This window comes from Kineosporia babensis, from assembly GCF_021129305.1.
GTDB classification, from domain to species: Bacteria; Actinomycetota; Actinomycetes; order Actinomycetales; family Kineosporiaceae; genus Kineosporia; species Kineosporia babensis.
Genome location: NZ_JAJOMB010000010.1, coordinates 1 through 229,804 on the forward strand (window position 1 = coordinate 1; position 229,804 = coordinate 229,804).

Here is a 229,804-nt window from a genome sequence, read left to right on the forward strand (position 1 = left end):
GCGTTCGCTCCGGCCTTCTCCTGCAGGGTGGCCATGGCCAATGCCTTGGCCCCAGCAGTCACGTTCTCGATCTGCGATGAGGACGCCGATTCGCTCCGCAGTAGCACAGCCGCCAAGGGCACGAACTCGCCATCGGGCTGCCGTAGCGAGAGCTCGGCGTCGAACCGGGCGATCTCGGTCAGGGCGTCTGTTGCTTCGGCCACGACCGCGTTGGGCAGCCTGATGTCCAGGTCAGCGATGCTTACCGGTAGCGCCGCACGGTAGGGGCCGCAGGAGGCCAGCCGGGCACGACGGGACATTGGCAGCACCTGCTCGACAGGCTGCTCCCAGGGGCGTTCTTCGTAGCTCACCGCAAGATCGTTGTGGCCGGTCATGAGCTGCCAGCTCCTCGTCTTATGCAAGGCTATGGTCTTATCCTTGCATAAGCAGCTCGGTTCCGGACCGTTCTAGACCGTGCCCAGGCGCTCGTTCACCAGCGCTTTCAGGGCCCGGTCCGGAAACGTGTGGCTCTTGTACAAGGGACTACATGGCGTGTGCCCGAGTCTGCGAGCCGTCTCGAGCAGATCGATCTCGTCGCCGGAGGCACGGCGGTGCTCCATCAGAGCGATGAAGTCGACCAGGATGCCCGTGACGCTCCGGTTCACCGTCTTGGCCAGATGCGCCTCGTCCATCTCCCGCAACTCTGCCGCGACAAATCGCTCGTCGGTTCCGTGCATGCGCAGGACCTCGGCCAATGCTTCGGGAAAGCGCGCCGTCAATGTCGCCGCAGGCGCCAGCGGCATGAGAACGGGAAGGAGCGTGGTCTCATTCACCAGCAGAACCAGTGGGCGACGCCAGGGAACGAGGTTGGCGTACCAGCCACCCAATGCCGTCGAGCTGAGGACGGCGGGCGCGGCCTTCCTGCCCATGCGATCCAGCAACTTCTTGGTGGCGTGAACGGTGAACGGCATGCTGTCCATCCTTGTCCACGGGCGGACGGCATGAGGGCGCTTGCAACGCAGAGTCTGCGCAGTCCACAGGATGGCGCTTCCGCGAACGAGGATCCCTCCTGAGCCTCGCCGCAGTGCGCACGTCCCGGCGGGTGCCCTGGCCAACTGGCTGATCGAGCTGGGGCTGGAGGACGCCAAGGACGAGGATCCGGAGATGCCGGCGACTGAGCCTGCGGGCGAGGCGCAGAAGATCACGCCCACGCCTTGACGGATCGTGCACCAAATTCCTGACCCCACGGTGGGCCTACCGTAGGCCCACTGTGGGGCAATTAGTGCTCTTGAAGGGCTGGTCACGGGGCTTCTCCGTGATGAACAGTTTCCCCAGAAGCGCCGCGACGCCGTTTCCCGAATTCCGCCTCGTCGGCCAGTTGCCATTCCCGAAGAACGTTTTCCCAGAGAACCCGTCCCGCTCTCCACGCCCCGTTCCGGGTGGTTGAGCGCGCTCAGCCCTGCCCGACCGGCGCGTCCAGCGTCGCTGGATGGGTCAGAACGTCCCTGGTCAGAGCCCAGTGGAACAAGGCGTGGAACGTCACCCTGCTCTGCTGGATCAGTCACCAGCCCTCCGGAAAGGAAGCCGTGGGAAACCCCAACGAACGCGCTCATCCGGTCCTGATCCCGAACCGGCTGTCATGAGAGCGGGCGAGGACACATCGTCGCGGCCAGGCCCGTCGCCTGCGCCCACGACGGGCAGGGTCATGACCTGGCTGCGGGAGTCCATCCACCAGGTCGTGGCCGCGATCGTCATCGCCGCTCTGGGCGCCGTCTCCCTGGCCGGCTCGGCCAATCACATCGTGCACGTGGGCGCCTACAGCGCCGTAAGGGTCACCGACTGGATGGTGTGGACGGTGGCCGGGAGCATGGAGGTGCTGGCCGCCTTCGCGACCTGGGAGATGCGCAGCCGCTCGGGATGGGACCGGCTGGTGCCGTCCGTGGTCGCCCTGCTCTCCATCGCGTTCATCATCCTGGCGAACCTGGCGGCGGCAGGCGAAGGGTCGTGGGCGGGACAGCTGCCGTGGGCGCAGGCGTTCATGGTGACCCCGCCGGTGTCGTTCCTGTCGGTCGTCCTGATCGCCGAGACCAGTTCCTGGCGTAACCCCCGGCGGCGGGTCATGACCCGGGCGAGCCGACCAGGCAGGCAGGTCTCGGCGGGTGATAGCGGTGAACGATCTCGGAGCAGAAGGATCCGGACGCAGGACGTCAGCGACCCGTTGCCGCCACCGGCAGCCGACGTTCCTCCTGGTCAGATGACCCGGGAACCCAACCAGCGGCCCGGTCCCGACCCGGCCGAAGGGATCACCGGCCCTGGCGATGACCGTTCCTCCGTGAACCCTGCGCCGGGATCTGATGACCCCTCGGGTGAACCCGGTCTGCCCCCTCACCCCGGCGAGGACCGGGCTGCGGCGGTGACCCGTTGGGTTCACGAGGGTCACCGCTGGAGCGTCATCGTCCAGGCCGGCATGCACCATTTCGGGGTCAGCGTGTTCGACGCCGCTGAGCGTGCCGATGTCAACGTCGTTCAGGATGCCGAGGATCGAGGTGTGAAGAACCCCGCCGCGAGACGCGGCGGGGTTCTTTGGTCGGCCTGGTGACGGCTTGGTCGGCGTGGTGGTGAAGCCGACCAAGCCGCCCTGTTTAGTCGGCGGTGGTTTCGGTGACGGCGGCGCGGACGGCGTTTTCGTCCACGATGGCTTTGCCGGCGGCGTAGGTCGCAGTGAGGGCCTGGACGGCGAGGTTGTTCACGGCACGGGGGTAGCCACGGCTGGTCTGGTGGATCAGGGCTGCGGCGTCGTCGGAGAAGAGGGTGTCCTTGCGGCCGGCGAGGGCAGTGTGGTGGGCGAGGTAGGCGCCGGTTTCGGTGCTGGTCATGGGTGGCATGCAGTAGCGCAGGCTGATGCGCTGGTCGAGGGCTGCGAGGACACCGAGTTTCATGCGCCGGCGCAGGGTGGGCTGGCCGACCAGGAGTGCCGCGAAGGGGCTGGTGGAGTCCATGTCGTGGTTGGTGAGCATCCGCACTGATTCGAGTTGGGCGTGTTCGAGGAGGTGGGCTTCGTCGATCACCAGGACGGGAGTCTTTCCTCGTTCGGCGGTTTCAGCGGCCAGGGCTTCGGCTGCTTGCGGGATCAGGGTGGCGGCGTGGAAGCGGGGTTCGCCACCGAGGGTGGTGACGATGTGCTGATGGATGCCCCGTACTCCGACGGTCGGGTTCCCGAGATAGATGATGGTGTGTCGGGCCTGGTCCAGAGAAGCCAGAGCTGACCGGACGGCAACGGTTTTCCCGGCGCCGACCTCTCCGGTGATGACGCCCAGGGCGCGTTGGGTGATGCACCAGGTGATCCGGGCGACGGCCTCTGCATAGGAGGCGTGGCGGTGCAGCATCCCGGGAGCCAAGTCCCGACCGAACGGCATCCGCGTGAATCCGTAGTGAGCCTGCAATCTTTCGATACTCACGCTTCCTCCTTCATCCCCGAGGCCGCCGGGTCCTGCGCGAGCAAAACGACCAGGTCCAGCTGGCCAGGAATCTGTTCCGTTGTCTCGGCGGAGATCTTTTCGGCGCCTGAGGATTCGCTCGTCGGCGCCTGGGTGTTGGTCATGGCGGCGTAGTTGACGCCGGTGGCGAGGGCTTCTTCGTGGGCCGTGACGACGAGGCTGAGGTAGTTGATCCCGGTTGCTGTTGCGGGGGTGGCTGGTTGGGTTTCGGGTCGCGCTCGGGGATGGGAGTGGCGGGCGATGCGAAAGGGAATGGCCAAACCCATCGGCCGGCCTTGGTAGCGGACCTCGATCCGGGTCAGATCGAACGGGTCGAACACCAGCTCGACCCGCCGCCCGGCGAGGATGTCCTCGACTTGATACGTGTTGGAGTGCAACGAAACGGTGGCGTTCTTGCGGACGGTCCTGGTGGTTTCCCAGAGGAAGGCCTCACCCAGCTCGGCCGGGCGGGGCAGCGCGGGCTGGCCGGGGTGGCCGTGCTCGGCGGCGGCTTGCCAGCCGGTTTCCCAGCGCCGCAGGGGGCTCTGGCCGGTCTCGGAGTGCCAGGCTCGGTGATAGACCTGCTCGACCCACGCCCCGAACAGCCGGTTGAGCTCCAGCAGCCCAGCAGCGGCCGCATCGTCGCCGTCCTGGCCCTCGGGCGGGGTGAGTTGGTCTGCGGTGTTTCCGATCTCGACGAGGAACTGGTCGTTCACGGTCCGGAAGAATCGTTCGATCTTGCCCCGGCCCTGAGGGCGGCCGGGGGTGGAGTGGGTCAGGCGGATACCGAGTTTCGCGCAGGCCCGCAACAGCCAGGCATCGACGAACGCGCTGCCGTTATCGACATACACGCTTGCCGGGACGCCCCGGGCGGCCAGGGCCGGACGCAACGCGGCGGCCAAACGGACGGTGTCCTCGGCGAAGCCCCACCGGTGACCGACGATCATGCGGGTGTGGTCGTCGATGAACGCGAACAAGTAGGTCTTGTGCCCGCCGATCCGGGGGCCGTGCAGGGCATCACCGGTCCATAACTCGTTCGGACGGTCCGCCTCGAACCGGCCGAACACCGTCGAGGACTCGCCCGGATCGACGGCCCCGCCCGGGATGGACACCCCGGCGCGGCGGAAGTGCCGCAGCAGCGTCGTTTCCGAAGGCGTCCATCCGGACTGGGCCTGAAGGATCCGGGTGATCTGCGCGACCGTCCGGCCCGGTCGTTCACGTTTCAACGCGATCGCCAACTCCAGGACGGCCGGGTCGGTGCGGGCATGCGGTTGCCGTTCAGCCGGGATCAGCGCATCGAAACCTCCACGCCGCCAACGGCGGATCCACCGGTCCAGATGATCACGCGAATACCGCACCATCTGCCCGGAGGGATGCCGGTGATCCTTCTCGGCCAGCGCCCGCACGAGCCGCCCCCGCTGCTTCGAGGACAGGCCCGGGTCGGCGGCATCGCGGATCAGCCCGTAACGGAACATCGCCACCGCCCGGGACCGTTCCCTGCGCACGTTCTCGGACTCGCTGCCCTCGGGCCCCGTCAAGCCGGTCATGTCGTTCGTCCCATCAGCCCCCAGAGCGACTCCGGCCCCGGTAATGCCCCCAGCAGAAACAGTTTTCTCATGCCTACCCCCGTCTGATCGCTCGACCCGAACCGGGCCACCGACGCTCAACGAGCGCAGAGCATTCACGCCCAGAACAGCTGGAGAAAGGGGCAGTTCGTGTTGATCACCTCACGGCGATCCGCGCACTCCATCGCGGTGACAGCAGACGCCCCGACGTCGCTGCGCAGGCCGACCGCCACAGGGTCACCTCGCCGACGATCTCCCGCGGTTCGAAACGCCTCCAGATCGCCTTACGGACCGAGGAAATCGCGGCGATCGCATCCGACCAAGCGTTTTCGCCAGGGCCAGGCACTACGGGATCGGACTCGACGCGGACCGCCAGGACGGTGAAGAACGCGCGGACCACTTCCAACCGGGACGCGAACCGGCGCAACCATCCCCGCACCGTGGCCGGCGCCCGCCGGAACTCGTGGGCGATCGAGCGGTGACCAGCACCGGCGGCCTTGGCGGCCAGCGCCGCCCCGATCACCTCAACCGTATCCGCGCGCCTCAGTAGACACGAAACAGGCAGCAGCACATGCGTGATCAGACACACCGAGCAGCGCGCCCGCCGCGGCCGCACGCGCACGACACCGTCTCGCTCGCGCACCGAACGGGCCCTGGCATGGCCCCATGGACCCAGCCGGCCGCCGCAATCGGGGCAGGTCAACAGGCCCGCGTTCAGTCGTCGCTCGACGCCGTGAACATCAACCTCTACCGTGACCATGGGTGCCTCCACGCACCTATGGACGGCCCTCCCGACACCGCCAAGTGTTAGCGGGAGGGCCGTCACTTCGTCCAGACATCGTCACGGTGACGGTGCCGACGAAGAAGATCAACCCCACCCACCCAGCCCGTCGAGATCGGCATCCTCAACGACGCCGCAGCGCTCGTTCATCGGCTTCCTGAGCGACGCCTGACAGGTCAGCGAGGCGACCGTCAAGCGGGACATCAGGCGGGCCAGGGAGGAAACCGATCCGCCCTGACCTTGGCTCGTTGGCCTACGGCAGGCCTACAGCAGGCCCACCGGAGGCTTGCCAGCAACATCCAGAACGTCCAAGGATCAGAACCGTTCGTCGGCAGCAACATTCGAGACAGCTGCCCTCAGGCACACGGAGAGCGTCCTTCCAGCCTCCGCACCCTCGCCGATCCCCGTCGATCTCACCCTCTCGCGAGAGGCCGCCCGGTGTTCGCCAATCCGTTTTCGCCACACCTGTCCGTGCAGAACCTGGCCCCGAACCCACGATCTGACTCGTTGGAGGCACCCATGCCACTCCTCATCCCTGAACTCAGGGCAGACAGCGCCGGCACCCAGTTCGACATGCCTGACCCACCGGCGTCCCCCATCGATCTGGTCGCGATCGTCGAATGGCTCATGGACCGAGGTCCGTCGGATCTGCTGCTCATTCTGCCGACCGTATTCGCCATCGGAGCTGCTCTTCTCGGTTTCCGCTGGGCCTGGGAGAACAGCGCGGTCGTGCCGGGGCCGCGCTGGCGAGAGCAGAGGATGGCCGAGAACGCGCACGAGATCCTGGTCCGTTCTCCCAGAATCGTCGGGCCCGGCGACGCTTCACGGCTGTGGGCGAACCTAGCTGGACTGCTGCGACGTTCGGAGTGGAGACGTCTGCTCTACGGGGGTCCTCACGTGAGCCTGGAGTACCGCTGGCACGCCCGAGAGCTGCAGATCGTGCTGTGGGTTCCCGGCAACGTTCCCGTGGAGGATGTGGCTGCCGCGGTCAGAGCGACCTGGCGGGGGGCCACCACGGACATCCGCCCGGCAACCGCTCCCCTGCCTGCAACGGCTTCTTCTGGACGTGTCCAGGCCTCCGGGGTCTGGCTGCAACCGACCATGTCGCAGTGGTTCCCGGTCGCTTCCGCCGACGATCAGCAGTCCGATCCGTTGCGCGCCCTCATCGAGGCCGGTGCGAGGCTGCGGCCGGAAGAACATGCCTGTCTGCAGGTCCTCGCGCAGCCGGCTAGCGCCCGTCAGAGCCGGCAGGTGCGCGATGGCGCCACCGGCCGGTCCACCGGAGGGTTCGGCGCCATCGATGGCGGTCGGGTCTGGGGCATCGTGGGCAGGGGGATCACGACGGTCGGGCTGGCGGCGGTCGACTTTTTCGCCGACATGGTCAGGTCGCTGGTAGACGGCGGACGCTCGTCCTCACGTTCGAGCACCCCGCGAACGGCCACGTCCAGCCGCAGCGGCGCCTACAACCGCAGTGCCGGCAGGTTTCTCGACCCGATCCGGGACCGGGCTTCGCGCCAGGCGGTGGAGAAAGTGGCCGGGCCGCAATGGTTCGTCGCCGTTCAGGTCGGCGTCGCCAGCACCGGCGGCAGAGCCCCGACCCCAGCGGCCGAGAAGGGACGCCTGGCCGGGCGGGTCCGCGCGCTGGTGGCCGCGCTGGGCGTCCTCGATCCGCAGTCCGTGCCCAACCGCCTGCAGGCCAGACCGCTGGCCCGCCCCTCCGCCGCCCTCGCGGCCCGTCGCATGCGTCACGGATTCGCTGCCTCCACCGCCGAGCTCGCCACGTTGGCCGGACTGCCCACCGATCTGGCCGTGCCCGGGTTGGACCGGGCCCGTGCCCGGTCGGTCCCCGCGCCGGTGAAAGTGGTTTCTGGCGGGCGCAACACGAAGGTTCTGGGGCGCTCCACCGACGACGGCCGCGCGGTCGCTCTGAAGATGGAGGACGCACGTCAGCACCTGCACGTCATGGGCAGCACCGGGACCGGCAAGACCACGCTGCTGTCGCATCTGATCCTGGACGACATTCGCGCCGGACGCGGCGTGGTCCTCATCGATCCCAAAGGCGATCTCGCCCTGGACGTCCTGGAACGCTTCCCCGCCCAGCACGTCCACCGTCTCCAGGTCATCGACCCGAGCATGGAGCAGGCCAGTGCGTTCTTCAACCCGCTGCAGGTGGGCGAGGGATCGAATCCCGATGTGGTGGTGGACAACATTGTCTCCACGTTCGCGTCCATCTACAGCAAGAACTGGGGAACGCGGATGGACGACAACCTGCGCGTGGCGTGCCTGACCCTGATGCGCCAGCCCGGACCAGCCCTGGAGAAGGTGATACCCCTGCTGACCGACCGGGAATTCCGTAAGCGCTACACCCGTAGCCTGAACGATCCGGCGCTGACGGGGTTCTGGAGGCCGTTCGAGGCCACACCGGATGCGCAGCAGGTCCAGAACACCGTGCCGGTGCTGTCGCGGATGCGGGCGCTGATGCTGCGCCCCTTCGTCCGGAGCACGCTGGCCGGTGGCACCTCGTCCTTCGACATGCGGCAGGTTCTGGACGGCGGTGTCCTGATCGCCCGCCTGCCCAAGGGTGAACTCGGTGAGGACGGCGCGCGTCTGCTGGGTTCCCTGCTGCTGGCCTCGGTTTGGCAGACGGCGCTGAGCCGGTCCAACATCCCGGAGCCGCGTCGCCGAGACGCAACCTGTTACGTCGACGAAGCCCACGGCGTCCTCAATTTGAGCGGGAACGTCGGCGACATGCTCGCCGAGGCCCGCGGCTACCACCTCTCGTTCGTGCTGGCCCATCAGCATCTGGACCAGATGCCGCCGGAACTGCGCAGGGGCCTGTCGGCCAACACCCGAAACAAGGCGTTCTTCACCATGTCGCCCGAGGACGCCCGGGAGCTGTCCCGGCACACCGAGCCAGAACTGGAGGCCGAGGACCTCAGCCGATTGGAGACGTACACCGCGGCCGTGCGGTTGATGGTGGACGGCGGTGAGACGCCGGCGTTCACCATCCGCACCCGGGCACCCGTTGCTCCCGGCGCCGGCGGTATCGAACTGCGGACGTTGCGGGCGGCCCTCGTGGCGAAGGCTCCACCCCGAACTCCGGAGCCTGCGTACGGCAACGGATCCGAGGATCCGGCGCTGTCGGCCTACTACCGCGACGTCGAGCAGGTACAGGCCGAGTACGGCATGGAGAGCGAAACGTGGGCCGGGTCGTCAACGGGCGGGGGCCGGGCCGAGTCGGGGCCGACCCCGGGCTTTCCCGGCCGGTCCGGCGACGACCCTGACGACGAGAACCCGCAGTTCAGGAGACGTCGATGAGCGGCGAGCAGCGCGGGTTCAGAACCCGACTATCCCCTCTGGGGGATGTTCTCTTGAAGGGGGAGGACCGTTCGCTCCTGTCCGTGGACCCGACGGCACCGCTTCACGGGCGCCGTGTCTGGGGTGCCGACCGGGCCCGGCACGTCGCGTCGGTGTACCTACGGCACGCCCACCACTTGCAGCCGCGCGACCAGGTGATCCTCGATCTGCTGGGTGAGCACCAGACCCTGACCACGCCGCAGATCGCGGCGATCCTGTTCCGCTCGGTCAAGCGCGCCAAGAACCGCCTGTACCAACTGCGTGAGGACGGGTGGCTGGAGAATTTCGGTCGGCTCACCTCAGCGGGCCGACTGCCCATGCACTGGATCCTGGGCTCACTCGGCGAACGCTGGGTGGCCGCGGGCCAGGAACGCCCGCCCCTGTCCCCCGCCGCCCTGAAACGGCGCATGGAGGCTCTGGGCGCAACCCCGAACATCGTGCACGACGACGGGCAACGCCAGGTGTTCGTGGACCTTATGCGGATCGCCCGAGACCGTCCCGCGCACCTGCCTGGCCCTCACAGCAACGCCGGCGAGGACCCCACCACGATCAGACGCCTGGCACGCTGGTGGTCCCCCGCCCACACCGCCTCGTTCTTCGCCGGGGTCATCCACCCGGACGGACACGGCGTCTGGCAGGAGCAAGCCGGGCTGGGCGAGCCGATCCGGCAGGTGGGCTTCTTCCTGGAGTACGACCGGGGCACCGAGACTCTGGGTGTCCTGCTGGCCAAGCTCGAGGCGTACGCGCACCTGCTGCGGATGGGCGAGCAGCCCACCGTGCTGTTCTGGCTGGAGTCCGCGCTGCGGGAGCGGCATCTGCACCAGCGCCTGGCCGAGGCGCACCTGGCGGCAGGGCTGACCGTCGCCTCTACCTGTACCGATGTCGCCCAGGCCGATCCGTTGGGACCGGCCGGGCGGGTCTGGCAGATCGCTGATCAGGCGCCGCCTGAGGTAGCGCGGCGGTGGCTTCGTGACCTGCCGGCGTTGAGGGCCTCGCCCGGTCAGACGTTGCCTCCACCGACCGCCGTTGACGATCCCCTGCGGTCGCTGCGGTGAGCACCACCTCCGTCCCTCGACCATCGCAAAGGCAGGCGGTTCGTGAACGGCCAACCCCACCAGTCAGGTCTTACCAATTCGAGTTCTACTCCAAAACCGGAGGTGTCAGTGTCCACGACCACAACGCGCCGAGGCCGAGAGCAGCGAGGCCGCCTGATGGATCTCCTCTTCTACTCCTGGCTCCTCGCCACCTATTTCGCACCCGTGACCCTCATCCCACCGCGAGAAACCATGACTGAGGTCGCTGTCGGTAAGACCAGCATCTGGATCACCGCCGCGCTCCTGCAAGTCCTGGCCATGTCGACGGTATGGCACGCGATGCGCAGTACCGGATGGGCCCGCCGATGGGCACATCTGTTCCTACCGTTGCCCATCATCTTCGTGCTCATGCTGCACATGGCATCTTCCGATCCGAAGGCCTGGAACGCCTCGATGCCCTGGTCCGCTGTCACCATCCTGGTCTGGTTGGCAGCGCTCTTGGGGATCGTGATTCCCATGGTGAGCAACCGCTGGCCCACGAGGCTGGCCTCGGACGGCCCGGAACGGGCGGCACCTTTGACTCCGCTGTCCGAACACTTCGAGATTCCCACGATTGCTCTCCGCGACTTCGCCGCCTACGTCGCTGCCACCGACTCTCGCGAACCAGTCGTCGCCAAGGTGCGAGCTGAGGACGGGTTTGAGGTCATGGTTCGGTGGCAGGACAAGAAGCGACTCCTGGCCGAGACCTACTGGGAAGGGGACCAGCCCGAGGGAGACCACGTCATGCAGGACATCGCCGCGGTCCTCGATGCCCGCGATCCGGATGAGGAGGTCGACTTCGTTTGGCGGTGGACGCCTTTGGTTCAGTGACGCGCGAGCGGCTGGGGTGAGACAACTCGATCGGTTCAGGCCCGCGGCACCAGGCGTGGGCGCCCAGGCCGGCGCGTCCATCCCAGCCCTTCCACGAACTCCACCGCCTCCAAGAGATGACGGGCGATCTCCCGGGCGTGCGCGTCATTCAATTCGTAGTCCCCCAGCGTGATGCGCGGCGGGTACGGGAGAACGTCCACCGGCTCGGACAGCAGGTTGAAGTCAACCCGCTGCGCGACCCGGATCAGGATCGACTCGGTCTCGAGCGCGACCCGCGCGATCGGGCGCTCGTGGTCGATGGCCTCGGTGTCGACCACCGTGGTGGTCGTCCAGAGGTGACTGGCATCGTGCTGGATCTGCCGCATGGGCGCTCGCCTTTCGCGGTGGTCACTTCCAATGGATGACGTTTGACCGCCAGATTGGTCGGTCAGCGTCGCGTTCAGGTTCGGTGCACCAACGTGGTCACCGTGGCCTCGTCGAGGATGTACGTCCGGTGTCCGTCGATGGTCAGCAGGATCCTGCCGCCCTGAGCAGGTCGTCCACGGCCAGGCGAGCAGTAGCCCCTTCCAGGATTTCCGCCTGGGCCAGATGCGGTTCGAAAATCACTGAAAAAACGCCCTTCCGAAGCAGCCTGGCCTCATGAACCGGAACCCCGCAGCGACGCAGGTAGACCAGGAGCACGCCGACCCAGACCGTGTTCCATTGTGGTTGTTTCATTTCGGACGTCTTCATTTTCGTCCTCGGAAAGTGTTCGGTTACAGTCTTTGTCAGCGAACGCCCTAGAGCCACCCCATCGCGTCCGCAGGTCAACGGTTCACCGAATCCACAAACGCGGGCAAGGCTTGGTTTCCAAGCACGGTCCGCCGGTCGATTGCACACGGGACACGGGGGTGTCAGACGTGCCGGGATCACAACTGGCTCGCAGCGAGCTCGGGCTCCGCCTGGAGGCCGCGCGGAAGCGGGCGAAGAAGACGCAGGCAGACGTGGCCGAGGCGAAGATCTTCGGGCTGTCGAAGCTGCGGGAGATCGAACGAGGGATCCAGGCGGATCCTGGGGACGTATTCACGCTGTGCCGGTTCTACGAACTGGACAAGGCCGAGACCGATGAGCTGATCGGGCTGGCCGACATGGCCAAGTCGGAGGCGTTCTGGGAGGACAGCAAGCACGCTGTGCCCGGGTGGTTCGAGCTGTATCTCGCCTGTGAGCATCGGTGTTCGAAGTTGTCGTACTGGCATCCGGAGCTCGTGCCCGGCGTCTTTCAGACTCCGGACTACGCCGAATCGGTCATTAACACCATCGGCACGGCTGACCCGGCAGCCATCCGTACGCGCATGAGAGTTCGAGCAGAACGACAGCAGTCCATGTTGGAGCGGGGCGATCGAACGGTAGAGATCGTCCTTGGACCAGGGGCCTTCGAAATGGAACTGGGTTCAGCCCAGGTGATGACCGCCCAGAGGGCGGCCCTGTGCGAGCTCAGCCAGCGCCCAGGGATCGCCATCCGCGTCGTTCCCCGGCGAGCAGGTGCACACCCCGGTCTCGCGGCCCGATTCTCGCTCCTCGACTTCGCCGATGATCACCGCCCCTCTGTCGTTTACCTGGAGGCACTCACGGGCGCTCGGTACCTGGAGGGCCGTCGGCATGTCACCGCCTACAGACAGGCCTTCGCTAAAATTTGGGAGCTCAGTGTTCCCATAGAGGAGTTCAAATGACGTCCCCTGCTGACACCGGTTGGATCAAGGCGACTGCGAGCAACGACGGCGGCGACTGTGTAGAGATGCGCTCCGCCGAAGGGTATGTCCAGGTCCGGGACAGCAAGCTCGGCACCACGAGCCCCATCCACACTCTCACCCGCAGTGGCTTCGCCACCTGGCTCGAAGGCGCCAAGAACGGCGAGTTCGACTCAATCGCCTAACCCAGCCACTCCCCTAGACCGAAGTTTTAGTCAGGCGCCCGGCAATCCCGCTGCCCCATCCCCACCCCAGCACCAGCTGATGTCAGAACAGCAACCCTGGGGCCATGCAGGAGCGCCGGGCACCTGAACCGCATGCCGGCCCACCGACGTCCTCAGGTCCCGGCCCCGCTCTGTCGGGGGCCCGGTCGTGACCATCTCCGACCTCGAGACCGGCGAGCTCCACCGCTTCGCGAACTTCGCCGCCGCGGCCGTACCCAAGAACATCGCCGGCGTCTACACGATCTGGGACGCCGACCAGTTCATCTACGTTGGGATCGGCGGCACGCGCATCCGCTACACCGAGCCCGACTATGCAAACAGCTCACTGCCCACAATCCCTTAATCACCGCACTATCCGAAGGTGAGGTAGCTCGAGTGGACTCAGAACTGTCGCCCGACACGATCCCGGCTCAGGCGGGCGCGTACAACCGTGCCGAGGAGGTCGATCGTCTGCTCGCGATAGATGGGAGCCTTCTGGGCCGGATCCACGAATACGATCGCGCCGGTCTCACACCGCAGGAGATGGCCGAGCGGGAGGGAAACGCCACTCCCGGTTTCGTCTTCAACTACCGCGCCCAGATTGCCGCCCTGCGCGACGGCAAGGTGCCCAATAGCCCCACGCTGAGCATTCAAGCAGCGCGGAAGCTCAGGGCTTGGCTCAAGAACCCTCGCATCGACCTGAGCAACGAACTCAGGCGCGAGCTCCAGGCCCTCGAAGCGGAACTCACTGAGGCCGGCGAGAATTCGAAAGCTCAGACCAGGGAAGTCGAGGAAGCAGTCGATCGCTCACGCGCAGCTGAGAGCTCCGGTACTCCCGGGATCTACGTCTACACGTTGCCGCACTACCTGCGATACCCGTTCGATCCAGAGTCCGGCCGCACCCTTCTCAAGGTCGGGCATTCTGGAAAGGATGCATATTACCGAGCCACTTCTCAGGGAAGGCTGACTGCCCTACCCGAGGAGCCGATACTGCTGCGGATCTATCCAACCGAAGGGGATTCAGCAGCCGTGGAGAAAGACTTCCACAGTTGGCTCGCCGACGCCGACCATGCTGGCCAGCGCACGCAACGCGCGGGTTCCGAGTGGTTCATCACATCGACAAAGTTCCTTGATCGAGTTGCGAAGACCCAAGGGCTTGAGGTCAAGGTGGTCACCGACTTTGAAGCAGGCGATCTCTGAAGGCTGTTGAGCCCTTTCAGATGAACCGATCAGACCGCCCGAGTTCGCTCACTTGGTTCACCGATCCATGCAATCGGCTTTGAACTGCAGTAATGCTGGTCGGCGAGACTGTTTGCGCACTACCGATCCCCGCGGGCACTGGGGCATCGAGGTCCATCACCACGTCCGTAACGTCACCTTCCGCGAAGACCATTCGGCCAGCTGCACCGGCCACGGCCCGGCCCACCTGGCCACCATCCGCGCCGCCGTCATCAACACCGTCAAGGACGCCGGCTACCTCTACATCACCGACGGCCGCCGAGATCAGACCAAACCCAACGAAACCCTCAACCTCCACGGATTCCCATAACCAGACAACTCATTGGTACGCCGGAGCCCTGCCGACAGGCGACGACAACACGCTGTTCACGACGAAGGCCGCGATGGCCCGCCGGGCATGCGGCACCTGCGGCACCGACCTGACGGGCCACCCGGCAGGACGATGCCAGCGACTCTCGGGCACTGCCGAATTACTCTCTTCTGGATCAACCAGTTCTACGAACTGAGCGTTTGAGTTGACCCTGAAGATTGAGACAGGACTACCTGAACCGCTTCATCAATACGCGAATTGATTCCCTGCGTCGCCAAATGATCCCGGACCAGTCGCCTAGCTTTCTTGAAGTCTGCGATCTCCGACGTATCGACTGACGCAGCCTCTTTTTCTGCCAGTTGCACTAGGTTCACCAGCTCCCGATGCGAACTATTGGCGGATTCAAAGAGAGGGAAGGGGACTCGAAAGAGGTTCTTGTCAAGATCACGTTCGGCGAATAAGCCCACAGCCATAAGTGGCTTGACAAGCTCAAGAATAACCTGCGAGTTGAGGATCCCTACAAGGAATTGCGCTTCAGCCACGGTCGTCGTAGCAGCCCAGTAGAGTTTGTGATCAATCACCGCCCGTGGATCAGATACACGGGCGGCCGCCAATACTCCCGCTTTGCTATAGACAACCCGATTGCTCGTTCCGGGAAGCTGTCCAGAAAGTTGTCCGTGATAATCAAGCCTCTTCAAGAGTGATGAAGATTCGCGCGGAACGCGATTTTCTTCCCAGAGACTCTCCGCTGTCTCCCACCACCGAGCGAAACCCTCTGGATCATCGAGATCGGATTCATCCATGATTCGATCTTCGTGGATCGGCAGGACTGCACGCAGAGGTTCACGTAGTCGGTAGGGAAGAACAGTCTCACCTAGATGAACATTGCGAATTCGAGAGCGTTCAACCGGAATTCGCTCGATATTGACGGTATTCCAGGGCTTCTTGTCGTCGGGCGTAGTTCTGGACGAAACGAAGACGCGACCACCCCCAGGCGAGATTGGCCCGCTTGGGACTTCGTTGACGAAAATGAGCCTACGCGGATATAGGATGGCTCCGTTTCGGAACCGCTTCAGGTATGGAGACATCTGAGTCTCACTTTGGGCCGAAAGCGAAACAACGCTTCCCGAAGTAACCTTTAGCTTCTTTTCAACAGCTTTCCAGTCGCCTGCGGCTTGTGGGAGCCTGCCCGCGAAAGATAAAGTCTCTTGGGGTACTCTGCGGGGGGACTTCGCAGATTTCCCCCGCACAACGCAGGCAGCCATAGGGAAACCAATGGGTTGCACGCGACTTAGATCCCAGCAGGTGTCAAATTCCACGAAAACCGAAATAGATTGGGAATTCCAACTGCCGGACCTGAATCCGTCGTGCGGTTTTCGAGAAAGGGTACCGTGGGGCATCACGAAACTAAACCGCCCAGCTTCCTTAAGGTAAAGCTCGATCGCCCGAGCGACGAACAAGGTGGATAAATCCCTTGCGGAGGCCCCTAGGCCACCGCTCAACAATTGCCGTTCCTTTGCCAAGCTTTTGTAGCGATCTTGCATAGATTCGGTCATCTTGTTGTATCTGAGCCAAGGCGGGTTTCCCACGAGCACGTCGAAGCGATTCCTAGGATCCGCTGCCCATAGTGGCCTAATCAAATTCTTCACATAGTAGCCCCAGATGTGATTGCGCTCATCCCTGTGAAGCCGTCGCAATGTTTCAAAAGTCTCAACTAGCTGATTGCGGTCGCTTTCTGGAACGCCAAACCTTTGAAAAAGGGATTGCATAACTTTGGCGCCCGATTTGGTGCCCTCTTGAACAGCGCGGTCCGCCATGGCCGAAACTAGCCGGTCAAAATCCGTTGCATCATTCAAGACAGAGCGGGGAAAAATTAGATCATCGCCGAAGAGTGCGCCACTTCCTGTGTCTACAATATCAGTTCCATGCGTGGCAATAGTGACTGTATCTACGCCGCCCAGCAAATCAGCTTTTTGTTCCCATTGCAGGCTGTCGCCCAGATAGATCGGAATGCTGAATGCTGGTCGATCAATTGCATTCAGGCGATCTTGCCCAATCGCTAGCAAGTAGGTAACTCGCGCCAAAGTGACAGCGACAGGATGAACATCAATCCCTAACACATGTGTCGTGACACCACTCACCGCTTCCGCGTCGCTTAGTCCGGCCGCTGCCGCAGCCGCTAGGTAGGCACGAATAGCGTGGAAAATAAATGTGCCGGATCCACAGGCTGGATCCAACACGCGGCTCTGCAACGGATCGGCTATCGAATCTGCGACCATATGCTCGGCAAGCCAGTCGGGGGTGTAATACTCGCCCAACGCTGAGCGTGACGGTTGATCTATGATCGATTCGTAGAGAACCTTCAAAACATCATGCTCGACATGCGACCAGTCGAATCGACCAACTCTCCGTGCGAGAGACTGGACGTACTCGTCTCCGCCCGGCGCATGGAGAACCCAGTCAAAAAGTCGGACTCCACGACGCCATGAATGTACACGTCGTTGAAGGCCGAACCGGAGACCAGTCGCTTGGGTGAAATCTCTCCCGTACTGACGTTGAACCCGATGACGGCGTGGGCAATGACCTCTGCCGTTAACACAAGAAGAGTATGAGAAATGAACAGATCCTCATTGTCTTCAAATGCTTTTCCGAAAGCCGTTCTTAGAAGTTTTCCCCACAGGCCCCTTTTCAGGGCAACTTCCTTGTTGGACTGTGCCGTCTCAAAGAGAGCAGCGAGGGTGGCCATATCGAGCTGATGTGACGGCGATTCAAAGCCTAGGCGCCGTCTAATTTCATTGGGAGATGGTTTTACATCCCGGTCCGTCGCCATAATGGCTTCGAGCCAGTAGCCAAGACGCTCCTGATCATGCTCGCTCCCCGTCAACTGAAATTCACTGGTCAGCTCTAGGTTTGTCTCATTAGCGCGATAAAGCCGCCACTCGTAACCATCGGTAAGAATGCCGACATAGCGAGACTGGAGCGCATCGGCTTGTGAGCGTATATACCCTGCTAGTTGCTCTTCGGCGTCCGGTAAAGTTCCAGACTTAGAAAGATTTTTTTTAACTTCAATAACCGCATTACCTATCTGAACATCGAGGCGCCGCCGTGTTCCGTCCTTGGTTGGGACCTCGAGCCGGGCCACGTGATCAGGGCTGAGAGAAAGTCCGCCGACGGTCAGTAGCGTGTAGATATCCGCTTGAATGTCAGCTTCGGTTCGCGTTGTTTCTCGCGCATAAAGTCGCTTCACGACTTGTTCGGAAACCAAAGACACTTAATACTCCCGGCAATGCGAACTGGACTCCTGCTCCCTAGGGCGAAGCCAAGGGCCGTGAATGGTGCGGGCCCGCGGCACGGCGACAGACAGGCCAGCCGCCGTGCTGCGGGTACTTCCATCCCAGCGCGTTCCATCCATGGACAACGCACCTTACAACCTACGGGGTCTGTCCACTCCTGCGTAAGCCAACTCGCTGTAGAGCTGCTTGCATGCTGGTGTGCGTAACTCACCTTCCGATACCCCACCCTGACTCACGAACAACCTCGCAGTCCCAGTCCGGTCCAGGTCTGCACTCCGTGCAGGTGGGTGGCTGGCGCCCGTAGGCGGGGCGGGGTTGTTCGCGAGCCTCGCAGGTTGGGGTCTCTCGTGCCCACGGCGGCGCCCGGTGAGAACGGCCGGGAACTATCGCGACATCACCGATGGAGGGCGAGAGCATGGCGAAGCGACGGGTACGGCACTTCTGGTACCGGTCATGTTGCTGCGGGATGCGCTCGGGCGGTTCGCACGGGCCCGCCGGCCGATTGCTCCGAGGCGGTCGAGGCCGACGACGCAGAGGCGTACGCTGCCGGTGTTCGTGCAATTGGAGCTCGACCTGGGATAAGGGCAGGGAGGGTTGATTTACGGAGGATTAACAACCCGAGCCAACCGCAACCGACGCTGAACGATGGCAGCGTTGGCGGGACATCGACACAGGTCAGGAGCAGTATCCACAAGTGTCCGAGACAACCGTCCCAGAGTCAGCGGGTTCGAGGTTCACAACCGGCACGCGGGTAGCCTGAGAGCGGCCTTGCGCTAGGTCTGCTGTTCGCCCCGGTGGCGGGTCCGCAGTCGGAGACGGAGCCAGCCCGTTCGAGCCGGGCCAGGTGGGGATTCATCAGACTTGGCTTGTCGGATGCGTGTCGTCGACAGCCTCCCGCAGTGCAAATATCCAGCTCAAGTGGTTACCTCATGCGGTCTTGAAACCAATCTCGTCCTGACCAGTGGCAGCTCGCGTTCGATCGGGCCCACTCGTCCAGCACTTCGGCAGGCAGAGACCCGATTCAGTCCAACTGCTTCTAACGTGCAACGCGGGTCGCCCCAGCAACGTAGACGGGCCCCGACAGACCCGGGTCACGGCCGTTGCCATCCGCTCTTGGTCACTACAAGCAAGGCTATACGGCAGTTCGCACCACCGGGAGGGACTCCTCAGATACTGTCACCCTCTGCAGTCTTCCATCACCAAGAGGAGTCATGCGGGGTGTCTTCGCCTGCCGTAAACACCGTCTACAGCGCCGCCCTTACCCGCCTGAGCCAGGTCGTCGCTCAGATCAAGCAGACAGATCCCATGGCCACGGCCACCGTCGTCGTGCCGAACCACCTCGCCGGCATCCTCGCCCAACGCCATCTGACGGTCAGCGCCAACGGCATCGCAGCCCTACAAGTCACCACGCTGCCCCGTCTGGCCGAACGCGTCGCGGCAGCCAAACTGTCACCGCGGCGCCCATTGACCCGCGCAGTCCTAACCGCAGCCTGGCGCGCCGTCTTAGACACCGACGGCGGCGTGTTCACCGAGGTCAAGGAGCATCCTGCAACCACCGAGGCCCTAGCCCGAGCACACCGCCAGCTGCGAGATCTCGACGAGCCAGCCCTCGACCTCGTAGCAACGCACAGCAGCCTCAGCGCAGAAGTCACCCGGCTTCACCGCACTGTCGCGGCGAAACTCAGCGAGCACTGGTACGACGAGACCGACCTTATGCGCGAGGCCGCCAGAAGCAAAAGCCCGCAAATCAGTGGGCACGTTGTTCTTCACCTGCCGCAGGCTCTTTCGAATGCTGAAACTGCCTTTGCGCAAAGCTTGACTGTATTTACCGTGGTGGCCGGTCTAACCGGCCACCACGACGCCGACCGAGCCATCCACGACACGCTGCAGCGGCTTGGCCTTCGAGTCCCAACAGAGTCAGCCAAGCCAGCTCTGGCGCAGAAAGTCCTCCACGCTTCAGACGCCGACGACGAGGTGCGCTGCGTAGTCCGACAGGTCACGAGGACGCTCAAGACCACCCCGGCCCACCGCATCGCCATCTTGTACTCGGACGAAACCCCTTATGCCCGGCTTTTGAACGAGCATCTGACCGCAGCGAAGCTCACCGTGAACGGTCCCGGTGTTCGCCCAGTACGCGACCGCGCGGTCTCCCGCGGGTTCCTGCAGATCCTCCAACTCCCCCGCTTCGATGTGAGCCGGGCCGCCCTATTCACGGCCCTGGCCCAAGCGCCCATCCGTTACCAAAACACCCAGATCATCCCCGTAGCCCGCTGGGACCGCCTCTCCCGAACCGCCGGCATCGTCGCCGGGCAAGACTGGCAGCAGCGCCTCGACACCTTCATTGATGACCAGCACAAGATCACGCAGAACGACGAGGACTGGCGAGCAGAGCGCGCGCAGGGATCCATCCAGGACGCCACCGAGCTCCGCGAGTTCGTCACCAACCTGCAAACGCGCCTGAACGAGGGCTCTCAGCTCACCGCGTGGCCAGAGCTGGGCATCTGGGCCACGCAGCTGTTCAACGACTTGTACGGCACCGTCGACGACGAGGCGCGCCGCCCACGTGAGGAGCAGTACGCCGTAGCCGCAATCACCCAGTCTCTGACCTCTCTGCAGAGCCTGGAGACGGTCAGCGCACAAGCAAGCCTCCCCCTGCTGCTGGAAGTGCTGGACCAGGACCTTGAGTCGGCCCGTCCCTCCGTAGGCAGGTTCGGGGACGGTGTACTGGTTGCGCCCCTGGAAGCGGCGGTCGGCCTGGACCTGGACGCCGTGTTCGTCCTCGGCCTCAGCGAAGACATGTATCCCGGCCGCCAGTCGGAAGACCCGCTGCTCCCCCAGTCATTACGCCAGGCCACGGGCGGAGCGCTACCCGATCAACGCGAACGCATCGACGCCATGCACCGCCACCTGGCGGCCGCGTTCGCCAGCGCGACGACCGTTTGGGCGAGCTTTCCTCGGGGCGATCTACGCCGCAGCGTGTCCCGTCTCCCCAGCCGGTGGCTGCTCCCGACGCTGCGCGCTCTGACGAACACCCCGAATCTGAGTGCCACGAAGTGGGATACGGCCAAGGGGGACGCCGTCATTGGCTCGCACTCGTTCTGGGACGAGATCCGCCGCAGCACCGATCTGGCCACCGAGCACGAATGGCGCGTCCGCGAAGTCTCGAGCGGAGCCGAACTGCAGGACGACGTCATCGCCGCAGCCACAGACCTCCAGAAGCATCGTTCGTCGACTGCGTTCACCAGGTTCGACGGCAATCTCCGAGACGTCGAAGGCCTTCCAGATTACGCCCGCTCCGGCCGAACAATCTCCCCGACGACGCTAGAGGCCTACGCCACTTGCCCCCACACGTTCTTCGTCTCCCGATTGCTGGGTGTGCGTCCGCTGAGCAACCCTGATGAGATCATCAAGATCAGTCCCGCGGACATCGGCACGCTCATGCACACCTGCATCGACCGCCTCGTCCAGACGTTCGCCGACAACCTCCCTGATCATGGACGGCCTTGGGTACCAGCCCAGCGATACCGTTTACGTGAGATCGCAGAACAAACTAGTGACGAGTTCGAACAGCGCGGCCTAACCGGTCACCGGTTGCTGTGGGAACACGAAAGAGCACAGATCCTGGTGGATCTGGATGCCATGCTCGACGCCGACAACGAACACCGCGCCAAACGGGACGCCCGGGTACTGGGGAGCGAGCTGCGCTTCGGCATGAACGGGCTCGACCCCGTGCGCATCAACGTATCCGCCGGCGTCGTACACATGAGCGGAAGCGCGGACAAGGTCGACCAGACCCGCGACGGGGTCCTGTTGGTGTGCGACATCAAGACCGGCAGCAACACCTCGTTCAAGGAGATTGAGACCGACCCGATCGTGCGCGGCACCAAGCTCCAGCTGCCGGTGTACGCGCACGCCGCCCGGGCCCGCTACGGCAGCGATGACGTCGAGGCGTCCTTCTGGTTCGTGCGCAAGGACCGCCGTCGCATCCGGCTACCGCTGGACGATGACCTGAACGACGTGTACTCGCAGGCCATCGGCACGCTGGTCCAGTCGATCGCGGACGGACTGTTCCCAGCCAAAGCACCGGAGGAGGCGGACTTCGGCTGGACTCGGTGCGAGTACTGCAACCCTGACGGCCTCGGACACTCTGAGGCCCGCTCCCGCTACGAAACCAAGCGTCACGACGAGCGCCTGAGGTCCCTGATGAGCCTGATCGACCCCACCGCCGTGCAGGGGCAGCCATGACCGCGACAGCTCTGGGCCTGGGCGATCAGAAAGCCCGTCAGCGAATCGCGCAGGAAACCGCCACCACGCTTTTCGTTGAGGCGGGTGCCGGATCCGGCAAGACCACTGCCTTGGTCAACCGGCTTCTGACCCTCGTTCTGGACGACAACATCCCCCTCTCGCGCATCGCCGCTGTCACCTTCACCGAGAAGGCCGGCGCCGAACTCCGCGACCGGCTTCGCGAGCGCTTAGACGGGCACCGCGAGGACGTGAGCAAGCTACGCCGTGAGCGCGCACATCAGGCCGCCGAGGATCTGGATGCGGCTGCCATCGGCACGCTGCACTCCTTCGCTCAACGCATCCTCACCATGTTCCCCATTCAGGCTGGCTTACCTCCGCTGGTCGAAGTGCTGGACGAAGTCGCATCGTCAGTCGCGTTCGAAGCCCGGTGGGCCGTTCTGCAGACCGACCTGCTCGACAACCCCGATCTCGCCGAGCCTCTGCTGCTGGCTCTGTCCACTGGCATCAAGCTGGAACACCTGCGATCTCTCGCCAAGGCGTTCGGTAGTGATTGGGACCTGATCGCCGACCGCGTCCTTCCGCACCAACCCTCACGCGCCGTTCTTCCCGACTTGTCCAGCCTTGCTCGCCTGGCTGGCGAACTGGCGGCACGCGTCAGCGAATGCACCGACCAAAACGACAAGTTCATCCCCAAGCTGACCGCCTTGCAGATTTGGGGCGAGTCCTTGAGCGCCGCAACGTCCGACAGCGAGCGCTTCGCCCTGCTCACCGCTGGAAGAGACCAGAAGTGGGGACGGCTTGGCCGCGCGGCCAACTGGGCGGACCTTGCCGGCCTGCGTCTGCAATGCGGATCCCTGACCGAGGACATTGCCCGGGCCGCCAACGCCTTCGCCGACGCAACCCTGCGTCCCCTGGCCTACTGGATCGCCGAGCAGGTGCAGCACTCGGCCGCTGAACGGATGGCCGAGGGAAGGCTCGAGTTCCACGACCTGCTGGTGCTCTCCCGCAACCTACTGCGCCGTGACGCTGAGGTTAGAGCAGCTCTGCAAAGGCAGTTCCCACGTCTGCTGCTGGACGAGTTCCAGGACACCGACCCGATCCAGATCGAGCTCGCCCTGCGGATCGCCGCCGGAGCCGATGCCACCCAGTCCAACTGGCGCGACATCGTCATCCCGCCCGGATCGGTGTTCGTCGTCGGCGACCCCAAGCAGTCGATTTACCGCTTCCGCCGCGCCGACATCGCCACCTACCTGCAGACCCAGCGCCACCTCGGTTCCTCGGTCACCCTCGACACCAACTTCCGCACCGTAGAGCCGATCTTGAACTGGATCAATGCGGTATACGGCAACCTCATCCAGGCCGAGCCTGATGCCCAGCCGCCTTATATCCCTCTGCGTGCGAACCGGTTCCAGGCGCCCGAGAGCCCAAGCGTTTTGCTCCTGGGCGCCCAAGAACACGCCGACAAGCCCAACGCCGCCCTCCTACGCGAACGCGAAGCCCGCGACGTCGCAGCGGCGATTCAAACCGCTCTGAACCAACAGTGGACGACTCAGGAACAGGACCGTTCCTGGCGGCCCTTACGAGCGTCCGACATTGTTGTTCTCATCCCGGCCCGAACCTCCCTGCCGGTGCTCGAGAACGCTCTGGACGCGGCGGGCCTGCCCTACCGCGCCGAATCCAGCTCGCTGGTCTACCAGGCCAGCGAGATCCGCAACCTCATGGCAGCGGCCCGCGCCGTGGCCAATCCCAGCGACCTGCTCTCATGCGTCACCGCCCTGCGCTCAGCCCTGTTCGGCTGCGGGGACGACGACCTGTTCACCTGGAAGCGCGACGGCGGCTCCTTCAACCTGCTGGCTCCGCGAGATCCCGAGCGTGCGGACCATCCTGTCGGCGCGGCCCTGGCCTACCTGTACCGCCTGCACAAGGCCGCCCGCTGGCAGACCCCGAGTGAGGTCCTGACCGCCCTGGTCGTGGACCGGCGGATGATGGAGGTCTCCGCCTACGGCTCCCACACCCGCGACGAGTGGCGCCGCCTGCGCTTCGTCATCGACCAGGCCCGAGCCTGGGCAGACGTCGAACACGGAAGCCTCGGCGAGTACCTGGCCTGGGCAGCCCGGCAGGCCGACGAAACCTCTCGGGTCGCCGAAGCAGTGCTGCCGGAGACCGACGTCAACGCCATCCGGATCATGACCGTCCACGCCGCCAAGGGCCTGGAATTCCCTATGGTCGTCCTCTCCGGCATGACCTCGCAGCCCAGGACCCAGAGCGGCGTCCGACTGCTGTGGACGCCCGACGGCTACGCCGTCAGCCTCAGCAAGCGTATGCAAACCAACGACTTCCAGACCGTGCAGCCCATCGACGAACAGATGGACAGCTACGAACGCCGCCGCCTGCTCTACGTCGCTGCCACCCGGGCCAAGGACCACCTCGTGGTGTCCGTGCACCGCAGCAGCGGTGCCACCAAGACCAACGCCAGGCTCTTGGCCGACGCCGGCGCCACCGACCAAGGTGCCGATACGTTCACTGCCACCCCGCCCACGTCCCCCATTCCTGCCCCACGAAGATTTGCCGAGCCTGCCCCCGAGCTGAACGCCTGGCAGCAGCGCATCGAGGCGGCCCGCGAACGAACCCGATACTCCCCTGCCCAGACCGCCTCGGGTCTGGAAGGAACAGAGCCTGAGATCGTCCTACCGGAAATACCCATCCTGGCCGGCGAGGCCAAAGGTGCCCGCAACCTCGAACTGCCGCCGTGGGCCAAGGGCCGCTACGGGGACAAGGTCGGCCGAGCTGTCCACGGTGTTCTGCAGACCGTGGACCTCACAGCGGATCGGGACGGCATTGCTGCTATCGCCCGAGCTCAGGCCCTGGCCGAGGGCGTAACCGAGCACACGGACGCCGTCATCGACTTGGTCGTCTCTGCCCTCGACGCTCCGCTCGTACGCAGGGCTGCCGAGCGCGAGCACTGGCGTGAGTCATATGTGGGGGCTCCGCGCGAGGACGGGGTCATCGTCGAAGGGTTCGTCGACCTGATTTTCCGTGAGGACGACGGCAGTCTCGTGATCATCGACTACAAGACCGACAGTATTCCGGATGCCGCGATCCCGGCTCGTTCCGTCTATTACGCACCACAGATTTTGGCTTACCAGTACGCCCTGACGGCAGCCACGGGGGCACTGGCCAGCGGCCATCTGCTGTTTGTGCGTTCCGGCGGTCTGGGCACGAAAGCGGTGAAGGTGGTGTAGCCGAGACCCGAGCCGCTAGTTTCAGAGGTCCTTTCGCACCATGGGAGAACTCGCCGTGACTGATACCGAAGATGAAGAACGCTGGCCGGACTGGATGCTGCGCTGGCCCGGCTTGAAGCTACGTAAGACCGAAATCATTGAAGGTACAATGATTTTCCAACTTGGCGGAATCGGTTCAGAGGAACTCTGGACCGATCAAGATCTACGCAACGCACACCTGGTGTACCCAGATCAGCCCGTGGCCAGATCTCACGACCGGTTCGTCATCTACGTAGGTCCGCATGCCGAAGCCTGGGCCTTGAAGTAGAACTCCTACGTTGAACTCAGCGTGGTTGTTCGGGACGCTCACCGCATTGATTCCACTTTCAGCGCCGCCCTTTTCACGATGAAACCGAAGGGGTAATCCGGCGCTCAATCTCCTCGACTATGGACACCAGGTACTCGACCTCGCCCACCGATGGTGCCAACTCGTACGAGTGGTGATGGCTAGCGCTGGACAACGCGCTCCACGCCCAGGCTGTTCGGTCTGTGATGGAACCTTCCAAGGCGCGAAGGCAGACGAGTTTCACACGCCCGCTGGCTTCAGCACTCGGAGCCGTAGCTCCTTGCCGAGAGCCTGCTAATGCAAGCCTGTGATCAATCAACTCCTCCAGCGCAGTGCGCGCCAGAACTGCAGCGCCTCGAGCACGACTGCTACTCGGCAGCGCCGTTGTACCTGCCAGCGCTGCCCTTGCAGCCACCAAAAGCTCAGCCGGAGTGGCTGCTCGGCTAATTGCCACGATGCTTCTCCAGGTCCCTCAGCATCTCCTCGACTTGGCTGATCGCCCGATGAGGGTCTCCTTCGAGCCCTCGATGCACCGCACTCGTGCAGACGCCCAGCGCAATTCGACGATGGCCACGCTGATTCAGCCACGGAGTCAGTTGATCAGGAGCCAGATCGACAGCGAGAGCCAAGCGCGGCGACGTCTCCCGGGCATCGCTCCAAACGTCCTCAACCTCAACCCGCGACCTGCCTGCCTTGAAGCAACGGGTGAAATAGACCTCCCGACAACGCGCTTCGAGGCTCATTCGGCAAAGCTCCGGGATCACCCTCCGCCGCACAACTTCGTCCAGGTTGTTGTCGCTGGCCACCGCCCGGGCATCGGCCAGGTGGTACAGCGCGGGATCCGTGACCTCTCGCACTGCGACCACGGAGTTGGCCTCGCGATGAACCTGCAGCAGGGTCGCCTCGATGTCCAGCCGCCGAACAGCCTCAGGCAGCCGATCATCGTGCGTCAGCACGACAACTTGCCGCTTCTCGGCCGCGGCCTGCAACACCCGGGCCAGCCCATCCACCTTAGCCGGATCCATCGCCTGCACCGGATCGTCAATCACGACGAACCCGAACGGGCTGTCTGCCATCGTGGCCTTGGGCAAGAAGACCGCCAAAGCAAGGGCATTCAGCTCCCCCTGGCTCATCACCGCCAGGCCGGCGGTCTTCTCACCATCAACTGACGCGGGAAACTCCACCTTGCGCTGGTTGCCTGATCCCTTGAGCACCACGTTGTCGATATCGACGTTGCTCTCGTGCCGCAGCTGCGCCCAGATCTCCTTGGTACGAGTAGCCATCGGCTGCATCCGACGCTCGCGCAGCTCCTTCTCGTGCCCATCCAGCCAGTCCCGGGCAGCGACGACTTCTGCCAGCTTGGGCTGCACCTCCTCAGCCTTCCGGGCTTCGGCCAGCCAGGCACCAAGCTCGACCGCCAGCGGCTGCCAGATATCCTGCCGGCTCTCGATCTCCGCCAAGCTCTGCGAGCGCAGAACATCGAGCGCAGCGGAAAGCTCCTCCAGGAGAAGCGGACCGGCAGCCGCAATGTCCTCGGGCGTCTTCAGTTCCACCCAGGAGCGCCAGGCCTTTTGAGCTCGAATTTGGGACGCTTGGAGCCCTGATGGGACGTCGGATGAGAGTTCAGCAGGCGGTTGCGTGATCAAACCGTTCAGCTGCCTGATCGCCGCCGCGTACTGCGCCTTCGTCTGGTTGATGCGACGCGTCAGCTCCGTCTCTTGCTCCAGCTCGGTCCGGACCTTCGCGGCCCATGAATCATCAATCCGCCCAGACCCGCAGACCGGGCAGTCACCGTCGCCGTCCTCTGCGTGGATGTCCAGGGCGCTCTGCAGCAGCGCCAGTCGGCGAGCTCCGATACCAGCGGCTTCCTTTTGGATTTCCGCCTGAGTAGCGACCGCCCGTTTGAAGTCCGCAACTGCCTGGGCCAACGCCTGTGGCTCAGGGCTGGTGAGGCGGGACAGCCGGCCGAGCAAGGACAGGACGCCCTGGTCATCCGGTGGCGTAGCACCCGTGATCAGGGCGCTGACGGCTTCGAGGTCGATCGCTCTCTTCCGGACCAATGCGAACGCCTGCTGCGCCCGTTCGTCAGGGTGGCCGTCCAGCTGCGGCTTGATGACCTTCAGTCGATCAGCGGCGAGCGTCTTAGATGTCGAGAGCGCCTTCGCCCGGTCCTTGAGCCGCTGGATTGCATCGGCGATCTGCTGCAGTCCGAGAATCGGAGCCAGCGCCTTGTACAGATCGCTCGGCTTGGACAGGAGCGCGCTGAGCTCGTCGTACGACAGGAAGGGCCGGAACGACTCGAGCTCGTCCACCCATCCGAGGGAGGTCAACCCTGCTTCCTTCTGGCCCAGCGTTCCGCCAGGCCCACGGCGCTGCACCCACGAGGTGAGCCCACTCAGCGAAGCATCAGGCGTCCAATCCGCCCCAACCGTGGTGACACCCTGGCCCTCGATCGCGAGCTGGACCCGGATGCCGGTGGTCTGCTTCTGGTGCAGGTTGCGCCAGGACTCGGTCCAGACCGCACCGGTGCGGTTCTTCCAGCGGTAACTTCCGCTGGTCAGCGCCACTTCCAATGCCTCGGCGAAAGTGGACTTGCCGCAGCCGTTGCGCCCAGAAATCACCGTGAGCCCGGGACCGGGCATCAGGTCAAGACGGGCCTTCGCCCCAACTCCGCGGAATCCCTCGACATCGATCCTGGACAGGAAGGCGCGCACTGCCGGCACCGAAGCAGCGGCCTCTGGGCGAGCCGGGCGTTCGTGGGTCTCGCTGTCCAGTTCCTGGTCAAGCTCGTCGTCCCCCTGGAGAGCACCGAAGACCAGGTATGAGGCCTTCTCCGGCAGATCTGGGTCGGCGTCCATGGCTATCAGGACGTCGGACATGAGTTCCTCAGACATCAAGCTCCTGTCTTCGCCAGACCAACCAGGTTAGGCCCCCATCGCGGAAGCGTCAGAGCAATTCTCGGATGGACCATTACCAGCTAGTTTCCGCGCCCCCCGATCACCGGAGGCACCCGATTAGCCTGACTTCCAGAAGGCTCTGCATCTCGGTCTTGATGTCGATCGGTAACTGCGACCAACGCGGCCGTGAATCGAACAAGGGACAGCCGCCGCGTCGACCTGCAGGCTCCTGGCTATCGCGTTCACCGGATCGGCCTCCACCGTGGCTTGGGGTGCATCCGTTCAGGTCGTGCTCTGGGGAGAGACTCATGGGAAACGGCACCGAGCCGTAAATTCAGAGCACAACCGCGATCGGCTGAGCCGCAAATGGTCAAGGGTCCAAGCCGAGGGACGGTCTCTGCGTGTACCGCTCTGGGGGTAGATCCGATGAGCAGATATGCCCAGAACTTCTGGAAATCGCCTGCTTCCCCGGGCGCGGAACATCGTGCTCCTTGGTGGACTACCAACTCCGCGAAGACCACCACACGCGAGACGCCTGCCTACCTGAGCTCTACCGCAAGACTCGCGAAGCTCCTCCTGCCGGGCGAGGCGGTCGAGGCGTGTCCAGGCGCTGTAGCCGCCGAGGGGGTAGCTCCGGCTTCAGGCCTTGACGCTGGGGAGGTCATCGAGAACCTGGTCTCCGGCGCCGCGAGCATCGGCGCAGCAGCACTGGCTCAAGTGCAGAACCTAGGCGCCGGAGCCACCGATCTCGGGATTACGCCCGCATCCGTTGCAGAAGGTGCGATGTCTCTGGGCGTCCACGCGGGCGAGGCGATTGGGACGCTGATTTCCGGCACTGTCGGCGCAGGCGAGGTGATCCTGGGCCAACTGCCCAGCATCAGCGGCGCAGCAACCAGCCTTTGGGTCAGCCCCGTAGGCATCGCAATGGAAGCCCTAGCTCTGGGCGCTGACGCCGCAGAGATGATGGAGGACAAGGTCTCCAGCACCGCAGAGGCGCTGGGAGCGCTCCTGAGCCTTTGATCCGCCAACGTACCCGCGGATCCGCATCGAAGCATTCAAACGGCGCCATCCGTGATCATTCGATCTACAGACTCTTGCAACGTGGGGCGAGGAGAGCACTCAGAAGTCTGCCTGCCCCCTCACGAACGTCACATGCTCGTCCACCACATTCACCCCAGCCGCCCGCCAGCCCGCATCCGCGATCGCACCACGAATACCGCCACCCTCGCGCCCTATCCAGAAGGCCGGATAGTTCCGAGCCGATGCCGGCAGCTTGAAGTTCAGTACCTCTTCTACGTCTTCGAAACTGACCGTGACCAGGTCCAGGTGCTGACGCTGCAGCCAGTCCCAGAGCGCCCGATAGCGCCCGGTGTGCTGCACCACTGGCGAAGGCACCGGTTCGCCGCCGGCGTCCGCTCCAGCAAGCGTCACTATCCGTGGGGAGACTAGCGGCGCGTTCTGCTCCAGCCCACCCGGCCGCGACCAGATTTCAGTGGCTCGTGTGGCCATGTCCAGCCCTCGTGAGCGGATGTCGTCATCCGTCCACTTCTTGGGGTGGTCCACGATCAGGTAGGCGTTGAGCTTCAGCGTGCTGTGCCGCAGCAGCGCAGCACGCTTGCCGACGTCCTCAAGAACGTTCCCGGACGCGTCCACCATCGTCCAGGGGCCGTTGGAGACCGATGAGTTCAGCTTCCCAGTGAGCAGCGTCAGGTTTCCCAGCGTCTGCACCAACTGATCTCGCTGTGCGGCTTCAATCAGGTCCCGCCCGTCGTCCCAGTGTGCCTTCCACTCCTGCGGCATCACGTGTTCCACGGTCAGGTTGCGTGGACAGCGCCCGGCTTCGCTCTTTTCCGAGCGAACGTCGTCCTCCAGAGCCTCGATGATCATCCGCAGCCGTCCCCGGGTGAGCATCTTGTACAGCGGCTCCTCCGACAGCGAGCGGATGAACCATTCGTCATCCGGCCACAGCCGTGAGTCAGCGGTCTGCGCTCCGAGGAACTCCTCGGTCAATGCGCCCGCGTTGCTGGGGCTTCCGGATCGGACCAGCGTTCGAAGCAGCTCGACGACGACACGGTTGACGCCTTGGTTGGTCAGCCGGCACAGCGTGCGCCGAACGATCCAGCTCTCGACGGCGTTCAGGGCACGGTCACGCTCGGAGATGCGCAACGCATCCTGATTCCAGCGCAGCAGCCACAGCAAGAACGGGGTGACCGCTGCCGAGTCCAGAGCCTTGACCACGCGGTAGTGGAAGCGGGCGGGAACGGACGACTCCGGCAGCTTGTCGAGGCTCTCGTAGATGGAGGCCGCTTCAGCCAGCTCGTTCATGATCTCGGCGACCGGTGACTGCTCCCGGCGCACCAGATCTCGGAACTCCACGAAGATCCGGTCGGTGGCAACTTCTTTGAGCAGCTTGACGGTCAGCCAGTAGTTCAGGAACACGTCAATCCGAGGACGGTAGAGGCGTCCTTGGGCAACCGGAGCACGCCAGTACTCGTTGTCGAACTGCGCCCAGAACTGCGCGTACAGCTTCTCCAGATCGGCATTCTGTGCGGTGGCGACCTGGAAGAGGTAGTTCTTGATCAGGTCTGCCGCCAGCAGCGGCGTGCCCCGATGGTTGAGTGTCTCGAAGATGACCTGGGCGTTGTCCCCGGGCTCCAGATCGATGACGACCATTCGCAGGTGATGCGCCAACGTCTGCGCGAGCGCACCGAGCCGTTCCGCCGCCTGTTCGGGCTCTGTCGCGACGCCCGACCACTCCAACGTTTTGGTCCGGAAGAACCTGTGGGCCTGGGCGATCGCGTTCTCGGCCAGTTCCGGCGGCACCTGTTGATCGTTGTCCATGACCAGCCGGAACACCTGCTGGTCACGGCTGGTCGGCCAGACCTTGAAGGTCTCTTCCGGCGCCTGGGTGACGGCCGGGTTGTTGGTCACCATCGAATGCAGTGCCTGGGCGTCGACTGAGCGGCCGTGCGCCTCGACCACCTCCTGCACCGCGTCGAGCAGGATCTGCAGGGTCGTCAGTCGCTGCTGCCCATCGATGACATGACGCACCGCGATGTAGCCGGCCAGAGTCGCCTGCTGTTCCAGCACGATGGCGCCGAGGAAGTGCGGGGCCACGGTCGGGCCGCCATAACCCATTGGCGCGGGGGCTTGCAGGACAGCATCCGCGACCGAACAGACGTCCTCCCAGAGAGGCGCCCACTGCTCACCTTCGCTCCAGACGTACGGCCGCTGGAACAGCGGGACCACGTAGCGGATCTGGTTACCGAAGATCCCGGTCGGACTGTGGGTCTGCGCCTGCATCGTGCGCCCTCCATGGCCGCGGCGAACGTGTTCAAGGACCCTACTGGCTCACATGCACCCTTTGTGTGAATTAATCGCTCTGCTGTTCAGCTCGCTGCGGCGCCTTCACCGAAGACCCTCGCCCTCCCAATGCACTGACTTCCGGATAAGCCGATTCGGATCCGGATAGTTCGTAGGCTATGCCCTGTGGAGCCCCATCCAAACAAGGAACGGCCTGCGGCCCAGGTCCTGACTGGGGTGCAGGCAGAACCGGCCGCGCATCCATCGCACCGCCTACGCCAGCTTGGGACCGAAAGACAGAATCCTGCTCGTCCGACTCGTAGTTGTCGTTTACATACCGACCTCCTTCACGACCGGACCGCGGTCTGCCCCGACCACGTCGATCTTCACGTCGTTCGATCTAGTCCAGTGCGCGCCCACGACCCGTGCGGCCGGAGGACCCTGGCTGGACAGAAACCGGCCCAGAGATTCCCGAAAGAGCAGCTCGATCAGCCACTCTCGCCCCACCTGGTAGGCAGATTCGCCTTCATAATCACCGAACGGGCAACAGGGACATCACGGCCTGAATGGATCGTGGCCTGCCCTCCAACCCGCTCTGAGCAGTCTTGTGAGCGGCCTGCGCCTGGACCGGGACGCCGCCACAGCCGCTTTGAGCCTGCTCTACAGCAACGGCCAACCGAGGGAACCAACACGAAATTCAAGCTCCAGAGCCGCTACACCGGACAGCCCCGAGCACTCCCTCGGACACGACCCGACCCGGTTGCATCTGCCGACGAACCGACTGGTCGGATCCGCTGTGCTCGCGCGCGTCGAGACCGCTCCGATCACCTGGGGATGTGATCGATCTAGCGTTAATGGATGGTCATGATTCCATCAAGGGCCGACCCGTATGTTGGCCTGCCAGTCTAGTATCCGAACCATGGATGATGGAGTGAAGGACAGCGCGGTGGAAGCCGAAAGGCTTTACCGGAGTGGGAATCATCCCGGAGAGCTCTTTCCTCCCATCATCTATGTGCCGTGTGGCCCAGCCCGAAATGACAACGAGCTTGAGGTCGACCTGCGATTGATGAGTGATGGTCGGCTAGCCTTGCCGGTCTACTCAGCCATGGATCGGCTGGTGGCCAAGTGTGGCCCGGGGCAGCCATGGCGGGTCTTTTTCAGCACGGATCTGGAGCGCATTCGACTGGCAACCGGTTTCGACATGATCGTGCTGGATGTTGATATTCCAGAGGAGCTTCGCCGCACCGGGGTGAACAGCTGATGGCCGACGAGTTGCAGGTAGAACTGTCCACTCTGGAGATGATCGCCGAGCACCTGAGCAAGGGCGCCGGTGAACTTGACGCGATAGGCAGTGGGATGCCGGGTCCGCCCGAAGCAGGCGATCTCTCAGCTCTGATCGGTCAGATTGTCGGCCACTTTGCCGACAACGCTGGGAATTTCGTTGTCGGTATGAAGGCATCAAGTTCGGCAGTTTCCAAGGCACAGCTTAAGTACAGCGCCACGGACGAGGCCTCGGCCGGCGCCTACCAGGAGAAGTAATGCCCATCGACACCGCCGTTCAGGGCGACCCTGAAAGCATCCGGGAAACGTCCACCTGGCTGGCCGATTCGCTGTCTCCCGCGGTGGATACCGCAGTCACGGATGTGTTCAAGGCTCGTGACGATGCTGAGTCGGACTGGCAGGGCGACGCGGCCACCCTGTTCCGTAGCCGGATGGATACCGGCGGACGCGACGCCTTCAAACTCGCACAGACCATCGACAAGTTCGCTGAGGCGCTCAAGGTTCTGGCTGATGACCTCGCTACTGCCCAAAGGCGTATGACGCGGATCCGCGACGACGCCCGCGAGGGTGGCCTCGACATCGATGGCAAGATTATTCTGGAACCAGGCTCAGGACCTGCACTTCCCGCTGAACCTTACGGAGCGATCACCGATCAAGAAGCTCAGGCCTACACCGATGAACTGAAGACGTACAACGCTCACCAAGACCTCCTCTTGCTCTATGTAGAGAAAGAGGAGGCCGTCGACGTGGTCCGCCAGAGCATCGCCCTGCTCAACGAGACGTTCCAGAATGCCTGGGGCGATGTGGTGGGCAAATGGTTCATCCTGGCAGCATCCTTCGGCAACGACGCAGCCGTCGGCCTGCTCGCTGGTCAGTATGTGAGCAACCTGAAGAACAAGGCTACGCTGGCTCGAGAGCTCTCCCAGAGCGCCGAGTACTGGGCCACCAAAGTCCCGGATGGCAGCGGATATGCCTTGTCCCTCAGAGCTAAAGCTATGAACGAGGCCCTGGAGTTTCAGAAGCTCCAGAAGACCATCCAGGCCGGTGAAAGGATCACGGCCAAACTTCCTGTCGTTGGCTGGGGACTGACCGGGTTCGACGTCTGGTACGACGTCACCCAGAAGGAGAAGCCCGTAGGCAAGGCTGTCATCGGCGGTGCTGCTGGTGTGGGCGGAGCGATTGCCGGTGGCGCTGCGGCCGGGGCTGTTCTCGGTTCCGTCGTGCCCGGCGCCGGCACTGCGGTGGGGGCGGTTGTGGGTGCCGGTGGAGGCTTGGTCGGCGGTCTGGCCGCCAGCGCTGTGTCGGACACTGTGTACGACCATCTGCCGGAAGGCACTCGCAACGCGATCGAAGAGGGCTTCAAGGCCACCGGAGGCTGGGTCAAGGACACCGCCGATAGCGTAGGCAGCGACATCACCGATGCGCCCCGAGAAATCTCTGAGGAATTTCAGAATGCCCGCGAGTTCATCCGAAGGCTTGGTTAGGACATGAACATCTCCCCGGAGAGAACTCCGCCACGCGACTGGCCGAACCCGCCACGCTCCTTCAGGGGTGCTGCCCTCGCCTTCGTGTGTGCTCTGGTCGCCCTTCTCGGGTGGTTCATGGTGGTCCTGCTGGCCGTCGGCGGTGAGCTCATGGCCTCGCTGCCGATCGTCTTCACCGCTGCCTTCTTCAGCCTCGCTGCAGGGCTGGCCATCAGCAGGACGCGCAAGCTACGGCCCAACACCGAAAACCCGCCAACAGCAATGACACCGCACGGGGAGACGGGACTAGCTTTCGCCTACTCGCGGCGGAGATACGTCTGGAACCTGTCATTCGTCGGGCTCATCGCGGTCGGCTTGGCCGGCTACGCCATCACAGGCGCTTGGGCGGGTGGAACCGACGGACTGGTTCGGGCCGTGGTGTGCGGGGCCCTGGCTGTCGGGTCAGCCTGGATCGTGCTGTCCGCGGTCCGGAAAAGTCCTGGCGGCATCGTGGTGACAGCCGCGGGCATCTATCACCACACACCAGCCCTTGAACAGTATGTGCCGTGGGATGCGGTCCGCGAGGTGGTACCGGAGACGCTCCCGGCCGCCTGGATCGGGGTGCCTTTCGAGTCAATGCCGGGGGTCCGCGAACGCACTCGCGGCGGGATCCTGGGGAAAGGGGCCGGGGGCCGTCCCTACTTGATGTTGGAGGCTGCCTGGCTCGGTGAAAATGCCATGCCTGCCTACCAATGTCTTCGGTACTACTTCGAGAACCCGGACCGAAGATCAGAGCTCGGATGATGAAGGGCCCAGGCGCGAGGTGGTCCCCTGTCCAGTTCAGGTGAGGGCGGGACCTGCCGGTGAGGCGCTCACCCCCGTTTGCCGCCGCTCTTCACCTTGGACGGCCGCACGAGCGAGCACGTCGTAGGTGTGCGCATCGATCTGGCCCATGCTGAAGGCGACCGCCACCTCCATGAACGAGCCTTCCGGGTCAGCCTCTGCGTCCTCGCCGTCGACGACGCGCGGGCGACTGGGGAAGGTGCGCCGTCGGAAATCTTCGGCGATCTCGTCGAGCGTCACCTCGCCGGCGGCCAGCCGGGCGATGAGTTGCTTCAGGGGTTCTTGCCCGGCCGTCTCGAGTTCGTCGTTCTGCATCCGGATCCTCGTTTGCGTCGTGGTGCTCTCTACGGTCCGGACGGTAGCTGCCACCACCGACAAGATGACGACCCGCCAGCGCCTGAGCGGGTCCGGTCAAGGCCTCGATCATGACCTGCACCCGCTTGTTCAGGCGCAACGGCAGAGCCTCCGCACTGCATCTCTTCCGCATCGTCCAAAAACCACTAATGCCATCAAAGCACTCAAACTGATCGCTCGATGCCTCTCCCGGAAACGACTTTTCCGGCCTTCGCTCCCCACCCGAGCACTCAGCCCTCTCCAGCTACGGGAAAATGGGGCCCTACAAGCATCAGACGGGAGTACAGGTTGGCGTCCATCGAGTTGACCGCGATCGAGATCGCTGTCCACGAGCAGTCCGGCACCGCCATGCTCCTCGAAGCCCGCGACCTGGTCAGCTCCAACCGGGTGAGCGTGGTCCGGCGCGACGACGACCCGACCACCGTTCTGGGAACCGTTCACACGGATCAGGGCGAGTTCACCGCGTGGGTCAGGCTCAGCCCGGAACGGCCCGGCAATCCTGATGTCCGGCAGTGCAGTTGCGGCAAGCGCAAGTACTGTGTCCATGTCGCTGCCCTCGTCCTCAGCACCGAAGCCCGCACCCGGCCAAAGCTTCCGACCGCACCCGAACCAAGCCTGTGGGAAGCCGCCCTTACCCAAGTGCTCAAGCCTGCTACCAAGGCTTCTGAGGTCAGCCCGGCCCCGCAGAACGCACAGATTGCCCTGCAGTTTGAGCTGCGAGCCGATGCCGAACCTGCCGCTATCGATGTTCGTCTGGTCATTCCTGGCACGAACGGCGGCTGGGTTCGCTCGACGGCCTCGTGGACCTGGCTCAACTACACGGATCACCACCTTCGGCGGGTACCCCGGGAGCACGTCCGGCTGCTCAAGGAGTTCGCCGGGCTTGCCACCGGCTACGCCCCACACATCAACGACCGGCATTTCACCCTCACTTCCATTACCAGCAGCCGAATTTGGCCGGTCCTTCAGGAGATGAAGGCGTCCGGCCTGCCCTTGGTGATGTCCGGACGCACGGCCATGCCCGTGCGGGTACTCGCCGAACCCTTGACTCCGCGGATCGCTCTACGCCGCAGCAGTGCGGGGATACACATGGAAGCGGTTCTTGCGGGCGACGGTACAGATGTGGAAGCGCCATTTCTTCCCATCGCCGATCCTGCCCACGGCGTGGCCTGGCACCCCGATCACAGCAGCGATCAGCTCAGTCTGGCTGCCCTTGCCGTTACCCCGCCCGAGGTCTTCCGGCGACTGGCCCACAACGGTTTTCCGGTTATCCCCGCGGCCGGCGAAGAGCGATTCCTGACCGAGTTCTTCCCGCGACTGGCCGAGCAGATCGAGGTCGTGAGCCCGGACGGGTCCGTCGAAACTCCCCAACCGCTGCCTCCAGTCATCGAATTCACCATCACCGTGATCGGCGAGCACCGCGTCCGGCTGGAGTCGTCGTGGATCTACCGATTGGGCAAGGCCAGTCGCCGGGAGCCGGTCCGGTTGCCCTACGGCAAGACCCCCGCCAAGCGGAACGTTGCCGGGGAGTCCGCTGTACTGGAGCAGCTCAGGCCGATTCTCGGCGAGGTTCCAGGTCTGCTGGAGCCGACCACGCGCGGCCTGGCACCCGTACCCTCCTGCACGGTCGAGGGCATGGGTACGGCCCATCTTCTGAGCCAGGTCGTGCCCGCTCTCCGGGATCGCGACGACGTTCTGATCACCCTCGTGACCGGCGAATCCGAGCTTCCCGAATACCACGAGTCCCACGACGCCCCCGTCTTCTCGTTCGCTCCTTCCAAGGCCGACGGCGGCGACTCCCAGGACTGGTTCGACCTGGCCGTGACGATCACCGTGGACGGCCGCAAGATCCCGTTCCAGGAGCTCTTTCTGGCGCTCGCCCAGGGCGAGATGCACCTCCTACTTGAGGACGGCCTCTGGTTCAGTCTGGACCGGGACGAGTTCCACCGGCTCGCCGCCCTGATCGCTGAGTCCAGAGAAATTATGGACGCACCTGAGGGCTCGGTGCGGATCGGCCGCTTCCACAGTGGCATCTGGTCCGAGATCGATGATCTCGGTGAGATCAAGGGCCGGGCCGCTGGCTGGCGCAAGTCTGTCCAGACGCTGAGCCAGCTGGCCGATCTGCCAGAGCACAAGTTGCCGGCCGGGGTCGAGGCCTCGCTGCGCAGCTACCAGGAAGACGGGTTCCGCTGGCTGGCAACGCTTCTCCAGCATCGGCTGGGCGGGGTTCTGGCCGACGACATGGGCCTGGGCAAAACCCTGCAGACCTTGACCCTGCTGCAGCACGCCCAGGAACGAAAGATCTCGCATCTGCCTTTCCTAGTGGTCGCCCCCACCAGCGTCATCGGTAACTGGGCGCACGAGGCGCAGCAGTTCACCCCGGATCTCCGGGTGGCCGTGCTCGATGCGACGAGTAGCCGCCGAGGATACGAGCTTTCGGAGACCATCGAGCAAGTGGACGTGGTGGTCACCTCGTACACGCTGTTCCGGCTCGAGTTCGCGGACTACCGGAAGTTCGAGTGGGCCGGCCTGATCCTTGACGAGGCGCAGACGGTCAAGAACCACCAGAGCGCCGGTTATCGTTGCGCCCGCGACCTTTCCGCCGAGTTCAAGCTCGCCGTCACAGGCACCCCGATCGAGAACAACCTGATGGAGCTCTGGGCCCTGTTCTCGATCACCGCTCCAGGCCTGTTCCCGCGAGCGGAACGGTTCACCGACTACTACCGCAAGCCGATCGAACGCGAGCAGAACCCCGAGCGGCTGGCCCAGCTGCGCCGCCGGATCGGCCCACTCATGTTGCGTCGCAACAAGGAACAGGTAGCCAGCGACCTTCCCGAGCGGCGCGAGCAGGTGATCGAACTCGACCTGGCACCGAAACAGCGCACCATCTACCAGAAGTATCTGCAGCGGGAACGCCAGCGAGTGCTCGGCCTGCTCGGCGATCTGACCCGCAACCGCTTCGAGATCTTCCGGTCGCTCACCCTGCTGCGTCAGGCCAGCCTCGACGTCTCTCTGATCGACCCGGTCCACGCGAACGTCCCGAGTACCAAGCTTGACGCCCTTCTCGAGCATCTGGCCGAGATTGCTGCGCAGGGCCACCGGGTACTGGTTTTCAGCCAGTTCACCCGGTTCCTGACTCGCGCGGCCCAGCGTTTGGACGAGGCCGGCCTGGAGTACTGCTATCTCGACGGCAAGACCCGTAAGCGGGCTGAGGTGATCTCCCGGTTCCGCGAGGGCGACGCACCGGTCTTCCTAATCAGCCTCAAGGCTGGCGGCACCGGCCTCACCCTGACCGAGGCCGACTACGTCTTTCTTCTCGACCCGTGGTGGAACCCCGCGGTCGAGGCCCAGGCCGTCGACCGTGCGCACCGGATCGGCCAGACCCGCAACGTCATGGTCTACCGACTGGTGGCCAAGGACACGATCGAGGCCAAGGTGATGGCGCTCAAGGCCCGCAAGAGTGCGCTGACCAACAGCGTTCTGGAGGGCGACGAGATCGGCTCAGCGGCCCTGACCGCCGACGACATCCGCGGCCTGCTGGACTGAGAACCGCTGCCGGTCATTCAGGATTCGTGGGCTTCAGCCCAACCCTGCCGCGTCGAACCGCCGAAGCAACGCCGTCCGATTCGCATACCTGGCTCCGAGCGCGTCCAGACGTTCAGTCACTGCCGCTTCGGCGCCTTCACGTACGCCCAGATCACGCAGGTCGACCAGCAGCGCCACAGCCTCGTCGTACTGCCTGGGTTTCGAGGTGGCGATCAGCTCGTCCACCTGCTTCCAGGGCCGCTCGCCTTGCTTCTTCAGGGCGTCAAGGCGCTTCCCTCGGGCGACAGCAGCTTTCCGCTGACGTTCCTCCTCGGCCCGCCGGCTGGCCTCCGCCGCGGCACGTTCCCCTTCTCCGCGTAGCTGAGCGGCGCGGAACAGCAGGTCGCCCACGGTGCGTGAGGCTGGCCCGGCCGGTGCATCGGCTTTGCGGGCTTCCTGGAACTGGCGCATCAGGGTCTGCCCAAGGAACTGGTCTTCCATCCGCATGAGGCGAACCAGCATCTTGTCCTTCGTCTTGGCCGGGAGATTGGCCACCCAATCGGCCAATTCCTCGTCCCCGGGAGCGTCTGGAGCCTCCTCGCTGCCCTCCGCCGCGGCCGCCACCAGGTACGGATCGATCCGCAGGAAGCTGATCAAGGATTCCAACGACCCCGGCAGCTCGCCCAAGCCGGGTGGAACCGGGGGCTCCAGCTCGTCGTCCTCCAGTTCACCCACGTCGGCGGAGAAGAGCCAGGCGATGTAGAGCAGTCTCAGGTCTCCTCGGGCCAGGTCCGTCCGGGCCGCCACGATGGAACCGAGGATGCCTTCTTCCTGGTCGTCCTCGTTCCAGTACTCGTCTGCCCCGTCTTCCGGGTGAATGCTGAGATCCAGGACGACGCTGGAACCATGGCTCCAGGCAGAAGCCACATCGGTGTCGCAGTACTGCTCCGCAACTTTGAGGCTGAGTTGGCGTTTCGGCACCTTCAGCATCACCTGCCGACTGCCCCAGCCGGCGGTGTACAGGTGAGCGTCGAACATCCGCTCCACCAAGCGCTTTGGGTCGCCCTTGAGATCACCCCAGTGGTAGACGTTCACGAAACTGGTCGGGGTGATGGTGACCCGGGTCGACATGTCCCGCAGCTGCCGCATCTGGTCCTCGGTCAGCCGGCGGTCGATCGCCTGGAACTCGTAGTACTGGTACTCGCTCACTTCGTACAGCCTGTCACGACAGCCTTGCCCCGCGGACCCGGGCTCAGCCGTGTGCGCCTGTTGATAGCGAAAGCGTAGGCTGCGGAGTGGCGATCGGGATCAGAATCTCAGGATCGGCAATCATCGCGGCCAGGGATCGCATAATCGTGGCTGCGAAATCGTACATCGTATGCCGATAGAGGCCGTCGAGTGCTTCCAGCAAGTCTTCGGCCGAGGGGATCTTGAGCTCGTCCGACCCAGACAAGACACCGTAGACCGTGACACCGACCAAGTACCCGGACTGGATGATTGAGACGTCCGCCCCCAACAGCTGAGGGCCTGGCGTCTGAATCAGGTTGAGAGAGAAGGTGACTTCGTTCTCAACCTCTCCAGTTTCAGCCGCGCTAGCTGCCTTTTCTTCGTCCATAGGTTCGGCGTAGGGCATCACGGCTGCCCGGACGACATGTAAGCCGGTTATGGAGGGAAGCTCGAAAGAATTCGGCGCTGCTTCGTCAGGCACAGGTGATCAGGCCCCCTCCTTCGCCTGCTGCACATGAGCGACACGGGCTACCAAGGTGGAGAGTTCGGAGGTCTGGCTCGTCCAAGTCGTTGTGATCTTCGTGGACGCCCCACCTGCCCACACGGCCTCAGCCGTCGTCGCCGTGTCCTGAAACTTGCCAACGGTGTGCTGAACGGTGGCACCCACCGCCATTGCGTATCGCCGCAACGTCGACAAGTGAGGATCGCGCTCTCCGCTCTCTATCCGGGAGACGGAGCTGGGAGAGATGCCCATGAGCCGGCCGACGTCGGTCTGCGACAGACCTTGCTCTTCGCGGATGCGAATAAGGTCGTCGAGGAGCTTGGAGTCCGCCTCCACAAGTGCACGGGCATGGCGATCTTTCGGATCCTGCGGGTTGATGCCCAACATCTCGTCGAGATCCATGGCTCAACTCCTAGGTCAGTCAACGCGCCGATGGGGCGCGCTGCGGTTTCACTACCGAACCCGCGGCACAGGATTGCCGTGGCCGCCTATGCGCTCAACGACATAGTTGCACATCAACTTGAGCGCGAGGGCTGTCCTCCAGGAGCACCCAACGCGACGTGCACCCGATAGTCGGCCTGTCGTGCGTGGCCGTTCTGCTCCTCCAGCCCCATGGGCCCCGGAGCCTTGCTGGCCAAGAGTGCAGCGTAGAGACAGTCCGGAATATCAGCGGGCTCTGTGAAGTACAGCCGGACCAGATTCGACCGTTCGTCCTCGCCGCCCGGATGCCAGCTCATGCGAAGCTCCAGAATCGTGGGCGCCACGGCCATCTGCGTAACATCGCACCCGGCGGAAGCGGTACCAAACCGACAATTGTCGGCTTCAGCCCGCTTCAGCAGATCGCGTATCTCGTGCCTGATCAGACGCTGAGTCAGTTCCGTGTGCCCGCTGAGGAGTTGCTCAAGCTCAACCATCCAGTGATTGCGACCGGTGACCCCATCCCTGCAACTGGACCAAGAGCCGCCCTCGCGACAGGATCTCCGCCCCGGAGGTTCCGCTAGCCGAACCATACGGAGATACCGAAAGAAAAGGTGCTGGGCACAGACCGAGCCGGGGCCAAAGTGGCGTGCAACATCCGTCCCCTCAAGAAACCAGCGAAACCAGCACCATTGAGCTTAGCGTGTCATAGCGTGACTCACTGTGCCGATAGGGGCAGGTCGGGATCAGGCTGTCTGCTGCGGAGACGTCTCCGGTCCCGTTCTCAGGCCTGCACCAGCGTGATCGGCATCGAACTGTCGGCCGGCAGCGTCAGGTCGGAGGGGGTACGGCCGGTCTGCACCATGCGAGCACCCAGCGCAGCCACCATGGCGCCGTTGTCGGTGCACAGCTTGGGCCGCGGCACCCGCAGCTGAATACCCGCCTTGTCACAGCGTTCTTGGGCCATGGCGCGCAGCCGCGAGTTGGCTGCCACTCCCCCGCCGATCAGCAAGTGTTCAGCGCCGTTCTCCTGGCAGGCCAGCACGGCCTTACGGGTGAGCACGTCCACCACGGCCTCCTGGAACGAGGCCGAGACGTCGTTGATGGGAACCGGCTCGCCGTTGGCCTCACGCTGCTCGACCCAGCGGGCCACAGCGGTTTTCAGGCCGGAGAAGGAGAAGTCGAAGCGGTGGTCGCGCATGTCGTGGGCAGCGCTCAGGCCTCGGGGGAAGCGGATCGCGGCAGGGTCACCCTCGCGAGCGGCCTTGTCCACCAGCGGGCCGCCGGGGAAGCCGAGTCCAAGGAGGCGGGCGACCTTGTCGAAGGCCTCGCCGGCGGCGTCGTCGATGGTGCGGCCCAGGGGCTGCACGTCGTAGGTGACGTCCGGAACCATCAGGAGGGAAGAGTGGCCGCCGGAGACCAGCATGGCCACGGCGGGTTGCGGCAGGGGGCCGTGCTCGAGGATGTCTACGGCCACGTGGGCGGCCAGGTGGTTCACGCCGTACAGCGGTTTGCCCAGGGCCAGGGCGAGGGCCTTGGCGGCGGCGACGCCGACCATCAGGGCGCCGGACAGGCCCGGGCCGGAGGTGACGGCGATGGCGTCCAGGTCGTTCAGGGTGACCCCGGCGTCGGCACAGGCCCGGCGCAGGGTGGGGACCATCGCCTCGAGGTGGGCCCGGCTGGCGACCTCGGGCACCACCCCGCCGAAGCGGGCGTGCTGGTCGACCGACGAGGCCACCGCGTCGGCCAGCAGCGTGCCGCCGCGGACGATGCCGACGCCGGTCTCGTCGCAGGAGGTCTCCAGGCCGAGGACGAGGGGTTCTTCAGTCACGGCGATCAGCTTAAGGGCCGTAGCCGCATGACCCAGGCGTCGATGTCGCCGGGCTGGTAGTAGCGTCGCCGGATCGCGATCCGCTCGAAGCCGCGCCCGGAGTACAGCTTGATCGCCGGCTCGTTGTCGGCCCGGACCTCCAGCAGCAGCGACGTGGCGGCGCGCTCGCGGGCCTGGTCGATCAGCGCGTCCAGCAGCACCCGGCCGATGCCTTGGCCTTGGGCGCGCGAGGACACCGCAATGGTCTGCACGTCCGCCTCCGAACCAGGAGCCAACAACCCTGCGTAACCCAGAACGTCCTTTGTTTCGGGGTTTTCGGCCACCACGTACCAGCGGGTCTCCGGGTGGGACAGCTCGGACCAGAACATCTCCGGGGTCCATGCGGTGGCGCCGAACAGCTCGCGTTCCATCGGCATCAGCGCCTCGATGTCCCACCAGCGCATCGGCCGCAGGTTCACTTGAGAACGCGTTTGCGGTTGATGTTGGCCTGGGCGTCGGGGCGCCTGAGGTACAGCGGCTCGGGCTCGAGTACGAAGCGTTTGTCCAGCGCGGCCAGGGTGGCCAGATCGCCCGCGGACGGGTCGAGCGGGCCTTCCAGGGGTAAACCAAGGACGTCGGGGTAGAGCTGGGCGCCTCGGCCCGCCACGCGTAGGCCCTCCAGGTCGAGTTCGGCCGGGACGCTGACCTCGGGCAGCGCAGCGCGCACTGGCACCCGTACCCCGTCGATCTCGAGGACCTCGTAGCGGGCCCAGTAGACCTCGCGCCGGCGTGCGTCCATCGCGGCGATGAAACTACCCTCGGCGCCTGCCTTTACGGCGCCCATCGCGACCGCGTCCAGGCTGCACACGCCCTGCAGTTCCAGGTCCAGCGCGTAGGCCAGCACGCCCGCGGTGACCAGTCCGACCCGCAGGCCGGTGAACGGCCCGGGGCCGACCCCGGCGACGACCGTGGTGAGCTCTTCGCGGGTGCGCCCGGCCTCGGCCAGTACTGCCTCGACCAAGGGAGTGAGTTGCTCGGCGTGCTTGCCGGACTGCTGCCCGGCCCGTTCGGCGATCACCTGGGCACCGTCGTGCACGGCGACCGAGACCGTGCCGGACGCGGTGTCGAGGGCCAGGGTGAGCTGGTCGGTCATGGTTGGTGGTCTCTCAGATCGAGGGTAGGTCGACACCGGCCCAGCGCGGGCCGAAGCCACGCAGCCGCACGGTGCGGGTTTCGTCGGCGAGGGTTTCCGGGTCGTCCGGGCCGGAGGCTCCGCGGGGGCGTTCCAGCCGGACCTCCAGGCGGTCGTCGGCCAGGCCCTCGACCAGGCCCTCGCCCCACTCCACCACGGTGACCGACTCGGACAGTTCGGCGTCCAGATCGAGGTCGTCCACCTCGGAGAGGGTGTCCAGCCGGTAGGCGTCCACGTGCACCAGCGGCGGGCCCTCGACCAGAGAGGGGTGCACCCGGGCGATCACGAAGGTCGGGCTGGTGATGTCGCCGCGCACCTGCAGACCTGCGCCGATGCCCTGGGTCATGGTGGTCTTGCCGGCCCCCAGGTCGCCGGTCAGGACCAGCAGGTCGCCGGGGCCGAGCAGGCCGGCGACCAGGCCGCCGAGCTCTCTCATGGCGGCCGCGGAGGGCACGGTGGATGTCACGGTCACGGCCGGCCGGCCGACGGATCCGGCCGGATCGGCCCGATGCGCCCCACTCACCTGTGACCGCCTCCTCGTTCTGTGCGCTGTCGGCTTTTCAGATGTACGGGGGTCACGGTACGACGTCCCCAGCCCCGCCGACGACTTGACGGCTGTTGCCGGGCCACCTCGGCGGCGTCCGCGAGCAGCTCGGCCAGGTAGGTGCTGACCAGATCGGGGTGCTCCAACGGCAGCAGGTGCCCGGCCTCGCGCACCACCACGTACTCCGCGTCGGGCAGCGCGGCGAAGATCTCGTCGCTGTGCGAGCGCGGGATCAGCAGGTCGTTCTCACCGGCCATGACCAGCAGCTCATGACCGTTCAGGGTGGCCAGGGCGACGCGTTTGTCGTGGCTGCCGAGGGTGGGCAGGAAGTCGGAGATTACCTCCATCCGGGTCTGCGCGATCATTCCGGCGCAGAACCGGGCCAGTTCGGCCGGTACCGGGGAGGCGAACGAGTAGCGGCGCACCAGATGGCTTTCCAGGTCGCTGCCCAGGCGCCGGCCGTGCGCCACCAGGGTGGGCTGGCGGGCCAGCAGCCGGGCCGCGGTGGGGGCGACGGTCATCATCGCCCGGCCCAGACCGGACAGGCCGAAGTCGATCGCGCCCAGGCCGCCGGCGCTGGTGCAGAACAGGCCGACCCCGGCGACCCGCTCGGCGAACAGCTCGGGACGCTGCTCGGCCAGGGACATCACCGTCATCCCGCCCATCGAGTGCCCGAGCAGCACCAGCGGGCCCTCCGGGGCGATCGCGTCGATCACCGCGGACAGATCCCGGCCGATCTGCTCGATCGTGGACGAGCCGGGCGCGCCGGTGCCGGAACGGCCGTGCCCGCGCTGGTCCCAGAACACCAGGCGGTAGTGCCCGCGCAGGGCCAGCCGCTGGTAGTGCCAGGCGTCCAGGCTGAGCGAGTAGCCGTGGGTGAACACCACGGTCAGCGCCGGCTTACGGCGTGGTTCGGGAACCTGGTCGAGCTGCCGGTTCGTGACCGGATCGGCCACCCAGTCCGGATCGGCCTCGTCCACCTCGACGTGCAGCGGGACGTCTTCGCTCATCACCACTCGGGAACGGCCACGCAGCGAGCCCAAAGGCGGCCCGCCGCGTCCGTCGGTGGGCACTTGTTCTTCTTCGAGCGTTCCCCGCAGCTTCCGGGCCACCGCCACCCGCTCGGCGGCCAGACCGATCACCGCGCCGACTCCGGTGGCGGCCAGGCCGACGCCGAAGGCCAGCGCGGTGCGTTCCGGGCGCCAGAAGTTGGGCCGCACCGGAGTGGGGGCGGGAGTGACGATCTTCGGCGGCTTCGCCGGTCCTTTGTCGGCCATGGTCCGCCGTCCTAGCGCTGATCGCTTACGTAGAGCCGGGGTACCCGGGCTGCCACGCGGGTGACGATCTCGTAGTTGATCGTTCCGGCGGCGTCGGCCCAGTCCTGCGCACTCGGTTGTCCGGCGGCACTGCCGAAAAGCACTGCAGTGTCACCGGCCTCGATCTTGTCGAGGCCGGCGGGCCCGAGGTCGAGCACGAACTGGTCCATGCAGACCCGCCCGGCGATCCGGTATTGCTGCCCGGCGATCTGCACCGGGCCGGAACTGCTGGCGTGCCGGGGAATTCCGTCGCCGTAGCCGAGCGGGATCACCGCCACCGAGGTGTCTTCACCGGTGGTGTAGGTGTGGCCGTACGAAATGCCCTGCCCGGCAGCCACCTTCTTGACGTTGGTCACCCGGCCGAGCAGGTTCATCGCTGGGCGCAGGCCGAACTCTGCGGGCTCCCGGCCGGCCAGTGGGCTCAGGCCGTAGACCGCCAGGCCGGGCCGGACCAGGTCGAAGTGCGCGGCCGGATTGGTCAGTGTGGCCGGGGAATTGGCCATGTGCCGGACCTCGAACCGGGCGCCTGCGGTGTGCGCCTGGTCCAGCGCGGCAACGAAGTTGGCCAGCTGCTCGACGTTGACCGGATCGCCCGGGGCATCGGCCGAGACGAAGTGCGAGAACGCACCGACCACCGAGATCAGGCCCTCGGCCTGGAGTTTCAGCGCGTCCTCGATCAGCTGGGGCCAGTCGTCCAGGGTGCAGCCGTTGCGGTTGAGCCCGGTGTCCACCTTGAGCTGGACCCGCGCCGGGGTGCCGGCCTCGCGGGCTGCGGCGGCGATCTCGGTGAGCGCCCAGCCCGCGCTGACTCCCAGGTCGATGTTCTGCTGGATAGCCTGCTGGAAGCGGTCTCCGGGCACGGTCAGCCAGGACAGCACCGGCGCCTGGATGCCTGCCGCGCGCAGGGCCAGGGCTTCGGTGATCTGCGCGGTGCCGAGCCAGGCCGCTCCACCGGCGAGCGCCGCCCGGGCGCTGGGGACCAGCCCGTGACCGTAGGCGTCGGCTTTGACCACGGCCATGAGCTGGGCCTTGGGGGCGTGCGAGCGTAGGGCCCGGACGTTGTCCGCGATGGCGTCCAGGTCGATGACGGCAGCCGAGGGCAGACCCGGCGGCAGTTCGATCCGGGGCATCGGGATGGGCTCGCTCATAACCGCCAATTGTCGCAGCCAACGCTCCTCTATGCCGCCGCAGGACCGCCGCCGGGACCCAAAGGTGCCCGCCGACGTCCTTTGATGGGCCGTTCTAGTGTCGGAGCAGAGCCCCGACTGTCGCAGGGACCTCCTGCGCCACGTCCATGCTGACGATCGGTCCCCCGCCCGAAGCCCGCGCGGCCGCTTTTCCGTGGACGTAAGCCGCCACGCTGCCCGCGTCGAACGGGCTCAGCCCACTGGCCAGCAGCGCTCCCGCAATGCCGGCGAGCACGTCCCCGGCCCCGGCGGTGGCCAGCCAGGAAGGTGCCTCGGCCTGGCTGCGGGCGTGTCCGTCGGGCCGGACCACCAGCGTGGTCGAGCCCTTGAGCAGTACGGTCGCGCCGGTCAGCCGGGCCGCGGTGTGGGTGTGCTTGTACGGCTGCGCCTCGATGTCCTCGCGGTGCACGTCCTCGCCCAGATCGGTCAGCAGCCGGGCCAGTTCCCCGGCGTGCGGGGTGAGCAGCAGCTTGTCGGAACGGTCGGGGACGGCGCCGCTGGAGTCGGTGTGAGCGCGCAGTTCGTCCGGGAACAGGCCGAGCGCACCGGCGTCCAGCACGCAGGGGTGCCCGGACTCCAGTGCGTTGTGGATCGCCTCGGGTTGGTCGTCCCCGGCGTCCGGCACGACACCTGAGCCCAGTAGCCAGGCCTGCACCCGGCCGTTGCCGGCCACGATCTCGGGCCAGGCGGAGCGCACGGCCGCCGTGGCGTCTTTCGGCCCGACGTAACGCACCATGCCCACGCCGGTGCGCAGAGCCCCCGCCACGGCAAGCACGGCTGCTCCGGGGTACCCGGCCGAGCCCGCCACTACGCCGAGGACGCCCCGGCGGTACTTGTCGGCGCTAGGGGTAGGCACCGGCCACAGCCGCGCCACGTCCCCGGCGGCCAGACGCTTCACCAGGGGCTCACCGTGCAGGTGCGGTGCCAGGCCGAGGTCGATGATCTCCAGGTCGCCCACGGCCGCGCTGGCCGGGGGCATCAGCAGGCAGGCTTTGGCCGCCCCGAAGGTCACGGTGACGTCTGCCCAAATGTGCGAGGGACCAGTGCCGCCGGTGTCCGGGTCTACCCCGCTGGGCAGATCCACCGCCACCACGGCCGCGTGATCGGGGATGCGATCGATCAGCCCGGCGGCGGGCTCTCGCAGCCCGGGACGCCCGCCTAGCCCGAGCAGGCCGTCCACCACCAGGTCGGCGGCTTCCAGGTGGGTCCAGGCTTCTACGGCCGTGTCCGGGCTGACCTGGACGCAGCGCCCGCCTACGGCAGCCAGGGCTCGTACCCCGGCGCTGTGCACCTTCTCGGAGGTCAGCAGCGCCACCACGGCCACACCCCGCCGGGCCAGCCGTTCTCCGGCGTAGAGCGCGTCGCCCCCGTTGTCGCCCGGGCCCACCAGGAGCACGGTGCGTCTGCCCGAGATCTTGCCCGTGCGCTCACGCAGTACTCGCGCGCAGCTCACCGCGAGACCCGCAGCTGCCCGCTGCATCAGCGCACCCTCGGGGAGGGTGGCCATCACTTGCTGCTCGGCCTTGCGCAGGTCGTCCACGCGGTAGGCCACCGGGCCCTTCTGATGGCGGCCCGCCTTTGGGTTCGCACTCATCCGCACATCTAAGCAACAGACGGCGGGTACGCACCTCTCCACGCGGGCCGCCCGGCGCGTACCTGCACCGCACGTGATCACCACCTGCGATGCAGTCGCACGACGAACGGAACTACTCGACGGTCACGGATTTCGCCAGGTTACGGGGCTGATCCACGTCCAGGCCCTTGGCCGTGGCCAGCTCACAGGCGAACACCTGCAGCGGGACGACAGTGACCAGGGGGGCCAGCAGAGTGGGCGTCTGAGGGACGTAGATCACCTCACTGGCGTACGGCACCACGTCGGTGTCGCCCTCCTCGGCGATCACGATGGTGCGCGCGCCGCGGGCGTTGATCTCCTGGATGTTGGAGACCACCTTGGCGTGCAGCGAGTCCCGCCCGCGCGGCGAGGGGACGATCACGAACACCGCCTGGCCGGGCTCGATCAGCGCGATCGGGCCGTGCTTGAGCTCACCGGCGGCGAAGCCCTCGGCGTGGATGTAGGCCAGCTCCTTGAGCTTGAGCGCACCCTCCATGGCCACCGGGAAGCCGACGTGCCGGCCGAGGAACAGCACCGAGCGGGTGTCGGCCATCCAGCGGGCCATGGTGCGCACCTGCTCCAGGCCGTCCAGCACCTTCTGGATCTTCTCCGGCATCGCCTGCAGCTGGCCGAGGATCTCGCGCAGCTCGTCCGGGAACTTGTTGCCGCGGACCCGGGCCAGGTACAGCCCGAGCAGGTAGCAGGCGGTGATCTGGGCCAGGAAGGCCTTGGTCGAGGCGACCGCGATCTCCGGGCCGGCGTGGGTGTAGAGCACCGCGTCGGACTCGCGCGGGATGGTCGAGCCGTGGGTGTTGCAGATCGCGACCACCTTGGCGCCCTGCTCGCGGGCGTGCCGGATCGCCATGATCGTGTCCATCGTCTCGCCGGACTGCGAGATCGCCACCACCAGGGTGCGGGCGTTCACCACCGGGTCGCGGTAGCGGAACTCGTGCGAGAGCTCGACCTCGGTCGGGATCCGGCACCAGTGCTCGATCGCGTACTTCGCCACCATCCCCGCGTACGAGGAGGTGCCGCAGGCCAGCACCACGATCTTGTCGATCGTGCGCAGCACCGACTCGTCGATCCGCAGCTCGTCGAGCACCAGGTTGCCGGCCGCGTCGGTGCGCCCGAGCAGGGTGTCGGCCACCGCCTGCGGCTGGTCCATGATCTCCTTCGCCATGAACGACGGGTGCCCGCCCTTCTCGGCGGCGGCCGCGTCCCAGTCCACGTGGAAGGCCTTGCCCTCGACCGCGACCCCGTCGAAGCCGATGATCGAGACCGCGGCCGGGGTGATCGTGACGATCTGGTCCTGGCCGAGCTCGATCGCCTCGCGGGTGTGGCCGATGAAGGCCGCCACGTCCGAGCCCAGGTAGTTCGCGTTCTCGCCGACCCCGACCACCAGCGGCGAGTTGCGGCGCGCGCCGACCACCGTGCTGGGCACGTCGGCGTGCACGGCCAGCAGCGTGAAGGCGCCCTCCAGCCGGTTCGCCACCAGGCGCATCGCCTCGGTCAGGTCGCTGCAGGTGGCGTAGGCCGCGTTCAGCAGGTGCGCGGCCACCTCGGTGTCGGTCTGGCTGAGGAACTTCACGCCCTCGGCGGCCAGCTCGGCCTTCAGCGCGGCGAAGTTCTCGATGATGCCGTTGTGGATCACCGCGATCCGGCCCTCGCCGGACAGGTGCGGGTGCGCGTTCTCGTCGGTCGGGCCGCCGTGGGTGGCCCACCGGGTGTGCCCGATACCGGTGCTGGCAGCCGCCGGAGGAGCAGCCTGCAGTGCCTCCTCGAGCCGGGCCAGCTTGCCCGAGCGCTTTTCCGTCCACAGTTGGCCGTCGATCTGGAGGGCGACCCCGGCGGAGTCGTAACCCCGGTACTCGAGGCGCCGAAGGCCTTCCAGGACGACGTCCAGCGCCCCGGGGGTCGCCGAGGCCGGATCCGTCACGTAGCCCACGATTCCGCACATGGTGGCTGAGCCTAGTCGGCCCGCACGGGCCTCCGGCCGCAGTTCGGTGCGGGTTCCCCCGATCTCCCACCGGCCCAGGCTTTCGGCGACCGTTCGATTACTCTCGGTAACTCTTTCCGAGCTGGGCGAACGTCCGGTGAATCCGGCGGGCAGAATGGCCCGCGTGCAGAGGCGCATCGACCCCCTGAGCGCACCGGAACGCCACGAAGGCAACGGTGCCGGGACCACTCGACCTGAGCGGGCCAACAGCACGCCCTACGTGGAACTGGACCGCGAGGCCTGGCAGGCGCTGCGGGCGAACACCCCGCTGACCCTGACCGAGGACGACGTGGACCGGCTGCGCGGCCTGGGCGACCGGCTGGACCTGCGGGAGGTGGAGGAGATCTACCTGCCGATGAGCCGGCTGCTGAACCTCTACGTGGCCGGCGCCGCGCAACTGCACCAGGCCACCTCGACCTTCCTGCAGGAGACCCCGGCGCGCACCCCGTTCGTGATCGGGATCGCCGGTTCGGTCGCGGTCGGCAAGTCCACCACCGCGCGGATCCTGCGCGAGCTGCTGACCCGCTGGCCCGGCACCCCGAGTGTGGAACTGGTCACCACCGACGGCTTCCTGCACCCCAACGCCGAGCTGGACCGGCTCGGCCTGATGAGCCGCAAGGGCTTCCCCGAGTCCTACGACGTGCGCCGGCTGCTGCGCTTCGTGGCCGACGTGAAGTCGGGCAAGCCGGAGGTCAAGGCGCCGGTCTACTCGCACCTGACCTACGACATCGTGCCCGGCGAGCAGGTCGTGGTGCGGCGGCCGGACGTGCTGATCGTGGAGGGCCTGAACGTGCTGCAGCCGGCCCGGGTGCGGGCCGACGGCAAGCAGGGCCTGGCGGTCAGCGACTTCTTCGACTTCTCGATCTACGTGGACGCGCACACCGACCAGGTGCGCAAGTGGTACGTGAACCGGTTCCTGCGGCTGCGCGAGACCGCGTTCACCCGGCCCGAGTCGTACTTCCACCGCTACGCCGTGCTCTCCGACGCCGAGGCGGTGGCCACCGCCGAGCGGATCTGGCGCGAGATCAACGAGAAGAACCTGGTCGAGAACGTGCTGCCGACCCGCGGCCGGGCCACCCTGGTGCTGACCAAGGGCGCCGACCACGCGGCCCGGCGGATCCGGCTGCGCAAGCTCTAGCAACCTTCCCGGCACCCGACGGCGTGTGATTCAGCAGATCACCGTTGCTGGGCGATGAGGGAGGGAACGCGATGAACGACGAAGCCGGCTTCCGGCAGTTCGTCAACGCGCGCTGGCCGGCCCTGGTGCAGAGCGCCTATCTGATCACGCTGGACCGCGGTATCGCCGAGGACTGCGTGCAGGAGGCTCTGACCCGGGTGCACCGGCGCTGGAAACGCGTGGCGGTCGACAACCCCGAGGGGTACGTGCGCAAGGCCGTGGTGAACGCGGCGCTGTCGTGGCGCCGCAAGCGCCGCCTGCGGGAGGTTCCGCTGGAGCACGCGGGCTCGCCCACGGCCGGGGAGCAGGTGTCGCTGTCGCTCGCCGAGGCCGACCAAGAACTCGTCCGGGCGCTGCGATCGCTGCCGCCGCAGATGCGCGCGGCGGTGGTGCTGCGTTATCTGGAAGACCGTTCCGAGGCCGAGACCGCCCATCTGCTGGGCTGTTCGGTGGGTGCGGTGAAGAGCGCCACCAGCCGGGGCGTGAGCCGGTTGCGGGCTGCGCTGGGCGAGCAGGGGCAGAACGAACCGCCGCCTTCGTCGATGACGTTCAGGTTCGTGGAGGAAGCGCGATGACCGGACTACCCAGCGAAACCGTCGCCCGGATGCAGCGTCTGGCCGAACAGCGAACCGTGGACAGCCGACCGTTCCCGGCGCTGGACCGCTCGATCCGGCGCGACCGCAGGATCCGGGCCGGTGCGGTGGCGGTGGCGCTCGCCGTGGTACTCGCGACCGGCACGGTCATCGGAACGGGCACCTTCAGCGATCCCGGCGTGGTGGTCCCGGCCGGCGTGGAGGAACTGCCTCAGACGCCAGAGGACGCGGGGTACCCGGCGAAGACGGTGGGTTCCCTGAGCGCCGATCAGGACTGGCTGGCCGGGCTGCGCAAGAAGGTCGCCAAGGCGTCTGACCACGGCATCGCCTCCGCCGACGACGTGCGCGTGGTGGCTGCCGGTGACATCGAGGACAAAGCTCGCTACGCCGTCGTGCTCTACCCCTCCGCCGAGTACGCATGGTCACGCGAGATCCTGACCGGGCCATACCAAGCAGAACCCACGGCGATGCAGTCCGACGGCTCGGAGTCGAGCGAGGACTCGGTCCCGGCGAGCGCGACCGCCGTCTTCAGCGTGGCCGGTGACCGGATCCACGACACCGCAAACATGCAGGACCCGACGGTGCTCATCGCCGCACCGGGGGCCCGCTCGGTCTCGGTCCTGACTTCGAACCGGCTGGCGGCCGACGGGGAGTACGACGAGGAATGGCGCGGTCTCGGCTCGCCGGTGGCTGACGGGATCTGGGCCACCTCGGTCTCGCCGCAGGAGCACCTGCTCAGCACGGTAAAGGCCGACGGGAAGCTGACCGACGTCAGCTCCGGGAACAGCTTTGCCGACCAGTTGGGCAACGAACCGGACCTCTTCTCGGTGGCCTCGGAGGGCTCGGACCCCGAGCGCTTGCGCGACCTGAAGAACAGCATCGCCGTCTTCGGGCCGAAGCCGGTGTCCCCGGACGATGAACCGGTCTACGCAGCCACCGCCGAACTCGGCGAGTTCAAGGTCGCGGCCAGTCTGTTGCGCTCGCCCAATGGGGCCTACATCACCGGGTTCTCGACCAGCGATCCGGACGGGTTCAAGGCCGGAACCTTGCCGGCCGGCCCAGCACCGGCCGAAGTGATGGCCGGTGTACGGGCCACCGGCCAGAACAAGACCTACGCCGTGGTGCTCGCCCCAGAGAGCGCCTCCAAGGTGGAGGTGGCCGGGGCCGGGGCCCCGGTGTACAACCGGATCGCCGTCGTCGAGGTGTCGGCGCCACGGGACGCCACCCTGGACGTCAAGGCGCTCGACGAGCACGGTGGCGAGGTCGGCCGCATCACTCTGCCGACAGCAATGCCGTAACCCGTATGGAAGTGGGCGGACCAAGGCCTGGTTCGCCCACTTCACAATTTTCCGGATGACTCGAGCAACCTCCCGGCACCGGTTCGCGAAGGACGAGATCGTGCCGGAGCAGTGGGACAGCAGCACCGAGTTCGTCGGTACGGAGAGCGATTACGAGGGGAACGGTACGTCGGTGCGACCCTGATTGAGGACGTGGGTGCGCACCGCACACACAGAAAGCCCGGTTTCCGTCGGAGGGGACGGAAACCTGGCTTTCTCCTTAGTCTTTCGGCTACAGCGCGAGCCGGGCGCGGACCACTTCGGCCAGCGCGTCAGCCTCGCCGCGGGCCTGGCCGGCTTCCTTCGCCTCGACCATCACCCGGACGAGCGCCTCGGTGCCGGAGGGGCGCAGCAGCACCCGGCCGGTGTCGCCCAGACGTGCCTCGGCGGCGGCCACTGCGGCCTGCAATTCCTCGTCGGCGTGGCAGCGGGACTTGTCCACGCCCTTCACGTTGACCAGGACCTGCGGCAGGCGTTCCATCACCGAGGCGAGCTCGGCCAGCGACTTGCCGGTCTGGGCCATCCGGGCCAGCAGATGCAGCCCGGTCAGCAGGCCGTCGCCGGTGGTGCTGTGGTCGAGCATGACCACGTGCCCGGACTGCTCGCCGCCCAGGGAGTAGCCCCCGGCCCGCATCTCCTCCAGCACGTAGCGGTCGCCCACCGCGGTCTGGATCAGCCGGATGCCCTCGCGCTCCATCGCCAGGCGCAGCCCCAGGTTGCTCATCACCGTGGTGACCAGCGTCTTGTGGGCCAGCACGCCGCGGTCGGCGAAGGCCAGCGCGAGCACGGCCATGATCTGGTCGCCGTCGATCTCGTTGCCCTGGGCGTCGACCGCCAGGCAGCGGTCGGCGTCACCGTCGTGCGCGATGCCGACGTCGGCGCCGTGCTCCAGCACCGCCGCCTTCAGCGGGCCCAGGTGAGTGGAGCCGTAGCCGTCGTTGATGTTCAGCCCGTCGGGCTCGGCCCCGATCACCACGACCTCGGCCCCGGCCGCGCGGAACGCCAGCGGGGAGACCACGCTGGCCGCGCCGTGGGCGCAGTCCAGCACGACCTTGATCCCGTCCAGCTGGCAGGGCAGGGTCTCGACCAGGTGGGCCACGTAACGGTCGCCGGCCTTGGCCAGCCGGCGGGTGCGGCCGACCTCGGCGCCGGTGGGCCGGTCCCACGGCTCCTTCATCCGCCGCTCGATCTGGTCCTCCACCTCGTCCGGCAGCTTGTAGCCGCCGCTGGCGAAGAACTTGATGCCGTTGTCGGGCATCGGGTTGTGCGAGGCCGACAGCACGACGCCGAGATCGGCCTCGCTGTCGTCGACCAGGAACGCCACCGCGGGGGTGGGCACCACGCCGGCGTCCTCCACGTCCACGCCCGCGCTGGCCAGACCGGCCATCACCGCGGCGCTGAGGAACTCGCCCGAGGCGCGCGGGTCGCGACCGACCACGGCCCGGGGCCGGCGGCCCTTGACGACCTCACCGAGCACGTGAGCCGCCGCGACCGAAAGGTCGAGGGCGAGTTCAGCGGTGACGTCCCGATTGGCCAGCCCCCGGACTCCGTCCGTGCCGAATAGTCGCGCCAACGCGTTCCTCCTAGCGGGAATGTCCCAACCCTACGCGCACCCGGGCCGGATCCGGCGGGTACGCAGATTCACATGCGCGTCGGGGGCACTGCCCGCGCGGCGCGAGAACCCTGAGCTGCGGACCGGCGGCGCCGCCTCGGACAGCGGGCGCCGGTACTGCGGCCAGGTCGAGCACCGGCCCGTGCCCGGGCCGGGAACGCACGACGGCCCCGGAGCCGAATGAATCACCCCGGGGCCGTGCGTGCGCAGCTGGAACTGCCTAAGAGCAGATCAGCGCTTGCTGTACTGAGGAGCCTTACGCGCCTTCTTCAGACCGGCCTTCTTGCGCTCCTTGGCCCGCGGGTCGCGGGTCATGAAACCGGCCTTCTTCATCGCCGGGCGGTTGGCCTCGGCGTCGATCTCGTTCAGCGTCCGGGCCACGCCCAGGCGCAGCGCGCCGGCCTGGCCGGAGGAACCGCCACCGTGCAGCAGCGCGATGACGTCGAAGCGGCCCTCGGTCTCGGTGACCCGGAAGGGCTCGTTGACCAGCTGCTGGTGCACCTTGTTGGGGAAGTAGTCCTCGAGGGTGCGGCCGTTGATCTTCCACTGGCCGGTACCGGGAACCAGACGAACGCGGGCCACGGCCTCCTTGCGACGGCCGGTGGCCGAGCCGGGGGCGGTGATGCTCGAGCCGCCACCCTTGGCCGCCGGCGTGGCGGAGGTGTAGCTGCTGGGCGCGTCCTCTTCGAATTCCTCGGTGGCGTCGTCGACGACCACGTCGGTGGTGGACTCGGTCACGTTTCTCCTTGGCGTGCTTGGCTACGGGATCGCAGGTCCGCGGGCGCCCGGCGAGGGGCGCAGGCGCGAACTACTGGGCGATCTGGGTGATCTCGAAGGGAACGGGCTGCTGCGCGGCGTGCGGGTGCTCCGGGCCGGCGTAGACCTTGAGCTTGCCGAGCACCTCGCGGCCGAGGGAGTTCTTCGGCAGCATGCCGCGGATCGCCTTCTCGACGGCCCGCTCCGGGTTCTTCTCCAGCAGTTCGGTGTAGGTGACCGAACGCAGACCACCCGGGTAGCCGGAGTGCCGGTAGGCCTTCTTCTGCGCGGCCTTGTTGCCGGTCAGGGCGACCTTGTCGGCGTTGATGATGATGACGAAATCGCCGGTGTCGACGTGCGGCGCGAAGGTCGGCTTGTGCTTGCCGCGCAGCAGCGTGGCTGCCTGCGTGGCCAGACGACCGAGAACGACGTCGCTCGCGTCGATGACATGCCAGCGACGGTCGATGTCACCGGGCTTGGGGGTAAACGTACGCACTGGTCGCAGCCTCGTTCTGGTCAGAGCATTCGGGTCGACATTTTCATGTGCCACGGGCAGCAGTCAGCCTGAATGCCTTCGGGAAGACTGTCCGCGCCGCGCCCGACGTGCCACGTGCCAGCAGGCTCGACATGACGGACGGGTCACACAACGAGGAGCCAGATTACCGGCCCGCTTCCAGGGGGTCAAAACGTGGAGTCGGCACGCCCGACTTCAACCTCGGCCGGGACCCGGCCGATGAAGCCCGGGAACACTGGCAGGCAAGCGTCGCACGCGGATCCCGGGGGACCTTCATCATGGCCGAGCAGAGCGAGTTCGACTACGACCTTCTGGTCATCGGTTCCGGCCCGGGCGGGCAGAAGGCGGCCATCGCCGCGGCCAAGCTGGGCAAGCGGGCCGCCGTGGTGGAGCGCGGCGACATGGTCGGCGGGGTGTGCATCAACACCGGCACGATCCCGTCCAAGACCCTGCGAGAGGCTGTGCTCTACCTCACCGGGACGTACCAGCGGGACATGTACGGCCAGAACTACCGGGTCAAGCAGGACATCACCCTGGAGGACCTGCTGGCCCGCACCACCCACGTGATCGGCCGCGAGATCGAGGTGATCCGCAGCCAGCTCAACCGCAACGGGGTGGACCTGCTGCACGGCACCGGCCGGTTCACCGACCCGCACACCGTGCTGATCGAGGGCGGCCCGGGCGGCAGCCGCACCGCCACGTCCGAGTTCGTGGTGATCGCCACCGGCACCACCCCGGCCCGGCCGGCCACGGTGGAGTTCGACGGCAAGAAGGTGATCGACTCCGACGGGATCCTGCACCTGGACCAGCTGCCGCGCTCGATGGTGGTGGTCGGGGCCGGGGTGATCGGGATCGAGTACGCCTCGATGTTCGCCGCGGTCGGCTGCAAGGTCACCGTGGTCGAGCAGCAGGACCGGATGCTCGGCTTCTGCGACGACGAGATCGTCGAGTCGCTGAAGTTCCACCTGCGCGATCTGTCGGTCACCTTCCGGTTCGGCGAGAAGGTCTCCTCGGTCGAGCACAACGCCCTGGGCACGGTCACCCACCTGGCCTCGGGCAAGAAGATCCCGGCCGACGCGGTGATGTACTCGGCCGGCCGGCAGGGGGCCACCGAGACCCTCGACCTGGCCGCGGCCGGGCTGGAGGCGGACCCGCGCGGGCGGATCACCGTGGACGAGAAGTACCGCACCAGCGTGCCGCACATCTACGCGGTGGGCGACGTGATCGGCTTCCCCGCGCTGGCCGCCACCTCGATGGAACAGGGCCGGCTGGCTGCTTACCACGCCTTCGACGAGCGGGTGAACAGCCTGATCGGGATGCAGCCGATCGGCATCTACACGATCCCGGAGATCAGCTACTGCGGGTACACCGAGGACGAGCTCACCCAGTCCTCGGTGCCCTACGAGGTGGGCATCTCGCGGTACCGGGAGCTGGCCCGCGGACAGATCGCCGGTGACTCCTACGGCATGCTCAAGCTGCTGGTCAGCACCCGGACGCGAAAGCTGCTGGGGATCCACATCTTCGGCTCCCAGGCCACCGAGCTGGTGCACCTGGGGCAGGCGATCATGACCTGTGAGGGCACGGTGGACCACCTGGTGGACACGGTGTTCAACTACCCCACGCTGTCCGAGGCCTACAAGGTGGCGGCGCTGGACGCGGTGAACAAAATTCGGGCCGTTGAGCGGTTTTTCGCGCCCGAAATGAAACAACGCACCCATGACGACGAGGAGACGCTCGGCGCCCCCAACGTCCTCAATCCGGCTGCCGGTTAATGCGAGCGGGCCCGTTGACGGGCCCCCACATCCGCTACCCCGACCGAGGCGTCCACAGGTACCACCACCCGCAGCCCACCCTCCACGATGCCGAAAACCTCTGGCGTGCGCGCGGAAAGCTCCCCGTCCACGTTGATCGCCTGCCCCGGCTCGGTACTCACCCGGACGTTGCGGGTGGTGACGTGGTAGACGTGATCGCTCTCGGTGAAGACCCCGCTGACAAAGTGCCGGGCCACCTGCCAGCGCTGCCACGGCGTACCCCGCGGAATCGCGTACACGTCGAGCAGATGGTCGTCGATACCCGCGTTGGGAGCCACCACCGCTCCCCCGCCGTAGAACCGTCCGTTGGCCACCGCGAGCTGCAGCAGGTCGTCCAGTTCGACGTCGTCGTGGTCTCCGTCGGGGAACTCCAGCCGGGCCGAGAAGGTCTGGAACCGGCGGTAGGCCTTGATCGTGGCGACCGGGTAGGCGAGCGCGCCCAGCCGCTTCTTCAGCTTGGGGTTGAGCTGCTTGGTCACCCCCACGGCCAGGCCGATCGAGCTGACGTTGAGGAACTTGTCGTCGCCGACCACGCCCAGGTCCACGTCGACCACCTTGCCCTGGGCCACGTTCTCGCAGGCCTTGATCAGGTCGGTGGGCAGGCCGAGGGTGCGGGCCAGGTCGTTCGCGGTGCCGGTGGGCAGCAGGCCGAGTACCACGCCGGTCTCGCAGAGGTACGGCGCGACCGAGCTGACCGTGCCGTCGCCGCCGCCCAGCACGATGGTCCGGGCGCCGGCGTCGATCGCGTCCTTCACCACCGAGGGCAGCGTGCTCGGGTCCTCCACCGCGTGCGCGGCCCGCAGGTCGACGCCCAGACCGGTCAGGCTCTCACGCGCTCGGTCGAAGTCCTCCCGGCCCCGGCGCGAGGCCGTGTTGACGATGAGGACGGCCGGAGACTCGATCACGACCCAAGGCTACGGCCCGAACATGATTGTTTCGTGAGAGGTACCTGGATGCTGTCAGCGCGTGCGTCGCACCCGGGTCTCGTCCCAGACCGGCTCGTCCGACTCGTACACCTGCCCGTCCGAGCCGAACACCAGGAACCGGTCGAACTCGCGGGCGAACCAGCGGTCGTGGGTCACCGCCACCACCGTGCCCTCGAACGCCGACAGGCCCTTCTCCAGCGCCTCGGCCGAGTGCAGGTCCAGGTTGTCGGTGGGCTCGTCGAGCAGCAGCAGGGTGGCGCCGGACAGCTCCAGCAGCAGGATCTGGAACCGGGCCTGCTGACCGCCGGAGAGCGACTCGAACTTCTGCTCGGCCTGCACGCTCAGGCCGTAGCGGTCCAGCACCCGGCTGGCCGCCTCGCGGGGCAGGCCGGAGCGGTGCCCGTCGCCGCGGTGCAGGATCTCCAGCAGGGTGCGCCCGGCCAGCTCCGGATGCTGGTGGGTCTGGGCGAACCAGCCTGGCCGCACCCGGGCCCCGAGCTTGACGTTGCCGGTGTGCTCGACCGTGCCGGGCCGGGCGGTCGGTGAGTCGTCGACCGGCTGGTGCTCCAGGTCCGGGTCGCTGCCGCCGATCGCCAGCAGCCGCAGGAAGTGCGATTTGCCGGAGCCGTTGGAGCCCAGCACCGCGACCCGGTCGCCGAACCACAGCTCGGTGCTGAACGGCTTCATCAGCCCGGTCAGTTCCAGGTCGGTGGCCACCACCGCGCGCTTGCCGGTGCGGCCGCCCTTCAGCCGCATGTGTACGTTCTGGTCGTTCGCCACCAGTTCGGGCGGGCCGACCTCCTCGAACTTGGCCAGCCGGGTCTGCGCCGCGTGGTACTGCGCGGCCAGCGTGTCCATGTACGCGGCCTTGTTCTTCAGCATCAGGACCAGGGCCTTGAGTTTGGCGTGCTCCTCGTCCCAGCGCCGGCGCAGCTCCTCCAGCCGCGAGTTACGGTCGGTGCGGGCCTGCGCGTAGGTGCCGAACCCGGCGCCGTGGATCCAGGCGCTGGCGCCCGCCGCGTGCGGTTCCAGGGTGACGATCCGGGTGGCGGCGTGGCTGAGCAGCTCGCGGTCGTGGCTGACCAGCAGAACCGTCTTCTTGGTCTCGGCCAGCTGGGCTTCCAGCCAGCGCTTGCCCGGCACGTCCAGATAGTTGTCCGGCTCGTCCAGCAGCAGCATGTCGTCGGGGCCACGCAGCAGGGCCTCCAGCACGAGACGCTTCTGCTCACCTCCGGAGAGCGTGTTGGCGTTGCGGAACTGGGCCTTCTCGAACGGCATCCCGAGCGCGGACATCGTCACGACGTCCCAGCCGGTCTCGGCCTCGTAGCCGCCCACGTCGGCCCAGTCGGCCAGTGCCTGGGCGTAGGCCATCTGGGTGGGCTCGTCCTCGCGCTCCATCATCGCCAGCTCGGCCTTGTCCAGGGCCTGTCCGGCCTTGCGGATCGGGGCCGGGGCGACCGAGACGAGCAGGTCGCGCACGCTGGTCTCGTCGCGGACGCTGCCGATGAACTGGCGCATCACGCCCAGCGAGCCGGTCAGGACCGCGGCGCCGGACTGGGCCGCGAGGTCGCCGGCGATGATCCGCAGCAGCGTGGTCTTGCCGGTGCCGTTCGGGCCGATCAGAGCGGCGACCGCGCCGTCCGGGACCTTGAACGTCACCTCGTCCAGCAGCGGGCGCCCGTCCGGGAGCGTGAAGGAGACCTGATTGACGTCGATACCGGACACCTGGCCAGTCTGCCCTGCCCCGGCTCCCCCGGTCGCCTGCATTTCCCCGGGCGACCCGTCATCGGGAAGACAAAAGCCGCCATAACGTCGCAAAGTCTTCCCGATGACGGGGTACCGCTCAGTCGATGATGTGGACCGCGGCCTCTTCGGCGCTGGCAGCGCCCTGGTCGATGCCGACGTCCGAGCCGACCAGGTCCTTCTCCTCGTCGGCGCCGAGCCCTTCGTCCGGGTCGACCAGCCGGCCGGCCCGGTTGCCGCCGACCTCCGAGTAGGACAGGTCCTCGTCCTCGATCCGGTTGTTGTCCACCGAGTCCACGTTCTCGTCGGTCGGCGAGGCTTCCAGGTCCGAGGCCAGGTTGGGGTCGGGGACCTCCTGAGAAAGCCGCTGGTCCAGGCTCTCGCCCTGCAACTCCTCCTCGGCGGTGGTGCCGAACCGGGTCATCCCGCGCGGCTTCTCCGGCGGGGAGTAGCTGGCGTCGTAAACCTGCTCGTCCACGTTGTCGTCGCCGAAGGCCTGGTCGAGGTCGTAGGTCTCGTCCGAACCGTCGTCGCCCGGCTGGTAGACCTCGTCCGAGTCCCCGGGCTCAATCGTCGAGTTGCTCATGCAAGTGACCCTGGCACCACCCGCGGCGGCCCGCCATTCGTAAGTTCGCACCTGCTGTCAAAGTCCAAACTAGGGACGGTGTGGTCGCCTCACGGAGGCGACCACACCGTCCCTAGTTGGTGGGTTTGCTCGAACTACTTGCGCAGCTTCAGCCCGATCAGCACCGGGTCGTGGTCCGAGGCCCGGAAGCGGTCCGGGGCGTAGAGCGAGGTGATCTGCCCGGCCGACTTGAAGTTGGTGTTGTAGTCCAGCACCGAGGGCTCGTCGGCGTTGATGTGCACGTCCTCGACGTCCTTGACCTGCGACTTCAGCGAGGAGCTGGCCAACGCGGTGTCGAGGTAGCCGGACTGGCCGTCGAACACGTACGAGTAGGCCTTCTTGCTGCCGATCTCGCGGTCCACCATGTCGGTGTAGCCCTTGGCCACCAGGGCCTGGATCGGGTCTTCCTTGGCGTAGGAGTTCAGGTCACCGATGACCAGCACGTCCTTGTCCTGGGCGGCCGGCACGACGGTGTCGCTGATCCAGCCGGCCAGAGCGTTCGCCTGACCGGTGCGGCGGGCGTTGAAGCAGCTCTGCCCGTCGTTCTGGTCGGCGTCGGCCCCGGTGGCGCCGTCGCAGCCCTTGGACTTGAAGTGGTTGACCACCACGCTGAGCCGGGCGCCCCCCTTCTTCTGCTCGAAGGTCACCGACAACGGGTGACGCTCGAACGTCTCGTCCTGCTGCACCAGGGTTTTCACCGGCTTCACCGCGGCGGGCTTGTACAGCATGCCCACCTTGATCGCGTCATCCCCGGCCGCGTTGGTGGTGCCGACAGCCGCGTCGACGTCCACGTAGGCGTAGGTACCGGGCTTGGTCGCCGCGTTCAGCGCGGAGGTGAGGTCGGCGATCGCGCTGTCGGCGCCGTAGCCGTCGTTCTCGATCTCCATCAGCCCGACCACGTCGGCGTCCAGCGACTTCAGGGCGGCGACTTCCTTGGCCTTCTGCCGCTCGAACTCGGCGGCGCTCTCGGCACCCCGGCAGTCGGCCGCCGCGCCCCCTACGCCGAAGCTGCAGCCGGTGAAGGTGTTGAAGTAGTTCAGTACGTTGCTGCTGGCCACCGTCAGATCGCCGCTGACCTTGCTGCTCTTGGGCCGGTCGTTGTCGGCCTTGAACTTGGCCTCACCGTTCAGCGCGCCGACCGGACGCAGGCGCCAGGCGTTGGGGCTGGCCGCGTTACCGGCCCAGGTGTAGGTGAGCACGCCGGTCGCGTTCTTCACGGTGTCGCCGGTGCGCAGGGTGTTGGTGGCGCTCAGCGGCTTGCCGTCCCGGCCGAAGACGATCGGGTCGGGGTTCTGGTTGTTGGCGGCGTCGTCGATGATCAGCTGGTTCAGGTCGTTGGCGGCCTGCAGCTCGGCCCGGCGCGGGTCGCTGGGGGCGTAGACGTTGGTCGGCTGCATCAGCCGACCGCCGGAGGAGACGGTGACCTGGCCGAACCGGCCGAGCAGGTAGTGCTCGGTGACGGTGAGCTTCTGCGACAGCTTGACCAGCATGCCCTCGTACCGCTCGAGTTCGTCGGCGCTCTTCAGCGGCAGCTTCACCGTGGTCGGCTTGACCTTCTTGCCGGTGGCGCAGACGTCGATCGCGGTGGTCGAGCCGATCTGGGTTTGGCCCTGGTATTCGCTGACCGTGCCACTTACCTGAACCTCGTCGCCTGCCTTGACCCGATCGGCGCCGGGCGCGTAGACGAAGATGCCGTCCGAGGTGGACTTGTCCTTGTCGCCGCCGTCCTGGACGTAGAAGCCCTGGAGCGTGGGAGACGAGCCCTCGTTGTCACTGACCACGACCCCGCGCACGGTGACCGGGCCAGTGACCGCGGCGGTGTCGGTGCTCCCCTGGATCTGGCCGATCTTGGTGGTTGTGCCTTCGCAGGCCGCGGCCTGGGCGGACTGGGCGGTGAGCAGGCTCAGGCCGGTCAGGGAGGTAGCCGCGGCGAGCACGGCGGCGCCGGTCCGGAGGAGCTTCTGTTCACTCTGGGTGGCGGCTTCGCGCCGTTTCGTCGTCACGGTCTCGGATCCTAGGGCGATCGATCCGGGTTTGACGTAAACAGAACATGACGCCGGGGCACCGAAACGCTCGGCGGTCGGGCGGTGCGGCTTACGGCCTCAGGCTTCGGGGAGGGTTCGCACGGCGCGGGACTCTTTGGCCCGGGCGGCGAGCTCGTCGTCGGCGGGGTAGCCCACTTCTTCCAGTACCAGGCCGTGCGGCGCCACCACCGCGACGTGCGGATCCCTGCGGCGGGCGGTGAGCACCTCGGCCGGCCACTCGACCGGGCGGCGGCCCTCCCCCACCGGCAGGATCGCGCCGACCAGAGCCCGGACCATGGAATGGCAGAACGCGTCGGCGAGCACGGTGGCCTCCAGGAGACCGGCTTCCGTGCGGCGCCACTCGTAGTTCAGCAGGGTGCGGATGGTGGTGGCGCCCTCGCGGAACTTGCAGAAGGCGGCGAAGTCGTTCAGCCCGGTCAGCAGGTTCGCGGCCGCGGTCATGGCTTCGTGGTCCAGCGGACGCCGGTGGCTGAGGACGTCGCGGCGGCGCAGCGGAGGCGCGCCTGCGGGATGGTCACTGATCCGGTAGGCGTAGCGGCGGTGGATCGCCGAGAAGCGGGCGTCGAATCCCTCGGGCGCGATCTGGGCACCGTGGACCCTGACGTCGCCGGGGAGGACTCCGGCCAGCCTGGTCAGCAGGGCTGCGGCCGGGGGGCGATCGCTGCGGCCGGGGATGCCCAGCCAGGTGTCCTCAGGGGCCTCGAAGTGGGCTACCTGGCCGGTGGCGTGTACCCCAGCGTCGGTGCGGCCGGCGACGGTGAGCTTGGGCGGTTCGATGCGCAGAATCGTGCCGAGGCCGGTGGAGATGGTCTCCTCCACCGTGCGGCGCCCGGGCTGGGCGGCCCAGCCGCTGAACTCGGTGCCGTCGTACCCGAGGTCGAGGCGGATCCGGACCTGGGGTGTTTCAGACAACGCGGCTCATCCTTCTTCGTCTGGTGCGTGCCGACGTCGGTGCGCACCCCCGTCCCCCATTTGCTCTTGAAACAACGCGAGCCCGCCACCCCCGCGAAGGGGATGACGGGCTCGGCGCGCAGAACTACTTCTTGCCGTCGACCGCGTCGCCGGCGGCCTCTTCGGCAACCTCGGCCGCAGCCTTGGCGTCCGCGGTGCCTTCGGCCTCCGCAGCAGCTTCGGCCTCGGCGGCGGCGTCGACCGCAGCTTCGGCGTCGCCAGCAGCCTTGGCGTCTTCGGCCTTCTCGGCCGCAGCCTCGGCGGCGGACTGGTTGTCGCGCGAGGCGCGGGCCGTGGCGGCCTCGGCCTCACGGACCGTGGCCTGACCGGCGGTCAGCGGCTCGAGCACCAGCTCGATGACAACCATGGCGGCGTTGTCGCCCTTGCGGTTGCCGATCTTCGTGATGCGGGTGTAGCCGCCCTTGCGCTCGGCCACCACCGGGGCGATCTCGGTGAAGAGCGTGTGCACCACGCCCTTGTCCGTGATCGTCTGCAGGACCCGGCGACGCGAGGCGAGGTCGCCGCGCTTCGCGAAGGTGATCATGCGCTCAGCCAGCGGCTGCATGCGCTTGGCGCGGGTCTGCGTGGTGGTGATGCTCTTGTGCGTGAACAGCTGGGCCGCGAGGTTGGCGAGCAGCAGCCGCTCGTGGGCGGGACCACCCCCGAGCCGGGGACCCTTGGTGGGCGTGGGCATGTCGGTGAACTCCTATTGATGCGCACCCGGCGCGGGGTTCGCCTCCCGCGCCGGGTTAGGGGAATGTCAGAGCTGCTCGTCCTCGGCGAACGACATGTCGTCGTCCGCCCCGAAGCTGTCGACGACGAGGGAGGGGTCGAATCCGGGCGGGCTGTCCTTCAGCGCGAGGCTCATGCCGTGGAGCTTGGCCTTCACCTCGTCGATGGACTTGGCACCGAAGTTCCGGATGTCCAGCAGGTCGGCCTCGCTGCGTCCGACGAGCTCACCCACGGTGTGGATGCCCTCACGCTTGAGGCAGTTGTACGACCGGACCGTCAGGTCGAGCTCCTCGATCGGCAGAGCGAGGTCCGCCGCCAGGGCGGCGTCCGACGGGGACGGGCCCATGTCGATGCCCTCGGCCTCGAGGTTGAGCTCACGAGCCAGGCCGAACAGCTCGACCAGGGTCTTGCCGGCGCTCGCCATGGCGTCGCGCGGCTGCATCGACGGCTTGGTCTCGACGTCGACGATCAGCCGGTCGAAGTCGGTGCGCTGCTCGACCCGGGTCGCCTCGACCTTGTAGGTGACCTTGAGCACCGGGGAGTAGATGGAGTCGATCGGGATGCGCCCGATCTCCTGCTCACCGGTCTTGTTCTGGTTGGCCGACACGTAGCCACGACCGCGCTCGACGGTCAGCTCGAGCTCGAGCTTGCCCTTGCCGTTCAGGGTGGCGATGTGCAGGTCGGGGTTGTGCACCTCGACACCGGCGGGCGGAGCGATGTCCGCCGCGGTGACCGTGCCCGGACCCTGCTTGCGCAGGTACATCACGATCGGCTCGTCGTGCTCCGAGGAGACGACCAGCCGCTTGATGTTGAGGATGAGCTCGGTGACGTCTTCCTTGACACCGGGCACGGTGGTGAACTCGTGCAGCACGCCGTCGATCCGGATGCTGGTGACCGACGCACCCGGGATGCTCGAGAGCAGGGTGCGGCGGAGCGAGTTACCCAGGGTGTACCCGAAGCCCGGCTCCAGCGGTTCGATGACGAACCGGGAACGGTGCTCGGAGACCGCTTCCTCGGCGAGGATGGGGCGCTGTGCAATCAGCACGGGTGGTTTCCCTTTCGCTACAGGCGACCGCTATATGACGCCTGCTGGGGGTGAGCCCGCCGGCCCTCTGTCCGGCCGGCGGGCTGTTTCACGAATTAGACGCGGCGACGCTTGGGCGGGCGGCAGCCGTTGTGCGGGGTCGGCGTGACGTCCTGGATCGAGCCGACCTCCAGGCCGGTGGCCTGGAGCGAGCGGATCGCGGTCTCGCGGCCCGAGCCCGGGCCCTTGACGAAGACGTCGACCTTGCGCATGCCGTGCTCCTGGGCGCGGCGGGCGGCGGCCTCGGCAGCCATCTGCGCGGCGAACGGCGTGGACTTACGCGAGCCCTTGAAGCCGACCTGACCGGCGGAGGCCCACGAGATCACGTTGCCGACCGGGTCGGTGATCGACACGATCGTGTTGTTGAACGTGCTCTTGATGTGAGCGTGGCCGTGGGCGACGTTCTTCTTTTCCTTGCGGCGCGGCTTGCGCGACGCAGCTGCCTGGCGTGACTTGGGAGGCATCTGAAAGCTACTTCCTGGGAGGTCGTCGGTCCGTGCTCCGGACCCTTGGTCAGAGGGTGGAGCGGACTACTTCTTGCCGGCCTTCTTCTTGCCGGCCACGGTGCGCTTCGGGCCCTTGCGGGTACGAGCGTTGGTCTTGGTGCGCTGACCGCGGACCGGCAGGCCACGGCGGTGGCGCAGGCCCTCGTAGCAGCCGATCTCGACCTTGCGGCGGATGTCGGCGGCGACCTCGCGGCGCAGGTCACCCTCGAGCTTGAAGTTGCCCTCGAGGTAGTCGCGCAGGCTGACGAGGTCTTCTTCGCTGAGCTCGCGCACCCGCAGGTCGGCGCTCAGGCCGGTGGCCGTCAGGGTTTCCTTCGCGCGGGTCTTCCCGACGCCGAAGATGTAGGTGAGGGCGACCTCGAGCCGCTTTTCGCGGGGCAGGTCGACTCCGACGAGACGTGCCATTGCAGGAGTTCTCTTCTCTGCTTCGTACCGGGTGTGGAGCAGGACCTGATCCGGCTCACCTAGGAGCTCGGTCCCCGGCCCGGTAGTCCGGGGGTGTCGCCCCACGAGGTCGGGCGTGTCGCCCTGGTCCGTGGAACGGGTCCTGCTGTTTTCTCAGGAGATCCGTGCAGTGGTGCGAAGTGGGGTGATCAGCCCTGGCGCTGCTTGTGGCGCACGTTGTCGCAGATCACCATGACCCGGCCGTTACGGCGGATCACTCGGCACTTGTCGCAGATCTTCTTGACGCTCGGCTTGACCTTCATCGTGGCTTCCGCTAGTGGGTCATGTTGCTGGATGGTGGCAGTGGTGCGTATGTCACTTGTAGCGGTAGACGATGCGCCCACGGGAAAGGTCGTACGGGCTGAGCTCGACCACGACCCGGTCTTCCGGAAGGATCCGGATGTAGTGCTGGCGCATCTTGCCGGAGATGTGCGCGAGTACCTTGTGCCCGTTGGAAAGCTCCACGCGGAACATGGCGTTCGGCAGCGCCTCCACCACGGTGCCCTCGATCTCGATGACGCCGTCTTTCTTCGGCATGTCCTCCGCTTTTCCTGTTGATCGTTCGTTTGCGGCGCCCGGCCGCATACCGGCTCCCCGTACGGAGAGGCGGAAACGAGCAGGCGTTTCACCGGACGGCTCGGACGGGTGCAGCGATCTTTCGGTGCACTCTCCGGCGCTGTCTCGGGCCGTCGCCACCATCGAGGGGGCAACGAAGCAATTCAGCACATGAGCCGACGCAGAAGTCTACGTGATACCACGCCGGACGGCGAAATCGAGGCCTCAGAGGGCCAGCTTCGACACCTTCGCGCCGAGTTCGGTCAACTTCGCCACCCCGCCGTCCCGGGCGGTGAGCACCCACAGGCCGTCGTCGAGCAGGGCCACCGAGTGCTCCCAGTGCGCAGCGTTGCCGCCGTCCACGGTGGCGACGGTCCAGTCGTCCGCCAGCACCTTGGTGTCGGGGTTGCTCACCGTCAGCATCGGCTCGATGGCCAGGCAGATCCCGGGCTTGAGTTTCGGGCCGCGCTCGCGGGTGCGGTAGTTCAGCACGTGCGGTTCCTGATGCATCTCGGTGCCGATGCCGTGGCCGCCGTAGTCCTCGACCAGACCGAAACGATCCTCGACGAAGTCCTCGACCGCGATCCCGATCTTGTTCAGCCGCTCCCCCGCGACGATCGCCGCGATCCCGCGCCACATCGCCTCTTCGGTGGTGTCGATCAGGTCCTGGTCGACCTTGACCTGATCGGGTGAGAGGTCGTGATCGCCCGGGACGACCGCGGTGAAGGCCGAGTCTCCGTGCCAGCCCTCGAGAATCGCGCCGCAGTCCACGCTCACCACGTCGCCGGCCCGCAGCACCCGGCTGCCCGGGATGCCGTGGACGACCTCCTCGTTCACCGACACGCAGAGCGTGGCCGGGTAGGGCGGGTGCCCGTAGTTCAGGAACGAGGGGGTGGCGCCCCGGCCGACGATCAGCTCGTTGGCCACCCGGTCCAGGTCGGCGGTGGTGAGGCCGGGGGCCAGCGCGGCGCGAACCGCATCCAGCGCGTCGGCGACGATCAGGCCGGCCGCTCGCATGAGCTTGACCTGTTCGGCGGTCTTGTACTGGATCCGGTCGCGACCGAGCATTGCGATGTCTTTTCTGTTGATCAGGCGGCGAAGTCGTCGCAGGCGGCGAGCAGGCGGCTGGTGACGTCGCCGATCTCGCCCATCCCGTCGACCCGCTGCAGCAGGTTGCGGTCCGAGTACAGGTGCACCAGCGGCGCGGTCTGCTCGGTGTAGACCTCCAGGCGGTGCCGGATGACGTCCTCGGTGTCGTCCGGGCGGCCCTCGATCTCGGCCCGCTTGAGCAGCCGGCTGACCACCTCGTCCAGGTCCACGGTCAGCTCGAGTACCGCATCGAGCTGGTGGCCGGCGGTGGACAGCATGCTGTCCAGCTCGTCGACCTGAGCCGCGGTCCGCGGGTAGCCGTCGAGCAGGAACCCGACCGCGGCGTCCTCCTCGAGCAGGCGGTTGCGCACCATCTCGTTGGTGACCTCGTCCGGCACGTACTTGCCGGAGCTGATGATCGCCTCGACCTGCTGGCCCAGCGGGGTCTTGTCGGCGATGTTCTGCCGGAAGATGTCGCCGGTGGAGATGGCCGGGATACCGAAGTGCGCGGCCACCTTCTTGGCCTGCGTGCCCTTACCGGCTCCGGGAGGACCGAGGATCACAAGCCTCATGAACGCACCGCTCTCATCGCAGGAACCCTTCGTAGTGACGCTGCTGCAACTGGGATTCGATCTGCTTGACCGTCTCCAACCCCACCCCGACCACGATCAGGATCGATGTACCGCCGAAGGGGAAGTTCTGATTCGCATTGACCAGAATCAGCGCGATCAGCGGGATCAATGCCACCATGCCCAGGTACAGAGCACCAGCAAGAGTAATGCGACTCAGAACATATTCCAGGTAGTCGGCAGTCGGCCGCCCGGCGCGTATACCCGGGATGAAGCCGCCGTACTTCTTCATGTTCTCGGCGACCTCGTCCGGGTTGAAGGTGATCGCCACGTAGAAGTACGTGAAGAACACGATCAGGAAGAAGTACGCCGCGATGTAGTACGGGTGGTCACCGCGGACCAGGTGGTCATTGATCCAGGTCACCCATCCGGCCGTGCTGTTGCGCTGGAACTGGGCCACCAGGGCCGGCAGGTACAGCAGCGACGACGCGAAGATCACCGGGATCACACCGGCCATGTTGACCTTGATCGGGATGTACGTGGTGGTGCCGCCGTACGCCCGGCGGCCGACCTGCCGCTTGGCGTACTGCACCGGGATCCGGCGCTGGCTCTGCTCGACGAAGATGACCGCGGCCATGATCAGCAGGCCGATCCCGACCACCAGGAAGAACGTGTTGTAGCCGCGCTCGGACTTGATCGCCCACAGCGAGGACGGGAAGGCGGCGGCGATCGAGGTGAAGATCAGCAGCGACATGCCGTTGCCGATCCCCTTCTCGGTGACCAGCTCGCCCAGCCACATGATGAAACCGGTACCCGCGGTCATGGTCAGGACCATGACGCCGAGGGTGAACAGGTCGTCGTTGGGGATCAGGATCTCGTTGCAGTTCTGGAAGAGACCGCCCTGCTGGCGCGAGATCGCCACGAAGGTGGTCGACTGCAGCACCGCCAGGCCGATGGTCAGATAGCGCGTGTACTGCGTGAGTTTCGCGGTACCGGACTGGCCCTCTTCCTTCAGCGCTTCGAACCGCGGGATGACCACGGTGAGCAGCTGGATGATGATCGAGGCCGTGATGTACGGCATGATCCCGAGCGCGAAGATCGACAACTGCAGCAGCGCACCGCCGCTGAACAGGTTGACCAGCTCGTACAGCCCCTGTGAGCTCGAGCTGCTGGCCAGGTCGACGCACCGGCGCACCGCGGCGTAGTCGACGCCCGGGGTGGGGATGTAGGACCCGAGACGGAACAGCGCCATGATCGCCAGCGAGAAGAAGATCTTGCGCCGCAGATCGGGGGTGCGAAACGCCCGGAAGAACGCGGTGAGCACGCAAAACCTCCAGCGTGCTGCCCTGGCCGGGCAGCTCGTCGTTACGGGCCGTGGAAGAGGCCGATGATGCGCCCGCAGGCCTGGCTGTGCCGCGATCTGCAAGACGCCGGTCGAGTGACCCTAACACCCCGGCGACTCCCTTATCGGGGAGTCACCGGGGTGCTGAGGGATTGTGCTCTGGATCTAGGAGTTACTACAGCTCGGTGGCGCTGCCGCCGGCGGCCGCGAGCTTCTCCTTGGCGCTGGCCGAGAACTTGTTCGCGCTGACGTTCAGCGCGATCGAGATCTCGCCGTCGCCCAGGACCTTCACCAGGTGGCCCTCACGGACCGCGCCCTTGGCGACCAGGTCCTCGACGGTGACGGTGCCACCCTCGGGGAACAGGCTGGTGAGCTTGTCCAGGTTGACGACCTGGTACTCGGTCCGGAACGGGTTCTTGAACCCACGGAGCTTGGGCAGCCGCATGTGCAGCGGCATCTGCCCACCCTCGAACCGGGCCGGAACCTGGTAACGGGCCTTCGTACCCTTGGTACCGCGACCGGCCGTCTTACCCTTGGAACCCTCACCACGACCCACGCGGGTCTTGGCGGTCTTGGCTCCGGGGGCCGGACGCAGGTGATGCACCTTCAGCGCGTGCTCACGCTGGCCTTCTGCCATCTCAGTCCACCTCCTCGACGGTGACGAGATGCCGCACCGTGTTGACCATCCCGCGGATCTCGGGACGGTCCTCCTTGACGACGGAGTCGCCGATCCGCTTCAGGCCGAGCGAACGCAGCGAGTCGCGCTGGTTCTGCTTGCCGCCGATCTTCGACTTGATCTGGGTGACCTTGATCTGAGCCATCAGGAGGCCACCCCCGCCGCACGAGCGCGCAGCAGAGCAACCGGGGCGACGTCCTCGAGGGGCAGGCCACGGCGGGCCGCAACCTCTTCGGGACGCTCGAGGCCACGCAGCGCGGCAACGGTCGCGTGCACGACGTTGATCGCGTTGTCCGAACCGAGCGACTTGCTCAGCACGTCGTGGATACCGGCGCACTCCAGCACGGCGCGGACCGGGCCACCGGCGATAACACCGGTACCGGGCGACGCCGGGCGCAGCAGCACGATGCCGGCCGCTTCCTCACCCTGGCTCGGGTGCGGGATGGTGCCCTGGATACGCGGGACCTTGAAGAAGGCCTTCTTCGCCTCTTCGACGCCCTTCGCGATGGCCGCGGGCACTTCCTTGGCCTTGCCGTAGCCGACACCGACCGTGCCGTCGCCGTCGCCGACGACGACCAGGGCGGTGAAGCTGAAGCGACGACCACCCTTCACGACCTTGGCGACCCGGTTGATCGTGACGACGCGCTCGACGAACTGGTTCTTGTCCTGGCCGCCGTCACGACCGCCACGGTTGTCGCGGTCCCGGCCGCCCCGGCGACCGCCGCCGCCGCTGTTCTCGCCGCCGCTGTTCGGGCCGCCGGAGTTGTTGTTACCCCCGGGCCCGCGACGCTGAGGTCCAGCCATCAGACGTTCCTTCTCTCTGTCTTCGAAATGGTCAGCGTGCGCATCGGCTAGAGAACCAGCCCGGCCTCACGGGCGCCGTCCGCAATGGCGGCGACACGTCCGGCGTAGCGGTTCCCGCCACGGTCGAAGACCACGGCCGAGACGCCGGCGGCCTTCGCGCGCTCCGCGACCAGTTCGCCGACCTTCTTGGCCTTGGCGGTCTTGTCGCCGTCCAGGCCACGCAGGTCGGCCTCCATGGTGGAGGCGGAAGCCAGGGTCTTGCCCACCGTGTCGTCCACGACCTGCACGAAAACGTGCCGGGCGGAACGGTTCACGACCAGGCGCGGGCGCTCGGTCGAGCCCCGCAGCTGCTTGCGCACACGCAGGTGGCGGCGGGTACGGGAGGCCGACTTGCTCTTGGCCGCGCCCCCACCGCTGCGCTTCAAACCGATCGCCATTACTTCTTACCCGCCTTTCCGACCTTGCGCTTGATCACTTCGTCGGCGTAGCGGACGCCCTTGCCCTTGTACGGGTCGGGCTTACGCAGCTTGCGCAGGTTCGCCGCGACCTCGCCGACGGCCTGCTTGTCGATCCCGGAGACCGAGAACCGCACCGGGCCGTCCGTCGCGAAGGTGATGCCGGCGGGCGGCTCCACGACGATCGGGTGGCTGTAGCCGAGCGCGAACTCGAGGTTCCCGCCCTTCGCCTGGACCCGGTAACCGGTGCCGACGATCTCGAGCTTCTTCTCGTAGCCCTGGGTCACACCGACCACCATGTTGGCGATCAGGGTGCGGGTCAGGCCGTGCAGTGCGCGCGACGAACGCTCGTCGTCCGGGCGTGCAACCTTCACCGTGCCGTCGTCCTCGCGGGCGACGGTGATCGGGGCAGCGACGGTGTGCGTGAGGGTGCCCTTGGGGCCCTTCACGGTCACCTGCGCGCCGTCGAGGTTCACGTCGACGCCGGCGGGAACGGTGATCGGCAGTCTTCCGATTCGGGACATGCTCTCTCTCCCTTCCCGTTACCAGACGTAGGCGAGGACTTCCCCACCCACGCCCTTCTGCTTGGCCTGTCGGTCGGTCATCAGACCGGACGAGGTCGAAAGAATCGCCACGCCGAGTCCGCCGAGGACGCGGGGCAGGTTCGTCGACTTCGCGTAGACGCGCAGACCGGGCTTGCTGATCCGGCGCAGGCCGGCGATCGAGCGCTCCCGGTTCGGGCCGAACTTCAGCTTGACGGTCAGCGTCTTACCGACTTCGGCGTCCGCGACCTCCCAGCTGGAGATGTAGCCCTCGGCCTGCAGCAGCTCGGCAACCTTCTGCTTGAGCTTGCTGTAGGGCATCTGAGTCTGGTCGTGGTACGCGGAGTTCGCGTTCCGTACGCGGGTCAGCATGTCCGCGATCGGATCGGTCATCACCATTGGGCTTGTCCGCCCTTTCCCACCACGGTTTCGGCACCCTCATCGGAGGCGTCGACCTGTGGCGTAGTTGCTTCTTCGAGAAACGCGGGGAGGTATTCCGGTACGTCGTGCCGCAGCGTCACCAATCCGGTCGGAAGGCTGGAGCGCAGCGAAACCATGCGATTGTTGCGCACCGTCCGACGGCGGGCCGCCCCCAGGGCCACCGCAGTGGCACCCGGGGTCTGGATCGTCAGCTGGGACACGGCCGGCCTACCAGCTGCTCTTGGTGACGCCGGGGAGCTCGCCCCGGTGAGCCATCTCGCGCAGGCAGATCCGGCACAGGCCGAACTTGCGGTAGACCGAGTGCGGCCGGCCACAGCGCTGGCAGCGCGTGTAGGCCCGGACGGCGAACTTCTGCTTGCCCGCCGCCTTGTTGATCAGCGCAGTCTTCGCCACGATCAGTTCTCCTTGAACGGGAAACCGAGGAGCTTCAGGAAAGCGCGCCCCTCATCGTCAGTGGTCGCCGTGGTGACGACCGTGATGTCCATGCCCCGAACGCGGTCGATCTTGTCCTGATCGATCTCGTGGAACATCGACTGCTCGTTCAGGCCGAACGTGTAGTTGCCACGCCCGTCGAACTGCTTGCCGCTGAGGCCGCGGAAGTCGCGGATACGCGGCAGGGCGATGCTCACCAGGCGGTCGGTGAACTCCCACATCCGGTCGCCGCGCAGCGTGACGTGCGCACCGATCGGCATGCCCTCACGCAGCTTGAACTGCGCGATGGACTTGCGGGCCTTGGTGACCTGCGGCTTCTGGCCGGTGATGGCGCTCAGGTCGCGGATCGCGCCGTCGATCAGCTTGGAGTCGCGGGCGGCCTCGCCCACACCCATGTTCACGACGACCTTGACCAGACGCGGGGTCTGCATCACGTTGGCGTACTTGAACTGCTCGCGCAGCGCGGGGGCGATCTCGGCGTCGTACCGAGCGCGCAGCCGCGGCTGCACCTTGGCTTCGGTCACAGTCATGCTCACAGGTCCTTACCGGAACGCTTGGCGTAGCGAACCCGGACGTTCTTCGTCTTGCCGTCACGCTCGACGGTCTCGACGCGAACGCCCACCCGGGTCGCGGTCTTGGTCTCGGGGTCGACCACCATCACGTTGCTGATGTGGACCGGAGCTTCCTGAGTGATGATCCCGCCGGTCTTGGAGCCACGACCGGTGGCGCCTTCCTTGACGTGACGCTTCACCCGGTTGATGCCCTCGACCAGGACCCGCTGGGTCTCCGGGTAGACGGCGATGACCTTGCCGGTCTTGTTCCGGTCCCCGCCGTTCTTCTGCGAACGGCCGGTGATCAGCTGGACGGTGTCGCCCTTCTTGATCTTGAGCTTCGCCATCTCAGAGCACCTCCGGAGCCAGCGAAATGATCTTCATGAACTTCTTGTCCCGCAGCTCACGGCCGACCGGCCCGAAGATACGGGTACCGCGCGGGTCCCCGTCGTTCTTCAGGATGACCGCCGCGTTCTCGTCGAAGCGGATGTACGAGCCGTCCGGCCGGCGGCGCTCCTTGACGGTGCGCACGATGACGGCCTTGACGACGTCGCCCTTCTTGACGTTGCCACCGGGGATCGCGTCCTTGACGGTCGCGACGATGACGTCACCGATGCCGGCGTACCGGCGGCCGGAGCCGCCGAGCACGCGGATGCAAAGGATCTCCTTGGCACCGGTGTTGTCGGCGACGCGCAGCCGCGACTCCTGCTGAATCACTTGGCCTTCTCCAGAATCTCGACCAGGCGCCAGCGCTTGGTCGCCGACAGCGGACGGGTCTCCGAGATCGACACCAGGTCGCCGATGCCAGCGGTGTTGGCCTCGTCGTGCACCTTCACCTTGGTCGTGCGGCGGATGACCTTGCCGTAGAGCGGGTGCTTGACCCGGTCCTCGACCTCGACCACCACGGTCTTGTCCATCTTGTCGCTGACGACGTAGCCGCGGCGCGCCTTGCGGTTGCCACGCACCGGGGCGTCAGCCTGGGTGTTCTCACTCATCTCAGGCCTCCGGGGTGGCAGTGATGCCGAGCTCGCGCTCGCGCATGATCGTGTAGATGCGAGCGATGTCACGCTTCACCGCGCGCAGCCGCATGTTGTTCTCCAGCTGACCGGTGGCGGACTGGAAGCGAAGGTTGAACAGCTCTTCCTTCGCCTTCTTCAGCTCCTCGGCCAGGCGCTCGGAATCGAAGCCCCGCAGGTTCGCCGGGTTCAGGTCCTTGGAACCGATGGCCATCAGCTTTCACCGCCTTCGCGCCGGACGATCCGGCACTTCATCGGCAGCTTGTGGATCGCCCGGGTGAGGGCTTCCTTCGCCACCTTCTCAGTCGGGAACGAGAGTTCGAACATCACGCGACCAGGCTTGACGTTCGCAACCCACCACTCCGGGGAACCCTTACCGGAACCCATGCGGGTCTCGGCGGGCTTCTTGGTCAGCGGGCGGTCCGGGTAGATGTTGATCCAGACCTTGCCGCCACGACGGATGTGACGCGTGATGGCGATACGAGCGGACTCGATCTGCCGGTTCGTCACGTACGCCGGCTCCAGGGCCTGAATGCCCCACTCGCCGAAGGTGACGGCGTTGCCGCCCTTCGACATGCCGGAACGGCTGGGGTGGTGCTGCTTGCGGTACTTGACCCGACGGGGGATCAGCATGGTGCTCAGGCCTCCGATCCGGAACCAGCAGCACCCGAGTCAGCGGCCGGCGCGGCGGGCGCTTCGGCAGCGGGGGCGCTGTCGGCGTTCTGCTGCTGCGGGCGACGACGCTGCGGGCGCTGCGCGCGACCGCCACCGGGACCGTCACGACGCGGGCCCCGCGGCGGAGCCGCAGCCTGCTCGCGAGCCAGCTCACGGCTGGTGATGTCGCCCTTGTAGATCCACACCTTCACGCCGATCCGGCCGAACGTGGTGCGGGCCTCGTACAGGCCGTAGTCGATGTTCGCGCGGAGCGTGTGCAGCGGCACCCGGCCCTCGCGGTAGAACTCCGACCGGCTCATCTCGGCGCCGCCGAGACGGCCCGAGCACTGCACCCGGATGCCCTTGGCGCCGGCGCGCAGCGAGGACTGCATGCCCTTGCGCATCGCGCGGCGGAAGGAGACCCGGCTGGCCAGCTGCTCGGCGATGCCCTGGGCCACCAGCTGAGCGTCGACCTCGGGGTTCTTCACCTCGAGGATGTTCAGCTGGACCTGCTTGCCGGTCAGCTTCTCGAGCTCGCCCCGGATCCGGTCGGCCTCGGCGCCACGGCGACCGATGACGATGCCCGGACGGGCGGTGTGGATGTCGACGCGGACCCGGTCACGGGTGCGCTCGATCTCGACGCGGCTGATGCCGGCCCGCTCCATGCCCTTGGACATGAGCTTGCGGATCGCGACGTCTTCCTTCACGTAGTCCCGGTACCGCTGACCACCCTTGGTGCTGTCGGCGAACCACCGGCTCTTGTGCTCAGTGGTGATGCCCAGGCGGAACCCGTGCGGGTTGACCTTCTGTCCCACTAGCGGGTCCCTCCCTTAGCGGCGGCCTGCGAGCCGTCCTTCTTCTCAGCCGGACCCACCACAACCGTGATGTGAGCGGTCCGCTTACGGATCCGGTACGCCCGGCCCTGCGCCCGCGGCCGGAACCGCTTGAGCGTCGGGCCCTCGTCCACGTACGCCTCCTGGATGACCAGGGTGCGCTCGTCGAACGCCTCAGACGCGGCGGCGGCCTTCACCCGGGCGTTCGCGATCGCGCTCTGCACGACCTTGAGCACCGGCTCGCTGGCGGCCTGCGGAGCGAACTCCAGCGTGGCGATCGCCTGCGGTGCCTGCTTCCCGCGGATGAGGTCGACGACGCGGCGGGCCTTCATGGGCGTGACACGGACGTACCGCGCCTGCGCCTTGGCTTCCATCGCTGCTTCCTACCTTCTGTCGCTACTGACTGCTCGGGTGGGCGCGATCAGCGCCGACGGCCCTTGCGGTCGTCCTTCTCGTGTCCGCGGAACGTGCGGGTGGGGGCGAACTCGCCCAGCTTGTGACCGATCATCGACTCGGTGACGAACACCGGGACGTGCTTGCGGCCGTCGTGCACGGCGATCGTGTGACCGAGCATGTCGGGCACGATCATCGAGCGCCGGGACCAGGTCCGGATGACGTTCTTGGTCCCCTTCTCGTTCTGTACGTCCACCTTCTTCTGCAGGTGGTCGTCGACGAAGGGACCCTTCTTCAGACTGCGAGGCATTCTCGAAGGCTCCTATCAGCGCTTCTTGCCGGTACGGCGGCGGCGAACGATCATCTTGTCGCTGTCCTTGTTGGGGCGACGGGTACGGCCCTCGGCCTGGCCCCAGGGGCTGACCGGGTGGCGACCACCGGAGGTCTTACCCTCACCACCACCGTGCGGGTGGTCGATCGGGTTCATGGCGACACCACGGACGGTCGGGCGCTTGCCCTTCCAGCGCATGCGGCCGGCCTTACCCCAGTTGATGTTCGACTGCTCGGCGTTACCGACCTCGCCGATCGTGGCGCGGCAGCGCACGTCGACGTTGCGGATCTCGCCGGAGGGCATGCGCAGCTGCGCGAAGCGGCCCTCACGCGCGACCAGCTGCACCGAGGCGCCGGCCGAGCGGGCGATCTTGGCGCCGCCACCGGGCCGCAGCTCGATCGCGTGGATGACCGTACCGACCGGGATGTTGCGCAGCTCGAGGCTGTTACCCGGCTTGATGTCGGCCGTGGGGCCGTTCTCGATGCGGTCACCCTGCTTGAGCTTGGTCGGGGCGACGATGTAGCGCTTCTCGCCGTCCGCGTAGTGCAGAAGGGCGATACGCGCGGTGCGGTTGGGGTCGTACTCGATGTGAGCGACCGTGGCCGGGATGCCGTCCTTGTCGTGACGACGGAAGTCGATCACCCGGTAGGCGCGCTTGTGGCCGCCACCCTTGTGCCGGGTGGTGATCCGGCCGGTGTTGTTCCGGCCGCCGCTCTTGGTCAGCGGGCGCACCAGGGACTTCTCCGGCTCCGACCGGGTGATCTCCACGAAGTCGGCGACGGACGAACCACGGCGGCCCGGCGTCGTCGGCTTGTACTTGCGGATTCCCATGTGAGTCAGTCCTCTTGCTGTTTCTCGGATGTCGGTCTTCTGACGCCCTCAATCCGGTCGTTACCGGCCGGATCGGAACGTGTGGGGCCTCAGGAGACCGGCCCGCCGAAGATGTCGATGGTGCCTTCGCTCAGCGTGATGATCGCGCGCTTGGTGTCCTTGCGCCGGCCGATGCCGGTCCGCGTCCGGCGGGTCTTGCCCTGCCGGTTGGCGGTGTTCACCGCGGAGACCTTGACCCCGAAAACCGTCTCGACGGCGTTCTTGATCTCGGTCTTGTTGGCGCTCGGGTCGACCAGGAACGTGTACTTGCCCTCGTCGAGGAGGCTGTAGCTCTTCTCCGAGACGACCGGCGCCAGCAGGATGTCGCGCGGGTCCTTGTGGACGCCTCCGATGGTGCTCACTTGGCGGCCTCCTTCGCGGTGATCTTGGTGACGACCGGGCTCTCGAGGAACGAGTCCAGCGCGGCCTTGGTGAACACCACGTCGTCGGCGCACAGCACGTCGTAGGCGTTCAGCTGGTCGAAGGGCAGCACGTGCACGCTGTCCAGGTTGGACAGGCTGCGCTTGCCGACCTCGTCCGTGCGGGTCACGACGACCAGGACGTTCGGCCGCTCGGTGATCCCGGTCAGGGCCTTGGCAACCGCCTTGGTCGACGGGGCGTCGCCCTTGACCAGCTCGGAGAGCACGTGGATGCGACCGTGACGGTTGCGGTCCGAGAGCGATCCCCGCAGCGCGGCGGCGATCATCTTCTTCGGCGTGCGCTGCGCGTAGCTGCGCGGCGTCGGGCCGTGGACCACGCCACCGCCGGCGAACTGCGGCGCGCGGGTCGAGCCCTGGCGGGCGCGACCGGTGCCCTTCTGGCGGTACGGCTTCTTGCCGCCGCCGCGGACCTCGCCCCGGGTCTTGGTGTCGTGCGTGCCCTGGCGGGCCGCGGCCAGCTGGGCCACGACGACCTGGTGGATCAGCGGCACGTTGGTCTGGGCGTCGAAGATCGCCGCGGGCAGATCGACGGAGCCGACCTTCTCACCCACGCCGTCCACAACGTCCAGGCTCAGCTTGGTGGTGGTTTCGGTGGCCATTGCCTCAGCCCTTCTTCGCCGCGGTGCGAACCAGGACGATGCCGCCGCGCGGCCCCGGAACGGCACCCTTGATCAGGAGCAGACCGCGCTCGGCGTCCACGGCGTACACGCTCAGGTTCTGCGTGGTCTGACGCTCGCCACCCATGCGGCCCGCCATCCGCGTGCCCTTGAAGACACGGCCCGGGGTGGCGCAACCGCCGATGGAACCCGGGGAACGGTGCTTGCGCTGCGTACCGTGCGAGGCGCCGAGGCCCTTGAACCCGTGGCGCTTCATGCCACCGGCCCAGCCCTTGCCCTTGGTGGTGCCCGAGACGTCGACCGACTGGCCGGCCTCGAAGGTCTCCACCGTGAGCTCCTGGCCCAGGCTGTACTCGGACGCGTCGGCCGTGCGCAGTTCGGTCACGTGACGGCGCGGCGTGACGCCGGCCTTCGCGAAGTGGCCGGCCAGCGGCTTGGTCACCTTGCGGGGGTCGATCGCGCCGTACGCGATCTGAACGCCCGGGTAGCCCTCGCCCTCGGCGCTGCGCACCTGAGTGACGACGCACGGACCAACCTGGATGACGGTGACCGGGACGAGCCGGTTGTTGGCGTCCCAGACCTGGGTCATCCCGAGCTTTTCACCGAGCAAGCCCTTGACGGCTCGCACCGTCGGCTTGCTGATCGTCTTGAAAGTCATCTTGAGGAGGTCCTTCTAGAGCTTGATCTCGATGTCCACGCCGGCGGGCAGATCGAGCCGCATCAGCGAGTCCACCGTCTTCGGCGTCGGGTTGATGATGTCGATCAACCGCTTGTGCGTGCGCATCTCGAAGTGCTCGCGGCTGTCCTTGTACTTGTGCGGCGAACGGATGACGCAGAACACGTTCTTCTCCGTCGGCAGCGGCACCGGCCCTGCGACCGTCGCGCCCGTGCGAACGACCGTGTCGACGATCTTGCGGGCCGAGCTGTCGATGACCTCGTGGTCGTAGGCCTTCAGCCGGATGCGGATCTTTTGTCCCGCCATGGCGTCGTTGCGCTCTCTTTCGCTTGGTCGACAGGCGTTCAACGGCCGTGGTGCTGCCGATCGGCACTGTCTGTGGTCCACCCGGTCCGTGGAGTGCGGCCCGGGCCTTCTCGCAACTGCTGGTCGTGCTGGTGTTTCACGTCTTCTGCGACGCTGACACCCCGTTCTGGGTCAGGCTGGCGAACACCGACCCCCGAGGTCGGGCGTGTCGCGTTCGCGGCCCAGACTCGTCCGACGTCTTCGACGAGGACCAGGGGGCTGGGCCGGTGGTGCAAGTGGCGGTGATCGCGACCGGTGTTACCGGGCCCACCGAGGGGCGCAACGGACACGTCGGAGCGCGAGCAACCTGTCCAGTGTGCCAGACGGAGCACACCATTGACCAATCGGTGAACATCCAAGAACCTCAGGATGCGTCACCAGACCCGACATCCCCTGGCGCTCCCCCGCTTTCGCGTTTCGCGAGTTCGGGTTTGGTGGAGCTGCTGCCTCCGGACCCCGCAGGGCCGGGAGGACTCCCGGGAGATGGCCGGCCCGGAAACGCGGAAGAACCGCGGCCCGGACGTGCGCCAGCGGCGGCCGCCCGAAGGCTGCCGCCGCTGGTGGTTACTACTTGAGGATCTTGGTGACGCGGCCCGAGCCGACCGTCCGGCCACCCTCACGGATGGCGAACAGCAGACCGTCCTCCATCGCGATGGGCTGGATCAGCGTGACGGACATCTCGGTGTTGTCACCGGGCATGACCATCTCGGTGCCCTCGGGGAGCTTCACGACACCGGTGACGTCCGTGGTCCGGAAGTAGAACTGCGGACGGTAGGAGTCGTAGAACGGCGTGTGACGGCCACCCTCGTCCTTGGACAGGATGTAGACGTTCGCCTCGAACTCGGTGTGCGGGGTGATCGAGCCCGGCTTGACGACGACCTGGCCACGCTCGACGTCCTCGCGCTTGATACCACGCAGGAGCAGACCGCAGTTCTCGCCGGCCATCGCCTCGTCGAGAGTCTTGCGGAACATCTCGATGGCGGTGACCGTCGTGGTGGTCGACTTGTCCTTGATACCAACGATTTCAACGGTCTCGTTGGTCTTCAGGATGCCACGCTCGACCTTGCCGGTGACGACGGTGCCACGACCGGTGATCGTGAAGACGTCCTCGATCGGCATCAGGAACGGCTTGTCCGTGTCGCGCGTCGGCTCCGGGATCGACTCGTCGACCGCGGCCATCAGCTCGAGGACCTTGCCCTGCCACTCGGCGTCGCCCTCGAGAGCCTTCAGCGCGGAGACCCGCACGATCGGCAGGTCGTCGCCCGGGAACTCGTAGGCGGACAGGAGCTCACGGACCTCGAGCTCGACGAGCTCCATGATCTCTTCGTCGTCCACCATGTCGGACTTGTTCAGGGCCACGACGATGTAGGGCACACCGACCTGACGCGCGAGCAGCACGTGCTCACGGGTCTGCGGCATCGGGCCGTCGGTCGCCGCGACCACCAGGATGGCGCCGTCCATCTGCGCCGCACCGGTGATCATGTTCTTGATGTAGTCGGCGTGACCGGGGCAGTCGACGTGCGCGTAGTGGCGCGTCTCGGTCTGGTACTCGATGTGAGCGATCGAGATCGTGATACCACGCTGGCGCTCTTCCGGCGCCTTGTCGATCTGGTCGAACGCCTGCGTGTCCGGGTTGAGCTCCGGCCACTTGGTGTGCAGCGTCTTACTGATCGCAGCCGTCAGCGTCGTCTTACCGTGGTCGATGTGACCAATGGTACCGATGTTGACGTGCGGCTTAGTCCGCTCGAACTTCGCCTTCGCCACGGGGTCCTCCTGTCGGACGGGTTGTTATTTGTCTTGGTTCGACGGGATGCTGGTGGCGCGATTACTCGCCGCGAACCTTCTTGATGATCTCTTCCGCAACGTTCCGGGGAACCTCTGCGTAGGAGTCGAACTGCATGGTGTAGACGGCGCGGCCCTGCGTCTTGCTGCGCAGGTCACCGACGTAACCGAACATCTCCGACAGCGGGACCGCGGCCTTGACGACCTTGGCACCGCTGACGTCCTCCATGGCCTGGATCTGGCCACGGCGGGAGTTCAGGTCGCCGATCACGTCACCCATGTACTCCATGGGCGTACGGACCTCGACGGCCATCATCGGCTCGAGGAGCACGGGGCTGGCCTTGCGAGCCGCCTCCTTCAGCACCATCGAACCGGCGATCTTGAACGCCATCTCCGAGGAGTCGACGTCGTGCGCCGCACCGTCGAGCAGGATGGCCTTGATGCCGACCAGCGGGTAGCCGGCCAGGATGCCGAACTGCATGGCGTCCTGGATACCCGCGTCCACGCTCGGGATGTACTCGCGCGGCACGCGACCACCGGTGACCTTGTTCTCGAACTCGTAGAACACGCCCTCGGACGTGTCCAGCGGCTCGATGGTCACCTGCACCTTGGCGTACTGGCCCGACCCACCGGTCTGCTTCTTGTGGGTGTAGTCCAGCTTGACCACGGCCTTGCGGATGGTCTCGCGGTACGCGACCTGCGGCTTGCCGACGTTGGCCTCGACCTTGAACTCACGGCGCATCCGGTCGACCAGGATGTCGAGGTGGAGCTCGCCCATCCCGGCGATGATCGTCTGGCCGGTCTCCTCGTCCTGGCGGACCTGGAAGGTCGGGTCCTCCTCGGCGAGCTTCTGGATCGCGGTGCCCAGCTTCTCCTGGTCGCCCTTGGTCTTCGGCTCGATGGCGACCGAGATGACCGGCTCCGGGAAGGTCATCGACTCCAGGACGATCGGGTCGGTCGGGTCCGAGAGGGTCTCACCGGTGGTGGTGTCCTTCAGACCGATGACCGCGTAGATGTGGCCGGCCGCGGCCTCCTCGACCGGGTTCTCCTTGTTGGAGTGCATCTGGAAGATCTTCCCGATGCGCTCCTTCTTGCCCTTGGTGGAGTTCACGACCTGGGCGCCGCTGGAGACCTTGCCGGAGTAGACCCGGATGTAGGTCAGCTTCCCGAAGAACGGGTGCGCCGCGATCTTGAACGCCAGAGCGGAGAACGGAGCCTCGTTGTTGGCCGCCCGGGTGAGGGTCTTCTCCTCGTCCTTCGGGTCGGTGCCCTCGACGTCCGGCACGTCCAGCGGGGTCGGCAGGTAGTCGATCACGGCGTCGAGCATGGGCTGGACGCCCTTGTTCTTGAACGCCGAGCCGCACAGGACCGGGTTGACCTCACTGGCGATCGTGAGCTTACGGATCGCGCCCTTGATCTCCGCGGTGGTGAGCTCCTCGCCACCGAAGAACTTCTCGAGCAGCGCCTCGTCGGACTCGGCCACGGTCTCGAGCAGCTTCTGACGCCACTCGGCAGCCTTCTCGGCGAGGTCGGCCGGGATCTCCTCGACCTCGTAGGCCTCACCCTTACCGGTGGTGCCCCGCCAGGTCAGCGCCCGCATCTCGATCAGGTCGATGACGCCGGTGAAGTCCGACTCCGCACCGATCGGCAGCTGCACGACCAGCGGCTTGGCGCCGAGGCGGTCGACGATGGTCTGGACTGTGAAGTAGAAGTCGGCGCCCAGCTTGTCCATCTTGTTGACGAAGCAGATGCGGGGGACGTCGTACTTGTCCGCCTGCCGCCACACCGTCTCGGACTGCGGCTCGACACCCTCCTTGCCGTCGAACACCGCGACCGCGCCGTCGAGGACGCGCAGGTTGCGCTCGACCTCGACGGTGAAGTCGACGTGCCCGGGGGTGTCGATCAGGTTGATCTGGTTGCCTTCCCAGAAGCAGGTGGTGGCGGCGGAGGTGATGGTGATACCCCGCTCCTGCTCCTGCTCCATCCAGTCCATCGTGGCCGCGCCGTCGTGGACCTCACCGATCTTGTAGTTGATCCCGGTGTAGAACAGGATCCGCTCAGTGGTGGTGGTCTTGCCGGCGTCGATGTGAGCCATGATGCCGATGTTGCGGACCTTGTTGAGGTCCGTCAGCACGTCTTGTGCCACGTCGATCGCCTCTCTCATGAGGTTGGTGTTTCAGGGGGGAACAGACCCGCGGTACTGCGCTGCCGGGGCTGTTCCCGGCGCCACTGTGGCCGCCGGTTCGTCGATGTTCCAGCGGCCGCAGCGGACTAGCAGATGACTACCTGCTGAATTACCAGCGGTAGTGAGCGAACGCGCGGTTCGACTCGGCCATCTTGTGGGTGTCTTCGCGACGCTTGACCGCAGCACCGAGACCGTTGGACGCGTCCAGGATCTCGTTCATCAGGCGGTCCGTCATCGTCTTTTCGCGGCGGGCGCGGGAGTAGCCGACCAGCCAGCGCAGGGCCAGCGTGGTGGAACGGCCGGCCTTGACCTCGACCGGGACCTGGTAGGTCGCGCCACCGACGCGGCGGCTGCGGACCTCGAGGGTCGGCTTCACGTTGTCGAGCGCGCGCTTGAGCGTGATGACCGGGTCGTTACCGGTCTTGTCGCGGCAGCCTTCGAGCGCTTCGTACACGATCCGCTCGGCGGTGGACTTCTTGCCGTCCAGCAGGATCTTGTTCACCAGCTGGGTGACCAGCGGCGAGCCGTACACGGGGTCGATGACGAGCGGCCGCTTCGGGGCCGGGCCCTTGCGGGGCATTAGCTCTTCTCCTTCTTCGCGCCGTAACGGCTGCGAGCCTGCTTACGGTTCTTCACACCCTGGGTGTCGAGGGAACCGCGGATGATCTTGTACCGCACGCCGGGAAGGTCCTTCACACGGCCGCCGCGGACGAGCACGATGGAGTGCTCCTGCAGGTTGTGACCGACACCCGGGATGTACGCCGTGACCTCGATCTGGGAGGTCAGCTTCACACGAGCGACCTTACGCAGAGCGGAGTTCGGCTTCTTCGGCGTGGTCGTGTACACACGCGTGCACACGCCACGGCGCTGGGGGCTGCCCTTGAGAGCAGGGGTCTTGGTCTTGCTGACCTTGTCCTGCCGGCCCTTTCGGACCAGCTGCTGGATCGTGGGCACCGGTTCTCCGAACTCTCTGCTCGCTTGTGCTGCTCTACCTGACTTGCTGGTGGTGCTGGTCTTGCTGTTGTCCGGATCGTCGCGCACAGCCTCTGGGGCCGCACCCCGCGCTCGGGCGTGTCGCTTTCCTCGCGACCGCGCCGGCGACGTCCCGCGGAGTGGGAGCTTCGCTCGCGTATCGCACGCTGACAGATTCCGGACCGTCAGGAGGGCACGCGCGGCAGCCCGAGAGAACTCGGGCACGAAGTGTGAGGCTACCCGGTGCCCGCGGCGAGCGTCAAAACGGCCCGCACGCGGGTGACCGGGGTACTCCCCCACCTCGGCTGCACTGCAGACCGGACCCGGCCGGACGCCGGAGACCGCTCTGGTCCTACGTTTCCGAACGGCGCCGCAGGCCGGATTTGTTCCGGCCTGCGGCGACGTCGCGGGTACATCAGTCTCAGCGGTCGTAACGGCCGAGGTCGAACTCCTCCAGCGGGACCGCCTGGCCGGTGCCGACACCGAAGTGGCCGTAGTCGACCTCTTCGTAGCCGGGCATCGCGTACATCGCGGCCTTCGCCTCTTCGGTCGGCTCGACCCGCACGTTGCGGTAGCGGGGCAGACCCGTACCGGCCGGGATGAGCTTACCGAGGATGACGTTCTCCTTGAGGCCCAGCAGCGGGTCGCTACGGCCCTCCATCGCGGCGTTCGTGAGCACCCGGGTGGTCTCCTGGAAGGAGGCCGCGGACAGCCACGAGTCGGTCGCCAGCGACGCCTTGGTGATACCCATCAGGTCCGGGCGGGCCGAGGCCGGCTGCAGACCCTCGGCCACCACGCGGCGGTTCTCGGTCTCGAACCGGGCGCGCTCGACCAGCTCACCGGGCAGCAGCTCGGCGTCGCCGGACTCGATGATCGTGACCCGCTTCAGCATCTGGCGGACGATCACCTCGATGTGCTTGTCGTGGATCCCCACACCCTGGCTGCGGTACACGTTCTGCACCTCGTCGACCAGGTGCACCTGGACCGCCCGCGGCCCGAGGATGCGCAGCACCTGCTTGGGGTCGATGGCGCCCTGGATCAGCTTCTGGCCGACCTCGACGTGGGTGCCGTCCTCGACCAGCAGCCGCGAACGCTTGGAGACCGGGTACGCCACCTCTTCGGAGCCGTCGTCCGGGATCACCACGAGCTTGCGGGAACGGTCGGTGTCGTCGATCCGCACCCGGCCCGCGGCCTCGGAGATCGGGGCCACACCCTTGGGGGTACGGGCCTCGAAGAGCTCCTGGACACGCGGCAGACCGTGGGTGATGTCCTCACCCGCGACACCACCGGTGTGGAAGGTACGCATGGTCAGCTGGGTACCCGGCTCACCGATCGACTGGGCCGCGATGATGCCGACGGCCTCACCGATGTCCACGAGGTGACCGGCAGCCAGCGACCGGCCGTAGCAGCGGGCGCAGGTGCCGACCTTGGACTCGCAGGTGAGCACGGAGCGCACCTTGACCTCGGAGACGCCCTTGCCCAGCAGCAGCTCGATGCTCGGGTCGCCGAGGTCGGTGTTGGCGGCCAGCACGACCTCGCCGTCGATCACCACGTCCTGGGCCAGAGAGCGCGCGTAGACGCTGTTCTCGACCGAGTCGTGGGCCCGGACGGTGCCGTCGGCGCCGGTGGTGGCGATCGGCATCATCAGACCGCGCTCGGTGCCGCAGTCCTCCTCGCGGATGATCACGTCCTGCGAGACGTCCACCAGACGACGGGTCAGGTAACCCGAGTCGGCGGTCCGCAGGGCGGTGTCGGCCAGACCCTTACGGGCACCGTGGGTCGAGATGAAGAACTCGACCACCGACAGGCCCTCACGGAAGTTGGCCTTGATCGGGCGCGGGATGATCTCACCCTTGGGGTTGGCCACCAGGCCTCGCATACCCGCGATCTGGCGCATCTGCATCCAGTTACCACGGGCACCCGAGGACACCATCTTGAAGATGGAGTTGGTGCGCGGGAGGTTGTCCTCCATCGCCTTGGCCACCCGGTTGGTGGCCTCGGTCCAGATCCCGATGAGCTCCTGACGACGCTCGTCGTCGGTGATCAGACCGCGCAGGTACTGCGACTGCACCTTCGCCGCCCGGCCCTCGTGCTCGTCGAGGATGCCCTTCTTGGCCGGCGGGGTGACCACGTCGGAGATCGAGACGGTGACCCCGGAACGGGTGGCCCAGTGGAAACCGGCCGCCTTGAGGGCGTCCAGCGTCGCGGCCACCGCGACCTTGGGGTACCGCTCGGCGAGGTCGTTGACGATCGCCGAGAGTTCCTTCTTGCCGACGATCTGGTCGACGAACGCGTAGTCCGGCGGCAGGGTCTGGTTGAACAGCGCCCGGCCCAGGCTGGTCTCGAGGATGATCGGGTCGCCCTGGACCCACTCCTCGGGAGCCACCCAGTCGCGCGGCGGCACGATGTCGTCGAAGCGCAGCTTGATCTTCGCCTGCAGGTGCAGGTGACCACCGTCGAAGGCCATCTGGGCCTCGGACACCGAGCTGAACGAACGGCCCTCGCCGACCGGGCTCTCGTCGTTGTCGAGAGTCAGGTGGTACAGGCCGATGATCATGTCCTGGGTGGGCATGGTCACCGGACGGCCGTCGGCCGGCTTGAGGATGTTGTTGCTCGAGAGCATCAGGATCCGGGCCTCGGCCTGGGCCTCGGCCGACAGCGGCAGGTGCACCGCCATCTGGTCGCCGTCGAAGTCGGCGTTGAAGGCCGAGCAGACCAGCGGGTGGATCTGGATGGCCTTGCCCTCGACCAGCTGCGGCTCGAACGCCTGGATACCCAGACGGTGCAGGGTGGGCGCCCGGTTCAGCAGGACCGGGTGCTCGGAGATGACCTCTTCGAGGACGTCCCAGACCACCGGGCGGGCCCGCTCGACCATCCGCTTGGCCGACTTGATGTTCTGCGCGTGGTTCAGGTCCACCAGGCGCTTCATCACGAACGGCTTGAACAGCTCCAGGGCCATCTGCTTGGGCAGACCGCACTGGTGCAGCTTCAGCTGCGGGCCGACCACGATGACCGAACGGCCGGAGTAGTCGACGCGCTTACCGAGCAGGTTCTGCCGGAAACGACCCTGCTTGCCCTTGAGCATGTCGGACAGCGACTTCAGCGGGCGGTTGCCCGGGCCGGTGACCGGCCGGCCGCGGCGGCCGTTGTCGAACAGTGCGTCGACGGCCTCCTGCAGCATCCGCTTCTCGTTGTTGACGATGATCTCCGGGGCGCCCAGGTCGAGCAGGCGCTTGAGCCGGTTGTTGCGGTTGATCACACGCCGGTACAGGTCGTTCAGGTCGGAGGTGGCGAACCGGCCACCGTCCAGCTGAACCATCGGCCGCAGGTCCGGCGGGATCACCGGGACGCAGTCGAGCACCATGCCCAGGGGCGAGTTGTTCGTGGTGAGGAACGCGGAGACTACCTTGAGCCGCTTCAGGGCGCGGGTCTTGCGCTGGCCCTTGCCGGTCGCGATGGTCTCGCGCAGGTTGTCGGCCTCGGCGTTCAGGTCGAAGGACTCCAGCCGCTTCTGGATCGCGGCGGCGCCCATCCCACCCTCGAAGTACATGCCGAACCGGTCCCGCATCTCGCGGTACAGGATCTCGTCACCCTCGAGGTCCTGGACCTTCAGGTTCTTGAAGCGGTCCCAGACCTGCTGGATCCGGTCGATCTCGGCGTCGGCCCGCTTGCGCAGCTGCGACATCTCGCGCTCGGCCGACTCCTTGACCTTGCGGCGCACGTCGCCCTTGGCGCCCTCGGCCTCGAGCTCGGCCAGGTCGCTCTCCAGGCGCTTGGCGCGCGCCTCGACGTCGGCGTCCCGGCGGTTCTCGATCTCCTTCTTCTCCACCTCGATGTTGGCTTCCATCGAGGGCAGGTCACGGTGACGGTTCTCGTCGTCGACCCAGGTGATCATGTAGGCGGCGAAGTAGATGACCTTCTCGAGGTCCTTCGGCGCCAGGTCGAGCAGGTAGCCCAGCCGGCTCGGGACACCCTTGAAGTACCAGATGTGGGTGACCGGGGCGGCCAGCTCGATGTGGCCCATCCGCTCACGGCGCACCTTGGCGCGGGTGACCTCGACGCCGCAGCGCTCGCAGATGATGCCCTTGAAGCGGACTCGCTTGTACTTACCGCAGTAGCACTCCCAGTCCCGGGTGGGGCCGAAGATCTTCTCGCAGAAGAGCCCGTCCTTCTCCGGCTTCAGGGTGCGGTAGTTGATGGTCTCCGGCTTCTTCACCTCGCCGTGCGACCACTGCCGGATGTTCTCGGCGGTGGCCAGGCCGATACGCAGTTCGTCGAAGAAGTTCACGTCCAGCAAGACGCTGCCTGCTTTCTCCTGGTGTTGCTTGTGTACTGACCGTGCTCGTTGCTGTGGGGAGTGGCGCCGGCGCGCGCAAGGCGCGCGCCGGCGTCCTTACTCAGACTTCTTCGACGCTGCTGGGCTCGCGGCGGGACAGGTCGATGCCCAGCTCCTCGGCGGCGCGGAACACGTCCTCGTCCGAGTCGCGCATCTCGATCGACGTGCCGTCGCTGGAGAGCACCTCGACGTTGAGGCAGAGCGACTGCATCTCCTTGATCAGGACCTTGAACGACTCGGGGATGCCCGGCTCGGGGATGTTCTCGCCCTTGACGATGGCCTCGTAGACCTTCACCCGGCCGACCACGTCGTCGGACTTGATCGTCAGCAGTTCCTGCAGGGCGTAGGAGGCGCCGTAGGCCTCCAGGGCCCACACCTCCATCTCACCGAAGCGCTGGCCACCGAACTGCGCCTTACCACCCAGCGGCTGCTGCGTGATCATCGAGTACGGACCGGTGGAACGGGCGTGGATCTTGTCGTCGACCAGGTGGTGGAGCTTCAGGATGTACATGTAGCCCACCGAGACCGGCATCGGCAGCTTCTCGCCGGTACGGCCGTCGAAGATGGTCGCCTTGCCGGAGCCGTCGATCAGGCGCACGCCGTCCCGGGTCTTACGGGTGGAGTCGAGCAGACCGATGATCTCCTCTTCCCGCACACCGTCGAAGACCGGCGAGGCGACCCGGGTGTTCGGCTCGGCCGAGCGACGGTCCGGGGTGATCAGCTTGGCCCAGTCGGGCTCGCCCTCGATCTCCCAGCCGCGCGAGGCGACCCAGCCCAGGTGCGTCTCCAGGACCTGGCCGACGTTCATCCGGCTCGGCACACCGAGCGGGTTGAGCACGATGTCTACCGGGGTGCCGTCCTCGAGGAACGGCATGTCCTCGACGGGGAGGATCTTGGAGATGACGCCCTTGTTGCCGTGCCGGCCGGCCAGCTTGTCGCCGTCGGTGATCTTCCGCTTCTGCGCCACGTACACGCGCACCAGCTGGTTGACGCCGGGGGGCAGCTCGTCGCCGTCCTCGCGGTCGAAGACCTTGACGCCGATGACCGTGCCGCTCTCGCCGTGCGGCACCTTCAGCGAGGTGTCCCGGACCTCCCGGGCCTTCTCACCGAAGATGGCGCGCAGCAGGCGCTCCTCCGGGGTCAGCTCGGTCTCACCCTTGGGCGTGACCTTGCCGACCAGGATGTCGCCGGGGACGACCTCGGCGCCGATCCGGATGATGCCCCGCTCGTCGAGGTCGGCCAGGACCTCCTCGGCGACGTTCGGGATGTCCCGGGTGATCTCCTCCGGGCCCAGCTTGGTGTCCCGGGCGTCGACCTCGTGCTCCTCGATGTGGATCGAGGACAGGACGTCGTCCTGCACCAGGCGCTGGGAGAGGATGATCGCGTCCTCGTAGTTGTGCCCTTCCCAGGACATGAACGCGACCAGCAGGTTCTTGCCCAGGGCCATCTCGCCCAGGTCGGTGGCCGGGCCGTCGGCGATGACCGAGCCGACCTCCAGGCGCGCACCCTCGTCCACCAGCACCCGCTGGTTGTAGGAGGTGCCCTGGTTGGAGCGGCGGAACTTGGCGATCTTGTACGTGGTGTGCGAGCCGTCGTCGTTCATCGTGGTGACGGCCTCGGCCGAGACCTCGGTGACGACACCGGCGGTGTGCGCGACGACCACGTCACCGGCGTCGACCGCGGCGCGGAACTCCATGCCGGTACCGACCAGCGGCGCCTCGGACTTCACCAGCGGCACGGCCTGACGCTGCATGTTCGAGCCCATCAGGGCGCGGTTGGCGTCGTCGTGCTCGAGGAACGGGATCAGCGCGGTGGCCACCGAGACCATCTGCCGGGCCGAGACGTCCATGTAGTCGACGTCGCCGGCCGGGACCAGCTCGGCCTCGCCGTCCTTCGAGCGGGACAGCACGGCTTCCTCGGCGAACCGGTTGTCCTCGGTCAGCAGCGCGTTCGCCTGGGCGACCACGACGTGGTCTTCCTCGTCCGCGGTCAGGTAGTCGATCTCGTCGAGCACCTGGCCGTTCTCGGCCTTGCGGTACGGCGTCTCGACGAAGCCGAACGGGTTGATCCGGGCGTAGGTGGCGAGCGAGCCGATCAGGCCGATGTTCGGGCCTTCCGGAGTCTCGATCGGGCACATCCGGCCGTAGTGCGAGGTGTGGACGTCACGGACCTCGAAGCCGGCCCGCTCACGGGAGAGACCACCCGGGCCCAGCGCCGACAGGCGGCGCTTGTGGGTCAGGCCCGCCAGCGGGTTGTTCTGGTCCATGAACTGCGAAAGCTGCGACGTTCCGAAGAACTCCTTGATCGACGCCACCACCGGGCGGATGTTGATCAGGGTCTGCGGGGTGATCGCCTCGACGTCCTGGGTGGTCATCCGCTCGCGGACGACGCGCTCCATCCGGGACAGGCCGGTACGGACCTGGTTCTGGATCAGCTCGCCGACGGTACGCAGACGACGGTTACCGAAGTGGTCGATGTCGTCGACCTCGACCACCAGGTCGATCGGCTCGCCGTTCTTGGTGCCCGGCATGGTGCTGCCACCGGCGTGCAGGGTCACCAGGAAGCGGATGGCGGCGATGATGTCGTCGACCGTCAGCACGCTGTCGGTCAGCGGCAGGCTCTCGCCCAGCTTCTTGTTGATCTTGTACCGGCCGACCTTGGCCAGGTCGTAGCGCTTCGGGTTGAAGTACAGGTTCTCCAGAAGCGTCTGCGCGGCCTCACGGGTCGGCGGTTCGCCCGGGCGCAGCTTGCGGTAGATGTCCAGCAGCGCCTCGTCGGTGCTGGCGGTGTGGTCCTTCTCCAGGGTCTGGCGGATCGAGTCGACCTCGCCGAACTCCTCGAGGATCTGCGCCTCGGACCAGCCCAGCGCCTTGAGCAGCACGGTGACGGACTGCTTGCGCTTACGGTCGATGCGGACACCGACCATGTCGCGCTTGTCGATCTCGAACTCCAGCCACGCACCGCGCGACGGGATCACCTTGGCCGTGTAGATGTCCTTGTCGGACGTCTTGTCGATCGAGCGCTCGAAGTACACGCCCGGCGAACGGACCAGCTGGGAGACGACCACGCGCTCGGTGCCGTTGATCACGAACGTGCCGCGCTCGGTCATGAGCGGGAAGTCGCCCATGAAGACGGTCTGGCTCTTGATCTCGCCCGTGGTGGTGTTCATGAACTCGGCCGTCACGAAGAGCGGGGCCGAGTACGTCATGTCCCGCTCCTTGCACTCGTCGATCGAGTACTTGGGCGGTTCGAAACGGTGGTCACGGAACGACAGGCTCATCGATCCGGAGAAGTCCTCGATCGGGGAGATCTCCTCGAAGATCTCCTCAAGACCGGAGGTGGTGGGGACGGCCTGGTTCCCGCCGTCGATGGCGGCCTGAACACGGCCCTGCCACTTGTCGTTGCCGAGGAGCCAGTCGAAGGCCTCGGTCTGCAATGCCAGGAGGTTCGGAACCTCAAGCGGTTCATGGATCTTGGCGAAAGAGATACGGCCTGACGGGGTAGTCGAGCCACTGAACGCGGTGCGCGAGGCAGCCAAGAGGGGTCCTTCCACGGGCCTGCGGGCGTAACGTGCGCGCTCTCTGGAACCCCGGCGAATGGGACGCACGGAGGGCAGAGGTCAGCGCAAAGGCTCACCCTACTCGTAAAAGGCCAGGACTGTCTAGCCGGCAATTTCAGCCGGTACTGGCAACCTCGGCACGACGCCGACGACGAGCCTGCGGCAAGGATCGGGCACAGCCCATTCACCTGCATCTTCACGCTCTGCGGCGGTGCTTGCAGAAAGAGCATGACAAGCGCTCAGACCAGCGTCAACCCCACGCGCCGCGACATTCCGGCGACCGGTGCGCGGACTTTGCGCCGACTTCTGGGCCTGTTCACCCGCTCCGGGCGGTGCGTAGGAGCATCGTCCGGAGTAACGACCCAGGTACCTGGCCGTTCGGCGGAGGTTACACCCGTGCGGGGCAAGATCAACCGCCTGGGGACGTAGCACGCACCTTGGCCGCGAACGGCCACCGGGTACGTGGGAATCATCCCAAAACAGCGGATCCCCGCGCCTGCGGCGCGGGGACCCGACCGTTACGTGAATCTGTGCCCGGCGGACCGGGCGTGAATCACTTGAGGGTGACGGTGGCGCCGGCGCCCTCGAGGGCAGCCTTGGCCTTCTCGGCCGTCTCCTTGTTGACCTTCTCGAGCAGAGCCTTCGGGGCGCTGTCGACCAGGTCCTTGGCTTCCTTCAGGCCCAGGCTCGTGAGGCCACGGACCTCCTTGATGACCTGGATCTTCTTGTCACCGGCGGACTCGAGGACGACGTCGAACTCGTCCTTCTCGGCCTCGGCCTCGGCCGGGGCGCCGGGGGCGGCCGCACCGGCGATGGCGACCGGGGCGGCCGCGGTGACGTCGAAGGTCTCCTCGAAGGCCTTCACGAACTCGGAGAGCTCGATCAGGGTGAGTTCCTTGAAGGCGTCGAGCAGTTCTTCGGTGCTGAGCTTCGCCATGATGGCTTTCCCTTTCGGTACTGCGCTGCGAGCCGGGCTACGCAACGAGGTCTGGAGGAGGGCCCTGCGAACCTGCACCGCAGGACCCGGAAGTTCTGGTGGAACCGGACTGACCGCCAGGTCAGGCCTCGGCGGTCTCCGCCTCGGCCTCGGGCGCCGGGGCGCCTTCGGCCTGCTTCGCCCGGAGCGCGTCGACGGTGCGGACCGTCTTGGACGGCAGAGCGTTGAAGAGCACGGCCGCCTTGGTGAGCGAGCCCTTCATCGCGCCAGCCATCTTGGCCAGCAGGACCTCACGGGACTCCAGGTCGGCGAGCTTGCGCACCTCGTCGGCGGTGAGCGGCTTGCCCTCGAGGAACCCACCCTTGACGACCAGCGCCGGGTTGGCCTTCGAGAAGTCACGCAGCGTCTTGGCCACCTCGACCGCGTCGCCGGTGATGAACGCGACCGCGCTCGGGCCGGCCAGGTCGCCGTCGAACGCCGTGACGCCGGCGTTCTGGGCGGCCAGCTTGGTCAGCGTGTTCTTGGTGACCGTGTAGGACGCGTGGTCCTTGATGCTCTTACGCAGCTGCGTGAGCTGGGAGACGGTCAGTCCTCGGTACTCGGTCAGGACCGCGGCGTTGGAACCGCGGAACTTCTCGGTGAGTTCTGCGATCGTCGCAGTCTTGTCTGCCCGTGCCATGGGACTCCTTCACTTCTGTTACCGGTGCACCCACGGCCCACAGAAACGCGAAAACGCCCCGCGCAGGCGCACGGGGCGTTGGAATTCACCCGCGCCGGAGCGCAGGGAAGATCAAAGCTTTACCGGTCACCTAACGCAGGTCGCCCACGAGTTGCGGGACCTTCGGCCGCTCCCGGTAAGAGAGCGGCGACCGGCGATCTTTGGCTCGGTCAAGAGTACGGGCAGCACCGGCCGAATCCAAAATCAGCGGCGCGGCAGCCGCACCACGCTGACGAAGAAGTCGTCGATCTGGCGGACCACCGAGATGAACCGCTCGAAGTCGACCGGCTTGGTCACGTAGGCGTTGGCGTGCAGGTCGTAGCTGCGCAGCACGTCCTCCTCGGCCTCCGAGGTGGTCAGCACCACCACCGGGATCTGGCGCAGCCCGGCGTCCTCCTTGACCACCTGCAGCACCTCGCGGCCGTGCATCTTGGGCAGGTTGAGGTCGAGCAGGATCAGGTCGGGCAGCTGGGCGTCCTGGTACGGCGGGCGCCGGTAGAGGAAGTCCAGGGCCTCGCTGCCGTCCCCGACCACGTTCAGCCGGCTGGTGACGCCGGTCTCCTCCAGCGCCTCCCGGGCCATCAGCACGTCGCCCGGGTCGTCCTCGACCAGCAGCACCGCGATCATCCGGTCACCTTCGTCGTACCAGCTGTCTTGGTCACATCGGCTGCCTTGGTCACCTCGGCGGTACCGGTCACCTTCGTGGTGCCGGCCCCGCTGAGGGCCTCCGGTGAGCCGGTGAGCTCGAGCTGGCTGGTGGTCACCGGCAGCGTCCAGCGGATCGTGGTGCCCGGGCCTTCGGCCTGCTCCGGCTCGTTCCCGGTGTTTTCCTTGGCGTCAGCGGTGATGGCCTGGGCGGGTTTGGGGTCCACCCAGATCCGCCCGCCGTGGTACTCCACGATCTTCTTGCACATCGCCAGGCCGATCCCGGTGCCGCCGTAGACCTCCTTGGCGTGCAGCCGCTGGAAGATCAGGAACACCCGGTCGGCGTACTCCGGCTCGATCCCGATGCCGTTGTCGGAGCAGGCGAACTCCCAGAAGTCGCCGTTGCGGCGCACACTGAGGCGGATCCGCGGGTCGGCCCCGGAACGGAACTTGATCGCGTTGCCGATCAGGTTCTGCAGCACCTGGGTCAGCAGCGGCGCCTCACCGTGCACCACCGGCAGCTCGTCCGCCTCGATCTGGGCGCCGGACTCCTCGCGAGCCGCCTCCAGCGCGTACATGGCGTTCTTCAGGCACTCGGCCAGGTCGACGTCGGCCGCCCCGGTGCCGATCCGGCCCACCCGGGAGAACTCCAGCAGGTCGTTGATCAGCTGCTGCATCCGCTTGGCGCCGTCCACCGCGAAGTGGATGTACTGGTCGGCCCGATCGTCCAGCTGACCGCCGTAGCGACGCTGCAGCATCTGGCAGAAGCTGGCCACCTTGCGCAGCGGCTCCTGCAGGTCGTGCGAGGCCACGTAGGCGAACTGCTCCAGCTCCCGGTTGGAACGCTGCAGCTCCTGGGTCTGCTCCTCCAGGCTGGCGCGGGCCCGGCCGACCTCCCGCCGGGCCTCGTCGGCCTGGTCGATCTCGGCCACCAGGCGCCGGCGCATCAGCTCGACGTCGTCGCCGAGCTGGACGAACTCCGGCGGGCCGGTGCCCACCACCACGTGGTCGAGTTCGCCGTTGGCCACCATCCGGGCCTCACCGGCCAGGTGGGTGGCCGGGTTGCTGACCCAGCGCCGCATCAGGCTCCACAGCACCACCCCGGCGATCAGGCAGATGATCGCGCTGAGCACCCCGATCCCGAAGCCCAGGTTGGTGATCCGGGACAGGTGCGCGGCCTCGGCCTGGCGCTCGGGCCGCAGGATGCCGATGGCCTCGTCGTACTCGGCCCGGAAGTCGTCGAACAGGGCCCGGCCGGCCGCGAAGTCCTGCGGGGTCAGGTCGTCGCCGTCATCGATGCCGCGGATGGTCGGGGCGGCGAAGTCCTGGTACCAGGTCTGGGCGGCGGCCTCGGCCTCGCGCATCGGCCCGATCGCGGCGGTGCCCGGCAGGACCGCGGCCACCTGCTGCGAGATCGGGTTGTCCCAGGGCTGCCCGGAGTCGTTCAGCGGTTCCAGCGCCGAGCGTTCGCCGGTCAGCGCGTAGCCCCGGATCGCGGTCTCGGAGTCGAGCATCGCGATGAAGTAGTTCTGCGAGGTGCGCAGGCCCTCGTAGTAGTCCTCGACCACCTTCGCCTGCACGTCGCGGGTCTCCAGCAGGGTGATCACGGCGGCCCCGACCACTGCGGTCAGCAGCGCCACCACGAAAGCCAGGGCGGCGGCGATCCGGCCGTGCACACCCCAGGCCTGCGGATGCCAGACCCGCTGCCAGCCGGCCGGGCGGGCCGGGCGTTCGGGCCGGGTGAACAGCTCGCTCACTGGAACTCCCGCGGCCACTGCACAGCTATCACCGCGACGTCGTCGGGCAGTTCGCCGCCGTGCGCGCTCTGCACCCGGTCGAGCAGGTCGTCGACCACCGCGGCGCCGTCGTCGCCCACTGCGCGGCTGGACTGGGCCAGCTCGAGCAGACCGGGCACCCCGAGCTCGTGCTGCAGCCCGCGCCCGCGGGAGCCCTCGACCAGGCCGTCGGTGTAGAACATCAGCCGCCAGCGGGCGGGCAGGGTGATCTTGCGACCGCGCCAGGCACCGGGCGGCAGCAGGCCCAGGGCCAGGCTGGCCGGGTCCCCGGGCAGCTGGGTGGGCACCGGGTCGAGCAGCATCGGCGGCAGGTGCGCGGCCAGCCACAGGTGCGCGGTGAGCCGGTCGGCGTCGATCACACAGAGCGTGGCCTGGACGAAGATCTCCTCCGAGCGGCGCTCGCGGATCAGGACGTCCTCCAGCACCGGCAGAAGACGGTTGGGGTCGACCCCGGCGATCACCAGGGCGCGCCAGGCGACCCGCAGGCTCACCCCGAGGGCGGCCTCTTCCGGCCCGTGCCCGGCCACTCCCCCGATCAGCACGAACACCCGGCCGTCGGGCGCCTCGACCACGTCGTAGAAGTCGGCGCCGAGCAGGTCACCGGCCTGCGGGCGGTAGCGGGCGGTGACGCCCAGCGCAGGGTCGCGGGTCTGGGTCAGCGGCAGCAGGCCGCGTTCCAGCCGGGCGTACTCCTGGGTGCGCACCTCGCTGGCGTACAGCTGACGGGACTGCTCCTCGGCCCGCCGGCGCTCCATCGCATAACGGATCGCCCGGCTCAGCAGTTCGCCGTCCACCTGGCCCTTGACCAGGTAGTCCTGCGCCCCGGCGGCCACCGCAGCGGCACCCGAGCGCTCGTCGTCCAGGCCGGTGAAGCAGATCACCGCCACGTCGGAGGCCTCGTCGAGCAGGGTGTGCACGACGTCCAGGCCCTGGCCGTCGGGCAGCCCGAGGTCGAGCAGCACGCACCCGAAACGGGTGCGGCGCAGCAACTCCCGGGCCTGCTTCAGGCTCCGGGCGCGGACGATCTCGAAGCCGCTACCGGCCAGGTCCAGAAGATCCTCGACGATCAGTGCGTCGCCGTCGTCGTCCTCGACGAGCAGCAGCCTGCTCTCCGAGCGGGCCGCCGGTTCCTCCAGACGTTCCGTTTCGTACACCGGGCCTCCGCCCCACACATTCCGCGCACAGCAGACAGCGCTGGGGCCCGGCTGCTGGACCCTCGCCGCGGAAGCCATCTCCGCTGACGCCGCGCCTGATAACCCTACCTTGCGGATCCGGCCAAATTGACCTTGCCCAGGCGTGCCGATCCTGCTGTGTACCGAACGGTGATGATCATGCGAACGGCCCCGTCCGCGATCGCGAACGGGGCCGGTCGTCAGGTTCTGCGGGGCGGGCGGCGCCCGCCCCGTCGTCAGGCGAGCAGGCTCAGGCCTGGCTCTCCTCGAGGTTCTTCACCGCGTTGGGGTCGACCGGGATGCCCGGGCCCGACGTGGTGCTGACCGTGGCCTTCTTCAGGTAACGGCCCTTGGCGGCCGACGGCTTCAGACGCATGACCTCGTCGATCGCGGCCGCGTAGTTCTGCACCAGCTGGGTCTCGGAGAACGAGGCCTTGCCGATGATGAAGTGCAGGTTGGAGTGCTTGTCCACGCGGAACTCGATCTTTCCGCCCTTGATCTCCTCGACCGCCTTGGCGACGTCCATGGTCACCGTGCCGGTCTTCGGGTTCGGCATCAGGCTGCGCGGACCCAGGATCTTGCCCAGGCGACCGACCTTGCCCATCAGGTCGGGGGTCGCCACGACGGCGTCGAAGTCCAGGAACCCACCCTGGATCTTCTGGATCAGGTCGTCCGAGCCGACCAGGTCGGCGCCGGCGGCCTCGGCCGCAGCGGCCCGGTCACCGGTGGCGAAGACCAGAACCCGGACGGTCTTGCCGGTGCCGTTCGGCAGGTTCACGGTGCCGCGCACCATCTGGTCGGCCTTACGCGGGTCGACGCCCAGCCGGAACGCGACCTCGACGGTCGCGTCGTACTTGGTGGACGACGTCTCCTTGGCCAGCTTGACCGCCTCGAGCGGGGAGTACAGCTCGTCGCTGTCGATCTTCTCCGCCGCTGCGCGGTAGGACTTGCTGCGCTTCATGGTTCTCCTCCTGGAGAGCTGTGGTCAGCGGGCCGCGCAGGCCCTGCCACGTGGTGCTGGAAGTGAAAGTTCAGACCGGACGGACTCAGCCCTCGACCGTGATGCCCATCGAGCGGGCGGTACCGGCGATGATCTTGGACGCCTGGTCCAGGTCACCGGCGTTGAGGTCCTCGAGCTTCGTGGTGGCGATCTCGCGGACCTGGGCGGCGGTGAGGTTGCCGACCTTGGTCTTGTGCGGCTCGCCGGAGCCCTTGGCCACACCGGCGGCCTTCTTGATCAGCTCGGCGGCCGGCGGGGTCTTGGTGATGAAGGTGAAGGAACGGTCTTCGTAGACCGTGATCTCCACCGGGACCACGCTGCCGCGCTGGCCTTCGGTCTTGGCGTTGTAGGCCTTGCAGAACTCCATGATGTTCACGCCGTGCTGACCGAGCGCGGGGCCGATCGGCGGGGCGGGAGTGGCCTGGCCGGCGTTGATCTGCAGCTTGATCAGAGCTGAGACCTTCTTCTTGGGGGGCATGACGCTGTTCCTTTTTCCGGGTGGGTGGACGATCAGATCTTGGAGACGTCGGCGAACGAAAGTTCCACCGGGGTCTCCCGACCGAAGATCGAGACCAGCACCTTGAGCTTCTGGGCGTCGGCGTTGATCTCGGAGATGGTGGCCGGCAGGGTCTCGAACGGGCCTTCCATCACGGTGACGGTCTCGCCGACCTCGAAGTCGACGACCTTCACCTCGGACTTGCTCGAGCTCGAGGACTTGGCCGGCTCGGCCGGCGCCAGCGCCGGGGCGAGCATCGAGAAGACCTCGTCCAGGCTGAGCGGGACCGGCTGGTGGGTGTGCCCGACGAAACCGGTGACGCCCGGGGTGTGCCGGACGGCGCCCCAGGACTCGTCGGTGAGGTCCATCCGGACCAGGACGTACCCGGGGATCCGGACCCGGCGCACCTGCTTGCGCTGGCCGTTCTTGATCTCGGTGACGTCTTCCATCGGCACCTCGACCTGGAAGATGTAGTCCTCCATGTTGAGGCTGGTGGTGCGGTTCTCGAGGTTGGCCTTGACCCGGTTCTCGTAACCCGCGTAGGAGTGGATCACGTACCAGTCGCCGGGGGCCCGGCGCAGGCCGGCCTTGAACTCCTCGACCGGGTCGCCGGGAGGCTCGTCGTCGGCGCCCGCGGTGGGGGCGGCGTCCGGCTGGTCGTCGGTGGGCTGCGCGTCGTCGCTCGCGGGCGACTCGTCCTGTTCGAGGGCGTCGGCCACCTCGTTACGGGTGGCGCCGTCGAGACCGTCCTGCGCGAGGTCGGTCTCCTCCTCGGTGAACTGCGAGGTGTTCTCGGACACGCTTTGTCCTGCTTCCCTTCGTACCGTCCGGCCTGGTCTGGTTCGGTCAGGCCCAATCCTGGCGATCAGCACCCGGCAGCAGCCTTGCCGGCCGGTGGGCGAGCTAGTCGCTGCCGCCGAACGCCCAGAGGACGAGCTTGCCGAAGCCGAAGTCGAGTGCCGACACGTACAGCATCACGGCCAGGACGAAGACCAGCACCACGGAGGTGTAGGTGATCAGTTCGGTCCGGGTGGGCCGGACCACCTTGCGCAGCTCGGCCACGACCTGCCGCAGGAAGAGCAGCGGCCCGCCCCTGCGCTTCTTCGTCGACGACGTGCTGCTCACGGTCCTCACCTGGTTGTCGAGGCCTGGATGCCATGGTCAGGCCAGGACCGCCCCGCCCCCACCGGAGTGGGGAACTGGGATCGGCCCGTGATCTCGGCCCGCACCGAAGAGGTTCGGTGCGGACCCTTGTCAGCCTCGCGGTACGTCCTGTTTCCGCGAGCACATATCGCAGGGCAGGAGGGACTCGAACCCCCAACCGCCGGTTTTGGAGACCGGAGCTCTGCCAATTGAGCCACTGCCCTACAAGCGGATGCTCGATGCCAGCTGAGCACACCATCGGCGTGCGCCAGCATGGCGGTTCGCAACCACCCGGAGTGAGTCTACGCATCTCCAGGGGTCTGGGTCGAACCGGCACGTCGGCGCGGGTTTGCAGGCCACTCACCGAGCCGGGCGTCCACCGACCGGTGGACCCCGGTTCAGCCTGCTGGTAGTCCCCCACCGCAGGCCCGCTGACCAGGATGGACGCATGGCGGCGACGAGCACGGCCGGCCCGGCGCAGATCCGGGTCCGCGGACTCACCAAACGTTACGGCGACCACATCGCGGTCGACGACCTGAGCCTGGAGATCCCGGCCGGGGAGGTCTTCGCCCTGCTCGGCCCGAACGGGGCGGGCAAGACCACCACCACCGAGATCCTCGAGGGCTACCGCGATCGCGACGCCGGTGAGGTGAGCGTGCTCGGCCAGGACCCGCAACGGGCCGGCCGGGCCTGGCGCGCCCGGATCGGGATCGTGCTGCAGACCAGCAACGACTACGCCGAGCTGAGCGTGACCGAGCTGGTCGGGCACTTCGCCCGCTACTACCCCCGGCCGCGCGATCCGGACGAGGTGATCGAGGCGGTCGGGCTGCAGGACAAGCGCCGGGCCCGGGTGCGGGCCCTGTCCGGGGGCCAGCGCCGCCGGCTGGACGTGGCGCTGGGCATCGTCGGCGCCCCCGAGCTGCTGTTCCTCGACGAGCCCACCACCGGCTTCGACCCGCAGGCCCGGCGCTCGTTCTGGGAGCTGATCCGGCGGTTGCGCACCGAGGGCACGACGATCCTGCTGACCACGCACTACCTGGACGAGGCCGAGCAGCTGGCCGACCGGGTCGGGGTGATCGCCGGCGGCCGGCTGATGGCCGTGGACAGCCCGGCCCAGCTGGGCGGACGCCAGAGCCGGCGGGCGCAGGTGATCTGGCGCGACAGCCGCGAGGCCACCGACACCCCCACCCGGCTGGTGGGCGAGCTGGCCGGGCGCTACCCCGGCGAGATACCGGACCTGCAGGTGCTGCGCCCCACGCTGGAGGACATCTACCTGGACCTGATCGGAGAGCACTCGTGAGCGGCCCGGCCCTGCCCGGTGCGCTGCGGCTGGGGCTGGCCCGCACCGGGATCGAGCTCAAGGAGTTCTTCCGGCTGCGCGAGACGGTGGTCTTCACCTTTTCGTTCCCGGTGATCCTGCTGTTCGTGTTCGGCTCGGTGTTCGACGCCGAACTGGCCCCCGGCGTCTCGTTCGCGCAGTACTTCACCGCCGGGATGCTCGCCTCCGGGATCATGCTGTCCAGCTTCCAGACGCTGGCCATCGGGATCGCCGTGGAACGGGACGAGGGCACGCTGAAACGCCTGCGCGGCACCCCGATGCCGCCGCTGGCCTACTTCCTCGGCAAGATCGGCCTGGTGCTGGTGACCAGCGTGGTCCAGGCCGTGGTCCTGCTGCTGCTCGGGGCGCTGCTACTGAACCTCGAACTGCCCACCGACCCGCTGCTGTGGCTGCGCCTGGCCTGGGTCTTCGGGCTGGGGGTGGCGGCCGGCACGACCGCCGGGATCGCCTACTCGACCCTCGCCCGATCGTCCAAAAGCGCTTCCGCCGTGGTGGTTCCGGTGGTCGTCGTGCTGCAGTTCATCTCCGGAGTGTTCTTCGTGTTCACCGACCTGCCCGGCTGGATGCAGGCGATCGGCTCGATCTTCCCGCTGCGCTGGCTCGCCCAGGGCATGCGCTCGGTGTTCCTGCCGCCGGAGTTTGCCGCGATGGAGGCCGGCGGTTCCTGGCACCTGGGGGCCACCGCCCTGATACTGACCGCATGGCTGGTGGCCGGGATGCTGCTGGCGCTGCGGACCTTTCGCTGGCAGCGCCACGACCAGAAATGAACTCGGTCCACGTCTGGAACCGCTTCGAGCAGGTCTGGGCCGTCGGTTTCTGGATCCTGCTGGCCCTGATCACCGTGGGCCTGGTGATCAGCACCGAGGTCCCGGCGGCGAACCGGGTCACCGGCCTGGCCTGCGCCGTGGTGATCATGGTGGCGTTCGCCGGGCTGCGGCCGAGCTCGTACGAGCCCGGCGCCAAGGAGAAGACCTATCTGTGCGTGGCGATCGCCGCCACCGGCGTGGCCGCGGCGGCGGCGCCCTCGCTGACCCTGCTCCTGTCGGTGATCTTCGCCCAGGTCTGGCTGTACTCCCGGACCCATCGCGAGGCACTGGGGTTCTGCGCGCTGACCGGATTCGCCTGCACCGTGGGCCTGCTGACCTCCTCCGGCTGGACCTGGGAGGTGACCCGGATCACCGCTCCGGCGATGCTGGTGAGCACCGCGTTCAGCGCCGGTCTGGGCCTCTGGATCAGCCGGATCATCGAGCAGTCGGCCGAAAGGGCCGACCTGATCGGCGAACTGGAGAGCACCCGGGCGGAACTCGGCCAGGCGTACCACACTCAGGGTGTGCAGGCCGAACGCGAGCGCCTGGCCCAGGAGATCCATGACACCCTGGCCCAGGGATACACCAGCATCATCATGCTCACCCAGATCGCCCGGGCCGGGCTGGAGGCGGCCGGCCCCCTCGACCCGGCGAAGCTGGAGGAGCGGCTGGCGATGATCGAGGAGGTGGCCCGGGAGAATCTGGGCGAGGCCCGGGCCCTGGTCGCCGCCTTCGCCCCGGTCGGGCTGGACGGCGCCACCCTGGCCGATGCGGTGCGCCGGCTGACCGGGCGGTTCGGCGCGGAGACCCAGATCGCCGCGCAGGTCTCGGTGCAGGGCGAGCTGACCGGCCTGACCCGCGACCGTGAGGTGGTGCTGCTGCGCTCGGCCCAGGAGGCGCTGGCCAACGTGCGCCGGCACGCCGCCGCCCGCTCGGTCACCGTGCAGCTGGCCGGGGCCGAGGAGCAGGTGCGGATCGAGATCTGTGACGACGGAAAGGGGTTCGACGTGTGGGCCAAGGACCAGCCTCTGGGGTTCGGGCTGACCGGGATGCGGGACCGGGCCCAGGCCTGCGGTGGTGAGCTCGTCCTGATCAGCTCCCCCGGCTCCGGCACCCGGGTGTCGGTACGGGTACCGCGCACCCCGGCCGAGGCCGGGCGGTGATCCGGGTCCTGGTCGCCGACGACCACCCGATCGTGCGCTCCGGGTTGGCCGGCCTGCTCGACGTGGAGACGGACATGACCATCGTGGGCGAGGCCGGTGACGGTGAGGAGGCGGTCGCCCGGGCCACCGCGCTGCGGCCCGACGTGGTGCTGATGGATCTGCGGATGCCCGGCTTGGACGGGGTCGGGGCCACCCGCCGGATCACCGCCGCCCTGCCGCAGACCCGGGTGCTGGTGCTGACCACCTACGACACCGACGACGACATCGTGCACGCGGTGGAGGCCGGGGCCACCGGTTACCTGCTGAAGGACACGCCGCGCCCGGTCCTGGTGGATGCCGTGCGCTCGGCCGCCCGGGGCGAGACCGTGCTGGCCCCGCCGGTCGCGGCCCGGCTGGTCTCGCGCCTGCGCACGCCGGCCCCGGCGCCGCTGGTGAACCCACTCACGCCGCGCGAGGTCGAGGTGCTGCGGGCGGTGGCCCGGGGCCTGTCCAACGCGGAGATCGGCCGCTCTCTCTTCATCGGCGAGGCGACCGTGAAGACGCATCTGCTCAGGGTTTTCGCCAAGCTCGGGGTGGATGACCGGACCCGCGCGGTGACGGCGGCGATGGAACTGGGCATCCTGCCGCCGCCCGCCACCCGCTGACCTACATCACCCCGACCCGCTGGAACTCGTCGATGCCGAGCTGGTTCAGCGCGGCCTTGTAGGAGTCCTGGCGGCGCAGCTGGGCCAGTTCGTAGCGCCAGGTGGCCAGGTCCTGCTGCCACAGCGCGACGAACTCGGCCAGCTCGTGCGAGGTGATCCGGTCAAGCCGCTCCTGCCCGGCCCGCACTGCCTCCAGCTGCTGCAGCGCCGCCGGGGTGAACCGGGCCAGCGCTTCCAGCCGGGCCACCACCTCGCCGTGCAGCTGCCGGCGCCCGTCGATCACCTGCGACCAGTAACCCCGGTAGCGGGCCGGCTCGACGATCTTCGTACGGTCGGCCACCGGCCCCTTACCCACCAGCCCGAGCAGCAGGTCGGCCGGCGACTGATGCAGGAGCGCGAAAAGCCCCTCCCCCAGCACGTCGCCGAACTCCTCGCGAGCGGCCCGGCGGGGGTCGAACGGGTTGTACGGCTGCTGGTCGACCGTGCCGGGCAGGGCCATCCGCCGATCGCGCACCGCCTCCCAGCAGAACAGCCAGTCCTCGTTGTAGACGGCTGGGAAGAACGGCAGCGGCCGGGTGAGGTCCACCAGGAGGCAGCCCCCGGCCAGGAAGGTGTCCTGGGTCAGGCCCACGGTGCGCCGGGCATGGCAGACCACCGAGTTGTCCGGGAACTCGTGGGCCGGCCAGCTCGCCATCGACGCGCCGCCCGGGCCCAGCATCGATACTCCCCGGGCAATTTCCGACGCCGGCGGGGGCTGAATGTCGTCGTCCAGGAACAGCAACCGCCGCCAGCCCAGCTGCCGGGAGAGCAGAAGAGCCACGTTGCGTTTGGTGCTGGCGTCCAGGTACGGCGCCGGGTCCGCAGCTGAGCCGACCAGCTCAACCACCCCGGTGGTGACGTCCGCGCCGGCGGCGACCACTTCGTCCTTAGTTTGAAAGCTTTTGGACGCTCTTGGGTCGCCGACACCGGCGGCGGCCGCGACCGGTCTGAACCGATGCCGCGACTCCAGCGCGAGCTCACGGGTACGCATCCGGCGTACCGCGGTCGGAGGTTCCTCGGGGATCGCGAAAGCGACCCCCTGCCAGCTGTCCAGCTCCCTGGCGACGTCCTCCACCCGGGCGCGACCGCTGCAGGCCACCACCAACGGGCAGTCGAGCTCCTCCGCCAGCGCGACGGCGGCGCTCAGCCCCTGACTAGGTCTGCTGGCCGGCACCACCACCGCGCAGACCGTGTCCGGATAGACCTCCGGCCATTCCGGCCGGACCAGATGAGCATGTGATGGACGATGTGCAACCGCCCGTACCGATTCCCCGTGCAGCACAAAGGCACCCGCCTTCCCCCGTGCAGTGACAGCGGTTGGCGGGAGCGTATTCGCTGTCAGAACGTAACTTTCCGGCCCCTGTCAGTAGTCGATGCTGACCGGGCGACGCGATCCTGACAACCCTGTTCCGCCTCCGGGTGCGGCCAGCGGGCCCGCACCGAGGCCAGCAGCCGCGGAATTTCGGTCTCGGTCTCCGGCCCGGCCGCCTCCTGCGACAGCCTGACCAGCACGGACTTCCAGAAGTCCCAATCCTGACGCCACTTGGTGGTGTAGGCGAGCAGTTTTCGGTGATGCAGCTGCTGGTGCGTCCAGAGTGCAGTGTTCATGCAGACCACCACCGGGTCGTCCGACCGGGGTGGTTTGCCCTCGTCCCAGAGCAGCAGGTCGCCGGCCCGGCCCCGGACGATGGTGCGCAGCAGGGTGCGGCGCCGGGCCATCACCCGCTTCCAGTACTGCCCGCTCACCACCCGGGCGAAGGCCGGGCCGTGGTCCTCGGCCAGGTTCATCAGCCCCTCGGCGAGGATCTCCCCGGTCTCCTCCGAACGGGCCCGCTCCGGGCAGAACGCCTCGTACGGTTTCTGGTGCACCGGCCCGGCGTGGGCCAGTGCCCGCTGGTAGTCCCGGGCCCCGGCCAGGGTCTGCAGCACCAGCATCCAGTCCTCGTTGTAGACCCCGTGCGGGAAGAACGCGGTGTCCTCGCCGACCCGCAGCAGCAGGGCCCCGCTGCTGATGAAGATGTCCTGGGGCAGGCCGACCAGTGGCCGGGCGTGCCCGACCACCGAGTTGTCGTCGAAGTCGCGCAGCGTCCAGCCGACGATCATCAGGTCCGGGTCCTCGTTCAGCACCCGCAGGGCGTGCGCCAGGTAGCGCGGGGTGAGGGTGGGGCCCTGGGCGGCGGCCCGGATGTCGTCGTCCAGGAAGAGCACGAACTCCCAGCCGAAGCGCACCGCCAGCATGATCCCGAGGTTGCGCTTCCAGCCCACGTCGTTGCACCGGTGCAGGCTGCTCAGTTCGTCCTCGGCGGTGGCGAACCCGGGCTGCCAGGAGGGCGAGACGCTGTCCAGGTCCACCAGCACCAGGGCATCACCGAGCAGGTCACGAACGCTCTGCGGGAACTCCTCCGGCAGGGCGTCGCGACTGTGCACGACGATCAGCGGGCAGCCGTGGGTCAGGGCGATGTCGGCGGCGAAGAGCAGGCCCTCTTCGGTGAGCCGGAAGGACCGGCCGGTGGGGACCACGATGCCGCCCACCCGCCGGCCGGTGTCTGGACGCCGGGCGCCCAGCAGCGGGCCGTAGGCGCACAGTTCGCTGCCCTCCGGCGGCAGGGCCGGTCGCCCCGGGCCGAAAAGGCTGGTCAGCAGAACCGAATGGGTGGCCCGGTAGTCGGCCGAGGAGTCGGGCCGGGGTTCCTGCACCGGGACCGGCAGTTCGTCCGGGGCCACCGGGACGACGAAGTCCGGCTCGACCACGACGGCGAGAGCGGGCTCGGCGGGGACGGTGGCGTCCGGCGTCGTCGGGACGGCGAGCGGGCGCGGGTCAGGGTGCGTCCGCAGGAAGGACGCATGAGGCATCGAAGGCATGGCCCGGTTTTCGTCTTGGGCGGCCGGGCCCGCCGGGCCCGGCCGCGATCAGAGAATCAGGAGTATCGGATCCGGGTGCTGGACCGGCCCAGGTCGGGCGTCATCGTGGTTCCGGCGATCACCGAGACCCGCAGCAGCATCCAGAAGTCCTCGGGGTCGACGTTGCTGTCCACCCACTGCTCGTTCCGGCCCCGGAACCGGGCATCGGTGAATGCCCTTACCGCGCCGTAGGTTCCGCGACTGAACATGCCCCCGAACCGGGTTGCGGTCGAACCGGGGTTGAACGGGTTACGGCTACGGTGCACGATCGCGACGTCGGAGGTCAGCTCGGGCGCGCCGAGATGGAAGCGCCGATTGCGGTCGTCGTCGGTACCGCGGACCCATTTCGGCCGGTGCGACTCGGTGGTCACCGCGTTCGCCGGCTCGGTGGTCGGGATGTTCTCGGCGTCGAGGGGGATCTGCACCTCGCCGTCGAACTCCACGCCGTCCGGATCCCACTGCATCCGGACCGGGGTGTCCAGCCGCTCGCGCAGGATCTCCAGCACCGTGGTGGACCCGCCGATCGGCACCTCGCCCAGGCTCTCGTCGACCCCGCCGAGCAGGATCAGGTGCCCGGTGAGCTGGTCGGCCGAGCTCACCCGGTCGTAGGTCAGCCAGCTGACCTCCGCGGTCGGGCTCTCCGCGCGTACGTGACCGACCAGTTCGACCAGGGCGTCGATGTCCGCGTTGTAGAGGTTGCGGACGAAGTTGGGGTGGTTCTCGTTGGTGGTGTACTGCACCGCCGGGAGCAACTCGCCCGCCTGCGCCCGCTGCTGCGTGTAGCCCAGTTGCCGGCTGCTCAACGGGGTGCAGAGGATGGTGACCGGCTGGCCGTCCGCGTAGTACAGGAACCGCCCGCCCAGCGCGCCGGTCTCCCGGTCCTGCTCGCTGGGTTCGTCCAGCACGCTGTTGCGCAGGGCCCGCAGTTCGTCGAACAGCCGCTCCCGGGCGAACTCCTCCTCCTGGGAGAGTGCGTCCTCGTCCAGCGGGATCAGCTTGTCGCCCTGCAGCGACCGCTCCGTGCAGAACAGCAGGGCGTAACCGGCCAGCCGGTCCTCGGGCGGGGTGGCCGCCCCGCTCTCCCAGGAACTGACCAGGGCGCCGCTCAGGCCCAGCGCCTGAGAGACCTGCTTCTGCGTGAGCGCCTGGGGGAACTGCCGGTTGCGCAGGGCCCGCAACCGGCTTCCCAGACGGATGTCTCCTGACTCTGCCACCGCCGCACCCCCGCTTCACTGAAGTCCGCTGGAACTACAGTCGATTCCGACCACTCAAGTTAACCACTGAAGGGCTTCAGCCGGGGAGATCCTGAGCGGAATTCAAACAGCACGTGTCACGCACCGGCGAAATCGTTGCCAGACCTCAGAGAATTCCGCACTTAGCCAGGTCGACATTTCTTTAATGACATTGATTAATGCCAGAGTCCTGTCGAAACTGACAACGTTGCAGGGCTTCTGGACCGCCCGCCGGTGAAGCTCAGCCGAAGCGCGCCGTACATCAGTGAGCACCAACCGTGCAGGGCTGAATGGCGCTGAAGTTTCATTTATTGCCCAGAATTGTTCCTGAAACGGCTTGCCGTCCGGCTTCAGGTTGGCCACACTGATATCAGGCGCTTTTCAGCTGAACACCAGTCACCCCGTCGGCCACTTCAGCGGCGGAACTGACGGACCGCAAGCCTTCACCACAAGCTTCAGCGCCGCAGCAACACCGAAGGCTCCGCGGACTCAGCGGTCGCTCTGCGACGCGCACCTTGCTCGGCACCACGAGGGAGGGGAACCAAGTGGGCTTCACCGCGGGCAGCGCATCAAGTATGAACACTCTCGTCGCATCGGGGGGTAGCGACGGGCAGCAAGGCATTCTCGTACTGGTCTTCATCGTGCTCTTCGCCGTCGCACTCACCGTCATGAACCTGGTCAACCGTTTCCGGCAGCCGTTCGTCGTGGTCCTGCAGAACCCGTTCAAGCTCCTGGTGAAGACGGTGATGCTGGGGGTCACCACCACGGTGGTCACCGTCGCCGTCATCTCGATCATCATCGCCACCGCCGGCTCGCCGAGCTGAACCGCTCGCCCGGCCGCACCACCTGCACCACCCGCCGTCCTGGGCGAAACCCGCCCGACGACAACAGCTTCCGGATCGGACAGGGTCTGTCCCCCGTCGGGCCTCACCGAGCCGGAGCCGCGCTCAGATCAGGCGCGGCGTCTGGTCACCGTCCTGCTTGAGGGTGCGGGACGGTGACCGGGCTCATCAAGGGCGTGGCTCCGGGTCGCCGCCGGAGCCACGCCCTCATCCCGTTCTCCGCCGTTCTCAGACGTTCTCGGTGGCGCCGGCCCAGGCCTCGACCTCGGCCAGCAGCGACTTCTTCACGTCGTCAGGGGCCCGGGATGCCTCGATCGAGGAGGCGGCCAGGTGCCGCAACCCGGCATCGGAAAGGCCGTGCACGTCGCGGGCGGCCTGGTACTGCGCGGCCAGCCGGGGCCCGAACAGCAGCGGGTCGTCGGCGCCGAGGGCCAGCCGGGCTCCGGCCTCGATCAGGGCGGGCAGCGGCACGTCGGCCAGGGTCGGGTACACCCCCAGGGCCACGTTCGAGGCCGGGCACACCTCCAGAGCCACCCCGGCCTGGATCACCCGGTCGAGCACCTCGGGGTTCTCGGCCGAGCGCACCCCGTGCCCGAGCCGGTCGGGCTGCAGCGTGTCCAGAGTCAGCTGCACATGCTCCGGCCCGCGCAGTTCACCGCTGTGCGGCACGCTGGCCAGCCCGGCGTTGCGGGCGATCCGGAAGGCCTGGGCGAACTCCTCGGTGTCGCCCCGGCGTTCGTCGTTGCTCAGCCCGAAGCCGACCACCGTGCCCGGCCCCTCACCGGCGTAGCGGGCGGCCAGCCGGGCCAGGGTGCGGGCGTCCAGCGGATGCCGCATCCGGCTGGCCGCGACCACGATCGCCACCTGGCAGCCGGTGGTCTCGGTGGCCTCCCGGGCGGCGTCGAGCACGATCTCCAGGGCCGGGGTCAGGCCGCCCACGTGCGGGGCGTACGAGGTGGGGTCGACCTGCATCTCCAGCCAGCGCGAGCCCTCGGCGGCATCGTCCTGCGCCGCCTCGATCACCAGCCGGCGCATGTCGTCCGCGTCCCGCACACAGGCCCGGGCCGCGTCGTACAGGCGCTGGAAACGGAACCAGCCCCGCTCGTCCGGGGTCAGCCGGAGCAGATGGTGCTCGCGCAGGGTCTCCGGCAGCCGGATCCGGTGTTTGGCCGCCATCTCCTGCAGGGTCGCCGGCCGCATCGAGCCGGTGAAGTGCAGGTGCAGGTGGGCCTTGGGCAGGGTGCTGACCGGCGGGAGGACTGGCTGCATGACGAGAGTTTGCCAGGTTCAGCTCTAGAGCTGGCACCCGATCAGCTCGGGCTCGGGCACCAGCCGCACGCCGTAGATCTTCTCCACCCCGTCGCGCACCTGCCGGGCCACGTCCAGCACGTCGGCCGCCGAGGCCGGCCCGCGGTTGGTCAGGGCCAGCGTGTGCTTGGTGGAAAGACTGGCCGGACCGGGCAGGCCGAAGCCCTTCGGGAAGCCGGCGTGGTCGATCAGCCAGGCGGCGGACGTCTTCACCAGACCGTCGGCGCTCGGGTAACGAGGTGCCTCCGGGGGCAGTGCGGCGGCCTGATCGGCGGGCAGCACGGGGTTGGTGAAGAACGAGCCGGCACTCCAGGTGTCGTGATCGGCCGGATCGAGCACCATGCCCTTTCCGGACCGCAGTTTGAGGACGTTCGAGCGCACCTGGGCGAGCGGCACCCGTTCTCCGGTCTCGACTCCCAGAGTGCGGGCCAGTTCGGCGTAGCGCACCGGCTCGCTCAGATCGGCGACCACGAACTGGAAGGTGACCTGCAGCACCACGTAGCGCGGGCCCCCGGCGAAGCGCTCGCGCTTGAACCGCGAGTCGCGGTAGCCGAAGCGGCAGTCGGCCGCGGCCAGGGTGCGGATCTTCTGCTCGGCGCGGTCCCAGGTGCGCACGCTGGCGATGGTGCCGGAGACCTCCTGGCCGTACGCGCCCACGTTCTGCACCGGCGTCGCACCGGTGGAGCCGGGGATCCCGGACAGTGCCTCGACGCCGATCCAGCCTTCGCCGACCGCGTGCTCGACCACCGCGTCCCACGGCTCACCGGCCTCGACCGTGATCTCGGCCCCACCGCAGTAGTCGACCGAGTGCACGGTGATCCCCCGCGAGGCCACCTGCACGACCGTGCCGTCGAACCCGGCGTCGCCGATCACCAGGTTGGAACCGCCGCCGACCAGCAGTACCGGTTCACCCGCCTGGTCGGCCGCGCGGACGGCGGCCACCAGTTCGTCGGCGGTGGAGGCGAGAACGTGCCGCCGGGCCGGACCGCCCACTCGCAGGGTTGTCAGTTCGCCCAGCCGCACCATTTCCGCCATCCTCCGCTCAACCACTCCACCTACCGCAGCTTCACCAGCGGCTGTGCTCGTCCGGCCGGGTGAAGCAGATCCAGATCTAGGGCAGGCGGACCACAGCGATCGCCTTGCCCAGCACCTTCTGCTCACCGCTGAGCGCGGTCAGGGTGACCGTGGCGGTACGGGCCTCTTGATCGGTCTTGGTGACCTTGCCGCCGAAGGTGAGTGTGGCGCCGGTCTCGTCGTCCGGCACCGGCACCGGGTTGGTGAACCGCACGCCGTACTCCAGCACCGCGCCCGCGTCGCCCACCCATTCACTGACGTACCGGCCGCCGAGAGCCATCGTGTACATCCCGTGCGCGATCACCCCGGGCAGGCCGACCGAGGTGGCGACCCGCTCGTTCCAGTGGATGACGTTGAAGTCGCCGCTGGCCCCGGCGTAGCGGATCAGGTCGGCCCGGGTGACGGTGATGTCGGTGGTGGGCAGTTCGTCGCCCACCGAGACCTGGTCGAACTGCGCGCTCACGCCTGCTCCTCCGCCCGGATGATCACCATCGAGATCGCGGTGGCGACGGGTTCGCCGGCCGCGTCGGTGATCTCGACCCGGGTGACGACCCGGCCGTTGCCGGCCATCAGCCGGGCGTCGTCGACGTGGGCCACCGAGGTCAGGCGGTCACCGGCGACGATCGGACGGTGGTGGGTGAACTTCTGCTCACCGTGGACCAGGCGGGAGTAGTCGATCCCGGCCTCCGGGTCCTGCATGACCTGGCCCTCGCAGCGCTGGGCGATCACGATCGCGAAGGTGGGCGGCGCGACGACGTCCGGGTGGCCCAGGGCGCGGGCGGCCTCGGGATCGGTGTGTACCGGATCGGACGAGCCGATCGCCACGGCGAACTCGCGGATCTTCTCCCGGCCGACCTCGTAGACCGGTGCGCCGGTGTAGGTTTTCCCGGCGATCTGTGGGTTGACCCCCACGGGCCCCTCCTTGGCTACGCCCGGGCCGAGCCTGGGCAAACACGACGAAGGGCCGCCCCGCGAACGGGACGGCCTTCCGGCGACGACGACTTAGCGGGTCTCGCGGTGCGCGGTGTGGTTGCCGCAGCGCGGGCAGAACTTCTTCAGTTCCATCCGGTCCGGGTCGTTACGCCGGTTCTTCTTGGTGATGTAGTTACGCTCTTTGCACTCGACGCACGCCATGGTGATCTTCGGACGAACGTCAGCAGCCTTGCTAGCCACGGCTTGGCCTCTTTCGATGGGGTCGCTGTCGATGAGGATCGAACTGCGGCGGAGTGGATAACTACACAGTAGCGAGGACGGGACTTGAACCCGTGACACAACGATTATGAGTCGTTTGCTCTACCAACTGAGCTACCCCGCCAAGAGCGGTCTCGCTCTGGACAAGACCAACCAGAGCCCCGATAGGGAATCGAACCCTAGACCTTCTCCTTACCATGGAGACGCTCTGCCGACTGAGCTATCGGGGCCTGTCCTCCGGGCGGCTTGTTGCTGTCCCGGCGACATCGAGAACAGTACAGGATCAGGGGCCCAGGGATGAAATCCATTCCCCCGGGTCGCCCTCCGTGACGGCGTTCTGGCTGTTCAGGGCCGGTTTCGGACGACCTTCGGCGGCTCCTGCGGGTGGTCGAAGGCCAGCGTCCCCGGCTCGGCCAGGCCGCGCAGGATCATGCCCAGCAACTGCCGGTACGAGGTATCGGCCGCTTCCGGGTCGAGCAGGCCGCCCATCTCCAGCGCGACCGCCCCGTGCACGGCGCTCCACACCTGCCGGGCCAGCATCACCGGATCGCCCTCGGTGAAGATCCCGGCCGCGATCAGCGTGACGACGTGGTCCGCCAGGATCTGGAACGCGGCCTCGGCGCACTCGCCGAACTCGGCCGAGGGCTGCCAGTCCTGGCCGACGCGATCACCGAACATCAGCGCGTAGTGCGAGGGGTGCGAAAGGGCGAACTCGCGGTAGCGCGATCCGGACATCCACAGCCGCAGGACCGGATCCGTCTCCCCCTCGCGGGCCGAGATCGCCGCCGTCAGGCCCTGGAAACCGCGCACCAGCAGGGCCTCGATCAGCCCGTCCTTGCTGCCGAACCGGTTGTACACACCCATCGGGGCGACGCCGGCCTCCGAGGCCACGGCGCGCACCGTCACCGCCTGGGCGCCGTCGCGCATCAGCACCGCCTCAGCAGCGTCGGTCAGCGCCCCCTTCAGGTCGGCACTCGGCGTGCGAGAGGTCACCCGGGCCCGCTTACGGCCTTTCCGAGTGGGGTTTTCACCCGAAGGCAGGTCGTCCCCGACCGCCGCCGGAGCGCCCGGGGCAACCACCCCGTCCGTTGCTTCGCCCACTGGACCACCCACCGAAACCGACGCCGGAACGTCTTCCATCCAAGCCCTCCTCTCCCACCCGGCGCCACCCGGGGTTGACGAACCCGTCCTTCTAATAGAACGTGGTGCCACAACTATAGGACGTTGTTCTAAGGAGAAGGTCATGGGCGTCACCGAAAGTCCGGTCCGGGACCCGCGCCGCTGGTGGATGCTCGTCGTCCTGTGCCTGAGTGTGCTGCTGGTCACCGTCGACAACACGATCGTCAACGTCGCGCTGCCGACCCTGAGCAGCGAGCTGGACGCCTCAACCAGCGGGCTGCAGTGGATCGTGGACGCGTACACCCTGGTCTTCGCCAGCCTTCTGCTCCTGGCCGGCCACCTCGGGGACCGGTTCGGGCGGCTGCGCACGCTGCAGGTGGGCCTGCTGCTGTTCGGCCTGACCTCGCTGCTCGCCGCACTCGCGGGCAGCACCGGCGAGCTGGTCGCCGGGCGGGCCGCGATGGGGGTGGCGGCCGCGCTGATCTACCCGGCCACCCTGGGGCTGCTCACCAACATCTTCACCGACGCCCGGGAGCGGGCCACCGCGATCGGGATCTGGGCCGGCGTCTCCGGTCTGGCCGTGGCGATCGGCCCGGTCAGCGGCGGGGTGCTGCTGGAGCACTTCGGCTGGAACAGCGTCTTCCTGATCAACCTGCCGATCGTGGTGCTCGCCCTGATCGCCGGCCGGCTCCTGCTCAGCGAGTCGAAGGACCCGCACGCCGGTGGCTTCGACCGGCTCGGCGCATTCGGCTCGGTGGCGTTCGTCGCCACCCTGGTCGGGACCCTGATCGAGGCCCCCAACCACGGCTGGACCTCCGGCTTCACGCTCACCGGGTTCGCCGCCGCTGCGGTCTTGCTGATCGCGTTCGTGGGCTGGGAGGCCCGTCACCCGCACCCGCTGCTGGACGTGAGGCTCTTCACCAACCCGCGGTTCAGCGCGGCCAGCGGGGCGATCACCGCCGCCTTCTTCGCGCTCTTCGGCTTCATCTTCCTGATCACCCAGTACTTCCAGGCCGTCGAGGGCTGGGGGCCGCTCCGCGCCGGTCTCGCCACCCTGCCGTTCGCCCTGGTCACCGGGGTTCTCTCGCCGGTCGCGATCCTGCTGATGAAGCGCCTGGGCACCACCGTCGTGGTCACCGCGGGGATGGCCCTGATGTCGGCCGGCTTCTACCTGGCCTCCACCGCCACGCTGAACTCCAGCTACTGGGGCACGATCATCAGCTCGATGGTGCTGATGGCGGCCGGCCTGGCGCTGAGCACCGGCCCGGCCACCGACGCGATCATCGGGGCGCTGCCCAAGGAGAAGGCCGGGGTGGGCTCGGCGGTCAACGACACCACCCGCGAGGTCGGCGGCACGCTGGGCGTGGCCGTGCTGGGCTCGGTGCTGAGCTCCTTCTACGCCAGCAGCGTGCAGGACTCGCTGTCCGGCCTGGGGATCGGCGGCGAGAGCGCGGCGATCGCCAAGGAGTCGGTGATGGCCGGCGTCGCGATGGCCGGTCAGCTGCCCGCAGAACTGGCCGGACCGGCCGCGGACGCGGTGAAGCAGGGCTTCCTGGACGGTCTGCAGGCCGGCTCCCTGATCGCCGCCGCGACCGCCGCGGTGGGTGCGGTGGCCGTGGCCTTCCTGCTCCCGGCCCGGCACCGCGAGGAGACGCCGGCCGAGAAGGACCAGCAGCTCACCTCGGCCTGAACACCTGAGGGGTCCCCCGGCCAGTGGCCGGGGGACCCCTCAGGTGTTGGTGCTCAGGCTCAGCGGTAGTTCACGAACTGCAGCGCGACATCCAGATCGGCCGACTTCAGCAGCGCGATGACTTCCTGCAGGTCGTCCCGGTTCTTGCTGGAGACCCGCATCTCCTCGCCGGTGATCTGGGTCTTCACACCCTTCGGGCCCTCGTCCCGGATGATCTTGCCGATCTTCTTGGCGATCTCCTGGGACAGGCCCTCCTTGATGTCGGACTCCATCCGGTACTCCTTGCCGGAGGCCTTCGGCTCGGAGGAGTCCAGCACCTTCAGCGAGACGCCCCGCTTGATCAGCTTGCTCTGGAACACGTCCAGAACCGCCGTCACCCGCTCCTCGCTGTTGGCCTTGATCACCACGGTCTTTTCACCGCTCCACTCGATCGAGGCGCCGGTGCCCTTGAAGTCGTAACGCTGGGCGAGCTCCTTCTCCGCCTGGTTGAGCGCGTTGTCGACCTCCTGCCGGTCGACCTTGCTGACCACATCGAACGACGAATCGCTGGCCACGAAAGAAGCTCCTTCTTGCTGGTGAGAGGCTGGTCGTTCCCGGCGCCGGGGCCCTCGGTGGGGCCCGGGCGGGCAGCGGGTGCGCGAAGCACCCGTCATCCTTGCTATTCTTCCATTCGCCGAACGGGCCAAGGCCCGGGCGGTTGCACGATGGCTGGTTGCCCGAGTGGCCAAAGGGATCTGACTGTAAATCAGACGGCTCAGCCTACGCAGGTTCGAACCCTGCACCAGCCACAGTGGCGAAACGGCCGCTGACCTGCACGATCAGGTCAGCGGCCGTTCTGCTTTGCCGAGCGGGACACCATCGGCCGAACGAACTCCCACCCCCAAGGCGTCCGAAGTTTTTCCAAGATCACCGCCGAGCAGTCCGCCCAGCCCACATGACTTGGGTCACAGTTGCCGCCCGACGCCAAAACGCGCGGAGCGCCTCCCGGATGCCGACCCGCACCCAAGAAGCGCTCCGCGCGTAACCCAGCTAGCTACGTCCCCAATCAGGGTCTTCGAGCAGGGCCTGAACCTCGGCCGGGGAGAGCGTGTCCGCCTCGAAGCCGCGCTCGGACAGCCATTCCTGCAGCAGCGTGCGCGCGGTGGGCGGATCGCAGCCCAGCCGGGCCATGATCACGCCGGTGGCCAGGTCCCGCATCTGCTCGGCCTGGACCCGGGCCACCGCGTCCCGGGCCTGCCCGGCCTGGTCGGTGAGGTCCCGTTCCAGGGTCAGGCAGATGGTCAGCGGGTCCACGTAGCGCCGGAGCCGGTCGGACTCCGCCCCCTCGGTGATCTCGCCGAGCAACAGCCCGACCATCGAGTTCAGCAACTCACGCAGGGGGGTGGAACTCTGCAGGCTCGGCTGAGTGGCATCGGGCCGCGGTGGACGGCCTGTGGTCGTCATGCAGTCGTACTTCCTCATCCATCACGGAGTGGGACGGAAAGCTGGGTCCCACCAGGAAATGGATCTTTACGACTGCTTCACAAAGGTCCGGAAGGATCTTAGCCCGATCGGGGCACTGCTTGGTGCATGCTCACCGGTTACGAGCCTGCGGCCTGCTGGTAGAGCGGGGCGAACAGTTCCTTGAACTTCGTCGCGCTGTTCGGGAACGAGTCCTCCAGGCTGTGCTTGCCGCCGGCGCCGTCGGAGTAGTCGTACTCGAAGTAGGCCGCGTAGGCCACGTTGTTGTCCGGGTCGGTGATGAAGTCGTACATCCGCTGGATGTAGTCGGGGTTGTCGTGGCCGCCGATGCCGTCCGGGCGGGCCCAGACGCCCCACTCCGGCAGGGTCAGCGGCTTGCCGTGCTCCTTGGCGAACTGTGACCAGAACTCCAGGCCGCGCTCGCCGCCGTAGACCGACACGTCCCAGGCCTTCTTCTGGGCCGCCACGTAGCAGGGGCCGTCGCAGTTCTCCGGGTACGGGTAGGCCGCGCCGGAGACGTCGTAGGCGTCCACCCCGACGTAGTCGACCACGTCGTCACCCGGGTAGTAGTCGACCGCGTCGTACTTGTTCGGGCCGCCGTTGACGTTCCAGTCGAACTCGAAGTTCGCCCCCTCGACCGAGCGCATGCTCTCGACGATGTTGCGGTAGAAGGCCTTCCAGCTCTCGGTGTCGTCGGTGGCCCACTTCCACGACTCGAGGTTGAACTCCCAGCCGACCCGCAGGATCGCGTCCTCCTGGCCGTTGGCGACCAGGTTCTGGGCCAGGGTCTGGAAGTAGCTGTTGTAGTCGCCGGCGGCACCGGCCTGGACGCTGACCGTGTCGTCGTCGCTGGGCAGCATCGGCACGGCGTAGACCAGCCGGTACGGCGTGTCCTTCCACTCGTCCAGCAGGTACTGCGGGCTGGCGATGTTGTCCCAGCTGCCACGGGCCGAGAAGTCGACCACGTACTCGACATCCGCGCCGAGCCACTGCTGGTACGCCTCGACCTCGGCGGCCGAGGTCTGCCGGAAGACGCCGTACTTGGTACCGGTGTCGGTGGCCGCGGGGGCCGAGGCGCTCGCCGCCGGGGTGGCGCCCTCGTCGTCGTCCGAGCCCTGGGTGACCGCGAAGATCACACCGATCAGGGCGATCAGCGCGACCACCGCACCCGCGCCGAGCAGACGCCGGCTGGAATTCTTCTTCGCGGGCGTCTCGGCGGGAATCGGGCTGGTCGCCTCCGGATCGGCTTCCGGGGCCGCATGCCGGTCGTTTTCCTGGGACAGGCCGGGGCGTGGGGCCTCGTCCGACGGAGTGGCATGCATGGCTCGAAAACCTTTCGGGTCGGGGGACACGAACAGTGCTGCCCCAGCACAACTTTGCCGTTGCGCAAGGGTAGTCACGTCCGACGCTTCTTCCATTGTCGAGAGTGCCAAGAGTTCGCGGTGAATCCGCTGAGAACCCCGGCGATGACCCAACGGCCCGAGCACGACGACGGGTTCCGGATTCACCCGAACAGTTGACGGCAAACCGGACCGCCACCCGCGAGTGCTTGAGATTTCAACTAACTAGTCTTACCTTCAAACACATGACGATCTCAGGACCTGGTGCGGCGTTCGACGCCTTCCTGCCCGGTGCGCTGGCCACCAGTAAGGCCCAGCCCACCTGGACCTCCGGGAACGGCGCGCTGCCGGCGCTGTACCTCTCGCACGGCGCGCCCCCGCTGTTCGACGACGGCGACTGGATGGAGCAGCTGCACGCCTGGGCGCTGCGGATGCCCAAGCCGAAGAGCATCCTGATCATCAGCGCGCACTGGGAGTCGGCCCCGCTGAGCCTGACCAGCCCGGTGGCGAGGACCCCGCTGGTCTACGACTTCGGCGGGTTCGACCAGCGTTACTTCGAGATGCAGTACGCCACTCCGGACGCGGCGGAGCTGGCCCGGCTGGTCACCTCGGTGATGCCGGACGTGGAGACGGTGCACCAGCACAACAGCCGGGGGCTGGACCACGGCGCCTGGGTCCCGCTGAAGGTGATGTACCCGCTGGGCGACGTGCCGGTGCTGCAGCTGAGCATCCCCACCCACGACCCGGCGAAGCTGATGGAACTGGGCCGCCGGCTGCGTCCGCTGCGCGAGCAGGGGGTGCTGATCATCGGCTCCGGCTTCATGACCCACGGGCTGCCGTTCCTGACCCGCGAGGCGTTCGCCGGCAAGGTGCCCGGCTGGTCGGCGGACTTCGACGCCTGGGCCCAGGACTCGCTGGCCCGCGGCGACGTGGACAGCCTGATGAACTACCTGAAGCGCGCGCCCGGGCTGCCGTACTCGCACCCCACGGTCGAGCACTTCGTGCCGGCGTTCATCACGCTGGGCGCCGCGTCGAACCCGGAGGCCCCGGTCACCACCACGATCGAGGGTTACATGTGGGGCTTGTCCAAGCGGTCGTTCCAGGTCGCCTGAAACGGTTTCCTCCCAGCCCGCACGGGCTGGGAGGCTGCTTTTGGACGTTCAGCGCGCCGAACGTCCGTATGTTGTGTATTCAGTGGTCCCCAGGGCGAGAGCCTCGAGCGAGACCAGCAACCGGCGGCTCAGCGACGGTGTGAGCGGGGTAGAGCCGAACTCGTCGGGGTAGACGAAATGGGCTGCGCTCAGCTCGCTCTCCTGCAGCTTGATCGCCGCGATCTCGTCCGCGCCGAGCACCCCGCCGTCGAAGACGAACTGGATCTGGTCGCCCCACACCCCGTGCCGCGGAACCCAGTCCACCACCAGCAGCCGGCCCGGCGCCTTCTCCAGCCCGAGCTCCTCGGCCAACTCCCGGGTGCAGCCCAGGTGGGGGTCCTCGTTCGACTCCACCACTCCGCCGGGCATCACCCAGGTCGGCTTGTAGACCGCCTCCAGCAGCAGCACCCGGCCCTGCTCGTCGCGGATCAGCGCGGCCGCGGCGACGTTCTTGGCCGGCAGGCGGGAGGCGATGCCCGGGTTGAACTCGGCCTCCGGCACACCCTCGGTGAGCAGATCGTCGGCCAGGGTGGGATTCGTGGTCACGTCGCTCGATGCAACACCTGTCCGGCCGCGTCGTGCAAGCTCAGCGGGCCGGTAGTGCCGGAGTTCACCGGATCGACTCACCGATGTTCGACAACCGCACTGGTGCGTGCCCGGTCGGCAGTCCGATAGCCGCAGACCCCGGATTGGCCGTCGACCCCCGAACCCGGTCTGGGCCACAGTCGGCTCATGTATGTCCCCGCGCACTTCGCCGCCGACCCCGAGCAGATTCGTGCCCTGCTGGAGCACCCCGGCGCGGCCGATCTGGTCACTCCGACGGCCGAGGGGCTCGCCGCGACCTTCCTACCCCTGGTCTTCGACCCCGAGGCCGGGCCGCAGGGCTCCCTGCTGGGGCATTTCGCCCGGAACAACCCTCACTGGCGCCAGGAGCCGACCGGCGACTCCCTGGTGATCCTGCACGGCGCTGACAGCTACATCTCGCCTTCCTGGTACGCGTCCAAGGCCGAGCACGGGCGGGTGGTGCCGACCTGGAACTACCTGACCGCCCACGTCCACGGTCGGCTGGTGGTGCACGACGACGTGACCTGGCTGGAGGCGCTGGTGCGCAGGCTCAGCGATCAGCACGAGGCCGGGCGCTCACAGCCGTGGTCGGTGGACGATGCCCCGGCGAAGTTCGTGGCCGGACAGCTGCGCGCGATCGTGGGGGTAGAGCTGCAGATCACCCGGATCGAGGCCAAGGCGAAGTACAGCCAGAACAGGCCGCCGGCAGACCGGGACGGTGTGGTCGCCGGACTTCGAGCCGACGGCGACGAGGCCGGGGCGGCCGCGGTCGAGAGGTTCGCCGGCCGTTGACATGACACAGCCCCCGGAACCGAGCGAAGGCTCCAGGGGCTGTGCTTTCGGGGGTTGGTTCAGCGGCGGTAGCCGGCCATCGACTCCAGTCGGGCGATGCGGTCGGCCATCGGCGGGTGGGTGGCGAAGAGCTTGGCCATGCCGTCTCCGCGGAACGGGTTGGCGATCATCATGTGGCTGGAATTGACCAGTTCCCGCTGCGGGGGCAGCGGCAGCTGGCGGGTGCCCATCTCCAGCTTGCGCAGCGCCGAGGCCAGGGCCAGCGGGTCGCCGGTGAGCTTGGCGCCGTCCTCGTCGGCGTCGTACTCGCGGGTGCGGCTGACCGCCATCTGGATCACCCCGGCGGCGAGCGGGCCGAGCAGCGACATGGCGATCATCGCGACGAAGTTGGGGCGTTCCTCGTCGTTGCCGCCGAAGAAGAACGCGAAGTTCGCGATGAAGGTGATCGCGCTGGCCAGCGCCCCGGCGATGGAGGCGGTGAGGATGTCGCGGTTGTACACGTGCATCAGCTCGTGGCCGAGCACCCCGCGCAGCTCACGCTCGTCGAGGATCTGCAGGATGCCCTCGGTGCAGCAGACCGCGGCGTTGCGCGGGTTGCGGCCGGTGGCGAACGCGTTCGGCGCCTGGGTGGGTGAGATGTACAGCGCCGGCATCGGCTGGCGGGCCTCGTTGGCCAGTTCCCGGACGATCCGGTACATCACCGGCTGCTCGGCCTCGCTGACCGGGCGGGCGTGCATCGCCTTGATCGCCATCTTGCCGGAGTTCCAGTACTGGTAGCCACTGATCGCCAGCGAGATGCCCAGGGCGATCACCAGACCCGTGGAGCCGGCCATCAGCTGGCCGATCACCAGCAAGAACGCCGACATGCCGCCCAGCAGGACAGCGGTCTTCAGCCCGTTGAAATGACTATGACCCATTCGGTGCTCCCTGACTCCTCTCGACCGGTGCCACCGGGCACCGTCAGGAAACTCAACGGTGCCCGGCCTGATCACGTTCCCGGCCGGGGCCCCGTCGCCCTGGCCGGCTCGATGATCTTGCTCAGTGCAGGATCCCAGGAAGCAGCCCGGCGATCACCTCGGCGCCCACGGACAGTCCGAGACAACCGGCGGCTGCTCCCCCGAGCACGATCCCCTCAGCGGGACGAAGCCGCCACCGGGGCGCACTGCGGTCACCGGGTGCGACCAGTAGCGCGACCCAGCGTAAGTAGTAGGCCAGCGCCAGGGCGACGTTGAGGGCGGCGATCACCGCGACCGGCCAGACCTCGGCGTCGACCACCGGGCGCAGCGCCACCACCTTGGCGATCAGGCCCATCACGCCCGGCGGGAGGCCGGCCAGGCAGAGCAGGGCGAAGGCCAGGACGGCGCTGGCCACCGGCTCGGTCCGGCTCAGGCCGCGGTAGGTCTGGAGGGTGTGCTCCTCCCCCGAGCGGTGGTGCCGGGCCACCAGCACCACCACGGCGAACACGGCCAGACTGGCCACCACGTAGGCCAGGAGGTAGCCGATCGCGCCGGCGGTGGCTTCGCGAACGCTGTCGCGGGAGGGGCCGGCCGCGGCGAAGGGCAGCATTACCCAGCCGGCCTGCGCGACGGTGGACCAGGCCAGCAGGCGCACGGCCACGTTCTGGCGCAGGGCGATCAGGTTGCCCACGGTCATGGTGAGCACGGCGAGGATGCCGATCAGCGGGGCCCAGGCCTCGTGCAGCGCGGGCAGGCCGATGCCCAGCAGGACCACGGCGGCGCTGACCCCGGCGGCTTTCGAGACGGTGGACAGGAACGCGGCGATCGGCAGGGGCGCCCCGGCGTAGGTGTCCGGGGTCCACATGTGGAAGGGCACCAGCGAGACCTTGAACCCGATGCCGGCCAGGCTCAGGACGGCCCCGGCCACCGCCACGACCAGCACCGGCCGGTCCGGTCCGGCGGCCAGCACGTCGGCGATCCGGAACAGGTAGAGCGAACCGGTGGCCAGGAAGAGCAGGCCGATGCCGAGCAGGAGCATGCCGAGCGAGGCGATCGCGGTGAGCAACATGGTCACCGCGGCCTGGGCCCCCTGGGCGTCGCGGCGCAGGGCGATCAGGCCGATGGTGGGCAGGGTGGCGGTCTCCAGGGCGACGGTGAGGGTGGCCAGGTCGCGGGCCCCGGCCAGGGCGGTGGCCCCGGCGACGGTGGCCAGGAGCAGGGTGTGGTGGGCGGTGCGGTCCTTGGCGCCGGGGCCGTTGAGGGCCAGGAGCAGGCAGGCCACCGCGCCGAGCAGGACGATGCCCTGGACCGCGAGGGTCAGGTCGGAGACCACGTAGGAGCAGCCGAAGCCGAACTCGGCCGGGCTCAGCGATTCCGGCAGCCGGGTCGGGCCGGTCTGCCCGGTGGTCACCACGAAACCGCCGGAGCAGGCCGTGTTCCGGTCCTCGCCGTCCAGCGCCAGGTAGGCCACCCCGCCGGCCGCGGTCAGCAGACCGGCGAGGCCGATCAGGTCGGAGGGCAGGCGCAGCCCGGGCCGCAGAGCGTCGGCGAGCAGGATCAGCAGCAGGGCCACCACCGGGGCGATCACCGGCAGCAGGGCCACCAGGTCGATCGAGGGAACTCCGGTCAGGCGGGCGGAGGTCTCGGTCAGCATCACGGGACCGCTCCCCCGCCGGGCAGAAGCAGCCGGACCACTCCGGCGGTGGCGCCCAGCAGCGGGCCGGGCACCAGGCCGAGCCCGACCGTGGCCAGGACCAGCGGCATCATGGTCACCGTCTCGTGTCGAGTTGCGTCCGGGCCCTGGCCCGGTTCGGGGCGGCCTTGCCAGAGCACTCTCAGCACCCGCAGCCAGTAGGCCGCGGCGATCACGGTCCCGGCTGCGGCGATCACGGCGAACGGACGATTGAGCATCCCGAGCCCGCTGGACTGCCAGGCCCCGGCGACGGCCAGCAGCTCGCCCCAGAACACGGCCAGGCCCGGCAGGCCCAGACCGGCCACCGCGCCGAAGGTCAGCAGCCAGCCCAGCCGGGGCATCCGGTCGCGCAGGCCGGGGCCGAGCTGCTGCAGGTCGGAGCTGTGCTGCCGGTCCTTCAGCGCCCCGACCACGAAGAACAGCAACGCGCTGACCACCCCGTGGGCGATGTTGGCGAACAGTGCTCCCTGCAGGCCGGTCGGGGTCATCGAGGCCACGCCGAGCAGGACGAAACCCATGTGCGCCACCGAGGAGAGGGCCACCAACCGCTTCAGGTCGCGCTCCACCAGGCAGGCCAGCCCGGCCCAGACGATGCCCGTCACGGCGAAACCGCCCAGCCAGGGGGCCACGTTCGCCATCCCCGCCGGAAGGATCGGTACCGCCACCCGCACCAGGCCGTACGTACCGAGCTTCAGCAGTACCCCGGCCAGCAGCACCGACCCCGTGGTGGGAGCGATGGTGTGGGCCGGGGGCAGCCAGGTGTGCAGCGGCCACATCGGGGTTTTCACCGCCAGGCCGATCACGATCAGCACCGCCGCCACGGTCTGCGTGGTCGCCGACAGGCCGGCGCCGCCCCGCTGGATCAGTTCGGTGATGTCGGAGGTGCCGGTCCGGGTGATCACCAGGATGATCCCGAGCAGCATGACCGCCGAGCCGGCCGCGGTGTAGAGCACGAAACGGGCCGCCGCGTTGGCCGGCTGGCCCTCCTGCCGGCCGTCGCCCCAGACCCCGATCACGAACCACATCGGGATCAGCACGGTCTCGAAGGCGACGAAGAACAGCAGCAGGTCGAGCGCGGTGAAGGTGGCGATGGCGCCGCCGGTGACGGTGAGCACGCAGACCACCAGCAGCCGGTCGGGTTCGGCCCGGGTCAGGTGCAGGCAGGTCAGCACGGCCAGCAGGGCGGTGAGCAGAACCAGTGGTGTGCTCACCCCGTCGAGCCCGAGGGAGGCTTCCAGGCCGAGCGCGGAGATCCAGTCGGTCCGGGCCTGCAACTGCATCCGGCCGAACCCGCGATCCCAGGTGACGAAGGCGGCCAGCAGGGAGAGCAGCAGGGTGACGCCGCCGATCGCGGTGCCGATCCAGGCCGCCAGTCGGTCAGACAGCAGGGGTACGGCGAGCAGCACCAGGGCGCCGGCCAGCGGAAGCAACACCAGAACCGGCAGCAGCCAGGTGTATCCGGTCCCCGTCATACCAGCGCCATCCCTGCCACCGTGATCACGACCGCGCCGACGAAGACCCAGGCCGCGTAGGCCGAGGCCAGACCGGTCTGGGCCAGGCGAAGAAGTTTTCCGGCGATCGTCGTTGTCGGGCCGGTCGCCCGTACATAGGCGTCGATCACATCGTGCTCAGCGGCCTTGACCACCGTGGCCAGCCAGAACACCGGACGGACCACGAGTACCCGGATCACCCGGTCGAAGCCGAACGCATCCAGCAGTACCGTCTGCGCTCGCGCCGGGAGGGCGGTTGCGATGTCTGCCGTGCCGAGTCGCGGGGCCGCCAATGCTGCCGCGACAGCGCAAATCGCCAGCAGAGCGCCGGTGATCGCGGTTCCGGGCTGGATGTGCAACCCGTGCAGCACTTCCGGCGGCCACAGGAGCAGGACGCCGAACGCCACGCTCGGAACGGCCAGGAGGTACAGCGGGAACACCATGGCCGCGGGCAAGTGGTGCGGGGCTGGGGACAGCTGCGTTCGTCCCATCGCCACGATCGACCACGCGCGCCCCGCGTACAGACCTGTCAGCACGATCGTCGCTACCCCCGCGACCAGAACCATCCAGCCCACCCAGGTCCCGGCGTGCGCTGCCTCTTCTGCCGCACCGAGCACCGCCTCCTTGGACCAGAAGCCGCCGAAGGGCGGGACTCCGGCCAATCCCAGGAGACCGATGCCGAAGAGCACGGCCAGACTTCGGTGGGTACGCCAGAGCCCGCCCATGTCAGCGAGCGCGGTGGAGCCGACGATGTGAACCACGCAACCGGCGGCCAGGAACAGCAGGGCCTTGAAAGCGCCGTGGGACAGCAGATGTGCCACCCCGGGAGCAGCCAGGCCCACGGGGTCGCCGGAACCCAGCTCCCGGTCGGAGGCCACGCAGACCGCGGCGAGCATGTACGCGACCTGGCTGATCGTGGAGTACGCGAGCAGACGTTTGAGGTCGGTCTGGGCCAGCGCCGCCAACGCCGCGCCGACCATGCTCACCGACGCCAGCACCGCGCCGATCTGAAGGGCTCCGGGGGCCGTCAGGAACAGCGGGAGCATCCGGGCCACCAGGAACACGCCGGCCACCACCATCGTGGCCGCGTGAATGAGCGCGGAGACGGGGGTAGGGCCCTCCATCGCATCCGGCAGCCAGGTGTGCAGCGGGAACTGGGCCGACTTGCCCACCACTGCGGCCAGCAGCAGAAGCACCGCGGTAACCGCCGTCCCGTGGCCGATCTCGTTCTCGGCCGCCGCCCGGTTCAGCTCCGCGATCGACGTGGTGCCCGCCCCCGCGATCAGCACCACCACGGCCAGCACCAGGCCGATGTCGCCGGTCCGGGTGATCAGGAAGGCCTTGACCGCGGCGGCCCGGGCCGCGGCGCGCTCGCTGTGGTGGCCCACCAGCAGGTACGAGGCCAGGCCCATGACCTCCCAGCCGATCAGCAGCAGGACCAGGTCGCCGGCGTGGATCACCAGCATCATCGCGGCGGTGAACATCGAGACGGTGGCCGCGTAGGCGCGGTAGCGGGTCGGGGTCTCGGCGGTGCCCTCGCCCTGGAAGTAGGCGGTGGAGTAGATCTGCACGCAGAGCGCGACCAGGGCCACCATCACCGCGACCACTGCGGAGAGCTGGTCCGAGCGCAGGTCCAGGCCGATGGTGATGCTGCCGAGCTGAGCGCTGCCGAGCAGACCGATCGAGGAGACCGGGCCGTCGGTGCTCACCAGGGTCAGCTCGGCGATCGCCGCGATCAGCGCGCCGGCCGATCCGAGAACGGCCCAGTCGGCGGCCCAGCTGCGCTTCGTCAGCAGGCCGAACACCGCGGCGGCGGCCGGGAGCAGGACCGCGAGCAGGGCGGCGGATTCGGTCATTGCCCGTTGGCCTTCGCGGTCTGAGGGGTTTCGGTGTACGTGGCCGAGGCCTCACCGAGTTCTTGCACGGCGGTCAGCTCCACGGTTCCGCGGGCCCGGAACAGCAACAGGACGATGGCCAGGGCCACGCCGATCTCGGCGGCTGCGATGGTGATCACGAAGATCGCCATGCTCTGGCCCGGGATCAGCGGGTCCTGGACCTGGCCGGTGGCCTGGCCCAGGGCGGCCAGCCCGCCCGCGGGCAGCGTCGAGGCCGCCACCAGCAGCAGGTTGGCCGCGTTGAGCAGGAGTTCCGCGCCGATCAGGACGAGGACGGCGTTGCGGCGGGCGAGGATTCCGTAGACGCCCAGGCCGGCCAGGACCGAGGCCAGGACGAGCGGGCCGAGCAGGTGGATCATCTGGTTCCGTCCTCGTCCCGCTTACGGTCGGCCGGTCTGCGGGACACCGCGATCGCGGCCACCAGGGCGGCGAGCAGCAGCACGGAGAGCAGTTCGAACGGCAGCAGCCAGCCCGAGAACACCGCCTCACCGATCGGTTTGGCGCCGCCCTGGCCGGAGCGGACCTGAACCTCGGTGCCCCCTACGGCATAGATCAACGTGCCAGCCAGGATTCCCCCCACGGCGAGGCCGGCCGCTCCCGCCGCCAGTTTCTGCAGCGGGGGTCCGTTCAGCCGCGGGCTGGGGTCTACCGGGGCGCGGGTCAGCATCAAGGCGAAGATGACCAGGACAACCACGGCCCCGACGTAGACCAGAATCTGGACCAGAGCAACGACTTCCGCGCCCAGCACCAGATAGACGCCCGCCAGGGAACCCAGACAGACCACGAGCCAAAGCGCGCAGTGCACCACCCGCGGGCTGGTCACCGCCAGTAGCCCGGAGGCGCCGCCGAGGACAGCCAAGGCGATGAACAGCACCTCGAGACCGCTCACCGGTCGCTCCGGCTCTCGGGCGGCTCGGGTGGCTCGGTGGTTTCGTTCGATTGAGGACGAGGGGGGCCGGCATCGGTGCCGACCGGGTCGGGCTCGATCTCCACCGCCCGCTCAGCTTCGGACTGAGCTGCCTCGTACGCGGCGATCGCCTTCTCCGCGGCGGCGCGGGCCACTCCTACTTCCTTGGCCTCGACCGACCCCGGATCCGGCAGGGGCGGGGGCGGCACGCTGGCCATCCAGCTCTCCAGCCGGTCGCTCTCGTGCAGCAGGTCGCGGATGTCGAACTCCGCGTACTCGAACTCCGGGCTCCAGAACAGCGCGTCGAACGGGCAGACCTCGATGCAGATGCCGCAGTACATGCACAGCGAGAAGTCGATCGCGAAGCGGTCCAGCATGTTCTTCTGCCGGGCGCGTCCGCCGGTCTCGGCCGCCGGAACCTCTTCCTTGTGCGACTCGATGTAGATGCACCAGTCCGGACACTCCCGGGCGCAGAGCATGCAGCTGGTGCAGTTCTCGGCCAGCAGCGCGATCACCCCGCGGCTGCGCGGCGGCAGATCGGGCCGGACATCGGGGTACTCGGCGGTGTGGGTGTGCCGGACCAGCGCCCGCGCGGTGGTGGCCAGCCCGGAGACCAGCCCCCGGCCGAGACCGGGCCGACGGTCGCCGGCGGGGTGGTCCGCGCCGTGCTGCGGTTCGGAGGTCACCGCTGCATCTTGCCGTGTTTTGCGCGGGCAGGTGTGACCTGCGCGACGCCGAGTCGGCTCAGCGCTGGGCGGGTGGCATCAGCGAGACGCTCAGGCCCAGTTCCCGGGCCGCGTGCTCGTCCGCCCAGGCCCGGGCCCGGCCCCGCGAAAGAGTGCCTCTGACCTGCGCCGCCACGATCAGGCCGTCGAGCTGGACACAGATCCGCAGCACCGTCTCGGCCGGGTCGGGGCAGTCGAACTCGCCCGCCTCCACCCCCTGGCTGACCAGCCGGGTCATGCCGTGCCGCCAGCGCTCGTCGTTGTGCCGGACCACCGCGCGGATCTCCTCGGTGTAGCGCCCCTCGGCCCAGGCGTCCACGTTGCGGGAGAAGACCTCGAGGTCGGCGGTCTCGGTGGCGATCTGCTGGTAGAGACCGATCACGTTGCGCAGCCGCTCGGCGTGCGAGCCCGGGCCGGCCACCACCGCCTCCATCGCCGCGAGCTCGCGCTCACCGGCCTGGGCAAATGCTTCCGACAACAGCCGTTCTTTGGAATCGAAATGATAAAAGACCAGGCCGGCGCTGATTCCGAGCTCCGCCGCGACATCGGCCACCCGGGTGCGCGCGAATCCCTTGCGCGAGATCACGGTGGCGGCGGCCCGGAGAATCTCCTCGCGCCGGATCCCTGCCTGCTGCCGTGCCACCTCACCGACCTCACGTGCGATCCCGACAAATACCCGGGCCGGAACCTGTCCGCCTCCGGCCGGAGGTCAATCTTTTCCGATTGCCGGCCGAATCCGGCGATCGCCGAGGCGGCATAGCGGAAACCCGGCCCGATCGGCAGCGATATTAGCCGTACTCGCACCGCAGTTCCGGCGATTTACCTGAATCCGGCTCTTGAGCTGGCCGAATATCCGAATCGCGAACCCCGGCGATCAGTTCAGCGAGCCCGGGCGAATCAGATCCAGATCCGCACACGGCCGATTCGCCCGGGCCATTGAGCCGGCACTCTGTGTCGCTGGTACCACAACTCAACGCAATCTCCTCTCCCGCCTCAAGCACGAACCGTCCCCGATGACGACCCGCACCCGACCGCCCGCCGGGAGCCATCGGCGCGCCCGTCGTCTCCCATTGGTGGCCCGGATCGGTTTTCCCTCCGGCATTCGGGCAATGCTCAGCACGGCTCGCGGCCCGCCCTTCAACTGCACCGAAAATCCATGCGCAGGAAATCCGCACTGCACCGACCGGAACGGCCACCGTCGCCGACCGCCACCCGAGCGCACCGCCGGTGCAGCGAAAGTGCGCCACAGATGCTCCGGTCCCGGCCCGACCAGGCCAATTGAACCTCCGGCCCCGAACCACCGGCGTCCTTAATCCCATTCATGACCTGGGCATTCCAGACTTTTCCCGGCACCTGTTCCCCAGGTCGGCGAATGCCCTCGTCGCTTCCGGGCGGTCCGATCGCGAGGCTTCTGGCAGTATTCGCATTTGTGGAACGTGTGACGGGTATCGGAGGTGTGTTCTTCCGGAGCAGAGATCCGGAAGGGCTGGCCGCCTGGTACGAAGACCATCTCGGGGTGACTCCGGTGCCCCTGACCTATGCCGAGGAGCCCTGGCATTCGCAGTCCGGGCCGACGGTGTTCGCCGCCTTCGCGGACGAGACCGACCACTTCGGCCGGCCCGCCCAGCAGTGGATGGTGAATTTCCGGGTGCGCGACCTGGACGCGATGGTGCGGCAGCTGCGCGGTGCGGGAGTCCTGGTCGAGGTCGACCAGGAGGTGTACCCCAACGGGCGTTTCGCCAGGGTGTACGACCCTGAGGGCAACCCCGTGGAACTATGGGAGCCGTGCGCAACTCTCCCGTAACCGATCTCGTCCTGCGCGAGGCACCGTTCGACAGTCCCGAGGCGATCGCCCTGATCTCCGAGATCCAGCAGGAGTACGTGAACCGCTACGGCGGCCCGGACGACACCCCGGTGGTGGCTGCCGAGTTCAGCCCGCCCACCGGCCTGTTCGTCGTGGCCGAGGTGGGCGGGGAACTGGCCGGCTGTGTGGGACTGCGCTCGCACGTCATCGAGGGCGTGGAGTGCGCGGAGATGAAGCGGCTGTACGTGCGCCCGGCGTTCCGGCGGCGGGGGCTGGCCCGCAAGCTGCTGGTGGGGGCGGAACAGCGGGCGGAGCTGCTGGGCTACCGTCGGCTGATTCTGGAGACGGGAGACCGCCAGCCCGAGGCGATCGCGTTGTACCGCAGCTCGGGTTATCAGCCCCACGCCGGTTTCGGCATCTACGCCGGCGAGGCCGGCTCACAGTACTTCGCCAAGGATCTCTGAACCGCTTCGAACCAACAGGGGACGTCGACCGCGAGTGCCGCGGTCGACGTCCCCTGTTGGTTGTCGTTGCCTTTCAGAGCCGTCCGGCCTGGATGATCCGCTTCAGGAACTGCTGGGTGCGCTCCTCGGTCGGCTCGCCCAGCACCTGCTCCGGGGCACCGCGTTCCAGCACCCGGCCGCCGTCCAGGAAGCACACCTCGTCGGCCACCTGCCGGGCGAAACCCATCTCGTGCGTGGCCACCAGCATGGTCATGCCCTCGGACTTCAGGTCCCGCAGCATCGCCAGCACCTCGCCGACCAGCTCTGGGTCCAGAGCCGAGGTGACCTCGTCGAACAGCATCAGCACGGGGTCGTTGACCAGCGACCGGGCGATCGCCACACGCTGCTGCTGACCGCCCGAGAGGTGATCGGGGTAGGCGTCGGCGCGGTGCTTCAGGCCGACCCGCTCCAGCATCGCCAGGGCGCGCTCACGGGCCACCTCGGCCGGCACCTTGTGCACCTTGCGCGGGGCCAGCGTGATGTTGTCCAGCACGCTCAGGTGCGGGAACAGGTTGAACGACTGGAACACGATGCCGATCCGCGAACGCACCTGGTCGGCGTCGGCCCGCGGGTCGGTGATCTCCCTGCCCTCCAGCTCGATCACCCCGTCGTCGACCGTCTCCAGCAGATCGAGGCAGCGCAGCAGGGTGGACTTGCCCGAGCCGGACGCCCCGATCAGCACCACCACGTCGTGCTCGGCCACGTCCAGGCTCAGATCCCGCAGCACCACGCTGGAGCCGTAGGTCTTGCGCAGGTTCTGGATGCTGAGCAGCGGGCTCACAGGTGGCCTCCGCCGGGGACGGCCCCGTACTTGCGCGAGACCCGGTCGGTGATCCGGGTCAGCGGGATGGTCAGGAGCAGGAAGAGGACGCCGGCCACCACGTACGGGGTGAAGTTGAAGCTGGTCGCGGTCTCGATCTGGGCGGCCCGGACGGCGTCGATGGCCGCGCCGAGCACCGAGATCAGGCCGGAGTCCTTGGTCAGCGAGGCCAGGTCGTTCAGCAGCGGCGGCACCACCCGGCGCACGGCCTGGGGCAGCACCACGTAGCGCATGCTCTGTGGTCCGCTCAGGCCCAGCGAGCGCGCGGCGGCCCGCTGGCTGGGGTGCACCGACTCGATGCCTGCCCGGAACACCTCGGTGACGTAGGCGGAGTAGGTCAGCACCAGGGCGATGCAGCCCAGCACGATCGGGTCGGTGGGCACCCCGGTCAGGTTCAGCGCGGGTACGCCGAAGCCGACCAGCAGCAGCACCAGGATCAGCGGCAGACCGCGAAAGACGTCCACGTAGACCGTGGCGAGCGCCCGCAGGGGCCAGAACACCGGGCCCCTGAGCGTTTTCAGCATGGCCATGACCAGGCCGACCACGAGGACGCAGACGGCGCTGACCAGGAACACCTGGACGTTGATCCAGAAGCCCTCGAGCACCGCCGGGAACGACTCGACGGCCTTGTCCCAGCTGAAGAACGTCTCGCGGGTGCGTTCCCAGCCGGGTGCGCTGAGAACTGCGGCGATCAGCGCACCACCCACGACCAGGGTGCTGAGTACCGCGATCAGCAGCGACTGCAGGCTCTGCCGACGGCGGTAGGCGTCTCGTTCCTGCTGGCGTGCGGAAGGGACCCAGGTGTCACTCACTTGAGTTCGGGGGCGCCGGCGGCGTCGGTCAGCCACTCGGTCTCGAGCTTGTCCAGGGTGCCGTCGGCCCGCAGCGCGTCCACCGCGCCGCTCACGCAGCTGGTCAGCGAGCTGTCCTTGGCCAGCAGCAGGCCGAACTGCTCGGTGGCGGTACCGGCGGCCGGGAGCTGACCGATCACGGAACCGCCGTCGAGCTCGGCCGAGGCCAGGTACAGGGCGGTCGGCAGGTCCACCACCAGGGCGTCCACCTGGCCGTTGTTCAGCGCCAGCTTGGCCTTGTCGTTGTCGTCGAAGACGGCCGGCTGCTGGGACGGCTGGATCTGGTCCTCGATCGCCTGGTAGCTGGTGGTGCCCACCTGGGCGCCGAGCTTTACGTCCTTGAGGTCGGCCAGCGAGGTGGCGCCGGCGGCCTTGCTGCCCTTGATCGTCACGACCGCCTGGGCGACGTCGTAGTAGCCGCTGGAGAAGTCCACGGCCTGCTTGCGCTCGTCGGTGATCGAGAACTGGTTGATGTCGAAGTCGAAGGTCTTCCGGCCGGGCTGCACGGCCGCGTTGAAACCGACCGTGGCCCACTTGACCTGGTCCTTGGTGTAGCCGAGCTGCTCGGCCACGGCGTAGGCCACGGCCGACTCGAAGCCCTTGCCGTTGGTCGGGTCGTTGTCCTCGAACCAGGGCGTGTAGGCCGGGGTGTCGGTGCCCACGGTCAGCGTGTTCGCGGCCAGGGTGTCCAGGTCGGCGGGGGCGCAGGCGGCGGCCTCGGACGGCGTTGCGGAGTTGCCGGCCGCACCGTCGGAGTCGGCGGGCGCACAGGCGGCGACGGCCAGCAGGGCGATGAGGGCTGAGCCTGCGGCAGGCAGTCGGCGGGACATGAATACTCCAAGGTCAGCGCGTGGTTGCGGCGATCGAGTCTAGCTCTGCACGATCTGCTGCCAGCACGCGCTTCACGCCTGCGGCCCCTGGGTGATCCGATCGTGACCAGGAGTTTCACCGCGGTCCTCAGAACAGTTCGTCCAGCAGGCCGTGAAAGGCCATCCGGGTCTGGTCGGGCGTAGCGATCCCGTAGCGCTCCAGAAACCTGGTGCGCGCCTGCGGGCCGAACTCGCCGAGCGCGTTCCCGGCGATCGCGAGGTCCTGGTAGCGGTCGGCGACCCCCAGCTTGCCCACGTCGAGGACCCCGGTGACCACACCGTCCTCGATCAGCAGGTTCTTCAGTGAGAAGTCGCCGTGGGTCACCACTGGTTCGGTGGTGAGTGGGAGCAGGCCGGTGAGTTCCTGCCAGACCTGCTCGGCGCTCCAGCCCTGGCGCTCGTCGTCGAAGTCGCTGAGGTCGACCCGGCCGGCGTCGATGTTGGCCCGGGCCTGGCGCAGGCGGAAGGGGTGGCCGGCGTTGAAGGGGCAGGTTTCGGTGTCGAGGCGGTGCAGGCGGCGCAGGAAGTCGGCCAGCGCGTCCACCACTGCGTCTGGGGCCTTTGCGGCCTGTAGCTCCTGGTCGGCGGTCCGGCCGGGCAAGGCGGTGGTGAGCAGCCAGGCTTCTTCACCGCTGCGGACGAACTGCACCACCTCGGGCACCGGCAGACCGGACGGGCGCAGCCAGTTCAGCCGGGCCAGTTCGTCGGTGACCTCGTCGGCGGCCACCCCCTTGGCGTACTTCAGGAAGAGGTCCTGGTGATCACCGTGCAGTCGGTGGACGGTGCTGCCGGACTTCCCGATCGTGTCGCGTTCCCAGCGGTAACCGTGGATCAGGGCGGCCAGCGGCTCGGGCAGGTTCATCGGGAGATGCTAAGCCGGGTTCTGGAATGTGCAGCGGTCTCCCGGGAACCGGTTCCTGCTCCGGCCCAGCCACCCAACCTCGGTGACCGTTACCGCTGCGGTGCGCACACCGTCCTCCATTTTCTCTGCAGCCCTTGGCGTTGCGAGCTCTCCGGCAGGAAACCAAAACGCGTACACCTGGGTCACCCGGTACCGGGTGACCCAGGTGTACACACTTCGCCTGTCCTTCTGGGCCGGCACACCCGACCGCCGGTCGCTCCGAAAAGCGGCTTGCGTTGAATCAACGCCACGCACCACCGGTCCGGGCGGGCACGTCGAGCGATTTGCGGACATGCTGGGGCGATGGCTGAGGTGCGGGAGAACCAGGACGAGAACCGTTTCGAGATCTGGGTGGACGGTGAACTGGCCGGTTTCACTCAGCATCGAGGGATCGGTGCGGTGGTGAGCCTGGTGCACACCGAGATCGGCGATCGCTTCGGTGGGCAGGGACTGGCCACCCAGCTGATCGGCCGGACCCTTGATCTCCTGCGCGAACGGGACGCCCAGGTCCTGCCGTTCTGCCCGTTCGTCAAGGCCTACATCGACAAGCACCCCGACTACCTCGGGCTGGTTCCTGCCGATCGCCGCCGGACTTTCGGATTGCCCGCGGAGTGACGCATTTGCAGCCCGATTCTGTCGGACCCCCTCGGTAGAGTCCTTTCCCATGGAGGGCCTGGAGAACTACCTGGTCGTCGCGGCTGTGATCACCGCCGGGGTGCTGCTGTTCGCCGGGGGCATGGGGGCGGCTCGCGCGCTGCGCCCCCGGGTGCCCTCGGCCGAGAAGGTGCTCACCTACGAGAGCGGTGTGGATCCGGTCGGGCACGGCTGGGCGCAGAGCCAGATCCGCTACTACCTCTACGCCTTTCTCTACCTGATCTTCGCGGTGGATGCGGTGTACCTGTTTCCCTGGGTCACCGTGGTCGCGCAGCTGGGCTGGGCCACCATCGCCGAAATGGGCGTGTTCATCGGCATCATCGCGGTCGGCCTGATCCATGCCATCCGGCGCGGGGTGCTGCGATGGACCTGACCCGGCCCGGCCTCGGCAGCCGCGCGATCACCCCGAAGACCGATCTGCCCATGCCCGTGCTGCGGGCCGAGCCCGAGGGCGCGCTGGGTACTCTGGGCACGGTGGCGCCGCACCCGTTGCGGCTGGTGCTGAACTGGGGCCGGCGCTATTCGCTGTGGGTCTTCAACTTCGGTCTGGCCTGCTGCGCCATCGAATTCATCGCCGCCAGCATGGCCCGGCACGACTTCATCCGGCTGGGCGTGATCCCGTTCGCCAACGGCCCCCGCCAGGCCGATCTGATGGTGGTCTCCGGCACCGTCACCGACAAGATGGCCCCGGCCGTGCGCCGGCTGTGGGAGCAGATGCCCGAGCCGAAGTACGCCATCTCGTTCGGCGCCTGCTCCAATTCCGGCGGCCCGTACTGGGATTCGTACTGCGTCACCAAGGGGGTCGACCAGATCATCCCGGTCGACGTCTACGTGCCCGGCTGCCCGCCCCGGCCGGAGGCGCTGCTCCAGGGCATCGTGAAGCTGCAGGAGAAGATCGCCGCCGAGAACCTCGGCCGCCGCTACGGTGCCCGCCGGCGCGGTGCCGCCTCACTGAATCGAGGCCTGGTAGAAGGCGGTTCGGCATGAGCGCGCCGGATGCCAGGCCTCACGGCACCCGGGATGCGAACCAGCTCATGGCCTGGTTCTCCGCCGCTCTGCTCGAGGCCGGCGTGGAAGACGCGACGGGCCGGCCAAGCGGTAACCAGCCGAACGGAGACTCGAGCGAGGCGGCCGCGCCACTCCTCCAGGTGAGCGCCGATGCCGCGGGTACGCCGGTCGTCGACGTACCCGCCGCCGGTTGGGTCGCCGCCGCCACCTGCGCCCGCGACCAGCTGGGCCTGGACTTCCTGGACTGGCTCTCCGCGGTGGACGAGCCCGAGGGTGACCCGCCCGGTCTCGACGTCGTGCTGCACCTGGCCGCCACCGACTCGTTCGCCACGCCGGATCGCAGCGTGCGTCGCATCCTGCTGCGCACCCGCGTGGCCAACACCGCGCTCAGCCTTCCCAGCCTCACCGCGCTCTGGCCCGGTGTCGCCTGGCACGAACGCGAGACCTTCGAGATGTTCGGCCTCACCTTCACCGGCTTCGACGACGCAACCGCCGCCGGCCTGCGCCCTCTCCTGCTGCCGGACGGTTTTGAGGGCACGCCCCTGCGCAAGTCCTTCGTCCTGGCTGCCCGCGCCGCCAAAGCCTGGCCCGGCGCCAAGGATCCGGGTGATTCCGGCGCCAAACCGGCCCGCCGCAAGAACCTGCCGCCCGGAGTGCCCGACGCCTCGTGGGGGCCGCACGAGCCCGGCGCTCACTCGGGTGAGGAGGCTGCTCAGCCACGTCCCGCATCAGCAGCAGGTAAGCCGGCCACCTCGTCCTCCGATTCACCGGAGGGCCAGGCATGAGTGTCGATGCCGCGCTGCTGGCCGAGATCGTTCTGCGGGCGGTCTGTGTGCTGGCCGCCTTTCTCACCCTGCCGCTCCTCGTGGGGCAGACCGAGCACAAGGTCATGGCGCACATGCAGGGGCGACTGGGGCCGATGTACGCGGGCGGGTTCCACGGTTGGGCCCAGTTGGTGGCCGACGGTGTGAAGTTCCTGCAGAAGGAGGACATCGTTCCGGCCCGGGCCGACGCCCAGGTCTTCCGGCTGGCGCCGGCGGTGGCTCTGGTTCCTTACCTCGTCGCCCTGGCCGTGATCCCTCTGAGCCCGGACTGGGTGGCTGCCGACGTCGACGCCGGGCTGCTCTTCGTGCTGGCTGCCAGCGCGGTGGCGGTGCTCGGCACGCTGATGGCCGGCTGGTCCAGCGCCAACAAGTACGCCCTGCTCGGCTCGATGCGGGCGGCGGCGCAGTTGCTGGCCTACGAGCTTCCGCTGGTTCTGGCGGCGGCCAGTGTGGCGATGGCGGCGGGCACGCTCTCGCTCACCGGGATCGGCGAGGCCTGGCAGTGGTGGTGGCTGGTCTGGCAGTTCCCGGCCCTGGTGGTGTTCGTGGTGGCCGGGCTGGCCGAGGTGCAGCGGCCGCCGTTCGACATGCCGATCGCCGAGTCCGAGCTGGTGGCCGGGCCTTACACGGAGTACACCGGGCTGCGGTTCGCCCTGTTCCTGCTCAGCGAGTACGCGGGCGTGGTGGTGCTGTCCGCGCTGACCGCGGTGCTGTTCCTCGGGGCCTGGCAGGGCCCGTTCGCCGAGGTGCTGGGCCCGGTCTGGACGTTGTTGAAGACCGGGCTGGTGGCGGTGCTGGTGATCTGGCTGCGGGTGGCCTGGCCGCGGCTGCGGGAGGACCAGTTGCAGCGGCTGGCCTGGGCCGGGCTGGTGCCGATCGCGCTGGCTCAGCTGGCCCTCACCGCGGTGGTGGTCGTGCTGCAAACCTGAGCAGCTTCAGCGCTGGGCGCGGCCCCGGACGGCGATGGTCAGCAGGTCGGAGGCCGGGCCCCGCGGCGAGCTGCCCAGCGGCCAGACCGCCAGCAACCGCCGGTCCAGGGCCAGGCCGGTCACCGGAACCGTCCGCAGCCGGCCCGAGGCCACGTCGTCGGCCACGGCCAGGCTGCTCAGCACCGCAGGCCCGGCCCCGGCCAGCACCGCCCCGCGCACCGCAGCCGTGCCGGACAGCTCCAGCAAGGGCTCAGCCTGCTCGTACCCGTGCCCCAAAGTCACCGCCAAGGCCACCTCCAGGGCCCGGCGCGTCCCCGACCCGGCCTCTCGGGAGACCAGCGCAGTGCGGGCCAGCTCCGCCGCCTCGATCGGCTTACGCCGCCGCGACCAGGCATGATCGGCCGGCACCACCAGCACCAGCGCATCCGTGCCGATCTCCCGCCAGGCCAGGTCGTCCGGGGCCGAAGGACCCTCGACGAACCCCAGACCGGCCCGGCCGTCCCGCACCCGCTCGGCGACCTCTTCCGAGTTCGTGGCCGTCAACTGGACAGACAACTCGTCCCCCCGCTGTTCCACCTGGTGCCGCAGGGTGACCAGCCAGCGCGGCATCAGGTACTCGGCCACGGTCAGGCTCGCCGCCACTCGCAGCCGGGCGTGCCGCTCGGCGCGCAGGGCGGACACGCTGGCCTCCAGCCCCGCCGCGAGGTCGGTGAGTTGCCCGGCCCAGTCCGCCACCAGCGCCCCGGCCGTGGTCAGGCTGGAACCCTGACGGCTGCGCCGCAGCACTTGAACGCCGAGAGTGCCCTCCAGCCGCCGGATCCGCTCACTGGCCGCCTGCTGGCTGATCCCGTGTTCCCGGGCCGCCCCACCCAGGCTTCCGGTGCGTGCCACCGACAGCAGCAGGTCGAGCGCGGCCAACTCGGGCACGCGCGGGGACAAGGGCATGAGGAGGAGGCTAGCGGCGTCACAAGACAAAGTTGTGACAACACAGGACCGGAGGAACTACCCGGCCGCCCCGGTCTGTTGCAGTGTTGGTCGGCGTGCGCCATTAGCAGATGAACGCTACTTAGGGGAACCTAAGTAGCATGCGAACCAGGCCACAGCGAGACACTGAGATGCAGGCGCCCGCACAACAGTGACGAATGTCGCGCGAGCGGACACGGCCAGGCGGACTGAGGAGACTTCATGGAAGACACTGCTGCGGTCCCGGCAGATTCGAGTCGGCAGCCGAACGACTCGAGGATCCGACAGATCGACAGTGTGGTGATCCGGTTCGCCGGTGACTCCGGTGACGGTATGCAGCTGACCGGCGACCGGTTCACCGCCGAGACCGCGTCCATGGGCAACGACCTGGCCACCCTGCCGAACTTCCCGGCCGAGATCCGCGCCCCTCAGGGCACCCTGCCCGGTGTCTCCAGTTTCCAGCTGCACTTCGCCGACCACGACGTGCTCACCCCCGGCGACGCGCCGGACGTGCTGGTGGCGATGAACCCGGCGGCGCTGAAGGCCAACCTGGGCGACCTGCCGCGGGGCAAGACGATCATCGTGAACACCGACGAGTTCACCAAGCGCAACCTGGCCAAGGTCGGCTACTCCGCCAGCCCGGTCGAGGACGGCGCGCTGGAGTCCTGGCAGGTGCACCCGGTGCCGCTGACCAGCCTGACAGTCGAGGCGCTGAAGGAGTTCGGTCTCTCCCGCAAGGACTCCGAGCGCTCCAAGAACATGTTCGCCCTGGGCCTGCTGTGCTGGCTGTACAACCGGCCCACCGAGGGCACCGAGCGGTTCCTGAACACCAAGTTCGGCCGTCGACCGGAGATCCTGGCCGCCAACCTGGCCGCCTTCAAGGCCGGCTGGGCGTTCGGCGAGACCACCGAGGGCTTCGCCGTCTCCTACGAGATCGCCCCGGCCCCCGCCCCCTCCGGCACCTACCGGAACATCACCGGCAACACCGCACTGGCCTACGGTCTGGTCGCCGCCGGGCACCGCTCCGGCCTGCCGATCGTGCTCGGCTCGTACCCGATCACCCCGGCCTCGGACATCCTGCACGCGTTGTCGGGGATGAAGAAGTTCGGCGTCACCACGATCCAGGCCGAGGACGAGATCTCGGCGATCGGCGCAGCGCTGGGCGCTTCGTACGGCGGCGCGATCGGCGTCACCACCACCTCGGGCCCGGGCCTGGCGCTGAAGAGCGAGACCATCGGCCTGGCCGTGTCGCTGGAACTGCCGCTGGTGATCGTGGACGTGCAACGTGGTGGGCCGTCGACCGGCCTGCCCACCAAGACCGAGCAGTCCGACCTGCTGCAGGCCATGTACGGGCGCAACGGTGAGTCGCCGGTGCCGGTGATCGCGCCCCGTTCACCCGCCGACTGCTTCGACGCGGCGATCGAGGCGGTGCGGGTGGCCACCAAGTACCGCACCCCCGTGCTGCTGCTCTCGGACGGCTACCTGGCCAACGGTTCCGAACCCTGGCGGTTGCCTGCGGTCGCCGACCTGCCCGATCTGCACGTCGAATTCGCACAGAAACAAGATGAGGCCTTCCGCCCCTACGACCGCGACCCGCAGACCCTGGCCCGCCCGTGGGCCCCGCCCGGCGTCCAGGGCCTGGAACACCGGATCGGCGGCATCGAAAAGGCCGACGGCACCGGCGAGATCAGCTACGACCCGGACAACCACGACAAGATGGTGCGGCTGCGCCAGGCCAAGGTGGACGGCGTCGACGTGCCCCCGCTGGAGGTCGACGACCCCACCGGCGACGCCGAGGTACTGGTGATCGGCTGGGGCAGCACCTTCGGCCCGATCGCGGCCGGGGCCCGGGTGGCCCGGCGCAACGGGATCCGGGTGGCCACCGCGCACCTGCGGCACCTGAACCCGTTCCCGGCCAACACCGGTGACGTGCTCCGGCGCTACCAGCGGGTGCTGATCCCGGAGATGAACCTCGGCCAGCTGGCCCTGTTGCTGCGGGCCAAGTACCTGGTCGACGCCCGCGGCTACAACCAGGTGCGGGGCCTGCCGTTCAGCTCGGCCGAGATCGCCACCGCCATCACCTCGCTCGCCACCGAAGGCGGACTGGAACTGAGCAGTCTGGAGGAGACGCACTGATGACCACGGAACTAGGTATGCCGACCGTGCTCTCCGGCCTGGCCGGAGTACCGCATCTGGGCCCGGACGACGCCAAGCAGACCCGCAAGGACTTCACCGCCGGCGCCGAGGTGCGCTGGTGCCCGGGCTGCGGTGACTACGCGATCCTGGCCGCGGTGCAGGGCTTCATGCCCGAGCTCGGGATCAAGCGGGAGAACGTGGTCTGCGTCTCCGGTATCGGCTGCTCCTCGCGTTTCCCGTACTACCTGGACACCTACGGGCTGCACTCGATCCACGGCCGTGCCCCGGCGATCGCGACCGGCCTGGTCACCGCCCGGCCCGACCTGAACGTCTGGGTGGTCACCGGGGACGGCGACGCGCTCTCGATCGGTGGCAACCACCTGATCCACGCCCTGCGGCGCAACGTGAACCTGACCATCCTGCTGTTCAACAACCGGATCTACGGCCTGACCAAGGGCCAGTACTCGCCCACCTCCGAGCCCGGCAAGATCACCAAGTCCACCCCGGTCGGCTCGGTGGACACCCCGTTCAACCCGATCTCGCTGGCCCTGGGCGCCGAGGCCACGTTCGTCGCGCGCACCCTCGACTCCGACCGCAAGCACCTGACCAGCGTGCTGAGGCAGGCGGTGGAGCACCGAGGCTCGGCGCTGGTGGAGATCTACCAGAACTGCCCGATCTTCAACGACGGCGCGTTCGACGTGCTCAAGGACCGGGACGAGGCGCAGGCCCGGCTGATCCGGCTGGAGCACGGCGAGCCGATCCGGTTCGGGGTGGACGGCGCGCGCGGCGTGGTCCGCGCCGCCGACGGCACGCTGCAGGTGGTGGACGTGGCCTCGGTCAGCGAGGAGGCCCTGCTGGTGCACGATGCGCAGAACCCGAACCCGGCCACCCAGTTCGCGTTGTCCCGGCTGGACGAGGAGACCCTGTCGCACGTCCCGCTCGGGGTGTTCCGCAAGGTCAGCCGCCCGACCTACGACGACCTGGTGCGGGCGCAGGTCTCCGGCGCCCAGGAGGCGAACAACGGCCCGGCCACCGACGACGACCTGGCGGCCCTGCTGGCCGGGCGCGACACCTGGACCGTTGCCGACTGATCAACCCAGCAACAGCAAGAACATGAGGTACGGACGCGGTGGTCACCGACGTCCGTACCTCATGTGATTTCGGGTGCGTTTTATCAGGGACGTGCGACGCACCGCGGGTAGGCCTGTCACCTTTGACGGGTGAGCGAGGCAGGTGGTGCGGCAGAGCCGCAGGTGGTGTGGCGGGATCAGGGGAAGCTGGTGCAGCGGACCCTCGCGCCGTGGTGGCTCGTCCAGGTGGTGCTCCCGGTGACCTGGTTCATCATGCTGATGAACGGTGGCCCGGGCGAGTCGGTCCAGTGTCGCGACGACCCGGGCGCCTGCGCCGACGGAAGTGCCCTGGCCTCCCTCCTGGCCGGCACCATGTTCGCGATCCCGTTCCTGCTCTGGATGGCTCCCCGGGCCGGACTCGCGCTCGGCGGGTTGTGGGGCGTGGCGTTCCTTCTCGCGTCGGACTCGGACTGGTTACTCGGCCCGTACGGCCTGGTCTGCCTGGTCGTACTCGGGGTGATGCAGTACGACCGGTCGCAGCGCCGGGCGGCCGCGCCGCAGCCCGTACCGGCCGCAGCCGTCTCCGGGCCTCGAGCGCACCTGCGCCTACCGCCGGCATTCGTGCTGGTCCCGGCTGCAGTTCTGGTGGCCCTGCTGATCTTCGCGGTCTCCTTCGCCGGGCTGTACACCTGGGCCACCAACACCCGGGACGCCTGGGTCGAGCGCAGCGTGGTGGCCGAGGCCCAGGTGACGAACATTGACGACCTCGGTGACGTGACCTTCGAGAGCAGCAGCGGGCAGACCTGGAGCATCGACCCGGAGGACACGTACCAGGTCGGCGACACTGCCCAGGTGCGCTACGACCCGGACGACCCGGAGAACGCCGAACTGGACGTCGAGCCGGCCAGGCTGGACGGTCTGCTGACCCCGGCCGGGTGGCTGCTCACCCTGGCCGCGGCGCTGGTCTGGCGGATGGCCGGCCTGTTCCGCTTCCGGAGCAGGCTGCGCGCCGGAGGTCTGCCGGAGTACTCGGTGCTGGTCGGGCTTCGCTCCCGGTACCTCTACCTGCACGGTCATCCTCAGCCTGGGCAGGGGCAACTCATGGGCCGGCCGTTCGCCATGCTGCCGACCCGCAACGCCTCCAGCCTGGCCGCGCCGCCAGCAGTTGCGCCGGTCTACGGGGAACCAGAGCAGCACCCCCAGCACTTGGCCCAACTGCAGCCACTTACCCCAGCCGTTTTCGTGGGGACGCCCCTGCCCGGCCGCTGGGGCGTGGTCATCGCCGACGGCAAGGTGCGCTGGGGCCGCAAGCCGTTGGGTGAGGTCAGGCGGGCTCCCTGGAACCGTTCCGACCAGCCGGTCAACTCGCTCAGCCAGGGCAACTGGGGTCTACCCAAGCCACCCGTCGTACCCAGGTGACCCGACCGCCGTAGGCGCGCACACCGTCCCCCATTTGTTCTGCTGACGCCCCATCGAAAGCTGGACCTCTGGACCAATCCCGCGATCTAGAATCGTGGGATGAATCCGGAGGCCCGGAAGGGCATCATCTACGGCTTCTCGAGCTACCTCCTCTGGGGGTGTTTTCCGCTCTACTTCCGGCTTTTGCAGGAGTCGGGGGCGCTCGAGGTTCTCGCCTACCGGATTCTCTTCACCGGTGTGATCTGCCTGGTCTTGGTGGCTGCGCTGCGCTCCTGGCAGGAAATGCGCGGGGTACTGCGTAATCGGCGGCAAATGCTGCTGCTCGGCGCGGCGGCCTTCCTGATCGCGGGCAACTGGGGCGTGTACATCTACGCGGTCAACAGTGATCAGGTGGTCGAGGCGGCCCTCGGCTACTTCCTCAATCCCCTGGTCACCGTGGGCCTCGGCGTCCTCGTCCTGCGTGAACGGCTGCGCCCGATGCAATGGGTCGCCGTGGCGATCGGTCTGGTCGCCGGCGTCGTGCTGACCGTGACCTACGGGCATCTACCCACGATCGCGCTGGCCCTGGCCGGTACTTTCGGCACCTACGGCCTGCTGAAGAAGCAGGTGGGCAGCAACGGCGGGGTAAGTGCGCTGGCCGGGATGAGCACCGAAAGCCTGGTACTGGCGCCGTTCACCATTGCCGGGCTGGTGATCATCGGGTTCCAGGGAGACAGCACCTTCGGCCACGACGCACCCTGGCAGGCGCTGCTGCTGATCTCCACCGGCGTGGTCACCCTGACCCCGCTGCTGCTTTTCGCCGCCGCGGCCAGCCGGGTGCCCCTGTCGACCATGGGACTGCTGCAGTACCTCACGCCGGTACTGCAATTTCTCTGCGGGGTAGTCGTTCTGGGCGAGCACATGCCCACCGCCCGTTGGGTGGGATTCGGCCTGGTCTGGCTGGCGCTGGTGGTACTCACCGCCGACAGCCTGTACACCGCACGGCGGCAGCGAGCCGCGAGACTCGCTGCCGCAGCGGGTACTACGCCTTCTCGAGCCGGACGATGACCGACTTGGAGGCCGGCGTGTTGCTCACGTCGGCCACGCTGTCCAGCGGAACCAGCACGTTCGTCTCCGGGTAGTACGCCGCGGCGCAGCCCTTGGCGGTGTCGTACTGGACGATCCGGAAGCCCTCGGCGCGGCGGTCCACGCCGTCCTTCCACTCCGAGATCAGGTCCACCATCTCGCCGTCCTGAAAGCCCAGCTGCTTCAGGTCGTCCGCGTTCACGAACACCACGCGGCGGCCGTTCTTGATTCCCCGGTAGCGGTCGTCCAGGCCGTAGACCGTGGTGTTGTACTGGTCGTGGCTGCGGAAAGTCTGCAGCAGCAGCCGGCCTTCGGGAATCTTCGGGTACTCCAGCGGGCCGGCCACGAAGTTCGCACGGCCGGTCAGCGTCGGGAACTGCCGGCTGCGGGTGGCGTGCGGCAGGGTGAAGCCGTTCGGGTCGGCGACCTTGTTCTCGTAGTCGTCGAAGCCCGGCACCACCCGCGAGATCCGGTCCCGGATGGTGCGGTAGTCGGCCTCGAACTCGTCCCACGGGATGTCGTACTTGTCGCCGACCGTGCGCTTGGCCAGCCGGGAGATGATCGAGACCTCGGACAGCAGGTTGCCCGACGGCGGCTTCAGCGAGCCGTGCGAGGCGTGCACCCGGCTCATCGAGTCCTCGACGGTGACCTTCTGCTCGCCGGAGGCCTGAACGTCCCGGTCGGTGCGGCCGAGGGTGGGCAGGATCAGCGCGGTCTCGCCGACCACGGCGTGCGAGCGGTTCAGCTTGGTCGAGACCTGCACGGTCAGGCGGCACTTGCGCATCGCCGCCTCGGTGACGTCGCTGTCCGGGGTGGCCCGGATGAAGTTGCCGCCGACCGCCATGAACACGTCGATCTTGCCGTCGCGCATCGCCCGGATGCTGTCCACCGCGTCCAGGCCGTGCTTACGCGGCGGGTCGAAGCCGAACTCCAGCTGCAGCTTGTCCAGGAACCACTCGGGCATCTTCTCGAAGATGCCCATCGTGCGGTCGCCCTGCACGTTGCTGTGCCCGCGGACCGGGCAGACGCCGGCGCCCGGGCGGCCCAGGTTGCCCTGGATCATCAGCAGGTTGACGATCTCGTGGATCGTGGCGACCGAGTGCTTGTGCTGGGTGATCCCCATCGCCCAGCAGATGATGGTCTTGTTCGAGGCGGTGAAGCGCGCGGCCAGGCCCCGCACCTGCTGCTCGGTCAGACCGGTGGCCTCGACCAGCTCGGCGAAGTCCAGGCCCTTGATGTTGGTGACGTACTCGTCGAAGCCGTGCGTGTGCTCGTCGATGAACGCCCGGTCGATCACCGCGTCGTCCTGCAGCAGCAGCTGCGCCACCGCCATCATCAGCGCCTGGTCGCCGCCGATCCGGATCTGCAGGAAGTCGTCGGTCAGGTCGGTGCCGCCGCCCACCACACCCTTGGGGGTCTGCGGGTTGCGGAAGTTCATCAGGCCGGCTTCGGGCAGCGGGTTGACCGCCACGATGACCGCGCCGTTCTGCTTGGCCACCTCGAGCGTGGAGAGCATGCGCGGGTGGTTGGTGCCCGGGTTCTGGCCCATCACCACGATCAGCTCGGCCTGCTCCAGGTCGTCGAGCTGGACGCTGCCCTTACCCACGCCGATCGCCTTGGTCAGCGCCGAGCCGGAGGACTCGTGACACATGTTCGAGCAGTCCGGCAGGTTGTTCGTACCGACCGCGCGGACCAGCAGCTGGTAAAGGAACGCGGCCTCGTTGCTGGTCCGGCCGGAGGTGTAGAAGGTGGCCCGGTCCGGGTCGTCCAGGCCGCGCAGCTCGGTGGCGACCAGGTCCAGCGCGCCGTCCCAGCTGATCGGGACGTAGTGGTCCTGACCGGCGGGCTTGATCATCGGCTCGACCAGGCGGCCCTGCTGCCCCAGCCACCAGTCGGACTTCTGGTTCAGCTCCTGCACCGAGTGCCGGGCGAAGAAGTCCGCGCCGACCGTGCGCTTGGTGGCCTCTTCAGCGACCGCCTTGGCCCCGTTCTCGCAGAACTCCGCGATGTGCCGGTGGTCCTTCTCCGGCCAGGCGCAGCCCGGGCAGTCGAAGCCCTTCTTCTGGTTCAGCTTGAGCAGGGTCTGCGTGGTCCGCGCCGCGCCCATCTGCTCGTACGAGATCTTCAGCGCGTGATAGACCCCGGGCACACCGGCCGCGTGATCCTGGTGGTGACCGACCTCGATGTTCCGGTCGTCGACGTCCTCACGGGGTGCGCGACTCATGACCCGGTCCTCACCTTCAGCGACATTGCAGATCTCACCCCTCGACGTTACCTGAGCGTCGAACGAGTCTCCAGAAGAGCCAGGGTCGGACGGGGGTCGGTGTCAAGGGCTAAAGACATGGTCGGCGAGGTCGTTCGCGGCGGTGTCCGCAGTTACGGACACCGCCGCTTCAGGTGACAGCATCTGCGGATTTGTCCGTGACTATGAGCGGTTGATCACGTTCCCGCCGACGCCGCGGTCAGATCCGGGCGAGCTGCGTCAGGTCGATGTCGATGTCGTAGGGCACGGACACCTTGAGTCGCTCATGGTGGACGCCGGTGAGCACGTAGGCCCTGGCCACGGGGTCAAGTTCGTAGACGTGCACGACCGGCCGGTCGTCCTGCCGCTCCACCCGCCAGTAGTGCTGCACCCCGCCCTCGGCATACAGGCGGACCTTCCGGATGCGATCGCGCTTCAGTGAATCCGGAGACTCCACCTCCACCGCCAGCACGACCACCTCGGCCGGGAACCTGGTGGTGTCCCAGTCGCCGACGGCCTCCACCGGAACCAGCGACAGATCAGGCTCCGGCGCCTGCCGAGTACCGATGACGATGTTCATCTCCCGGATGACCTCGAGGTGCTTCGGAACGGAATCGAGCAATGCCCTTTCCACGCACCTCAGCACCGCCATATGAAACATCCGCTGCGCGGCCACGAAGACCAGCTCCCCGTCGATCAGTTCGGTATGCGGGGGCAGGTCTTCGAGCTCAAAGAATTCGTCCACGGTGAAACCACCCGGCTTACGCCACCGGGCCGGAATGTCCTCGTAGCGATCCATCACCTGGCCATTGTCGTCATCGAAGCGGCCGTAGTACACGGGCTCGGCGCCCATGTCGCTCCCCCAATTCGCTCGTGCGCCTATTGGGAAAGTACCAAACCAATCGGCATAAGCGCGAATCGCTACGGTTCGAGCCAGACCGTGCCGGAAGTCGCCAACTGATCGCCGAGCAGTGGCCGGCTGGCCACGGCAACGCGCCGAGCAGACACGTCGACGGGCTCGGCGCCGAAGTTGGTCAGGCTTTCCCAGCCGCTGGCCCGGGCGATCCGGAGCACCTGACCGTCGAGCGTGACCGAAGCCTTTTCTTCCAGCGCAAATGATGGACGCGTACGAAGGGCTTTTCGGTAGAGGTTCAGGATGCTTTCCGGGGCTTTGAACTGGCGCTCCACGGGAAGTTCCGCGTATTCAGAGGGCTGCGGCAGCCAGCCCTCGGCGGGGCCGAACCCCAGGGAGGGGCCGTGGCGAGCGCCCGGCGGAGAACCTCCAGGCGTCCAGGTCGGTGCCGTCGGGCAGACCGAATCGGGTGTCGTGGCGGACCACGTCGTGGTTGGAGAGCGTCCAGGTGCAGGTGGTCCCCGCGGCCTCCGCCTCGGCCAGACAGGACGAGGTGATGCGGTGCCAGTCGGCGGCGTTCCAGCCCAGCTCCATCAGGTCGAAGACGAACGCCTGACCTAGCTCGTCCGGCCGAGCGTAGAGGTTTCGGCGCGGACCCTCGACTGCTTCGGCCACTGTGGCCTTGGGTGGGTCGTACGCGTCGAAGATGCAGATCCCAGAACTCGGCTACGACCGGAGCGAGCCGCCGAGACCGGACAACTCGATGTCGATCTCGTAGGGAAGCGCGACCTTGAGCCGGTCCCGGTAGATCCCGGTGGCCACGTATGCACCGGAGGCGGGATCCAGTTCGTAGACATAGACGACTGGAGCGAGTTGTTCCTCCTCCACCCGCCAGTAGTGCTTGATTCCGGCCGCCGCGTAAAGCTGTGGCTTTCGCTCACGGTCACGAACCTGGGAGTCCGGAGAGACCACCTCGACGGCAAGAACCACGGCTTCGGCCGGATACCAGGTTTCACTGCCATCGCCGAGGGCCGAGATCTTGACTACCGAGAGATCAGGCTCCGGTCGCTGCCGTTCAGCCAGTATCACCGACATTTCCCGGGCGACGTCCAGACTGTCCGGGCAACTGTGCCGAAGCCCTGCCGCCAGCAGATCTATCGCACGGCTATGGAACCGCCGCTGCGGACTCATCAGGATCAGACCCCCGTCGATCAACTCCGCATGAGGGGGCAAGTCTGGCAGATGATCCAAATCAGTAGCGACAAACCCACCCTGCGGAGTCAGCCACAGCGGTACTGGTTCCCGGTCGTCGGCCACCGCACCATTCTCGGCCTTTGCATCCGAGCGGTAAATGGGCTCTGCGCTCATGTTGCTCCCCCAGCCATCGCCTACGGGATGAGTTAACAACTGAGCTGGCAGTTCGGCAAAGCGGCGAATGCATCCTGCAGGGCACAAAATGCTGTGCACCCTGCAGAATGCAGGCCCTCGGGTGCCGAGTCTCAGCCTCGAAGCTGCATCGAGGCTGGTCAGCAGCCAGTGAGATCGTCGTGCCGATCAAGGAGGATCAGCGAGTGCGGTCGACCACTGCCTCGGCGAACTGCCGCAGCGCCGTCTTGGCGGCGGACTCGGGCAGCGGGTCCAGGGTGGTGACCGCGTCCTGGGCCCAGCGGGCCGCCTCGTCCCGGGCCGCGTCCATCACCTTGTGCTCGTTGAGTGCCTCGATGGTCTCGGCCAGCCGGGCGTCCTCGGAAAGGTCGCCGTCCAGCATGGTGACGATCTGCGCGGCCGCCGCGTCGCCCTGGGCCGCGGCCTGGCGGACCAGCAGGGTGGGCAGGGTGGGCACGCCCTCGCGCAGGTCGGTGCCCTGCACCTTGCCGGAGACCCGGCCGGCGCTGGACAAGTCGATCACGTCGTCGGCCAGCTGGAAGGCCACGCCGACCAGCTCGCCGTAGCGGACCATGATCTCGACCGTGGCAGCGTCGCAGCCGCCGAACATCGCGCCGAAGCGGCCGGCGGTGGCGATCAGCGAGCCGGTCTTGTCGCCCAGCACCTGCAGGTAGTGGGCGATCGGGTCGTCGGCCGGGGTGGGGCCGACGGTCTCGTGCATCTGGCCCAGGCACAGCCGCTCAAAGGTGGCCGCCTGGATGTCCACGGCCTCCGGGCCCAGGCCCGCGACCACTCGGGAGGCCCGGGCGAACAGCAGGTCACCGACCAGGATCGCGACCTGGTTGCCCCAGACCAGGTGGGCCGCGGCGGCGCCCCGGCGCTGGTCGGCCGAGTCCATCACGTCGTCGTGGTAGAGCGAGGCCAGATGGGTCAGCTCGACCACGACGCCGGCCTCGAGGACCTCCGGACGGCTCGCGTCGCCGAGGTTCGCGGCGAGCAGGGTGAGCATCGGGCGGATCCGCTTGCCACCCGCCTCCACCAGATGACGGGAGGCGGTGTCGGCGAGCTGGTCGGCCTGCTGGACCGCCTCTCGCAGCCGGGACTCGATCGTCTCCATGCCGACACGGACGGACTCGGCAAGGGCGGCGTCAACCACCGGCAGATCCAGGGAAGCGGTCACAGCACTCACGGTAAGAACACCGACGAACTATTGGCCAATTGGAGGGCAGCGGCGGGGAGTACGCCGAGCCCGATCGTCGCGACGACACCGACGCCGACGGCGAAGATCGTCAGGGCTCCGGGGCGGGTCACGGTGACAGCATCCCCTACCGAGTCGTTGAAGTACATCAGCACGATGACCCGGATGTAGAAGAACACAGCGATCGCACTGGCCGCAACACCCACCAGCACCAGTCCCGGACCCCACGGGGCCTGGTCCACGGCGGCCGAGAAGACCGCGAACTTACCGGTGAAACCGCTGGTCAGCGGGATACCGGCGAAGGCCAGCAGGAACAGCGTGAAGGTGAACGCGAGCAGCGGCGAGCGCTTGGCCAGGCCCTGCCACTGGGAGAGGTGAGTCGCCTCACCGCCGATGCCGCCCTCCGGGGTGGAGGTGCGCACCAGGGTCACCAGGGCGAAGGCGCCGACCGTGGTGAAGCCGTAGGCGGCCAGGTAGAACAGCACGCTGCCGATCCCGTCGCGGTCCATCGCCAGCAGGCCGACCAGGATGAACCCGGCGTGCGCGATCGAGGAGTAGGCCAGCATCCGCTTCACGTCGGCCTGGACGATCGCGATGACCGAGCCGATCAGCATGGTCAGGGCGGCGACCAGCCAGATCGCGGGCTGCCAGTCCCAGCGCACCCCGGGCAGGGCGACGTAGGCGATCCGCAGCAGGGCGCCGAAGGCGGCGACCTTGGTGCAGGCGGCCATGAAGCCGGTGACCGGGGTGGGGGCGCCCTGGTAGACGTCCGGGGTCCAGGACTGGAACGGGAAGGCGCCGACCTTGAACAGCAGGCCGACCGCGAGCAGGCCGACCCCGAGCAGGAGCAGGCCGTCCTGGCCGACCACGGCGGTGGCCGCGGTGGCGGTGGCGCCGTCGGAGACCGCGGCGTCGATGTCGGAGAGCCGGACCGAGCCGGCGAAGCCGTACAGCAGGGCCGCGCCGAACAGGAAGAAGGCCGAGGAGAAGGCGCCGAGCAGGAAGTACTTCAGCGAGGCTTCCTGGGACAGCAGGCGCCGGCGCCGGGCCAGGCCGCACAGCAGGTACAGCGGCAGCGAGAGCACCTCGAGCGCGATGAACATGGTGAGCAGGTCGTTGGCGGCCGGGAAGAGCAGCATGCCGACCAGCGAGAACAGGATCAGCGGGTAGACCTCGGTCTGCACCAGGCCGGCCCGCACCGCCTTGGCCTCGTCGGAGGAGCCGGGCACGGCCGAGGCCTGGGCGGTGAACGCGCCGGACTCCGGGTCCTCGTCGGCCATGGTCAGCACCGCCAGCAGGGCCAGCACCAGGATGGTGCCCTGCAGGAAGAGCGCCGGGCCGTCGATCGCCACCGCACCGCCGGCCGTGGTCACCGCCTTGTCCTGGGTGGCCAGGTAGATCACCGCGAACAGCGCGCCGGCGATCCCGACGGTGGCCAGGACCACCTGGCTGACGAACCGCCGGGCCCGCGGGGCGAACGCCTCGACCAGCACGGCGAGCAGGGCCGCGACGAAGACGATCAGCATCGGCGCCAGGGCCGCGTAGTCGAACGAAGGCGCGTTCACTTGTTCTCTCCCTCAGCCACGGTCGGCTCCGGGTCAGTGACTCCGACCTGCTGCATGGTGGTGGCGATGGCGGGGTTGATCACGTCCAGCACCGGCTTGGGGTAGACCCCGAGGAAGAGGATCACCACGACCAGCGGGGCGATCACCCAGACCTCGCGGGCGCTGGCGTCCTTCCAGCCGGCGGCGTACTCCTTGATCGGGCCGGTGAACATCCGCTGGTAGGTGAGCAGGATGTACAGCGCCGCCAGCACGATGCCGAGGGTGGCCAGCACGGCGACCGCCGGGTACTTGACGAAGGTCCCGGTCAGCACCATGAACTCGCTGACGAAGCTGGACATGCCGGGCAGGGCCAGGCTGGACAGACCGGCCAGCAGGAAGCCGGCCGCCAGGACCGGGGTGCTGCGCTGCAGGCCTCCGTAGTCGTCGATGTCGGCCGAACCCCGGCGCTTGATCAGCATCCCGGCCACCAGGAACAGCGCCGCGGTGGAGAAGCCGTGGTTGACCATGTACAGGGTCGAGCCGGTCTGCCCGGTCGAGGTCATCGCGAAGATGCCGAGCACGATGAACCCGAAGTGCGAGATCGAGGTGTAGGCGATCAACCGGTTCAGGTCGGTCTGGCCGATCGCCAGCAGCGCCCCGTAGAGCACGCTGACCAGGGCCAGGGCCAGGATCACGGGGGCCGCCCACTTGCTCGCCTCGGGGAACAGCGGCAGGCAGAGGGTGAGCATGCCGAAGGTGCCGACCTTGTCGAGCACGCCGACCAGCAGCACCGAGACCCCGGCCGGGGCCTCGTCGGTGGCGTCCGGCAGCCAGGTGTGCACCGGCCACATCGGCGCCTTGATCGCGAAGGCGATGAAGAAGGCCACGAACATCAGCCGCTCGGCGGTGCTGCTGGAGAAGTCCAGCCCGGTCAGGTTGTCGATCAGGAAGCCCTGTTCGCCGCCCGGACCGGAGCCGTACAGCCCGATCACCCCGACCAGCATGATCAGCCCGCCGACGAGCGAGTAGACCAGGAACTTGACCGCGGTGTACCGGCGCCGCTCGCTGCTGCCGAAGGCCCCGATCAGGAAGTAGACCGGGATCAGCATGGCTTCGAAGAAGACGTAGAACAGGAAGAGGTCGCGGGCCGCGAAGACCCCGATCATCATCGCCTCGAGCACCAGCACCAGGCCGAAGAACAGCCGGGCCCGGTCCGGCTCGATCTCGTTCCAGGCGGCCAGCACGCACAGCGGCACCAGCACGGTGGACAGCGCCACCATCACCAGGCCGATCCCGTTCACGCCGAGCGCGTAGCTGACCCCGAACTCGCCGATCCAGGAGTGGATCTCGGAGAACTGGATCTCACCGGCCCGGGTGAGCTCGAACTGGGCGGCCATCACCAGGGTGAGGACGAAGGTGATCAGCGAGACGCCGAGCGCGAGGTGCCGGGCCCGGGGGGCCAGGGCCTTGGGCAGGGCCGCGATCAGGGCCGAGCCCGCCAGAGGGACGGCTCCGATCACCGTCAGCCAGGGGAAGTCCATCGAATCCTCAATCAGTGAATTCAGAGGCGGACGGCGAGTACGCCGCCCAGAAGGATGACGACGCCCGCGAGCATCGACGCGGCATAGGAACGGACCAGGCCGGTCTGGACCCGGCGCAGCCGGCCGCCGAGCCCACCGATCAGCGCGGCCAGGCCGCCGACGGCCCCGTCCACACCCCGGTTGTCCACGAAGACCAGGGTCCGGGTGAGGTACTGGCCGGGGCGCATGAACAGGCCCTCGTTGACGTCGTCCTGGAACAGGTCACGCCGGGCGGCGCGGGTGAGCAGGCTGCCCCGGGGAGCGGTCTGCGGCACCGACTCGTTCCAGTACATCCGCCAGGCCAGCAGCACGCCGAGGGCGACCAGCACCAGGGTGGCGCCCATCAGCACCGGGATCGGCAGCACCGGCTCGTGGTGCTCCTCGTGCCCGAGCACCGGTTCGAGCCAGTGGGCCAGGGCGTTGGTGACGCCGAGGGCCAGGCCCAGGAACGCGGAACCGAGGGCCAGGATCACCATCGGGATCGTCATCAGGGCGGGCGACTCGTGCGGGTGGGCGTCGTCGGCCCAGCGCTTGTCCTTGCCGTGGAAGGTCATGAAGAACAGCCGGGACATGTAGAACGCGGTCACCGCGGCACCGAGCAGGGCGGCCAGGCCGAAGACCCAGGGCCGCCAGCCGTCGCCGACGAACGCGGTCTCGATGATCTTGTCCTTGCTCCAGAAGCCGGAGAACGGCGGGACCCCGAGGATCGCCAGCCAGCCCAGCAGGAACGTCGCCCAGGTCACCTTCATGACTCCGGACAGCCGTCCGAACGTCCGCATGTTCACCGAGTCGTTCATCCCGTGCATCACCGAGCCGGCCCCGAGGAACATGCCGGCCTTGAAGAAGCCGTGGGTGAGCAGGTGGAAGATGGCGAAGGCGGCGCCCACCGGGCCCAGCCCGGCGGCCAGCATCATGTAGCCGATCTGCGACATCGTGGAGGCCGCCAGGGCCTTCTTGATGTCGTCCTTGGCGCAGCCGACGATCGCCCCGTAGGTCAGCGTGATCGCGCCGATGATCACCACCGCGAGCTGGGCGTCGGGCGCGCCGACGTAGACCGGCATCGAGCGGACCACCAGGTAGACGCCCGCGGTGACCATGGTGGCGGCGTGGATCAGGGCCGAGACCGGAGTGGGACCGGCCATCGCGTCGCCCAGCCAGGACTGCAGCGGGAACTGCGCCGACTTGCCGCAGGCGCCGACCAGCAGGAGCAGGCCGATCACGGTCAGCTTGGTCTCCCCGGCGGCCTCGGCCCCGGCGAAGACGTCGGCGAAGGTGACACTGCCGAAGGCGGTGAACATCGCCATGATCGCCAGCGCCATCCCGATGTCACCCACCCGGTTGACGATGAACGCCTTCTTGGCCGCGGTGGCATAGGCCGGGTTGTGGTTCCAGAAACCGATCAGCAGGTAGGACGCAAGACCCACGCCCTCCCAGCCGACGAAGAGAAGCAGGTACGAGTCGGCCAGGACCAGGAGGAGCATCGAGGCGACGAACAGGTTCAGGTAGGCGAAGAACCGGCGCCGGTCCGGGTCGTGCTCCATGTAGGCCACGGAGTAGACGTGGATCAGCGAGCCGACGAACGTCACCAGCAGCACGAACGCGATCGACAGCGGGTCGACCAGCAGGCCCGCGTCGAGCGAGAACGTGCCTGCGTTGATCCACTCGAAAAGGTGGACCTGGAAGGCCCTTTCCTCTCCGGAGCGGCCGAGCAGGTCGAAGAACAGCAGCGCGCCCCAGGCGAAGGCGGCCCAGCTCATCAGGACCCCGAGCCAGTGCCCCCACTTGTCCAGCCGGCGCCCGCCCAGCAGCAGGATCGCCGCGCCGAGCGCGGGCAGCGCGATCAGCAGCCAGGCGTTGGAGAGCACCGCGCCCTCCGCTGCGTGATAAACGCCGGTTTCGGCAGTCATCGCACGGCCTCTCAGTACTTCAGCAGGTTCGCGTCGTCCACCGACGCCGACCTGCGGGTGCGGAAGATGGTGAAGATGATCGCCAGTCCGACGACCACCTCGGCGGCGGCCACGAGCATCACGAACAGCGCGATCACCTGGCCCTCGATGTTGCCGTTGATCCGGGCGAAGGTGACGAACGCCAGGTTGGCGGCGTTCAGCATGAGCTCCACGCCCATGAAGACCACGATCGCGTTGCGCCGCACCAGGACGGTCGCGGCCCCGATCGAGAACAGCAGGACCGCCAGGTAGATCCAGTAGATCTGGTTCACGACGGCTGGCCCCCGTTGTCCGTGTCGGCGCTCGTCACACCCGGGTTGCCCGGGCCCTTGAGCGGATGACCCTGCGGGTCGGTCTGGTTCTGCGCGGCCGGGCTGATCTCCGCCTCGATGATCGTGACGTCCTCGGAAACCGTGAGGACGGAACGGTTCTGGCCGCGGGCGGTGAGGACCCGGGAGACCGACAGCTCGGACGGGGTGCCGTCGGGCAGCAGGGCCGGGATGTCGACCGCGTTGTGCCGGGCGAAGACACCGGGCGAGGGCAGCGGGGCCTTGATCGGGCCTTCCTTGATCCGCTGGATCGCCAGGTCCTTCTGGGTGGCCTTGGGGGTCAGCCGCTCGCGGTGGGCCAGCACCATCGCGCCGAGCACGGCGGTGATCAGCAGGGCGCTGGTGGCCTCGAAGGCCCAGACGTACTTGCCGAAGATCAGCTGGGCCATCCCGGTCATGTTGCCCGCGGTGTCGGCGTCGGCCAGACCCCGGGCCCCGGCGCCGAAGGTGACCTGGCCGATCACCGAGATCATCAGCACCGCCAGCGCGACGCCGAAGACGAAGGCCAGCCAGCGCTGCCCCTTGATCGTCTCGACCAGCGAGTCCGAGGAGTCGACGCCGACCAGCATCATCATGAACAGGAAGAGCATCATCACGGCGCCGGCGTAGACGAAGATCTGCACCATGCCGAGGAACGGGGCCTGCAGCGCCAGGTAGGCGATGCCCAGGCAGACCATCACCAGCGCCATGCACAGCGCCGCGTGCACCGCCTTGCGGGCGAACAGCAGCCCGAGCGCGGCCGGCACCGTGATGATCGCGATCACCCAGAACAGGACGTTCTCGCCGGAGCCGCCGTACTCGGCCACCCCGGGGGTGGCCTGACTCAGGCCGGCGAGGATCAGGGACGAGGTGCTCACCGGTGGGCCTCCTGTGCCGGCTCGTCGTCCCCGGTCCGGGCGTCCACCCATTCCTGCTGCTCGGGCACGGCCTGGGTGACCTTGCCCTGGTAGTAGTCCTGTTCGGTGGTACCCGGCACCATCGGGTGCGGGGCCGGGATCATCCCGCCCAGCATCGGGGCCAGCAGGTCCTGCTTCTCGAAGATCAGCCCGGCCCGGGTCGGGCCCTTGAGCTGCTCGTACTCGTTGGTCATGGTCAGCGCCCGGGTCGGGCAGGCCTCGATGCACAGGCCGCACAGAATGCAGCGCAGGTAGTTGATCTGGTAGACCCGGCCGTAGCGCTCACCGGGCGAGAAGCGTTCTTCCTCGGTGTTGTCCGCGCCCTCGACGTAGATCGCGTCGGCCGGGCACGCCCAGGCGCACAGCTCGCAGCCGACGCACTTCTCCAGACCGTCGGGATGCCGGTTCAACTGGTGACGTCCGTGGAACCGGGGTGCCGTCGGCACCTTCTGCTCCGGGTACTCCTCGGTGACGACCTTGGTGAACATGGTCGCGAAGGTGACGCCGAAGCCGGCGATCGGGGCGAAGGCGGAGAGCCAGCCACCCGACGAGTCGCTGTCGTTCTGTTCGCGGTCAGCCACCGCGGACCTCCTCCAGTGCGGGTGTCTCGCCTGAGCCCGAAAGCGGGCCTGAGCTCGAGACCGGGGTCGAACCGTTGGTACGGATCAGCTTCTGGCCGGGCATGGCCGGCACCGGGAAGCCCCCGGCGAAGGGGTCGACCGGGACGTCCGGGTCGGGTTCGGGTTCCTCGGCCGGGCGGGTGCGCAGCGCCTCGATCGCGGCCCAGACCAGGGCCAGCACCAGGATCACGCCGACGATGATCATCACCCGCTCGCGCCGGTCGAACTCGCCGAACTGGTCCATCGCCCGGACCGCGGCCACCGCCATGGTCCACAGCAGGGCGCTGGGGATCAGGATCTTCCAGCCGAAGCGCATGAACTGGTCGTAGCGCAGCCGGGGCAGGGTGCCGCGCAGCCAGATGAACAGGAACAGGAAGATCATCGTCTTCAGGGCGAACCAGATCACCGGGAAGTAGCCCTCGTTCGCCCCCGCCCAGACCGTGGAGATCGGGGCCGGGGCCCGCCAGCCGCCCAGGAACAGCGTGGTGGCCAGCATCGAGACGGTGACCATGTTGACGTACTCGGCCAGGAAGAACAGCGCGAACTTCAGCGAGCTGTACTCGGTGTGGAAACCACCGACCAGCTCGCCCTCGGCCTCGGGCAGGTCGAACGGCGCCCGGTTGGTCTCGCCGACCATCGAGATCACGTAGATCACGAACGAGGGCAGCAGCGGGATGCACCACCACAGCGACTGCTGCGCGTCGACGATCGCCGAGGTGGACATCGAGCCGGAGTAGAGGAAGACGCTGACCAGCGACAGGCCCATCGCGATCTCGTAGGAGATCACCTGGGCCGAGGAACGCAGGCCGCCCAGCAGCGGGTAGGTGGAGCCGGAGGACCAGCCCGCCAGCACGATCCCGTACACCCCGATCCCGGCCGCGGCCAGGATGAACAGCACCGCCACGTTCATGTCGGTGAGCTGCAGCGGGGTGACGATGTCGGTGAACGGGATGGTCACCTCGGGCCCGAACGGGATCACCGAGAAGGCCACGAAACAGGCCGTGCAGGAGATGATCGGGGCGATCACGTAGACGACCTTGTCGGCCGCCGCCGGGATGATGTCCTCCTTCAGCGCCAGTTTCACGCCGTCGGCCAGCGACTGCAGCAGGCCGAAGGGACCGTTGCGGTTGGGCCCGGGCCGGGACTGCATCCGGCCCACCACCCGGCGCTCGGCCCAGATCATCAGCAGGGTGGCCACCACCGCGACGACGAACAGCAGCAGCGCCTTACCGGCGATCACCCAGCCGTTGTCCTGGGAGAAGTCGGCGGTCGGGTTCTCCGCCAGCAGCATCAGCGGCATCGCTCAGGCTCCCATCAGGGCGTCGCCGGCCAGCCGGAGCACGACCGGGTCGCCGTTGCCGGCCGCCAGCCGGGCCCGGACCGGGCTGCCCGGGGAGTTGCTGGGCAGCCAGACCACGCCGTCCGGCATGGGGGTGATGGCCAGTGGCAAGGTGATCTCCCCACGGTCGTTGGACACCGTCACCGACCCGGTGACCCCGGCCGCCAGGCCGAGTCCGGTTGCGGTGGCGGGCGATACCCGGGCGACGGCGCGGTGCGCGGTGCCGGCCAGGTAGGGCTCGCCGTCCTGTAGGCGGCCCTTGTCGAGCAGCATCGACCAGGTGGACAGCACGGTGGCGGAGGCCGGGGCGAGGGTGTGCGCCTCGGGCCGTTCGGTCCGGGCGCCTTCCCAGCGGCCGAGCTGGGCCAGTTCGGCCGAGCCGGCCTTCTCGCCGCGCAGGCCCAGCCCCTCCCCCGCCTCGGAGGCCAGGGAGTCCAGCACCTCGCCGTCGCTGAGCGCCTCGGAGGTGAGCGCCTGCGGGAACTCCCGCCAGCGGCCCTCCCAGTTCAGGAACGTGCCGCCCTTCTCGGCGGGCGGGGCGACCGGCAGGACCACGTCGGCGTAGGCCGAGACCGTGCTCGCCCGGACCTCGAGACTGACCACGAAGGAAGCGGTTTCGAGGGCGGCGCGGGCGGCGGCCGGGTCGGGCAGGTCGTCCGGGTCCACGCCGCCGACGAGCAGACCGGGCAGCAGCCCGGCCGAGGCGTCGTCGATGATCCGGGCGGTGTCGCGGCCGGGCTGCGCGGGCAGGCTGTCCACGTCCCAGGCGGCGGCGATGTCCACCCGGGCGGCGGCGTCGGAGACCGGGCGGCCGCCGGGCAGCAGGCTCGGCAGAGCACCGGCCTCGACCGCGCCCCGCTCACCGGCCCGGCGCGGCACCCAGGCCAGCTTGGCGCCAGTGGCGGCGGCCAGGGCCAGGGCGGCCTGGTAGGCGCCGGAGGACTCAGTCAGGCGAGGGCCGAGCAGGATGACCGAACCCGGGGTGCTCACCGCGGCGGCGGCCTCCGGGGTCCCCAGCGCGGCGGCCTCCTGGCCGGGCACGGTCTGGATCAGCGTGCCGGACAGCTTGATCAGGCCCCGGCTGGCCCAGGGGGCGATCGAGGTGACCTTCTTGCCCTTGTTCAGCACCGACTTACGCAGCCGCAGGAAGATGCTGGCGGCTTCCTCCTCGGCCTCCAGCCCGGCCAGCAGTACCGCCGGGGCAGCCTCCAGCTCGGCGAAGGTGACGCCCAGGCCGGTACCGGCCACGGCGTGCCCGAGGAATGCCTCTTCCTCGGCCGAGTGCGCCCGGGCCCGGAAGTCGATGTCGTTGGTCCGCAGCACCACTCGCGCGAACTTGGCGTAGGCGTAGGCGTCCTCGACGGTGAGCCGGCCGCCGGGCAGCACCCCGACACCGCCGGCGTCGCGCGCCTTCAGCAGGCCGGCCGCCGCCACCTGGAGCGCGTACGGCCACGAGACCGGCTCCAGCTCACCGGTTTCCGGGTCACGGACCAGCGGGTGGGTGAGCCGGTCGGCGCCGGTGGCCCAGTTGAACGCCCAGCGGCCCTTGTCGCAGTTCCACTCCTCGTTCACCGCCGGGTCGTCGGCGGCCAGGCGCCGGGTGACCTTGCCGCGGCGGTGGTCCACCCGCAGCGCGCAGCCGCTGGAGCAGTGCTCGCACACACCCTTGGTGGAGACCAGGTCGAACGGCCGGGCCCGGAACCGGTAGGCCGCGCCGGTCAGCGCGCCGACCGGGCAGATCTGGATGGTGTTGCCGGAGAAGTAGCTGGCGAACGGCTGCCCCGACTCGTCCAGCAGGGCCTGGCCGGTGGTGGTCAGATTGTCGGCCGCGTAGGTGCCGGTGGCGTGCTCGTGCGAGGCGCCGCGCGACTCGTCCTCGCTCGATCCCTGCTGGAGCGACTGCGGGGTGGGCTCGAGCTCCTCGGAGGTGCGCACCACCGGGTCGGGCAGGTCGACGTGGAAGTTCAGCACGCCGGGCGAGAAGGTGCCGATCTGCTGCTTGGCCCCACGCATCTGCAGGTCGATGAACGGGTCGCCGGCGATCTCCTTGGAGAACCGGGTGCAGCGCTGGCACAGGATGCAGCGCTCGCGGTCCAGCAGCACCTGGGTGGAGATCCGGATCGGCTTGGGGAAGGTGCGCTTGACCTCGGTGAAGCGGCTGCTGCCCTGCCCGTTGGCCATCGCCTGGTTCTGCAGCGGGCACTCCCCGCCCTTGTCGCAGACCGGGCAGTCCAGCGGGTGGTTGATCAGCAGCAGCTCCATGACGCCGCGCTGGGCCTTCTCCGAGACCGGCGAGGTGAGCTGGGTCTTGACCACCATGCCCGGGCTCGCGGTCATCGTGCAGGAGGCCTGCGGCTTGGGCATCGGCCGGACGTTGCCCTCCCGGTCCGGCATGGCCACCTCGACCAGGCACTGCCGACAGGCGCCTGCCGGGGCCAGCAGCGGGTGGTCGCAGAACCGCGGGATCGCGATCCCCAGTTCCTCGGCCGCACGGATCAGCAGGGTGCCCTTGGGCACGCTGACCTCGATCCCGTCGATCGTCAGGGTGACCAGATCGACGGGGGTCTTCGAGGGTTCGGTGACGGTCATCAGGCGTTCACTCCAGCGAAGAGCGTGGACTTCACCGGGTCGAACGGGCAGCGGCCCTCGCTCAGGTGAAGCAGGTACTCGTCCCGGAAGTACTTGATGGACGAGCTGATCGGGCTGGTCGCGCCGTCGCCCAGGGCGCAGAACGAGCGGCCCAGGATGTTGTCGCAGATGTCCAGCAGACGTTCCAGGTCCTCCGGGACGCCCTGGCCGTTCTCCAGCTGCCGCAGCACCTGGACCAGCCAGTACGTGCCCTCGCGGCAGGGCGTGCACTTGCCGCAGGACTCGTGCGCGTAGAACTCGGTCCAGCGCAGCACCGCGCGCACCACGCAGACCGTCTCGTCGAAGATCTGCAGCGCCCGGGTACCCAGCATCGAGCCGGCCGCCCCGGTGGACTCGAAGTCCAGCGGGGTGTCCAGGTGCTCGGCGGTGAACATCGGGGTGGAGGAACCGCCCGGCGTCCAGAACTTCAGCTCGTGGCCCTCGCGCATCCCGCCGGCCATCTCGATCAGCTCGCGCAGGGTGATCCCCAGCGGGGCCTCGTACTGGCCGGGCCGCTGCACGTGACCGGAGAGCGAGAAGAAGCCGAATCCGGCCGATTTCGCCGTGCCCATCCCGGAGAACCAGGCCGAGCCGTTCTCGATGATGCAGGGCACGCTGGCGATCGACTCGACGTTGTTCACCACCGTGGGCCGGGCGTACAGACCGGCCACGGCCGGGAACGGCGGCTTCAGCCGGGGCTGGCCGCGCCGGCCCTCCAGCGAGTCCAGCAGCGCCGTCTCCTCGCCGCAGATGTAGGCGCCGGCCCCGGCGTGCACCACGATGTCGATGTTCTTGCCGGAGCCGAGCACGTTCTCGCCGAGGTACCCGGCCGCCCGGGCCTCCTCGACCGCGCTGAGCAGACGGCGGTACACGTGCGCGACCTCGCCGCGCAGGTAGATGAACGCCCGCTCGGCCCGGATCGCGTGGCAGGTGATGATCGCGCCCTCGATCAGGTACTGCGGGGTGGCCATCATCAGCGGGATGTCTTTACAGGTACCGGGTTCCGACTCGTCCGCGTTGATCACCAGGTAGCGCGGGTTGCCGTCCGGCTTGGGCAGGAAGCTCCACTTCAGCCCGGTCGGGAAGCCGGCGCCGCCGCGGCCGCGCAGGCCGGAGTCCTTGACCTGGGAGACGACGTCTTCCGGCTCCATGGCCAGCGCCTTGCGCAGCGCCTGGTAACCACCGTTGCGCTCGTAGCTGTCCAGCGTCCAGGACTGGTCCTGGTTCCAGTGCTTCGAGAGCACGGGAGTGAGAGTGACTGGTTGACGCGCCTCTTCAGCCATCTGACTCAGCCCTTCTTCTCGGTGCCGGTACCCGGGTCGGACTCGCCCTTGGTGGCCTCGGCCGGAGGCTTGCCCGCCTCGGTGCCGGCCCGGTTCTTGGTGCGCGGGTCGACCGCGGGAGCGTCCGAGCCGCTGCTGCGCGCTTCCCGGTTCTGAACGTCCGCCGCCGCGGAGGCGGTGGCCGCAGCGCTGGTGCCCGCACCCGTCTCAAATTCGGGTTGCGGTGCCGTCCAGCCCTTCTCGGCCGCGAGGACGGTGCCCCGCAGCGAAGGGCCACCGGCCCCGACCCCCTCGGACGCGCGTCCGTCGTTGAAGCCCGCCAGCACGTGCGAGACCTCTTTGAAGGTGGGCACGCTGTTCGGGCCCCGGGTGGGAGCCACCGGCTCGCCCGCCCGCAGCCGGTCGCACACGCCGCGGGCCGAGGACGGCGTCTGGTTGTCGAAGAACTCCCAGTTCACCATCATCACCGGGGCGAAGTCGCAGGCCGCGTTGCACTCGATCCGCTCGAGGGTGATCTTGCCGTCCTCGGTGGTCTCGTCGTGCCCGACCTGCAGGTGCTCCTCCAGCGACTCGAAGATCGCGTCGCCGCCCATCACCGCGCACAGCGTGTTGGTGCAGACCCCGACCGTGTACTCACCGTTGGGGTGGCGCTTGTACTGGGTGTAGAAGGTGGCCACGGCCGAGACCTCGGCCGTGCTCAGCCCGAGAACCTGGGCGCACAGCGCGATCCCGTCCGGGCTGACGTAGCCTTCCTCGCTCTGCATCAGGTGCAGCATCGGCAGCAGGGCGCTGCGCGGCTGCGGGTAGCGGGCGATGATCTCGTGACACTGGCTGGAAAGCCGTTCGACGGCTTCTGCGGAGAGCGACATCAGCGGTCCACGCCCCCCATCACCGGGTCGATCGAGGCCACGGCCACGATCACGTCGGCTATCTGTCCGCCCTCACTCATCGCCGCCATCGCCTGCAGGTTGTGGAACGACGGATCGCGGAAATGCGCCCGGTAGGGACGGGTTCCGCCGTCCGAGACCAGATGCACCGCGAGCTCGCCGCGCGGCGACTCGATCGCCTGGTAGACCTGGCCGGCCGGGACCCGGAAGCCCTCGGTGACCAGCTTGAAGTGGTGGATCAGGGCCTCCATCGAGGTGCCCATGATCTCCTTGATGTGGTCCAGGCTGTTGCCCATCCCGTCACCGCCGATGGCCAGCTGGGCCGGCCAGGCGATCTTCTTGTCGCCGATCATCACCGGGCCCGGGCCCATCTGCTGCAGCCGGTCCAGGCACTGCTCGACCAGTTTCAGCGACTCCTTCATCTCGTTGATCCGGATCCGCAGTCGCCCGTAGGCGTCGCAGGAGTCCCAGGTCTGCACGTCGAAGTCGTAGGTCTCGTAGCCGCAGTAGGGCTCGGTCTTGCGCAGGTCGTGCGGGAACCCGGTGGAGCGCAGCACCGGGCCGGTGATCCCCAGCGCCATGCAGCCGGTCAGGTCCAGGTAGCCGACGTCCTGCAGCCGGCCCTTGACGATCGGGTTCTCGTTGTTCAGCTTCTCCAGCTCGGAGATGCCCTTGCGCAGCACCGGGATGTCCTCGCGGATCCGGTCGATCGCACCGGGCGGCAGGTCCTGGGCCAGACCGCCGGGCCGGATGAACGCGTGGTTCATCCGCAGGCCGGTGATCAGCTCGAGCAGGTGCAGGACCACCTCGCGCTCGCGGAAACCGACCGTCATCACGGTCAGCGCGCCGATCTCCATCCCGCCGGTGGCCAGCGCGACCAGGTGCGAGCTGACCCGGTTGAGCTCCATCAGCAGGACCCGGATGATGCTGGCCCGCTCAGGGATGTCGTCGGTGATGCCGAGAAGCTTCTCGACGCCCAGACAGTAGGCGGCCTCCTGGTACAGCGGGGACAGGTAGTCCATCCGCGTGCAGAAGGTCACGCCCTGCGTCCAGGTGCGGAACTCCATGTTCTTCTCGATACCGGTGTGCAGATAGCCGATGCCGCAGCGGGCCTCGGTCACCGTCTCGCCGTCGATCTCCAGGATCAGCCGGAGCACCCCGTGCGTGGACGGGTGCTGGGGGCCCATGTTGACGACGATGCGTTCCTCGCCGAGCGTGGTCGCCTCTTCGGCGATGTCGGCCCAGTCCCCGCCGGATGCCGTGAAGACCTTGCCTTCCTCGGCATCGGCGCTGGTTTCCGCGTCGATGGTGGCCATCAGTTGTACGACCTCCTGGTGTCCGGCGGCGGGATGGTGGCGCCCTTGTACTCCACCGGGATCCCGCCGAGCGGATAGTCCTTGCGCTGGGGGTGGCCCGGCCAGTCGTCGGGCATCTGAATGCGGGTCAGCGCCGGGTGACCGTCGAAGATCAGGCCGAAGAAGTCCCAGGTCTCACGTTCGTGCCAGTCGGCGCTGGGGTAGACCGGAACAATGGACGGGATGTGCCGGTCCGCGTCCGGAGCGGCCACTTCCAGCCGTACCCGGCGGGTGTGGGTGATCGAGGTCAGGTGGTAGACCGCCCGCAGCTCGCGGCCTTTCGCGTCCGGGTAGTGCACGCCGCTGACTCCGGAGAACATCTCGAAGCGCAGGTCGGGCTCGTCGCGCAGGACCTGGGCGACCGCGCGGATGTACTCGCGGCGGATGTGGAAGGTGATCTCGCCGCGGTCGACCACAACGGACTCGATCGCCGCGTCCGGGTCGGTGTTCTGGTTGCGTAGCGCCTCGGCCAGCACGTCGGCCACGCTGTCGAACCAGCCGCCGTACGGCCGGGGGGTGGGTGCGGGTAGGGCAACGCTGCGGGTCAGGCCGCCGAAACCACTGGTGTCGCCGGAGTCCCGGTTGCCGAACATGCCGTGCCGGGTGGTGACGACTTCGGCGGCCGGGGTGTTGACCGAGAGCTCGGCCGGGTCGTCGATGCCGTCGGTCACCGGAGCAGGCCCTTCATCTGGGAGGTGGGGATCGCGGCCATCGCGGCTTCTTCGGCCGCGCGCGCCGCCGCTTCCCGGTTGACGCCCAGCGGCATGCTCTGGACCTGCTTGTGCAGTTCCATGATCGCGTTGATCAGCATCTCCGGCCGGGGCGGGCAGCCGGGCAGATAGATGTCGACCGGGACGATGTGGTCGACGCCCTGGACGATCGCGTAGTTGTTGAACATCCCGCCGGAGGAGGCGCAGACCCCCATCGACAGAACCCATTTCGGCTCGACCATCTGGTCGTAGACCTGGCGGACCACCGGCGCCATCTTCTGGCTGACCCGGCCGGCCACGATCATCAGATCGGCCTGGCGTGGTGAGGCGCGGAACACCTCCATGCCGAAGCGACCCAGGTCGTAGCGCGGGGCACCGCTGGTCATCATCTCGATCGCGCAGCAGGCCAGGCCGAAGGTGGCCGGCCAGAGCGAGGCCTTGCGCATGTACCCGGCCAGCACCTCGACCGAGGTCAGCATGAAACCGCTGGGGAGCTTCTCTTCGATTCCCATCAGATTCCCTCTATCCCGGTGGTTCTCGCGTCTAGTCCCACTCCAGGCCGCCGCGGCGCCAGACGTAGGCGTAGGCGATGAAGACGGTGATCACGAACAGCACCATCTCGACCAGCGCGAAGACCCCGAGGGAGTCGAACGCGACCGCGAAGGGCAGGAGGAAGACGCTCTCGATGTCGAAGATGATGAACAGCATCGCCACCAGGTAGTACTTGACCGGGAAGCGGCCGCCACCGGCGGCGGCCGGCGTGGGCTCGATACCGCACTCGTAGGCGTCGAGCTTGGCCCGGTTGTACCGCTTGGGGCCGGTCAGCGCCCCGGCGACGATGGAGAAGACAGCGAACCCGCCGCCGATGGCCATCAGAGCCAGGATCGGAACGTAGGGGTTCACGACTGCAGCCCTCCCGAACTCGTCACCATTGAACTTCCGGACTTACCGCCGAGCGCCGCCCGGGTCGCAGCCGCGCTCATCCTAGGACCTGCTCTTTCCGGCCCGCGCGCAGCTTCCCGCGCCTTCGCCAGGAGCTTGTGAAGTGATTCACGTGGACAGCATACGACCCGCACAGAACCCCTCCGACGCGCGGGGTATGCGTTTGCCTTCGTGTTCATATGACCGCTGACCTGCGGTTTTACGAACGCTTTCCGTTGTCTAATTCAACGTTGAATTATGCTGCGGCGCAGTCGATTTCACTTGTCGCAGAGCTTCACCTGAATTAGGTTACGCATTAGGGTGCTAATTCGCGGGACCCCTGGAAGGGCCGCCGCGGGACCTTTGCCCTTGATTTCGACACCCGGTGCCATTTCAAACATCGACATATTTTGGTGGCACTTTTTGTTTCGGCACTCCGTGTCAATAGCGGACGTCTCGATTGCCTCGGTCTTTCGTCGCATCGACGCAATCCGGCTAACTGCGGAATTAGAAACCTGAGGTGCGACCGTTCGGCGAATGGTTCACGAACGTGAGCGCGCAAGTATTGCCTTTTCCAATAGTCCCACACTCACCCGGCCGAAAGTCCCGGCGCTACCCGGCTACCCCGTCCGTTGGTTGTTGCCTCACCCCTCACTCCCGCCCCAAGACCTCCGCGCGCCGACCCAGCCACAACGTCCGTCTGCGGGTGTGCCCCCAAACGAAAAGTGCCCCCGACCCGAAGGGCCGAGGGCACTGCGTCCGGAAGAGTCAGCGACGGTAGCCGCGGTGCAGGGCCACGATGCCGCCGGAGAGGTTGCGGTGGGCCACGTCGTCCCAGCCCGCCACCCGCAACCGGGCGGCCAGGCCACGCTGGTCGGGCCAGGCCCGGATCGACTCGGCCAGGTAGACGTAGGCGTCCGGGTTCGAGCTGACCACCCGGGCCACCGAGGGCAGCGCCCGCATCAGGTACTCGGTGTAGACCACCCGCCAGGGCGTCCACGTCGGGTGCGAGAACTCGCAGACCACCAGCTTGCCACCGGGCTTGGTGACCCGGTGCATCTCCTTCAGCGCGGCGTCCACGTCGACCACGTTGCGCAGGCCGAAGGAGATCGTGACGGCGTCGAAGGACGCGTCGGCGAAGGGCAGGCGGGTGGCGTCACCGGCGACGAAGGGCAGATCGGGACGACGCTGGTTGCCCACCTTGAGCATGCCCAGCGAGAAGTCGCAGGGCACGGTGTGGACGCCGGCGTCGGCGAACGGCTCGCTCGAGGTGCCGGTACCGGCCGCCAGATCGAGCACCTTCTGCCCGGGGCTCAGATCCAGGGCCTCGGCGACGAGCTTGCGCCAGCGCACGTCCTGGCGCATCGCTAGCACGGTGTTGGTCAGGTCGTAGCGAGCGGCGACACCGTCGAACATGCTCGCCACCTCGTGTGGCGTCTTCTCCAGACCAGCGCGGGACATGCTGCTGATGCTCCCACGGTTGCCGTCCGGGCGCCCAGGACCGTCCCCACCGAGCCCGCAGCACCCGTTCGGGCCAGGGGTGCGCGAGTTCACAGTTGCCTCAGGCACGCGCTTGGCAGCCCGCCTCACCTGGGGCTTTGTCTGATCGGAGGATCCGGCGGGGGTTCGGGTGGCCCACCCCACGGTCTGCGGGCCGCCGGGCGCTCCTAATCTTGGAGCCATCATGACCACTGCTCCTGCCCTGGCTCCCCTGGTCGCGCGCACCGTGACGATCTCCGATCCCGGTCCCCTGCTCGAACTGCTGCCGCCGGGCCCCGCCCTGGCCTGGGTGCGCCGGGGCGAAGGGCTGGTCGGCTGGGGTGAGGCCATGCGGGTCACCGGAACCGGCGCCGAACGCTTCACCTCGGCCAAGCGGGCCTGGGCCGAGGTGGCGTCCCGTTCGGTGATCCGCGACGAGGTTCGCCTGCCCGGCACCGGCCCGGTGGCCTTCGGCTCGTTCGCCTTCTCCCCCGACTCGGCCGCCGGCGGCGTGCTGATCGTGCCCGAGGTGGTGGTCGGGCATCGCGCCGGCACCTGGTGGCTGACCACGATCACAGCGGACCGCGCGATTCCGGCCCCGGTGCAGCTGACCCGGCACGAGCGGGCCACGCAGGCCCCGGCCGACACCGAGTTCACCCCCGGCGCCCGGGCCCCGCAGGAGTGGAAGGCCGCCGTCGCCGAAGTGATCGAGCGAATCGAGGCCGGCCAGGTCGAGAAGGTGGTGCTGGCCCGCGACGTGGTGGCCCGCACCGCGCAGGACGTGGACCCGCGCGACGTGCTGTCGCTGCTGGCCGGTGACTACCCGAACTGCTGGACGTTCAGCGTGGACGGCCTGCTCGGGGCCACCCCGGAGATGCTGGTCAAGCTGGAACGCGGGCTGGTCACCTCACGGGTGCTGGCCGGGACGATCCGGCGGACCCAGAACGACGAGCAGGACCTGGCTCTGGCCGCCTCGCTGGCCCGCTCCAGCAAGGACCTGGAGGAGCACGAGTACGCGGTGCGCTCGGTGGCCGACGCTCTGGCCCCGCACTGCACCACGACCAACGTGCCGGACTCGCCGTTCGTGCTGCACCTGCCCAACGTGATGCACCTGGCCACCGACGTCACCGGAGTGCTGGCCGACGGCACATCGTCGCTCGATCTGGCGGCCGCGCTGCACCCCTCGGCCGCGGTCTGCGGCACGCCGACCCCTGCGGCGGCGGAACTGATCGCCGCGGTGGAAGGCATGGACCGGGGGCGTTACGCCGGGCCGGTGGGCTGGGTGGATGCGGCCGGTGACGGGGAGTGGGGCATCGCCCTGCGCAGCGCTCAGTTCGATGCCGAGGATCCGCGCCGGTTCCGGCTCTTCGCGGGCTGCGGAGTGGTGGCCGGGTCCGATCCGGAGGCCGAGCTCGCCGAGTCCGAGGCCAAGCTGCTGCCGATCAAGGGCGCCCTCAGCCGCTGAACGCGGCGGCCCGGCGTAGTTTCTCGGCGAGTTCGCGGTGCCGGGCCCGGTCGATCCGCACGTGCAGCAGCGAGATCCCCGAGGTCGGCGCCGCGAGCGCCGCCCGCAACTCGTCCCCGCTGTCCACCCGACGGTAGGCGACCCCGTAGGCGCGCACCAGCGTCTCCAGTTCGATCTGTTGCGGTGTTCCGAAAATCCTTTCGTAGTGCCGGGACTGACGCTCGCCGCGCTCGGCCCGGGCACCGTGCTCAAGGGTGGCGAAGATGCCGCCGCCATTGTCGTCCACCACCACGATCTGCAGATCCGGCCGACGCTCGTCCGGGCCCAGCAGCAACCCACCCGCATCGTGCAGAAAGGTGAGGTCACCCAGCAGCAGTCGCGTGCGACGTCCACTGGCCAGAGCCGCCCCGATCGCCGTCGAGACCGTGCCATCGATACCCGCCAGCCCTCGATTGGCCAGCAGTTCGGCGCCTTCCGGAATCCGGGCGATCAGGTCCAGGTCGCGGATCGGATTGCTGGAGCCGGCGACGAGCAACTCACCCGCCCGCGTGGCTGCCGCAATCTCCCGGGCCACGAACTGCCCGGTGATCCGGCCGGCCTGCACCTCTTCGTCGAGTAACGCGTCGATGGCCACGGTAGCCGCTTTACCAACGGAAACCCATTCGGAAAGCCAGGTCTCGTCTGGTTCATGCACTTCGGCGACTCGGACCGCAGGCGCGACCAGCGAGGCCTTACGCCCGGCATCGCTCCAGTCCGGCCGCGGGGAAACCACGATGACTTCGGCTTTGCCCTGCGAAAGCAGCCGAGTCACCGGCCGGGACAAGGTCGGACGCCCGAAAACAATGACCCGCTCGATCTTCTCACCGAGATCCGTACCGAGAAGCATGCGGTAGGGCGCGACCGTACCGGCCTGGCGCACCCCCGACGAAGGTTCTGCCAGCAGGGGCCAACGCGCCGCCACCGCCAGCTTTACCGCCTCCGGTCCAGCACCGTCCCCGGCCAGAACGACCGTGCGGGGTCCGCTTTCAAGGACGACCGGCGTCGCGGGAACCGTTGCTGCGATACGGGTTAGGCCTTCCTGGCCGTCGAATGCCTGGGGTACGTCATCCGGGGTGAGCGGATCGGCGAAGCCTACGTTCAGCTGAACCGGCCCCGGCGAGCCTCCGATCACGCCTCGAGCCGCAGCCACCGCCCGGGAGGCAACATTGCGCCACCCCGCCACCTGCGCCGCGTCCCAATTACCGGGCGCCGGAATCTCCCCGAACCAGCGCACCGCCGAACCGAAGACCTTTACCTGATCAGTGGTCTGACTAGCCCCCGTGCCCCGTAGCTCGTGCGGGCGGTCAGCGGAGAGCACCAACAGTCCTACCCCGGCGTGCGCAGCCTCCAGCACTGCCGGATGCAGATTGGCCACCGCCGTGCCGGACGTAGTGACAATCGCCGTCGGCGCATGCTCCCTGTCACCTCGCGAGAGCCCCAACGCCAGAAATGCCGCCGTGCGCTCGTCGATCCGTACGTGAAGCTCGATCGCGCCGGCGTCCGCCGCCTCGGCCAGGGCATAGGCCAGGGGGGCAGAACGGCTTCCCGGGCAGAGCACGACATGACGTACGCCGAGTCGCACCAGAGCATCCACGAGAACCGTGGCCAACGCTGTCGAGGGGTTCACCGGGCTATCACGTACCCCATAGTTCCAGGCGAGTTGCGGCCCGGCGCGGCGAGGGTGACGCCTCGGGCGGTTGCTTGACCCTCAGGGAGCTTGAACAGCGTACGGACGGGTGCGGCACCTCCCGTAGCTTCGTGCCGGTCACGCGCTGGCTGGGTTTTCGCCGGTGCTGGGGAATCGTTGCGGGCTGTTTCGGCCCCGGGCGATAGAGGTGGCGAAACGCGAAGCGTGTACACCTGGTACCGGATGTGCTTGATGTACACGTCGCGAGTTAACCCGGGCCGATCTGGATCACGCTATGTCGTATTCGTCGCGCTCCGTGGTGGGCGGCGGGTTAGGTGGACTGGTGGCCCAGGCCCTTCCCACCCCTGTTGCTCCCCGGCGGATCCACGACAACGCGAAAACAAAGTGCCTCTGACAGCACTTTGTTTTCGCGTTCTCCCGAATCGCCCGCACCAGCAGCCGCCCAACGGATCCACGTCCCGTTCGCTGCGATGCACCCGCGCGGCCTAAACCACATCAGTGCTATGTCACAGAGCCCGGCGAACAACTCCGCGCGATGTGTCAAGGTGGTCCATCTGGCACCAGGTGTACACATCGTCGAGGTGTCCGCCGCCCGACCGCTCACGGTCCGGGGCTGTTTGTGCTTGCCCGATGCGGTGGCCACAAACCTTGATCAGGTCAACTCCGCCCCGCAGCAGGCATGGACTTCCAAGCCACGCACCAGGTGGCCCTCGGTGACACGGGCGAGACCAAGCGGGACTGGTAACAGTGTCTACGTGGGATCTGGCCGGGTGTGTCCAGGCTGCTCATCGGGATGCCTTGCGCAGACGACGATCGCAAGCCAGGACCTAGTCGCGGCGGATGACCGAGCGCAGCCAGTTGTGCCAGCCCGGACGGTTGACGGCGCGCTGCGCGCCACGGGGACGACGTAGTTGCGCGTCCTGCTCTTCGGCGGGGGCGGCCGGGGACTCGTCCTCGATCGGGGTTTCTGCAGTCCGGCCTTCTTCGGGGGTCAGGCCGTGGGGCGGGGTCAGGTCTCGCGGCATCACGCCGTGCGGCGGGGTACGGATCGGTGTCGGGCCCGACGGTAGTTCGGGGCGCTGACCTGGGCGGGCTGACGAGATGTAGCCGCCGAAGGCGCGCAGCCGCGAGCGCAGGTCTCGATCCGGGCCGCTTTCGCCCACGATCTTTCCGGGGACGATCTCGGGCTCGTTGGTGCTCAGCGGGAACGGGTCTGCTGCCAAGGTGGCGCCGGGCAAGGCGTTCTCCCAGAACTCGCGCAGTCCCCGGCGGTCCACCGGGCCGACCGCCGCCCGGATCTCCGCATCGACCAGTGCTGCCAGGTGACCGGCCAGCCGGGCTTGCGGGTCGTTCCTGCTTTGGTCCGGTTCGGAATTGGGGCCCGGGCCGATTCCGAACGGACCGGCCGAGGTGGTGCCCTCCGACTCGACCAGTTGACGCAGCACCGGCCCGATCGGCAACGCCGGCAGCCGGGGTACGTCGGTACCGGTGTCCGGCAGCGCCTGAGGCGACAGATCGCCCGGGTGCAGCATGGCCCGGGTGGAGGCGATCACGACCTCACCGGCCAGGCGATGCTTGTTCTGCCGCAGCATGGCTCCGATCGAGGGCAAGGCTGCTTCCAGACCGAGTGGCACCGCTTCGCGCCAAGCACTGCCCACCGGCACCACGGGCAGTCGCGAGCGCAGCATGGTCTCGCGCTGGGCCGGTTCCGCGGCGATCGCCACCGCAAAGGCAGCCACCGCCACCCGGGGCGCGATCAGCCTGCGCTCGGTGCTGTCCAGGCCCGGCCAGGCGCGGTCGGCGAACATCAGCAGTTCGGCGGCGCGCCGGTGCAGCCCTTCGTCCTGCTCCGGCCAGCCCGGCCCGGTGATGGCCAGCAGGTTGAGCAACTGGGCCTGGGCGTCGGTCACCCCGGCCCGGCGCGGGCGCTCACGGCCGGCGGCATCGCGGCGAGGCAGGAAGTCGATGCGCTTGAGCAGAGCCGCGGCCAGCCGGGCGCTGTCCAGGTCGTCCAGCCAGTCGCCCAGATGACGCAGCGCCACCGGAACCAGGTGCGGCGCCAGTTTCTCCGGCGCCGGCTCGGCGATCTGCAGCAACAACGCAGCGCTCCACGGCTCCCCCGCCGCCAGCCGATCGAAGATGCCGGCGACCAGCGGCTCCGGGTCGGCCTGGGGATTGGTGTCGACGGCAGTGCGCAGCAGATGCCGCACGGCCGGCCCCCGCAACCGTGGGTCTCCGACGATCCGGCCGGTGGCGCAGGCAACGGCCACCTCCAGCGCCACCCGGTCCGGGCCCCAGCCCAGATCGGCGGCGGCCAGTTCTTCGGGACGCAGTCGGGCCAGACGGTCTGCATCCACCGCGGGAGCGACTAAGGCCAGAACTGCCGCGGGAAGACGTTCGCCGGGAAGTACCCGGGAATGCAGCCAGCCGTCCGGGGCGTACCCGGTCTCGGCCAGGTGCGGAACGATCCAACGAACGAGCGCGGCCGGGTCGAGCGGTCCGGCCAGTTCCGCGATCCGGGCCCCTAGTTCGACGGGCCCGTCGTACGCGTCGAACGGGTCACCGGGGTTGGTTGCGCCCGTGGGATTGAGCCCGCCGGTGGGGTTGTGGGCGCCCGTGGGGTTGTGGGCACCTGCGGGGTGATAGACACCCGTGGGATTGAGCCCGCCGGTGGGATTGTGGGCGCCCGACGGGCTGTGGATGTCCGTGGGGCCGTGGGCATCCGACGAGGTGTGGGCGCCCCTGGGGTCATGGACGTCCCTGGGGTCGTGGGCACCCGTGGGGTTGTAGGCGCCTGCGGAGTGATGGACGCCCGTGGGATTGAGCCCGCCGGTGGGATTGTGGGCGCCCGACGGGCTGTGGATGTCCGTGGGGCCGTGGGCATCCGACGAGGTGTGGACGTCCCTGGGGTCGTGGGCACCCGTGGGGGTGTGAGCGTCCGTGGGGTTGTGAGCGTCCGTGGGGTTGTGAGCGCCGTGGCCGCTCAGTGCATTGCGGGCGCCGAAGGTGTCGGGCGCGCCGGGAGTTCCGCGCTCAGGAGGGGTGTCATGGCCGCTGGGGGCGACGTGAGGGCTGCGGGGTTCACGGGTATCTGGTGCGTCGTGGGTGATGGGACGCACGGTTGAGGGGCCCGTGGGACGCGAAGGCGAGGCGTCCGCGGGGTGCGAAGGCGAGCCGTCCGCGGAGTGTGAAGGTGAGACGTCCGTCGGGTGCGAAGACGAGGTGTCCGCGGGGTGTGATGGCGAGACGTTCGCAGGGTGTGATGGCGAGGCGCTCGTCGGGTGCGAAGGGGAGGCGCCCGCGGAATGTGAACGTGAGACGTCCGTGGAGTGTGATGGCGCGGCGCCCGCGGAGGGTGAAGGCGGGGTGGTGGCGGGATGGTCGGTGCTGCCGCGGTCGTCCTCTGGCCTTGGGGCATTCTCGGGATTCTTCGGCGTGCGGGCACCCGCGACTCGGCGCGCGTGGAAGGCACTGCCGGGGGTGTTCGCTGTACCGAACGCGCGGGAGGCTCCGGGCGCCAGGGGCTCTTCCGGAACGCCCGGCCAGCCTGATCCGGAGGAACGTTCATCGGCTCCCGGCCGGGCGGGGGCGATCTGGTTCGGCGAGATCTGCGGGGACGGCTCAACAACAGTTCTGGACACCAGCATGCGAGCCGCTCGGTCGGCCAGGAGTTCCAGGCCGGCGGCGGCCAGGTCGGGGCCGTGGACCAGGCGAGCGGTGCGGTGGGCGAAGTCGATGGCCCGGAGCAGGAGCACGCCGTGGCGGACGTCTGCTTCTCCGCCTGCGGCCGGGCGGGCCAGGCGGTCGGTGAGTTTGGCCAGGGGCGCGCGCAGGCGGCTGGCCAGACCGGGGTCGAAGCGGATGGTCTCGGGCAGGGGCGGGGCCTGGCGCAGGAGCCAGTCGTCGTCTTCCAGGGCCAGGTAGAGGTAGCTCTCGAACGCGGCCTGGACCAGGGCCGGGCGGGGTGGGTCGGACTGGCGGGCGGCGACCAGCCGGGTCCAGGCCTGCTCGGCGTTGTCCACCGTGGCGGCGACCAGCGCGGCCAGGGCAGCGGCAAGGTCGTCGGACAACTGCAGGCTCAGCGGGGTGTCGCGCAGGATGATGCGGGTGGCCGTGGGCAGGGCCAGCGGAAGGCCCGGGGTAAGGGCGACGGCCGCGGCCAGGAACCAGGCGGCGCCCTGGATGTCGGGGCTGACGTCGGAAGCCGCGGTCCGACCGCCCGGCCACCAGTCTCCGCGCGGGCCGCCGGTGGGCGGGGTGGACAGGCTGATCTCGTCGAGCCGGCGCAGGCAGCGCTCCAGGGCGCCGGATTCTTCGCAGACCGCGTCCAGGGCCAGGCGGGACCAGTCGGTGACCTGCACGCTCTGGCCCAGGTGGGTACGGCGGTGCGCCGGGCCGCCGGAGGCGACGAGGGTGGCCTCGACCCGCGGGTCCACCAGCACCACCGGCATCTGCTGGCCGCGGGGCAGAGTACGGGCCGAGTCCAGATCCGAATCGAGGATGACGCTGACCGTGGGGGTACGCCAGCCTTCCGGGTCGTCCTCCTGCAGGGCGGCCGAGATCAGGTCGCCTTCCCCGCCGGCCTCCGCGCTCGCCCGGGCCAGCACGTCGGTGAGGCGCTCGTAACTGGAGAAAGAGATGCGCAGGCTCACCGGGGGTGGAGCCAGAAAGCTGACCAAACCGATCCACCGCACCCCGACGTCTACCGTTGGGGCCGCCAGCACCACCGGGGGGCCGCCGGAGATCGCCGCCGCCACCGCGTCCATCAGCAGTCCGAGGGCGCCGAGCCGGAAGTCGGGGCCACCGACGAAGTCGACCACCTGAGCCCGGTCGACCGCATGGCCACCGGGCAGCGCTACTGGCGCCCCCTCGTCCTCAAGCGAGATCAGGGAGCCGAACATCTGGGCGTACCGCACCACCGGAGCACTCGGCGGGCGCAGCCACTGACGCGCACCCCACAACTCGACCGGGCGGACGAAACCGGGGGCCTGCGAGCGGCTCACCGCGTCGGGGTCGACCAGGACATGGCTGTGGGAGCGGTCCTGGTAGTACCAGACCGCGTCCTGCCCACGGAGGGTGAACCTCATCCGTGGATCGCGAACCACCTGACCATCACCCCCGCCCTGGGGCTCGCTCCGCGGGGGCCGGGCCGGTTCGCGAGGCCGGCCAGCCTATTCTTCGGTGGGTGACGACTCCCCACCGCGAGACCGTTTCCGAGATCTTCGATCCGCAGTCGTGGGAGTCGGTTCCCGATTACGACTTTACCGACATCACCTATCACAGATGTACCCGTTCTGGGCCCGCAGGCCGGACGGTGCGCATCGCCTTCGACCGCCCCGAGGTCCGTAACGCCTTCCGTCCGCACACCGTGGACGAGCTCTACCAGGCCCTCGACCACGCCCGACGTACCCCTGACGTGGGCACGGTGCTGCTCACCGGCAACGGCCCCAGCGCCAAGGACGGGGGTTGGGCCTTCTGCTCCGGCGGGGACCAGCGGATCCGGGGACGCTCGGGGTACCAGTACGCGGAAGGTGAGACTGCCGACACGGTGGACGACGCCCGGACCAAGGTGGAGGGCGGCCGGCTGCACATCCTGGAGGTGCAGCGCCTGATCCGGACCATGCCCAAGGTGGTGATCGCCGTGGTCAACGGCTGGGCCGCCGGGGGCGGGCACAGCCTGCACGTGGTCTGCGACCTGACCGTGGCCAGCCGGCAGCACGCCCGGTTCAAGCAGACAGATGCGGACGTGGGCTCGTTCGACGCCGGCTACGGCTCCGCCTACCTGGCCAAGATGGTGGGGCAGAAGAACGCCCGGGAGATCTTCTTCCTGGGCCGGGCCTACGACGCCGAGGCGATGCAGCGGATGGGCGCGGTGAACGAGGTCGCCGACCACGCCGAGCTGGAGAACGCGGCGCTGCAGATGGCGGCGGAGATCAACGGCAAGAGCCCGACTGCGCAGCGGATGCTGAAATTCGCGTTCAACCTCACCGACGACGGCCTGATGGGCCAGCAGGTGTTCGCCGGCGAGGCGACCCGGCTGGCCTACATGACCGACGAGGCGGTGGAGGGCCGCGACGCGTTCCTGCAGAAGCGTGATCCGGACTGGAGCCCGTACCCCTACTACTACTGATCGCCGCGCCCTCCGGCGGATTACCGGCCTACTCTCAGGCCGTCGCCGGTCACATCGGGCAGCCGACGTGGCAGGCTTGGTGGGGACGGATTTCTCCCGGTCCGGTTCGAGCAGCAGTGACCCGGCCGAGGGATGCCATGCGCCTGGTGCGCCGGTATCGGAAACCGACTGAAGGGGGAGCGCCGACGTGTTGCTGACCGCCTTGCCCGCGTTGCTCTACATCGGCCTGATCGTCTACTCGGTGTTCGACGCCCTGCAGACTCCGGCCGAGGAGCTCTACCGCCTGACCCGCGGCCAGTGGATCGCCGTGATCCTGGTGATCCCGCTCTTCGGGGCGGTGCTGTGGCTGCTGGCCTCCGGGCCGCGGCGGGGCCGGCACGAGCACGCCCCCGGGCATCCGGCGGGCACCGGCTGGGCCGCCCAGGGGATGACCCAGTACCCGGTCGGCCCGGACGACGACCCGGAGTTCATCGCCGGGCTGGGCCGGGCCCAGCGCAAGCGCACGCTCACCCAGCCGGACGAGCAGCCCGGGCCGGAGAAGAAGCAGACCTCGGACGAAGAACCGGGCGAGAGCGAGAAGTGAGAAGAGGGCGGCCCGTCGCGGCCGCCCTCTTCCGACGTCACAGCAACTGGTCGGCGATGATCCGCAGCTCGTCCAGCGCGCTGCGCCCGGGCCGCGGGATCGGCTGTACGCAGACGTGGTCGGCGCCTGCCGCGCGGTGCTCGCGCACCCGGTCCAGGGCGTCCGGGCCCCAGCCGAACAACGCGTCGATCAGCCGGTCGCTGCCGCCGTCGGCGAAGTCCGGCTCCTCGAAGCCCAGCCGCCGCCAGGCGTTCACGTAGTTGGGCAGGCCCAGATACATCTTCAGGACGGCGCGGGCCAGACCTCGGGCCTCGTCCGGTTCCTCGCTCAGCACCACCTTCTGCTCCGGGATCAGCAGACGGTCCGGGCCGAGGGCCTGGCGGGCGATCCGGGTGTGCTCCGGAGTGGTCAGGTAGGGCAGGGCCCCGGCCGACCGGTCGCGGGCCAGCTCCAGGGCCTTCGGCCCCAGCGCCGCGAGCGCCCGGTTGGGCACCGGAACGATTCCGTCCAGCACGTCGAGGTAGGCGGCCAGCTTGGCCAGAGGTTTGGCGTACTGGCCCTGGTTGAACTCGGTCTGCGGGTGGTGCCCCACACCCAGGCCGAGGACGAACCGGTTACCGAAGCGCTCGGCCACCCGGGTGTACGCCCGGCCCACCTCCTCGGCCGGATCCCGCCAGATGTTGGCGATCGACGTGCCCACCACCAGGCGCTCGCTGCCGGACAGCAGGCGCTCGATCACGCTCAGGTCCGAGCCCCACGAACCGCCCAGCCAGAGCGACGGGAAGCCCAGCTTCTGCAGCTCGGCGGCGAACTCGTTCTCTCGCCCTTGGTAGTCGGCGAAGGCGGAGGTGCCGAGCCAGACGCCGTACGGGGCGTTGTCGGCCAACGGGATACTTTCGTCTGTTCGATTCGCATCTAACATTTGTCCAGCCTAGGCCGCTGCGCCATTGAAACCACTTGAGGACGCTCGACCGGGTCAGTCGTGTCGGTCGCCGATCCCGGGCCCTGGGTTTCGGTCAGAGTGCTTCCACTGCGGCTGGGCGGGCAACCTGGGAAGAGTGGCCGAACCGAGGGGTCAGGCATGCGCCGAAGCCAGGAAAGTTCCGAAGGTTCCTGCCCCGAAGGTGGGGCTTGGGACTTTGGTGCGGCGATCGTCCCTAGTTGGAGAACCTGACCGTAGGCACAAACCCAGGCACCGACGTCAAGGCCGCCCCCTCTTCTGGCGATACCCCGAGCAACGGGGATTGCGAGGCGCCAGGAATGACGAACACGGAACCGGGGAACGGGAACGAGACCCGGGCCGAGAACACGGTTCCAGGACAGCGGCCGGCGGACGTCACCGCCGGTGCGGCCGGCCTGGCCCCGGGCGAGGTGCTGATCCACGACGACCAGTTCGGGCGGATCACCCGGATCGGCAGCGGCGAGGAAGCGCTGATCCGCCGGGAGATGCGCGGACCCAACGCCTCGGCGCGGGCCCGGCACGCGGCGGCGGTGATGGAGCGGCTGCGCGGGATCACCGGGGTGCCCCAGCTGGTCGACGGGGTGACCGGGCCGATCTACCACGTGAAGGCGTTTCGCGGTAACTCGCTGCGCAAGCTCATGCTCAGCCAGACCTGGCACCTGGACCTGCCGGCGCTGGTCGACGTGGCGGTGGACCTGGCCGCCCTGATCACCCAGATCCACGCCCGCGGGGTGGTGCACCACGACCTCAGCCCCGACACGATTTTGCTCGTTGTGCCCCAGAACCGGCCGATGATCGTGAATTTCGACCGGGCGACCCTCTTTTCCGGGGAACAGCCGGGCTACTCGCACACCAATTCGATCGTGCACCGACTGGCCTACCTGGCCCCGGAACAGACCGGGCGCACCGCCCAGCCGGTGGATCAGCGAGCCGACCTCTACGCCCTCGGCGTGGTGCTCTACGAGTTGTGCACCGGCGATCCACCTTTCGGGCGGGGCGAGAACGACGCACTCAGCCTGATGCGCGACCAGCTGGCCCGGATGCCCACTCCGGTGAGCCTGGTGAATCCGGCTTTTCCCCGGCCGTTCTCGGACATCCTGACCAAGCTGCTGGAGAAGGAGCCGGGGCGGCGTTACCAGAGCGCGGCCGGACTGCTGCACGACCTGAAGCGGCTGCGGCAGGAGATGGTGAAGGCGGGTGGCGGGCACGGCGGGCGGCAACTGGCCAAGATCGGCTCGTTCCTGCTGGGCGATCAGGACTTTCCGCATCAGCTCACCGGCCCCTCGCGGCTGTTCGCCCGGGATGCCGAGATTCAGCGTCTGCGTGAGGCTTTCGCCCAGGTCTGCGCGGGCGGCGCGAGCGGGATCCTGGTGGGTGGCCGCGCCGGCGTGGGTAAGACGGCGCTGATCGACCAGCTGCGCCCGACCGTGGCCGCTTCCGGCGGCTGGTTCATCTCCGGCACGTTCGACGTGGCGGACTCCGACCTACGCTCGGACGCAGTGGTCGAGGCCCTGGGTGCGCTCGGCCGGATGCTGCTGGCCGAGCCGGACCATGCCCTGGTGGAACAGCGAAAGCGGTTGCGCAGCATGCTCGGCGGCAATGCCTCGCTGATCGCCGGGCTGGTGCCGGACCTGGCGCCGGTGCTCGGGGTGGCCGGGGACCCGCCGGTGGGTGATCCGCTGGAGGTGCAGAGCCGGGTACGCCAGGGCGCGCTGGACGTGCTGCGGGCCACCGCCTCCCGCCAGCGGCCGGTGGTGATGGTGCTGGACTCGCTGCAGTGGGCCGCGCCGTTCCCGCTCGGCCTGGTGGACGCGGTGCTGACCGGCAGCGACATCGACGGCCTGTTGCTGGTCGGGGCGTTTCGCGACGACCAGGTCGGGCCGGAGCACCCGATCAGTGCCCTGCTGCCGCGCTGGAGCCGGCTCGGGCTCTGGCCTCCGGTGGTCCGGCTGGACAACCTGGCCCGGGACGACCTGGCCGAGATGCTGGGCGAGATGCTCCGGCTGGACCGGCGGGAATCGGCGCGGCTGGCCGACGTGGTCGGGGCCCGGACCCGGGGCAACCCGTACGAGACGATCGAACTGCTGAACGCGCTGCGGGCCGAGGGTTCGCTGCGGCTCGGGGAGGCGGGCTGGACCTGGGACGCCGCGACGATCCGGGGCCGGCTGGTCGGCGAGAAGAGCGCCGGGGACCTGCTGGCGACCCAGTTGCGGCGGCTGCCCGACCCGACCGTGGCGGTGCTGGAGGTACTGGCCGGGCTGGGGCAGAAGTGCGCTCCGGCCACTCTGGCCCGGGCGGCCGGGATGCCGGTGGAGGAGCTGGAGGAACGGCTGGAACCGGCCCTCACCGACGGGCTGGTGGTGACCACCACCGGCGACCCGGAGGGGCATTCGATGATCCGGTTCCGGCACGAGCGCAGCCGTCAGCTGGTGCGGACCCGGCTCGGGGTGGAGGCCGAGCGGCTGCTGCACCTGACCATCGCGCACCGGCTGGCCGACGATCCGCGGCATCTGACCACCGCCGCCGCGCAGTACGTGGCGGCGTTGTCGGAACTGGTGGAGCCCAATGAGAGACGTCGGGCGGCCGATCTGCTGGAACGCGCCGGATCGGCGATCCGGGTGACGAATCCGGTCACCGCCGAACGGTTTTACGCGGCGGGGCGGGAACTGCTGAGCGGTACCGAGAACCCGGAAGACGACGAGCTGCGGCTGAAGCTCGACCTGGAGCGCCACCGCACGGTCTACGGTCTGGGTGAGCTGGACCTGATGGATGCGCTGTTCGAGGCGCTGAACCAGCGCTGCGACGACCCGGTCCGGCTGAACGAGGCGACCTGCCTGCAGATCTCGGCCGACATCAACCGGGGACGAGTGGCCGAGGCGCTGGCGCTGGGCCGTCGGCAGATGGAACGGCTGGGCAGCCCGATCCCACCGACCGAGGAGCTGTCCGGCATCGTCGAGGCCGGGATGCCGGCCTTCGGCGCCTGGGCCCGGGAGAACGACCTGACCGGCGACCTGGGCCGGCCGGAGGTGACCGACCCGCTGGTCCGGGCCCGGGCCGCGGTGATCCGCCGGCTCAACCCGGCCGCCTATTTCGTGGACCACGACCTGCTCGGCTGGCTGGTCCTGACCAGCTACCGGATGTGGGCCGAGCACGGCCCGCAACGCCAGCTGGTGGAGGCGCTCTCGCACGGGGCGCTGCTGACGATCGGCCGTGACCAGGACTACCGGACCGGCTACCAGGTGGTCAACCGGGTGCTGGCGACCAGCGCCGAGCGCGGCTACGAGCCCGAGACCTCGCACGCCCGCTTCCTTTCCGGTTCCACCGCGCGGCCCTGGTTCGAGCCGCTGGAGGCCGCGATCGCCGACCTGCAGCAGGCCGAGTCGGGGCTGCTGCGCGGCGGGGAACCGCAGACCGCAGCGTTCAGTTACGGCTCGCTGTGCGCCTCGATGCTCGACTTCAGCCCGGACCTGAGCGGTCTGCTGAACACCGTGGACCAGGGCCTGGCGCTGGCCGGCCGGATGGGCAACGACGCGGCCCGGCAGATGATCGTCTCCTACCACGAGTTCGTCTGGGCCCTGCAGGGCAACCAGGCGCCGGACCTGAGCACCGAGACCCCGCTGGTGGTCCCGGCCGCAGTGGTGAACCACCACATCACCTGGGCGTTGCTGGCCGCGATCCTGGACGACGAGGAGGCGCTGCAGGCCCACCTGGACGAGGTGATGCCGCGGTTCGCCTACGTGGAGAGCCTGTACAGCGGTTCGCAGGCGCATCTGCTGAACGCGCTGCGGCTGGCCCGCAAGGGCGATCCGGCGGTGGCCGAGAGCCGGGACTGGCTGGCCCGCCGGGCCGAGGACCTGCCGGCCTCGTTCGCCCACCTGGTGTCCTGGATCGACGCCGAAGTGGCCTGGGCCGCAGGCGATCCGCAGACCGCGATGAAGCACTTCGACGACGCGATCCTGCACACCCCCGCGCTGCGCGGCTGGCACCGGGCCATGGTCACCGAGCGGGCCGGGAAGTTCCGGCTCTCGCAGGGACACGAGTACGGCGCCCGGGGCATGCTCACCCTGGCCCTGGACTCCTACCTGAGCTGGGGCGCGGCGCTGAAGGTCGAGCAGTTGCGGCAGCAGTACCCGTTCCTGCGGGTGGGGACCGCCAAGCCGGAGCTGCACTACCGGGCGGAAGCCGGCCCGCCGGCGCCCGACGACCAGGACGCGGTCGACCTGCTCGCGGTGCTGACCGCCTCGCAGGCGATCGGCAAGGAGACCGGTTTCGACCAGCTGCACGCCCGGGTGGTCGAGGTGCTCACCGCGATGACCGGAGCCACCGACGTCACCGTGCTGCTGCGGGACGAGGCCGGGGGCTGGACGGTGCCCGGCCGCAGCACCGAGAACGCCTTCCCGGTCTCGGCCTTCCGCTACGCCGAGCGCACCGGCGAGCCGCTGCTGGTCGCCGACGCCACCCAGGACGACCGGTTCAGTGCCGACGAGTACCTCAGCAGCCTGCCCTGCTGCGCCCTGATGGTGGTGCCGATCCGCGCCCAGGGCGAGACCACGCTGGTCCTGGTGCTGGAGAACCACCTGCACCGCAACGCCTTCTCGCCCGACCGGCTGGACGCGGTCCGGCTGGTGGCCGGGCAGCTGGCCGTCTCGTTCGAGAACGCCCTGGCCCGCCGCCGGACCGAGGACGAGGCCCGACAGCGGGAGAAGCTGCTGGAGACCGTCCGCCAGCGCGAGCGTCTGCTGGAGACCCTGCTGGCGATCCAGCGCGACATCTCGCACCGGGTGCCGCTGCAGCTGGTGATGGACGCGGTCACCGAGGGCGCCTCCGGCATGCTCGAGGGCGCGTTCGTGGCCCTGGTGCTGCTGGACCCGCAGGGCAGCGACCGGCCGAACATCCCCTCGGTGAGCGGGCACCGGGCCGGTTCCGAGACCGACGAGGCGGTGCTGCGGATGGCCGGGGCCGCGGTGGCCGCCGACGAGCTGGTGGCCGCCCAGGCCGACGGCGAGGACACCACCGGTTCGGTCACCCTGATCGCCGCGCCGGTGCACGTCAGCGGGCGGATCATCGGCAGCCTGGTGACCAGTGCCCCGGAGCGGCTGGGGGCCGAGGACTGGCGGCAGGACCTGCTGGGCGCCTTCGCCGAGCAGGTCAGCCTGGCCCTGAACGACGCCAGCACGCTGGAGGCGATCCGGGAGGCCTCGTACGACTCACTCACCGGGCTGGCCAACCGTTCGCTGTTCCTGGACCGGCTGAAGCAGGCGCTCTCCGCAGATGGGATTCACGAGACCCAGAGCATCGAGGTGAGCGTGCTGTTCATCGACCTCGACCGGTTCAAGGCGGTGAACGACACGCTGGGGCACGGCGCCGGCGACGAGCTGCTGGCCGAGGTGGCCCGCCGGCTGCGTGAGTGCATCCGGGACTCCGACACCGTGGCCCGGCTCGGCGGGGACGAGTTCGCGGTGCTGATGGAGGGCACCAAGGGCCCGGCCCCGGCGCTGCGCGCGGCCGAGCGGGTGATGGCGGCGCTGACCCGGCCGATCCGGCTGGGCGGGCGGGACATCTTCGTCTCGGCCAGCGTCGGGGTGGCCAACGGGGCGGCGGCCCAGCACGAGACCGGGGAGCTGCTGCGCCAGGCCGACCTGGCGATGTACCAGGCGAAGAAGGCCGGTTCGCGGCGGGCGGTGGTGTTCGAGCCGCAGATGCAGGCGGACGCCCGGGACCGGCTGGAGCTGCAGGGCGACCTGCGGCGGGCGCTCTCGGAAGGGCAGTTCGAGCTGGTCTACCAGCCCCTGATGGACCTGCCGGGCCGCCGGCCGCTCGGGGTGGAGACGCTGATCCGCTGGCGGCACCCGGAGCGCGGGATGATCTCGCCGGCCTTGTTCGTGCCGATCGCCGAGGAGACCGGCGCGGTGATCGAGATGGGCCGCTGGGTGCTGGTCCAGAGCTGCCGGCAGGTGGCTGCCTGGCGCCGTGGGGGCTGGCCCGACCTGGGGCTGAACATCAACGTCTCGGCCCGGCAGCTGTCCGACGGGGTGCTCGCCCAGGAGGTGATCAGCACCTTGGCCGAGACCGGGCTGCCGGCCTCGGCGCTGACCCTCGAGCTGACCGAGACGGTGCTGATGGAGGATCCGGAAGGGATCACCGCACAGTTGTCGGAGCTGCGCCGGCTCGGCGTGCAGGTCGGGATCGACGACTTCGGTACCGGCTACTCCTCGCTGTCCTACCTGCGGCGTTTCCCGGTGGACAAGCTGAAGATCGACAAGTCGTTCATCGACAACATCGAGACCGTCGAGGAGGACCTGGCGATCGTGCGCACGGTGGTGGACCTGGCCCGGATCCTGTCGCTGGAGACCACCGCCGAGGGGATCGAGAGCCCGGCCCAGGCCGACCTGCTGCGCGACGTCGGCTGCGAGGTCGGCCAGGGCTACTACTTCGCCCGGCCGCTGCCCCCGGAGGAGATCCCCGGGTTCCTGTCCAGGTTCTAGGTTCTAGAAGGGCACGATGTCGCGGTGCAGGACCCGGTGCCGCAGCGCGGCCCGGAACAGGTCGGCGGCACCGGAACGGGCTCGCAGCTGCCGGTCCAGCAGGGCGCCGGACTCCTCGACCAGCTCCATCCAGCGCAGCTCCCGCAGGACCGCGAAGAACAGCGCGCTGGTGTCACTCTCGGACGGCGTGCGCCGGCCGGCCACCCGCCACCCGGACTCGGTGATCACGGCCTGGACCAGGGTGCGCACGTCTTCCTCGCCGACCACGTCGCCCGGGGCCAGCACGGCCAGCACGACCTCCCAGGCCACGGCCAGGGCCGAGTGCTCGGGGCCGACCAGCCCGGCGGCCACCGCCTGCCAGAGGGTGCGGCCGTCGTTCAGCGCGGCCCGGCCGCTCGGGGTCAGGGTGAGCCGGGAGGCCCGGCGCCGGCACAGGCCCAGCCGCTGCGCGGTCTCCCGCAGCACCAGCACCGGGTAGGCGTCCACCTCGCGGTTGGCCGGGCCGATCAGCTCGTCCCGCCAGCCCAGCTCGTCCAGCGCGCGCGAGACCGTACGCGGGGGCAGATAGCCGGCCGCGGTCAGGGCCAGGCCGTCGCCGATCTCGGTGAGCAGCCAGTCCAGCGGGCGCAGCAGGGCCCGGGCCGGGGCTGCCATGCCCGGGTCCACGTTCTCCCGCAGCGAGGTCTCCAGCGGGGCCAGCAGGCCGCCGCGGGTGGTCGAGCGCGGGCCGCGGATCCAGTCGTCCAGGCGCTCGTCCAGGATCTGGTCGTACAGCGCCTCGCCGGACAGGTCCATCCGGGGTGAGAGCAGCACGTTCAGGGTGATCTCGGCCTGCGAGTCGCGCCAGCCCCGGGTGCCGGGCTGCAGGTCGCCGACCGCCACCGCCAGCTCCAGCCGGTCGGCCACCGCCTCGCGGGCCTGGCCCTCGGCCGGGCCCATGATCGCGCCCCAGGTCAGCAGCTCGGTGTCGGGCGGTTCGATGCCCGAGCGCTGCATCGCCCGGCGCACCACCGTGCGGCCCCGGTCGGGAGCCTGGTCACCGGTGAAAAGGATCTGCCGGGTGGTGTCGCTACGCGCGATCCCGGCGTAGCGCTGCATACTCAGGCCGTCCAGCAGCGCGGCCAGGGCGGTGGCTACTCGCCAGCGGCCCTGCGCGTCGGACATCCACGACCGGTTCAGCTCGTCCCAGCAGAACTGCTGGAGCCGCCACTGCGTCACCGATTCGGGACCCTCACCCCCGGTCAGAGAGTCCCAAGCCGCCCGAGCGTCCTCGGCCACCTCGGGTTCGGCGCGGCCGATAGCGGCCAGCGCCTGTTCCACGGAATGCACGGGCGCCAGCCTGCCACTAACCAACCTTCGGGGGAACCTGCCGCGCTGGCCGATCAGGTCACCGATTAGCATTGGCCGGTGCCGACCGGGACCCCTCCACGTTTCCTCGAAACCCGGCTGACCTGCGCCGATGAGCGTATTCGGGAGGTTCTCCCGGGCCTTCGGGCGGCGCTTTCGGGCAACGGACCGGCCCTCGCTCTCAGCAACGAAGTCCCACAAAGTCACCGCAAATCCACAGCGCGTCCCGGTTCCGGCGAGGTCCTCGAGCTCCTCGAGCCGCCGGTCCCGCTGCTCGGCGCGGACGACGACCCGGCCGACCCGACCGCCGTCTCGGTCCGCACCTCCGGTTCCACCGGCGTCCCCAAACGGGTTCTGATCAGTGCCTCGGCCCTGCTGGCGTCGGCCGCGGCCACGCACGACCGGCTGGGCGGCAGCGGGCAGTGGCTACTGGCCCTGCCGGCCCAGCACATCGCCGGGCTGCAGGTGCTGGTGCGCTCGCTGGTGGCCGGCACCACCCCGGGGGTGATGGACCTCACGCACGGCTTCACCCCGGGCGGCTTCGCCGAGGCCACGGCCGCCCTGACCCGATCCCGGCTCTACACCTCGCTGGTGCCCACCCAGGTGGTGCGGATCCTGGAGGACCCGGACGCCACGGCCGCCCTGCGCCGCTTCGAGGCGGTCCTGGTGGGCGGAGCCGCCGCCGCCCCGGCCCTGCTGGAGCGGGCCGCCCAGGAAGGCGTGCGACTGGTCACCACGTACGGCATGAGCGAGACCGCGGGCGGCTGCGTCTACGACGGGGTGCCGCTGGACGGGGTGCAGATCACCTTGGACGAGACCGACGGCCGGATCCGGATCGGCGGGCCGACCCTGGCCCGCGGTTACCTGGGAAGCCCGCAGGACAGCGCCTTTCAGGACGGGCAGTTCGTCACCAGCGACCACGGTTCCTGGGCCGACGGGAAGCTGAACATCGGGGGACGTCTGGACTCGGTGATCATCAGCGGTGGCGTCAACGTCGTACCCGGCCCGATCGAGGACGCGTTGACTCGCCTCCCCGGGGTAGCGGAAGCCGTGGTCGTCGGGTTGCCGGATGCGGAGTGGGGGCAGCGGGTGGCCGCCGCCGTCGTGCTCTCGCCGGGCGCGATTCCCCCTACCCTGGCCCAGGTTCGCGCGGCGGTCACCGAGGCCCGCTCCGCGCCCCGGCAGTTGACCGTCCTGGAGAGCCTGCCGTTGCGGGGACCGGGCAAGCCCGACCGCACGGCGATCGCGCAGATCCTGGCGAGTGCACCGCCGTCCGAAGCAGTCTGAGAGGAACACGAGCATGGCCACCCCAACGCAATGGGTCGAGGGCGCGCGGCTGCGCACCCTCCCGCTCTCGGTCGCCCCGGTGGTGGCCGGGACCGGCGCGGCGATCGGCCAGGACCTGGGCTGGGGCGTACGGGAGCTGTTCGCGGCCGTGCTGGCGCTGATCGTCTCGCTGGCCCTGCAGGTCGGCGTGAACTACGCCAACGACTACTCCGACGGCATCCGCGGCACCGACGACGACCGGGTGGGGCCGTTCCGGCTGACCGGGTCGCGGGCGGCCGAGCCCGGCGAGGTGAAGCGGGCCGCCTTCGCCAGCTTCGGGGTGGCCGCGCTGGCCGGGCTGGTCCTGGTGCTGCTGTCCGGCCACTACTGGCTGCTCGGCGTGGGGGTGCTGTGCGTGCTGGCGGCCTGGTACTACACCGGCGGCAAGCGGCCCTACGGCTACGCCGGGCTGGGCGAGGTGGCGGTGTTCATCTTCTTCGGCCTGGTCGCCGTCCTGGGCACGATGTACACCCAGGTCGGCACCATCTCGGGGACCGGGGTGGGCGCGGCCGTGGGGATGGGGGCGCTGGCCTGCGCGGTGCTGGTGGCCAACAACCTGCGCGACATCCCGACCGACACGGTGAGCGGCAAGCGCACCCTGGCGGTACGGCTGGGCGACGCCAGCACCCGGGTGCTCTACACCTTCCTGGTGGCCACGCCGTTCGTGCTGACCCTGGTGATCGCGCCCTGGTACCCGTGGACCGCGCTGTCGCTGCTGGCCCTGCCGCTGGCCCGCGGCCCGGTGCTGTCGGTGACCTCGGGGGCGAGTGGCCTGGGCCTGATCCCGGCGCTGGCCGGGACCGGCCGCCTGGGCCTGGTCTGGGCCACGCTGATGGGCGTGGGCCTGGCCTTCTAGGGCCGCTTGTCCGGGGAGATCTGCTCGGCGGCGAGGTCGTCCTCCACCTCGTCGTCCGAGCGGTCCAGCCCGGCCGCACGGGCGGCGGCCTTGTCGTCCAGACGGCGCTGGGTGCGCTCGGCCAGGGCGATGCTGACCTCTTCGCGCGGCTTGCTCAGGAACAGGTACGACAGCGCCACCGAGATCACCCAGGCGATCACGATCAGCAGCAGGCTGCCGCCCATGAGGAGACCGAGCACGATCAGGACGGCGACGAAGATCGCCACCCGCATCGCGGTGTACTTGATCAGGGCCTGGTGCACACCGTTCAGGGTAACCGGCGCCGCCGGGCGGGCACCGCACACCCTCGGATCGGCCGTCAAGATCTTCCCGGCACCTGCCGAAGCAAGGCGCATCAGCGTTCACCCGACCGGGTGATCACACGGCGCCTGCCGGCAGGGAGAAATCATGCAGCTTCTCGGGGCCGATCCCAGTGGTGAAGGCCGTCCCGGAACTTCGCTGGCCGAAGGCTCCGTCTTCCGGCGGGGCCGGTTCCGACGGCTGAGCCGGCGCGGTTCCCGGGTGCGGCTGCGCCGTCGGGAAGCCGCCTCGAACCAGCGCCCGGCGTTACCGGCACCCCTGCTCACACCGCCGCTGGCGATCCCGAACCCGCTGCGGGACAGCCCTTCCGGGCCGATCGAGAGCGGATTCGACACAGTAGCTTTCGGTGCCGGCCGGATTCCCTGGCCGCGGACGGCGAAGCAGGACGAGGGGACGCTCGTTCCCGAGTCGGGCGCCGACGATCCGGAAGACACCGCCGAATGGGAACAACCGGTTCCGCTGGCGATCGATCTTTCCGACGGACCCAAGCTGATCCGGCGCCCGCTCCCGCCCCTGCCGGTCCCCGAGAAGCCGGCGGCACCCGTCGTCCCGCAGGCCGAGATCGTCACCCAGCCGATCGTCGGGCTGAAGCCCGGGGTAGATCTGCACCCCGCTCCCCCGGCACCCACCAGCGAACCCCGCCGGGTGCCCGAAGCCCTGCTGACAGCCGTCCTTTCGATGATCGCGAGCGCCAGCGCCTGGGCCATCGCCGCGTCTCCGCAGGTCTGGCTGACCCTGTCCGCTCTCCCGGCGGCCGGTCTGCTGGCCCTGATCCTGCCTGGCGGACAGACCGCCCGGGTGCTGCGCTCGGCCATCCTGTTCTCCGCGGCGGCCTCGTTGCCCATCCTGGATCCGGCGATGACCCCGGTCTCGCTGGTGATCACCCTGGCCACGGCGGCCTCGTACCCCCTGCTGCTGAGCCCCACGGCGGGCTGGGTGGTCACCGCGCTGGCCATCGCCTCCCCTGCCGCCGCACTCATCGGCCGCGTCATGGCCGACGGCCCCGAACGCGTGGCCCGGCTGCTGCTCAACCCTCAGGCGCACCCGTCGATGGGGATCCAGATCGCGCTCGCCTCCGGCATTCTCGTGACCGCGCTGGTCGGGATCACCTCCACCACCGCGCGCCGCCGCCTGGCCGGGGCGGCCACGGCCGCGCAGGCTGGTGAGCTGCGGGCCCGGGCCGAGACCGCCGCCGTGCTCGCCTCGGCCACCGTGGACCCGGCCACCGGCCTGCCCAACCGCGAAGGCCTGCTGCGGGCGGTCGCCGTGGCCCTGACCGGGCCCGACCCGGTCACCTGGGGCAGCAGCCAGCAGCCGGTCGGGCTGGTCCTGGCCGACCTGGACCGGTTCGACGACCTGGCCGACGACCTGGGCGCCCAGGTGGCCGGTGACCTGGCCGGGCAGACCGGCCGGCGGATCGCCGAGGCGTTCGCCGACCACCTGGTGGCCCGGGTCTCCCGCCACCAGTTCGCCGTGCTGCTCACCGAGGACGTGCTCGCCCCGAACACCGACACCTGCGCCGACGTGGCCCGCCGGATCACCCAGCTGATGCGCGAACCGGCCCTGGTCGGCGGCCGCGAGTTCACCCTGTCGTGCTCGCTCGGCGGCGCCGTGTGCGGCCCGGGCCTGATCACCGCCGAGGACCTGCTGCAGGGCGCCGACGAGGCGGTGCGCATCTCGCAGCGAGGTGGCCGGGGGCGCTGGACGATGTTCGACCGGGCGGTGCGCGCCCGCACCCGGCAGCAGGCCGGGCTGGAGAACGAACTGCGCCAGGCGGTCGCCCGCAGCCAGATCGGGGTGGACTTCCAGCCGATGCTCGCGCTGGGCACCAGCCTGGAGGACGACGACCACATCTGCGGCGCCGAGGCCCTGCCACGCTGGCGCCGCAGCGACGGAACCACAGTTCCCGCGCCCGGCTTCGTGGCGCTGGCCGACGAGCTCGGCCTGGGCGTCACCCTGGGCCTGCAGACGATCAACCGGGCTCTGGCCGCGCTGGTGATCTGGCGGCACGAGGGGGTCGGGGTGGATCAGGTGTGGGTCAGCCTGTCCCCGGCCCAGCTCGAGGACCCGGACTTCGCCCACGAGGTGGCCGCGCAGCTGGCGATCCGCGGGCTCACCGCCTCGTCGCTGACCCTGCAGATCAGCGCGGGCGAGCTGACCGAGTCGGGCCAGGCGCTGATCACCCTGGGGATGCTGCGCTCGCTGGGGATCTCGGTGGCGCTGAGCGACTTCGGCGGCGGCGGGACCTCGCTGACCATGCTGCGCCGGCTGCCGATCACCGCGGTGAAGCTGGACGGGCGGCTGGCCGGGGACCTGGGCCAGGCCGACGACGTGCCCCGGGCGCTGGCCCAGCTGGGCCACTCGCTCGGGCTGAACGTGATCTGCGGATCGGTGGCCAGCTCCGCTCAGCTCGAGGGGGCCCGCCGGATCGGGGCCGACGCGGTGCAGGGGCACGCGATCGCCCGGCCGATGTCGGCCCAGGACGTGACCAGCCTGCTCACCCTGCGCATGGCCCGGGACCTGCGGCTGCGCACCCGGCGGTAGGGGCTATTTCTTCTTGTCCTCGTCGTCCGGCCTGGGCTGGCGGGACTCGAGGGTTCGCAGGAAGTCCGGGTCGTCGTCCGGGCCGAGCGAGCGCAGGCGGCGCGGGGGCTGGTTGCCCGGCGCCGCCTGATGCCCGAACACGATCCAGATCAGCCCCCCGAAGAACGGCACCGCGAAGATCAGCAGCAGCCACAAGGGTTTGGGCAGGGTGCGGATCTCGTCGTCGGAGCTGCGCAGGCAGTCGATGGCCGCGTAGATCGTGATGCCGATCGCCGCGAGCACGAAGAGAACTCTGACCATCGCCCAATGGTAGGCGCTCCGGCTAGGAGTCGCTCGGTTCGCTCGCGCTTCACCCAACCCCTACGACACCGACGTCTGTAGCACCCGACGTGAGCTACAACTCGTTCTTGCGGTCCGGTAACGGAACGGCAGCCTTCTGAAAGAAGATACCGAAACGAGGCCACTCACAGAAGATGGCGAGTCTTTCAGCAGACACACCCCACAACCAGAATTCGCGGACCGCCTGACTTTCGTCGCCCCACCCTCCACCAGGGGTCAGAACAGGCAGCATCGGCTGCCCATCCTCTCCGACCGGCCCGGTGTAGCCACCTTCGGCATCGCGAGCATCGATGATCAGCGTCGCGCCCACCTCAAGCCCCCAACGCAGTCCTTCGCCCGCAGCAATACACGATTCCTCCAGTTCACTCCAATTCTCCGAGAGCTCAGCCAAGATGAACGGATCTTGCCGCCCTTCCTTCAACTGCAGGTGAAGCGAGAAACGCAAACCCGTGGAGTAGAGCGAGAAGGAATGCACCACAAGAACGGCTTGGCTGGACTCGGCGAGTTTCAACGACAACGGCACCGGACGACCAGACTCGCCCTCTGAGGGCATCTCCCAGTCCGGGGTATAGACCCCATCCCCGGTTAACAATGCCCGCTGGTCCACCACTCCAGACGCTCCTTCGCACATCACAGGTGCAGGGCAGGCCCCGCCCTTTCCGACCAACGCCGGACGCGGCAGTGGCAAAACCCGCTATTAGCAACTCACTTGGACGCTCTCACTGGTCACGGTCTTCGTCTGCGTGTTGTGATGACGGCCAGTGTTCTTTACGTGTAGGCGATATCGGTTGATTCCCTGCTTGCAGGGCGCCCCATCGTAGAGGGAGACGTGCATACCACGGTTATGTGTTTCTGTCGGGTTTCCGTAGTTGCGCCATTTGCCCTCATAGATCTGCAACTGAACGATCATTTCCCGACCGTCCACGATGTCATCGCAGTCAACCCGTCCGTAACCGCCAACCGAATACGGCCGCTCCGAGCCCGTCCGATAGGGCTTGCCAGCCAACGTGTGGCATGTGATGGCGTGAGCCGACGCCGACGACGCCCCAGCCACCAACGTACCGCCGGTGATCGCCGCCACCGCCGCGAAAGCAGCCAAGAACTTTTTCATACCCACGGAACCTCCCATACCCACCGCGGATGGCGCCCTGCCTACTGCCCGCGGCCACGCCAGACTCCTGGGTAACGACTGCGTGTGCAATATGACGGCAATCATTAAGCGGCACGCTCGGCCCATCGGTTAAGAAAGTCGGAAATGGCCTTAAATCACTCTTTCAATCACAAATCGACGACCTGCACTCACTTCGCGTAGGCGTGCAGCCCGGAGAAGAAGATGTTGACCCCGAAGTAGTTGAACATCAGGCAGGCGAACGCCACGCAGGCCAGGTAGGCGGCGCGCCGGCCGTCCCAGCCCCGAGTCGCCCGGGCGTGCAGGTAGGCGGCGTAGGCCACCCAGATCACGAAGCTCCAGATCTCCTTCGGGTCCCAGTTCCAGTAGCGGCCCCAGGCCTTCTCGGCCCAGATCGCCCCGGCCAGCAGGGTGAAGGTCCACAGCGGGAAACCGATCGCGTAGAGCCGGTAGGAGGCCCGGTCGAGCACGTCGGAGGCCGGCAGCTTGTCCATGAACTGGCCGCGGCTGGGCTCCTTGCCGCCCGCCCGCAGACTCTCCCGGCGGTCCTGGGAGAGCTGGAGCACGGTCAGCGAGAAGCCGAGGACGTACAGCGCCGAGGCGATGAAGGCGACCGAGACGTGGATGACCAGCCAGGTGCTCTGCAGGGCGGGGACCAGCTCGGCGGCCTCGGTGTAGAGCACCGCCACGGCCAGGCCCAGGCTGAGCAGCACCGGGCCGATCACGAAGGTGCCCAGGAAGCGCAGGTCCATCCGCCACAGGGCGGCCAGGTAGACCCCGGTGACGATCACCGCGCCGCTGATCGAGAACTCGTACATGTTGCCCCACGGCACCCGCTCGACCGCGACCCCACGCAGGATCACCCCGGCCGTGTGCAGGACGAAGGCCAGCCAGGTGACCATGATCGCCATGGCCACGGTCTGGCGCTTCTCGCTGGGCTTGTCGCCGGCCGCCATCGAGGTGGCGGGCAGCTCCGGGCCGGCCCCGGTGACGGTGACGCCGGGACTGCCGGCGTTGACCAGCTCCTTCTCCCGGCCGGCGTTGGCCACCCGGCCACGGCCGGACAGGTCGATCGCGAAGGCGATCAGCGCCACCGCGTAGGCGGCCATCGCGCTGTAGATCAGGTTGTTGCTCAGTTGCGCCAGGTTCTCGTTGACGCCCACGTCAGACTCCTTCGCCCGGCTGGGTGCTCCGGTCAGTAGCAGCGCCCTCGCTAGGGGGCGTCGGATCGGTCGCCGCAGTGTCCGTGCTGGTCTCCGGGGACTCCTTCACCCGGGTCGGAACTGCGGCTGTAAGGAGCCTACGCACCTCTTCGGCGAGTTGCGTGTCCTCGGTCCGGGAGAGTCCGCCGATCCCGACGACAGTGGTGCCGTCGGCACCGGGCGTGACCCGGAACCAGACCCGGCGGCGGCGGACGAACAGCGAGGCCGTCACGCCGAACAGGGCCATCAGAGCAAAGACCAGGGCGTAGACCTTGGTCGGGTCGTACCGGATGTCCAGGGCCACGTACCGGCTGACCCCGTCCAGGGTGACGGTGCCGTTGCCGCCGGGCAGCTCCACGCTCTCGCCGACCCCGATCGTCTGGGTGAACTGCTCGCCCTCGGCGTTCTTGACCTGCTCGAGTTTTCCCTCGTCGAGCACGTAGACCGAGCGGGCCACCCCGTCGTCCAGGCCCAGGTCGCCGGTGAAGGCGTAGACCTGCAGCTTGGGGTTGTCGTCGTCGGGGAAGACCGAGACCTCGGCGCCGGTGTCCGGATCGGTGCCGGCGGTGGGCAGGAACACGCCCAGCAGCCCCAGCTGCTCGGGCTTGGCGTCCGGCATCTTCACCACGCCGGTCGAGGTGTAGTTCGCGTCGTTGGACAGGAACGGCACCGCGGCGGACCAGACCTCGTTGCCCTCGCCGTCGCGGACCGTGATCACCGGGGCGTAGCCGTTGCCGACCAGGAAGAGCCGGGCGCCGTCCACGTCCAGCGGCTGGTTGACCCGGATGGTCTGCTCCTGCGGCTCGGCGCCGGGCTCGCGTACCAGGTCGACCTTGGCCTCGAAGTCCCGGGCGGCGCCGAACTGGTCGCCGGTGGACTCGGAGTCGAACTCGGCGGTGAAGCTCTTCAGGGTGAAGGAGTACGGCGGCAGGTCGTCCGCGCCGACGTTGCGCCCGCCCTCGAAGGTGTCGTACTGCGGCAGGGTGTTGGCCCACTTGTCGCCGACGATCACCACGTTCTGGCCGGAGTAACTGACGAACGAGCCGATCGCCATCGCGGCCAGCAGCCCGACCAGCGAGAGGTGGAAGAGCAGGTTGCCGGTCTCCTGCAGCAGGCCCCGGTCGGCCGAGAGGGTCTGCCCGTCGTGCGCGTGCACCCGGTAGTACTTGCGGCGCAACGCCTTGCGGGCCTTGGCGAGCACCTCTTCGGGCGAGTCGGTGGTGGTCACGGTGCCGTGTACCGGCATCCGCTCGAGCCGGCGCGGGGCCTTCGGCGGCTTGGCCAGCAGCGCCTTGAACTGCAGCCGGGTGCGGGGCACCACGCAGCCGATCAGCGAGATGAACAGCAGCAGGTAGATCGCCGAGAACCAGGGCGAGCCGTAGACGTCGAAACCGTCGAGCCGGCGCACCCAGGGGGCCAGGTCCGGGTGGTCCTCGACGAAACCGGTCACCGCGCTCGGGTCGATCCGGGTCTGCGGGATCAGCGAGCCCGGCACCGCGGCCAGGGCCAGCAGCATCAGCAGGATCAGCGCGGTGCGCATGCTGGTCAGCTGCCGCCAGATCCAGCGCAGCCAGCCCAGCAGGCCCAGCCGGGGCTGGACGATCGGCCGGGACTGGTCCTCGGTCTCGGGAAGGCGGGGCTTCTGCCCGTCACGCAAGTCGGTGCTCATCTCACAGCCACAGTTGGAAGTCGGCGATGTAGCCCTGGCTCCGGGCGATCAGGTAGCCCCAGAACCCGCTGACCAGCAGGACCCCGATCAGCACGAGCATCAGGCCGCCGAACCGGGTGATCGCCACCCGGTGCCGGCGCAGCACGCCGAAGGCGTTCATCGCCCGGCGGTAGGCCAGCGCGGCCAGCAGGAACGGCAGGCCCAGGCCGAGGCAGTAGGCGAAGGCCAGCAGCCCGCCGCGCCGGGCGTCGCCGAAGCCGCTGGACATCGACACGATCGCGGTGAGCGTCGGGCCGATGCACGGGGTCCAGCCCAGGCCGAAGACCACGCCCAGCAGCGGGGCGCCGAGCAGGCCGGCAGTGGGGCGGATGTCCAGCCGCTTCTCCAGGCCGGACATTCCCGGGACCAGACCGGCGAAGACCAGGCCCATCAGGATGGTGACGCCGCCCAGGACCCGGGTGATCACGTCGTTGTACTGCATCAGCGAGTTGCCGATGGCGCCGGCCACCCAGCCCATCGTGACGAAGACCGCGGTGAAGCCGGCGATGAACAGCAGCACCCCGAGCACCATCCGGCCGCGCCGCTGCTGCTCCAGGTCCTCCCCGGTCAGGCCGGTGACGTAGCCCAGGTACCCGGGCACCAGCGGCAGCACGCAGGGCGAGGCGAACGAGACCAGCCCGGCCAGCACCGCGATCGGGACGGCCAGCAGCAGCGGCCCGTCCAGCACGGTGCCTGACAGGCCGGTCATGCCGCGGAGTCCGCCGAGATGTCCTCGACCAGGTTCTTCAGCGTGACCGTGGTGACGATGCCGACGTAACGCCCGGCGATCCGGCCCTGTTCGTCCAGCACCAGGGTGACCGGGATGGTCTGCGAGGTGACCGCGCCGTTCAGGTTGAGCAGCAGGTCACCCTCGTCGAACAGGCTGGGATAGGTGATCCCGTACTCCTTCTCGTGGGTCTTCGCCCCGGCGACGGTGTCGCGGAAGGCCAGGCCCAGGAAGTTCACGTCCTCGCCGAGCTCCTCGTGCGCCTGCTGCAGGTCCGGCGCCTCGGTCCGGCACGGCCCGCACCACGAGCCCCAGACGTTCAGCACCAGCGGTTTGCCGCGCAGCGTGGCGATGTTGAGCTGCTCGCCCTCCAGCGTCTCGGCGGTCATCTCGATCGGCTCCTTGCGGTCGCCGGCCGGGATCACCTGGACGGCGCCACCGTCGACGGCCGTACCGTCGTCGGCGGCGGCGTTCGAGCAACCCGCCAGCGCCAGCAGAAGGGCACCGGCGGCGATCAGGGGTCGGGCAGAGAACATGAAGCTCAGGCTCCCGCAATTTTCTGTGCGCCGGGCAGCAGGTCGCGCGAGGGCTCGGTGTAGGCCACCGAGACCACCCGGTCGTCGTGGTACGTGATCGAGGTGACCGAGGCCAGCGAGCACTCGCGCTTGCGCGGGTCGTGCCACAGCCGGCGGTTCTCCACCTTCAGCCGGGCCATCCAGACCGGCAGCTGGTGGCTGACCAGCACCGCCTCGTGGCCGACGGCCTTGTCCCGGGCGTCCGCCGCACCGGCCAGCATCCGGGCCGCGACCTGCTCGTAGGGCTCGCCCCAGGACGGCCGGAACGGGTTGCGCAGGTGCCACCAGTGCTGCGGGTGCTTCAGCGAGCCGTCGCCCACCCCGAAGGTCAGGCCCTGGAACACGCTGGTGCCCTCGGTGATCCGCGGGTCGGTGCCGACCTCGAGGTGGTGCGCCTGGGCGACCGGCTCGGCGGTCTGCTGGGCGCGCTCCATCGGCGAGGCGATCACCAGCACCACGTCGCGGGTGGCGAAGAAGCCGGCGGCCCGCTCGGCCATCCGGTGCCCCAGGTCGGACAGCCGGAAACCGGGCAGCCGGCCGTAGAAGATGCCCTGCGGGTTGTGGACCTCGCCGTGGCGCAGCAGGTGCACCACGGTGCGATGGTTGGCCTCGTCACCGGCCGGCGGGCGGACCAGGCCGGCGTTGATGTCGGGGTCCACCTCGGGCAGATGGTCCGGGGCGGGCGGGACGTCGGGGTTGATCAGCTCGTCGTTGCTGGCCGGAGCCGCGCTCTCCCCACTGGGTGGGTGTTCCTGACTGGTCACTGCGACATCCTTGCAGCCTCCTTGGCCGCCGCGGGCAGCGCGGCGACAACCTGCTCGAGCACCGCGTCGTCGTGGGCCGCGGACAGGAACCAGGCCTCGAACGCGCTGGGCGGCAGGTAGACGCCCTGGCTCAGCATCGAGTGGAAGAACCCGGAGAACGCCGGCAGGTCCTGCTGCCGGGCCTGCTCGTAGTTGCTCACCGTGGTCTGCTCGGTGAAGAACACGCTGAACATCGAGCCGGCGAACTGGATGGTGTGCGGTACGCCCTCGGCGTTCAGCGCGTCCCGCACGGCGTAGGCCAGCTTGCCGGCCTGGGCCAGCAGGTGGCCGTACACGTCGTCGGTGAGGTTGCGCAGGGTGGCCAGGCCGGCGGCGGTGGCCACCGGGTTACCCGAAAGGGTGCCCGCCTGGTAGACCGGGCCGGCCGGGGCCAGGTAGGCCATCACGTCCGAGCGCCCGCCGAACGCGGCGGCCGGGAAGCCGCCGCCCATCACCTTGCCGAAGGTGAACAGGTCCGGTTCGGGCCCACTCTCGGACAGTCCCTGCCAGCCGGCCTTCGAGACCCGGAAGCCGGTCATCACCTCGTCGGAGATCAGCAGGGCGCCGTTCAGCCGGGTGAGATCGCGCAGCGCGGCCTCGAACTCGCGGGTCGGCGGGACCACGCCCATGTTGCCGGCGGCGGCCTCGGTGATCACCGCGGCGATGCTCCCGCCCTCGGCGGCGAAGGTCTGCTGCAGGGCCTCGACGTCGTTGTAAGGAAGGACGATCGTGTCGGCGGCCGCGGCCCCGGTGACTCCGGGGGTGTCGGGCAGGGCCAAGGTGGCCACCCCGGAACCGGCCGCGACCAGCAGGCTGTCGACGTGGCCGTGGTAGCAGCCGGCGAACTTCACGATCTTGGCGCGGCCGGTGAAGCCGCGGGCCAGGCGGATCGCGCTCATCGTGGCCTCGGTGCCGCTGGAGACCAGGCGCACCTGCTCTACCGGGGCGACCCGGGCGACGATCTCCTCGGCCAGGGCCACCTCACCCTCGGTGGGGGTGCCGAAGGAGTACCCGTTCGCAGCAGCCGCGGTGACCGCCTCGACGACGGCCGGGTGCCGGTGGCCCAGGATCATCGGGCCCCAGGAGCAGACCAGGTCGACGTAACGCCGCCCGTCGGCATCGAAGAGGTACGGCCCCTCACCCCGGACCATGAACCGGGGGGTGCCACCCACGGCGCGGAAAGCGCGCACCGGAGAGTTGACACCGCCAGGGGTCACGATGGAGGCGCGATCGAAGAGCGCCTGCGAGGCGGGAGCGTCGGCCGGGTAATCCGCACTGACGTCTGTCACCAGTGCAGTGTCCCAGCTTCGGACCTAGGGCCCGCGCCGGGGGGTCCTGTGTCCTACAGGTACATGTCGACGCGACCAGCGCCGATCGCCTGCAGCGCGGCCTGCTGCGCGGCCTGGGTGGCCACCAGCGCGGCGTCGGCCGCCCGCTGGGCCAGCACCCGGGAGACCTGACGCTGCGCCATCACCTGCATCACCATCAGCAGGTCGGCCCCGCCGCTGCCGGACTGGCCGTTCACTGCGTCCATCGCTCCCCCTCTCGGAAACCTGAAGATCAGGCGGGCCACCGGTGGCGGCCCGCACCCTTCCGATCGGCCACGTCACCCCGCTCCGAAGGCTCCGAGCGGGTGACGCGGGCCGGAATCCGTGACGGTGGGTAGCGCGGATCCCTCAAGAGCGCAGTGCGGCGGCTACTTCCATCGCGTAGTAGGTGAGGATGACCGAGGCGCCGGCTCTGCGGATCGACAAGAGCGACTCGTGGATCGCCCGCTCCCGGTCGATCCAGCCGTTCGCCGCGGCGGCCTCGATCATCGAGTACTCCCCGGAGATCTGGTACGCCGCAATCGGCACGTCGAACCGGTCGGCGGCCCGGGCCACCACGTCCAGGTAGCTCATCGCGGGCTTGACCATCACCAGGTCGGCGCCCTCGGCGATGTCCAGCTCCATCTCCCGCAGGCCCTCGGCGCCGTTGGCCGGGTCCTGCTGGTACGTCCGCCGGTCGCCCTCCAGGCTGGAGTCCACCGCCTCGCGGAACGGGCCGTAGAACGCCGAGGCGTACTTGGCGCCGTAGGCCAGGATCGACACGTCCTGGAAGCCTTTTCCGTCCAGCGCGGTGCGGACCGCCGCCACCTGGCCGTCCATCATCCCGCTGGGGCCGACCATGTGGACGCCTGCCTCGGCCAGCGCCACGCCCATGTCGGCGTAGCGCAGCAGCGTGGCGTCGTTGTCGACCGCGCCCTCGGGGGTGAGCACGCCACAGTGACCGTGGTCGGTGAACTCGTCCAAGCAGAGGTCGGCCATCACCACCAGCTCGTCGCCGACCTCCTTACGGACGTCCGCGACGGCCTGGTTGAGGATCCCGTCCGGATCCGTCGCCCCGGAACCCACCGCGTCTTTTGCCGTGGGGATCCCGAACAACATGATCCCGCCGAGCCCCAGACCGGCTGCCTCGGCGGCCGTGCGCCGCAACGACTCCCGCGAGTGCTGGGACACCCCGGGCATCGCGGACAGCGGATGCGGTTCCTGCAGGCCCTCTTTCACGAAGACCGGCAGGATCAGCTCGGCCGGGTGCAGCCGGTTCTCCCCGACCAGGCGCCGCACTGCGGGGTTCACCCGCAGGCGGCGCGGCCGGTGGCTGGGGAAACTCACTTCGCGCTCCGGCGGGTGGAGCCCTTGCGCTGCGAAGGCCGCAGCACCGGCTCGCCGGCCTCGTCGGCGCTCAGCCGCAGGCCCGCCCCGTACTCGGCCAGGGCGTCCACCAGGGCGTCGGCGCTCGGCTCGGCGGCCAGCACGTCCACCCGCAGGCCGTGCTCCTCGGCGGTCTTGGCGGTCTGCGGGCCGATGCAGGCCACCACCGTGGTGGCGTGCGGCTTGCCGGCGATCCCGACCAGGTTGCGCACGGTCGAGGAGGAGGTGAAGACCACGGCGTCGAAGTGACCGCTCTTGATCGCCTCCCGGGTCTCGGCCGGCGGCGGCGCGGCCCGCACGGTGCGGTAGGCGGTGACGTCGTCCACCTCCCAGCCGTTCTGCTCCAGACCGGCCACCAGGGTGTCAGTGGCGATGTCGGCCCGCGGCAGGAAGACCCGGTTGATCGGGTCGAGCACCTCGTCGTAGGGCGGCCAGCACTCCAGCAGGCCGACCGCCGACTGGTTCTCGGCCGGCATCAGGTCCGGCTCGATCCCCCACTCGCGCAGCGCGGTGGCGGTGACCCCGCCCACGGCCGCGACCTTGAGCCCGGCGAACGCCCGGGCGTCCAGGCCGAACTCCTCGAACTTCTCGCGCACCGCCCGCACCGCGTTGACGCTGGTGAAGCCGATCCACTCGTAGCGGCCGGTGACCAGGCCCTTGACCGCCTTCTCCATCTGGTGCGGAGTGCGCGGCGGCTCGACCGAGATGGTGGGCACCACCTGGGCGGTGGCGCCGTGGTCGGCCAGCTCCTTCACGATTCCGCCGGCCTGCTGCTTGGTCCGCGGCACCAGCACCCGCCAGCCGAACAGCGGCTTGGTCTCGAACCAGGAGGCCTTCTCGCGCAGCGCCGCGGCCTCGCCGATCACCGCGGTCATCGGCTTGTCCAGCTTGGCCGCGGCCAGCACCGGGGTGACCTCACCGAGCTGACAGGACACCGAACGCTGCTTGGTGGTGGTGCCGTGCGCGGTGACCACGACCGGGGTGCTGGCCTTGCGGCCGGCCTCGAGCAGGCCGTCGGCCGCGCCGGTGATGTCCTCCTCGGCGCCGAGCACGACCACGGTGGTGCCCGCCGAGGCGTGCAGCTTCCAGTCCACGACCTCGCCGTGCGGGTGCAGCACGTGCACCCCGCTGACCCCCGCGGGAGTCAGCGGGACCCCGGCGTAGGCTGGGACCGCAGAGGCGGCCGAGACTCCGGGCACGACCTCGAAGGGCAGCGACTGCTTGCGGCATGCCTGGATCTCCTCGGCCAGGCCGGTGAAGGTGGCCGGGTCGCCGTCCAGCAGGCGCACCACCCGGGCCCCGGTCTTCGCCGCGGTGACCACGACCTTGGCCCGGCTGGCCCGGGTCATCGGCTGACCGTCCTCGCCGAACCCGGCGTCGACGATCTCGACGCCGGCCCGGCAGTAACGGGAGATGATCGCCTCTCGGGGCAGCTGGTCGACGACGACCACGTCCGCCTCGCCGAGCCGTTCGACGGCGCGCAGGGTGAGCAGGCCGTCATCGCCGGGGCCGGCCCCGACGAAGGCCACGGAACCGCCGGTCGACGAGTGTCCCGCCTTCTTGCTGGTGATGATCGATGTCACGAGTCACCTTCTCTAGCCACGGCCTCGTCGGCCGCCGGCAGGGGGTCTGGTACAGGGATCAGGAGGGCGGCACCGGCGTCGAGCATCTGCTCGGCGAGTGCCCGGCCCAGGTGGTTCGCGACCTGCTCGTCCTGGGGGTCGCCCAGCAACCGGGCGGTCGCGGTACGGCGGATGGTCTGCACGCCGTCGGGAGAACCGGCGAACGCGGTCAGCGTCAGCACCTGGTTCTCGATGGTGGCCAGGGCGCCGACGGGGGCGGCGCACCCGGCCTCCAGGCGGGCCAGCAGCGCTCGCTCGGCGAGCACACAGGCCCGGGAGGCCCGGTCGTCGAGCAACCGCAGGGCGGCCAGCAGCGACGCGGACTCGGGGCGGCACTCCACGGCGAGTGCGCCCTGGCCGGGAGCGGGCAGCATCTGCTCCGGGCCGAAGAGGTGGGTGACCTCGTGGTGGCGGCCGATCCGGCGCAGGCCGGAGTGGGCCAGCACGACGGCGTCGAGCTCGCCGGAGGCGACCTTGCCGATCCGGGTGCCGAGGTTGCCGCGGATCCCGGTGATCTTCAGGTCTGGGCGCAGCGCGCTGAGCTGGGCGGCCCGCCGGGGTGAGCCGGTGCCGATCACCGAGCCGGCCGGCAGCTGCGCGAAAGTCAGCCCGTTGCGGGCGATCAGCGCATCGGCCGGGTCCTCCCGCAGCGGCACGGCGGCCAGGGTCAGGCCCTCGGGCTGGGCGTTGGGCAGGTCCTTGAGCGAGTGCACGGCGAAGTCGCAGCGCCCGTCCAGAACGGCCTCGCGCAGCGCCGAGACGAACACGCCGGTGCCGCCGAGCTGGGTCAGTGGGGTGCCTGCCGCCTGGCTGATGTCGCCGCTGGTGACGATCTCGACCAGCTCGACCTGGAACCCGCGCTGCGGGCAGGCCACCGCCAGGGCCTCCAGCAGCCGGTCGGCCACCCACCGCGACTGGGTGGTGGCCAGCTCGCTGCGGCGGGTGCCCAGCCGCAGCACGATGGGCTTGTTGTCCAGCCCTTCCAGGATGCCGAACAGGTTGTCGAGCTGATGGTCGACCGTCACGATGCTCCTCCGGTACGGCCCAGCAGTGCGGAGAGGTCGGTCAGCGAGTCCTGCTCGAGCTGGACTGCGAGTTCCACCCCGGGCAGGTCACCTGCCTTCGCCGCGGGTGCCGGGCCGAGATTGAACAGCAGGCGCAGCGCTTCGGCGTAGGTGTCCCCACCCGGCGCGGCGGCCAGCTCCTTGACCCGCACGGTGGGCTGGTGGAGAAGCTTCTCCACCACCCGGTGCACGGTCTGCTCCAGTTCGGCGAAGACGTCCGGGTCCAGGCCGTCGAGGCGCCCCGAGAGCCGGTCCAGCTCCGTCTCCATCACCGAGCGGGCCATCGCCCGCAGCGCGACCACGGTCGGCGCGACCTCTTTGGCCCGCTGGTCGGCCAGGTACAGCGCGACCTCGTTCTCGACCATCGCCCGGGCCTCGGCCAGGTCCTCGCTCAGGCCCTCGGCGGTCAGCACCTGGCCCAGGTGCTCCAGGTCGAACACATGGGCCGCGTCCAGTTCGGCCACCGCGGGCTGCACGTCGCGCGGCAGGGCCAGGTCGATGTACACCTGCGCGCGGCCGTCGCGGGACTTCAGCGCCAGCTCGGCGGCGTCCTTCTCGACCAGGTAACCGGTGGCGCCGGCGCAGGCGATCACCAGGTCGGCGGCGGCCAGGGCGTCCGGCAACTGCTCGCGCGGGACCGGGGTGCCCCCGACCGATTCGGCCAGCCGGCGGGCCCGGGGCAGGGTGCGACTGCAGACCGAGATCGAGGCGACCTGGGCGCGGTACGCCGAGGCCACCGAAAGCCCGCTCATCGCACCGGCGCCGAGCACCAGCACGTTCAGCTCGCCCAGCGGGCCGAGGGCTTCGGCGGCCTTGCGCAGGCCGGCGTCCACCAGGCTCGGCGCGGCCTGGTCGAGCAGGGTCTCCGAGTGCACCCGCTTGCCCACCCGCAGCGCGTTCTGCACCAGGTGGCCGATGGTGCGCCCGGCGGAGCCGGCGCCCTGGGCAGCGCGCAGCGCGGTGCGCACCTGGCCGAGGATCTGCTGCTCGCCCACCGCCATCGAGTCCAGGCCGCAGGTGACCTGGAACAGGTGGGCGACCGCGGCGTTCTCGTAGTGCACGTACAGGTGCTCGGTCAGTTCGGTCAGCGGCACGCCGGTGGCCTCGGCCAGCCCGGCGCCGATCTCGCCGATCCCACCGTGGAACTTGCTCACCTCGGCGTAGATCTCCAGCCGGTTGCAGGTGACCAGGGCGATCGCCTCGGCCACGTGCTCGCCCCGGCACAGGTTGGCGACCAGCTCGGCGGCCGCCTCGGTGCTCAGCGTGGTGCGTTCCAGCAGGGAGATCGGTGCGGTGCGGTGCGACAGCCCGACGATCATGATGCTCATCCGGCGGCCTCGGCTCTCGACTCCGTCAGTGCGGTTGCGGGTTTGGTTCGGGGGGTGTTGCGCGGCTCGGAGAGCGCCGCTGCTCTCGGGGCCTTGGTTCTCGGTTCTTCCCGGGGTGGCGGCCGCAGCTCGGCCCGGGGATCGGTCAGCCCGGTCAGGGCACCGCTGAGGTCCTGCGGTTCGGTCGGCATCTCGCTGGTCAGCCGCCCGACCGCCCGGCGCTGCTCGTGGAAGGCCAGGATCTGCAGCTCGGTGGCCAGGTCGACCCGGCGCACCATCACCCCGTCGGGCACGGTCAGCACGCAGGGCGCGAAGTTCAGCACCCCGGTGACCCCGGCCTGCACCAGCTGGTCGCAGATCTCCTGCGCGGCCGGGCCCGGGGTGGCCACCACGCCGATCTGGATCCCGTGGGTGCGGACGATCTCGCCCAGCGATTCCAGGGGACTGACCGTGAGGCCCGCCACAGTTTCCCCGACCACCCGGGGATCGGCGTCCACCAACGCGGCGACGGTGAATCCCCGGGAGGTGAATCCGCCGTAGTTCGCCAGGGCATGGCCGAGATTTCCGATTCCGACGATCACGACCTTCCAGTCCTGGGTAAGGCCGAGTTCACGCGAAATTTGGTAAATCAAGTACTGGACCTCGTAACCCACGCCCCGGGTTCCGTACGAACCGAGGTGGGAAAGGTCTTTCCGGAGCTTCGCAGAACCGACTCCGGCGGCCGAGGCAAGTTCCTCGGAGGAGACCGTCGCCACTCCGCGCTCGGCCAGAGCGGTCAGCGCCTGGAGGTAGAACGGGAGCCGGGAGACCGTTGCCTCGGGGATGCCGTCGCGGGCGGCTCGGCCGGAACGGACGAGCCGGGCGGGGCGTGGTCGGGTCACAGTCGGCCGGCTCCTTCGATGGCTTTGGTACCCCTGATAAGGGACGACTGGCGCCTTGTGACATGCGCAGTCATGCCGGTGTGTCGTTCTGCAGCCTAAGCGCTTGTGAACGCATGCACAAAGTTCCCCGGTCATCGGTTACGACGCGAGAAGAGCCCCCTACGCCGCGTGAGCGCCGTTCGCAGTCTGTCCTCATCCACCCGCCAATAGGTGTGCTGAGCCCCGTCCACCAGTACTACCGGGATCTGTTCCCAATAAGTCTCGGCGAGGTCCGGATGTTCCAGAATGGACAACTCCTTCCATTCTGTCCCGGTTTCGTCTGCGATCTTTTTCACGATCAACCGGGCGTCGTCGCACAAATGGCAACCGGGTTTGCCGATGAGGGTGATTCGCGGCTCATCGCCGGTAACGTCTGACACGCGCCCCAGATTACGGTCACCGGCGCCGCCGACCGCGCTCACGACGTCTCTGCATTCATGTCTGTTCACGTCGGTGTGGCGTTGCCCGGCCTGTACGCCGTCGGCGGCGCGCGTAGACTCCCCGCCATGTCGGACGCCGAGATCCGGATGGTGGAGAGCCACTCCCCGCCGGCTCGCCCGGGCGACCCGACCGCGGCCGCCTTCTTCGACGTGGACAACACCATCGTCCGCGGGGCCTCGATCTTCCATCTCGCCAAAGGGCTCTACCACCGCGGTTTCCTCACCCCCCGCGACATCTGCCGGTTCGCCCTGCAGCAGGGCCGCTTCCTGGCCCTCGGCGAGCACCCGCACGCGCTGGCCGAGGTGCAGACCCGGGCGCTGGCCTTCATCGCCGGACGGTCGGTGGCCGAGATGCGCACGATCGGCGAGGAGGTCTTCGAGGACATCCTGGCCAACAAGATCTGGCCGGGCACCCTGGCACTGGCCCGGATGCACGAGGACGCCGGGCAGCGGGTCTGGCTGGTCACCGCCACCCCGATCGAGATCGCCGAGGTGATCGCCCAGCGGCTGGCCCTGACCGGAGCGCTCGGCACGATCCCCGAGCACGTCGACGGCCGCTACACCGGCCAGCTGGTCGGGGCACCGATGCACGGGGAGGCCAAGGCCGATGCGGTGGCGGCGCTGGCCCAGCGCGAAGGACTTTCGCTGCGCCGTTGCGCGGCCTACAGCGACTCCGCCAACGACATCCCCCTGCTGTCGCTGGTCGGGCACCCGGTGGCGATCAACCCTGACGGCCGCCTACGGGCCCACGCCCGGGCCAACGGCTGGCAGGTTCACGACTACCGCACCACCCGGCGGGCCGCGAAGATCGGCCTCCCTGCGGCCGGAGCAGGTGTGCTGGCCGGTTTCGCTGCCGGCGCCCTCTTGGCCAACAAGCGACAGGACAAGCTGCCCGAGCCCCCGTCCGCAGGGTGTCCGCGCCGGGCCTCCGAGCTCACCGGCACCAACGGTCAGAAGAAGACCGACCGCCGCTGAACCAGCAGCGAGTACAAGGTCTGCTGGATGGTCTGCCGGATGCGGTCGGTCAGGTCGAAGACCAGGATCGGGTCCTCCGCGGCCTGCGGGCTCAGGTCTGCGGTGTGGATCGGGGCGCCGAACTCGATCAGCCACTTGCTCGGCAGGGGTACCGCGCCGAGCGGGCCCAGCAGCGGGAAGAACGGGGTGATCGGCAGGTACGGCAGTCCCAGGAGCCGCGCCAGGGAAGGCACCTTGGCGATGATCGGGTAGATCTCCTCCGCCCCCACGATGGAACAGGGCACGATCGGCACACCGGTCCGCAGCGCCGCCGAGACGAATCCACCCCGCCCGAAGCGCTGCAGCTTGTACCGCTCGGAAAACGGCTTACCTATGCCCTTGTAGCCCTCCGGCCAGACCCCGACCAGCTCCCCCGAGGACAGCAGACGCTCCGCATCCGGGTTGGACGCCAACGTGGCACCGCCCCGACGGGCCAGTCCCGCCAAGAACGGTGTCTGGAACACCAGATCGCCGCCCAGGATGCGCAGATGCCGCTCCCGTTCCTCGCGCACCGCGACCCCTGTCATCAGCGCGTCCAGGGGAACGGTTCCCGAGTGGTTGGCCACGATCAGGGCCCCGCCCTCTGCCGGAATGTTCTCCGCGCCACGAACCTCCACCCGGAACCAGTGCTGGTACAGGGGGCGAAGCAGGTTCAGGGGCACGGCGTCCGCGAACTCGGGATCGAACCCGAACGCGTCCACCTCGTAGTCCCCCGCCAGCCGTGAGCGCAGGAACTCGATCACCTCGAGCAGCCGGTCCGGGTTTTCCTCGCCCTCGGGCTCGGCCGCGGTAGGTCCAACTTCCAAATTTGAGACGTTGGGGCTGGCCGCCGCGGTCGGCTCCGGCCAGCCGGTGGGCTCGGTGGTGGGGGCGCTCGCACCTTGATCTTCGTCGTCTTCTGCCGCGAGCTCGGAGTTCGGAGGCTCAGTGATGGCGGTGAGGACGGACTGGCCGATCTGCCCCGCGATCGAGAGCACCATGGAAGCGGTGGAGGACGCCGGGATCACCGAAGGCCGCGGAATGTCGGCGTCTGGCACCGCCGGGGGCGGCTCCTCCGGCGCGGTCAGCCAAGGACTCAGCCGTCGACGATTCCGCTCCGCCGCCGCCCGCGTCGCCCCGGCCCGCACCTGCTCCGCCGCCACCTCGTCCGAGGCCCCCGCCTCGTCCTTCGGCCTCCCCCGGCCGGTCGACTCGGCCGGATCTGCCCCAGCCTTGCGACCCGACTGCCCCTTCAACCCCGCCCCGGCTGATTCTGGGCGGGCAGCAGGCCCGCCCTTCCCCTTCGACCGCGCTCGGCCGTTGAACTCAGTCGCAGCACCCGAAGCGGCCCCGACCTCCGGCTCAGCGCCCACCCCCGGGCTCGCCTCGCCCTTCAGCCGCACCCGACCCTTGACCCCGGTCGCCTCTGCCTCAACTTCCGGGCCAACCCCTGCCCCAGAACCTGCCCGTCCCTTCCTTCCAGCCTCGCCCCTCGGCCTCACCCGGCCATTGCGCCCAGCCGTCTCCTCAACCGCTTCGGTCGACCTACCCGCATCCAACTCTTGGCTGGGCTTCGGGGGCTTGGCCTTCTTCGGAGCATCGGGCTTCTTGCTCTCCTTCGAAGGCCGAGATGCCTTGGTGCCCTTGGCGCCGGAGCGATTCGGCCGGGGGCGAGCAGCGCCTTCCTGGCGGCCGGGCCCGCCGCCCCGGGGGCCACGGTCCTCCAGGTTCTCGGAAGCGTCGCTCATCGGGCGGCCTCAGGCCGTGGGGTGCGACGCGTCTGGGTAGCCGCTTGCGGCCTCAGCCGGCTCACCAGCTGACGCTCCAGGGCATTGACCACCGGCGGGGAGAAGAAGCCGCGCAGTCCTCGGGTGCGGACGAAGTCCTGGAAGGCCGACCTGGTCGTGTACTTCGGGTCCAGCCCCAGGTCCTCGCGCATCCGGGTGGTGTCCAGGCAGCGGCCGAAACGTAGGTAGCGGATCTGGTCCGGGCTGAAGTCGGCCAGCCCGCCCCGGTGATAGATGCTGCCCATCAGCTCGGCCAGCTGGGGTACGACGGCGACGGTGGGTCGGCCGGCGAAGCCTGCGGCCTGGCCCAGGGTGATCACGCCGTCGCCGGCCACGTTGATCACGCCCTGGCACTCGCCCAGGGTGGCCAGGCGCAGGGCCTCGATCGCGTCATCCTCGTGCAGAAACTGCAGGCGGGGGTCGAAGCCGAGCACGGTGGGCACGACCGGCAGGGAGAAGTAGTCCGTCATCGAGGTGCGGATGCCCGGGCCGAGCACGTTGGCCAGGCGCAGGGTGGCCACCTCGACGTCGGGCCGGCGGCGGCTGAACCCGCGCACGTACTCCTCGACCTCGGCCGAGTCCTTGCCCCAGCCGCTGCGCGGAGGGTGCTTGCCGACCAGTGCCTCGGTGAACATCGCCGGATCGCGCGGGCTGCTGCCGTAGACCGCCGAGGTGGACTTGACCACCAGCCGCCGCAGCCGGGGCGCCCGCTGGCAGGCGGCCAGCAGCTGCATGGTGCCGATGACGTTGATCTCTTTCTGCGCCGTACGGCTCCCGGCCGAGCTCGGCGTGGCAATCACGCTCATGTGCACCACGGTGTCGGCGCCGGTCTGCTCGAGGATCCGGCCGATCATCGAGTTACGGATGTCGGCCCGGACGAACTCGGCACGGCCGATGTCGTGGGGCGGGGCGATCACGTCTACCCCGATCACCCGGTCTACCCCGGGCTGCTCGGCGATCAGGCGGGCAAAGCGACCACCGAGATACCTGGCGACGCCGGCCACCAGTACGGTCCGCCCCATCCCGATTCCTCCCGCCCAGAACAAGTACCAACGGACGCCGTCCAAAGGTCCGCGAGCCCGCTCACGAGTGCGCCGGCGAACGTCTACGAACCCCCACCGACCAGCCCGACCGTTGCCGAGCTGTTACCAGCGGACCACGGCCCACCGGATCACGTCCATGCCGGGAGCGCATCTCACGGTTTTCCGGGCCCATCCATGGGCGCCCACCCCGGCAGCGAAACGCCACCACCTACGTCCCCAGTGAGAAACTTGGTCCGCCTGCCAGCCTGACAAGCCAACGCGCTCACCGCGTGGTCAAGCCGGCCGATGTGATGCGGGCAACGTCTCCCCCGATGTCCCCACCCCCCGTAAGCCCCGCAAAGCACGCGCGGCGGCCAGTAGATACTGGCCGCCGGTGTGCGGTACTACGTCCGGATCAGGTCTTACTTCTTGTTGCGACGCTGGTGACGCGTCTTGCGCAGCAGCTTGCGGTGCTTCTTCTTGGCCATCCGCTTGCGACGCTTCTTGATGACGGAGCCCACGGGTCCTCGCAGTTCGTTGATCGGGTCGCCCGCGACACCTGCGCGGGATCGAGGTTCTCGCGGCGCGGGGATGCCCGCACCAGCATTACCTGGTCCCCAGGGTAGCGCCTCGTACACGGTGCACCCGGTCTCACCTCTGCAACGCGGTCCCTAGAGAGCCGTCGAAGCACCTCAGGCGGTCTCGGTGCTGCCGTTCATGTACGAGTGCCGCAGGTACTCCTGCACCGCCCGCTCGGGGACCCGGTAGGAGCGGCCGACTCGCATCGCGGCCAGCTCACCGGCATGCACCAGGCGGTAGACGGTCATCTTCGACACCCTCATGATCCCGGCCACCTCGGCCACGGTGAGGAAACGTACTTCGAAATCTCCCCTGGGCAGGGCACGCACGGCGGTCATCTGAGGTCTCCCCTCGGTCGGGCTGACAGTCCGAATCGAAGGCGTTCTGCCCTCTCGCGCCGGATGTCGACTTCGCTCCGGATACGTTCGGCAACGCCCCGTAACCAACCATAGGTGTAAGTGAGCCTGAAGTGTGAATCGAGTTGCCGACTCGCCCGAATATCCGGGTACTCAGATCCTCCGAACTGCCCCTTTTTGCCACTCAACCCACCGGTACGGGCTTCGTGTGCTCCAAAGTCCGACCTCGAACCCCGTTCGGGGGGCAGCGGGTCAGCAGAGAGTTACCGATGGGTCAGTCGAAGTAGGGGTCGAGCCCATGCAGCGGAAAGACCGCCTTACGGGTGGCCAGGACCACCCGGTCGATGGCATCGGCCGGGTCGTAGCCGGTACTCCAGGAGCGGTAGTCGGTGTTCGCGCCGTCGGTCATCCGCTGGGGTGCCGGACGACCGCAGCGCGCGTTCACGTATTCGCGCCAGCCGGCGGGCACGTCGGTGCCCGGCGGGATCGGCCGGTGCGCCGCGATACCGATCAGGTGTGACCAGGCTCGCGGCACCACGTCCACGATCTCGTAGCCCCCGCCGCCGAAGGCCACCCAGCGCCCGCCGGCGTACCTATGGGCAAATTCGTGCAGCGCCTCGTAGGAGGCCCGCTGGCAGTCCAGCGAGAGCGCCAGGTGGGCCAGCGGGTCCAGGACGTGTGAATCGCACCCCTGCTGGGTCACCAGCACCTCAGGTTCGAAGGCCTCCAGCAGGGAGGGCACCACCGAGTGGAAGGCGCGCAGCCACCCCGCGTCGGAGGTACCCGGGGGAAGCGCCACGTTGACCGCCGTGCCCTGAGCCGCGTCGCCACCGAGATCCTCGGGGAAGCCGGTGCCGGGAAAGAGGACGCGGCCGTTCTCGTGCAGGGAGATGGTCAGCACCCGGGGGTCGTCCCAGAAGATCTTCTCCACGCCGTCGCCGTGATGGACGTCCACGTCGACGTACGCCACACGCTTCGCCCCGGCGTCGAGCAGCGCCTGAATGGCCACCCCGATGTCGTTGTAGACGCAGAAACCACTCGCCGCGGCGGGCATGGCGTGGTGCATGCCGCCGGTGAAGTTGACCCCGTGCTCGGCCTGCCCCGACCAGACCGCGAGCGCTACCTCCCGGCTGGCCGCGCAGATCCGGCCGCTGGCCTCGTGCATGCCGGGGAAGGTGGGGTTGTCGGTGGAGCCCAGGCCGAACTTCAGGTCCGAGACCACGGGCCGGGTGGAGGCCCGGCGCACCGCCTCGATGTAGTCCGCGTCGTGCACGCTGAGCAGCAGCTCGTCGTCCGGCGGCTCGGCGCTGACCACGTGGACCCCGGCCGCGTCGAGCAGCCCCAGATCGGTGGCCAGCCGGGCGGTGAGCTCCAGCCGGATCGGGTGCATCGGGTGCTCGTCACCGAAGTCGTACCCGGTGAACGCCTCGTCCCAGACCAGCCGCAGTGCCTCCACCCGCCCCACCGTAATCGCTGCCGGGACGGCCCGCCCTACCGTCCGGTCAGAACTGTGAGAGCTGGGCCGACCGATTGCAGGCGGCCTCGATCGCCGACATGAAGGCGCCGCGCACCCGCTGGTCGTCGAGCAGCCGCACCGCCGCCGCGGTGGTCCCGCCCGGGCTGGTGACCTGCTCACGCAGGATGCTGGGGTGCTCGCCGGTCTGCCTGAGCATGGTCGCGGCGCCGAACAGGGTCTGCACCACCAGCTCGGTGGCGGTGGGCCGGGGCAGGCCGAGCAGGACGCCGGCCTCGATCATCGCCTCGGCCACGTAGAACACGTAGGCCGGGCCGGAACCGCTGACCGCCGTCACCGCGTCCTGGTAGCTCTCCGGCACCTGGAGCACCTTGCCGGTGGAGCTGAGCAGGTCCTGGGCGCGCTCGGTGTGCTCGGGAAGGCAGTGCGTGCCCGGGCTGAGCACCGACATGCCCTGGTCGACCAGCGACGGGGTGTTCGGCATGACCCGGATCACCGGAGTGCCCTCGGGCAGGCCGCCCTCGAGCGCGGCGATGGTCTGCCCGGCGGCCAGCGAGACCACCAGGGTGCCCGGGCGCAGGGCCGGGCCGATCTCGGCGAGCAGGCCGGCGATGTCGCGGGGCTTGACCGCCAGGAGCACCGTGTCGCCCCAGGCCGCGGCCTCGACGTTGGCCAGGACCTCGACGCCGTGCCGCTGCTTGAGTTCGGCAGCGCGTTCCGGGCGACGGGCCGAGACCACCACGTCGGCGGGCGCGCGGCCGGCGCGCAACAGCCCGGCCAGGATCGTGCCGCCCATGTTCCCGGCGCCCAGAATCGCGACCCGGCCTGTCTTCACCTGCTCAACCATGCGGGCCATCATGCCTGGCCAGCACTTCGCCCAGAGCCAGGCCCAGGTGCAGCCCGAGCCGCGCCTCACCTTCGTCGAGATCTACCCCGGCCAGCTGCTCGATCCGCTCCAGCCGGTAGTAGAGGGTCTGGCGATGGACCGACAGGGCGGCCGCGGTGCGGGCGGCGTTACCCCCGTTGTCCAGCCAGACCAGGGCGGTACGGATCAGATCGGCGTCGGCCTTGGCGCGCAGCCGGGCGGCCGGGGTGCCGGAGATCAGGGCCTCGACGGCGGCGGCTCCCTGCCCGAGCACTCGGTAGATGCCGAGGTTGGCCCAGGTCAGAACCGAACCCAATTGGGGACGGGTCTGCGCCACGAGCGCTGCGAGCTCGGCTTGGTGGGCGGCTGCGGGAAGAACCGACTGCCAAAACCGGCCCGGCGCCTCCTGGTCGGAAACCTCGCCCCGTGGCTCAGCCGCACCCAACCGACCCGGTGCGCCCGACGTCCCCAATTGGGTTGGAACCAAGCACGACTCGCTTACCCCCGCCACCGCCCCCGACGGCAACTGCCGGGCCACCCGCCGGCTGATGACTTCCGCGTCGGCCCCGGTCGGAACCGAAAGCACAGTGCGCCGCCGGGCCCCATCAGAAGTCCGGATCGCAGCAACGACAAACGGCTCCCCGGAAGCAAGCTCGCCCAGGGAGACCAAACGACGCCAGGCGAGCTCGTCCCCTTGCAGTAAGGCCTCGACCAACGCCGCCCGTTCATCGACAACACCCGCCCGGCGAGCCAGCAACGCCCCCGCCCGCTCGGCCAACGGCGCCGAACGGTTCAGCGCGTCCGCGTCTACCCCGGCAGCCGGTTCGACCACCCAGAAATAGCCATAGGTACGCCCGGAAGCCCGCACGGGGATGCAGACCCGGGCCGCGATCTGCCGGGACTCGTCCGCCGGGATCCGCACCGGAGCGGTGGCCGAGGCGATGCCGTGTTCCAGGAAATAGCTGCGTACCTGCGACGTCGCGGTCTTCCGCAAGATCGTCGCGGCGCGCACCTGATCTACGCCCTCGGGGCTCTGTGACCCGTAGGCCACCAGGGCGAATCCCAGGTCTTCGAGCACCGCCGGGGCGTGCAGCAGGTCCGAGACGTCATCGACCAGTTCCTGCAGCGCCCGGGAGTCCGGCTCGGCGGGGGCTGACGTCATCCCAGTACGACAATCGTCGGAACGGCTCGTGACATCTGCACATGGTGACACCCCAGCCTCGCTCCTAGCCTGGCCGTATGCCGAAACTCCTGCTGGCCGCCGCACAGACCCGGCCAGTCCGGGCCTCCGTCAGCGCGCTGCCGATCAGCCGCAAGATGGTCCGCCGGTTCATCGCCGGGCCCGACGCCGCCTCCGCGCTGGAGGTCACCAGGACGCTGCGCGAGCAGGGTCTGGCCGTGACCCTGGACGTACTCGGCGAGGACGTGACGGATGCCTCGCAGGCCGCCGCCACCGCTGCTGCTTACCGTTCGCTGCTGGCCGACCTGGCCGATGCCGACCTGGCCGACCGCGCCGAGGTCTCCGTAAAGCTCTCGGCCCTGGGTCAGGCTCTCGGCGCCGACGGTCACAAGATCGCCCTCGAGAACGCGGCATCGATCGCCGAGGCCGCAGCAGCCACCGGCACCACCATGACGCTGGACATGGAGGACCACACCACGGTCGACTCCACCCTGGGCATCCTGCAGGAACTGCGTACCCAGCACCCCTGGGTCGGCGCCGTGCTGCAGGCCGCGCTGTACCGCACCGAAGGTGACTGCCGGGATCTGTCGAACGCCGGTTCGCGCGTACGGCTGGTCAAGGGTGCCTACGCAGAACCGGCTTCGGTGGCGCACCCCCGGAAGGCCGACGTCGACGCCGCCTACCGCCGTTGCATGGAGATCCTGTTCAACGGCCAGGGCCACCCGATGATCGCCACGCACGACATGGCGCTGGTCGCCGAGGCCACCGCCACCGCGGCCCGGCTCGGCCGATCCCGCGAGAGCTGGGAACTGCAGATGCTTTACGGCATCCGCACCGATGAGCAGAAGACGCTCTCGGCCGCCGGGGTGGACGTGCGGGTGTACCTGCCGTTCGGCACCGACTGGTACGGCTACTACATCCGCCGCCTGGCCGAGCGCCCGGCGAACGTGTTCTTCCTGCTCCGCAACCTCAAGAACGCCTGAAAAACCCTAGAACGAAAGGACGATTCGATGGACGCGATCACGAAGGTCCCGGCTCCGGTCAACGAGCCGCCGCGCCCCTACACCGTCGGCAGCCCCGACCGGGCCGCGCTGGAGCCGGTGCTGAAGGAGATCTGGGAGACCCGCACCGAGATCACCAACTGGATCGACGGCCGGCCGGTGGCCGGTGGCGGCGACCTGGTCGAGGTGGTTGCCCCGTTCGAGAAGTCGCACGTTCTGGGCACTTTCCGGAACGCCACCGCCGAGGACACCGCCGCCGCCATCGCCGCCGCCAAGAAGGCCGCCCCGGCCTGGGCCGCGCTCTCGATCGACGACCGGGCCGCGATCCTGCTGAAGGCCGCCGACCTGCTCACCGGCAGCTGGCGCGCGGTGACCAACGCGGTCACCATGCTCGGCCAGGCCAAGACCATCTACCAGGCGGAGATCGACGCGGTCTGCGAGCTGGCCGACTTCTGGCGCTTCAACGCGCATTTCGCCCGGCAGATCTACGCCGAGCAGCCGGCCGCCAACTCCCCCGGGATCTGGAACCGGCTGGACCACCGCCCGCTCGAGGGCTTCGTCTACGCGATCACGCCGTTCAACTTCACCTCGATCGCCGCCAACCTGGCCACCGCACCCGCCCTGATGGGCAACACGGTGATCTGGAAGCCCAGCCCCACGCAGGCGCTTTCGGCCGAGTACACGATGCGGATGCTGCGCGCGGCCGGTCTGCCGCCCGGCGTGATCAACCTGGTGCACGGCGCCGGCCCGGAGGTCTCGTCCGTGGCGCTGGCCGACCCGGACCTGGCCGGCATCCACTTCACCGGTTCCACCGCCACCTTCCAGCACCTGTGGAGCGAGGTCGGCTCACGGATCACCGAGTACCGTTCCTACCCGCGGATCGTCGGCGAAACCGGTGGTAAGGACTTCGTTCTCGCCCACCCCAGCGCCGACGTCGACGTGCTGCGCACCGCTCTGGTGCGAGGCGCCTTCGAGTACTCGGGCCAGAAGTGCTCCGCCGCTTCGCGGGCGTACGTGCCCCGCTCGGTCTGGACCCGACTGAAGGACGGGCTCGCGGACGTCACCAGTTCTCTGCCGGTAGGCCCGCCCACCGACTTCGCCAACTTCACCTCCGCCGTCATCGACGAGCGGGCGTTCGCCAAGCACAAGGCCGCTCTGGCCCGCGCCGCCTCCGCCGAAGGCGTGGAGATCCTGGCCGGTGGCAAGGTGGACGACAGCGTGGGCTACTTCGTCGAGCCGACCGTGCTGGTGGTCGACGACCCGGCCGACGAGGCGCTGAGCACCGAGTACTTCGGCCCGATCCTGGCCGTGCACGTGTTCGAGGACGAGGAGTTCGACGCGATCGCCGCCTCGATCTCGGCCACCTCGAAGTACGCGCTGACCGGCGCGATCATCGCCCAGGACCGGCAGGCGGTGGCGGCCGCGGCCGAGGCCCTGCGGTTCGCGGCCGGCAACTTCTACATCAACGACAAGCCGACCGGTGCGGTGGTGGGGCAGCAGCCGTTCGGCGGCGCCCGCGCCTCCGGCACCAACGACAAGGCCGGGGCCCCGCAGAACTTGCAGCGGTGGACCTCGACCCGGTCGATCAAGGAGACGTTCGAGCCCGCCGTCGACTGGCGCTACCCGCACATGGGCTGAACCCGGAACTGCCGCTAGGGCTCAGGAACCCCTCGACCTGGGCCCTAGCGGCTGGTGGTGAGGTTGGCCGAGGCCAGGTGCTCGCGGGCGAAGGTCAGGCACTCGGACAGTTCGGCCTCGCGCTCGGCCCGGGTCCGGCACTTGCGGGTGTTCACCTCGACCGCCACCACGCCGGCCCAGTCCCACTCAGAGAGCAGGTCCAGCACCTCGCCGCAGGGCTGGGTACCGCGCCCGGGCAGCAGGTGCTCGTCCTTCGCCGAGCCCGCGCCGTCGGCCAGGTGGATGTGCGCCAGCCGCTGGCCCAGGGCCTTGGCCATCGCCAGCGAGTCGCCGCCGGCCGTGGCGGCGTGCGAGAAGTCCAGCGTGACGTGGCTGTACGGCTGCTCCAGCGGGTCCCAGCCGGGCGAGTAGGCCATCACCTCACGGCTGCGGGCGCGCCAGGGATACATGTTCTCCACCGCGATCGGCACCGCGAAGTGGTCGTTCATCCGGGTCACGCCGTCCACGAAGGCCGCGCCGTACTCCTTCTGCCAGCGGAACGGCGGGTGCGCCACCACGGCGCTCGCACCCACGTCCTCCGCCATCTGCACCGAGCGCTCCAGCTTCGCCCACGGCTCCTTGCCCCAGACCCGCTGAGTCACCAGCAGTGTCGGAGCATGCACGGAGAGCACGGGGACGCCGTAGTGCTGGGACAGCCGCTTCAGCGCACCGGTGTCCTGGCTGACCGGGTCGGTCCAGACCATCACCTCGACGCCGTCGTAGCCCAGACGCGCGGCGATCTCGAACGCGTCGGCACAGGACTCCGGGTACACAGAACTCGTCGACAGCGCGACCTTGGCTGCCTTACCCCGTGAAGCCTGTGCCCCACCATTGTTCGATAGGCCCATGCCGTTCAGCGTAGTCACTCCCGCTGTGGGCGCTTGCCCACACCCACCTCGCCCGCTTCGGCACTCACCCCTCCGGCTCAGAAGCCGGGGCCGGCCGCGCTCATCATGTCGTCGAGCCGGCGCAGGATCACGCCCTCGCGCAGCGCCCACGGGCTGATCTGCATGCTCTCCACGCCGAGCAGTTCCATCGCGGCCTCGGCCACCAGCGCACCGGCCAGAATCTGCCGGGCCCGGCCGATCGAGACGCTGGGCAACTCTGCCCTTTCGGCCTCGGTCATCGTGGCCAGGCGGGGAACCCACTCGGTCAGATCGGCCCGGCGCAGCACCCGGACCGGACTCTCGGCCGTCTCCGGGGCGCAGATCCGGGCCAGCGAGCGGAAGGTCTTGCTGCTGCCGACAGTCTGGTCCGGCGCACCGCTGCGGACCACGTCACGCACCACCCGGCCCAGCTCGGCCCGGACGTAGCGGCGCGCGGCGCGGATCTGGTCGGCGCTCGGCGGGTCCCCGACCAGCCGGTCCCGGGTCAGCCGGCCCGCGCCCAGGGGCAGCGAGATCGCCACGTCGGGCAGTTCGTCCAGGCCGGTGCCGATCTCCAGCGAGCCGCCGCCGATGTCCAGCACCAGCAGCCGCCCGGCCGACCAGCCGAACCAGCGCCGCACCGCCAGGAAGGTGAGCCGGGCCTCGTCCCCGCCGCCCAGCACGTGCAGCTCGATACCGGTCTGCTTGCGCACCCGGGCCAGCAGTTCCTCGCCGTTGGGGGCGTCCCGAATGGCCGAGGTGGCGAACCCGATGACCTCCTCCACGCCCAGGTCCTCACCGATGGTCAGGCTGGACTCGACGAAGCGCAGCAGCGACTCCTCGGCCTGCGGGGAGATCCGGCCGTCCGCGTCCAACTGCTCGGCCAGCCGCAGTTCGATCTTGTGCGAGGAGGCCGGCAACGGCCGGGCCCCCGGATGAGCGTCCACCACCAGCAGATGCACCGTATTGGAACCCACATCGAGAACGCCCAGCCGCATCCTGCGAAAGTACCTCACGATCCGGCCGCGACCTGAGCCGATTAGCTCCCTTGCACCTGAGCAGGGGCCCGCAGGGCTTACATTGTCGGCCATGCCCCATCCCCCCGCGCCGGAACTCGGACTCGACCCGGCCCGGCTCTGGCTCGAGTTCCCCGATCCGGAGCCCTCCGAAATCGTCGAAGACCCCGAGAATGTCGACGACGAAGACGAACTTGACGACGTCGTCGTGGACTTCTCCGACTCCGCCGACGAGGAGGACGAGGAGGACGACGACGAGACCTTCGAGGACGAGGACCAGCCCGACCAGGTCTTCCGCTGCGACCTGACCTGGCTGACCTCCAACTACACCTGCATCTACGGCAGCGGCTGCGGGGGCATCTACGCCGACCGGCCGAACGACGGATGCTGCACCCTGGGTGCGCACTTCGCCGACGAGGAGGACGAGGAGCGGGTCACCGAGGCGGTCAAGGGCCTGGACGCCGGCATCTGGCAGTTCGCCGACGAGGGCACCCGCGACGGCTGGACCGAGGTCGACCCGGAGGGCCAGCGCAAGACCCGGGTGTTCGAGGGCGCCTGCATCTTCCTGAACCGCCCGGGCTTCGCGGCCGGCGACGGCTGCTCGCTGCACAAGCTGGCCTGGGCCCAGGGCCGCGAGCCGCTGGAGCTGAAACCGGACGTCTGCTGGCAGCTTCCGATCCGCCGGTCCTACCGCACGATCGAGCGCCCGGACGGCACCAGCTACCTCGAGGTGACGATCAGCGAGTACGACCGCCGGGGCTGGGGCGCGGGCGGGCACGACCTGGACTGGTACTGCACCGGCAACCCGCAGGCCCACGTCGGCAGCCAGCCGGTGTACCGCAGCCTGAAGCCGGAACTGGTGGAGCTGATGGGCGAGGCTGCCTACGGGGTGCTGGCCCAGCACTGCGACCAGATCACCGGGGCCCGCAAGCTGATCCCGCTCACCGTGCACCCGGCGACCGCCCGGGCCCGCTGAGGCCGTTCATGGCCGGAGTCATCCCGAGCCCCAACATCTGGCACCACCCGGGGGTCTACGAGATCGAGAACCGCAGCGTCGATCCGGACGGTGTGATCGAGGCCGCCATGCGCTCGATCCGCTCCTGGGAGGGCGCCGCGGTGCTCGACATCGGTTGCGGCACGGGCTTTCACCTGCCCCGCTTCGCGGCCGAGGCGGCCTCGGTGATCGGGGTGGAGCCGCATCCGCCGCTGGTGCAGCTGGCCCGGCGGCGGATTGCGGCAATGATGGACGACGGGCGCGCCTCGGGTGCCCCCTCCGCCTTGGGTGCGGGGGACGGTTCGGACAGCGGATCAGTCGGCGGGGCCGACCCGGTCGACTCCGCCACTCGGAGTGCCGGTGAGGCCGAGAGCGCCGCTGCCGCCCGGAGCGCCACTGCGGCCGACCTCCGAAAGATCGACATCCGCCTCGGCACCGCCCAGAAACTCCCGGTTCCCAAGGCTTCGATCGACGTGGTGCACGCCCGCTGGGCCTACTTCTTCGGCCCCGGCTGCGAACCCGGCCTGGCCGAGATCCGCCGGGTGCTGCGCCCCGGCGGCATCGCCTTCGTGATCGACAACGACGCCACCCGCTCCACCTTCGGCACCTGGTTCCGCCAGTGGCTGCCCAGTTACGACCCGGCGGCCGTGGAAACCTTCTGGGCCCGGCAGGGCTGGTCGCGGCGCAGCCTGGACATCCGCTGGGAGATGCCCACCCGCGAGGAGTTCGAGGCCGTGGTGCGGATCGAGTTCAGCCGCGAGCACGCGGACCGGATCCTGGCCTCGCACCCGGGCTCGTCGGTGGACTACGCCGTGAACCTGCTCTGGTACCAGGCCCCGAAAGGCCTCTGGCTCAAGCGCTGACCAATCCCAGTTACCGCGTGCGAAAGCTGTCGCCCGAGCGCTCTTAATCCACGCAATAGCGACAGAACGCCCCAAGTAGACGCTTCCGAGCCAGCATTGGGCCGGTGCGAAGCCCACCCCTCCACCGGTGCGGAGCCTGCCCCCTCCACCGGTGCGGAGCCCGCATCTCCACCGGTGCGGAGCTCGCCCCCTCCACGAGCCCCGCACCGAGTCCGCCCCTCCCACAACGCCCTTCGACCCGAACGGCCTCGCCCAGCTCGCTCCCTGCCCCCGTTCGCCCTTCGCCCCCAACGACCCCGACCAACTCGCGCCCCGCCCAACTCGCTCTGGCCCCGCTCGCCCTTCGCCCCCAACAACCCCGACCAACTCGCGCCCCGCCCCGCTCGCTCTGGCCCCGCTCGCTCTGGCCCCGCTCGCCCCTACCCCCGCTCGCTCCTCCCCCCGCCGGCATTCCCACCAACCAGCGGGAAGGTGGCCCGGCTCAAGGCGGTGAGGACATCGGGAACCTCGTACACCGCCATCCCCTCCGGTGCGGGCGCAGCATCTTTCGTGCCGGCCGGGACGAAGGCCGAGGTGAAGCCCAGCCGGGCGGCCTCGGCCAGGCGGCGGCCCACGCCGGCCACCGGGCGCACCTCGCCGGCCAGACCCACCTCGCCGACAGCGATCGTGCCGGGAGCCAGAGGTCGGTCGATGGCGGCGCCGGCGACGGCCAGGGCCACGGCCAGGTCGCAGGAGGGCTCGGCCAGGCGGTTGCCGCCGACGGTGGAGACGTAGACGTCGTTGCCGGACAGCCTTGCCCCGGCCCGGCGTTCGAGGACGGCCAGGATCATCGAGACCCGGCTGTTGTCCAGGCCGGAGGTGGCCCGGCGGGGGTTGTTGGCGGCGGTCGGGGCGACCAGCGCCTGGACCTCGCTGACCAGGGGGCGGCGGCCCTCCAGGGTCACGGTGACGCAGGTGCCGGGCACCGGCTGGGCGTGCTGGGACACGAACAGGCCACTGGGATCGGTCAGGCCGACGATGCCCACCTCGGACAGGTCGAAGCAGCCCACCTCGTCGGTCGGGCCGTACCGGTTCTTCACCGCGCGGACCAGGCGCAGCCGCGAGTGCCGGTCGCCCTCGAACTGGCAGACCACGTCCACCAGGTGCTCGAGCACCCGGGGCCCGGCGATCGAGCCGTCCTTCGTGACGTGGCCGACCAGCAGGGTGGCCATGCCGCGCTCCTTGGCCACCCGGATCAGCGAGGCCGCCACCTCCCGGACCTGCGAGACGCTGCCGGCCGAGCTCTCGATCGCGTCGCTGGCGATGGTCTGCACCGAGTCCACCACCAGCAGGTCGGGCTGCACGTCCTCCACGTGGCCGAGCACGGTGGACAGATCGGTCTCGGCGGTGAGCAGCAGCCGGGGCCGCAGCGCCCCGATCCGCTCGGCCCGCACCCGGACCTGGCTGGCCGACTCCTCACCGGTGACATAGAGCACGGTGCGCGAGTTCTGCGCGGCCTTGGACGCCACGTCGAGCAGCAGCGTGGACTTGCCGACCCCGGGCTCACCGGCCAGCAGCACCACCGCCCCGCTGACGATGCCGCCGCCGAGCACCCGGTCCAGCTCCTCCACCCCGGTGGACCAGGTCTGCGCGTTGTCGGCCGCCACCTCGCCGATGGGCTGGGCCTTCACCCCCACCGGCCGGGCCTTGGTGATGCCGGCCGGGGCCGCACTGGTGGCCTCCATCACCGTGCCCCAGGCCTGGCACTCGCCGCAGCGGCCGACCCACTTGGCGGCCTGCCAGCCGCACTCGGCACAGCGGTAACCGGGGTTGTCCCGCCCGGACCGCTTGCCCCGGCCTGCCGTACCTCGCCGCGCATCAGATGTGCTCACGGCCAAGAACCTACGCGCGCCCACCGACAATCTTGACGGCCGTAGCCGGATAGACTCCCTCTCGTGGTTGCGGAGCGGACTCCCGAAGAGCTACTGCGGTACACCCTGGCCGCCGTCGCTCCGGGCACGACGCTGCGTGACGGCCTGGAGCGGATCCTGCGTGGCCGGACCGGCGCGCTGATCGTGCTCGGCCACGACCCGTTGGTGGAGACGATCTGCACCGGCGGCTTCCACCTGAACGTCGGCTTCTCCGCCACCCGGCTGCGCGAGCTGGCCAAGATGGACGGCGCGATCGTCACCGACCAGGACGTGACGCACATCCTGCGGGCCGCGGTCCAGCTGGTGCCCGACCCCACCATCCAGACCGACGAGTCCGGCACCCGGCACCGCACCGCGGAGCGGGTGGCCAAGCAGACCGGGTACCCGGTGGTCTCGGTCAGCCAGTCGATGCGGATCATCGCGCTGTACGTGGCCGGCCGGCGTTACGTGCTGGAGGGCTCGGACGCCATCCTCGGCAAGGCCAACCAGGCGCTGGCCACCCTGGAGCGCTACAAGGCCCGGCTGGACGAGGTCACCAGCACGCTCTCCGCGCTGGAGATCGAGGACCTGGTCACCGTGCGCGACGTCTCGATCGTGATCCAGCGGCTGGAGATGGTGCGCCGGATCTCCGACGAGATCCAGCACTACGTGGTCGAACTCGGTACCGACGGCCGGCTGCTCTCGCTCCAGCTGGACGAGTTGATCGGCGGCGTCGGCCCGGACCGCGACCTGGTGATCCGCGACTACCTGGACGCCACCCGCCGCGAGCGCTCGATGCCCGAAGTGGTCACCGCGCTGGCCGAGATCCCCTCGAACGACCTGGTCGACCTGGGCCTGGTGGCCCGGGTGCTGGGCTTCGTGCAGGGCGGGGACGCGCTGGACGCCTCGGTCAGCCCCAAGGGCTACCGTCTGCTCACCAAGGTGCCCCGGCTGCCCGGCACGATCGTCGAGCGCCTGGTCGACCACTTCGGCGACCTGCAGAAGCTGCTCGCCGCCAACCTGGACGACCTGATGCTGGTCGAGGGGGTCGGCGACCAGCGGGCCCGGGCGGTCCGGGAGGGCCTGTCCCGGCTGGCCGAGTCCAGCATCCTGGAGCGGTACATCTGAACGTCCCAGCAACGGACGCGGCAACTCACCAAAGCGCCCGTCCCACCGGCGCAGCGAGCGGGTCCAGCGCCAAAACCAGAAGGCGAACCGCCTTCGGCCAGTTCGCCCACCGCCGGATCCAGTCCACCCGCGCCCGGTTCGCTCAGGACCGGGAAGACAAAACCCCTCATAGCGTTGCTTTGTCTTCCCGATCATGGCCATGGCCGCCGGCAGCACCAAGCACCCCCCACGCCGACCACCACCCCGGGAAGCGCCACCCATGACGCCCACCACCGCCTCAGCCAAAGCCACCCGGACCAAGGGCACCACAACGTCCGCAAGCAAGAACCAAAACCCGCTCCACACCCCGATCATCGCCTGGTACGAGGCCAACCAGCGGGATCTGCCCTGGCGCGAACCCGGCTGCCCCGCCTGGCACATCCTGATCAGCGAGATCATGCTGCAGCAGACCCCGGTCGTCCGGGTGCTGCCGATCTGGCGCGAGTGGGTAGAGCGCTGGCCCACCCCGGCCGACCTGGCCCAGGCCTCCCCCGCCGACATTATCCGCGCGTGGGGCCGACTCGGTTACCCCCGGCGAGCGCTGCGCCTGCACGCGGCCGCCCAGGCCATCGTGGAGAAGCACAACGGCGAGGTCCCGAGCGACCACGCCGAGCTGCTCGCCCTTCCCGGCATCGGCTCCTACACCGCAGCAGCCGTGGCCAGCTTCGCCTTCGGCCAGCGTCACGCCGTGCTCGACACCAACGTGCGCCGGGTCTTCGCCCGCACGGTCACCGGCATCGAGTACCCGCCGACCGCCGTCACCGCCGCCGAGACCAAACTCGCCACGGAGCTCCTGCCCGAGCAGCGCGCCCACGTCTGGGCCGTGGCCGTGATGGAACTCGGCGCCCTGGTCTGCACTGCCCGCTCCCCCAAGTGCGCCGAGTGCCCCGTCTCCCAGCAGTGCGCCTGGCGTCTGGCGGGATCCCCTCCGCACACCGGCCCGGCGCGTAAGGGCCAGGCCTGGGCCGGCACCGATCGGCAGATCCGCGGCGCACTGATGGCCGCATTACGAAGCAGCAAGGAACCGTTGTCGCACCCTCAGCTGGTGATCGAAGTGCCCGACAGCGCCCTGCGGGATCCGAACCAGCGCTCCCGCTGCCTGTCCGGCCTGATCGAAGACGGTCTGGTCGAACCACTTCCCGGCGATCATTACCAGCTCCCCGCCTGAGCGAAGAATCATGCACCCCCGACCGGGTAGAAACACCCATACGGGATACACGGTGCATACGTTACGGCTACTATCTGACCGCCTTAAATCTTCGCTAACCTCAGCACGTGGTCCACAGTGACGGGGGAAAGCACGAGCCTGCCCAGAATGCTCCTGCGCTCGTCGTTGACCACGTTGCCTTTGCCGCCCGCCAGGGTTTCCTGCGCCGCCGGCGGCAGATCTTCGACGGCCTGTCGTTCACCGTCGATCCCGGTGAAGCGGTAGGTCTGCTGCTGGCCTCGGGCTCGGGCAAGACCAGCCTGGCCAAGCTCGCCACCGGTCTGCACACCCCGGCGTTCGGCTCGGTCTCGGTGCTGGGCCTGAACCCGGCCGCCGACCAGGGCAAGCTGAAGGGCCGGGTCGGCGCCATCGTCAACGAGCACTCCCAGCTCTGGCCCGACCTCCCCCTGGGCGATGCCCTGGCCATGCTCGGTCAGTACTTCGACCTGCACAACGAAAAGGCCCGCCGGACCGAACTGGCCGAGCGCCTTGAGCTCACCCGGGTTCTGCGTACCCCCGTCGGCGATCTGACCCCGGCCCAGCATCGGCGCGCCGAACTGGTGGCCGCCCTGATGCCCGATCCGGAACTGCTGATCCTGGACGAGCCGACCCGGGGTATGGATGCGGCCGGCAAGGAGCGAATCCGCTCGGTTCTACGCCAGGAGAACCGGATGCGAGGGCGCACCCTGCTGGTGGCCACCAGCGATCTGGCCGACGTCGAATCCCTTTGCCCCCGGCTGCTGGTCGGCGTGGACGGCCGGATCGGCTTCGACGGGAATGTGCCCGCGCTGAGCGAACTCCTGGGCACCGAGCGGGTGCTGGTGGTGGACCTGATGGCCCCCACCGACCGGCTCGACGAACTGCCCGGCACCGACCTGATCGCGATCGAGGCCAACGGCCTACGTCAGCGGATCGGCATTACCCCCGGGCAGACCACGACGGCGAAAGTGCTTGCAGACGTAGTCTCCCGAGCTTCCGTACGCAATCTCACCCTGGAGGAGCCGGACGTCTCGGAGCTGGTCCGCCGGCTGGCCTTATAGCTCGCGGAGCATGCGCGAGTTGCCCAGGGTGTTCGGCTTGACCCGGGCCAGATCGAGGAACTCGGCCACCCCCTCGTCGCGCGACTGCAGCATCTCGGCGTAGACCTCGGGCGCCACCGGCGTTCCCTCGATCTCCCGAAAACCGTGGCGCTCGAAGAACTTCACCTCGAAGGTCAGGCAGAACAGCCGGGCCACCCCGAGGTCGGTGGCCTGCTCGATCAGGGTGTCCAGCAGGGCGTGCCCGACCCCGCTGCCCCGCCAGGCTGCCGAGACCGCGAGCGTGCGCACCTCGGCGAGGTCTTCCCAGAGCACGTGCACGGCCCCGCAGCCGATCACCTGGTCGTCGGCGTCCACCGCGACCCGGAACTCCTGCACGTCCTCGTAGTACGTGACGCGTTCCTTGTTCAGCAGGATGCGCTGGTCGGCATAGCCGGAGACCAGGCCCGCGATCGTGGGGACATCGGTAGTACGGGCACGCCGGACACGAAACTCAGCCACTCGTCGATGCTCCCACGTGCTCCCCCTCGGGGACACCGGAAAACCACTGCTTTTAGACGGTGTGCGCACCGATCGTGGTGACCTCACCTACGCACGTCTCCGAGCAGCAAACCGGCCGAAGGCCGGAACCCCTTGCGGGGTCCCGGCCTTCGCCGTGGGTAGTGCTGCGGTCAGCCGATCAGGAGGCCGCTTCGCCGTTGGCCGGCGGAGCACCCTTCTCGGTGGCACCCGCGAGCTCCGGGATCGATCCGCCCTTCGGAACCCCGCGGAAGCTGAAGTGCGCCGTCTCCGGCTTGCCTTCCGCGTCGACCAGCACGATCTGGCCGGCCTTGAGTTCGCTGTAGAGGATCTTCTCGGACAGCGTGTCCTCGATCTCGCGCTGGATCGCGCGGCGCAGCGGCCGGGCGCCCAGCACCGGGTCGTATCCCTTGACGGCCAGAGCGATCTTCGCGGCAGGCGTGAGCTCGAGGCCCATGTCCTTGTCCTTCAGACGCTCGTCCACCTTGGCGATCATCAGGTCGACGATCTGGATGATCTCGTCCTGCGACAGCTGCGGGAACACGATGGTGTCGTCGACACGGTTGAGGAACTCCGGCCGGAAGTGCTGCTTGAGCTCCTCCGCGACCTTCGCCTTCATCCGCTCGTAGCTGGTCTTCGTGTCGCTGCCCGACTGGAAGCCCAGCTGCACACCCTTGGCGATGTCCCGGGTACCCAGGTTCGTCGTCATGATGATCACAGTGTTCTTGAAGTCGACCATGCGGCCCTGGGAGTCGGTCAGGCGACCGTCCTCCAGGATCTGCAGCAGCGAGTTGAAGATGTCCGGGTGGGCCTTCTCCACCTCGTCGAACAGCACGACGGAGAACGGCTTGCGGCGCACCTTCTCGGTGAGCTGGCCACCCTCTTCGTAGCCCACGTAGCCGGGGGGCGAACCGAAGAGCCGGGAGACCGTGTGCTTCTCCGAGAACTCGGACATGTCCAGCTGGATCAGCGAGTCCTCGTCGCCGAACAGGAACTCGGCGAGCGCCTTGGCCAGCTCGGTCTTACCCACACCGGTCGGGCCGGCGAAGATGAACGAGCCACCGGGACGCTTCGGGTCCTTCAGACCCGCACGGGTACGCCGGATCGCCTGGGACATCGCCTTGACCGCGTCGGTCTGGCCGATGATCCGCTTGTGCAGCTCGTCTTCCATCCGGAGCAGACGCGTGGTCTCCTCCTCGGTGAGCTTGAACACCGGGATACCGGTCGCCGTGGCCAGGACCTCGGCGATCAGTTCCTCGTCGACCTCGGCGACCACGTCCATGTCGCCGGCCTTCCACTGCTTCTCGCGCTCGGCCTTGGCCGCCAGCAGCTTCTTCTCGC

The 229,804-nt window shown here is 68.5% G+C and carries 214 protein-coding genes, 4 tRNA genes and 3 pseudogenes (1 of these 221 cut by a window edge); 59 read left to right on the forward strand and 162 right to left on the reverse strand.

The window, feature by feature from the left end:
* Together LR394_RS18860 and LR394_RS18865 are read right to left on the reverse strand one after the other, a co-directional pair.
* Positions 1-374, reverse strand: a pseudogene (locus LR394_RS18860) (Fic family protein); the annotation flags it as partial.
* A gap of 72 nt (positions 375-446) precedes the next feature.
* Positions 447-950, reverse strand: coding sequence for a DUF6933 domain-containing protein (locus LR394_RS18865; RefSeq protein WP_231443738.1), 504 nt, complete (start codon positions 948-950; stop codon positions 447-449).
* Positions 951-1,020: 70 nt separating this feature from the next.
* Here LR394_RS18865 and LR394_RS18870 point away from each other — a divergent pair, with 70 nt between their 5' ends.
* Both LR394_RS18870 and LR394_RS18875 read left to right on the forward strand, forming a co-directional pair.
* Positions 1,021-1,197 (forward strand): hypothetical protein, encoded by a 177-nt coding sequence (locus LR394_RS18870; RefSeq protein ID WP_231443740.1) that lies wholly within the window; start codon positions 1,021-1,023, stop codon positions 1,195-1,197.
* A 487-nt stretch (positions 1,198-1,684) separates the two neighbouring features.
* Complete coding sequence (locus tag LR394_RS18875) at positions 1,685-2,578, forward strand: hypothetical protein (protein WP_231443742.1); 894 nt, start codon at positions 1,685-1,687, stop codon at positions 2,576-2,578.
* 43 nt (positions 2,579-2,621) lie between these two features.
* On the opposite strand, the gene LR394_RS18880 is transcribed toward LR394_RS18875, so the two are convergent.
* The 3 genes from LR394_RS18880 to LR394_RS18890 all read right to left on the reverse strand — a co-directional run bounded on the left by LR394_RS18880 (position 2,622) and on the right by LR394_RS18890 (position 5,780).
* Positions 2,622-3,395 (reverse strand): ExeA family protein, encoded by a 774-nt coding sequence (locus LR394_RS18880; RefSeq protein ID WP_407937082.1) that lies wholly within the window; start codon positions 3,393-3,395, stop codon positions 2,622-2,624.
* Between the two features lie 38 nt (positions 3,396-3,433).
* Positions 3,434-5,002, reverse strand: a complete 1,569-nt coding sequence (locus tag LR394_RS18885; protein ID WP_231443746.1) for a DDE-type integrase/transposase/recombinase — start codon at positions 5,000-5,002, stop codon at positions 3,434-3,436.
* A gap of 175 nt (positions 5,003-5,177) precedes the next feature.
* Positions 5,178-5,780, reverse strand: coding sequence for a hypothetical protein (locus tag LR394_RS18890; RefSeq protein ID WP_231443748.1), 603 nt, complete (start codon positions 5,778-5,780; stop codon positions 5,178-5,180).
* Between the two features lie 540 nt (positions 5,781-6,320).
* Between LR394_RS18890 and LR394_RS18895 the strand changes: the two genes are divergently transcribed.
* The 3 genes from LR394_RS18895 to LR394_RS18905 all read left to right on the forward strand — a co-directional run bounded on the left by LR394_RS18895 (position 6,321) and on the right by LR394_RS18905 (position 11,062).
* Entirely contained in the window at positions 6,321-9,119 is a 2,799-nt protein-coding gene (locus LR394_RS18895; RefSeq protein WP_231443750.1) for a type IV secretion system DNA-binding domain-containing protein, read from the forward strand.
* A gap of 53 nt (positions 9,120-9,172) precedes the next feature.
* Positions 9,173-10,213: a replication-relaxation family protein gene (locus LR394_RS18900; RefSeq protein ID WP_231443752.1), complete on the forward strand. Its 1,041-nt coding sequence runs from the start codon at positions 9,173-9,175 to the stop codon at positions 10,211-10,213.
* Positions 10,214-10,444: 231 nt separating this feature from the next.
* Positions 10,445-11,062: a hypothetical protein gene (locus LR394_RS18905; RefSeq protein WP_231443754.1), complete on the forward strand. Its 618-nt coding sequence runs from the start codon at positions 10,445-10,447 to the stop codon at positions 11,060-11,062.
* A gap of 35 nt (positions 11,063-11,097) precedes the next feature.
* Here the strand turns inward: LR394_RS18905 and LR394_RS18910 are convergent, their stop codons facing one another.
* Positions 11,098-11,427: a hypothetical protein gene (locus tag LR394_RS18910; RefSeq protein ID WP_231443757.1), complete on the reverse strand. Its 330-nt coding sequence runs from the start codon at positions 11,425-11,427 to the stop codon at positions 11,098-11,100.
* 142 nt (positions 11,428-11,569) lie between these two features.
* Positions 11,570-11,794 carry a hypothetical protein gene (locus LR394_RS18915; protein ID WP_231443759.1) on the reverse strand — a complete coding sequence of 75 codons (225 nt, stop codon included), beginning with the start codon at positions 11,792-11,794 and terminating at the stop codon, positions 11,570-11,572.
* Positions 11,795-11,952: 158 nt separating this feature from the next.
* On the opposite strand from LR394_RS18915, the gene LR394_RS18920 reads away from it, so the two are divergent.
* From LR394_RS18920 to LR394_RS18940, 5 genes are all read left to right on the forward strand, one after another.
* Positions 11,953-12,771: a helix-turn-helix domain-containing protein gene (locus tag LR394_RS18920; RefSeq protein WP_231443761.1), complete on the forward strand. Its 819-nt coding sequence runs from the start codon at positions 11,953-11,955 to the stop codon at positions 12,769-12,771.
* Positions 12,768-12,974: a DUF397 domain-containing protein gene (locus LR394_RS18925; protein ID WP_231443763.1), complete on the forward strand. Its 207-nt coding sequence runs from the start codon at positions 12,768-12,770 to the stop codon at positions 12,972-12,974. The genes LR394_RS18920 and LR394_RS18925 overlap by 4 nt, the downstream gene beginning before the upstream one ends.
* 187 nt (positions 12,975-13,161) lie before the next feature.
* Positions 13,162-13,356, forward strand: coding sequence for a hypothetical protein (locus tag LR394_RS18930; protein ID WP_231443766.1), 195 nt, complete (start codon positions 13,162-13,164; stop codon positions 13,354-13,356).
* Positions 13,357-13,388: 32 nt separating this feature from the next.
* On the forward strand, positions 13,389-14,192 hold the full coding sequence (locus tag LR394_RS18935) for a hypothetical protein (RefSeq protein ID WP_231443767.1): 804 nt from the start codon (positions 13,389-13,391) through the stop codon (positions 14,190-14,192).
* Positions 14,193-14,304: 112 nt separating this feature from the next.
* Positions 14,305-14,541, forward strand: a complete 237-nt coding sequence (locus tag LR394_RS18940) for a hypothetical protein (protein ID WP_231443769.1) — start codon at positions 14,305-14,307, stop codon at positions 14,539-14,541.
* Positions 14,542-14,726: 185 nt separating this feature from the next.
* Here the strand turns inward: LR394_RS18940 and LR394_RS18945 are convergent, their stop codons facing one another.
* Positions 14,727-16,907, reverse strand: coding sequence for an Eco57I restriction-modification methylase domain-containing protein (locus tag LR394_RS18945; protein ID WP_231443771.1), 2,181 nt, complete (start codon positions 16,905-16,907; stop codon positions 14,727-14,729).
* Positions 16,904-17,812: a hypothetical protein gene (locus LR394_RS18950; protein ID WP_231443773.1), complete on the reverse strand. Its 909-nt coding sequence runs from the start codon at positions 17,810-17,812 to the stop codon at positions 16,904-16,906. The genes LR394_RS18945 and LR394_RS18950 overlap by 4 nt, the downstream gene beginning before the upstream one ends.
* Before the next feature lie 1,240 nt (positions 17,813-19,052).
* Between LR394_RS18950 and LR394_RS43055 the strand changes: the two genes are divergently transcribed.
* From LR394_RS43055 to LR394_RS18965, 3 genes are read left to right on the forward strand one after another with little or no spacing between them, the layout of a single operon-like run.
* On the forward strand, positions 19,053-22,079 hold the full coding sequence (locus LR394_RS43055) for a PD-(D/E)XK nuclease family protein (protein WP_231443775.1): 3,027 nt from the start codon (positions 19,053-19,055) through the stop codon (positions 22,077-22,079).
* On the forward strand, positions 22,076-25,321 hold the full coding sequence (locus LR394_RS18960) for a UvrD-helicase domain-containing protein (RefSeq protein WP_231443777.1): 3,246 nt from the start codon (positions 22,076-22,078) through the stop codon (positions 25,319-25,321). Before LR394_RS43055 ends, LR394_RS18960 begins: the two co-directional genes overlap by 4 nt.
* Before the next feature lie 55 nt (positions 25,322-25,376).
* Positions 25,377-25,628, forward strand: coding sequence for a hypothetical protein (locus LR394_RS18965; RefSeq protein WP_231443779.1), 252 nt, complete (start codon positions 25,377-25,379; stop codon positions 25,626-25,628).
* Between the two features lie 461 nt (positions 25,629-26,089).
* Here the strand turns inward: LR394_RS18965 and LR394_RS18970 are convergent, their stop codons facing one another.
* Positions 26,090-28,540 (reverse strand): AAA family ATPase, encoded by a 2,451-nt coding sequence (locus tag LR394_RS18970; RefSeq protein WP_231443781.1) that lies wholly within the window; start codon positions 28,538-28,540, stop codon positions 26,090-26,092.
* 429 nt (positions 28,541-28,969) lie between these two features.
* Here LR394_RS18970 and LR394_RS18975 point away from each other — a divergent pair, with 429 nt between their 5' ends.
* Complete coding sequence (locus LR394_RS18975) at positions 28,970-29,563, forward strand: hypothetical protein (protein WP_231443783.1); 594 nt, start codon at positions 28,970-28,972, stop codon at positions 29,561-29,563.
* A 99-nt stretch (positions 29,564-29,662) separates the two neighbouring features.
* Here LR394_RS18975 and LR394_RS18980 read toward each other — a convergent pair whose 3' ends face one another.
* Entirely contained in the window at positions 29,663-31,846 is a 2,184-nt protein-coding gene (locus tag LR394_RS18980; protein ID WP_231443785.1) for a DUF262 domain-containing protein, read from the reverse strand.
* Positions 31,847-32,765: 919 nt separating this feature from the next.
* Between LR394_RS18980 and LR394_RS18985 the strand changes: the two genes are divergently transcribed.
* The 4 genes from LR394_RS18985 to LR394_RS19000 are packed head-to-tail and all read left to right on the forward strand — an operon-like array spanning position 32,766 to position 35,394.
* The gene (locus LR394_RS18985; RefSeq protein WP_231443787.1) at positions 32,766-33,107 is read left to right on the forward strand and encodes an SAV_915 family protein; all 342 of its coding nucleotides are present in this window, start codon (positions 32,766-32,768) and stop codon (positions 33,105-33,107) included.
* Entirely contained in the window at positions 33,107-33,385 is a 279-nt protein-coding gene (locus tag LR394_RS18990; protein ID WP_231443789.1) for a hypothetical protein, read from the forward strand. Before LR394_RS18985 ends, LR394_RS18990 begins: the two co-directional genes overlap by 1 nt.
* On the forward strand, positions 33,385-34,611 hold the full coding sequence (locus tag LR394_RS18995) for a WXG100 family type VII secretion target (protein ID WP_231443791.1): 1,227 nt from the start codon (positions 33,385-33,387) through the stop codon (positions 34,609-34,611). The genes LR394_RS18990 and LR394_RS18995 overlap by 1 nt, the downstream gene beginning before the upstream one ends.
* Positions 34,612-34,614: 3 nt before the next feature.
* Positions 34,615-35,394, forward strand: a complete 780-nt coding sequence (locus tag LR394_RS19000) for a hypothetical protein (protein WP_231443793.1) — start codon at positions 34,615-34,617, stop codon at positions 35,392-35,394.
* Positions 35,395-35,430: 36 nt separating this feature from the next.
* Here LR394_RS19000 and LR394_RS19005 read toward each other — a convergent pair whose 3' ends face one another.
* Positions 35,431-35,748: a hypothetical protein gene (locus LR394_RS19005; RefSeq protein WP_231443795.1), complete on the reverse strand. Its 318-nt coding sequence runs from the start codon at positions 35,746-35,748 to the stop codon at positions 35,431-35,433.
* 327 nt (positions 35,749-36,075) lie between these two features.
* Here LR394_RS19005 and LR394_RS19010 point away from each other — a divergent pair, with 327 nt between their 5' ends.
* Positions 36,076-39,333 (forward strand): DEAD/DEAH box helicase, encoded by a 3,258-nt coding sequence (locus LR394_RS19010; RefSeq protein WP_231443797.1) that lies wholly within the window; start codon positions 36,076-36,078, stop codon positions 39,331-39,333.
* Between the two features lie 33 nt (positions 39,334-39,366).
* Here LR394_RS19010 and LR394_RS19015 read toward each other — a convergent pair whose 3' ends face one another.
* From LR394_RS19015 to glmS, 12 genes are all read right to left on the reverse strand, one after another.
* Positions 39,367-40,521, reverse strand: a complete 1,155-nt coding sequence (locus tag LR394_RS19015; protein ID WP_231443799.1) for a hypothetical protein — start codon at positions 40,519-40,521, stop codon at positions 39,367-39,369.
* Between the two features lie 43 nt (positions 40,522-40,564).
* A complete protein-coding gene (locus LR394_RS19020; protein ID WP_231443801.1) occupies positions 40,565-40,945 on the reverse strand; it encodes a hypothetical protein in 381 nt (126 codons plus the stop codon).
* A gap of 81 nt (positions 40,946-41,026) precedes the next feature.
* The gene (locus LR394_RS19025; protein WP_231443803.1) at positions 41,027-41,443 is read right to left on the reverse strand and encodes a helix-turn-helix domain-containing protein; all 417 of its coding nucleotides are present in this window, start codon (positions 41,441-41,443) and stop codon (positions 41,027-41,029) included.
* A gap of 113 nt (positions 41,444-41,556) precedes the next feature.
* A complete protein-coding gene (locus LR394_RS19030) occupies positions 41,557-41,955 on the reverse strand; it encodes a hypothetical protein (RefSeq protein ID WP_231443805.1) in 399 nt (132 codons plus the stop codon).
* 287 nt (positions 41,956-42,242) lie between these two features.
* Positions 42,243-43,289, reverse strand: a complete 1,047-nt coding sequence (gene tsaD / locus LR394_RS19035; RefSeq protein WP_231443807.1) for a tRNA (adenosine(37)-N6)-threonylcarbamoyltransferase complex transferase subunit TsaD — start codon at positions 43,287-43,289, stop codon at positions 42,243-42,245.
* A gap of 5 nt (positions 43,290-43,294) precedes the next feature.
* Entirely contained in the window at positions 43,295-43,747 is a 453-nt protein-coding gene (gene rimI, locus LR394_RS19040) for a ribosomal protein S18-alanine N-acetyltransferase (RefSeq protein WP_231443809.1), read from the reverse strand.
* Positions 43,744-44,421 (reverse strand): tRNA (adenosine(37)-N6)-threonylcarbamoyltransferase complex dimerization subunit type 1 TsaB, encoded by a 678-nt coding sequence (gene tsaB, locus LR394_RS19045; protein WP_231443811.1) that lies wholly within the window; start codon positions 44,419-44,421, stop codon positions 43,744-43,746. Before tsaB ends, rimI begins: the two co-directional genes overlap by 4 nt.
* Before the next feature lie 13 nt (positions 44,422-44,434).
* On the reverse strand, positions 44,435-44,983 hold the full coding sequence (gene tsaE, locus LR394_RS19050; protein ID WP_231443813.1) for a tRNA (adenosine(37)-N6)-threonylcarbamoyltransferase complex ATPase subunit type 1 TsaE: 549 nt from the start codon (positions 44,981-44,983) through the stop codon (positions 44,435-44,437).
* A complete protein-coding gene (locus LR394_RS19055) occupies positions 44,980-46,281 on the reverse strand; it encodes an alpha/beta fold hydrolase (RefSeq protein ID WP_231443815.1) in 1,302 nt (433 codons plus the stop codon). Before LR394_RS19055 ends, tsaE begins: the two co-directional genes overlap by 4 nt.
* Before the next feature lie 11 nt (positions 46,282-46,292).
* Positions 46,293-47,468 carry an alanine racemase gene (alr, locus tag LR394_RS19060; protein WP_231443817.1) on the reverse strand — a complete coding sequence of 392 codons (1,176 nt, stop codon included), beginning with the start codon at positions 47,466-47,468 and terminating at the stop codon, positions 46,293-46,295.
* A gap of 94 nt (positions 47,469-47,562) precedes the next feature.
* Positions 47,563-49,101 carry an NAD(P)H-hydrate epimerase gene (locus tag LR394_RS19065; protein ID WP_231443819.1) on the reverse strand — a complete coding sequence of 513 codons (1,539 nt, stop codon included), beginning with the start codon at positions 49,099-49,101 and terminating at the stop codon, positions 47,563-47,565.
* Positions 49,102-49,213: 112 nt separating this feature from the next.
* Complete coding sequence (gene glmS / locus LR394_RS19070; RefSeq protein ID WP_231443820.1) at positions 49,214-51,076, reverse strand: glutamine--fructose-6-phosphate transaminase (isomerizing); 1,863 nt, start codon at positions 51,074-51,076, stop codon at positions 49,214-49,216.
* Between the two features lie 154 nt (positions 51,077-51,230).
* On the opposite strand from glmS, the gene coaA reads away from it, so the two are divergent.
* The 4 genes from coaA to LR394_RS41800 all read left to right on the forward strand — a co-directional run bounded on the left by coaA (position 51,231) and on the right by LR394_RS41800 (position 54,367).
* Positions 51,231-52,253: a type I pantothenate kinase gene (gene coaA, locus LR394_RS19075; protein ID WP_407937078.1), complete on the forward strand. Its 1,023-nt coding sequence runs from the start codon at positions 51,231-51,233 to the stop codon at positions 52,251-52,253.
* 71 nt (positions 52,254-52,324) lie between these two features.
* Positions 52,325-52,867 (forward strand): SigE family RNA polymerase sigma factor, encoded by a 543-nt coding sequence (locus LR394_RS19080; protein ID WP_231443822.1) that lies wholly within the window; start codon positions 52,325-52,327, stop codon positions 52,865-52,867.
* The gene (locus LR394_RS19085) at positions 52,864-54,183 is read left to right on the forward strand and encodes a hypothetical protein (protein ID WP_231443823.1); all 1,320 of its coding nucleotides are present in this window, start codon (positions 52,864-52,866) and stop codon (positions 54,181-54,183) included. Before LR394_RS19080 ends, LR394_RS19085 begins: the two co-directional genes overlap by 4 nt.
* 55 nt (positions 54,184-54,238) lie before the next feature.
* Positions 54,239-54,367: a hypothetical protein gene (locus LR394_RS41800; RefSeq protein ID WP_269329424.1), complete on the forward strand. Its 129-nt coding sequence runs from the start codon at positions 54,239-54,241 to the stop codon at positions 54,365-54,367.
* Between the two features lie 87 nt (positions 54,368-54,454).
* Here the strand turns inward: LR394_RS41800 and glmM are convergent, their stop codons facing one another.
* The 3 genes from glmM to rplM form a co-directional block, all read right to left on the reverse strand.
* Positions 54,455-55,795, reverse strand: coding sequence for a phosphoglucosamine mutase (gene glmM / locus LR394_RS19090; RefSeq protein ID WP_231443824.1), 1,341 nt, complete (start codon positions 55,793-55,795; stop codon positions 54,455-54,457).
* A gap of 270 nt (positions 55,796-56,065) precedes the next feature.
* Positions 56,066-56,572, reverse strand: coding sequence for a 30S ribosomal protein S9 (gene rpsI / locus LR394_RS19095; RefSeq protein WP_407937079.1), 507 nt, complete (start codon positions 56,570-56,572; stop codon positions 56,066-56,068).
* Between the two features lie 70 nt (positions 56,573-56,642).
* Positions 56,643-57,086 carry a 50S ribosomal protein L13 gene (rplM, locus tag LR394_RS19100; RefSeq protein WP_231443825.1) on the reverse strand — a complete coding sequence of 148 codons (444 nt, stop codon included), beginning with the start codon at positions 57,084-57,086 and terminating at the stop codon, positions 56,643-56,645.
* A gap of 296 nt (positions 57,087-57,382) precedes the next feature.
* On the opposite strand from rplM, the gene sthA reads away from it, so the two are divergent.
* Positions 57,383-58,876, forward strand: a complete 1,494-nt coding sequence (sthA, locus tag LR394_RS19105; protein ID WP_231443828.1) for a Si-specific NAD(P)(+) transhydrogenase — start codon at positions 57,383-57,385, stop codon at positions 58,874-58,876.
* On the opposite strand, the gene LR394_RS19110 is transcribed toward sthA, so the two are convergent.
* The 52 genes and pseudogenes from LR394_RS19110 to LR394_RS19365 form a co-directional block, all read right to left on the reverse strand.
* Positions 58,873-59,820 (reverse strand): lipid kinase, encoded by a 948-nt coding sequence (locus LR394_RS19110; RefSeq protein WP_231443830.1) that lies wholly within the window; start codon positions 59,818-59,820, stop codon positions 58,873-58,875. The genes sthA and LR394_RS19110 overlap by 4 nt on opposite strands.
* Before the next feature lie 54 nt (positions 59,821-59,874).
* Positions 59,875-61,566 (reverse strand): ABC-F family ATP-binding cassette domain-containing protein, encoded by a 1,692-nt coding sequence (locus LR394_RS19115; RefSeq protein ID WP_231443832.1) that lies wholly within the window; start codon positions 61,564-61,566, stop codon positions 59,875-59,877.
* A gap of 118 nt (positions 61,567-61,684) precedes the next feature.
* On the reverse strand, positions 61,685-62,170 hold the full coding sequence (locus LR394_RS19120; RefSeq protein ID WP_231443835.1) for a DUF5709 domain-containing protein: 486 nt from the start codon (positions 62,168-62,170) through the stop codon (positions 61,685-61,687).
* Positions 62,171-62,304: 134 nt separating this feature from the next.
* Entirely contained in the window at positions 62,305-64,212 is a 1,908-nt protein-coding gene (locus LR394_RS19125) for an ExeM/NucH family extracellular endonuclease (RefSeq protein ID WP_231443837.1), read from the reverse strand.
* Positions 64,213-64,311: 99 nt separating this feature from the next.
* Positions 64,312-65,166 carry a tRNA pseudouridine(38-40) synthase TruA gene (truA, locus tag LR394_RS19130; RefSeq protein WP_231443839.1) on the reverse strand — a complete coding sequence of 285 codons (855 nt, stop codon included), beginning with the start codon at positions 65,164-65,166 and terminating at the stop codon, positions 64,312-64,314.
* Positions 65,167-65,290: 124 nt separating this feature from the next.
* The gene (gene rplQ, locus LR394_RS19135) at positions 65,291-65,899 is read right to left on the reverse strand and encodes a 50S ribosomal protein L17 (RefSeq protein WP_231443841.1); all 609 of its coding nucleotides are present in this window, start codon (positions 65,897-65,899) and stop codon (positions 65,291-65,293) included.
* Positions 65,900-65,965: 66 nt separating this feature from the next.
* Positions 65,966-66,982, reverse strand: a complete 1,017-nt coding sequence (locus tag LR394_RS19140) for a DNA-directed RNA polymerase subunit alpha (protein WP_214154141.1) — start codon at positions 66,980-66,982, stop codon at positions 65,966-65,968.
* A gap of 95 nt (positions 66,983-67,077) precedes the next feature.
* Positions 67,078-67,485: a 30S ribosomal protein S11 gene (rpsK, locus tag LR394_RS19145; RefSeq protein ID WP_231443843.1), complete on the reverse strand. Its 408-nt coding sequence runs from the start codon at positions 67,483-67,485 to the stop codon at positions 67,078-67,080.
* A gap of 66 nt (positions 67,486-67,551) precedes the next feature.
* Positions 67,552-67,932: a 30S ribosomal protein S13 gene (rpsM, locus tag LR394_RS19150; protein WP_231443845.1), complete on the reverse strand. Its 381-nt coding sequence runs from the start codon at positions 67,930-67,932 to the stop codon at positions 67,552-67,554.
* 188 nt (positions 67,933-68,120) lie between these two features.
* The gene (rpmJ, locus tag LR394_RS19155; RefSeq protein WP_214154137.1) at positions 68,121-68,234 is read right to left on the reverse strand and encodes a 50S ribosomal protein L36; all 114 of its coding nucleotides are present in this window, start codon (positions 68,232-68,234) and stop codon (positions 68,121-68,123) included.
* Positions 68,235-68,286: 52 nt separating this feature from the next.
* Entirely contained in the window at positions 68,287-68,508 is a 222-nt protein-coding gene (infA, locus tag LR394_RS19160) for a translation initiation factor IF-1 (RefSeq protein ID WP_166605559.1), read from the reverse strand.
* 243 nt (positions 68,509-68,751) lie between these two features.
* Positions 68,752-69,594 (reverse strand): type I methionyl aminopeptidase, encoded by an 843-nt coding sequence (gene map / locus LR394_RS19165; RefSeq protein WP_231443847.1) that lies wholly within the window; start codon positions 69,592-69,594, stop codon positions 68,752-68,754.
* 20 nt (positions 69,595-69,614) lie between these two features.
* A complete protein-coding gene (locus LR394_RS19170) occupies positions 69,615-70,187 on the reverse strand; it encodes an adenylate kinase (RefSeq protein ID WP_231443850.1) in 573 nt (190 codons plus the stop codon).
* Between the two features lie 13 nt (positions 70,188-70,200).
* Positions 70,201-71,508 (reverse strand): preprotein translocase subunit SecY, encoded by a 1,308-nt coding sequence (gene secY / locus LR394_RS19175; RefSeq protein ID WP_231443852.1) that lies wholly within the window; start codon positions 71,506-71,508, stop codon positions 70,201-70,203.
* 193 nt (positions 71,509-71,701) lie between these two features.
* Positions 71,702-72,163, reverse strand: coding sequence for a 50S ribosomal protein L15 (gene rplO, locus LR394_RS19180; protein WP_407937080.1), 462 nt, complete (start codon positions 72,161-72,163; stop codon positions 71,702-71,704).
* 1 nt (position 72,164) lies between these two features.
* Entirely contained in the window at positions 72,165-72,347 is a 183-nt protein-coding gene (gene rpmD / locus LR394_RS19185; protein ID WP_231443855.1) for a 50S ribosomal protein L30, read from the reverse strand.
* Positions 72,347-73,006: a 30S ribosomal protein S5 gene (gene rpsE, locus LR394_RS19190; RefSeq protein ID WP_331283083.1), complete on the reverse strand. Its 660-nt coding sequence runs from the start codon at positions 73,004-73,006 to the stop codon at positions 72,347-72,349. The genes rpmD and rpsE overlap by 1 nt, the downstream gene beginning before the upstream one ends.
* A gap of 47 nt (positions 73,007-73,053) precedes the next feature.
* Complete coding sequence (rplR, locus tag LR394_RS19195) at positions 73,054-73,443, reverse strand: 50S ribosomal protein L18 (protein ID WP_231443857.1); 390 nt, start codon at positions 73,441-73,443, stop codon at positions 73,054-73,056.
* Positions 73,443-73,985 carry a 50S ribosomal protein L6 gene (gene rplF, locus LR394_RS19200; RefSeq protein WP_231443860.1) on the reverse strand — a complete coding sequence of 181 codons (543 nt, stop codon included), beginning with the start codon at positions 73,983-73,985 and terminating at the stop codon, positions 73,443-73,445. The genes rplR and rplF overlap by 1 nt, the downstream gene beginning before the upstream one ends.
* 18 nt (positions 73,986-74,003) lie before the next feature.
* Positions 74,004-74,402, reverse strand: a complete 399-nt coding sequence (rpsH, locus tag LR394_RS19205; protein WP_231443862.1) for a 30S ribosomal protein S8 — start codon at positions 74,400-74,402, stop codon at positions 74,004-74,006.
* Positions 74,396-74,644 (reverse strand): hypothetical protein, encoded by a 249-nt coding sequence (locus LR394_RS19210; protein ID WP_231443863.1) that lies wholly within the window; start codon positions 74,642-74,644, stop codon positions 74,396-74,398. The genes rpsH and LR394_RS19210 overlap by 7 nt, the downstream gene beginning before the upstream one ends.
* 7 nt (positions 74,645-74,651) lie before the next feature.
* Positions 74,652-74,837 carry a type Z 30S ribosomal protein S14 gene (locus LR394_RS19215; protein ID WP_231443866.1) on the reverse strand — a complete coding sequence of 62 codons (186 nt, stop codon included), beginning with the start codon at positions 74,835-74,837 and terminating at the stop codon, positions 74,652-74,654.
* Between the two features lie 2 nt (positions 74,838-74,839).
* Positions 74,840-75,406 (reverse strand): 50S ribosomal protein L5, encoded by a 567-nt coding sequence (rplE, locus tag LR394_RS19220; RefSeq protein ID WP_231443869.1) that lies wholly within the window; start codon positions 75,404-75,406, stop codon positions 74,840-74,842.
* Between the two features lie 2 nt (positions 75,407-75,408).
* A complete protein-coding gene (gene rplX / locus LR394_RS19225; protein ID WP_231443871.1) occupies positions 75,409-75,774 on the reverse strand; it encodes a 50S ribosomal protein L24 in 366 nt (121 codons plus the stop codon).
* Position 75,775: 1 nt separating this feature from the next.
* Positions 75,776-76,144 (reverse strand): 50S ribosomal protein L14, encoded by a 369-nt coding sequence (gene rplN, locus LR394_RS19230; protein ID WP_231443873.1) that lies wholly within the window; start codon positions 76,142-76,144, stop codon positions 75,776-75,778.
* Positions 76,141-76,422 carry a 30S ribosomal protein S17 gene (rpsQ, locus tag LR394_RS19235; RefSeq protein ID WP_052530789.1) on the reverse strand — a complete coding sequence of 94 codons (282 nt, stop codon included), beginning with the start codon at positions 76,420-76,422 and terminating at the stop codon, positions 76,141-76,143. Before rpsQ ends, rplN begins: the two co-directional genes overlap by 4 nt.
* A 16-nt stretch (positions 76,423-76,438) precedes the next feature.
* Positions 76,439-76,657: pseudogene (gene rpmC / locus LR394_RS19240) on the reverse strand (50S ribosomal protein L29); the annotation flags it as partial.
* On the reverse strand, positions 76,657-77,076 hold the full coding sequence (gene rplP, locus LR394_RS19245) for a 50S ribosomal protein L16 (RefSeq protein ID WP_231443879.1): 420 nt from the start codon (positions 77,074-77,076) through the stop codon (positions 76,657-76,659). The pseudogene rpmC and the gene rplP, both read right to left, overlap by 1 nt.
* Before the next feature lie 5 nt (positions 77,077-77,081).
* Positions 77,082-77,912: a 30S ribosomal protein S3 gene (gene rpsC / locus LR394_RS19250; RefSeq protein ID WP_231443881.1), complete on the reverse strand. Its 831-nt coding sequence runs from the start codon at positions 77,910-77,912 to the stop codon at positions 77,082-77,084.
* Entirely contained in the window at positions 77,912-78,304 is a 393-nt protein-coding gene (gene rplV / locus LR394_RS19255; protein ID WP_231443882.1) for a 50S ribosomal protein L22, read from the reverse strand. Before rplV ends, rpsC begins: the two co-directional genes overlap by 1 nt.
* A 47-nt stretch (positions 78,305-78,351) precedes the next feature.
* A complete protein-coding gene (gene rpsS / locus LR394_RS19260; RefSeq protein ID WP_231443884.1) occupies positions 78,352-78,633 on the reverse strand; it encodes a 30S ribosomal protein S19 in 282 nt (93 codons plus the stop codon).
* Between the two features lie 15 nt (positions 78,634-78,648).
* Positions 78,649-79,485: a 50S ribosomal protein L2 gene (rplB, locus tag LR394_RS19265; RefSeq protein WP_231443887.1), complete on the reverse strand. Its 837-nt coding sequence runs from the start codon at positions 79,483-79,485 to the stop codon at positions 78,649-78,651.
* Between the two features lie 89 nt (positions 79,486-79,574).
* Entirely contained in the window at positions 79,575-79,877 is a 303-nt protein-coding gene (rplW, locus tag LR394_RS19270) for a 50S ribosomal protein L23 (RefSeq protein ID WP_231444204.1), read from the reverse strand.
* A gap of 5 nt (positions 79,878-79,882) precedes the next feature.
* Positions 79,883-80,563 carry a 50S ribosomal protein L4 gene (gene rplD / locus LR394_RS19275; RefSeq protein WP_231443889.1) on the reverse strand — a complete coding sequence of 227 codons (681 nt, stop codon included), beginning with the start codon at positions 80,561-80,563 and terminating at the stop codon, positions 79,883-79,885.
* Between the two features lie 4 nt (positions 80,564-80,567).
* Positions 80,568-81,239 (reverse strand): 50S ribosomal protein L3, encoded by a 672-nt coding sequence (gene rplC / locus LR394_RS19280; RefSeq protein WP_231443891.1) that lies wholly within the window; start codon positions 81,237-81,239, stop codon positions 80,568-80,570.
* A 15-nt stretch (positions 81,240-81,254) separates the two neighbouring features.
* A complete protein-coding gene (rpsJ, locus tag LR394_RS19285; RefSeq protein ID WP_052530780.1) occupies positions 81,255-81,563 on the reverse strand; it encodes a 30S ribosomal protein S10 in 309 nt (102 codons plus the stop codon).
* 606 nt (positions 81,564-82,169) lie between these two features.
* Positions 82,170-83,366, reverse strand: a complete 1,197-nt coding sequence (gene tuf, locus LR394_RS19290) for an elongation factor Tu (protein WP_231443893.1) — start codon at positions 83,364-83,366, stop codon at positions 82,170-82,172.
* Positions 83,367-83,427: 61 nt separating this feature from the next.
* Positions 83,428-85,530 carry an elongation factor G gene (fusA, locus tag LR394_RS19295; protein WP_231444206.1) on the reverse strand — a complete coding sequence of 701 codons (2,103 nt, stop codon included), beginning with the start codon at positions 85,528-85,530 and terminating at the stop codon, positions 83,428-83,430.
* 148 nt (positions 85,531-85,678) lie between these two features.
* Complete coding sequence (gene rpsG, locus LR394_RS19300; protein WP_231443895.1) at positions 85,679-86,149, reverse strand: 30S ribosomal protein S7; 471 nt, start codon at positions 86,147-86,149, stop codon at positions 85,679-85,681.
* A complete protein-coding gene (rpsL, locus tag LR394_RS19305) occupies positions 86,149-86,523 on the reverse strand; it encodes a 30S ribosomal protein S12 (RefSeq protein WP_052530777.1) in 375 nt (124 codons plus the stop codon). The genes rpsG and rpsL overlap by 1 nt, the downstream gene beginning before the upstream one ends.
* 439 nt (positions 86,524-86,962) lie before the next feature.
* Positions 86,963-90,838 (reverse strand): DNA-directed RNA polymerase subunit beta', encoded by a 3,876-nt coding sequence (locus LR394_RS19310; RefSeq protein WP_231443897.1) that lies wholly within the window; start codon positions 90,836-90,838, stop codon positions 86,963-86,965.
* A 100-nt stretch (positions 90,839-90,938) separates the two neighbouring features.
* Positions 90,939-94,415, reverse strand: a complete 3,477-nt coding sequence (rpoB, locus tag LR394_RS19315) for a DNA-directed RNA polymerase subunit beta (RefSeq protein WP_269329426.1) — start codon at positions 94,413-94,415, stop codon at positions 90,939-90,941.
* Between the two features lie 574 nt (positions 94,416-94,989).
* On the reverse strand, positions 94,990-95,373 hold the full coding sequence (gene rplL / locus LR394_RS19320) for a 50S ribosomal protein L7/L12 (RefSeq protein WP_231443901.1): 384 nt from the start codon (positions 95,371-95,373) through the stop codon (positions 94,990-94,992).
* Positions 95,374-95,494: 121 nt separating this feature from the next.
* Positions 95,495-96,052: a 50S ribosomal protein L10 gene (gene rplJ / locus LR394_RS19325; protein WP_231443903.1), complete on the reverse strand. Its 558-nt coding sequence runs from the start codon at positions 96,050-96,052 to the stop codon at positions 95,495-95,497.
* 243 nt (positions 96,053-96,295) lie between these two features.
* Positions 96,296-96,718 carry a response regulator gene (locus LR394_RS19330; RefSeq protein ID WP_231443905.1) on the reverse strand — a complete coding sequence of 141 codons (423 nt, stop codon included), beginning with the start codon at positions 96,716-96,718 and terminating at the stop codon, positions 96,296-96,298.
* Complete coding sequence (locus LR394_RS19335; protein ID WP_231443907.1) at positions 96,715-98,493, reverse strand: ATP-binding protein; 1,779 nt, start codon at positions 98,491-98,493, stop codon at positions 96,715-96,717. Before LR394_RS19335 ends, LR394_RS19330 begins: the two co-directional genes overlap by 4 nt.
* Entirely contained in the window at positions 98,490-99,686 is a 1,197-nt protein-coding gene (locus tag LR394_RS19340) for a PP2C family protein-serine/threonine phosphatase (RefSeq protein ID WP_231443909.1), read from the reverse strand. The genes LR394_RS19335 and LR394_RS19340 overlap by 4 nt, the downstream gene beginning before the upstream one ends.
* A gap of 268 nt (positions 99,687-99,954) precedes the next feature.
* Positions 99,955-100,665 carry a 50S ribosomal protein L1 gene (gene rplA / locus LR394_RS19345; RefSeq protein ID WP_231443911.1) on the reverse strand — a complete coding sequence of 237 codons (711 nt, stop codon included), beginning with the start codon at positions 100,663-100,665 and terminating at the stop codon, positions 99,955-99,957.
* Between the two features lie 85 nt (positions 100,666-100,750).
* Positions 100,751-101,182, reverse strand: coding sequence for a 50S ribosomal protein L11 (gene rplK, locus LR394_RS19350; RefSeq protein WP_231443914.1), 432 nt, complete (start codon positions 101,180-101,182; stop codon positions 100,751-100,753).
* Positions 101,183-101,214: 32 nt separating this feature from the next.
* Positions 101,215-102,000 (reverse strand): transcription termination/antitermination protein NusG, encoded by a 786-nt coding sequence (nusG, locus tag LR394_RS19355; RefSeq protein ID WP_407937081.1) that lies wholly within the window; start codon positions 101,998-102,000, stop codon positions 101,215-101,217.
* Positions 102,001-102,103: 103 nt separating this feature from the next.
* Positions 102,104-102,325: a preprotein translocase subunit SecE gene (gene secE, locus LR394_RS19360; RefSeq protein WP_231443915.1), complete on the reverse strand. Its 222-nt coding sequence runs from the start codon at positions 102,323-102,325 to the stop codon at positions 102,104-102,106.
* A gap of 169 nt (positions 102,326-102,494) precedes the next feature.
* A tRNA-Trp gene (locus LR394_RS19365) sits at positions 102,495-102,567 on the reverse strand.
* A gap of 224 nt (positions 102,568-102,791) precedes the next feature.
* On the opposite strand from LR394_RS19365, the gene LR394_RS19370 reads away from it, so the two are divergent.
* From LR394_RS19370 to LR394_RS19385, 4 genes are read left to right on the forward strand one after another with little or no spacing between them, the layout of a single operon-like run.
* On the forward strand, positions 102,792-103,643 hold the full coding sequence (locus LR394_RS19370; protein ID WP_231443917.1) for an ABC transporter ATP-binding protein: 852 nt from the start codon (positions 102,792-102,794) through the stop codon (positions 103,641-103,643).
* Positions 103,640-104,449 (forward strand): ABC transporter permease, encoded by an 810-nt coding sequence (locus LR394_RS19375; protein WP_231443919.1) that lies wholly within the window; start codon positions 103,640-103,642, stop codon positions 104,447-104,449. The genes LR394_RS19370 and LR394_RS19375 overlap by 4 nt, the downstream gene beginning before the upstream one ends.
* Positions 104,446-105,651 carry a sensor histidine kinase gene (locus LR394_RS19380; RefSeq protein WP_231443921.1) on the forward strand — a complete coding sequence of 402 codons (1,206 nt, stop codon included), beginning with the start codon at positions 104,446-104,448 and terminating at the stop codon, positions 105,649-105,651. The genes LR394_RS19375 and LR394_RS19380 overlap by 4 nt, the downstream gene beginning before the upstream one ends.
* Positions 105,648-106,295 (forward strand): response regulator, encoded by a 648-nt coding sequence (locus tag LR394_RS19385; RefSeq protein WP_231443923.1) that lies wholly within the window; start codon positions 105,648-105,650, stop codon positions 106,293-106,295. Before LR394_RS19380 ends, LR394_RS19385 begins: the two co-directional genes overlap by 4 nt.
* A gap of 1 nt (position 106,296) precedes the next feature.
* Here LR394_RS19385 and LR394_RS19390 read toward each other — a convergent pair whose 3' ends face one another.
* The 4 genes from LR394_RS19390 to LR394_RS19405 all read right to left on the reverse strand — a co-directional run bounded on the left by LR394_RS19390 (position 106,297) and on the right by LR394_RS19405 (position 110,830).
* Positions 106,297-107,616, reverse strand: coding sequence for a hypothetical protein (locus LR394_RS19390; RefSeq protein ID WP_231443925.1), 1,320 nt, complete (start codon positions 107,614-107,616; stop codon positions 106,297-106,299).
* Between the two features lie 56 nt (positions 107,617-107,672).
* Positions 107,673-109,187, reverse strand: coding sequence for a hypothetical protein (locus LR394_RS19395; protein ID WP_231443927.1), 1,515 nt, complete (start codon positions 109,185-109,187; stop codon positions 107,673-107,675).
* 65 nt (positions 109,188-109,252) lie between these two features.
* Positions 109,253-110,449 carry a helix-turn-helix domain-containing protein gene (locus LR394_RS19400; RefSeq protein WP_231443929.1) on the reverse strand — a complete coding sequence of 399 codons (1,197 nt, stop codon included), beginning with the start codon at positions 110,447-110,449 and terminating at the stop codon, positions 109,253-109,255.
* Positions 110,450-110,551: 102 nt separating this feature from the next.
* Positions 110,552-110,830 (reverse strand): hypothetical protein, encoded by a 279-nt coding sequence (locus LR394_RS19405; RefSeq protein ID WP_231443931.1) that lies wholly within the window; start codon positions 110,828-110,830, stop codon positions 110,552-110,554.
* 212 nt (positions 110,831-111,042) lie between these two features.
* Between LR394_RS19405 and LR394_RS19410 the strand changes: the two genes are divergently transcribed.
* Positions 111,043-111,291 carry a hypothetical protein gene (locus tag LR394_RS19410; protein WP_231443933.1) on the forward strand — a complete coding sequence of 83 codons (249 nt, stop codon included), beginning with the start codon at positions 111,043-111,045 and terminating at the stop codon, positions 111,289-111,291.
* 246 nt (positions 111,292-111,537) lie between these two features.
* Here the strand turns inward: LR394_RS19410 and LR394_RS19415 are convergent, their stop codons facing one another.
* The 8 genes from LR394_RS19415 to LR394_RS19450 form a co-directional block, all read right to left on the reverse strand.
* Complete coding sequence (locus LR394_RS19415; protein ID WP_231443935.1) at positions 111,538-112,578, reverse strand: adenosine deaminase; 1,041 nt, start codon at positions 112,576-112,578, stop codon at positions 111,538-111,540.
* Between the two features lie 24 nt (positions 112,579-112,602).
* Positions 112,603-113,652 carry a UDP-N-acetylmuramate dehydrogenase gene (locus LR394_RS19420; RefSeq protein ID WP_231443937.1) on the reverse strand — a complete coding sequence of 350 codons (1,050 nt, stop codon included), beginning with the start codon at positions 113,650-113,652 and terminating at the stop codon, positions 112,603-112,605.
* Between the two features lie 76 nt (positions 113,653-113,728).
* On the reverse strand, positions 113,729-114,154 hold the full coding sequence (locus LR394_RS19425) for a MaoC/PaaZ C-terminal domain-containing protein (RefSeq protein WP_231443939.1): 426 nt from the start codon (positions 114,152-114,154) through the stop codon (positions 113,729-113,731).
* Entirely contained in the window at positions 114,151-114,603 is a 453-nt protein-coding gene (locus LR394_RS19430; protein ID WP_231443941.1) for a MaoC family dehydratase N-terminal domain-containing protein, read from the reverse strand. The genes LR394_RS19425 and LR394_RS19430 overlap by 4 nt, the downstream gene beginning before the upstream one ends.
* Before the next feature lie 90 nt (positions 114,604-114,693).
* Positions 114,694-114,864 carry a 50S ribosomal protein L33 gene (gene rpmG, locus LR394_RS19435; RefSeq protein ID WP_285616343.1) on the reverse strand — a complete coding sequence of 57 codons (171 nt, stop codon included), beginning with the start codon at positions 114,862-114,864 and terminating at the stop codon, positions 114,694-114,696.
* Positions 114,865-114,933: 69 nt separating this feature from the next.
* A tRNA-Met gene (locus tag LR394_RS19440) sits at positions 114,934-115,006 on the reverse strand.
* Between the two features lie 33 nt (positions 115,007-115,039).
* A tRNA-Thr gene (locus LR394_RS19445) sits at positions 115,040-115,112 on the reverse strand.
* A gap of 115 nt (positions 115,113-115,227) precedes the next feature.
* On the reverse strand, positions 115,228-116,022 hold the full coding sequence (locus LR394_RS19450; protein ID WP_231443943.1) for a TetR/AcrR family transcriptional regulator: 795 nt from the start codon (positions 116,020-116,022) through the stop codon (positions 115,228-115,230).
* A 103-nt stretch (positions 116,023-116,125) separates the two neighbouring features.
* Here LR394_RS19450 and LR394_RS19455 point away from each other — a divergent pair, with 103 nt between their 5' ends.
* Entirely contained in the window at positions 116,126-117,691 is a 1,566-nt protein-coding gene (locus LR394_RS19455) for a DHA2 family efflux MFS transporter permease subunit (protein WP_231443945.1), read from the forward strand.
* 59 nt (positions 117,692-117,750) lie between these two features.
* Here LR394_RS19455 and LR394_RS19460 read toward each other — a convergent pair whose 3' ends face one another.
* Complete coding sequence (locus tag LR394_RS19460; RefSeq protein ID WP_231443948.1) at positions 117,751-118,245, reverse strand: YajQ family cyclic di-GMP-binding protein; 495 nt, start codon at positions 118,243-118,245, stop codon at positions 117,751-117,753.
* A 152-nt stretch (positions 118,246-118,397) separates the two neighbouring features.
* Between LR394_RS19460 and LR394_RS19465 the strand changes: the two genes are divergently transcribed.
* Positions 118,398-118,479: transfer RNA gene (locus LR394_RS19465), tRNA-Tyr, on the forward strand.
* Between the two features lie 241 nt (positions 118,480-118,720).
* Here LR394_RS19465 and LR394_RS19470 read toward each other — a convergent pair.
* Positions 118,721-119,134 carry a hypothetical protein gene (locus LR394_RS19470; protein WP_231443949.1) on the reverse strand — a complete coding sequence of 138 codons (414 nt, stop codon included), beginning with the start codon at positions 119,132-119,134 and terminating at the stop codon, positions 118,721-118,723.
* Between the two features lie 137 nt (positions 119,135-119,271).
* A complete protein-coding gene (locus tag LR394_RS19475; RefSeq protein ID WP_231443951.1) occupies positions 119,272-120,474 on the reverse strand; it encodes a glycosyl hydrolase in 1,203 nt (400 codons plus the stop codon).
* Between the two features lie 263 nt (positions 120,475-120,737).
* On the opposite strand from LR394_RS19475, the gene LR394_RS19480 reads away from it, so the two are divergent.
* Positions 120,738-121,604: a dioxygenase family protein gene (locus LR394_RS19480; protein ID WP_231443954.1), complete on the forward strand. Its 867-nt coding sequence runs from the start codon at positions 120,738-120,740 to the stop codon at positions 121,602-121,604.
* A 48-nt stretch (positions 121,605-121,652) separates the two neighbouring features.
* Here LR394_RS19480 and LR394_RS19485 read toward each other — a convergent pair whose 3' ends face one another.
* Positions 121,653-122,189 (reverse strand): NUDIX domain-containing protein, encoded by a 537-nt coding sequence (locus tag LR394_RS19485; protein ID WP_231443956.1) that lies wholly within the window; start codon positions 122,187-122,189, stop codon positions 121,653-121,655.
* A 186-nt stretch (positions 122,190-122,375) separates the two neighbouring features.
* On the opposite strand from LR394_RS19485, the gene LR394_RS19490 reads away from it, so the two are divergent.
* On the forward strand, positions 122,376-122,999 hold the full coding sequence (locus tag LR394_RS19490; protein WP_231443958.1) for an FMN-binding negative transcriptional regulator: 624 nt from the start codon (positions 122,376-122,378) through the stop codon (positions 122,997-122,999).
* Positions 123,000-123,058: 59 nt separating this feature from the next.
* On the opposite strand, the gene htpX is transcribed toward LR394_RS19490, so the two are convergent.
* The 8 genes from htpX to LR394_RS19530 form a co-directional block, all read right to left on the reverse strand.
* The gene (gene htpX / locus LR394_RS19495; protein WP_231443960.1) at positions 123,059-123,916 is read right to left on the reverse strand and encodes a zinc metalloprotease HtpX; all 858 of its coding nucleotides are present in this window, start codon (positions 123,914-123,916) and stop codon (positions 123,059-123,061) included.
* Positions 123,917-124,037: 121 nt separating this feature from the next.
* The gene (locus LR394_RS19500; protein WP_231443962.1) at positions 124,038-125,609 is read right to left on the reverse strand and encodes an NADH-quinone oxidoreductase subunit N; all 1,572 of its coding nucleotides are present in this window, start codon (positions 125,607-125,609) and stop codon (positions 124,038-124,040) included.
* Positions 125,609-127,120 carry a complex I subunit 4 family protein gene (locus LR394_RS19505; RefSeq protein ID WP_231443964.1) on the reverse strand — a complete coding sequence of 504 codons (1,512 nt, stop codon included), beginning with the start codon at positions 127,118-127,120 and terminating at the stop codon, positions 125,609-125,611. The genes LR394_RS19500 and LR394_RS19505 overlap by 1 nt, the downstream gene beginning before the upstream one ends.
* Positions 127,117-128,994: an NADH-quinone oxidoreductase subunit 5 family protein gene (locus LR394_RS19510; RefSeq protein ID WP_231443966.1), complete on the reverse strand. Its 1,878-nt coding sequence runs from the start codon at positions 128,992-128,994 to the stop codon at positions 127,117-127,119. Before LR394_RS19510 ends, LR394_RS19505 begins: the two co-directional genes overlap by 4 nt.
* Positions 128,991-129,392, reverse strand: a complete 402-nt coding sequence (gene nuoK, locus LR394_RS19515) for an NADH-quinone oxidoreductase subunit NuoK (protein ID WP_231443968.1) — start codon at positions 129,390-129,392, stop codon at positions 128,991-128,993. Before nuoK (LR394_RS19515) ends, LR394_RS19510 begins: the two co-directional genes overlap by 4 nt.
* Positions 129,389-129,922, reverse strand: a complete 534-nt coding sequence (locus tag LR394_RS19520; RefSeq protein ID WP_231443970.1) for an NADH-quinone oxidoreductase subunit J family protein — start codon at positions 129,920-129,922, stop codon at positions 129,389-129,391. Before LR394_RS19520 ends, nuoK (LR394_RS19515) begins: the two co-directional genes overlap by 4 nt.
* Positions 129,919-130,626 (reverse strand): 4Fe-4S binding protein, encoded by a 708-nt coding sequence (locus tag LR394_RS19525; protein ID WP_231443973.1) that lies wholly within the window; start codon positions 130,624-130,626, stop codon positions 129,919-129,921. Before LR394_RS19525 ends, LR394_RS19520 begins: the two co-directional genes overlap by 4 nt.
* Before the next feature lie 58 nt (positions 130,627-130,684).
* The gene (locus tag LR394_RS19530) at positions 130,685-131,308 is read right to left on the reverse strand and encodes a TetR/AcrR family transcriptional regulator (protein WP_231443975.1); all 624 of its coding nucleotides are present in this window, start codon (positions 131,306-131,308) and stop codon (positions 130,685-130,687) included.
* 786 nt (positions 131,309-132,094) lie between these two features.
* Between LR394_RS19530 and LR394_RS19535 the strand changes: the two genes are divergently transcribed.
* Together LR394_RS19535 and LR394_RS19540 are read left to right on the forward strand one after the other, a co-directional pair.
* A complete protein-coding gene (locus tag LR394_RS19535) occupies positions 132,095-132,469 on the forward strand; it encodes a VOC family protein (RefSeq protein WP_231443978.1) in 375 nt (124 codons plus the stop codon).
* On the forward strand, positions 132,451-132,933 hold the full coding sequence (locus tag LR394_RS19540) for a GNAT family N-acetyltransferase (RefSeq protein ID WP_231443980.1): 483 nt from the start codon (positions 132,451-132,453) through the stop codon (positions 132,931-132,933). Before LR394_RS19535 ends, LR394_RS19540 begins: the two co-directional genes overlap by 19 nt.
* Before the next feature lie 73 nt (positions 132,934-133,006).
* Here LR394_RS19540 and LR394_RS19545 read toward each other — a convergent pair whose 3' ends face one another.
* From LR394_RS19545 to LR394_RS19560, 4 genes are all read right to left on the reverse strand, one after another.
* Complete coding sequence (locus tag LR394_RS19545) at positions 133,007-133,753, reverse strand: amino acid ABC transporter ATP-binding protein (protein ID WP_231443982.1); 747 nt, start codon at positions 133,751-133,753, stop codon at positions 133,007-133,009.
* Positions 133,750-134,604, reverse strand: a complete 855-nt coding sequence (locus tag LR394_RS19550; protein ID WP_231443984.1) for an amino acid ABC transporter permease — start codon at positions 134,602-134,604, stop codon at positions 133,750-133,752. The genes LR394_RS19545 and LR394_RS19550 overlap by 4 nt, the downstream gene beginning before the upstream one ends.
* On the reverse strand, positions 134,601-135,473 hold the full coding sequence (locus LR394_RS19555; RefSeq protein WP_231443987.1) for an ABC transporter substrate-binding protein: 873 nt from the start codon (positions 135,471-135,473) through the stop codon (positions 134,601-134,603). Before LR394_RS19555 ends, LR394_RS19550 begins: the two co-directional genes overlap by 4 nt.
* A gap of 127 nt (positions 135,474-135,600) precedes the next feature.
* Positions 135,601-136,374 carry an APH(3') family aminoglycoside O-phosphotransferase gene (locus LR394_RS19560; protein ID WP_231443989.1) on the reverse strand — a complete coding sequence of 258 codons (774 nt, stop codon included), beginning with the start codon at positions 136,372-136,374 and terminating at the stop codon, positions 135,601-135,603.
* Between the two features lie 342 nt (positions 136,375-136,716).
* Here LR394_RS19560 and LR394_RS19565 point away from each other — a divergent pair, with 342 nt between their 5' ends.
* The 5 genes from LR394_RS19565 to nuoH (LR394_RS19585) are packed head-to-tail and all read left to right on the forward strand — an operon-like array spanning position 136,717 to position 139,828.
* Positions 136,717-137,028 carry a GNAT family N-acetyltransferase gene (locus LR394_RS19565; RefSeq protein WP_231443991.1) on the forward strand — a complete coding sequence of 104 codons (312 nt, stop codon included), beginning with the start codon at positions 136,717-136,719 and terminating at the stop codon, positions 137,026-137,028.
* Between the two features lie 49 nt (positions 137,029-137,077).
* Positions 137,078-137,440 (forward strand): NADH-quinone oxidoreductase subunit A, encoded by a 363-nt coding sequence (locus tag LR394_RS19570; RefSeq protein ID WP_231443993.1) that lies wholly within the window; start codon positions 137,078-137,080, stop codon positions 137,438-137,440.
* The gene (locus tag LR394_RS19575; RefSeq protein ID WP_269329432.1) at positions 137,431-138,054 is read left to right on the forward strand and encodes an NADH-quinone oxidoreductase subunit B; all 624 of its coding nucleotides are present in this window, start codon (positions 137,431-137,433) and stop codon (positions 138,052-138,054) included. Before LR394_RS19570 ends, LR394_RS19575 begins: the two co-directional genes overlap by 10 nt.
* The gene (locus LR394_RS19580; protein WP_231443995.1) at positions 138,051-138,860 is read left to right on the forward strand and encodes an NADH-quinone oxidoreductase subunit C; all 810 of its coding nucleotides are present in this window, start codon (positions 138,051-138,053) and stop codon (positions 138,858-138,860) included. Before LR394_RS19575 ends, LR394_RS19580 begins: the two co-directional genes overlap by 4 nt.
* Positions 138,857-139,828, forward strand: a complete 972-nt coding sequence (gene nuoH / locus LR394_RS19585; RefSeq protein ID WP_231443997.1) for an NADH-quinone oxidoreductase subunit NuoH — start codon at positions 138,857-138,859, stop codon at positions 139,826-139,828. Before LR394_RS19580 ends, nuoH (LR394_RS19585) begins: the two co-directional genes overlap by 4 nt.
* A 6-nt stretch (positions 139,829-139,834) precedes the next feature.
* Here nuoH (LR394_RS19585) and LR394_RS19590 read toward each other — a convergent pair whose 3' ends face one another.
* Positions 139,835-140,773 carry a LysR family transcriptional regulator gene (locus tag LR394_RS19590; RefSeq protein WP_231444000.1) on the reverse strand — a complete coding sequence of 313 codons (939 nt, stop codon included), beginning with the start codon at positions 140,771-140,773 and terminating at the stop codon, positions 139,835-139,837.
* A 240-nt stretch (positions 140,774-141,013) separates the two neighbouring features.
* Between LR394_RS19590 and LR394_RS19595 the strand changes: the two genes are divergently transcribed.
* The 4 genes from LR394_RS19595 (at position 141,014) to rarD (ending at position 146,463) form a co-directional block, all read left to right on the forward strand.
* The gene (locus tag LR394_RS19595; RefSeq protein ID WP_231444004.1) at positions 141,014-142,927 is read left to right on the forward strand and encodes a 2-oxoacid:acceptor oxidoreductase subunit alpha; all 1,914 of its coding nucleotides are present in this window, start codon (positions 141,014-141,016) and stop codon (positions 142,925-142,927) included.
* Positions 142,927-144,018: a 2-oxoacid:ferredoxin oxidoreductase subunit beta gene (locus LR394_RS19600; RefSeq protein WP_231444006.1), complete on the forward strand. Its 1,092-nt coding sequence runs from the start codon at positions 142,927-142,929 to the stop codon at positions 144,016-144,018. Before LR394_RS19595 ends, LR394_RS19600 begins: the two co-directional genes overlap by 1 nt.
* A gap of 129 nt (positions 144,019-144,147) precedes the next feature.
* A complete protein-coding gene (locus LR394_RS19605) occupies positions 144,148-145,416 on the forward strand; it encodes a DUF3592 domain-containing protein (RefSeq protein WP_231444008.1) in 1,269 nt (422 codons plus the stop codon).
* A gap of 99 nt (positions 145,417-145,515) precedes the next feature.
* Positions 145,516-146,463, forward strand: coding sequence for an EamA family transporter RarD (gene rarD, locus LR394_RS19610; protein WP_231444010.1), 948 nt, complete (start codon positions 145,516-145,518; stop codon positions 146,461-146,463).
* Here the strand turns inward: rarD and LR394_RS19615 are convergent.
* The 21 genes from LR394_RS19615 to LR394_RS19715 all read right to left on the reverse strand — a co-directional run bounded on the left by LR394_RS19615 (position 146,438) and on the right by LR394_RS19715 (position 169,659).
* On the reverse strand, positions 146,438-148,705 hold the full coding sequence (locus tag LR394_RS19615) for an FdhF/YdeP family oxidoreductase (RefSeq protein ID WP_231444012.1): 2,268 nt from the start codon (positions 148,703-148,705) through the stop codon (positions 146,438-146,440). The two genes, rarD and LR394_RS19615, sit on opposite strands and share 26 nt — an antisense overlap.
* A gap of 238 nt (positions 148,706-148,943) precedes the next feature.
* Positions 148,944-149,576 (reverse strand): Uma2 family endonuclease, encoded by a 633-nt coding sequence (locus tag LR394_RS19620; RefSeq protein WP_231444014.1) that lies wholly within the window; start codon positions 149,574-149,576, stop codon positions 148,944-148,946.
* Positions 149,577-149,644: 68 nt separating this feature from the next.
* Positions 149,645-149,911: a hypothetical protein gene (locus tag LR394_RS19625; protein ID WP_231444016.1), complete on the reverse strand. Its 267-nt coding sequence runs from the start codon at positions 149,909-149,911 to the stop codon at positions 149,645-149,647.
* A gap of 16 nt (positions 149,912-149,927) precedes the next feature.
* Positions 149,928-150,251 (reverse strand): alpha-amylase family protein, encoded by a 324-nt coding sequence (locus LR394_RS19630; RefSeq protein WP_231444017.1) that lies wholly within the window; start codon positions 150,249-150,251, stop codon positions 149,928-149,930.
* A gap of 51 nt (positions 150,252-150,302) precedes the next feature.
* On the reverse strand, positions 150,303-150,944 hold the full coding sequence (locus tag LR394_RS19635; RefSeq protein WP_231444018.1) for a Uma2 family endonuclease: 642 nt from the start codon (positions 150,942-150,944) through the stop codon (positions 150,303-150,305).
* A 196-nt stretch (positions 150,945-151,140) separates the two neighbouring features.
* Positions 151,141-152,142: a polyprenyl synthetase family protein gene (locus LR394_RS19640; protein WP_231444019.1), complete on the reverse strand. Its 1,002-nt coding sequence runs from the start codon at positions 152,140-152,142 to the stop codon at positions 151,141-151,143.
* Between the two features lie 5 nt (positions 152,143-152,147).
* Entirely contained in the window at positions 152,148-153,686 is a 1,539-nt protein-coding gene (gene nuoN / locus LR394_RS19645) for an NADH-quinone oxidoreductase subunit NuoN (RefSeq protein ID WP_269329462.1), read from the reverse strand.
* Between the two features lie 35 nt (positions 153,687-153,721).
* Positions 153,722-155,245, reverse strand: coding sequence for an NADH-quinone oxidoreductase subunit M (locus tag LR394_RS19650; RefSeq protein WP_231444021.1), 1,524 nt, complete (start codon positions 155,243-155,245; stop codon positions 153,722-153,724).
* A 20-nt stretch (positions 155,246-155,265) separates the two neighbouring features.
* Positions 155,266-157,191, reverse strand: coding sequence for an NADH-quinone oxidoreductase subunit L (gene nuoL / locus LR394_RS19655; RefSeq protein ID WP_231444022.1), 1,926 nt, complete (start codon positions 157,189-157,191; stop codon positions 155,266-155,268).
* A gap of 11 nt (positions 157,192-157,202) precedes the next feature.
* The gene (nuoK, locus tag LR394_RS19660) at positions 157,203-157,502 is read right to left on the reverse strand and encodes an NADH-quinone oxidoreductase subunit NuoK (protein ID WP_231444024.1); all 300 of its coding nucleotides are present in this window, start codon (positions 157,500-157,502) and stop codon (positions 157,203-157,205) included.
* Positions 157,499-158,365 (reverse strand): NADH-quinone oxidoreductase subunit J, encoded by an 867-nt coding sequence (locus LR394_RS19665; protein WP_407937084.1) that lies wholly within the window; start codon positions 158,363-158,365, stop codon positions 157,499-157,501. The genes nuoK (LR394_RS19660) and LR394_RS19665 overlap by 4 nt, the downstream gene beginning before the upstream one ends.
* 47 nt (positions 158,366-158,412) lie before the next feature.
* A complete protein-coding gene (nuoI, locus tag LR394_RS19670) occupies positions 158,413-159,036 on the reverse strand; it encodes an NADH-quinone oxidoreductase subunit NuoI (protein WP_231444029.1) in 624 nt (207 codons plus the stop codon).
* Positions 159,029-160,375, reverse strand: coding sequence for an NADH-quinone oxidoreductase subunit NuoH (nuoH, locus tag LR394_RS19675; protein WP_231444031.1), 1,347 nt, complete (start codon positions 160,373-160,375; stop codon positions 159,029-159,031). Before nuoH (LR394_RS19675) ends, nuoI begins: the two co-directional genes overlap by 8 nt.
* A 3-nt stretch (positions 160,376-160,378) precedes the next feature.
* Positions 160,379-163,003 (reverse strand): NADH-quinone oxidoreductase subunit G, encoded by a 2,625-nt coding sequence (locus LR394_RS19680; RefSeq protein WP_231444033.1) that lies wholly within the window; start codon positions 163,001-163,003, stop codon positions 160,379-160,381.
* A complete protein-coding gene (nuoF, locus tag LR394_RS19685; protein ID WP_269329434.1) occupies positions 163,003-164,325 on the reverse strand; it encodes an NADH-quinone oxidoreductase subunit NuoF in 1,323 nt (440 codons plus the stop codon). The genes LR394_RS19680 and nuoF overlap by 1 nt, the downstream gene beginning before the upstream one ends.
* 5 nt (positions 164,326-164,330) lie before the next feature.
* Positions 164,331-165,194, reverse strand: coding sequence for an NADH-quinone oxidoreductase subunit NuoE (gene nuoE / locus LR394_RS19690; RefSeq protein ID WP_231444037.1), 864 nt, complete (start codon positions 165,192-165,194; stop codon positions 164,331-164,333).
* A complete protein-coding gene (locus LR394_RS19695; RefSeq protein WP_231444039.1) occupies positions 165,194-166,528 on the reverse strand; it encodes an NADH-quinone oxidoreductase subunit D in 1,335 nt (444 codons plus the stop codon). Before LR394_RS19695 ends, nuoE begins: the two co-directional genes overlap by 1 nt.
* The gene (locus LR394_RS19700; RefSeq protein ID WP_407937085.1) at positions 166,528-167,226 is read right to left on the reverse strand and encodes an NADH-quinone oxidoreductase subunit C; all 699 of its coding nucleotides are present in this window, start codon (positions 167,224-167,226) and stop codon (positions 166,528-166,530) included. The genes LR394_RS19695 and LR394_RS19700 overlap by 1 nt, the downstream gene beginning before the upstream one ends.
* A gap of 8 nt (positions 167,227-167,234) precedes the next feature.
* Positions 167,235-167,789, reverse strand: a complete 555-nt coding sequence (locus LR394_RS19705; RefSeq protein WP_231444043.1) for a NuoB/complex I 20 kDa subunit family protein — start codon at positions 167,787-167,789, stop codon at positions 167,235-167,237.
* A gap of 31 nt (positions 167,790-167,820) precedes the next feature.
* Positions 167,821-168,180: an NADH-quinone oxidoreductase subunit A gene (locus tag LR394_RS19710; protein ID WP_231444045.1), complete on the reverse strand. Its 360-nt coding sequence runs from the start codon at positions 168,178-168,180 to the stop codon at positions 167,821-167,823.
* Positions 168,181-168,966: 786 nt separating this feature from the next.
* Positions 168,967-169,659: a demethylmenaquinone methyltransferase gene (locus tag LR394_RS19715; RefSeq protein ID WP_231444047.1), complete on the reverse strand. Its 693-nt coding sequence runs from the start codon at positions 169,657-169,659 to the stop codon at positions 168,967-168,969.
* A 223-nt stretch (positions 169,660-169,882) separates the two neighbouring features.
* Here LR394_RS19715 and LR394_RS19720 point away from each other — a divergent pair, with 223 nt between their 5' ends.
* The gene (locus LR394_RS19720) at positions 169,883-171,142 is read left to right on the forward strand and encodes an isochorismate synthase (protein ID WP_231444049.1); all 1,260 of its coding nucleotides are present in this window, start codon (positions 169,883-169,885) and stop codon (positions 171,140-171,142) included.
* On the opposite strand, the gene menD is transcribed toward LR394_RS19720, so the two are convergent.
* Both menD and LR394_RS19730 read right to left on the reverse strand, forming a co-directional pair.
* A complete protein-coding gene (menD, locus tag LR394_RS19725; protein ID WP_231444051.1) occupies positions 171,132-172,808 on the reverse strand; it encodes a 2-succinyl-5-enolpyruvyl-6-hydroxy-3-cyclohexene-1-carboxylic-acid synthase in 1,677 nt (558 codons plus the stop codon). The genes LR394_RS19720 and menD overlap by 11 nt on opposite strands.
* Positions 172,809-173,656: 848 nt before the next feature.
* On the reverse strand, positions 173,657-177,916 hold the full coding sequence (locus LR394_RS19730) for a GAP1-M domain-containing protein (RefSeq protein ID WP_231444053.1): 4,260 nt from the start codon (positions 177,914-177,916) through the stop codon (positions 173,657-173,659).
* A gap of 98 nt (positions 177,917-178,014) precedes the next feature.
* On the opposite strand from LR394_RS19730, the gene LR394_RS19735 reads away from it, so the two are divergent.
* Both LR394_RS19735 and LR394_RS19740 read left to right on the forward strand, forming a co-directional pair.
* Entirely contained in the window at positions 178,015-178,959 is a 945-nt protein-coding gene (locus tag LR394_RS19735) for a 1,4-dihydroxy-2-naphthoyl-CoA synthase (protein WP_231444055.1), read from the forward strand.
* Between the two features lie 187 nt (positions 178,960-179,146).
* On the forward strand, positions 179,147-179,542 hold the full coding sequence (locus LR394_RS19740) for a PLD nuclease N-terminal domain-containing protein (RefSeq protein ID WP_231444057.1): 396 nt from the start codon (positions 179,147-179,149) through the stop codon (positions 179,540-179,542).
* Positions 179,543-179,579: 37 nt separating this feature from the next.
* Here the strand turns inward: LR394_RS19740 and LR394_RS19745 are convergent, their stop codons facing one another.
* Positions 179,580-180,428, reverse strand: coding sequence for an LLM class F420-dependent oxidoreductase (locus LR394_RS19745; RefSeq protein ID WP_231444059.1), 849 nt, complete (start codon positions 180,426-180,428; stop codon positions 179,580-179,582).
* A 374-nt stretch (positions 180,429-180,802) separates the two neighbouring features.
* Between LR394_RS19745 and LR394_RS19750 the strand changes: the two genes are divergently transcribed.
* Entirely contained in the window at positions 180,803-186,988 is a 6,186-nt protein-coding gene (locus LR394_RS19750) for an EAL domain-containing protein (protein ID WP_231444061.1), read from the forward strand.
* A 3-nt stretch (positions 186,989-186,991) separates the two neighbouring features.
* On the opposite strand, the gene LR394_RS19755 is transcribed toward LR394_RS19750, so the two are convergent.
* Positions 186,992-188,317: a hypothetical protein gene (locus tag LR394_RS19755; protein ID WP_231444063.1), complete on the reverse strand. Its 1,326-nt coding sequence runs from the start codon at positions 188,315-188,317 to the stop codon at positions 186,992-186,994.
* 78 nt (positions 188,318-188,395) lie between these two features.
* On the opposite strand from LR394_RS19755, the gene menE reads away from it, so the two are divergent.
* On the forward strand, positions 188,396-189,622 hold the full coding sequence (menE, locus tag LR394_RS19760; RefSeq protein WP_231444065.1) for an o-succinylbenzoate--CoA ligase: 1,227 nt from the start codon (positions 188,396-188,398) through the stop codon (positions 189,620-189,622).
* 13 nt (positions 189,623-189,635) lie between these two features.
* Positions 189,636-190,517 carry a 1,4-dihydroxy-2-naphthoate polyprenyltransferase gene (locus LR394_RS19765; protein WP_231444067.1) on the forward strand — a complete coding sequence of 294 codons (882 nt, stop codon included), beginning with the start codon at positions 189,636-189,638 and terminating at the stop codon, positions 190,515-190,517.
* Here the strand turns inward: LR394_RS19765 and LR394_RS19770 are convergent.
* Positions 190,514-190,819, reverse strand: coding sequence for a DUF4229 domain-containing protein (locus LR394_RS19770; RefSeq protein WP_231444069.1), 306 nt, complete (start codon positions 190,817-190,819; stop codon positions 190,514-190,516). The two genes, LR394_RS19765 and LR394_RS19770, sit on opposite strands and share 4 nt — an antisense overlap.
* 145 nt (positions 190,820-190,964) lie before the next feature.
* Between LR394_RS19770 and LR394_RS19775 the strand changes: the two genes are divergently transcribed.
* Positions 190,965-193,421: a GGDEF and EAL domain-containing protein gene (locus LR394_RS19775; protein ID WP_231444071.1), complete on the forward strand. Its 2,457-nt coding sequence runs from the start codon at positions 190,965-190,967 to the stop codon at positions 193,419-193,421.
* A gap of 3 nt (positions 193,422-193,424) precedes the next feature.
* Here the strand turns inward: LR394_RS19775 and LR394_RS19780 are convergent, their stop codons facing one another.
* The 16 genes from LR394_RS19780 to LR394_RS19855 form a co-directional block, all read right to left on the reverse strand.
* Positions 193,425-193,721, reverse strand: coding sequence for a PLD nuclease N-terminal domain-containing protein (locus LR394_RS19780; protein ID WP_231444073.1), 297 nt, complete (start codon positions 193,719-193,721; stop codon positions 193,425-193,427).
* 94 nt (positions 193,722-193,815) lie between these two features.
* On the reverse strand, positions 193,816-194,370 hold the full coding sequence (locus LR394_RS19785; protein WP_231444075.1) for a hypothetical protein: 555 nt from the start codon (positions 194,368-194,370) through the stop codon (positions 193,816-193,818).
* Between the two features lie 87 nt (positions 194,371-194,457).
* Positions 194,458-194,871, reverse strand: a complete 414-nt coding sequence (locus LR394_RS19790) for a hypothetical protein (protein ID WP_231444077.1) — start codon at positions 194,869-194,871, stop codon at positions 194,458-194,460.
* A gap of 188 nt (positions 194,872-195,059) precedes the next feature.
* Entirely contained in the window at positions 195,060-196,052 is a 993-nt protein-coding gene (ccsB, locus tag LR394_RS19795) for a c-type cytochrome biogenesis protein CcsB (protein ID WP_231444079.1), read from the reverse strand.
* A gap of 1 nt (position 196,053) precedes the next feature.
* Entirely contained in the window at positions 196,054-197,760 is a 1,707-nt protein-coding gene (gene resB, locus LR394_RS19800) for a cytochrome c biogenesis protein ResB (protein ID WP_231444081.1), read from the reverse strand.
* A 1-nt stretch (position 197,761) separates the two neighbouring features.
* Positions 197,762-198,508 (reverse strand): cytochrome c biogenesis CcdA family protein, encoded by a 747-nt coding sequence (locus tag LR394_RS19805; RefSeq protein WP_231444083.1) that lies wholly within the window; start codon positions 198,506-198,508, stop codon positions 197,762-197,764.
* A complete protein-coding gene (locus tag LR394_RS19810; RefSeq protein ID WP_231444085.1) occupies positions 198,505-199,062 on the reverse strand; it encodes a TlpA family protein disulfide reductase in 558 nt (185 codons plus the stop codon). The genes LR394_RS19805 and LR394_RS19810 overlap by 4 nt, the downstream gene beginning before the upstream one ends.
* Before the next feature lie 5 nt (positions 199,063-199,067).
* The gene (locus tag LR394_RS19815; protein ID WP_407937086.1) at positions 199,068-199,736 is read right to left on the reverse strand and encodes a histidine phosphatase family protein; all 669 of its coding nucleotides are present in this window, start codon (positions 199,734-199,736) and stop codon (positions 199,068-199,070) included.
* A 125-nt stretch (positions 199,737-199,861) separates the two neighbouring features.
* Complete coding sequence (gene hemL, locus LR394_RS19820; protein ID WP_231444089.1) at positions 199,862-201,193, reverse strand: glutamate-1-semialdehyde 2,1-aminomutase; 1,332 nt, start codon at positions 201,191-201,193, stop codon at positions 199,862-199,864.
* A gap of 53 nt (positions 201,194-201,246) precedes the next feature.
* Positions 201,247-201,438, reverse strand: coding sequence for a hypothetical protein (locus LR394_RS19825; RefSeq protein ID WP_231444091.1), 192 nt, complete (start codon positions 201,436-201,438; stop codon positions 201,247-201,249).
* A gap of 142 nt (positions 201,439-201,580) precedes the next feature.
* Positions 201,581-202,558 carry a porphobilinogen synthase gene (gene hemB, locus LR394_RS19830; RefSeq protein WP_231444093.1) on the reverse strand — a complete coding sequence of 326 codons (978 nt, stop codon included), beginning with the start codon at positions 202,556-202,558 and terminating at the stop codon, positions 201,581-201,583.
* Positions 202,555-204,180: a bifunctional uroporphyrinogen-III C-methyltransferase/uroporphyrinogen-III synthase gene (locus LR394_RS19835; RefSeq protein ID WP_231444095.1), complete on the reverse strand. Its 1,626-nt coding sequence runs from the start codon at positions 204,178-204,180 to the stop codon at positions 202,555-202,557. The genes hemB and LR394_RS19835 overlap by 4 nt, the downstream gene beginning before the upstream one ends.
* Positions 204,177-205,181 carry a hydroxymethylbilane synthase gene (gene hemC / locus LR394_RS19840; protein WP_407937087.1) on the reverse strand — a complete coding sequence of 335 codons (1,005 nt, stop codon included), beginning with the start codon at positions 205,179-205,181 and terminating at the stop codon, positions 204,177-204,179. The genes LR394_RS19835 and hemC overlap by 4 nt, the downstream gene beginning before the upstream one ends.
* Positions 205,182-205,240: 59 nt before the next feature.
* A complete protein-coding gene (locus LR394_RS19845; RefSeq protein WP_231444100.1) occupies positions 205,241-206,611 on the reverse strand; it encodes a glutamyl-tRNA reductase in 1,371 nt (456 codons plus the stop codon).
* Entirely contained in the window at positions 206,608-207,492 is an 885-nt protein-coding gene (locus LR394_RS19850) for a redox-sensing transcriptional repressor Rex (RefSeq protein WP_231444102.1), read from the reverse strand. Before LR394_RS19850 ends, LR394_RS19845 begins: the two co-directional genes overlap by 4 nt.
* Positions 207,493-207,623: 131 nt before the next feature.
* The gene (locus LR394_RS19855; protein ID WP_231444103.1) at positions 207,624-207,953 is read right to left on the reverse strand and encodes a glutaredoxin family protein; all 330 of its coding nucleotides are present in this window, start codon (positions 207,951-207,953) and stop codon (positions 207,624-207,626) included.
* An 84-nt stretch (positions 207,954-208,037) separates the two neighbouring features.
* On the opposite strand from LR394_RS19855, the gene LR394_RS19860 reads away from it, so the two are divergent.
* Complete coding sequence (locus LR394_RS19860; RefSeq protein WP_231444105.1) at positions 208,038-208,946, forward strand: HAD family hydrolase; 909 nt, start codon at positions 208,038-208,040, stop codon at positions 208,944-208,946.
* Here LR394_RS19860 and LR394_RS19865 read toward each other — a convergent pair.
* The 7 genes from LR394_RS19865 to LR394_RS19895 all read right to left on the reverse strand — a co-directional run bounded on the left by LR394_RS19865 (position 208,922) and on the right by LR394_RS19895 (position 216,209).
* Positions 208,922-210,220, reverse strand: coding sequence for a lysophospholipid acyltransferase family protein (locus LR394_RS19865; protein ID WP_231444107.1), 1,299 nt, complete (start codon positions 210,218-210,220; stop codon positions 208,922-208,924). The genes LR394_RS19860 and LR394_RS19865 overlap by 25 nt on opposite strands.
* Positions 210,221-210,708: 488 nt before the next feature.
* Complete coding sequence (locus LR394_RS19870) at positions 210,709-211,773, reverse strand: NAD-dependent epimerase/dehydratase family protein (RefSeq protein WP_231444109.1); 1,065 nt, start codon at positions 211,771-211,773, stop codon at positions 210,709-210,711.
* A 422-nt stretch (positions 211,774-212,195) separates the two neighbouring features.
* Positions 212,196-212,294, reverse strand: a complete 99-nt coding sequence (locus tag LR394_RS19875) for a 30S ribosomal protein bS22 (protein ID WP_003792170.1) — start codon at positions 212,292-212,294, stop codon at positions 212,196-212,198.
* A 171-nt stretch (positions 212,295-212,465) separates the two neighbouring features.
* Positions 212,466-212,690 (reverse strand): helix-turn-helix domain-containing protein, encoded by a 225-nt coding sequence (locus LR394_RS19880; protein ID WP_231444111.1) that lies wholly within the window; start codon positions 212,688-212,690, stop codon positions 212,466-212,468.
* A 292-nt stretch (positions 212,691-212,982) separates the two neighbouring features.
* Complete coding sequence (locus tag LR394_RS19885) at positions 212,983-214,164, reverse strand: acetoin utilization protein AcuC (RefSeq protein ID WP_231444113.1); 1,182 nt, start codon at positions 214,162-214,164, stop codon at positions 212,983-212,985.
* Between the two features lie 46 nt (positions 214,165-214,210).
* Positions 214,211-215,029, reverse strand: a complete 819-nt coding sequence (gene proC, locus LR394_RS19890; protein ID WP_231444114.1) for a pyrroline-5-carboxylate reductase — start codon at positions 215,027-215,029, stop codon at positions 214,211-214,213.
* Positions 215,022-216,209 (reverse strand): PucR family transcriptional regulator, encoded by a 1,188-nt coding sequence (locus tag LR394_RS19895; protein ID WP_231444117.1) that lies wholly within the window; start codon positions 216,207-216,209, stop codon positions 215,022-215,024. Before LR394_RS19895 ends, proC begins: the two co-directional genes overlap by 8 nt.
* Positions 216,210-216,286: 77 nt before the next feature.
* Here LR394_RS19895 and LR394_RS19900 point away from each other — a divergent pair, with 77 nt between their 5' ends.
* Positions 216,287-217,210, forward strand: a complete 924-nt coding sequence (locus LR394_RS19900; RefSeq protein ID WP_231444119.1) for a proline dehydrogenase family protein — start codon at positions 216,287-216,289, stop codon at positions 217,208-217,210.
* 27 nt (positions 217,211-217,237) lie between these two features.
* Positions 217,238-218,866 (forward strand): L-glutamate gamma-semialdehyde dehydrogenase, encoded by a 1,629-nt coding sequence (gene pruA / locus LR394_RS19905; RefSeq protein ID WP_231444121.1) that lies wholly within the window; start codon positions 217,238-217,240, stop codon positions 218,864-218,866.
* Positions 218,867-218,910: 44 nt separating this feature from the next.
* Here pruA and LR394_RS19910 read toward each other — a convergent pair whose 3' ends face one another.
* A complete protein-coding gene (locus LR394_RS19910) occupies positions 218,911-219,753 on the reverse strand; it encodes a sugar phosphate isomerase/epimerase family protein (protein ID WP_231444123.1) in 843 nt (280 codons plus the stop codon).
* Positions 219,754-219,830: 77 nt separating this feature from the next.
* Positions 219,831-220,769: a Ppx/GppA phosphatase family protein gene (locus tag LR394_RS19915; protein ID WP_231444125.1), complete on the reverse strand. Its 939-nt coding sequence runs from the start codon at positions 220,767-220,769 to the stop codon at positions 219,831-219,833.
* Positions 220,770-220,860: 91 nt separating this feature from the next.
* Between LR394_RS19915 and LR394_RS19920 the strand changes: the two genes are divergently transcribed.
* The gene (locus LR394_RS19920; RefSeq protein ID WP_231444127.1) at positions 220,861-221,763 is read left to right on the forward strand and encodes a hypothetical protein; all 903 of its coding nucleotides are present in this window, start codon (positions 220,861-220,863) and stop codon (positions 221,761-221,763) included.
* Positions 221,764-221,771: 8 nt separating this feature from the next.
* Positions 221,772-222,644 (forward strand): class I SAM-dependent methyltransferase, encoded by an 873-nt coding sequence (locus LR394_RS19925; RefSeq protein WP_231444129.1) that lies wholly within the window; start codon positions 221,772-221,774, stop codon positions 222,642-222,644.
* A gap of 419 nt (positions 222,645-223,063) precedes the next feature.
* On the opposite strand, the gene radA is transcribed toward LR394_RS19925, so the two are convergent.
* Positions 223,064-224,515, reverse strand: a complete 1,452-nt coding sequence (radA, locus tag LR394_RS19930; RefSeq protein ID WP_231444130.1) for a DNA repair protein RadA — start codon at positions 224,513-224,515, stop codon at positions 223,064-223,066.
* Between the two features lie 63 nt (positions 224,516-224,578).
* On the opposite strand from radA, the gene disA reads away from it, so the two are divergent.
* From disA to LR394_RS19945, 3 genes are all read left to right on the forward strand, one after another.
* The gene (gene disA / locus LR394_RS19935; RefSeq protein WP_231444132.1) at positions 224,579-225,661 is read left to right on the forward strand and encodes a DNA integrity scanning diadenylate cyclase DisA; all 1,083 of its coding nucleotides are present in this window, start codon (positions 224,579-224,581) and stop codon (positions 225,659-225,661) included.
* A gap of 259 nt (positions 225,662-225,920) precedes the next feature.
* Positions 225,921-226,868: an HhH-GPD family protein gene (locus LR394_RS19940; protein WP_231444135.1), complete on the forward strand. Its 948-nt coding sequence runs from the start codon at positions 225,921-225,923 to the stop codon at positions 226,866-226,868.
* A gap of 107 nt (positions 226,869-226,975) precedes the next feature.
* Positions 226,976-227,947: an ATP-binding cassette domain-containing protein gene (locus LR394_RS19945; protein WP_231444137.1), complete on the forward strand. Its 972-nt coding sequence runs from the start codon at positions 226,976-226,978 to the stop codon at positions 227,945-227,947.
* Here LR394_RS19945 and LR394_RS19950 read toward each other — a convergent pair.
* A complete protein-coding gene (locus tag LR394_RS19950; protein ID WP_231444139.1) occupies positions 227,942-228,445 on the reverse strand; it encodes an amino-acid N-acetyltransferase in 504 nt (167 codons plus the stop codon). The genes LR394_RS19945 and LR394_RS19950 overlap by 6 nt on opposite strands.
* 252 nt (positions 228,446-228,697) lie before the next feature.
* A pseudogene (locus tag LR394_RS19955) lies at positions 228,698-229,804 on the reverse strand (ATP-dependent Clp protease ATP-binding subunit); its annotated part runs 1,345 nt beyond the window's last position; the annotation flags it as partial.

Excerpts from the sequence above, each read along its gene's own strand:
- LR394_RS18865 (WP_231443738.1), bottom strand. The coding sequence starts at position 950 with ATGCCGTTCACCGTTCACGCCACCAAGAAGTTGCTGGATCGCATGGGC.
- LR394_RS18870 (WP_231443740.1), top strand. The coding sequence starts at position 1,021 with ATGGCGCTTCCGCGAACGAGGATCCCTCCTGAGCCTCGCCGCAGTGCG.
- LR394_RS18875 (WP_231443742.1), top strand. The coding sequence starts at position 1,685 with ATGACCTGGCTGCGGGAGTCCATCCACCAGGTCGTGGCCGCGATCGTC.
- LR394_RS18880 (WP_407937082.1), bottom strand. The coding sequence starts at position 3,395 with ATGCCGTTCGGTCGGGACTTGGCTCCCGGGATGCTGCACCGCCACGCC.
- LR394_RS18885 (WP_231443746.1), bottom strand. The coding sequence starts at position 5,002 with ATGACCGGCTTGACGGGGCCCGAGGGCAGCGAGTCCGAGAACGTGCGC.
- LR394_RS18890 (WP_231443748.1), bottom strand. The coding sequence starts at position 5,780 with ATGGTCACGGTAGAGGTTGATGTTCACGGCGTCGAGCGACGACTGAAC.
- LR394_RS18895 (WP_231443750.1), top strand. The coding sequence starts at position 6,321 with ATGCCACTCCTCATCCCTGAACTCAGGGCAGACAGCGCCGGCACCCAG.
- LR394_RS18905 (WP_231443754.1), top strand. The coding sequence starts at position 10,445 with ATGACTGAGGTCGCTGTCGGTAAGACCAGCATCTGGATCACCGCCGCG.
- LR394_RS18910 (WP_231443757.1), bottom strand. The coding sequence starts at position 11,427 with ATGCGGCAGATCCAGCACGATGCCAGTCACCTCTGGACGACCACCACG.
- LR394_RS18915 (WP_231443759.1), bottom strand. The coding sequence starts at position 11,794 with ATGAAGACGTCCGAAATGAAACAACCACAATGGAACACGGTCTGGGTC.
- LR394_RS18925 (WP_231443763.1), top strand. The coding sequence starts at position 12,768 with ATGACGTCCCCTGCTGACACCGGTTGGATCAAGGCGACTGCGAGCAAC.
- LR394_RS18960 (WP_231443777.1), top strand. The coding sequence starts at position 22,076 with ATGACCGCGACAGCTCTGGGCCTGGGCGATCAGAAAGCCCGTCAGCGA.
- LR394_RS18970 (WP_231443781.1), bottom strand. The coding sequence starts at position 28,540 with ATGTCTGAGGAACTCATGTCCGACGTCCTGATAGCCATGGACGCCGAC.
- LR394_RS18975 (WP_231443783.1), top strand. The coding sequence starts at position 28,970 with ATGAGCAGATATGCCCAGAACTTCTGGAAATCGCCTGCTTCCCCGGGC.
- LR394_RS18980 (WP_231443785.1), bottom strand. The coding sequence starts at position 31,846 with ATGCAGGCGCAGACCCACAGTCCGACCGGGATCTTCGGTAACCAGATC.
- LR394_RS18985 (WP_231443787.1), top strand. The coding sequence starts at position 32,766 with ATGGATGATGGAGTGAAGGACAGCGCGGTGGAAGCCGAAAGGCTTTAC.
- LR394_RS18990 (WP_231443789.1), top strand. The coding sequence starts at position 33,107 with ATGGCCGACGAGTTGCAGGTAGAACTGTCCACTCTGGAGATGATCGCC.
- LR394_RS18995 (WP_231443791.1), top strand. The coding sequence starts at position 33,385 with ATGCCCATCGACACCGCCGTTCAGGGCGACCCTGAAAGCATCCGGGAA.
- LR394_RS19000 (WP_231443793.1), top strand. The coding sequence starts at position 34,615 with ATGAACATCTCCCCGGAGAGAACTCCGCCACGCGACTGGCCGAACCCG.
- LR394_RS19005 (WP_231443795.1), bottom strand. The coding sequence starts at position 35,748 with ATGCAGAACGACGAACTCGAGACGGCCGGGCAAGAACCCCTGAAGCAA.
- LR394_RS19020 (WP_231443801.1), bottom strand. The coding sequence starts at position 40,945 with ATGCCCTACGCCGAACCTATGGACGAAGAAAAGGCAGCTAGCGCGGCT.
- LR394_RS19025 (WP_231443803.1), bottom strand. The coding sequence starts at position 41,443 with ATGGATCTCGACGAGATGTTGGGCATCAACCCGCAGGATCCGAAAGAT.
- LR394_RS19030 (WP_231443805.1), bottom strand. The coding sequence starts at position 41,955 with ATGGTTGAGCTTGAGCAACTCCTCAGCGGGCACACGGAACTGACTCAG.
- tsaB (WP_231443811.1), bottom strand. The coding sequence starts at position 44,421 with ATGACCGACCAGCTCACCCTGGCCCTCGACACCGCGTCCGGCACGGTC.
- LR394_RS19055 (WP_231443815.1), bottom strand. The coding sequence starts at position 46,281 with ATGGCCGACAAAGGACCGGCGAAGCCGCCGAAGATCGTCACTCCCGCC.
- alr (WP_231443817.1), bottom strand. The coding sequence starts at position 47,468 with ATGAGCGAGCCCATCCCGATGCCCCGGATCGAACTGCCGCCGGGTCTG.
- LR394_RS19065 (WP_231443819.1), bottom strand. The coding sequence starts at position 49,101 with ATGAGTGCGAACCCAAAGGCGGGCCGCCATCAGAAGGGCCCGGTGGCC.
- glmS (WP_231443820.1), bottom strand. The coding sequence starts at position 51,076 with ATGTGCGGAATCGTGGGCTACGTGACGGATCCGGCCTCGGCGACCCCC.
- coaA (WP_407937078.1), top strand. The coding sequence starts at position 51,231 with ATGGCCCGCGTGCAGAGGCGCATCGACCCCCTGAGCGCACCGGAACGC.
- LR394_RS19080 (WP_231443822.1), top strand. The coding sequence starts at position 52,325 with ATGAACGACGAAGCCGGCTTCCGGCAGTTCGTCAACGCGCGCTGGCCG.
- LR394_RS19085 (WP_231443823.1), top strand. The coding sequence starts at position 52,864 with ATGACCGGACTACCCAGCGAAACCGTCGCCCGGATGCAGCGTCTGGCC.
- LR394_RS41800 (WP_269329424.1), top strand. The coding sequence starts at position 54,239 with ATGACTCGAGCAACCTCCCGGCACCGGTTCGCGAAGGACGAGATCGTG.
- sthA (WP_231443828.1), top strand. The coding sequence starts at position 57,383 with ATGGCCGAGCAGAGCGAGTTCGACTACGACCTTCTGGTCATCGGTTCC.
- LR394_RS19120 (WP_231443835.1), bottom strand. The coding sequence starts at position 62,170 with ATGAGCAACTCGACGATTGAGCCCGGGGACTCGGACGAGGTCTACCAG.
- rplQ (WP_231443841.1), bottom strand. The coding sequence starts at position 65,899 with ATGCCCACGCCCACCAAGGGTCCCCGGCTCGGGGGTGGTCCCGCCCAC.
- rpsK (WP_231443843.1), bottom strand. The coding sequence starts at position 67,485 with ATGCCTCCCAAGTCACGCCAGGCAGCTGCGTCGCGCAAGCCGCGCCGC.
- rpsM (WP_231443845.1), bottom strand. The coding sequence starts at position 67,932 with ATGGCACGTCTCGTCGGAGTCGACCTGCCCCGCGAAAAGCGGCTCGAG.
- rpmJ (WP_214154137.1), bottom strand. The coding sequence starts at position 68,234 with ATGAAGGTCAAGCCGAGCGTCAAGAAGATCTGCGACAAGTGCCGAGTG.
- infA (WP_166605559.1), bottom strand. The coding sequence starts at position 68,508 with ATGCCGAAGAAAGACGGCGTCATCGAGATCGAGGGCACCGTGGTGGAG.
- map (WP_231443847.1), bottom strand. The coding sequence starts at position 69,594 with ATGCTCGGTCGCGACCGGATCCAGTACAAGACCGCCGAACAGGTCAAG.
- LR394_RS19170 (WP_231443850.1), bottom strand. The coding sequence starts at position 70,187 with ATGAGGCTTGTGATCCTCGGTCCTCCCGGAGCCGGTAAGGGCACGCAG.
- rplO (WP_407937080.1), bottom strand. The coding sequence starts at position 72,163 with ATGGCAGAAGGCCAGCGTGAGCACGCGCTGAAGGTGCATCACCTGCGT.
- rpmD (WP_231443855.1), bottom strand. The coding sequence starts at position 72,347 with ATGGCTCAGATCAAGGTCACCCAGATCAAGTCGAAGATCGGCGGCAAG.
- rpsE (WP_331283083.1), bottom strand. The coding sequence starts at position 73,006 with ATGGCTGGACCTCAGCGTCGCGGGCCCGGGGGTAACAACAACTCCGGC.
- rplR (WP_231443857.1), bottom strand. The coding sequence starts at position 73,443 with ATGGCGATCGGTTTGAAGCGCAGCGGTGGGGGCGCGGCCAAGAGCAAG.
- rplF (WP_231443860.1), bottom strand. The coding sequence starts at position 73,985 with ATGTCCCGAATCGGAAGACTGCCGATCACCGTTCCCGCCGGCGTCGAC.
- rpsH (WP_231443862.1), bottom strand. The coding sequence starts at position 74,402 with ATGGTGATGACCGATCCGATCGCGGACATGCTGACCCGCGTACGGAAC.
- rplE (WP_231443869.1), bottom strand. The coding sequence starts at position 75,406 with ATGACTGTGACCGAAGCCAAGGTGCAGCCGCGGCTGCGCGCTCGGTAC.
- rplX (WP_231443871.1), bottom strand. The coding sequence starts at position 75,774 with ATGGCGAAGCTCAAGATCAAGAAGGGCGACACCGTCCAGCTGATCACC.
- rpsQ (WP_052530789.1), bottom strand. The coding sequence starts at position 76,422 with ATGAGTGAGAACACCCAGGCTGACGCCCCGGTGCGTGGCAACCGCAAG.
- rplP (WP_231443879.1), bottom strand. The coding sequence starts at position 77,076 with ATGCTGATCCCCCGTCGGGTCAAGTACCGCAAGCAGCACCACCCCAGC.
- rplV (WP_231443882.1), bottom strand. The coding sequence starts at position 78,304 with ATGGAAGCCAAGGCGCAGGCGCGGTACGTCCGTGTCACGCCCATGAAG.
- rpsS (WP_231443884.1), bottom strand. The coding sequence starts at position 78,633 with ATGCCTCGCAGTCTGAAGAAGGGTCCCTTCGTCGACGACCACCTGCAG.
- rplB (WP_231443887.1), bottom strand. The coding sequence starts at position 79,485 with ATGGGAATCCGCAAGTACAAGCCGACGACGCCGGGCCGCCGTGGTTCG.
- rplD (WP_231443889.1), bottom strand. The coding sequence starts at position 80,563 with ATGGCCACCGAAACCACCACCAAGCTGAGCCTGGACGTTGTGGACGGC.
- rplC (WP_231443891.1), bottom strand. The coding sequence starts at position 81,239 with ATGACTTTCAAGACGATCAGCAAGCCGACGGTGCGAGCCGTCAAGGGC.
- rpsJ (WP_052530780.1), bottom strand. The coding sequence starts at position 81,563 with ATGGCGGGACAAAAGATCCGCATCCGGCTGAAGGCCTACGACCACGAG.
- rpsG (WP_231443895.1), bottom strand. The coding sequence starts at position 86,149 with ATGCCCCGCAAGGGCCCGGCCCCGAAGCGGCCGCTCGTCATCGACCCC.
- rplL (WP_231443901.1), bottom strand. The coding sequence starts at position 95,373 with ATGGCGAAGCTCAGCACCGAAGAACTGCTCGACGCCTTCAAGGAACTC.
- rplJ (WP_231443903.1), bottom strand. The coding sequence starts at position 96,052 with ATGGCACGGGCAGACAAGACTGCGACGATCGCAGAACTCACCGAGAAG.
- LR394_RS19330 (WP_231443905.1), bottom strand. The coding sequence starts at position 96,718 with ATGATCGCGGTGCTGCTGGTCGAGGACGACCCGGGCGACGTGCTGATG.
- rplA (WP_231443911.1), bottom strand. The coding sequence starts at position 100,665 with ATGAAGCGCAGCAAGTCCTACCGCGCAGCGGCGGAGAAGATCGACAGC.
- rplK (WP_231443914.1), bottom strand. The coding sequence starts at position 101,182 with ATGCCCCCCAAGAAGAAGGTCTCAGCTCTGATCAAGCTGCAGATCAAC.
- LR394_RS19370 (WP_231443917.1), top strand. The coding sequence starts at position 102,792 with ATGGCGGCGACGAGCACGGCCGGCCCGGCGCAGATCCGGGTCCGCGGA.
- LR394_RS19380 (WP_231443921.1), top strand. The coding sequence starts at position 104,446 with ATGAACTCGGTCCACGTCTGGAACCGCTTCGAGCAGGTCTGGGCCGTC.
- LR394_RS19395 (WP_231443927.1), bottom strand. The coding sequence starts at position 109,187 with ATGCCTCATGCGTCCTTCCTGCGGACGCACCCTGACCCGCGCCCGCTC.
- LR394_RS19410 (WP_231443933.1), top strand. The coding sequence starts at position 111,043 with ATGAACACTCTCGTCGCATCGGGGGGTAGCGACGGGCAGCAAGGCATT.
- LR394_RS19415 (WP_231443935.1), bottom strand. The coding sequence starts at position 112,578 with ATGCAGCCAGTCCTCCCGCCGGTCAGCACCCTGCCCAAGGCCCACCTG.
- LR394_RS19420 (WP_231443937.1), bottom strand. The coding sequence starts at position 113,652 with ATGGCGGAAATGGTGCGGCTGGGCGAACTGACAACCCTGCGAGTGGGC.
- LR394_RS19450 (WP_231443943.1), bottom strand. The coding sequence starts at position 116,022 with ATGGAAGACGTTCCGGCGTCGGTTTCGGTGGGTGGTCCAGTGGGCGAA.
- LR394_RS19455 (WP_231443945.1), top strand. The coding sequence starts at position 116,126 with ATGGGCGTCACCGAAAGTCCGGTCCGGGACCCGCGCCGCTGGTGGATG.
- LR394_RS19470 (WP_231443949.1), bottom strand. The coding sequence starts at position 119,134 with ATGACGACCACAGGCCGTCCACCGCGGCCCGATGCCACTCAGCCGAGC.
- LR394_RS19475 (WP_231443951.1), bottom strand. The coding sequence starts at position 120,474 with ATGCATGCCACTCCGTCGGACGAGGCCCCACGCCCCGGCCTGTCCCAG.
- LR394_RS19480 (WP_231443954.1), top strand. The coding sequence starts at position 120,738 with ATGACGATCTCAGGACCTGGTGCGGCGTTCGACGCCTTCCTGCCCGGT.
- LR394_RS19490 (WP_231443958.1), top strand. The coding sequence starts at position 122,376 with ATGTATGTCCCCGCGCACTTCGCCGCCGACCCCGAGCAGATTCGTGCC.
- htpX (WP_231443960.1), bottom strand. The coding sequence starts at position 123,916 with ATGGGTCATAGTCATTTCAACGGGCTGAAGACCGCTGTCCTGCTGGGC.
- LR394_RS19500 (WP_231443962.1), bottom strand. The coding sequence starts at position 125,609 with ATGCTGACCGAGACCTCCGCCCGCCTGACCGGAGTTCCCTCGATCGAC.
- LR394_RS19505 (WP_231443964.1), bottom strand. The coding sequence starts at position 127,120 with ATGACGGGGACCGGATACACCTGGCTGCTGCCGGTTCTGGTGTTGCTT.
- LR394_RS19510 (WP_231443966.1), bottom strand. The coding sequence starts at position 128,994 with ATGACCGAATCCGCCGCCCTGCTCGCGGTCCTGCTCCCGGCCGCCGCC.
- nuoK (WP_231443968.1), bottom strand. The coding sequence starts at position 129,392 with ATGATCCACCTGCTCGGCCCGCTCGTCCTGGCCTCGGTCCTGGCCGGC.
- LR394_RS19555 (WP_231443987.1), bottom strand. The coding sequence starts at position 135,473 with ATGTCCCGCCGACTGCCTGCCGCAGGCTCAGCCCTCATCGCCCTGCTG.
- LR394_RS19560 (WP_231443989.1), bottom strand. The coding sequence starts at position 136,374 with ATGAACCTGCCCGAGCCGCTGGCCGCCCTGATCCACGGTTACCGCTGG.
- LR394_RS19565 (WP_231443991.1), top strand. The coding sequence starts at position 136,717 with ATGGCTGAGGTGCGGGAGAACCAGGACGAGAACCGTTTCGAGATCTGG.
- LR394_RS19570 (WP_231443993.1), top strand. The coding sequence starts at position 137,078 with ATGGAGGGCCTGGAGAACTACCTGGTCGTCGCGGCTGTGATCACCGCC.
- LR394_RS19575 (WP_269329432.1), top strand. The coding sequence starts at position 137,431 with ATGGACCTGACCCGGCCCGGCCTCGGCAGCCGCGCGATCACCCCGAAG.
- LR394_RS19580 (WP_231443995.1), top strand. The coding sequence starts at position 138,051 with ATGAGCGCGCCGGATGCCAGGCCTCACGGCACCCGGGATGCGAACCAG.
- nuoH (WP_231443997.1), top strand. The coding sequence starts at position 138,857 with ATGAGTGTCGATGCCGCGCTGCTGGCCGAGATCGTTCTGCGGGCGGTC.
- LR394_RS19590 (WP_231444000.1), bottom strand. The coding sequence starts at position 140,773 with ATGCCCTTGTCCCCGCGCGTGCCCGAGTTGGCCGCGCTCGACCTGCTG.
- LR394_RS19595 (WP_231444004.1), top strand. The coding sequence starts at position 141,014 with ATGGAAGACACTGCTGCGGTCCCGGCAGATTCGAGTCGGCAGCCGAAC.
- LR394_RS19600 (WP_231444006.1), top strand. The coding sequence starts at position 142,927 with ATGACCACGGAACTAGGTATGCCGACCGTGCTCTCCGGCCTGGCCGGA.
- rarD (WP_231444010.1), top strand. The coding sequence starts at position 145,516 with ATGAATCCGGAGGCCCGGAAGGGCATCATCTACGGCTTCTCGAGCTAC.
- LR394_RS19615 (WP_231444012.1), bottom strand. The coding sequence starts at position 148,705 with ATGAGTCGCGCACCCCGTGAGGACGTCGACGACCGGAACATCGAGGTC.
- LR394_RS19620 (WP_231444014.1), bottom strand. The coding sequence starts at position 149,576 with ATGGGCGCCGAGCCCGTGTACTACGGCCGCTTCGATGACGACAATGGC.
- LR394_RS19635 (WP_231444018.1), bottom strand. The coding sequence starts at position 150,944 with ATGAGCGCAGAGCCCATTTACCGCTCGGATGCAAAGGCCGAGAATGGT.
- nuoN (WP_269329462.1), bottom strand. The coding sequence starts at position 153,686 with ATGCTGATCGTCTTCGTCGCGGCCCTGCTCGCCGTGCTGGTCGAGGCG.
- LR394_RS19650 (WP_231444021.1), bottom strand. The coding sequence starts at position 155,245 with ATGGACTTCCCCTGGCTGACGGTGATCGGAGCCGTCCCTCTGGCGGGC.
- nuoL (WP_231444022.1), bottom strand. The coding sequence starts at position 157,191 with ATGACTGCCGAAACCGGCGTTTATCACGCAGCGGAGGGCGCGGTGCTC.
- nuoH (WP_231444031.1), bottom strand. The coding sequence starts at position 160,375 with ATGCCGCTGATGCTGCTGGCGGAGAACCCGACCGCCGACTTCTCCCAG.
- LR394_RS19680 (WP_231444033.1), bottom strand. The coding sequence starts at position 163,003 with ATGACCGTCACCGAACCCTCGAAGACCCCCGTCGATCTGGTCACCCTG.
- nuoF (WP_269329434.1), bottom strand. The coding sequence starts at position 164,325 with ATGGCTGAAGAGGCGCGTCAACCAGTCACTCTCACTCCCGTGCTCTCG.
- nuoE (WP_231444037.1), bottom strand. The coding sequence starts at position 165,194 with ATGTCGCTCTCCGCAGAAGCCGTCGAACGGCTTTCCAGCCAGTGTCAC.
- LR394_RS19695 (WP_231444039.1), bottom strand. The coding sequence starts at position 166,528 with ATGGCCACCATCGACGCGGAAACCAGCGCCGATGCCGAGGAAGGCAAG.
- LR394_RS19705 (WP_231444043.1), bottom strand. The coding sequence starts at position 167,789 with ATGGGAATCGAAGAGAAGCTCCCCAGCGGTTTCATGCTGACCTCGGTC.
- LR394_RS19715 (WP_231444047.1), bottom strand. The coding sequence starts at position 169,659 with ATGTCCCGCGCTGGTCTGGAGAAGACGCCACACGAGGTGGCGAGCATG.
- LR394_RS19720 (WP_231444049.1), top strand. The coding sequence starts at position 169,883 with ATGACCACTGCTCCTGCCCTGGCTCCCCTGGTCGCGCGCACCGTGACG.
- LR394_RS19730 (WP_231444053.1), bottom strand. The coding sequence starts at position 177,916 with ATGAGGTTCACCCTCCGTGGGCAGGACGCGGTCTGGTACTACCAGGAC.
- LR394_RS19750 (WP_231444061.1), top strand. The coding sequence starts at position 180,803 with ATGACGAACACGGAACCGGGGAACGGGAACGAGACCCGGGCCGAGAAC.
- LR394_RS19765 (WP_231444067.1), top strand. The coding sequence starts at position 189,636 with ATGGCCACCCCAACGCAATGGGTCGAGGGCGCGCGGCTGCGCACCCTC.
- LR394_RS19775 (WP_231444071.1), top strand. The coding sequence starts at position 190,965 with ATGCAGCTTCTCGGGGCCGATCCCAGTGGTGAAGGCCGTCCCGGAACT.
- LR394_RS19780 (WP_231444073.1), bottom strand. The coding sequence starts at position 193,721 with ATGGTCAGAGTTCTCTTCGTGCTCGCGGCGATCGGCATCACGATCTAC.
- LR394_RS19790 (WP_231444077.1), bottom strand. The coding sequence starts at position 194,871 with ATGAAAAAGTTCTTGGCTGCTTTCGCGGCGGTGGCGGCGATCACCGGC.
- resB (WP_231444081.1), bottom strand. The coding sequence starts at position 197,760 with ATGAGCACCGACTTGCGTGACGGGCAGAAGCCCCGCCTTCCCGAGACC.
- LR394_RS19805 (WP_231444083.1), bottom strand. The coding sequence starts at position 198,508 with ATGACCGGCCTGTCAGGCACCGTGCTGGACGGGCCGCTGCTGCTGGCC.
- LR394_RS19810 (WP_231444085.1), bottom strand. The coding sequence starts at position 199,062 with ATGTTCTCTGCCCGACCCCTGATCGCCGCCGGTGCCCTTCTGCTGGCG.
- LR394_RS19825 (WP_231444091.1), bottom strand. The coding sequence starts at position 201,438 with ATGGACGCAGTGAACGGCCAGTCCGGCAGCGGCGGGGCCGACCTGCTG.
- LR394_RS19845 (WP_231444100.1), bottom strand. The coding sequence starts at position 206,611 with ATGAGCATCATGATCGTCGGGCTGTCGCACCGCACCGCACCGATCTCC.
- LR394_RS19860 (WP_231444105.1), top strand. The coding sequence starts at position 208,038 with ATGTCGGACGCCGAGATCCGGATGGTGGAGAGCCACTCCCCGCCGGCT.
- LR394_RS19870 (WP_231444109.1), bottom strand. The coding sequence starts at position 211,773 with ATGGGGCGGACCGTACTGGTGGCCGGCGTCGCCAGGTATCTCGGTGGT.
- LR394_RS19880 (WP_231444111.1), bottom strand. The coding sequence starts at position 212,690 with ATGACCGCCGTGCGTGCCCTGCCCAGGGGAGATTTCGAAGTACGTTTC.
- proC (WP_231444114.1), bottom strand. The coding sequence starts at position 215,029 with ATGGTTGAGCAGGTGAAGACAGGCCGGGTCGCGATTCTGGGCGCCGGG.
- LR394_RS19895 (WP_231444117.1), bottom strand. The coding sequence starts at position 216,209 with ATGACGTCAGCCCCCGCCGAGCCGGACTCCCGGGCGCTGCAGGAACTG.
- LR394_RS19900 (WP_231444119.1), top strand. The coding sequence starts at position 216,287 with ATGCCGAAACTCCTGCTGGCCGCCGCACAGACCCGGCCAGTCCGGGCC.
- pruA (WP_231444121.1), top strand. The coding sequence starts at position 217,238 with ATGGACGCGATCACGAAGGTCCCGGCTCCGGTCAACGAGCCGCCGCGC.
- LR394_RS19910 (WP_231444123.1), bottom strand. The coding sequence starts at position 219,753 with ATGGGCCTATCGAACAATGGTGGGGCACAGGCTTCACGGGGTAAGGCA.
- LR394_RS19915 (WP_231444125.1), bottom strand. The coding sequence starts at position 220,769 with ATGCGGCTGGGCGTTCTCGATGTGGGTTCCAATACGGTGCATCTGCTG.
- LR394_RS19920 (WP_231444127.1), top strand. The coding sequence starts at position 220,861 with ATGCCCCATCCCCCCGCGCCGGAACTCGGACTCGACCCGGCCCGGCTC.
- LR394_RS19925 (WP_231444129.1), top strand. The coding sequence starts at position 221,772 with ATGGCCGGAGTCATCCCGAGCCCCAACATCTGGCACCACCCGGGGGTC.
- LR394_RS19940 (WP_231444135.1), top strand. The coding sequence starts at position 225,921 with ATGACGCCCACCACCGCCTCAGCCAAAGCCACCCGGACCAAGGGCACC.